At 49.4% G+C, this 230,686-nt stretch carries 215 protein-coding genes, 2 tRNA genes, 1 pseudogene, 2 riboswitches and 1 other annotated feature (1 of these 221 cut by a window edge); of the genes and pseudogenes, 137 read left to right on the top strand and 81 right to left on the bottom strand.

Features of this window, described 5'->3' with window-relative positions:
• From LVQ77_RS09945 to LVQ77_RS09935, 3 genes are all read left to right on the top strand, one after another.
• Positions 1–583, top strand: the 3' portion of a protein-coding gene (locus tag LVQ77_RS09945; protein ID WP_232904359.1) for a serine hydrolase domain-containing protein. It extends 629 nt beyond the left edge of the window; only the last 583 of its 1,212 coding nucleotides appear in the window; its start codon lies beyond the left edge, outside the window; the stop codon is at positions 581–583.
• A gap of 127 nt (positions 584–710) precedes the next feature.
• Entirely contained in the window at positions 711–1,109 is a 399-nt protein-coding gene (locus tag LVQ77_RS09940) for a biofilm formation regulator BssR (protein WP_370645009.1), read from the top strand.
• A gap of 102 nt (positions 1,110–1,211) precedes the next feature.
• Positions 1,212–2,324 carry a PQQ-dependent sugar dehydrogenase gene (locus LVQ77_RS09935; protein ID WP_232904358.1) on the top strand — a complete coding sequence of 371 codons (1,113 nt, stop codon included), beginning with the start codon at positions 1,212–1,214 and terminating at the stop codon, positions 2,322–2,324.
• 10 nt (positions 2,325–2,334) lie between these two features.
• On the opposite strand, the gene LVQ77_RS09930 is transcribed toward LVQ77_RS09935, so the two are convergent.
• A complete protein-coding gene (locus LVQ77_RS09930; protein ID WP_232904357.1) occupies positions 2,335–2,961 on the bottom strand; it encodes a glutathione S-transferase family protein in 627 nt (208 codons plus the stop codon).
• Positions 2,962–3,211: 250 nt separating this feature from the next.
• On the opposite strand from LVQ77_RS09930, the gene dacC reads away from it, so the two are divergent.
• Positions 3,212–4,417: a serine-type D-Ala-D-Ala carboxypeptidase gene (gene dacC, locus LVQ77_RS09925; protein WP_232865167.1), complete on the top strand. Its 1,206-nt coding sequence runs from the start codon at positions 3,212–3,214 to the stop codon at positions 4,415–4,417.
• 138 nt (positions 4,418–4,555) lie between these two features.
• Here dacC and deoR read toward each other — a convergent pair whose 3' ends face one another.
• Together deoR and ybjG are read right to left on the bottom strand one after the other, a co-directional pair.
• Positions 4,556–5,320 (bottom strand): DNA-binding transcriptional repressor DeoR, encoded by a 765-nt coding sequence (gene deoR / locus LVQ77_RS09920; protein ID WP_232865168.1) that lies wholly within the window; start codon positions 5,318–5,320, stop codon positions 4,556–4,558.
• 71 nt (positions 5,321–5,391) lie between these two features.
• Positions 5,392–6,000 carry an undecaprenyl-diphosphate phosphatase gene (gene ybjG / locus LVQ77_RS09915; protein WP_232904356.1) on the bottom strand — a complete coding sequence of 203 codons (609 nt, stop codon included), beginning with the start codon at positions 5,998–6,000 and terminating at the stop codon, positions 5,392–5,394.
• A 200-nt stretch (positions 6,001–6,200) separates the two neighbouring features.
• On the opposite strand from ybjG, the gene LVQ77_RS09910 reads away from it, so the two are divergent.
• Positions 6,201–7,421 (top strand): MFS transporter, encoded by a 1,221-nt coding sequence (locus LVQ77_RS09910; RefSeq protein ID WP_232865170.1) that lies wholly within the window; start codon positions 6,201–6,203, stop codon positions 7,419–7,421.
• Positions 7,422–7,505: 84 nt separating this feature from the next.
• On the opposite strand, the gene LVQ77_RS09905 is transcribed toward LVQ77_RS09910, so the two are convergent.
• From LVQ77_RS09905 to metG, 7 genes are all read right to left on the bottom strand, one after another.
• On the bottom strand, positions 7,506–8,564 hold the full coding sequence (locus tag LVQ77_RS09905) for an ABC transporter ATP-binding protein (RefSeq protein WP_232904355.1): 1,059 nt from the start codon (positions 8,562–8,564) through the stop codon (positions 7,506–7,508).
• A 3-nt stretch (positions 8,565–8,567) separates the two neighbouring features.
• Positions 8,568–9,428, bottom strand: a complete 861-nt coding sequence (locus tag LVQ77_RS09900) for a carbohydrate ABC transporter permease (protein ID WP_232865172.1) — start codon at positions 9,426–9,428, stop codon at positions 8,568–8,570.
• Positions 9,406–10,311, bottom strand: coding sequence for a carbohydrate ABC transporter permease (locus tag LVQ77_RS09895; RefSeq protein WP_232904354.1), 906 nt, complete (start codon positions 10,309–10,311; stop codon positions 9,406–9,408). The genes LVQ77_RS09900 and LVQ77_RS09895 overlap by 23 nt, the downstream gene beginning before the upstream one ends.
• Positions 10,312–10,320: 9 nt before the next feature.
• Positions 10,321–11,184: an ABC transporter substrate-binding protein gene (locus tag LVQ77_RS09890; RefSeq protein ID WP_255666864.1), complete on the bottom strand. Its 864-nt coding sequence runs from the start codon at positions 11,182–11,184 to the stop codon at positions 10,321–10,323.
• Positions 11,151–11,651 carry an extracellular solute-binding protein gene (locus LVQ77_RS22265; RefSeq protein ID WP_255666863.1) on the bottom strand — a complete coding sequence of 167 codons (501 nt, stop codon included), beginning with the start codon at positions 11,649–11,651 and terminating at the stop codon, positions 11,151–11,153. Before LVQ77_RS22265 ends, LVQ77_RS09890 begins: the two co-directional genes overlap by 34 nt.
• 23 nt (positions 11,652–11,674) lie before the next feature.
• A complete protein-coding gene (locus LVQ77_RS09885) occupies positions 11,675–12,610 on the bottom strand; it encodes a TauD/TfdA dioxygenase family protein (protein WP_232904353.1) in 936 nt (311 codons plus the stop codon).
• A gap of 191 nt (positions 12,611–12,801) precedes the next feature.
• Positions 12,802–14,835, bottom strand: a complete 2,034-nt coding sequence (gene metG / locus LVQ77_RS09880) for a methionine--tRNA ligase (RefSeq protein ID WP_232865176.1) — start codon at positions 14,833–14,835, stop codon at positions 12,802–12,804.
• Positions 14,836–14,998: 163 nt separating this feature from the next.
• On the opposite strand from metG, the gene apbC reads away from it, so the two are divergent.
• The 6 genes from apbC (at position 14,999) to LVQ77_RS09850 (ending at position 20,142) form a co-directional block, all read left to right on the top strand.
• Positions 14,999–16,111: an iron-sulfur cluster carrier protein ApbC gene (gene apbC / locus LVQ77_RS09875; RefSeq protein WP_134185311.1), complete on the top strand. Its 1,113-nt coding sequence runs from the start codon at positions 14,999–15,001 to the stop codon at positions 16,109–16,111.
• A 491-nt stretch (positions 16,112–16,602) separates the two neighbouring features.
• On the top strand, positions 16,603–18,291 hold the full coding sequence (locus LVQ77_RS09870; protein WP_232865178.1) for a sensor histidine kinase: 1,689 nt from the start codon (positions 16,603–16,605) through the stop codon (positions 18,289–18,291).
• Complete coding sequence (btsR, locus tag LVQ77_RS09865) at positions 18,285–19,013, top strand: two-component system response regulator BtsR (protein ID WP_232904352.1); 729 nt, start codon at positions 18,285–18,287, stop codon at positions 19,011–19,013. Before LVQ77_RS09870 ends, btsR begins: the two co-directional genes overlap by 7 nt.
• Positions 19,014–19,069: 56 nt before the next feature.
• Positions 19,070–19,333 carry a type II toxin-antitoxin system Phd/YefM family antitoxin gene (locus LVQ77_RS09860; RefSeq protein WP_151994450.1) on the top strand — a complete coding sequence of 88 codons (264 nt, stop codon included), beginning with the start codon at positions 19,070–19,072 and terminating at the stop codon, positions 19,331–19,333.
• Positions 19,317–19,586 carry a Txe/YoeB family addiction module toxin gene (locus LVQ77_RS09855; protein WP_151994449.1) on the top strand — a complete coding sequence of 90 codons (270 nt, stop codon included), beginning with the start codon at positions 19,317–19,319 and terminating at the stop codon, positions 19,584–19,586. Before LVQ77_RS09860 ends, LVQ77_RS09855 begins: the two co-directional genes overlap by 17 nt.
• A gap of 85 nt (positions 19,587–19,671) precedes the next feature.
• Positions 19,672–20,142 (top strand): YehS family protein, encoded by a 471-nt coding sequence (locus tag LVQ77_RS09850; protein ID WP_232904351.1) that lies wholly within the window; start codon positions 19,672–19,674, stop codon positions 20,140–20,142.
• Positions 20,143–20,231: 89 nt separating this feature from the next.
• Here LVQ77_RS09850 and LVQ77_RS09845 read toward each other — a convergent pair whose 3' ends face one another.
• On the bottom strand, positions 20,232–21,200 hold the full coding sequence (locus LVQ77_RS09845; protein WP_232904350.1) for an XdhC family protein: 969 nt from the start codon (positions 21,198–21,200) through the stop codon (positions 20,232–20,234).
• A 2-nt stretch (positions 21,201–21,202) separates the two neighbouring features.
• Positions 21,203–21,775: a nucleotidyltransferase family protein gene (locus LVQ77_RS09840; RefSeq protein WP_232904437.1), complete on the bottom strand. Its 573-nt coding sequence runs from the start codon at positions 21,773–21,775 to the stop codon at positions 21,203–21,205.
• A gap of 203 nt (positions 21,776–21,978) precedes the next feature.
• Here LVQ77_RS09840 and LVQ77_RS09835 point away from each other — a divergent pair, with 203 nt between their 5' ends.
• Genes LVQ77_RS09835 through LVQ77_RS09825 form a run of 3 tightly spaced genes read left to right on the top strand, consistent with a single transcriptional unit; the run spans position 21,979 to position 26,560 of the window.
• The gene (locus tag LVQ77_RS09835; protein ID WP_232904349.1) at positions 21,979–24,768 is read left to right on the top strand and encodes a xanthine dehydrogenase family protein molybdopterin-binding subunit; all 2,790 of its coding nucleotides are present in this window, start codon (positions 21,979–21,981) and stop codon (positions 24,766–24,768) included.
• Positions 24,765–25,319: a (2Fe-2S)-binding protein gene (locus LVQ77_RS09830; RefSeq protein WP_120065299.1), complete on the top strand. Its 555-nt coding sequence runs from the start codon at positions 24,765–24,767 to the stop codon at positions 25,317–25,319. Before LVQ77_RS09835 ends, LVQ77_RS09830 begins: the two co-directional genes overlap by 4 nt.
• A complete protein-coding gene (locus LVQ77_RS09825) occupies positions 25,316–26,560 on the top strand; it encodes a c-type cytochrome (RefSeq protein WP_232904348.1) in 1,245 nt (414 codons plus the stop codon). The genes LVQ77_RS09830 and LVQ77_RS09825 overlap by 4 nt, the downstream gene beginning before the upstream one ends.
• Before the next feature lie 93 nt (positions 26,561–26,653).
• On the opposite strand, the gene LVQ77_RS09820 is transcribed toward LVQ77_RS09825, so the two are convergent.
• Positions 26,654–26,809 carry a hypothetical protein gene (locus LVQ77_RS09820; protein WP_232904347.1) on the bottom strand — a complete coding sequence of 52 codons (156 nt, stop codon included), beginning with the start codon at positions 26,807–26,809 and terminating at the stop codon, positions 26,654–26,656.
• Positions 26,810–26,929: 120 nt separating this feature from the next.
• On the opposite strand from LVQ77_RS09820, the gene LVQ77_RS09815 reads away from it, so the two are divergent.
• Both LVQ77_RS09815 and LVQ77_RS09810 read left to right on the top strand, forming a co-directional pair.
• Positions 26,930–27,079, top strand: coding sequence for a hypothetical protein (locus tag LVQ77_RS09815; protein ID WP_232904346.1), 150 nt, complete (start codon positions 26,930–26,932; stop codon positions 27,077–27,079).
• Between the two features lie 391 nt (positions 27,080–27,470).
• Complete coding sequence (locus tag LVQ77_RS09810; RefSeq protein ID WP_232865185.1) at positions 27,471–29,270, top strand: carbon starvation CstA family protein; 1,800 nt, start codon at positions 27,471–27,473, stop codon at positions 29,268–29,270.
• 51 nt (positions 29,271–29,321) lie between these two features.
• On the opposite strand, the gene LVQ77_RS09805 is transcribed toward LVQ77_RS09810, so the two are convergent.
• Together LVQ77_RS09805 and LVQ77_RS09800 are read right to left on the bottom strand one after the other, a co-directional pair.
• The gene (locus LVQ77_RS09805; RefSeq protein ID WP_232904345.1) at positions 29,322–29,702 is read right to left on the bottom strand and encodes a hypothetical protein; all 381 of its coding nucleotides are present in this window, start codon (positions 29,700–29,702) and stop codon (positions 29,322–29,324) included.
• Between the two features lie 203 nt (positions 29,703–29,905).
• Complete coding sequence (locus LVQ77_RS09800; RefSeq protein ID WP_503489113.1) at positions 29,906–32,320, bottom strand: DUF3772 domain-containing protein; 2,415 nt, start codon at positions 32,318–32,320, stop codon at positions 29,906–29,908.
• A 438-nt stretch (positions 32,321–32,758) separates the two neighbouring features.
• Between LVQ77_RS09800 and fimA the strand changes: the two genes are divergently transcribed.
• The 5 genes and pseudogenes from fimA (at position 32,759) to sfmF (ending at position 38,258) form a co-directional block, all read left to right on the top strand.
• Positions 32,759–33,310 (top strand): type 1 fimbrial major subunit FimA, encoded by a 552-nt coding sequence (gene fimA / locus LVQ77_RS09795; RefSeq protein WP_232904344.1) that lies wholly within the window; start codon positions 32,759–32,761, stop codon positions 33,308–33,310.
• Between the two features lie 117 nt (positions 33,311–33,427).
• Positions 33,428–34,123: a type 1 fimbria chaperone FimC gene (fimC, locus tag LVQ77_RS09790; protein ID WP_255666861.1), complete on the top strand. Its 696-nt coding sequence runs from the start codon at positions 33,428–33,430 to the stop codon at positions 34,121–34,123.
• An 88-nt stretch (positions 34,124–34,211) separates the two neighbouring features.
• Positions 34,212–36,725: pseudogene (locus LVQ77_RS09785) on the top strand (fimbrial biogenesis usher protein); the annotation flags it as partial.
• A gap of 17 nt (positions 36,726–36,742) precedes the next feature.
• On the top strand, positions 36,743–37,747 hold the full coding sequence (fimH, locus tag LVQ77_RS09780; protein WP_232904342.1) for a type 1 fimbria D-mannose specific adhesin FimH: 1,005 nt from the start codon (positions 36,743–36,745) through the stop codon (positions 37,745–37,747).
• Positions 37,740–38,258 carry a fimbria assembly protein gene (sfmF, locus tag LVQ77_RS09775; protein WP_232865189.1) on the top strand — a complete coding sequence of 173 codons (519 nt, stop codon included), beginning with the start codon at positions 37,740–37,742 and terminating at the stop codon, positions 38,256–38,258. Before fimH ends, sfmF begins: the two co-directional genes overlap by 8 nt.
• 207 nt (positions 38,259–38,465) lie before the next feature.
• Here sfmF and fimZ read toward each other — a convergent pair whose 3' ends face one another.
• Both fimZ and LVQ77_RS09765 read right to left on the bottom strand, forming a co-directional pair.
• Positions 38,466–39,098 (bottom strand): fimbria biosynthesis transcriptional regulator FimZ, encoded by a 633-nt coding sequence (gene fimZ / locus LVQ77_RS09770; RefSeq protein ID WP_232865190.1) that lies wholly within the window; start codon positions 39,096–39,098, stop codon positions 38,466–38,468.
• Between the two features lie 591 nt (positions 39,099–39,689).
• Entirely contained in the window at positions 39,690–40,319 is a 630-nt protein-coding gene (locus LVQ77_RS09765; RefSeq protein ID WP_232904341.1) for a helix-turn-helix transcriptional regulator, read from the bottom strand.
• Between the two features lie 779 nt (positions 40,320–41,098).
• Here LVQ77_RS09765 and LVQ77_RS09760 point away from each other — a divergent pair.
• On the top strand, positions 41,099–43,402 hold the full coding sequence (locus LVQ77_RS09760) for an Orn/Lys/Arg family decarboxylase (protein ID WP_232865192.1): 2,304 nt from the start codon (positions 41,099–41,101) through the stop codon (positions 43,400–43,402).
• 34 nt (positions 43,403–43,436) lie between these two features.
• Positions 43,437–44,861, top strand: a complete 1,425-nt coding sequence (potE, locus tag LVQ77_RS09755) for a putrescine-ornithine antiporter (protein WP_232865193.1) — start codon at positions 43,437–43,439, stop codon at positions 44,859–44,861.
• A 102-nt stretch (positions 44,862–44,963) separates the two neighbouring features.
• Here the strand turns inward: potE and LVQ77_RS09750 are convergent, their stop codons facing one another.
• The 3 genes from LVQ77_RS09750 to LVQ77_RS09740 form a co-directional block, all read right to left on the bottom strand.
• Positions 44,964–46,349 (bottom strand): GGDEF domain-containing protein, encoded by a 1,386-nt coding sequence (locus tag LVQ77_RS09750; RefSeq protein ID WP_232865194.1) that lies wholly within the window; start codon positions 46,347–46,349, stop codon positions 44,964–44,966.
• 108 nt (positions 46,350–46,457) lie between these two features.
• Positions 46,458–48,719: an EAL domain-containing protein gene (locus LVQ77_RS09745; RefSeq protein ID WP_232904434.1), complete on the bottom strand. Its 2,262-nt coding sequence runs from the start codon at positions 48,717–48,719 to the stop codon at positions 46,458–46,460.
• Between the two features lie 424 nt (positions 48,720–49,143).
• The gene (locus LVQ77_RS09740; RefSeq protein WP_232904340.1) at positions 49,144–50,094 is read right to left on the bottom strand and encodes a transporter substrate-binding domain-containing protein; all 951 of its coding nucleotides are present in this window, start codon (positions 50,092–50,094) and stop codon (positions 49,144–49,146) included.
• A 473-nt stretch (positions 50,095–50,567) separates the two neighbouring features.
• Positions 50,568–50,665, top strand: a riboswitch (TPP riboswitch).
• A 36-nt stretch (positions 50,666–50,701) separates the two neighbouring features.
• Between LVQ77_RS09740 and thiM the strand changes: the two genes are divergently transcribed.
• The 9 genes from thiM (at position 50,702) to LVQ77_RS09695 (ending at position 60,192) form a co-directional block, all read left to right on the top strand.
• Positions 50,702–51,490 (top strand): hydroxyethylthiazole kinase, encoded by a 789-nt coding sequence (gene thiM / locus LVQ77_RS09735; RefSeq protein WP_232865196.1) that lies wholly within the window; start codon positions 50,702–50,704, stop codon positions 51,488–51,490.
• On the top strand, positions 51,487–52,296 hold the full coding sequence (gene thiD / locus LVQ77_RS09730; protein WP_232904339.1) for a bifunctional hydroxymethylpyrimidine kinase/phosphomethylpyrimidine kinase: 810 nt from the start codon (positions 51,487–51,489) through the stop codon (positions 52,294–52,296). Before thiM ends, thiD begins: the two co-directional genes overlap by 4 nt.
• A gap of 177 nt (positions 52,297–52,473) precedes the next feature.
• Positions 52,474–53,526 carry a class I fructose-bisphosphate aldolase gene (gene fbaB / locus LVQ77_RS09725; protein WP_232865198.1) on the top strand — a complete coding sequence of 351 codons (1,053 nt, stop codon included), beginning with the start codon at positions 52,474–52,476 and terminating at the stop codon, positions 53,524–53,526.
• A 237-nt stretch (positions 53,527–53,763) separates the two neighbouring features.
• Entirely contained in the window at positions 53,764–54,918 is a 1,155-nt protein-coding gene (locus LVQ77_RS09720) for a mandelate racemase family protein (RefSeq protein WP_232865199.1), read from the top strand.
• A 72-nt stretch (positions 54,919–54,990) separates the two neighbouring features.
• The gene (locus LVQ77_RS09715; protein WP_232904338.1) at positions 54,991–56,625 is read left to right on the top strand and encodes an ABC transporter substrate-binding protein; all 1,635 of its coding nucleotides are present in this window, start codon (positions 54,991–54,993) and stop codon (positions 56,623–56,625) included.
• Positions 56,622–57,659 (top strand): ABC transporter permease, encoded by a 1,038-nt coding sequence (locus LVQ77_RS09710; protein WP_064512345.1) that lies wholly within the window; start codon positions 56,622–56,624, stop codon positions 57,657–57,659. Before LVQ77_RS09715 ends, LVQ77_RS09710 begins: the two co-directional genes overlap by 4 nt.
• Positions 57,656–58,561 carry an ABC transporter permease gene (locus LVQ77_RS09705; protein ID WP_232904337.1) on the top strand — a complete coding sequence of 302 codons (906 nt, stop codon included), beginning with the start codon at positions 57,656–57,658 and terminating at the stop codon, positions 58,559–58,561. The genes LVQ77_RS09710 and LVQ77_RS09705 overlap by 4 nt, the downstream gene beginning before the upstream one ends.
• Positions 58,533–59,399 (top strand): ABC transporter ATP-binding protein, encoded by an 867-nt coding sequence (locus LVQ77_RS09700; protein WP_232904336.1) that lies wholly within the window; start codon positions 58,533–58,535, stop codon positions 59,397–59,399. The genes LVQ77_RS09705 and LVQ77_RS09700 overlap by 29 nt, the downstream gene beginning before the upstream one ends.
• A 19-nt stretch (positions 59,400–59,418) precedes the next feature.
• Positions 59,419–60,192, top strand: coding sequence for an ABC transporter ATP-binding protein (locus tag LVQ77_RS09695; protein WP_151994529.1), 774 nt, complete (start codon positions 59,419–59,421; stop codon positions 60,190–60,192).
• Positions 60,193–60,214: 22 nt separating this feature from the next.
• Here LVQ77_RS09695 and yegS read toward each other — a convergent pair whose 3' ends face one another.
• The 8 genes from yegS to LVQ77_RS09655 all read right to left on the bottom strand — a co-directional run bounded on the left by yegS (position 60,215) and on the right by LVQ77_RS09655 (position 74,210).
• Positions 60,215–61,114: a lipid kinase YegS gene (yegS, locus tag LVQ77_RS09690; protein WP_232904335.1), complete on the bottom strand. Its 900-nt coding sequence runs from the start codon at positions 61,112–61,114 to the stop codon at positions 60,215–60,217.
• 389 nt (positions 61,115–61,503) lie between these two features.
• The gene (gene trhP / locus LVQ77_RS09685) at positions 61,504–62,850 is read right to left on the bottom strand and encodes a prephenate-dependent tRNA uridine(34) hydroxylase TrhP (protein WP_232865205.1); all 1,347 of its coding nucleotides are present in this window, start codon (positions 62,848–62,850) and stop codon (positions 61,504–61,506) included.
• Positions 62,851–63,097: 247 nt separating this feature from the next.
• The gene (gene baeR / locus LVQ77_RS09680; protein ID WP_232904334.1) at positions 63,098–63,820 is read right to left on the bottom strand and encodes an envelope stress response regulator BaeR; all 723 of its coding nucleotides are present in this window, start codon (positions 63,818–63,820) and stop codon (positions 63,098–63,100) included.
• Positions 63,817–65,211 carry an envelope stress sensor histidine kinase BaeS gene (baeS, locus tag LVQ77_RS09675; protein WP_232865206.1) on the bottom strand — a complete coding sequence of 465 codons (1,395 nt, stop codon included), beginning with the start codon at positions 65,209–65,211 and terminating at the stop codon, positions 63,817–63,819. Before baeS ends, baeR begins: the two co-directional genes overlap by 4 nt.
• On the bottom strand, positions 65,208–66,623 hold the full coding sequence (locus tag LVQ77_RS09670) for an MFS transporter (protein ID WP_232904333.1): 1,416 nt from the start codon (positions 66,621–66,623) through the stop codon (positions 65,208–65,210). Before LVQ77_RS09670 ends, baeS begins: the two co-directional genes overlap by 4 nt.
• Positions 66,624–66,769: 146 nt before the next feature.
• On the bottom strand, positions 66,770–69,850 hold the full coding sequence (gene mdtC / locus LVQ77_RS09665) for a multidrug efflux RND transporter permease subunit MdtC (RefSeq protein WP_232904332.1): 3,081 nt from the start codon (positions 69,848–69,850) through the stop codon (positions 66,770–66,772).
• Entirely contained in the window at positions 69,847–72,972 is a 3,126-nt protein-coding gene (locus tag LVQ77_RS09660) for an MdtB/MuxB family multidrug efflux RND transporter permease subunit (protein ID WP_232904331.1), read from the bottom strand. The genes mdtC and LVQ77_RS09660 overlap by 4 nt, the downstream gene beginning before the upstream one ends.
• Positions 72,972–74,210 carry an MdtA/MuxA family multidrug efflux RND transporter periplasmic adaptor subunit gene (locus tag LVQ77_RS09655; protein WP_232904330.1) on the bottom strand — a complete coding sequence of 413 codons (1,239 nt, stop codon included), beginning with the start codon at positions 74,208–74,210 and terminating at the stop codon, positions 72,972–72,974. The genes LVQ77_RS09660 and LVQ77_RS09655 overlap by 1 nt, the downstream gene beginning before the upstream one ends.
• A gap of 251 nt (positions 74,211–74,461) precedes the next feature.
• Here LVQ77_RS09655 and LVQ77_RS09650 point away from each other — a divergent pair, with 251 nt between their 5' ends.
• On the top strand, positions 74,462–74,809 hold the full coding sequence (locus LVQ77_RS09650) for a type II toxin-antitoxin system RelE/ParE family toxin (protein WP_232865211.1): 348 nt from the start codon (positions 74,462–74,464) through the stop codon (positions 74,807–74,809).
• 1 nt (position 74,810) lies between these two features.
• On the top strand, positions 74,811–75,128 hold the full coding sequence (locus LVQ77_RS09645) for a helix-turn-helix domain-containing protein (RefSeq protein WP_154155342.1): 318 nt from the start codon (positions 74,811–74,813) through the stop codon (positions 75,126–75,128).
• 30 nt (positions 75,129–75,158) lie between these two features.
• Here the strand turns inward: LVQ77_RS09645 and yegD are convergent, their stop codons facing one another.
• Positions 75,159–76,517: a molecular chaperone gene (yegD, locus tag LVQ77_RS09640; RefSeq protein ID WP_232904329.1), complete on the bottom strand. Its 1,359-nt coding sequence runs from the start codon at positions 76,515–76,517 to the stop codon at positions 75,159–75,161.
• A gap of 133 nt (positions 76,518–76,650) precedes the next feature.
• On the opposite strand from yegD, the gene alkA reads away from it, so the two are divergent.
• Entirely contained in the window at positions 76,651–77,496 is an 846-nt protein-coding gene (alkA, locus tag LVQ77_RS09635; RefSeq protein ID WP_232904328.1) for a DNA-3-methyladenine glycosylase 2, read from the top strand.
• Between the two features lie 7 nt (positions 77,497–77,503).
• On the opposite strand, the gene LVQ77_RS09630 is transcribed toward alkA, so the two are convergent.
• Positions 77,504–80,836 carry a diguanylate cyclase gene (locus LVQ77_RS09630; protein WP_232904327.1) on the bottom strand — a complete coding sequence of 1,111 codons (3,333 nt, stop codon included), beginning with the start codon at positions 80,834–80,836 and terminating at the stop codon, positions 77,504–77,506.
• Between the two features lie 355 nt (positions 80,837–81,191).
• On the opposite strand from LVQ77_RS09630, the gene udk reads away from it, so the two are divergent.
• From udk to asmA, 3 genes are all read left to right on the top strand, one after another.
• Positions 81,192–81,833 (top strand): uridine kinase, encoded by a 642-nt coding sequence (udk, locus tag LVQ77_RS09625; protein WP_034458495.1) that lies wholly within the window; start codon positions 81,192–81,194, stop codon positions 81,831–81,833.
• Between the two features lie 152 nt (positions 81,834–81,985).
• Positions 81,986–82,567 (top strand): dCTP deaminase, encoded by a 582-nt coding sequence (gene dcd, locus LVQ77_RS09620; RefSeq protein ID WP_064512248.1) that lies wholly within the window; start codon positions 81,986–81,988, stop codon positions 82,565–82,567.
• Between the two features lie 23 nt (positions 82,568–82,590).
• On the top strand, positions 82,591–84,435 hold the full coding sequence (asmA, locus tag LVQ77_RS09615) for an outer membrane assembly protein AsmA (protein ID WP_232904326.1): 1,845 nt from the start codon (positions 82,591–82,593) through the stop codon (positions 84,433–84,435).
• A 98-nt stretch (positions 84,436–84,533) separates the two neighbouring features.
• Here asmA and LVQ77_RS09610 read toward each other — a convergent pair whose 3' ends face one another.
• Positions 84,534–86,114: a TerC family protein gene (locus LVQ77_RS09610; RefSeq protein ID WP_232904325.1), complete on the bottom strand. Its 1,581-nt coding sequence runs from the start codon at positions 86,112–86,114 to the stop codon at positions 84,534–84,536.
• A gap of 795 nt (positions 86,115–86,909) precedes the next feature.
• On the opposite strand from LVQ77_RS09610, the gene LVQ77_RS09605 reads away from it, so the two are divergent.
• From LVQ77_RS09605 to wzzB, 32 genes are all read left to right on the top strand, one after another.
• Complete coding sequence (locus LVQ77_RS09605; RefSeq protein ID WP_151994412.1) at positions 86,910–88,043, top strand: polysaccharide export protein; 1,134 nt, start codon at positions 86,910–86,912, stop codon at positions 88,041–88,043.
• 6 nt (positions 88,044–88,049) lie between these two features.
• On the top strand, positions 88,050–88,493 hold the full coding sequence (wzb, locus tag LVQ77_RS09600) for a low molecular weight protein-tyrosine-phosphatase Wzb (RefSeq protein WP_064512241.1): 444 nt from the start codon (positions 88,050–88,052) through the stop codon (positions 88,491–88,493).
• Between the two features lie 2 nt (positions 88,494–88,495).
• Positions 88,496–90,664 carry a tyrosine-protein kinase Wzc gene (gene wzc / locus LVQ77_RS09595; protein WP_232904324.1) on the top strand — a complete coding sequence of 723 codons (2,169 nt, stop codon included), beginning with the start codon at positions 88,496–88,498 and terminating at the stop codon, positions 90,662–90,664.
• A gap of 115 nt (positions 90,665–90,779) precedes the next feature.
• Positions 90,780–91,616, top strand: coding sequence for a colanic acid biosynthesis glycosyltransferase WcaA (gene wcaA / locus LVQ77_RS09590; RefSeq protein WP_232865218.1), 837 nt, complete (start codon positions 90,780–90,782; stop codon positions 91,614–91,616).
• A 2-nt stretch (positions 91,617–91,618) separates the two neighbouring features.
• A complete protein-coding gene (wcaB, locus tag LVQ77_RS09585) occupies positions 91,619–92,104 on the top strand; it encodes a colanic acid biosynthesis acetyltransferase WcaB (RefSeq protein ID WP_232904323.1) in 486 nt (161 codons plus the stop codon).
• On the top strand, positions 92,101–93,318 hold the full coding sequence (locus tag LVQ77_RS09580) for a glycosyltransferase (RefSeq protein WP_232904322.1): 1,218 nt from the start codon (positions 92,101–92,103) through the stop codon (positions 93,316–93,318). Before wcaB ends, LVQ77_RS09580 begins: the two co-directional genes overlap by 4 nt.
• Positions 93,293–94,513 carry a colanic acid polymerase WcaD gene (wcaD, locus tag LVQ77_RS09575; RefSeq protein ID WP_151994406.1) on the top strand — a complete coding sequence of 407 codons (1,221 nt, stop codon included), beginning with the start codon at positions 93,293–93,295 and terminating at the stop codon, positions 94,511–94,513. The genes LVQ77_RS09580 and wcaD overlap by 26 nt, the downstream gene beginning before the upstream one ends.
• Before the next feature lie 8 nt (positions 94,514–94,521).
• Entirely contained in the window at positions 94,522–95,274 is a 753-nt protein-coding gene (gene wcaE, locus LVQ77_RS09570; RefSeq protein WP_232904321.1) for a colanic acid biosynthesis glycosyltransferase WcaE, read from the top strand.
• 18 nt (positions 95,275–95,292) lie between these two features.
• Positions 95,293–95,832: a colanic acid biosynthesis acetyltransferase WcaF gene (gene wcaF, locus LVQ77_RS09565; protein ID WP_232904320.1), complete on the top strand. Its 540-nt coding sequence runs from the start codon at positions 95,293–95,295 to the stop codon at positions 95,830–95,832.
• 53 nt (positions 95,833–95,885) lie between these two features.
• Complete coding sequence (gene gmd, locus LVQ77_RS09560) at positions 95,886–97,007, top strand: GDP-mannose 4,6-dehydratase (protein WP_232904319.1); 1,122 nt, start codon at positions 95,886–95,888, stop codon at positions 97,005–97,007.
• A 2-nt stretch (positions 97,008–97,009) separates the two neighbouring features.
• A complete protein-coding gene (gene fcl / locus LVQ77_RS09555) occupies positions 97,010–97,975 on the top strand; it encodes a GDP-L-fucose synthase (RefSeq protein WP_232904318.1) in 966 nt (321 codons plus the stop codon).
• Positions 97,976–97,977: 2 nt separating this feature from the next.
• On the top strand, positions 97,978–98,457 hold the full coding sequence (locus LVQ77_RS09550; RefSeq protein WP_232904317.1) for a GDP-mannose mannosyl hydrolase: 480 nt from the start codon (positions 97,978–97,980) through the stop codon (positions 98,455–98,457).
• The gene (wcaI, locus tag LVQ77_RS09545) at positions 98,454–99,674 is read left to right on the top strand and encodes a colanic acid biosynthesis fucosyltransferase WcaI (RefSeq protein WP_232904316.1); all 1,221 of its coding nucleotides are present in this window, start codon (positions 98,454–98,456) and stop codon (positions 99,672–99,674) included. The genes LVQ77_RS09550 and wcaI overlap by 4 nt, the downstream gene beginning before the upstream one ends.
• A gap of 2 nt (positions 99,675–99,676) precedes the next feature.
• Positions 99,677–101,122 carry a mannose-1-phosphate guanyltransferase gene (gene cpsB / locus LVQ77_RS09540; protein ID WP_232904315.1) on the top strand — a complete coding sequence of 482 codons (1,446 nt, stop codon included), beginning with the start codon at positions 99,677–99,679 and terminating at the stop codon, positions 101,120–101,122.
• Between the two features lie 185 nt (positions 101,123–101,307).
• The gene (gene cpsG / locus LVQ77_RS09535) at positions 101,308–102,678 is read left to right on the top strand and encodes a colanic acid biosynthesis phosphomannomutase CpsG (RefSeq protein WP_232904314.1); all 1,371 of its coding nucleotides are present in this window, start codon (positions 101,308–101,310) and stop codon (positions 102,676–102,678) included.
• Positions 102,679–102,745: 67 nt separating this feature from the next.
• Positions 102,746–104,140: an undecaprenyl-phosphate glucose phosphotransferase gene (wcaJ, locus tag LVQ77_RS09530; RefSeq protein ID WP_232904313.1), complete on the top strand. Its 1,395-nt coding sequence runs from the start codon at positions 102,746–102,748 to the stop codon at positions 104,138–104,140.
• 11 nt (positions 104,141–104,151) lie between these two features.
• Positions 104,152–105,630, top strand: coding sequence for an MOP flippase family protein (locus LVQ77_RS09525; protein ID WP_232904312.1), 1,479 nt, complete (start codon positions 104,152–104,154; stop codon positions 105,628–105,630).
• Positions 105,631–105,657: 27 nt separating this feature from the next.
• A complete protein-coding gene (gene wcaK / locus LVQ77_RS09520) occupies positions 105,658–106,938 on the top strand; it encodes a colanic acid biosynthesis pyruvyl transferase WcaK (protein ID WP_232865230.1) in 1,281 nt (426 codons plus the stop codon).
• Positions 106,935–108,155, top strand: coding sequence for a colanic acid biosynthesis glycosyltransferase WcaL (wcaL, locus tag LVQ77_RS09515; RefSeq protein ID WP_232904311.1), 1,221 nt, complete (start codon positions 106,935–106,937; stop codon positions 108,153–108,155). The genes wcaK and wcaL overlap by 4 nt, the downstream gene beginning before the upstream one ends.
• 29 nt (positions 108,156–108,184) lie before the next feature.
• The gene (wcaM, locus tag LVQ77_RS09510; RefSeq protein WP_232904310.1) at positions 108,185–109,612 is read left to right on the top strand and encodes a colanic acid biosynthesis protein WcaM; all 1,428 of its coding nucleotides are present in this window, start codon (positions 108,185–108,187) and stop codon (positions 109,610–109,612) included.
• Between the two features lie 170 nt (positions 109,613–109,782).
• Complete coding sequence (gene galF / locus LVQ77_RS09505) at positions 109,783–110,685, top strand: UTP--glucose-1-phosphate uridylyltransferase GalF (RefSeq protein ID WP_304503000.1); 903 nt, start codon at positions 109,783–109,785, stop codon at positions 110,683–110,685.
• Between the two features lie 423 nt (positions 110,686–111,108).
• A complete protein-coding gene (gene rfbB, locus LVQ77_RS09500; RefSeq protein WP_232904308.1) occupies positions 111,109–112,194 on the top strand; it encodes a dTDP-glucose 4,6-dehydratase in 1,086 nt (361 codons plus the stop codon).
• The gene (rfbD, locus tag LVQ77_RS09495; RefSeq protein ID WP_232904307.1) at positions 112,191–113,090 is read left to right on the top strand and encodes a dTDP-4-dehydrorhamnose reductase; all 900 of its coding nucleotides are present in this window, start codon (positions 112,191–112,193) and stop codon (positions 113,088–113,090) included. Before rfbB ends, rfbD begins: the two co-directional genes overlap by 4 nt.
• A gap of 57 nt (positions 113,091–113,147) precedes the next feature.
• The gene (gene rfbA / locus LVQ77_RS09490) at positions 113,148–114,026 is read left to right on the top strand and encodes a glucose-1-phosphate thymidylyltransferase RfbA (protein ID WP_232904306.1); all 879 of its coding nucleotides are present in this window, start codon (positions 113,148–113,150) and stop codon (positions 114,024–114,026) included.
• Position 114,027: 1 nt separating this feature from the next.
• On the top strand, positions 114,028–114,573 hold the full coding sequence (gene rfbC / locus LVQ77_RS09485) for a dTDP-4-dehydrorhamnose 3,5-epimerase (RefSeq protein WP_232904305.1): 546 nt from the start codon (positions 114,028–114,030) through the stop codon (positions 114,571–114,573).
• A 95-nt stretch (positions 114,574–114,668) separates the two neighbouring features.
• On the top strand, positions 114,669–115,853 hold the full coding sequence (locus LVQ77_RS09480; RefSeq protein ID WP_232904304.1) for a hypothetical protein: 1,185 nt from the start codon (positions 114,669–114,671) through the stop codon (positions 115,851–115,853).
• Positions 115,837–116,673, top strand: a complete 837-nt coding sequence (locus LVQ77_RS09475) for a polysaccharide pyruvyl transferase family protein (protein WP_232904303.1) — start codon at positions 115,837–115,839, stop codon at positions 116,671–116,673. Before LVQ77_RS09480 ends, LVQ77_RS09475 begins: the two co-directional genes overlap by 17 nt.
• A 33-nt stretch (positions 116,674–116,706) precedes the next feature.
• Positions 116,707–117,762, top strand: coding sequence for an EpsG family protein (locus LVQ77_RS09470; protein ID WP_370645008.1), 1,056 nt, complete (start codon positions 116,707–116,709; stop codon positions 117,760–117,762).
• On the top strand, positions 117,759–118,571 hold the full coding sequence (locus LVQ77_RS09465; protein WP_232904302.1) for a glycosyltransferase family 2 protein: 813 nt from the start codon (positions 117,759–117,761) through the stop codon (positions 118,569–118,571). Before LVQ77_RS09470 ends, LVQ77_RS09465 begins: the two co-directional genes overlap by 4 nt.
• Positions 118,572–118,655: 84 nt before the next feature.
• Complete coding sequence (locus LVQ77_RS09460; RefSeq protein WP_232904301.1) at positions 118,656–119,771, top strand: DUF1972 domain-containing protein; 1,116 nt, start codon at positions 118,656–118,658, stop codon at positions 119,769–119,771.
• A gap of 138 nt (positions 119,772–119,909) precedes the next feature.
• Positions 119,910–121,322, top strand: a complete 1,413-nt coding sequence (gnd, locus tag LVQ77_RS09455) for an NADP-dependent phosphogluconate dehydrogenase (protein WP_232904300.1) — start codon at positions 119,910–119,912, stop codon at positions 121,320–121,322.
• A 1,525-nt stretch (positions 121,323–122,847) separates the two neighbouring features.
• On the top strand, positions 122,848–123,834 hold the full coding sequence (wzzB, locus tag LVQ77_RS09450; RefSeq protein ID WP_370645011.1) for an LPS O-antigen chain length determinant protein WzzB: 987 nt from the start codon (positions 122,848–122,850) through the stop codon (positions 123,832–123,834).
• A 53-nt stretch (positions 123,835–123,887) separates the two neighbouring features.
• Here wzzB and hisIE read toward each other — a convergent pair whose 3' ends face one another.
• The 9 genes from hisIE to hisL all read right to left on the bottom strand — a co-directional run bounded on the left by hisIE (position 123,888) and on the right by hisL (position 131,122).
• Positions 123,888–124,499 carry a bifunctional phosphoribosyl-AMP cyclohydrolase/phosphoribosyl-ATP diphosphatase HisIE gene (hisIE, locus tag LVQ77_RS09445; protein ID WP_232904299.1) on the bottom strand — a complete coding sequence of 204 codons (612 nt, stop codon included), beginning with the start codon at positions 124,497–124,499 and terminating at the stop codon, positions 123,888–123,890.
• Positions 124,493–125,269 (bottom strand): imidazole glycerol phosphate synthase subunit HisF, encoded by a 777-nt coding sequence (gene hisF, locus LVQ77_RS09440; protein WP_232904298.1) that lies wholly within the window; start codon positions 125,267–125,269, stop codon positions 124,493–124,495. Before hisF ends, hisIE begins: the two co-directional genes overlap by 7 nt.
• Positions 125,251–125,988, bottom strand: coding sequence for a 1-(5-phosphoribosyl)-5-[(5-phosphoribosylamino)methylideneamino]imidazole-4-carboxamide isomerase (gene hisA, locus LVQ77_RS09435; RefSeq protein ID WP_232904297.1), 738 nt, complete (start codon positions 125,986–125,988; stop codon positions 125,251–125,253). The genes hisF and hisA overlap by 19 nt, the downstream gene beginning before the upstream one ends.
• Before the next feature lie 5 nt (positions 125,989–125,993).
• Entirely contained in the window at positions 125,994–126,584 is a 591-nt protein-coding gene (gene hisH, locus LVQ77_RS09430) for an imidazole glycerol phosphate synthase subunit HisH (RefSeq protein WP_232904296.1), read from the bottom strand.
• A complete protein-coding gene (gene hisB / locus LVQ77_RS09425; RefSeq protein ID WP_232904295.1) occupies positions 126,584–127,651 on the bottom strand; it encodes a bifunctional histidinol-phosphatase/imidazoleglycerol-phosphate dehydratase HisB in 1,068 nt (355 codons plus the stop codon). Before hisB ends, hisH begins: the two co-directional genes overlap by 1 nt.
• Entirely contained in the window at positions 127,648–128,730 is a 1,083-nt protein-coding gene (gene hisC / locus LVQ77_RS09420) for a histidinol-phosphate transaminase (RefSeq protein WP_232904294.1), read from the bottom strand. Before hisC ends, hisB begins: the two co-directional genes overlap by 4 nt.
• A complete protein-coding gene (gene hisD, locus LVQ77_RS09415; RefSeq protein WP_232904293.1) occupies positions 128,727–130,034 on the bottom strand; it encodes a histidinol dehydrogenase in 1,308 nt (435 codons plus the stop codon). The genes hisC and hisD overlap by 4 nt, the downstream gene beginning before the upstream one ends.
• Positions 130,035–130,038: 4 nt before the next feature.
• On the bottom strand, positions 130,039–130,938 hold the full coding sequence (gene hisG / locus LVQ77_RS09410) for an ATP phosphoribosyltransferase (protein WP_064545284.1): 900 nt from the start codon (positions 130,936–130,938) through the stop codon (positions 130,039–130,041).
• Positions 130,939–130,973: 35 nt separating this feature from the next.
• Positions 130,974–131,096, bottom strand: a sequence feature (His leader region).
• Positions 131,072–131,122 carry a his operon leader peptide gene (hisL, locus tag LVQ77_RS09405; RefSeq protein WP_193216250.1) on the bottom strand — a complete coding sequence of 17 codons (51 nt, stop codon included), beginning with the start codon at positions 131,120–131,122 and terminating at the stop codon, positions 131,072–131,074. It overlaps the preceding feature by 25 nt.
• 197 nt (positions 131,123–131,319) lie before the next feature.
• Here hisL and LVQ77_RS09400 point away from each other — a divergent pair, with 197 nt between their 5' ends.
• The 5 genes from LVQ77_RS09400 to LVQ77_RS09385 all read left to right on the top strand — a co-directional run bounded on the left by LVQ77_RS09400 (position 131,320) and on the right by LVQ77_RS09385 (position 136,108).
• Positions 131,320–132,147, top strand: a complete 828-nt coding sequence (locus tag LVQ77_RS09400) for an SDR family oxidoreductase (RefSeq protein WP_232904292.1) — start codon at positions 131,320–131,322, stop codon at positions 132,145–132,147.
• A gap of 38 nt (positions 132,148–132,185) precedes the next feature.
• Entirely contained in the window at positions 132,186–133,100 is a 915-nt protein-coding gene (locus LVQ77_RS09395; RefSeq protein WP_232865258.1) for a LysR substrate-binding domain-containing protein, read from the top strand.
• A gap of 139 nt (positions 133,101–133,239) precedes the next feature.
• The gene (gene gabT, locus LVQ77_RS09390; RefSeq protein WP_151994371.1) at positions 133,240–134,538 is read left to right on the top strand and encodes a 4-aminobutyrate--2-oxoglutarate transaminase; all 1,299 of its coding nucleotides are present in this window, start codon (positions 133,240–133,242) and stop codon (positions 134,536–134,538) included.
• A 153-nt stretch (positions 134,539–134,691) separates the two neighbouring features.
• Positions 134,692–134,754, top strand: a complete 63-nt coding sequence (gene yoeI, locus LVQ77_RS22360; protein WP_115631794.1) for a membrane protein YoeI — start codon at positions 134,692–134,694, stop codon at positions 134,752–134,754.
• Complete coding sequence (locus LVQ77_RS09385; RefSeq protein WP_151994370.1) at positions 134,744–136,108, top strand: APC family permease; 1,365 nt, start codon at positions 134,744–134,746, stop codon at positions 136,106–136,108. Before yoeI ends, LVQ77_RS09385 begins: the two co-directional genes overlap by 11 nt.
• Positions 136,109–136,154: 46 nt before the next feature.
• Here LVQ77_RS09385 and sbcB read toward each other — a convergent pair whose 3' ends face one another.
• Positions 136,155–137,582, bottom strand: a complete 1,428-nt coding sequence (gene sbcB, locus LVQ77_RS09380; protein WP_232904291.1) for an exodeoxyribonuclease I — start codon at positions 137,580–137,582, stop codon at positions 136,155–136,157.
• A gap of 265 nt (positions 137,583–137,847) precedes the next feature.
• On the opposite strand from sbcB, the gene dacD reads away from it, so the two are divergent.
• The 4 genes from dacD (at position 137,848) to LVQ77_RS09360 (ending at position 141,363) form a co-directional block, all read left to right on the top strand.
• Positions 137,848–139,014 (top strand): serine-type D-Ala-D-Ala carboxypeptidase DacD, encoded by a 1,167-nt coding sequence (gene dacD / locus LVQ77_RS09375; protein WP_232904290.1) that lies wholly within the window; start codon positions 137,848–137,850, stop codon positions 139,012–139,014.
• A 204-nt stretch (positions 139,015–139,218) separates the two neighbouring features.
• Positions 139,219–139,689: a DNA gyrase inhibitor SbmC gene (gene sbmC / locus LVQ77_RS09370; RefSeq protein WP_232865262.1), complete on the top strand. Its 471-nt coding sequence runs from the start codon at positions 139,219–139,221 to the stop codon at positions 139,687–139,689.
• Positions 139,690–139,777: 88 nt separating this feature from the next.
• The gene (locus tag LVQ77_RS09365; RefSeq protein WP_232865263.1) at positions 139,778–140,836 is read left to right on the top strand and encodes an FUSC family protein; all 1,059 of its coding nucleotides are present in this window, start codon (positions 139,778–139,780) and stop codon (positions 140,834–140,836) included.
• Between the two features lie 206 nt (positions 140,837–141,042).
• Positions 141,043–141,363, top strand: coding sequence for a DUF496 family protein (locus LVQ77_RS09360; protein WP_151994365.1), 321 nt, complete (start codon positions 141,043–141,045; stop codon positions 141,361–141,363).
• A 133-nt stretch (positions 141,364–141,496) separates the two neighbouring features.
• Here the strand turns inward: LVQ77_RS09360 and LVQ77_RS09355 are convergent, their stop codons facing one another.
• Positions 141,497–142,357 carry a GHMP family kinase ATP-binding protein gene (locus LVQ77_RS09355; RefSeq protein ID WP_232904289.1) on the bottom strand — a complete coding sequence of 287 codons (861 nt, stop codon included), beginning with the start codon at positions 142,355–142,357 and terminating at the stop codon, positions 141,497–141,499.
• A 226-nt stretch (positions 142,358–142,583) separates the two neighbouring features.
• A riboswitch (cobalamin riboswitch) is annotated at positions 142,584–142,763 on the top strand.
• Between the two features lie 228 nt (positions 142,764–142,991).
• On the opposite strand from LVQ77_RS09355, the gene LVQ77_RS09350 reads away from it, so the two are divergent.
• The 22 genes from LVQ77_RS09350 to LVQ77_RS09245 all read left to right on the top strand — a co-directional run bounded on the left by LVQ77_RS09350 (position 142,992) and on the right by LVQ77_RS09245 (position 160,523).
• Entirely contained in the window at positions 142,992–144,374 is a 1,383-nt protein-coding gene (locus LVQ77_RS09350; RefSeq protein ID WP_232904288.1) for a cobyrinic acid a,c-diamide synthase CobB, read from the top strand.
• On the top strand, positions 144,371–145,330 hold the full coding sequence (gene cbiB, locus LVQ77_RS09345) for an adenosylcobinamide-phosphate synthase CbiB (protein ID WP_232904287.1): 960 nt from the start codon (positions 144,371–144,373) through the stop codon (positions 145,328–145,330). Before LVQ77_RS09350 ends, cbiB begins: the two co-directional genes overlap by 4 nt.
• Before the next feature lie 9 nt (positions 145,331–145,339).
• Positions 145,340–145,972: a cobalt-precorrin-8 methylmutase gene (locus tag LVQ77_RS09340; protein WP_232865267.1), complete on the top strand. Its 633-nt coding sequence runs from the start codon at positions 145,340–145,342 to the stop codon at positions 145,970–145,972.
• Positions 145,969–147,105 (top strand): cobalt-precorrin-5B (C(1))-methyltransferase CbiD, encoded by a 1,137-nt coding sequence (gene cbiD / locus LVQ77_RS09335; RefSeq protein ID WP_232904286.1) that lies wholly within the window; start codon positions 145,969–145,971, stop codon positions 147,103–147,105. Before LVQ77_RS09340 ends, cbiD begins: the two co-directional genes overlap by 4 nt.
• Positions 147,099–147,701 (top strand): cobalt-precorrin-7 (C(5))-methyltransferase, encoded by a 603-nt coding sequence (locus LVQ77_RS09330; RefSeq protein WP_232904285.1) that lies wholly within the window; start codon positions 147,099–147,101, stop codon positions 147,699–147,701. The genes cbiD and LVQ77_RS09330 overlap by 7 nt, the downstream gene beginning before the upstream one ends.
• The gene (locus tag LVQ77_RS09325; protein ID WP_232904284.1) at positions 147,691–148,260 is read left to right on the top strand and encodes a decarboxylating cobalt-precorrin-6B (C(15))-methyltransferase; all 570 of its coding nucleotides are present in this window, start codon (positions 147,691–147,693) and stop codon (positions 148,258–148,260) included. Before LVQ77_RS09330 ends, LVQ77_RS09325 begins: the two co-directional genes overlap by 11 nt.
• Entirely contained in the window at positions 148,253–149,026 is a 774-nt protein-coding gene (locus LVQ77_RS09320; protein WP_232904283.1) for a cobalt-precorrin-4 methyltransferase, read from the top strand. Before LVQ77_RS09325 ends, LVQ77_RS09320 begins: the two co-directional genes overlap by 8 nt.
• The gene (cbiG, locus tag LVQ77_RS09315; protein ID WP_232904282.1) at positions 149,007–150,068 is read left to right on the top strand and encodes a cobalt-precorrin 5A hydrolase; all 1,062 of its coding nucleotides are present in this window, start codon (positions 149,007–149,009) and stop codon (positions 150,066–150,068) included. Before LVQ77_RS09320 ends, cbiG begins: the two co-directional genes overlap by 20 nt.
• The gene (locus LVQ77_RS09310) at positions 150,062–150,787 is read left to right on the top strand and encodes a precorrin-3B C(17)-methyltransferase (protein ID WP_232865273.1); all 726 of its coding nucleotides are present in this window, start codon (positions 150,062–150,064) and stop codon (positions 150,785–150,787) included. The genes cbiG and LVQ77_RS09310 overlap by 7 nt, the downstream gene beginning before the upstream one ends.
• The gene (locus LVQ77_RS09305) at positions 150,784–151,575 is read left to right on the top strand and encodes a cobalt-precorrin-6A reductase (RefSeq protein WP_232904281.1); all 792 of its coding nucleotides are present in this window, start codon (positions 150,784–150,786) and stop codon (positions 151,573–151,575) included. Before LVQ77_RS09310 ends, LVQ77_RS09305 begins: the two co-directional genes overlap by 4 nt.
• Positions 151,572–152,366: a sirohydrochlorin cobaltochelatase gene (cbiK, locus tag LVQ77_RS09300; RefSeq protein ID WP_232865275.1), complete on the top strand. Its 795-nt coding sequence runs from the start codon at positions 151,572–151,574 to the stop codon at positions 152,364–152,366. The genes LVQ77_RS09305 and cbiK overlap by 4 nt, the downstream gene beginning before the upstream one ends.
• Positions 152,363–153,079, top strand: a complete 717-nt coding sequence (locus tag LVQ77_RS09295; protein ID WP_232904280.1) for a cobalt-factor II C(20)-methyltransferase — start codon at positions 152,363–152,365, stop codon at positions 153,077–153,079. Before cbiK ends, LVQ77_RS09295 begins: the two co-directional genes overlap by 4 nt.
• A 62-nt stretch (positions 153,080–153,141) precedes the next feature.
• The gene (gene cbiM, locus LVQ77_RS09290; RefSeq protein WP_151994353.1) at positions 153,142–153,873 is read left to right on the top strand and encodes a cobalt ECF transporter S component CbiM; all 732 of its coding nucleotides are present in this window, start codon (positions 153,142–153,144) and stop codon (positions 153,871–153,873) included.
• 1 nt (position 153,874) lies between these two features.
• Positions 153,875–154,156: an energy-coupling factor ABC transporter substrate-binding protein gene (locus LVQ77_RS09285; protein ID WP_232904279.1), complete on the top strand. Its 282-nt coding sequence runs from the start codon at positions 153,875–153,877 to the stop codon at positions 154,154–154,156.
• Entirely contained in the window at positions 154,143–154,820 is a 678-nt protein-coding gene (locus tag LVQ77_RS09280) for an energy-coupling factor ABC transporter transmembrane protein (RefSeq protein WP_232865277.1), read from the top strand. The genes LVQ77_RS09285 and LVQ77_RS09280 overlap by 14 nt, the downstream gene beginning before the upstream one ends.
• Positions 154,821–154,831: 11 nt before the next feature.
• Entirely contained in the window at positions 154,832–155,641 is an 810-nt protein-coding gene (locus LVQ77_RS09275; protein ID WP_232904278.1) for an ATP-binding cassette domain-containing protein, read from the top strand.
• Entirely contained in the window at positions 155,638–157,173 is a 1,536-nt protein-coding gene (locus LVQ77_RS09270; RefSeq protein ID WP_232904277.1) for a cobyric acid synthase, read from the top strand. Before LVQ77_RS09275 ends, LVQ77_RS09270 begins: the two co-directional genes overlap by 4 nt.
• A complete protein-coding gene (cobU, locus tag LVQ77_RS09265) occupies positions 157,170–157,712 on the top strand; it encodes a bifunctional adenosylcobinamide kinase/adenosylcobinamide-phosphate guanylyltransferase (protein WP_151994348.1) in 543 nt (180 codons plus the stop codon). The genes LVQ77_RS09270 and cobU overlap by 4 nt, the downstream gene beginning before the upstream one ends.
• The gene (gene cobS, locus LVQ77_RS09260; RefSeq protein ID WP_232904431.1) at positions 157,712–158,455 is read left to right on the top strand and encodes an adenosylcobinamide-GDP ribazoletransferase; all 744 of its coding nucleotides are present in this window, start codon (positions 157,712–157,714) and stop codon (positions 158,453–158,455) included. The genes cobU and cobS overlap by 1 nt, the downstream gene beginning before the upstream one ends.
• Before the next feature lie 55 nt (positions 158,456–158,510).
• Entirely contained in the window at positions 158,511–159,563 is a 1,053-nt protein-coding gene (gene cobT / locus LVQ77_RS09255) for a nicotinate-nucleotide--dimethylbenzimidazole phosphoribosyltransferase (RefSeq protein WP_232904276.1), read from the top strand.
• Between the two features lie 248 nt (positions 159,564–159,811).
• Entirely contained in the window at positions 159,812–160,075 is a 264-nt protein-coding gene (locus LVQ77_RS09250) for a type II toxin-antitoxin system RelE family toxin (RefSeq protein WP_232904275.1), read from the top strand.
• Between the two features lie 73 nt (positions 160,076–160,148).
• The gene (locus LVQ77_RS09245) at positions 160,149–160,523 is read left to right on the top strand and encodes a helix-turn-helix domain-containing protein (protein WP_232904274.1); all 375 of its coding nucleotides are present in this window, start codon (positions 160,149–160,151) and stop codon (positions 160,521–160,523) included.
• A 113-nt stretch (positions 160,524–160,636) separates the two neighbouring features.
• On the opposite strand, the gene acuI is transcribed toward LVQ77_RS09245, so the two are convergent.
• Positions 160,637–161,611 (bottom strand): acrylyl-CoA reductase (NADPH), encoded by a 975-nt coding sequence (gene acuI / locus LVQ77_RS09240; RefSeq protein WP_151994343.1) that lies wholly within the window; start codon positions 161,609–161,611, stop codon positions 160,637–160,639.
• 259 nt (positions 161,612–161,870) lie between these two features.
• Here acuI and LVQ77_RS09235 point away from each other — a divergent pair, with 259 nt between their 5' ends.
• Genes LVQ77_RS09235 through LVQ77_RS09220 form a run of 4 tightly spaced genes read left to right on the top strand, consistent with a single transcriptional unit; the run spans position 161,871 to position 164,914 of the window.
• Positions 161,871–162,857, top strand: coding sequence for an ABC transporter substrate-binding protein (locus tag LVQ77_RS09235; protein ID WP_232904273.1), 987 nt, complete (start codon positions 161,871–161,873; stop codon positions 162,855–162,857).
• 9 nt (positions 162,858–162,866) lie between these two features.
• Positions 162,867–163,646, top strand: coding sequence for an ABC transporter ATP-binding protein (locus LVQ77_RS09230; protein ID WP_232904272.1), 780 nt, complete (start codon positions 162,867–162,869; stop codon positions 163,644–163,646).
• On the top strand, positions 163,643–164,401 hold the full coding sequence (locus tag LVQ77_RS09225; RefSeq protein WP_232904271.1) for an ABC transporter permease: 759 nt from the start codon (positions 163,643–163,645) through the stop codon (positions 164,399–164,401). Before LVQ77_RS09230 ends, LVQ77_RS09225 begins: the two co-directional genes overlap by 4 nt.
• Before the next feature lie 12 nt (positions 164,402–164,413).
• Positions 164,414–164,914, top strand: coding sequence for a nucleoside deaminase (locus tag LVQ77_RS09220; RefSeq protein ID WP_232904270.1), 501 nt, complete (start codon positions 164,414–164,416; stop codon positions 164,912–164,914).
• A 47-nt stretch (positions 164,915–164,961) separates the two neighbouring features.
• Here LVQ77_RS09220 and cueP read toward each other — a convergent pair whose 3' ends face one another.
• A complete protein-coding gene (gene cueP, locus LVQ77_RS09215; RefSeq protein WP_232865287.1) occupies positions 164,962–165,504 on the bottom strand; it encodes a copper-binding periplasmic metallochaperone CueP in 543 nt (180 codons plus the stop codon).
• 697 nt (positions 165,505–166,201) lie between these two features.
• Here cueP and LVQ77_RS09210 point away from each other — a divergent pair.
• Together LVQ77_RS09210 and LVQ77_RS09205 are read left to right on the top strand one after the other, a co-directional pair.
• Positions 166,202–166,696 carry a putative pterin-binding protein gene (locus LVQ77_RS09210; RefSeq protein ID WP_232865288.1) on the top strand — a complete coding sequence of 165 codons (495 nt, stop codon included), beginning with the start codon at positions 166,202–166,204 and terminating at the stop codon, positions 166,694–166,696.
• A gap of 17 nt (positions 166,697–166,713) precedes the next feature.
• Positions 166,714–168,642, top strand: a complete 1,929-nt coding sequence (locus LVQ77_RS09205) for a putative bifunctional diguanylate cyclase/phosphodiesterase (RefSeq protein WP_232904269.1) — start codon at positions 166,714–166,716, stop codon at positions 168,640–168,642.
• Between the two features lie 106 nt (positions 168,643–168,748).
• Here LVQ77_RS09205 and catA read toward each other — a convergent pair whose 3' ends face one another.
• Positions 168,749–169,417, bottom strand: a complete 669-nt coding sequence (gene catA, locus LVQ77_RS09200; RefSeq protein WP_232904268.1) for a type A chloramphenicol O-acetyltransferase — start codon at positions 169,415–169,417, stop codon at positions 168,749–168,751.
• A gap of 362 nt (positions 169,418–169,779) precedes the next feature.
• Between catA and LVQ77_RS09195 the strand changes: the two genes are divergently transcribed.
• Entirely contained in the window at positions 169,780–170,184 is a 405-nt protein-coding gene (locus LVQ77_RS09195) for a YybH family protein (RefSeq protein WP_232865291.1), read from the top strand.
• 200 nt (positions 170,185–170,384) lie between these two features.
• On the opposite strand, the gene LVQ77_RS09190 is transcribed toward LVQ77_RS09195, so the two are convergent.
• Both LVQ77_RS09190 and LVQ77_RS09185 read right to left on the bottom strand, forming a co-directional pair.
• A complete protein-coding gene (locus LVQ77_RS09190; RefSeq protein WP_232865327.1) occupies positions 170,385–170,711 on the bottom strand; it encodes an NIPSNAP family protein in 327 nt (108 codons plus the stop codon).
• A gap of 106 nt (positions 170,712–170,817) precedes the next feature.
• Positions 170,818–171,285, bottom strand: coding sequence for a nuclear transport factor 2 family protein (locus LVQ77_RS09185; protein WP_232865292.1), 468 nt, complete (start codon positions 171,283–171,285; stop codon positions 170,818–170,820).
• Positions 171,286–171,389: 104 nt separating this feature from the next.
• Here LVQ77_RS09185 and LVQ77_RS09180 point away from each other — a divergent pair, with 104 nt between their 5' ends.
• Together LVQ77_RS09180 and LVQ77_RS09175 are read left to right on the top strand one after the other, a co-directional pair.
• Positions 171,390–171,971: a TetR/AcrR family transcriptional regulator gene (locus tag LVQ77_RS09180; RefSeq protein WP_232865293.1), complete on the top strand. Its 582-nt coding sequence runs from the start codon at positions 171,390–171,392 to the stop codon at positions 171,969–171,971.
• A 301-nt stretch (positions 171,972–172,272) separates the two neighbouring features.
• Positions 172,273–172,887 carry a histidine phosphatase family protein gene (locus LVQ77_RS09175; protein WP_232865294.1) on the top strand — a complete coding sequence of 205 codons (615 nt, stop codon included), beginning with the start codon at positions 172,273–172,275 and terminating at the stop codon, positions 172,885–172,887.
• 104 nt (positions 172,888–172,991) lie between these two features.
• Here the strand turns inward: LVQ77_RS09175 and LVQ77_RS09170 are convergent, their stop codons facing one another.
• Positions 172,992–173,690, bottom strand: coding sequence for an RluA family pseudouridine synthase (locus LVQ77_RS09170; protein ID WP_232904267.1), 699 nt, complete (start codon positions 173,688–173,690; stop codon positions 172,992–172,994).
• Between the two features lie 179 nt (positions 173,691–173,869).
• Between LVQ77_RS09170 and LVQ77_RS09165 the strand changes: the two genes are divergently transcribed.
• Positions 173,870–174,853 (top strand): Gfo/Idh/MocA family protein, encoded by a 984-nt coding sequence (locus tag LVQ77_RS09165; protein ID WP_232904266.1) that lies wholly within the window; start codon positions 173,870–173,872, stop codon positions 174,851–174,853.
• A 133-nt stretch (positions 174,854–174,986) separates the two neighbouring features.
• Here the strand turns inward: LVQ77_RS09165 and LVQ77_RS09160 are convergent, their stop codons facing one another.
• Both LVQ77_RS09160 and LVQ77_RS09155 read right to left on the bottom strand, forming a co-directional pair.
• Positions 174,987–175,778, bottom strand: a complete 792-nt coding sequence (locus LVQ77_RS09160) for an MBL fold metallo-hydrolase (protein WP_232904265.1) — start codon at positions 175,776–175,778, stop codon at positions 174,987–174,989.
• Positions 175,779–175,930: 152 nt separating this feature from the next.
• Positions 175,931–176,006 (bottom strand) — tRNA-Asn (locus LVQ77_RS09155).
• A 527-nt stretch (positions 176,007–176,533) separates the two neighbouring features.
• Here LVQ77_RS09155 and LVQ77_RS09150 point away from each other — a divergent pair.
• The 7 genes from LVQ77_RS09150 to LVQ77_RS09120 all read left to right on the top strand — a co-directional run bounded on the left by LVQ77_RS09150 (position 176,534) and on the right by LVQ77_RS09120 (position 185,021).
• Positions 176,534–177,655 carry a branched-chain amino acid ABC transporter substrate-binding protein gene (locus tag LVQ77_RS09150; protein ID WP_034458282.1) on the top strand — a complete coding sequence of 374 codons (1,122 nt, stop codon included), beginning with the start codon at positions 176,534–176,536 and terminating at the stop codon, positions 177,653–177,655.
• A gap of 141 nt (positions 177,656–177,796) precedes the next feature.
• Positions 177,797–178,711: an ABC transporter permease subunit gene (locus tag LVQ77_RS09145; protein WP_232904264.1), complete on the top strand. Its 915-nt coding sequence runs from the start codon at positions 177,797–177,799 to the stop codon at positions 178,709–178,711.
• An 11-nt stretch (positions 178,712–178,722) separates the two neighbouring features.
• On the top strand, positions 178,723–180,015 hold the full coding sequence (gene livM / locus LVQ77_RS09140; RefSeq protein WP_232904263.1) for a high-affinity branched-chain amino acid ABC transporter permease LivM: 1,293 nt from the start codon (positions 178,723–178,725) through the stop codon (positions 180,013–180,015).
• Positions 180,012–180,887 carry an ABC transporter ATP-binding protein gene (locus LVQ77_RS09135; protein WP_232904262.1) on the top strand — a complete coding sequence of 292 codons (876 nt, stop codon included), beginning with the start codon at positions 180,012–180,014 and terminating at the stop codon, positions 180,885–180,887. Before livM ends, LVQ77_RS09135 begins: the two co-directional genes overlap by 4 nt.
• Positions 180,884–181,600, top strand: a complete 717-nt coding sequence (locus LVQ77_RS09130; protein ID WP_232865300.1) for an ABC transporter ATP-binding protein — start codon at positions 180,884–180,886, stop codon at positions 181,598–181,600. The genes LVQ77_RS09135 and LVQ77_RS09130 overlap by 4 nt, the downstream gene beginning before the upstream one ends.
• A gap of 211 nt (positions 181,601–181,811) precedes the next feature.
• Entirely contained in the window at positions 181,812–183,254 is a 1,443-nt protein-coding gene (locus LVQ77_RS09125; RefSeq protein ID WP_151994322.1) for an EmmdR/YeeO family multidrug/toxin efflux MATE transporter, read from the top strand.
• Between the two features lie 249 nt (positions 183,255–183,503).
• Positions 183,504–185,021, top strand: a complete 1,518-nt coding sequence (locus LVQ77_RS09120) for an AbgT family transporter (protein WP_232904261.1) — start codon at positions 183,504–183,506, stop codon at positions 185,019–185,021.
• A gap of 39 nt (positions 185,022–185,060) precedes the next feature.
• Here LVQ77_RS09120 and LVQ77_RS09115 read toward each other — a convergent pair whose 3' ends face one another.
• Entirely contained in the window at positions 185,061–185,972 is a 912-nt protein-coding gene (locus LVQ77_RS09115) for a LysR family transcriptional regulator (protein WP_232865303.1), read from the bottom strand.
• A gap of 110 nt (positions 185,973–186,082) precedes the next feature.
• On the opposite strand from LVQ77_RS09115, the gene LVQ77_RS09110 reads away from it, so the two are divergent.
• From LVQ77_RS09110 to LVQ77_RS09100, 3 genes are read left to right on the top strand one after another with little or no spacing between them, the layout of a single operon-like run.
• A complete protein-coding gene (locus tag LVQ77_RS09110) occupies positions 186,083–187,090 on the top strand; it encodes a zinc-binding alcohol dehydrogenase family protein (RefSeq protein WP_232904260.1) in 1,008 nt (335 codons plus the stop codon).
• Between the two features lie 27 nt (positions 187,091–187,117).
• Positions 187,118–187,771: an oxygen-insensitive NAD(P)H nitroreductase gene (nfsB, locus tag LVQ77_RS09105; protein ID WP_232865305.1), complete on the top strand. Its 654-nt coding sequence runs from the start codon at positions 187,118–187,120 to the stop codon at positions 187,769–187,771.
• 2 nt (positions 187,772–187,773) lie between these two features.
• The gene (locus LVQ77_RS09100; protein WP_232904259.1) at positions 187,774–188,076 is read left to right on the top strand and encodes a putative quinol monooxygenase; all 303 of its coding nucleotides are present in this window, start codon (positions 187,774–187,776) and stop codon (positions 188,074–188,076) included.
• A gap of 57 nt (positions 188,077–188,133) precedes the next feature.
• Here the strand turns inward: LVQ77_RS09100 and LVQ77_RS09095 are convergent, their stop codons facing one another.
• Entirely contained in the window at positions 188,134–189,033 is a 900-nt protein-coding gene (locus LVQ77_RS09095) for a LysR family transcriptional regulator (RefSeq protein ID WP_232904258.1), read from the bottom strand.
• Positions 189,034–189,140: 107 nt separating this feature from the next.
• On the opposite strand from LVQ77_RS09095, the gene LVQ77_RS09090 reads away from it, so the two are divergent.
• Positions 189,141–190,523 (top strand): MFS transporter, encoded by a 1,383-nt coding sequence (locus tag LVQ77_RS09090; RefSeq protein WP_232904257.1) that lies wholly within the window; start codon positions 189,141–189,143, stop codon positions 190,521–190,523.
• Complete coding sequence (locus tag LVQ77_RS09085) at positions 190,520–190,897, top strand: DUF4440 domain-containing protein (protein WP_232904256.1); 378 nt, start codon at positions 190,520–190,522, stop codon at positions 190,895–190,897. Before LVQ77_RS09090 ends, LVQ77_RS09085 begins: the two co-directional genes overlap by 4 nt.
• A 3-nt stretch (positions 190,898–190,900) precedes the next feature.
• Here the strand turns inward: LVQ77_RS09085 and LVQ77_RS09080 are convergent, their stop codons facing one another.
• The 5 genes from LVQ77_RS09080 to mtfA all read right to left on the bottom strand — a co-directional run bounded on the left by LVQ77_RS09080 (position 190,901) and on the right by mtfA (position 195,549).
• Positions 190,901–191,602 carry an ABC transporter ATP-binding protein gene (locus LVQ77_RS09080; protein WP_232904255.1) on the bottom strand — a complete coding sequence of 234 codons (702 nt, stop codon included), beginning with the start codon at positions 191,600–191,602 and terminating at the stop codon, positions 190,901–190,903.
• 10 nt (positions 191,603–191,612) lie between these two features.
• Entirely contained in the window at positions 191,613–193,301 is a 1,689-nt protein-coding gene (locus LVQ77_RS09075; protein ID WP_232904254.1) for an ABC transporter permease, read from the bottom strand.
• Positions 193,285–194,322 (bottom strand): extracellular solute-binding protein, encoded by a 1,038-nt coding sequence (locus tag LVQ77_RS09070; RefSeq protein WP_232904253.1) that lies wholly within the window; start codon positions 194,320–194,322, stop codon positions 193,285–193,287. The genes LVQ77_RS09075 and LVQ77_RS09070 overlap by 17 nt, the downstream gene beginning before the upstream one ends.
• Positions 194,323–194,575: 253 nt before the next feature.
• Positions 194,576–194,651: transfer RNA gene (locus LVQ77_RS09065), tRNA-Asn, on the bottom strand.
• A 100-nt stretch (positions 194,652–194,751) separates the two neighbouring features.
• Positions 194,752–195,549, bottom strand: coding sequence for a DgsA anti-repressor MtfA (gene mtfA, locus LVQ77_RS09060; RefSeq protein WP_232904252.1), 798 nt, complete (start codon positions 195,547–195,549; stop codon positions 194,752–194,754).
• Between the two features lie 813 nt (positions 195,550–196,362).
• On the opposite strand from mtfA, the gene drpB reads away from it, so the two are divergent.
• From drpB to LVQ77_RS09045, 3 genes are all read left to right on the top strand, one after another.
• The gene (gene drpB, locus LVQ77_RS09055; protein WP_064512143.1) at positions 196,363–196,599 is read left to right on the top strand and encodes a cell division protein DrpB; all 237 of its coding nucleotides are present in this window, start codon (positions 196,363–196,365) and stop codon (positions 196,597–196,599) included.
• Positions 196,600–196,703: 104 nt separating this feature from the next.
• Positions 196,704–197,408: a phosphohydrolase gene (locus LVQ77_RS09050; RefSeq protein ID WP_064512078.1), complete on the top strand. Its 705-nt coding sequence runs from the start codon at positions 196,704–196,706 to the stop codon at positions 197,406–197,408.
• Between the two features lie 98 nt (positions 197,409–197,506).
• Complete coding sequence (locus tag LVQ77_RS09045; protein ID WP_232904251.1) at positions 197,507–198,943, top strand: DNA cytosine methyltransferase; 1,437 nt, start codon at positions 197,507–197,509, stop codon at positions 198,941–198,943.
• 38 nt (positions 198,944–198,981) lie between these two features.
• Here the strand turns inward: LVQ77_RS09045 and LVQ77_RS09040 are convergent, their stop codons facing one another.
• Positions 198,982–199,572, bottom strand: a complete 591-nt coding sequence (locus LVQ77_RS09040; RefSeq protein ID WP_232865315.1) for a TetR/AcrR family transcriptional regulator — start codon at positions 199,570–199,572, stop codon at positions 198,982–198,984.
• A 387-nt stretch (positions 199,573–199,959) separates the two neighbouring features.
• On the opposite strand from LVQ77_RS09040, the gene uidA reads away from it, so the two are divergent.
• From uidA to uidC, 3 genes are read left to right on the top strand one after another with little or no spacing between them, the layout of a single operon-like run.
• Complete coding sequence (gene uidA / locus LVQ77_RS09035; RefSeq protein WP_232904250.1) at positions 199,960–201,765, top strand: beta-glucuronidase; 1,806 nt, start codon at positions 199,960–199,962, stop codon at positions 201,763–201,765.
• Positions 201,766–201,768: 3 nt separating this feature from the next.
• Entirely contained in the window at positions 201,769–203,142 is a 1,374-nt protein-coding gene (gene uidB, locus LVQ77_RS09030) for a glucuronide transporter (protein ID WP_232904249.1), read from the top strand.
• A gap of 35 nt (positions 203,143–203,177) precedes the next feature.
• Entirely contained in the window at positions 203,178–204,443 is a 1,266-nt protein-coding gene (gene uidC, locus LVQ77_RS09025; RefSeq protein WP_232904248.1) for a glucuronide uptake porin UidC, read from the top strand.
• 71 nt (positions 204,444–204,514) lie between these two features.
• Here the strand turns inward: uidC and LVQ77_RS09020 are convergent, their stop codons facing one another.
• Positions 204,515–205,033, bottom strand: coding sequence for a hypothetical protein (locus LVQ77_RS09020; RefSeq protein WP_232864718.1), 519 nt, complete (start codon positions 205,031–205,033; stop codon positions 204,515–204,517).
• A gap of 445 nt (positions 205,034–205,478) precedes the next feature.
• Between LVQ77_RS09020 and LVQ77_RS09015 the strand changes: the two genes are divergently transcribed.
• Complete coding sequence (locus tag LVQ77_RS09015) at positions 205,479–205,979, top strand: very short patch repair endonuclease (RefSeq protein ID WP_232904247.1); 501 nt, start codon at positions 205,479–205,481, stop codon at positions 205,977–205,979.
• Here LVQ77_RS09015 and yedA read toward each other — a convergent pair whose 3' ends face one another.
• Positions 205,980–206,897, bottom strand: a complete 918-nt coding sequence (yedA, locus tag LVQ77_RS09010; protein ID WP_232904246.1) for a drug/metabolite exporter YedA — start codon at positions 206,895–206,897, stop codon at positions 205,980–205,982. It abuts the gene before it with no gap.
• A 205-nt stretch (positions 206,898–207,102) separates the two neighbouring features.
• On the opposite strand from yedA, the gene LVQ77_RS09005 reads away from it, so the two are divergent.
• The 3 genes from LVQ77_RS09005 (at position 207,103) to dgcQ (ending at position 210,179) form a co-directional block, all read left to right on the top strand.
• Complete coding sequence (locus LVQ77_RS09005) at positions 207,103–208,017, top strand: DUF808 domain-containing protein (RefSeq protein ID WP_232904245.1); 915 nt, start codon at positions 207,103–207,105, stop codon at positions 208,015–208,017.
• Positions 208,018–208,109: 92 nt separating this feature from the next.
• Positions 208,110–208,289, top strand: coding sequence for a YodC family protein (locus LVQ77_RS09000; RefSeq protein WP_064512072.1), 180 nt, complete (start codon positions 208,110–208,112; stop codon positions 208,287–208,289).
• A 213-nt stretch (positions 208,290–208,502) separates the two neighbouring features.
• Positions 208,503–210,179, top strand: coding sequence for a cellulose biosynthesis regulator diguanylate cyclase DgcQ (gene dgcQ, locus LVQ77_RS08995; protein WP_232904244.1), 1,677 nt, complete (start codon positions 208,503–208,505; stop codon positions 210,177–210,179).
• A 5-nt stretch (positions 210,180–210,184) separates the two neighbouring features.
• On the opposite strand, the gene LVQ77_RS08990 is transcribed toward dgcQ, so the two are convergent.
• Positions 210,185–211,000: a mannosyl-3-phosphoglycerate phosphatase-related protein gene (locus LVQ77_RS08990; RefSeq protein WP_232864723.1), complete on the bottom strand. Its 816-nt coding sequence runs from the start codon at positions 210,998–211,000 to the stop codon at positions 210,185–210,187.
• Positions 211,001–211,308: 308 nt separating this feature from the next.
• On the bottom strand, positions 211,309–211,524 hold the full coding sequence (gene yodD, locus LVQ77_RS08985; protein ID WP_064512069.1) for a YodD family peroxide/acid resistance protein: 216 nt from the start codon (positions 211,522–211,524) through the stop codon (positions 211,309–211,311).
• Positions 211,525–211,655: 131 nt separating this feature from the next.
• Here yodD and dsrB point away from each other — a divergent pair, with 131 nt between their 5' ends.
• Entirely contained in the window at positions 211,656–211,844 is a 189-nt protein-coding gene (dsrB, locus tag LVQ77_RS08980; protein ID WP_064512068.1) for a protein DsrB, read from the top strand.
• Positions 211,845–211,899: 55 nt separating this feature from the next.
• On the opposite strand, the gene rcsA is transcribed toward dsrB, so the two are convergent.
• The 14 genes from rcsA to fliF form a co-directional block, all read right to left on the bottom strand.
• Positions 211,900–212,523, bottom strand: a complete 624-nt coding sequence (gene rcsA / locus LVQ77_RS08975) for a transcriptional regulator RcsA (RefSeq protein WP_151994303.1) — start codon at positions 212,521–212,523, stop codon at positions 211,900–211,902.
• Positions 212,524–212,734: 211 nt separating this feature from the next.
• Positions 212,735–213,520: a flagellar biosynthetic protein FliR gene (gene fliR, locus LVQ77_RS08970; RefSeq protein ID WP_232904243.1), complete on the bottom strand. Its 786-nt coding sequence runs from the start codon at positions 213,518–213,520 to the stop codon at positions 212,735–212,737.
• Positions 213,517–213,786: a flagellar biosynthesis protein FliQ gene (gene fliQ / locus LVQ77_RS08965; RefSeq protein ID WP_034458225.1), complete on the bottom strand. Its 270-nt coding sequence runs from the start codon at positions 213,784–213,786 to the stop codon at positions 213,517–213,519. Before fliQ ends, fliR begins: the two co-directional genes overlap by 4 nt.
• 11 nt (positions 213,787–213,797) lie before the next feature.
• Positions 213,798–214,535 (bottom strand): flagellar type III secretion system pore protein FliP, encoded by a 738-nt coding sequence (fliP, locus tag LVQ77_RS08960; RefSeq protein ID WP_151994301.1) that lies wholly within the window; start codon positions 214,533–214,535, stop codon positions 213,798–213,800.
• Positions 214,535–214,927 carry a flagellar biosynthetic protein FliO gene (gene fliO / locus LVQ77_RS08955; protein WP_232904242.1) on the bottom strand — a complete coding sequence of 131 codons (393 nt, stop codon included), beginning with the start codon at positions 214,925–214,927 and terminating at the stop codon, positions 214,535–214,537. The genes fliP and fliO overlap by 1 nt, the downstream gene beginning before the upstream one ends.
• Before the next feature lie 4 nt (positions 214,928–214,931).
• Positions 214,932–215,345: a flagellar motor switch protein FliN gene (fliN, locus tag LVQ77_RS08950; RefSeq protein ID WP_134186496.1), complete on the bottom strand. Its 414-nt coding sequence runs from the start codon at positions 215,343–215,345 to the stop codon at positions 214,932–214,934.
• Entirely contained in the window at positions 215,342–216,346 is a 1,005-nt protein-coding gene (fliM, locus tag LVQ77_RS08945; protein WP_034458217.1) for a flagellar motor switch protein FliM, read from the bottom strand. The genes fliN and fliM overlap by 4 nt, the downstream gene beginning before the upstream one ends.
• A gap of 4 nt (positions 216,347–216,350) precedes the next feature.
• Positions 216,351–216,818 carry a flagellar basal body-associated protein FliL gene (gene fliL / locus LVQ77_RS08940; protein ID WP_151994299.1) on the bottom strand — a complete coding sequence of 156 codons (468 nt, stop codon included), beginning with the start codon at positions 216,816–216,818 and terminating at the stop codon, positions 216,351–216,353.
• Positions 216,819–217,067: 249 nt separating this feature from the next.
• Positions 217,068–218,300, bottom strand: a complete 1,233-nt coding sequence (locus LVQ77_RS08935) for a flagellar hook-length control protein FliK (protein ID WP_232904241.1) — start codon at positions 218,298–218,300, stop codon at positions 217,068–217,070.
• Positions 218,297–218,740 carry a flagellar export protein FliJ gene (gene fliJ, locus LVQ77_RS08930; protein ID WP_134186500.1) on the bottom strand — a complete coding sequence of 148 codons (444 nt, stop codon included), beginning with the start codon at positions 218,738–218,740 and terminating at the stop codon, positions 218,297–218,299. The genes LVQ77_RS08935 and fliJ overlap by 4 nt, the downstream gene beginning before the upstream one ends.
• Positions 218,741–218,802: 62 nt before the next feature.
• Positions 218,803–220,161 (bottom strand): flagellar protein export ATPase FliI, encoded by a 1,359-nt coding sequence (gene fliI, locus LVQ77_RS08925; RefSeq protein WP_232904240.1) that lies wholly within the window; start codon positions 220,159–220,161, stop codon positions 218,803–218,805.
• Entirely contained in the window at positions 220,161–220,862 is a 702-nt protein-coding gene (gene fliH, locus LVQ77_RS08920) for a flagellar assembly protein FliH (protein ID WP_232904239.1), read from the bottom strand. Before fliH ends, fliI begins: the two co-directional genes overlap by 1 nt.
• Complete coding sequence (gene fliG, locus LVQ77_RS08915; RefSeq protein WP_232864728.1) at positions 220,855–221,847, bottom strand: flagellar motor switch protein FliG; 993 nt, start codon at positions 221,845–221,847, stop codon at positions 220,855–220,857. Before fliG ends, fliH begins: the two co-directional genes overlap by 8 nt.
• On the bottom strand, positions 221,844–223,529 hold the full coding sequence (fliF, locus tag LVQ77_RS08910) for a flagellar basal-body MS-ring/collar protein FliF (protein WP_232904238.1): 1,686 nt from the start codon (positions 223,527–223,529) through the stop codon (positions 221,844–221,846). Before fliF ends, fliG begins: the two co-directional genes overlap by 4 nt.
• Before the next feature lie 217 nt (positions 223,530–223,746).
• On the opposite strand from fliF, the gene fliE reads away from it, so the two are divergent.
• A complete protein-coding gene (gene fliE, locus LVQ77_RS08905) occupies positions 223,747–224,058 on the top strand; it encodes a flagellar hook-basal body complex protein FliE (RefSeq protein WP_134186506.1) in 312 nt (103 codons plus the stop codon).
• Between the two features lie 651 nt (positions 224,059–224,709).
• Here fliE and LVQ77_RS08900 read toward each other — a convergent pair.
• The gene (locus LVQ77_RS08900; RefSeq protein ID WP_232904237.1) at positions 224,710–225,222 is read right to left on the bottom strand and encodes an LbetaH domain-containing protein; all 513 of its coding nucleotides are present in this window, start codon (positions 225,220–225,222) and stop codon (positions 224,710–224,712) included.
• Positions 225,223–225,422: 200 nt separating this feature from the next.
• Here LVQ77_RS08900 and yedD point away from each other — a divergent pair, with 200 nt between their 5' ends.
• Positions 225,423–225,836 carry a lipoprotein YedD gene (gene yedD / locus LVQ77_RS08895; RefSeq protein WP_154153595.1) on the top strand — a complete coding sequence of 138 codons (414 nt, stop codon included), beginning with the start codon at positions 225,423–225,425 and terminating at the stop codon, positions 225,834–225,836.
• Positions 225,837–225,882: 46 nt separating this feature from the next.
• Here yedD and amyA read toward each other — a convergent pair whose 3' ends face one another.
• The 4 genes from amyA to fliD all read right to left on the bottom strand — a co-directional run bounded on the left by amyA (position 225,883) and on the right by fliD (position 229,655).
• Positions 225,883–227,370, bottom strand: a complete 1,488-nt coding sequence (gene amyA / locus LVQ77_RS08890) for an alpha-amylase (protein ID WP_232904236.1) — start codon at positions 227,368–227,370, stop codon at positions 225,883–225,885.
• A 97-nt stretch (positions 227,371–227,467) separates the two neighbouring features.
• A complete protein-coding gene (gene fliT, locus LVQ77_RS08885; RefSeq protein ID WP_232904235.1) occupies positions 227,468–227,827 on the bottom strand; it encodes a flagella biosynthesis regulatory protein FliT in 360 nt (119 codons plus the stop codon).
• 2 nt (positions 227,828–227,829) lie between these two features.
• A complete protein-coding gene (fliS, locus tag LVQ77_RS08880; RefSeq protein ID WP_232904234.1) occupies positions 227,830–228,237 on the bottom strand; it encodes a flagellar export chaperone FliS in 408 nt (135 codons plus the stop codon).
• Between the two features lie 14 nt (positions 228,238–228,251).
• On the bottom strand, positions 228,252–229,655 hold the full coding sequence (fliD, locus tag LVQ77_RS08875) for a flagellar filament capping protein FliD (RefSeq protein ID WP_232904233.1): 1,404 nt from the start codon (positions 229,653–229,655) through the stop codon (positions 228,252–228,254).
• Positions 229,656–229,890: 235 nt separating this feature from the next.
• On the opposite strand from fliD, the gene LVQ77_RS08870 reads away from it, so the two are divergent.
• Positions 229,891–230,686, top strand: a 796-nt coding sequence (locus LVQ77_RS08870; RefSeq protein WP_232904232.1) for a flagellin N-terminal helical domain-containing protein, incomplete at its 3' end; no start/stop codon positions are given.

Genomic DNA, 230,686 nt, shown 5'->3' with positions numbered 1-230,686 from the left:
GCTCGATTATGTTCTGCGCTACCAGACCGGCCAGCGAGCTGACCAACTGGTGCAATCGCTGATCTTTGATCCTCTCGGGATGCATAACAGCAGCTTTACCCCGAAAAAACTGAAAAGCTATCCGCTACGAGCCATTGGCCATGCGGGAAGCCAGCCGAAGTTTATTCCGCGTGGGCAAGTCGTGCCTGACTGGCAGTTCACCGGCAATATGCTTGGCGCGGGTGGTTTGTATACTGACACTGCCGATTTACTGACTTTTGCCGCCGCGCATCTCGCCAGCACTGGTGATGCAACGTTGGATAAAGCGATTCACGATACGATGCAGGTCTATTATCCGCGGGATAAAGAAGCCGCCAATATTGCCTGGGTGACAGATACCTATGGCGAGCAATCCATCACTTATCAGGTGGGATATATTGGCGGTTACTCCAGCTATATAGGTATTGATCGCGTGAATCATTTTGCCGTTGTGGTGCTGCAAAACAGTTTCACCTGGCAAAATAACCTTGGGCACAGTGTGTTACGCCAGATGCTTGAGGAGCAGAGTCAGGCTGCGACCTGCAGTGTCAATGCCGCTGCGTAATCCTTTGTTTCACTGCGATTGTTAGCCATTGTAAAGGTTGTTGCCGGGGATCAAAAAACACGGCAAAAAAGACAGAGTAGCTTAAAATTTATCCATACTATAAGTGTGTGTTATCGATTCCAACCACATGGAGGGTAAATGCATGACTGGGGAGCCACTCAAACGAGATCTCTTGAAAAAGATGATTATCGCCAAAATAGACATCGCCGCTTATCTCTCTTTGAGAAAAGCCAAAGGCTATATGTCTGTGATTGAAACTGAGCATCTGCGCGATAACCTGTTCGACCTGTCTACTGAGTATCGTGAGAAGGCCATACGCCTCAAATTCCACCTTGCAGCGCAAGAAATGGAAAGTATTAACCACGGAATGAGTGCGGTCTGTTCTGCCGGAGTTTGCCTGATGACCGGGCGCCACGATTGCCCACAATATATCGCCATCGATGCCGAAAAACTGGAAAGCTGCCTGTCTGAACTTTCCGACAGCCTGAAAGATATTATGGGCCACCAACTGGCCGTAGAGTCGTGATATATGGGGGAGGCGACTCCCCCAATTTAAGTTTTTGTAAAATTGCCATCCTACCAATCCTGGAAGACTAACCTTATCGGGTAAACCGATAAGGAGAAGGTTATGCCACGGTCGCCATTATGCTCATTCATCGCTGCAACATTATTATTTTCAGCAAGCTTCAGTTGGGCTGCGGAAGTCAAAGTTGAGGTGCTACAAAGCAAGCTCGACCACCCATGGTCGTTAGCTTTTTTGCCTGACAGTAAAGGGATGCTTATCACACTGCGTGATGGGCAATTGCGCCGTTGGCAGCCAGGTGAAGGGCTGAGTGACCCGATTGTGGGTGTGCCGAAAGTCTGGGCGCATGGGCAAGGCGGGTTACTGGATGTTGTTCTGGCACCGGACTTTGAAAAAAGTCGACGCATCTGGCTGAGTTTTGCCGAAGGCAACAGCGAAGACAAAGCGGGAACTGCCGTGGGTTACGGTACTTTGAGTAGCAATATGCAGCGGCTGGAGAATTTCAAAGTGGTCTTCCGCCAGGCGCCAAAACTCTCCACCGGCAACCACTTCGGCGGACGCATGGCATTTGATGGCAAAGGCTATCTATTTATTGCGCTTGGTGAGAATAACCAGCGCGCTACCGCGCAGGATCTGGATAAGCTGCAAGGCAAAGTGGTACGCCTGACGCAAGACGGTGAGGTGCCGCAGGACAATCCATTTGCAGGTAAGCAGGGCGCTCTTAGCGAAATATGGTCTTACGGGCACCGCAACCCACAAGGGCTAGCGTTTAATCCCGCCAATGGCGAGCTGTGGCTAAATGAGCATGGCCCACGTGGGGGCGATGAAATAAACGTCTCGCAACCGGGTAAAAACTACGGTTGGCCGCTGGCAACCTGGGGCATTAATTACAGTGGTTTGCCGATTCCCGAAGCGAAAGGTGAAATCGTAGCAGGCACGGAACAGCCTGTTTATTACTGGAAGGTTTCCCCGGCGGTGAGCGGCATGGCGTTCTATAACAACGATAAGTTCCCACAGTGGAAAGGGAAGCTGTTTATCGGTGCGCTAAAAGAGAAGAACCTGATTGAGTTGACGCTGAAAGGCGATAAAGTCACCGGGCAAAAGCGTTTGCTGGACGACCACGGGGCGCGTATTCGTGATGTGCGCGTCGGCCCGGACGGTTATCTTTATGTCCTGACCGACGAGTCTGACGGGCAATTACTGAAAATTAGCCCATAAGCCTAGTGTATTAACTTAACGGAATCATCACGACTTTCTTGAATGCCGGGCGCTGGGTCAATTGCTGATACCAGCGTTGCAAGTTCGGGAAATCGTTCCACTGCACGTCGAGATTGAGCAGGTTGTAAACGCTTGGGGCAAGGGCGATATCCGCAACGCTAAACTCGTCGCCTCCCAGCCATTTTTGCTTCGCTAGTTCCGCTTCAACGATGGCAAACAGCGTGTTGCATTGCGCGATACTCTCGTCGATCAGTTTTTGGCTGCGCTCTTCCGGCGCGATTCGCACCAGGCTGAAAAACACGCCGCGATGTGGGCCGGCAAGCGTTGTGCCTGCCCAGTCCATCCATTTTTCACCACGCGCGCGAGTGGCGGGGTCGGCAATCCACAAAGTCTCTTTGCCATACTGCGCGGCAAGATAACGCACGATGGTATTGGACTCCCATAACGTTAAGTCGGTGGCGTCATCATGAATACACGGCACCAGCGCGTTGGGATTCATTGCCAGATATTCGGCATCGTGGGTTTTACCAAATTTGCCACCCGCAGGAACTGATTGATACGCCACACCTAATTCTTCCAGGCACCACAACACTTTCTTCACATTTGTCGAATTGTCTCTGCCCCAAACTGTGATCATTTTGTTTCCTCTGTATGTGGGTTTGCACTTCAGTATGCCGTGGGCTGATGAAGAAAACAGCAGTGAACATCAACGGCAGGTAAAAAACTCATCAACGTGGCGGCAAGTCGCGCAGTTATCGAATAAACTTAAAAAACTTTACCAACACTATGTTTCATTATGTGGTTTCGCAAGTTAGCTTACTGGCAACTTGAACGATTGAGTAACGGCGTGCGTCGTGACTTTTTTAGAATGGATACTGGGTGGTGTTATGAAAACTTTGCAAATCCCTGCTTCGCTACGAGCATTACTGGCAGGTACAACCCTGCTGTTGATAGCCGCGCCTGCGGTTAGTGCAGAACAGACTGCTGATGCACCGCAAGTTGATGCTAAAGCCTGGATCTTAATGGATTATGCCAGCGGCAAAGTTCTGGCCGAAGGCAATGCTGATTCCCAGCTCGATCCGGCGAGTCTGACTAAACTGATGACCAGCTATGTGGTTGGGCAGGCTATCAAGGCTGATAAGATCAAGCTTACCGATATGGTCACCGTTGGCAGAGATGCGTGGGCAACCGGTAATCCTGCGCTGCGTGGTTCCTCACTCATGTTCCTGAAACCAGGCGATAAAGTCTCGGTTGAAGATTTGAATAAAGGTGTAATTATTCAGTCAGGTAACGATGCCAGTATTGCAATTGCTGATTATGTGGCAGGCAGTCAGGATTCTTTCGTCAGTTTGATGAACAACTATGCGCAGAAACTCAACCTGACCAATACCACTTTTAAAACGGTACATGGCCTGGACGCACCTGGGCAGTTCAGTACCGCACGCGATATGGCACTGCTCGGCAGGGCATTGATTCATGATGTGCCAGAAGAGTACGCCATCCACAAAGAGAAAGAGTTCACCTTTAACAACATCAAGCAGCCGAACCGTAACCGCTTGCTGTGGAGCTCTAACCTTAACGTAGATGGCATGAAAACCGGCACCACTACAGGGGCGGGCTACAACCTGGTGGCTTCGGCGACTTCTGGTGATATGCGTTTGATTTCCGTGGTGCTGGGCACTAAAACCGATCGTATTCGTTTCAATGAAAGTGAAAAACTGCTGACGTGGGGCTTCCGCTTCTTTGAAACCGTTACACCGATTAAACCGGATGCCACTTTTGTTACTCAACGCGTGTGGTTTGGGGATAAAAGCGAAGTGAATCTCGGGGCCGGTGAAGGTGGCTCTGTCACTATTCCTCGCGGCCAGTTGAAGAACCTGAAAGCGAGCTTCTCTCTGACCGAACCGCAGCTTACCGCGCCGCTCAAGAAAGGCCAGGTAGTTGGTACTATCGATTTCCAGCTTAATGGTAAATCAATTGAACAGCGCCCATTGATGGTGATGGAAGCAGTCGAAGAGGGTGGTTTCTTTAGCCGGATGTGGGATTTTGTGTTGATGAAGTTTCATTCTTGGTTCGGCAGCTGGTTCTCGTAATTCCTCCTTCATACTTCGAGCCGCAGATGTGTTGGCTGCGCTCGTGAACCCCAGTCACTTACTTATGTAAGCTCCTGGGGATTCACTCCCTTGCCGCCTTCCTGCGACTCGAATTATTTTGGAGGAGCTATTTATTGTTCACCATTGCAAAGAAACATTCTCCGACGCGGCAAATTCAACAAACGCCGCGTCAGGTTCTTCGTTACTGATAATCAAATCAAAAGCAGCAAGTGGCCCCATGCAGGCTGAACGTACTTTGCCGAATTTACTGCTATCCACGACCAGCACACGCTGTTGTGCCATCGCTAACGCCCAATTTTTTACTGGCAGCTCATCGAGATTAAAACAGGTTGCTCCGTGACGGGTATGAATGCCTGCCGCTGAGAAGAAGGCGATATCCGGGCAGAAATTGTTCAGGCACTCCTGGAAGTTAATCGGCTTGAAAATCGCATTGCTGGAATGAAACTCACCCCCGCTCAAAATCACCCGGCAGCCTGGTTTATCTTGTAGCGCCAGGAAGGTGTTTAACGAATAACATACTCCAGTAAATTGCAGCTCATCGTCCAGCGCTTCAATGATGTATGGCGTGGTGGTACCGCAGTCAAAAAATACCGTCTGAAGTGGGCGAACCATTGCTGCTGCAAGGCGCGCGGCATGGCGTTTCTCGTCAATACGGCGGGTTTTCTGATCGCTTAACAAATAATGGTTGGCGGTGACGCTACGTGGTTCGAGCACCACATAGCCGCCCAATAACACCACGGGACCGGATTCACTGTTGAGATCGCGGCGAATAGTCATTTCAGAGACACCGAGTAGCGCGGAAGCCTCTTTAAGGTGAATTTTGTCGCTGCGTTTAAGCGCCTGAATCAGGCGGTTGATGCGTTCGTCGCGCCGGGTTTCCATGATGCCCTCTGAATATGAAAAACCCGGCATCGCCGGGTTTCGATTAACGCATCTTACCTTTGCAAAAACAGTTAGTCACGCACCCAGCCTTTGCGGATTGGCAGGGCAAAACAGAATCGATAAGCCTGATGCAGGCGGGCGTGAAGTTGTACCCCGAACCAGTTCCATACCATTTGAGCCAGTAAACAAGAACACAGGCCCACCAGTAACCCGCCGAGCATATCCAGCGGCCAGTGCACGCCGAGATACACACGCGACCAGGCAATCGCACAGCCAATCACAAATAACACTACGCCCGACCACACGCGGTGCCAGAACAAAAATGCCAGCGCGAAGGTGAAAATCACCGTGCCGTGGTCGCTTGGGAAGGAGTCATCCGGTGCGTGGTGCAGGAAGTTGTAGCCAAAGCCTGTGACAAACGGCCTGTCATGTGGGAATACATGGCCGATAACCCACGACAGCGACACGCTAATAATGATGGCTAGTGCAGTCTTAATCACCACAACACGTTGCGCGGTCATCTGGCGGCGTTGCCCCCATAACCACAAAATGGCAATCAGCAATGGCACAATGCTAATCAAATCTTTGGCGATAAAAATGGCAAATTTAATCAACCATTCAGAAGAATCCGGTGTTGCATTAATCAGCAGAAAGAGCGACTGATTGAGTTGTTCGATCATAACGTTTTGAGTTCCTTAGCCCGTCAAATGAAGATGATGCCGCACGCCCTGCATCGTGACTATAGGACGACAGCCTACTTTGAGCTTCTTAAGAAAACCTTAAACAAAACAGCGATTCTCTCCCTTAAATAACAATTCACTATCTACCGCGAGGGCAATTTATTACACTTCGTTCGTTTTTCTTCTCCTTTGAGTTTCTCATGCAAAATAATAAGCGACTGGGTCGCCAGGCACTGCTATTCCCGCTGTGCCTGGTGCTCTATGAATTTTCTACGTATATCGGCAATGACATGATCCAGCCAGGCATGCTGGCGGTTGTCGAACAATACAACGCGGGGATCGAGTGGGTGCCGACCTCCATGACCGCATATCTGGCTGGTGGCATGTTCTTGCAGTGGCTGCTGGGGCCGCTGTCCGACCGTATTGGCCGTCGCCCGGTCATGTTGACCGGCGTGGTGTGGTTTATCGTCACTTGTCTTGCGACATTGCTGGCGCAAAACATCGAACAGTTCACATTCTTGCGGTTCTTGCAGGGTGTGAGCCTGTGCTTTATTGGCGCGGTGGGTTACGCGGCGATTCAGGAATCGTTTGAGGAAGCGGTGTGTATCAAAATCACCGCTTTGATGGCGAACGTTGCGCTGATTGCACCGCTGCTCGGCCCGTTGGTTGGGGCCGCATGGATCCACTACGCACCGTGGGAAACGATGTTTGTGTTGTTTGCGGCGCTGGCGGCATTCTCATTCTTCGGTCTGCATCGTGCGATGCCGGAAACTGCGACGCGCCTGGGCGAAAAGCTCTCGCTGCGTGATTTGGGCCATGACTACAAACTGGTGCTGAAAAACGGACGCTTTGTGGCCGGTTCGCTGGCTATCGGTTTTGTCAGCCTGCCGCTGCTGGCGTGGATTGCGCAATCGCCGATTATTATCATTAGCGGTGAAAAGCTCTCGACGTATGAATACGGTTTATTGCAGGTGCCAATTTTTGGCGCGTTGATTATTGGCAACCTGGTGCTGGCGCGGTTAACTTCTCGTCGTAGCGTGCGTTCGCTGATTATCATGGGTGGCTGGTGGATTGTGCCAGGGCTGGTAGTTGCCGCTGTGGCGACAGTGGCGTCAACGCACGCATATTTGTGGATGACTGCCGGGTTGAGTCTCTACGCATTTGGTATTGGCCTTGCTAACGCAGGACTGGTGCGCCTGACACTGTTTGCGAGTGATATGAGCAAAGGCACCGTTTCGGCGGCGATGGGGATGTTGCAGATGTTTATCTTCACCGTGGGTATCGAAGTGAGCAAACATGCTTATCTGTTAGGCGGGAATGGTTTGTTCAGCCTGCTGAATTTGTTGGGTGGTGTGATTTGGCTGGGCCTGATGTTTGTGTTCTTAAAAGATAAGACGGTCGGCAACAGAACGGATGCGTAATCTTCTGGTCTTGCGGTAAAGGGTCATTGAGGATTCGTCACGTTCAGGGGAAGCCGGTGTGTGCTGTTCCCCTGAACGCCAGCGCTAGTTAATCCGTGCGCCGCTGTGCTCATCAAACAGATGCGCTAGCTGAACGTCTGGCAGTAACCGCATTTCACTCCCCGGTTTTGTTTGTATCCTGTCTCTGAATACCGCAATCGCCTTTTGATTACCGATATTAAGGGCAATCTGTGTTTCCGCACCGGTGGGTTCTACGACATTCACTTCTGCCACCACCCCTCCTTGTGTAACCTGAGAAAAATGCTCTGGCCGCACGCCGTACAAGACTCGCTGCCCCTGTACGACGGCAGGAACGTTGGCTAACGGCAGGCGCAAACCATCATCGGTGACCACCGATTCACGGTCGACTTTGCCACTAAGTAAATTCATTGAAGGTGAACCAATAAACCCGGCGACAAAAGCATTACGTGGGCGGTCGTACAACTCAAGTGGCGTACCGACTTGCTCGATGACACCATCTTTGAGCACCACAATCCTGTCGGCCATCGTCATCGCTTCGACTTGATCATGAGTCACATAAACCATGGTGGCGTTCAGGCGCTGGTGCAGTGCTTTAATTTCGGTTCTCATCTCGACCCGCAGCTTGGCGTCAAGGTTTGACAGTGGTTCGTCAAAAAGGAATACGCGCGGGTTGCGCAAAATAGCTCGCCCCATGGCCACACGCTGACGCTGGCCGCCAGAAAGCTGACCAGGTTTACGCTTGAGCAACAAGGATAAACCCAGCGTTTGTGCCACCTGAGCGACGCGTTCATCAATCAGCAGTTTTGTCACGCCCTGCATCTTGAGCGAAAACCCCATGTTCTCTGCCACGGTCATATGCGGATATAACGCATAGTTCTGAAACACCATCGCGATGTTTCGATCCTGTGGGGAAATATCGTTAACGATTTCACCATCCAGCGCGATTTCGCCGTCGGTAATGCTTTCAAGCCCGGCGATCATACGCAGCAGGGTGGATTTCCCACAGCCAGAAGGGCCAACCAGCGCGACAAACTCGCCTTCGTGAATGGTTAAGTCCAGCCCGTTGATTATCACGTTATCTTCATAACGTTTATGAATATTGCTTAACGTAATCGTTGCCATGATTTAGTCCTTGAGACCGCCAGCAGTCAGGCCGTGAACCAGATAGCGGCGCACCAGCAGCGTAAATGCCACAACCGGAAGCATGACCAGCGTGCCGCTGGCCGCTATTTTGCTCCACTCCCACCCCTCATACTGGAGAAAGTTAACGATAGCCACTGGTGCCGTGACGGCCTGAGTGCGAGTCAGGATCAAGGCATAGAAGAAATCGTTCCACGAAAATATAAAACACAGAATGGCGGTCGCTGCTAAGCCAGGAGCCACAAGCGGTAGCGTGATGGTCCAGAACGTTCGCCATATAGAACAACCATCAAGCCAGGCCGCTTCTTCTAAAGCTGTAGGGACGGCTGCAAAAAAGGTCTGCATCAGCCAGATAACAATCGCCAGATTAAAGGTGAGATAGACAATCGCCAGCCCGATGACGGTGTCCTGCAACCCTAACCAGCGCCAGGCGAGATAAAAGGGGATGGTGAACGCGATGGGCGGTGCCATACGGGTCACCAGGATCCAGAGTGCCACGTATCTGCGCCCGGGGAATTGCCAGCGTGTTAATACCCATGCCGCGGGAACGCCGATGACCAGAGAAAGCCCTGTTGACAGCGAACTCACCAGCAGACTGTTACCGAACGAGTGGAGAAAATTCCCCTGCCAGAGTGCGCGAAAGGCGTCCAGCGTCGGGGTAAACCACAGCGTGAGATCAAACACCTCAATGGCCGGGCGAAATGCCATCACCACCATCCACAGGAACGGGGAAAGCACTGCTAACAGTAATAGCCAGGTGGCGACTTCCCGACTGCCGCGCAGACGAAAAGGTTTTCTGCGTCTGGTGCTACCAGACACCTGCTCAAGCGCTAGCTTTTCGCTCATCGCTCCACCCCGCTTTGCCAATGATATAGCTCAGTACAAATACCCCGACCAGAATGACCACCGCGATCGCGCTGCCATAGCCCCAGTACGAGAAATTAAACGCCTGAATGAAGCCGTAATAGTTGGTGACTTCAGTGACTGTGCCTGGGCCGCCGTCGGTCAAAATGTAAATCAGCGGAAAGGCTTTAAAGCTGTCGATAAGCCGGAAGAGGGCGCAGACCACCAGCACCGGTTTGATGTAGGGCAACACGATATAGCGGAAGATATTATGTGCACGCGCACCATCCAGACTTGCGGCTTCCAGCGGGTCACGTGGGATCATCTGCAAAGCCGCGAGCACCATTAACATGGTAAACGGGAACCACTGCCAGATATCCGCCACCGCAATCGCCCATAAAGCCGTCGCGGGATTGGCAATCAGCGAATTGAGGGTGATTCCCCAAAGCTCTAAGACTTGATGCAGCGGGCTAATATCCGGGGTGTAAATGATTTTCCAGATAAGTGCCACGATAATCGGTGGTAGCACCATGGGAATCAAAAATAATGTCCTGGCGGTATGTAGCCATGCTGATGCACCATTTAATAGCAACGCTAAACCCAACCCAATAATCACCTGGAATAACACGCTGACTAACGATAATTTTATTTGCGTAATAATAGAATTAAGAAAGCGTGGGTCCTCGAGAAGTTGCCGGTAATTAATCAACGGGTCGCTAAAATTAAATGTTTCCTGGGGATTAGTCAGGCTTAACGGTGTCAGGCTGGTAATAACTAATGCCATCGCCGGTAATAACGTAATCACCACTAGCAAAATAATCGACGGCATTAACCCAGCCAGCCAGGCGTTGCGCTGTTGGCTACGCCAGTTGGTTTTACGCTTCATCAAGGCTCCTTAGATTTTCGCACCCGAGCGTCTGAGATCGGCAATTGACGCAGTTTGAGCCTGCTGCATAGCTTGTTTCGCTGAAAGCTGACCAGAAATAATCAACGCGATAGCCTTGTTGAGCTGCTGGTCAACCTGAGGGTAAACATCCACGGTGCGGTATTTCATGTAGCCACCCTGGGCTGCACGTTCAATGGCACCGAGCGAAAGCTGAGCCAAATCGACACCGTTGATAATTTGCTTACTGCGATAGGCCTGGGAATCAATATCGCTTCGACGTGTTGGCGAACCGTACCCCGCCTGAACCGCCCGCTGCGTGGTTTGCTTAGAAAGCGCCCACTGAATAAATGCCCACGCCGCTTCTTTATTTTTCGAACCGGTAGGGATGCCCAGCGCGTGTACCGCCATTCCAGGGAAGCGCCCAGCAGGCCCTTGTACCAGTTGGCCGAAATTCACGGTTTTTAATGTGCGTGAAGATGCCGGATCGCCAAGCTGCGCCAGGTAGGCCTGGCTTGAGTCGGAGAAATTAACGCGTCCTAATTTTAGTGCCTGAGTCGATTGATCGGCGGTGTAAGTCAGGCCACCGTTCGGGCCAAACTCGCGGATCAGGCGTGCAAAATAGTCCGCAGCGGCGATAGCCTCTGGGGTATCAAGTGTCGGGAACAGGTCGTCAGGCGGATTGCGAAAGACGTTGCCACCAAACGCTTGCAGATAGGGAATAAACGTCCACCCGTAATGGCTATCGGTCACATAAGCCGCCACACGTTCCTTTTTATTGACGGCCTGGAAAACGTTAATCAGATCGTCGGTGGTATCAGGGTATTTAAGCCCCGCCTGCGTCACCAGGTCAAAGCGCGAGGCGCCTGATAGCATCCCTTCAAGCACCCAGGGAATACCGTAAAGTTTGCCATCTCGCCGGTTTCCGGCCCCAGCCCACCGGCCAGGAAATCGTGCACATCCCACTCGGCACTGGTCAGGTTTGGGTTGGCGATGAATTCGTCCAGCGGCGTCAACCAGCCGGAGTTGATCCAGCGGCTGGTGTAGATAAACGTCACGTTGACCACGTCGTAGGCGGAACCTTTGGTGGACAGCTCGAGATCGGCCCGCTGGTTATAAACCGGAAACGCGGGCGTATCGAAGTTCACTTTCGCCCCGGTCAAAGCTTCAAATTCTGGTAGCCACTGGCGCAGTAAAGTGGGGTAGGCGGTGCTAAACGTCGAGACATTCAGCGTCACGCCATCATACTTTTTGGCACCGTTAGCGCCGCGTGCAAAAGACGGTACCATCGCATAAACCCCGAAGGCCGCCATCGCTTTCAATAAATCCCGACGTTGCATCATTCTCTTCCTTTTTATTTCGCGGCTTAGGCCACTTCGCTGACGGGAGATTGCGCGTTCGGGCGGCTCAAGGTGCGGCTACGGCTGCCATCAACGGCAACAGCGGCATCGCCCTCAATGGTGACGCGGCGTACGAGGCGCGGTTGCGTACCGTAATCATTGACCGCGTAATGCTGCGTTGCACGATTATCCCAAATTACTACGTCATCTTGCTGCCACTGCCAGCGCACGGTATTTTCCAGTTGGATGACACGGTTTTGCAGCAGCTCAAACAGGCGTGATGATTCACGGCTGCTAAAGCCAGATAAGCGTTTGAAGAAATGCCCGAGCAGCAGTGCTTTTTCGCCGCTTACAGGGTGCACATGGACAATCGGATGCTCTGCCTCATAAACCGCAGAAACAAAGACTTTACGGTGATGATCCAGACGCTGCTGTTCGGCCACAATACGGTCTGCGCCATAGTCATAATCATTGCTGTGAACCGCTCGCAGGCTTTCAGCAAAACGCTTTAACTCTTCAGGCAGGTTTTCATAAGCCGTCGCGGTATTTGCCCACACGGTATCGCCACCGTATTCAGGAATTTTGACGCCACGCAAAATAGAAATTTTTGGGAAAGCTTCAACGAAGGTGACATCGGTATGCCAGGAATCTGCTCTGCCGCCGCCTTTAGAGGCATCCAGTTCGAAGAGTTTGGTACCGGTAGGTGCCGGGACGGTAGGATGTGCGACAACTTTGCCAAATCGTGCACCAAATGCCTGGTGAGATTCGTCATTTAATTGTGTCTGCTTACGGAAAAAGAGAACTTTATATTTCACCAGTGCAGCTTCTATTTGTGAAAATATATTTTCATCGATGTCAGGTGTTATTTTGAAGTCAACAATCTCAGCGCCAATATTTCCGGCAACGCGGCGAATAGTCAGGTTTTTAAATTCAACGTCAGAATGTGAAGAATGAATTGTCATAGTGGCGGACCATTAATGGTGAAGTGAGTCCGCAGTATAAAAATTACAAATTAATAACCGAAATAACGATTACGCATAACTTAAAGATTTGCTGGTGGCAAAGCTAAGTTAATTTTTAGATATATACCCTTGGCGGGAAATAAAAATGGCTCCCGGTTAGGGGAGCCATTAAAGATGTTACTCAGTTGCGATTACTTAACTGCCATACCTGCTTGCGCACCGCTGTCCGGGCTTAACAGGAAGATATCTTTCCCGCCAGGACCTGCCGCCATCACCATCCCTTCCGAGATGCCGAAGCGCATTTTACGCGGTGCCAGGTTTGCCACCATAATGGTCAGACGGCCTTCCAGCGTGGCCGGGTCTGGATAAGCAGAACGGATGCCGGAGAATACGTTACGTTTCTCACCGCCAAGGTCCAGCGTCAGACGCAACAGCTTGTCAGAGCCTTCAACAAATTCCGCTTTTTCAATAAGTGCAACGCGCAGGTCCACTTTCGCGAAATCATCAAACGCGATGGTTTCACCAATCGGGTCATCAGCCAGTGGGCCAGTCACCGGAGCGGCAGCCGCTTTCACTTCTTCTTTCGACGCTTCAACCAGTGATTCAACCTGTTTCATCTCAATGCGGTTATACAGCGCTTTGAAATTATTTACTTTGTGGTCGAGCAGCGGCTGCTGGATAGCATCCCAGCTCAGTTCGCAGTTCAGGAATGCTTCAGCACGTTCAGCAAGCGTAGGGATAACCGGTTTCAGCCAGGTCATCAGCACGCGGAAGAGGTTAATACCCATGGTGCAGATGGCTTGCAGGTCAGCATCACGGCCTTCCTGTTTTGCCACAACCCACGGAGCCTGCTCATCGACGTAACGGTTTGCAACGTCTGCCAGCGCCATGATTTCACGCACGGCTTTACCAAACTCACGGCTTTCCCACGCTTCGCCGATGCTTTGTGCCGCGTCGGTAAAGGTTTTGTACAGCGCCGGGTCAGCAATTTCAGCAGACAGCTGGCCATCAAAACGCTTGGCGATAAAGCCGGCGTTACGCGATGCCAGGTTAACCACTTTGTTAACGATGTCGCTGTTCACACGCTGCACGAAATCTTCCAGGTTCAGGTCGATATCGTCGATACGTGAAGAGAGCTTAGCGGTGTAGTAGTAACGCAGGCTATCGGCGTCAAAGTGGTTCAGCCAGGTGCTCGCCTTAATGAACGTGCCGCGAGATTTGGACATCTTCGCGCCATTCACCGTCACATAGCCGTGAACAAACAGGTTGGTTGGCTTGCGGAAACCGCTGCCTTCCAACATGGCAGGCCAGAACAGGCTGTGGAAATAAACGATGTCTTTACCGATGAAGTGATACAGCTCGGTGGTGGAATCTTGCTTCCAGTATTCGTCAAAGCTTTCTGTATCACCGCGTTTGTCGCACAGGTTTTTGAATGAACCCATGTAGCCAATTGGCGCATCCAGCCAGACGTAGAAGTATTTGCCCGGTGCATCAGGAATTTCGAAACCGAAATAAGGCGCATCGCGGGAAATATCCCACTGTTGCAGACCAGACTCGAACCACTCCTGCATTTTGTTCGCCACTTGCTCTTGCAGCGCACCGGAACGAGTCCATGCTTGCAGCATTTCGCTAAACGACGGCAAATCAAAGAAGAAGTGCTCGGAATCACGCATTACAGGTGTTGCGCCAGAAACCACGGATTGCGGGTTAATCAGCTCGGTTGGGCTGTATGTTGCGCCACAAACTTCACAGTTATCGCCGTACTGGTCAGGTGCTTTACATTTCGGGCAGGTGCCTTTTACGAAACGGTCAGGCAGGAACATGCCTTTTTCCGGGTCGAAAAGCTGAGAAATAGTGCGGTTTTTAATAAAACCGTTCTCTTTCAGACGGCCATAAATCAGCGACGCCAGCTCGCGGTTTTCGTCGCTGTGCGTGGAGTGATAGTTATCGTAGCTGATGTTAAAGCCAGCAAAATCAGTCTGATGCTCCTGACTCATTTCGGCAATCATCTGCTCTGGGGTAATCCCTAACTGCTGTGCTTTCAGCATGATAGGCGTACCGTGTGCATCGTCTGCGCAGATGAAGTTAACCGTGTTGCCGCGCATTCGTTGGTAACGGACCCAGACGTCAGCCTGGATGTGCTCCAGCATGTGACCAAGGTGGATTGAGCCGTTAGCGTACGGAAGTGCGCACGTTACCAATAATTTTTTCGCGGTATGAGCCATAGTAGAAATTGCATCTTCTAAATAGAAAAGGGCCTTAGATGTTAACTGAGAGCCGCCTTGTGGTAAACCACACAAGGCGATCAAGGAAATTTTATCGCGCCTGGTCGCATCTGGTATGCTTAACAAACTGCAATGTCCGACAATAAAAACATAAGGAGCCGGGATGAATTCGCAATCCCCGTCAAGTCGTTCCCCCGAGCAGCTACGCGCGATGGTCGCCGGGACACTGGCCAATTTTCAGCACCCAACCCTCAAACATAATCTGACCGCGCTTAAAGCCTTGCATCATGTCGCGATGTTAGACGACACGCTGCATGTTGAGCTATTGATGCCGTTCGTCTGGCGCAGTGGTTTTGAAGCGCTGCAAGAGCAGTGCAGCTCGGATTTGCTACGCATTACTGGGGCGAAAGCGGTGGACTGGAAACTCAGCCACAACATTGCCACCTTAAAGCGTGTGAAAAATCACCCCGGCATTAATGGCGTGAAGAACATTATTGCGGTGACCTCAGGCAAAGGCGGTGTCGGCAAGTCGAGTACCGCGGTGAACCTGGCGCTGGCGCTGATTGCCGAAGGGGCGAAAGTCGGGATTCTGGATGCGGATATTTATGGCCCGTCTATCCCAACGATGCTGGGTGCGGAACACGAACGCCCAACGTCTCCCGACGGCACGCATATGACGCCAATTCTGGCGCATGGCCTGGCAACCAACTCCATTGGTTATCTGGTCACTGATGAAAACGCCATGGTGTGGCGCGGGCCGATGGCCAGCAAGGCACTCTTGCAGATGCTGCAAGAAACCATGTGGCCGGATCTCGACTATCTGGTGCTGGATATGCCGCCAGGCACCGGTGATATTCAACTCACACTTGCGCAGAACATTCCCGTAACGGGTGCTGTTGTGGTGACCACGCCGCAAGATATTGCGTTGATCGACGCCCGTAAAGGCATTGTGATGTTTGAGAAAGTTGATGTGCCAGTGCTGGGTATCGTTGAAAACATGAGCATGCATATTTGCAGCAACTGCGGTCACAATGAGCCGATTTTCGGCACCGGCGGGGCACAGAAACTGGCGGATCAATATCACACCAGATTACTGGGCCAGTTGCCGCTGCACATTACTTTGCGTGAAGATCTTGATGCCGGTAAGCCAACAGTGATCAACCGTCCAGAAAGCGAGTTTACCGCTATCTACCGTCAACTGGCGGGTAGCGTTGCAGCGCAGCTTTACTGGGAAGGCGAAGTGATCCCTGCGGATATTGCGTTCAGAGCGGTTTGATTTAAAACCACCTTCATCCCTGCCTTCTCCCTGAGGGAGAAGGAGAAAACCAGCCTCTTTCCCTCCCCTGGGGGCTGTCTCTTATACACAACTCACCCGGGCATTTTGTCAGGGTGAGACCTGTAAGCCTCGTTGATTTTCCGTTCACCCGTGCGTTCTGTTATCTCTTTAATTCCCGAAAACGGTGAGCGTATCAAGGGGTTAACGCCGACCCCTTGATAACCCAGGCGCCCGGTCATTAAATTGCCGGGAGTCCGGGTTCTTAGGGTGACGACGGTGGTCACCCTAAGACGTTCACCAGTTCAGTGGCTATATGAAACAATGAACATCGGGTGAACGGAACTGTCTCCCTTCTCACAAAGATGTGACTAAGAGACAGCCTGGGGAGAGGGATATTTATTCCCAAAATCAAAAATTATTGAATCCCTTCAAAGAAAGTTAAGCCACATCGTTGTATGTTACGCGCCGTTTAACACTCAATGGCGGGCGCAATGTACGAGTTTAACCTGGTGTTACTGCTGCTTCAGCAGATGTGCGTCTACCTGGTTATCGCCTGGTTGATGAGTAAAACGCGACTGTTTATCCCGCTGATGCAGGTCACAGTACGTTTACCACACAAATTACTCTGCTATGTCACGTTCTCCATCTTCTGCATTATGGGCACCTATTTTGGGCTGCACATCGACGATTCCATTGCTAACACGCGGGCGATTGGCGCGGTTATGGGCGGGTTACTCGGCGGGCCGCTGGTTGGCGGACTGGTGGGTTTAACCGGGGGCTTACATCGTTATTCGATGGGAGGCATGACTGCGCTAAGTTGCATGGTTTCCACCATTGTCGAAGGGCTACTTGGTGGGCTGCTGCACCGTTTGCTGATTCGCCGTGGGCGCAGCGATTTACTGTTTAATCCGTTGACCGCAGGCGGTATTACGCTGCTGGCTGAATTCTTCCAGATGGGCATTATTTTGTTGATTGCTCGCCCGTTTGCCGATGCGTTGAATCTGGTGAAAAGTATCGCCGCTCCGATGATGATAACCAACACCGTGGGTGCTGCGTTATTTATGCGTATTTTGCTCGACAAGCGCGCGATGTTTGAGAAATACACCTCGGCATTCTCGGCAACCGCGTTAAAAGTTGCGGCCTCGACAGAAGGGATTCTGCGCCGGGGTTTTAACCAGGAAAACAGTATGAAAGTGGCACAGGTGTTACATCTGGAGCTGGATATCGGAGCCGTTGCTATTACCGATCACGAGAAGCTGCTGGCGTTTACTGGAATCGGTGCCGACCATCATTTACCTGGCAGCCCGATCTCGTCTGAATATACCTGGCAGGCAATTGAACGCGGCGAAGTGGTCTATGCCGACGGCAATGAAGTGCCGTACCGTTGTTCACTGCACCCGCATTGCAAACTCGGTTCGACGCTTGTTATCCCTCTGTACGGTGAAAATAGCCGCGTGATTGGCACCATCAAACTTTATGAAGCGAAGAACCGCCTGTTTAGCTCAATTAACCGCACGCTGGGTGAGGGCATCGCGCAGCTGCTATCTGCGCAAATTTTAGCGGGGCAATATGAACGACAAAAGCAGATGCTTACGCAGTCAGAGATCAAGCTTCTGCACGCGCAGGTGAACCCGCACTTTCTGTTTAACGCTTTGAATACGCTGGTGGCGGTGATCCGCCGGGATAACGAGCAGGCCTGCCAGTTGGTGCAATATCTCTCGACCTTCTTTCGTAAAAACCTCAAGCGCCCAAGCGAGATTGTGACGCTCGCCGATGAAATCGAACATGTAAATGCGTATCTGCAAATCGAACAGGCGCGTTTTCAGTCACGTTTACGCGTGCAACTGAATATTCCTCAGTCACTTTCGCAGGTGCAGTTACCGGCTTTCACTCTGCAACCCATTGTTGAAAATGCCATTAAGCACGGCACTTCGCAGTTGCTTGGTGTTGGGGAGGTGACGGTTAATGCTTGCCAGAATGGAGATTATTTGCAGCTTTCTATTGAAGACAACGCCGGTTTATATCAGGAAAAAAACACGTCCAGTGGACTTGGGATGAGTCTGGTAGATAAACGTCTGCGCGCCCGTTACGGCGATGATTGCGGTATTAAAGTGGATTATGAGTCAGACCGATTTACCCGTATTACTCTACGTTTACCTCTGGAGGAAACCCCATGTTAAAAGTGCTGATTGTCGATGATGAACCGCTGGCGCGAGAGAATTTGCGCATCATGCTGCAAAACGAGCCTGACATTGAAGTCGTGGGGGAGTGTGGTAATGCGGTAGAAGCCATCGGCGCGGTGCATCGCTTGCATCCGGACGTGGTGTTTCTTGATATCCAGATGCCGCGCATCAGTGGGCTGGAAATGGTGAGCATGCTTGACCCTGAACAGCGCCCCTACATCGTATTTCTCACCGCCTTCGACGAGTATGCGGTGCAAGCTTTTGAAGAACATGCGTTCGACTATTTGCTTAAACCAATAGACAGCAAACGGTTGGAGAAAACCCTACAACGCCTGCGCCATGAGCGCGTCGATCAGGATATGACACTGCTTGCGCCTAACCAGGAAGATCTTAAATTTATCCCTTGTACCGGGCAGAGCCGGATTTACCTGCTCCAGATGGAAGAAGTGATGTATGCCAGCAGCCGCATGAGTGGGGTATATGTCACCAATGCGCAGGGCGCTGAAGGCTTTACCGAACTGACGTTGCGCACGCTCGAAAGCCGCACACCGCTGGTGCGCTGCCATCGTCAATACCTGGTCAATATGGTGCATCTCAAAGAGATCCGCTTTGAAGATGGCGGGCAAGCCGAGTTGATGCTGCGCGACGGGCAGTCAGTCCCGGTGAGTCGGCGTTATTTGAAGAGCCTAAAAGAGGCACTGGGGCTAAAGGCAGTCTAGTTTTTATCCATTTGCTGACTTATACTTGTACTATAAATTGCACAAGTGGAGCGATCATGCAGGTTATTACATTCTCCGAAGCCCGTAATCGGCTCAAAACGGTTCTTGATGAAGTTGTAGACAATGCCGATATCACGGTTATCACCCGCCGGGATGCTGAAGATGCGGTAGTGATGTCACTGGATTACTACAATTCTTTGATGGAAACCGTACATCTGCTGAGTTCTCCGGCAAATGCGACTCGCCTGATGGAATCCATTGCGCAGGCACAGGCAGGCAAAATCTCACGGAGAGAGATTATCGATGAAGACGGCGAATAGGCTGCTCGCGTGGACCGATCACGCCTGGGAGGATTATCTCTGGTGGCAAACGCAGGATAAAAAAACCTTAAAGCGCATCAATAAACTCATTGAAGATGCTCAAAGAAATCCTTTTGATGGACTGGGAAAACCTGAACCTTTACGTGAAAACCTCAGCGGGCTGTGGTCCCGACGAATCAATGATGCTGACCGTCTGGTTTATAGTGTTAGTGACGACCTCCTCACCATTTTCCAGTGCCGACTTCATTACTAAATCTGCGCGCGGCGGCAGAACGCTATATACTGCCCGCTTTAGAAATACCCCCGCTTGCAAGATTTAGAACGAGAGAATCACCACTATGATGAATAACGACGTATTACGCAGCGTGCGCTACATGCTGAATTTGGGCAACGACGACATGGTGAAAATCTTCGCCCTGACCGACACTGCCGTTACTGCCGAGCAGATTGTTAGCTGGACCAAAAAAGAAGACGAAGAGAACTTTAAACTTTGCCCGGATATCCTGATGGCAAACTTCTTGAACGGCCTGATTTACTTCAAGCGCGGCAAAGACGAAAGCAAACCGGCTCCAAAAATCGAACGCAAGATGACCAATAACATCATCCTGAAAAAGCTGCGTATTGCGTTTGATTTGAAAACTGACGACGTGCTGGAAATTCTGACCTCACAAGAATTCCGTATCTCTATGCCAGAAATCACCGCGATGATGCGCGCCCCAGAGAACAAAAACTTCCGCGAATGTGGCGACCAGTTCCTGCGCTACTTCCTGCGTGGTTTAACTGCACGCGTACACGTAGCGAAGAAGTAAGATTTATTGCGCTTATCCACTATACGAATGCATTTCGTAGGTCGGATAAGCGCCAGCGTCATCCGACACAAAACCTCGAATATCCGATGCTATCCCCGCGCTTCGTTCTTCCGCTTCACAATATCTGCCATCACCGCCAACGCAATTTCAGCCGGCGTTTTGCTGCCCAGCGGCAGGCCAATTGGCGCATGAATGCGATGCAATTCTTCCGGGTTTAACTCGGCGATTTTTTGCAAACGCTCCAGCCGCTTTGCGCTGTTTTTCTGCGACCCCATCGCGCCAATGTAAAACGCAGGCGTATTCACCGCTTCCATCATTGTCAGGTCATCCATACGCGGATCGTGGGTTAGCGCTACAATCGCCGTATTCGCGTGGCAGGAATTTTGTTCGAGATAGTTCGCGGGAAATTGTTTCAGCAGCGTGATGTCGGCTTTAAGCTGTGCGGAGAAATTTTCCAGCGCTTCCGGGCGATTCTCGCAAACTAAGACTTCAAAACCCAACGAGCTGGCAAAATCGGCGCAGTACAGTGCAACGCTGGAAAGCCCGGCAATCAGCAGGCGCGGGGCGGCGGCGACATGCAAAGTAATCTGCTGCCCGTTGCGCTCAACCTGGGTGATATCGGCAAATTCGGTAACTTCAAGGTGGCGACAAGGCTCGGGAAGCGTCAGACGTTTTTGCAAGGCAAAATGGCCAGCCAGCGCAGCGGCCATCTTTTCCAGATACATAATATTGCTGGGGGTGGCAGAGAGATATTCCACCAAAATATCCAGCATCCCGCCGCAGGGCAACGCAATACCCGGCTCCAGACCACCTTCGCCATAACGTACAATCTGGCTGGCTTGCTGATATTCACCCTGAGCAATACGCTGCAAAAAATCCTCTTCTACACAGCCACCGGAAAGTGAACCACAAAAACGATTGTCGGCTGTTGCCACCATTAACGCACCTGGTGAACGGGGTGAGGAACCATAGGTATTTAAAACCGTACATAACCAGACGGGTTGTTGTTCCAGCCATTCACGAGCCTGGTGAATCACACTAATATCAATCTGTTGCATGATTACTCACTCCTTTGAACCAGTTGTGATGGGAGATCAATATCGCGCTGGGAATCAGCATCTTCAATTTCGATGAGGTGCACGGACTCGCCACGTAACAACTCACGTGCACCGTTGTCACCGGTTAACTGACTGAGTTTGCTGTACCAGTTACGGTCGAAGGCCACGGGATGACCCGGTTGTGTGCTAACACATGGCCGCACCAGCGTGTGAGATTTCAGTGCATCGGCCACCTCCACAAACACCGCCGGTGGAACAAAAGGCATATCCGCAAGATGAATCAGCCAGCCTTGCCAGTACGCATTCGCGCGAACACCGGCTGCGATCGACTCACCCAACCCAGAACTTTCAATCAGCGTAACGGGAATCTGCTGTGCGAGGCACAACGCTTGAACCTTGCTGTTTTCCGGCCGCGTCACTACATGCACTTGCAGGCCAGAAGCCAGTGCATTACATAGCGTTTGCGCAAACACGCTGCTGTCGTTGAGCAACGCGTTAAGTTTATTGCCTTCGCCGCCCGCTTTTTTGAAGCGTTCGGCACATCCTGCGGCGGCAATAATAATGCCTGCTTTCATGTTCAAGGGTGATTCCTCACTACCTTCCTGATTACGCAATATGATGAGTAATTTGCGCAACAATGTTTTTTTTATGAAAATGAGATGTTAATTCTCACATGGTTTAGCTTAAATATATATACTTATATTCACTACGGAAATGAATAAGAACTACGCATAATTGTTTGAAAAAAAGACAATAATAAATTTAAATGGGATGTTTTATGAGCAATTTCAATCCATCACGGCGCAGTTTTATTAAACGCGCGGTGGTTGCCGGAGTCGCGGTGTATCTTGCCCCTCTCTATAGCCGTGCGTATGCCGCGCTGTTCGAACAAAAAATCCTTCACTCGCCGAACTGGGATGCCAAAAACAAGCGCATCCGTTTCCGAATCGACGGGAAATCAAAAGTGATGGGGCAGAAAGTCTTTGCCCGCGATATTCGCGCGGTAGACATGCCTCATTGGCCGCAGAAACAGGCTCACGCCTTTATTTTGCGCACCACTAAAGCCGACAGGCTATTTAGCGGTATCGATCTCTCTTTATTGGGCGATGAGCTGAAACCGGATCGCATCGTCACCGCTGAGGATCTGGCGCGTGATGGCCTGGCATTCCCGGCGTTCTACGGCGAAGACATGCTGCTGCCAACCGGCAAAACTCCGGCGTATCTCGGCCAGGCCGTGGCGATTTTGATCTACCACGATTTTGCCCGTTTCCGTTTCGCCAAAGACAAACTGAAATTCAAAGATGAAGTGATTCAGTACGGTGCCGAAACCGGCCCGCTGGAACGTGACCCATGGGGAACCTTCCGCTTCGTGCGCGTCGGCGGCGCTACCTCGCAGGATGACGATCATTTCTCCAGCCTGAAAGACATGCCGATTTTCCCGGTGTCGATGAAAAAGCATCTGCCGGTTTGGCCGGAAGGGCGCGAAGGCGGCAAGCTGGATGAGGAAGGCATGTTCTATGCTTCTCAAATTGCCGACGAGCTGAAAAACCCGCCGCAGAACTGGCTGGTGATGAACCGCCGCTACACCTCGCAATCCATCGACACCGCCGCCCTTGAGCCGGATAACGCCAACGGCTGGTTCGACCCCGCCACACAAACGCTGCATATGGTGGTGCCGACGCAGTCCCCGCAGGAAGTGGCCGACGAAATGCCGCGCATGCTGGCAAAAGCCACTTCACCGGTAAAACAGCTAATTCTGCATCCGTGTTACACCGTGGGCTACGGCTCGAAAGACCACTACAACTTCCCGTATTACGGCGCGATCGCCGCGATGTATGGCGATGGCCATCCGGTGCGCCTCGCCAACGACCGCTACGAGCAGTTCCAGACCTCAATCAAACGCCACGCCTTTGACATGAATTACACCATCGCGGTGAACAAACAGACCGGCGTGCTGCAATCGTTTTTAGGCGATATGACCGCCAACGGCGGCGGGCGCAGCAACTTTACGCCATCAGTTGCCATGGTCGGCGCGACGGCTGCGCAGTCCATTTACTACTTCCCGAAAAGTGATTTGTCGGCAGTCGGCATCGCTTCCCGCGCTATTGACGCCGGTTCCGCTCGCGGCTACGGCACGCTGCAAAGCATGGCCGCCACCGAAATGATGGTTGATGAAATCGCCGCCGAGCTGAATATCGACCCAATCGAATTCCGTATGCGCAACGCGCTGAAATCCGGCATGAAAAACACCCAGGGCGCCATTCCGGCCGGGGCGATTCGCGTGGATGAAGTGCTGGCGAAAGCGGCAAAACATGAAATCTGGCTGAAACGTGCTGAACGCAAAGCCGAATTTGAAATGAAGAACCCAGGCAAACGCTACGGCGTCGGCTTTGGCTGTGTGCAAAAAGACTTTGGCACTGGTGCCGAAACCTCGTTTGCGCGTGTGGAATTGAGTGCCGATGGACGCATTACTTTGCACCACAGCGGCGCGGAAATGGGCACCGGCATGTCGACCTCGCAATCGGTATTGTGCGCGCAATGGCTGGGGAAACCTGCCGACGAAGCGCATTTCTCCGTCACCGACTGGTCGACACTACCGATAGTCACCAGTGGCGACCCGTACATTATGTCCCAGGAAGAGCAGGACAAACTGGCGGCAAACCCGGCGTGGTCACCGTCTTACTGCTCGCCATCAAGCGCCAGCAACTCGGCTTTTTACTTCTCGCACAGCACGCGTGAAGCGGCGCGTTTAGTGTTCGAGCAGGGCGTGTGGCCTGCGGCGATGGCAATCTGGAGCACCGGAATCGGCGGCGGCCAGGCGGCTCCATTAGTGGTGCGTATCGACGATGCCCGTTGGGTTGAAGGTGGCTTAACTGCGGCCGGAATGGAAATTCTCAGCCTCGAAAGGATTGCGAAAAAAGCCCACGAAATGGGGCTGATGACGGGGGCTGCGGTGCACGTATTCAACCGCTGGCAGTGGGCAGAAGCCGATTTCAAACTGGGCGAGCAAAGCCGACGCCTGCCGATTGATGGCCTGTCGGTGCGCAACGGCAACGGCGAATTCGTAACGCTTGCTCGTGAACACGTTTATTACCCGCCAACCCAGCGTAACAACGCGGCGGTGACGTACTACAGCGCGGTCGGCACGCTGGCAGAAATTGCGGTCAGCCTCGCAACCGGCGAAGTCGAGCTGCTCAATCACCACTCGATTATGGAATGCGGCAACTTGATCGTGCCGGAACTGGTTTCCGGGCAGTTGCAGGGCGGCCTGGCGATGGGTATCGGCCACGCGCTCCACGAATATTTACCTCTCTACGAAGACGGGCCGGGTAACGGCACATGGAACTTCAACCGTTACCACATGCCGCGCGCCAGCGATGTAGCCGTCTGGAAACAGACCGGCGATATCCTGCCTGCGCTTTCGGAAACTGACCCGCCAAAAGGCATGGCAGAAGTGGTGATGATCCCGGTGGTTGCCGCGATTGTTAACGCCCTTGCCGACGCCACCGGTCACCGTTTCCGTGATTTGCCTGTCCGTGCTGAAAATATTCGTGAGGTATTACCATGAGCATCAAAACCAAACCAATGACCCTGACCATCAACAATAAACCGTACGGCCCGATTGACGTGCCGGAAGGGTTGATGATGATCGATTTCCTCCACGAATACGTTTATCTGACCGGTTCGCGCCTCGGCTGTGGGCAGGGCATTTGCCACGCCTGTGTGGCGATTGTCGATAATCCAAGCGGCACCAGCGAAGAAGTGCGCACCTGCATTACCGGCGCGCATTTCTTTAACGGCAAAAAAGTCCGCACCGTGGAAGGCCACGCCAAAGTCGATGAGCAGGGTGAAGTCGTCGAGCTTTCGCCAATCCAGCAGTCATTCCTCGATCACTACAGCTTCCAGTGCGGCTACTGCACACCAGGTTTTGTGAATGCGGCGACGATTTTTGTTGAGAAACTCAAGCGCGAGCCGATCGAGCGCGATGAACTGGAAGGGGCGATTTCCCAGGCGCTGGAAAACCACATCTGCCGCTGCACCGGCTACGTGCGTTACTACGAAGCCGTGCGCGACGTGGTGCTGAAAACGCCAGGGCTGGTGAAGGAGGCGGTGAAATGAAAAAGCGTCTCACGCTAATCGTATTGGTGATTATCGCCATTATCGTGGCGATTCTGTACTGGCGGGAATACCGCACCTATGACGGCCCGGTGCAAAAAGTCACCGCCAGCAAAGAGCAAATCGAGCGCGGCAGTTATCTTGCCAAAGCTGCTGACTGCGCGGCTTGCCACACAGCATCCGGCGGCGCACCGCTGGCGGGCGGCTACCCGCTGGAATCCCCATACGGCACGATCTACGGCAGCAATCTGACCCCGTCGGCTGATTACGGGATTGGTCGCTGGACGAAAGATGATTTCTACAAAGCGCTGACCGAGGGCGTTGGCCCAACCGGACGCCATCTGTTCCCGGCGATGCCATACACCTCGTACAAGAACATTTCGCGCCAGGATTCTGACGATATTTATGCGTATCTGATGACGCGCCAGGCGGTGGACGTGAAGACGCCGGATAACGAAATGAGCTTCCCGTTCAACCAGCGTATCGCGCTGATTGGCTGGAATATTATGTTCCACAGCAAAGATTCATTGCCTGCTATTTCCACTGGCAACTCAGCCGACTGGCAGCGTGGGCGTTATCTGGCTGACGTGCTTGGGCACTGTGGCGAATGCCATACCGAGCGTGGATTACTCGGCCAGATGAAGCTCGACAAAGCGATGCAGGGCGGAGAACTCGGGCGCTTTATGGCTCCCGATATTACGCCAAAAGCGCTGGCCAACCGCGGCTGGACGCCGGACGACGTGAAGCAGTTCCTCACCACTGGCATTGCGCCACAGGGCAGCGCATTTAGCGAAATGCACATGGTGGTGGATCTGAGCACGCAGCATTTGACGCCTGAAGATCAAAAAGCGATGGCGACGTACCTGATGGGCGAAGCGCCTCCGGCGGCGATCCCGGCGAAACTCGGCCAGGGCAACGAAGCAGGGCGCATGACGTATCTGGATCAGTGTGCAGGCTGCCACGCCCGTGAAGGCGAGGGCAAACCGCACGTTGCGGTTTCGATGCTGAACAACGCGACGCTGCGCCAGCCCGATGCGAAGAACCTGATCGTTTCGGTGATGGACGGCCTGCCTGCGCAGAATTTCCCTAACGGGGAGAGTATGCAAAGTATGCCAGGGTTTGGTGATCGTCTGAACGACGAGCAAATTGCCGAATTGGTGAATTATCTGCGTGTGACATGGGGTGGTTTGCCGGGGGATGTGACGGTGGATCAGGTTAAGGCGCTGAGACCAGCGCAGAAGTAAACTGGGGGATTATGTTGGGCACGGTGGTGTTCCGTTCACCTGGAAGTTATTAGATCCCGTAAATATCGATGAACGGTGAACGGGTAAGGGGGATTACGTCATCCCCCTTACGACCCCGTCGCCCGGCAAATCAATCGCCGCTGCGCGGTAAACACCGTTTTTCACCCAACATTCGGGGTCGTTCGCGATTCGTTTATTCGGCACATCCCTGTGCCGAACCACTTCGTGGCCAACGCAAGCGTTGTTCAAAAATGTTCCTGACATTTTTGTCCGACGATCGCTCACTCACGTGGTTCCCGACCACGTGACCCCGACTGAAGGGTAAAAAACGGCGCGATTGAAGCCGGGAACAAGGTCAAAACCAGCGCGGTGTGGTCTGTTGGTTTTGGTTTTGGTTTTGGTTTTGGTTTTGGTTTTGGTTTTGGTTTTGGTTTTGGTTTTGGTTTTGAAGTTGAAGTTGAAGTTGAAGTTGAAGTTGAAGTTGACCTTTGGTTCCGGCTTCAATCGCCTCCATTTTGAGTCCAGGTGGCCGGGTCCAGCCGTCGGGAACGGCTGGAGGGCGCGATCGTCTGGAACGAATCGCAACCGACCCGGACACGGAGGAAAAATGGAGGTTTACCGCTTGCGGCGATTGATTTGCCGGACGCCGGGGTTGCCAGGGGGCTGGCGTGAGCCACCTGGCACGTTCACCGTTCGCAGATTTATGAAGGATCGAAGTACTTTTAGGTGAACGGAAAACCACCGTCCTGGCATAGGACTCACTCTGACAAGAGGAAATCCAAAACCGCTCCCCCCCCATTTGCAACCGCTTAACTCCCCATCCAACCGCTCACCAAAACACCCGCCTATTGCATAACCAACCCATGCCAGCATAGCGCTGAACTTTTTACCTTTGGCAATGGAGTGGGTTATGCAACACGCACTAACTTTTGTTATCGCGACTTTGTGTGTTCTGACCATCTGCTATCGTCTTTATGGGGTGTTTTTCGTCCGTAAAGTTCTGAATGCTGATGACTCAGAAATCACACCGTCACATGTTCTTGAGGACGGCAAAGACTACGTCCCAACCAAAAAATGGGTTAACTTCGGCAGCCACTTTGCCGCAATCGCGGCAGCAGGGCCGTTAGTCGGCCCTGTTCTGGCGGCACAATACGGTTATCTACCGAGCTTCTTATGGCTGCTTATCGGTTGTGTGGTGGGTGGTGCGGTGCACGACACCGTAGTGCTTTTCGCCTCGATGAAACACCGCGGGAAGTCACTCTCAGAAGTGGCAAAAGCGGAGCTCGGCCCGGTGGCTGGCTGGTGTACCGGGCTTGCTATGCTATTCATCATCACCATTACCATGGCGGGTTTGTCGATGGTGGTGGTGCATGCACTCGAACGTAACCCATGGGGCACGTTCGCGGTGTTTATGACTATCCCTGTAGCGATTTGCGTTGGCCTCTGGGAGCGTTATACCGGCAGTATGCGCGGTGCAACCTGGGTTGGGATTATTGTTATCTTCGCCTGTGTGATCATTGGCCCATATATTCAGGAATCTTCATTTGGCGAGTGGCTGAGCCTTCGTGCCTCAACAGTGAGCCTGGTGCTGCCGTTCTACGCGTTCTTCGCCACTGCGCTGCCTGTCTGGATGCTGCTGACACCACGTGGTTATCTCTCAAGCTTTATGAAAATCGGTGTTTTCGGTGCGCTGGTCGTTGGTGTGGTGTTCATCAACCCGGAAATTCAGTTCCCGGCGGTGACGCAGTTTATCCACGGTAATGGCCCTGTGCTGGCAGGACCGGTATGGCCGTTTATTTCTATCACCATCGCCTGCGGCGCGATTTCCGGTTTCCATGCATTTATCGGTTCCGGTACCACGCCTAAGCAAATCGACAAATGGAACGATATTCTGCCCGTTGCTTTCGGTGCGATGCTTGCGGAATGTGTAGTTGGCGTGATGGCGCTTATCGCTGCCACCTCGTTGCATCCTGCTGACTACTTTGCCATTAACTCCTCGCGCGAAGTGTTTGCTGGCCTTGGTATGGATGTGGTGAATTTGCCGCAGCTTAGCGAATCTATCGGTCTTGACCTTTATGGACGTACTGGTGGGGCTGTAACACTTGCCGTCGGTATGGCTGATATCTTTACGCGTATTCCGTGGTTCAGCCATCTGGCATCCTACTTCTTCCAGTTTGTCGTGATGTTTGAAGCGGTGTTTATTCTGACAGCCGTAGACTCCGGTACTCGCGTTGCACGTTACTTGCTGCAAGATTTCCTCGGCGATATTTGGCCACCACTCAAACGCACTAACTGGATGCCGGGTGCAATTGGTTGCAGCATCGTCGCTTGCCTGTTGTGGGGCTATTTGCTGAACTCTGGCGATATCAACTCAGTGTGGGCATTGTTTGGTGTTTCTAACCAGCTAATGGCTTCAATCGGACTGATGATTGGCGCAACCATTATTCTGCGTATGTCGGAAAAACGCTGGTACGTGCTGACCTGTCTGGTGCCACTGTCTTATCTGTATGTGACAGTAAACTATGCGGCTTACTGGATGGTGAAAAACGTCTACTTCAATAGTGCAGCCAAAGGCTTCAACATTTTCAATGGGACGATTTCAATTGTGATGGTGGCATTGGGGCTGGTGATTATGGTGGCGTCGATTCAACGCTGGGTGGTGTTGTGGCGTGCTCGCGGGAATTCAGAACCAATTGAGTTGTTGTCTTAATAGCAATTGATTTGAACAGTGCTAAAAGCCGGTCTTCCATGACCGGTTTTTTTATTGGCAGGCTTTCGCTTCTGCTTTGGTCAGGTCACTACGGCTGCAATCCAGTGGACGACCGGATACGCCTTTTGCGTCGATAGCGGCTTGCTCTGCAGAGACAATCATTCCGTTTGCGCGATGTTTACCGGTCCAACTGACACCTGCAGTTCCGTCCGGATTTATGGAGATAGACAGCACAACGCCCTGGCCTGTCGCTTCGTAGTAGTTATCGTTCACCTTCTTCAGCTTCATCTCTTTGCCGTTCAGGTAAACCGGGCCGCCCTGGTCGATATGTACATCACCCGGGTGGCCTTTACCGTTGAACAGCGGCAGCGCAGCACTAGCAGAAAAAGCGACAAAACCCAGAACCATCACTAACGTTTTCAGTTTGCTCATCATTAACTCTCTTATCAGAATTTGTTCTCAATCTATTCACAAGCGTGAATATGAGAAGGGAAATATTTCCGGAGCGAGATAATGCTGCCGGGCGAGATGACCGATACTGATTTATATCAAATTGGTGAATGGGTTTTATGGTGAATATTCTTAATAGTGATAAATGATGGCCGCAATCTGGTTTAGCACATTGCGGCCAGGTATTACTCTTCGGTTACAACTTTGCTTGTTGGCTGCTCAAGGATCATCGTTTGTGTCTGGCTAAGGCTAATTCCTGCCGCGCGCAGCATTTTGAGGATCTCATAAAGCAGGTCACTGCGCGTTGAGCTGACCATTCTTGGGCTGTTCACATAACCGGTAACGCTCAGCACAATCCCGGTTGGCCCCAGTTCTTTAAAGCTGACTGAGGGCTGAGGTGTTTCCAGAATTGATTCATGCAGATTATATGCCTCAAGCAGTAAATTACGGACTTGCTCAGGGTCGATATCCAAGGGGAAAGTCAGAGATATAGTTGCCACACCTTGTGCATTCCCCATCGTGGCATTACGCACGTTCTGCGAAATAAGCTGGGAATTCGGCACAATGACCGTGGATTTGTCGCCTAACTGGATCTCGGTCGCGCGCACGTTAATCCGGCGAATATCGCCCTCAACACCGCTGATACTCACCAGATCGCCCACTTTTACCGGACGCTCGGTTAACAGAATTAAGCCGGAAATAAAGTTCTTCACAATTTCTTGTAAGCCAAAACCGATACCAACCGACAGGGCGCTGACTATCCATGCCAGTTTGTTCCATTCGATACCGAGCATCGACAACGTGAGCATGATAATCAGCACGTAACCGACGTTAGTGAACAGTGTTACCAGCGAAGCACGCAGGCCGCGGTCCATATTGGTTTTTGGCAGGAAATCGTTATCCAGCCAGCGACGAGTAGAGCGCAGTACATACCAACCCACCACCAGACACAACACCGCATTAAGTGCATGTGCCGGGATGATGTTCATCCCTTCGAGGCCTTTACCACCCCACATATCCGCGATTTTAGTCAGTAACTCCATTGGCGTTGTCGTGCCGAAGGTACCGTTAAGCAAAGCGACTGCGGCCATTACCAGCAGTGATGTCTTCCCAACCGCTGAGAACAGAGTCGCGGCAAGCGACAGATGGCGGTCGTTGAGACTCAGCGTGCTTTTAAGGATTTTCCCGCTGTGGGTTGACGGAGAGAATACCGCTTCACACAAGTCCACCACGAAGTGAATCAGCAGATACAGGCTGCAAACCACCAGGCCAATCCATAACAATTCAAAGGTGACGAAACGGGCCAGTGGAATGTAACCAATCAACAGCGCCAGCAGGATAACAAAAGCGGTGAGGCTGATGACGAGGTGAATAAGGCCCGCAACGGTTGAACGCGCTTCTGTTTGCTCACCTTCGGCACGCATTTTCCTGCGTATCCGGTTGACGCGAACAGGTGCAATCAGGCAGTTGAGTGCAACCAGCAAAGCGGCCAGACCATTACCAAATAACGTGGCATCAATACTCGCTCCAACCAGCGAGTTCAACTGCTCGATGATACCGAAGATAAATATGAAGGCTGCCAGTAAAATCGGGAATGACGCCAGCGTTTTTGCCAGCGGGTCGGCAATACCCGGCAGACGCCAGGAGGGGTGACTATTGGAGAGCAATGCGATGCCAAGACCGGCAATCACCGCGGAAAAATAGGTCAGCTCGACCAGTTGTCCGGCAAACTCATTAACCCATGGTGAGGTATCAGGCAGGCGCGTGAAGGTATAGCACAGCAATTGTATGCTGATACCCAGCGTCAGCGTAGTACTTAAGGTTGTGAAACAGGCGAGGAAACTGCGGCGAAAACGGCCTTGCGGCAGCCAGCGAGGCAGAATCCAGTTCATTGGTTTATCCAGCCCGAAACGACCAAATACCCCAATCCCCAGCGCGAGTAACAGATAGATACCCGAACCTATTCGCCATTCATCGCTCCAGGCCTCGGCCCAGGCATCACTAATCTGAGTGCCAAATTCACCGAAGCGTACAGCGTCTTTGTCGTTGGGTTCGAATACGGGTGACCAGAATTTTTCGCCAAGAATACTGCCGGTATTCAGGGCAATTTGTGTTTTCAGCGCATCGCGGCGCAATCCAGAAATTTGCGAAGAGAGGTTTTGCGCGGCAACTGCAATGGCTTTGGTTTGCTCGATTTGTGTGGTGAGCAAGGTTTTACTGTTGTTCAGTTGTTTGCGTTGGCTAACAACTTGCGGCGTTTCGGCCAGTGCCCCTGGTGCCGGTGCCGGTCCAAGAACATCCAATTGCGCCTGAACCTGAGTTAATTGTGGTGCCAGTGCAACGGCGAGCTTATCGGCTTCACTCACCAATTTTTGCGAATCGTCATTTAGGCTGGTGAATTGTTTATCGGTTTTTGCCGCGGATACTCGCTGTTTAAGTGAATCCAGGCGCTTTTGCAACGCGGGAATGACCGTGCTGGCATTGATCTTAACCGGCTCTTCACTGGCTGTTTGCCCGGTAGGGTCATCCGCATTAGACGGGAAAGGCATCACCATTAAACAAGACAACAATGCCAGCAGCAGCAAAGGCATTTTTAACATTTTTGGTATCATCAGGACAGATCCAGTGAATCAATAAATTAGCGGCGTAAAAACAATTTGCTAAGAATATCTTGAATTGGCGCTGAGTGTACCAGGTTTTATCTGCTTAATTCACCAGACGTCACCCTTCATGGTGCTTCTTCGTCAGCATCACTCATCCATCCGGAAGTCGCAGGTCGATATCTTAGAGCTTAATAGGACATTGCTGAGGCAAGATAAAGGTTTGTTACATGTTATTAAATATTCATTTAACTTAAATTGCTCATCGTCGAAGAGATGGTGTTTTAAATATTAATTTAGACTTCATTGCTAACGATAAATAAATGTCTCCTTAAGGATTGAGGTGAGGGGGTTGGCTATATATGACCCCGGTTATTCACTGGAATAATGAAGGATGCATTATTCACACAGGGTAATTTAATAATTAAAGGAATCTCGATGAAATTCAGCAAAATTGCGTCCTCTTTGGTTGCAGGTATTGCATTAGTGAGCGGTGCAGCACAGGCCGATGTAGTGACTGTAAATGGCGGTACGGTTCACTTTAAAGGTGAACTGGTGAATGCGGCCTGTGCGGTGAGCACGCAGTCTTCCGATCAAACGGTGAAACTGGGCCAATACCGTACGGCGGCGTTTACTAAAGTGGGTGACACCTCCGCGCAGATCCCATTCACCATCGTGCTTAACGATTGCGATACCACAGTCTCCACCCTGGCTTCTGTCTCATTCTCAGGCCAGACTGACGGCACCAACCCTACGCTTCTGGCGATTAACTCGGGTGACAACAGCACCACAGCAGGCGGCGTCGGTATCGAAATCCTCGACAGCAAATCGAAAGTGTTGACCCCGGATGGTTCTGTCTTCTCCACCGCGCAGACACTGATTGACGGGACGAACACCTTGCCGTTCACCGCGCGCTATAAATCTACCGCAGCCATCGCAACAGCAGGCCAGGCCAACGCTGATGCGACATTTGTAATGAAATACGAATAAGCAAGTTTTGCAGGGATAACGCAAGCCTCAGAAATGAGGCTTCTTTCATTGATGAACAGAAATTCATTATTCCTGAATTAAACATTTTAATGTTAGTAATAATGATGGTGCCGTGTGATGACGACTTTATTTAAACAAGGCTCGGCCATAATGCTGTGCCTGTTAATGCTGTGCTTCAATGCACAAGCTGCCGGGGGCGTTGCGCTGGGTGCGACACGGGTTATTTATCCTGCCGAGGCAAAACAAACTTCGCTCTCAATTAATAATAGCGATAGCAAAGAACGCTTTCTGGTGAACTCGTGGATTGAAAATAGTGCAGGTGCCAGAGATAAAAGTTTTATTGTCACACCTCCACTTTTTGTTAGTGAGCCATCGAGCGAAAACACACTGCGTATTATTTACGCCGGGCCACCGTTGCCAACAGACCGCGAAACTATTTTCTGGATGAACGTGAAAGCGATTCCTTCGGTCGATAAAAATAATCTCGACGGCAGCAACGTACTGCAACTGGCGATTTTGTCGCGCATCAAGCTGTTTGTGCGTCCTCAAAACTTGAAAATGCAGCCAGAAGAGGCGCTAAAACAACTGCGCTTTAGCCGCAGCGGCGGGCAACTGAGCGTTCACAATCCTTCACCGTATTACGTCAGCACCGTCAATCTGAAAGTCGGCAACGAAAAACTCGCCAATACCATGGTCGCGCCAAAGAGCGTGTCGCAAGTGGCGGTTTCGCCTGTGCTGAAAGGTGCTATCTCCTTCCAGACGGTGAACGACTACGGCGCGGTGACGCCTGTGCAAGCGGGCGTAATGCTGTGATGCAGGTAATCTGCGCAACAAGGATATCTGGCAGATGATCAACAAGTCAGTCACCCCGCTTGCAGCGATGATAGTAACCGCACTGTGGCCGGTAATCAGCTCCGGGGAAAGCTACTTTAACCCTGGGTTTTTGTCGGCAGAAGATGCCGCCGTGGCAGATTTATCGCGTTTTGAAAAAGGTAGCCATCAGGCACCGGGTGTCTATCGCGTGGACATCTGGCGTAACGATGAATTTATCTCGACCCAGGATCTCCGTTTTATTGCCAGCGACGCCAGTGGCGGAAAAGCAGAATCGAGCGGTCTGGTACCATGTCTCGACACTGACTGGTTGAAGCGCCTGGGCCTGAACATGCTCGCTTATCCAGCGCTTGCGAAGTTTAAGTCCGGAGAATGTGTGCCGCTCGCGGTGCTGATCCCTGATTCCGAGACAAATTTCGATTTTGCCAAACTACGCCTGGATATCAGTTTGCCGCAGGCATCGCTGCTTAACAGTGCCCGGGGCTATATACCGCCGCAGGAGTGGGACGAAGGGATTCCGGCAGCGCTGCTCAACTACAGTTTTACCGGCAACCATGGCAGCGACGACGATAACTATTATTTAAGCCTGCAAAGTGGTGTGAACTACGGAGCCTGGCGGCTGCGTAACAGCGGTGCCTGGAACTACACTCGCGGTGATGGCTACCACGCTAATAGTTGGAACAACATCAGCACCTATGTGCAACGGACGATTATTCCACTCAAAAGCGAGCTGGTATTAGGCGATAGCAACACGGGGAGCGATGTGTTCGACAGTCTGGGATTTCGCGGGGCGCGGCTCTACTCGGCTGACAGTATGTACCCCGACAGCCTGCAAGGTTACGCGCCAACGGTACGTGGTATCGCGCGAACCCACGCTAAAATCACCATTCGCCAGAACAGTTTTGTGATCTACCAAAGCTACGTTTCACCGGGTGCATTTACTATCAGTGACCTCAATCCCACCTCTTCCAGCGGCGATCTGGAGGTCACTCTCGAAGAAAAAGACGGTACCCAGCAAAAATACACCGTGCCTTATTCCACCGTCCCGTTATTGCAACGGGAAGGGCGGCTGAAATTCGACCTGGTGGCCGGGGATTTCCGTAGCGGAAGCGACCAACAGGATACGCCATTCTTCACCCAGGCCACCCTGATTGCGGGTTTACCCTACGGTTTTACCGCCTATGGCGGCACTCAGCTTGCCGAAGACTACACCTCAGTGGCGCTGGGGGCCGGGAAAAATCTCGGGGAGTGGGGGGCACTTTCAATGGATATTACCCACGCCAGCAGCCGACTTGCAGATGACAGCAAACATCAGGGCCAGTCGCTACGATTTCTGTACGCCAAATCCCTCAGCGGTTACGGCACTAACTTCCAGTTGTTGGGATATCGCTATTCCACGCGTGGTTTTTATACGCTTGATGAGGTGGCATACAAAAATATCGAAGGCTACGAATATGCCGACGAAGCGGATGGTGGACGCAAAGATGAGCCGGTTGTGCAGAGCTACCACAACTTGCGTTACAGCAAGCGCGGGCGATTTCAAATCAACGTTTCTCAATCGCTCGGTGATTACGGGTCGCTCTATGTTTCAGGCAGCCAGCAAACTTACTGGGAAACCAGCCAGAACAACACTTGGTATCAGGCCGGGTATGCCAGCGGCTGGCGCGGGATCAGCTACTCACTTTCGATGTCGTGGAGCAAATCCGTCGGGATCGCCGATAGCGATCGCATTATGGCCTTTAACCTTTCGGTGCCATTTAGCACCCTGCTGGGGCATGGCTATTCGCGCAACAGCACCATCGATCGCGCTTACGCCACTTTTGCTGCCAGTAACAACGCAGATGGCGATGCCACTGTGCAAACAGGTATCGGCGGAACATTACTTGAAGACCGAAACCTCAATTACAGCGTCACTCAAGGCCACAGCGACACTAACGGTTACAGCGGAAGTGCCTCGGCTAACTGGCAGGCTACCTACGGCACATTGGGGCTGGGCTACAACTACGACCGCGACCAACACGACTACAACTGGCAGGCTTCTGGCGGCGTGGTGGGTCACGCCGATGGCATCACGTTTAGCCAGCCGCTTGGTGACACCAACGTATTAATAAAAGCACAGGGAGCCAGCGGGGTTGGTGTCGAAAACCAGCCCGGGGTGAAAACCGACTGGCGCGGATATGCGGTGATGCCTTACGCCACGGTATATCGCCACAACCGTATCGCTCTCGATACCAACACCATGGATAACCACACCGACATTGAAAACAACGTCAGCAGCGTGGTGCCTACGGATGGCGCATTGGTGCGTGCGGAATTTAAGGCGCGCGTGGGCGTGCGGGCAATCATCACCGTAACCCGTAGTGGGCGAGCAGTACCGTTCGGCTCGGTGGTGCGCGAAGAAACCACGGGCATCACCAGTATGGTCGGCGATGACGGGCAAATTTACCTCAGCGGCTTGCCACTCCAGGGAAAACTACTGATTCGGTGGGGTGAGGGCAAAGGGTCACAGTGTTTCGCACCATTTACATTACCGCCTGAAAGCCTGAATCAGGCGATTGTCGTGGCGAATGCGACCTGTTCATAGGATTCAGGGATCTGTTTATGAAATTGATGACATCTTTAGCAGGGGCGGCGCTGTGGGTATATGCACTTCCGGCGTTTGCCACTGTCTGCCAAAACTCCAATGGCGTGCCAGCGGATATTTTTTACGATCTGTCCGACGTCTTCACCAGCGCAAACAATAACGTCGGGCAAATCATCACCCTCGCGGAAAAGTCGGGTTGGGTCGGTGTCAATGCCACTTGTCCGCAAGGAACCACCGGCAACACCACGATGCGCAGTTACGTGAGTACCTTGCCGGTGCAAGAAGTGATCGGCGGTTACCAGTACATCAAGCTCAATGATTATCTCGAAGGGGCGATGAGTATCACGGACAGCTACGCCGGGCAATTTTACCCGCCGCGCAACTATATTCAGATGGGAACCCACGGCAATGTGTCCAAACAGCAGCCGTTTCCGGTTCAGGATTCGAAGCTGGTTTTTAAACTCAAAGTGACAAGGCGTTTTATCAATATGGTGCCGATTCCACGGCAGACCATGTTTACGGTATATGTCACGACGCGAAACACCGACCCACTCACCACTCCGGTTTATACCATTAGCTACAGCGGCAAAATTGAAGTGCCACAAAGCTGTGAAATCAACGCCGGGCAAATCGTTGAATTTGATTTTGGCGACATTGGTGCTGCGCTGTTTAGCCAGGCCGGGGCCGGGAATCGACCGCAAGGCGTGACGCCGCAAACTAAAACCATCGCTATTAAATGCACCAATGTGGCGGCGCAGGCCTATCTTTCTCTGCGGGTGGAGGCGGAGAAAGCGTCCGGTAATATGATGGTTTCAAATAATAACGATCTCGGGTTTATCGTTGCCGATAGCAGCGGAACGCCATTTATTCCTAACAATTTGGGCAGCAAAATCAATTTCCGTCTCGACGATGCAGCTGCGGCGCAAGTGGGGATTCGGGCCTGGCCGGTAAGCGTGACAGGGAACAAACCGTCGGAAGGGCCGTTTAGTGCGCGGGGCTATTTGCGGGTGGATTATGACTAAAATTGCGATGCTGCTGTGGTTGGCGGCAAGTCTGGCGAGTCATGCTCAGGCTGACACTTCGCTCGGGGCCATCAATATAGAACTTCGCGGCAACGTGGTGGATTTCAGCTGTTACGTCGAAATTGGGGATGACAATAAAACAGTGCAGCTTGGGCGTTGGCCGACCAAACAACTGCGCACCGCAGGCAGCACTACGCAAAGCATGCCTTTCACGTTGAAGCTGAACGGCTGCCCGCCGGGTGCAGCATCAATTACCTTTTCTGGGAAGCAAGCCACGGGTAACCCCGGTTTACTGGGGCTTAATAACACAAGCGGGGCGACAAATGTGGCCGTCGAGTTGCGCGATAAAGATAAAACCCGTCTGCCCCTTGAGCAGGCAAGCCAGGATGTGCCAGTCGATGCCAACGGAAATGCGGAATTAACTTTTTTTGCAAATTACATCGCGCTTGCCGATAACCCCCAAGCCGGGCAAGCCGACGCAGATGCCACGTTTATGATTAATTATTATTAGAAAGCCTATCTGGCATCATTAAATTAAATAAAAACCGGGCTCGAACCTAACGCCGTTAGTTTAAGAGTGAAATATCCGGGGCGACCACCGGGTTTGGCGTCCCTCCGGGAACCAAATTCCGGCGTTTCCCCTCATTCATTAGCTTAAATGAATGGTGTTAAGTAATAACCCGTTTTTTTTAATTTAAAATAGTAATGTGATGCGCAGTTATAATAGTTCTTTTACTCGGGCGTAATCGATAAGCTCGACAATCGATGAGACATGTAGCTTAGAAAATATATTAGATTTATGCGCGCTGATGGTTTTGTTACTCAGCAGAAGTTGTTCGGCAATTTCCTTATTGGATAAACCATTGGCAAGGTAGCGTAATACGGTTATCTCTCTGTTTGATAATGGCGTATCGTCAGTCACTCCGTTACGCGAACCCGGATTACTGATTAACTCCAGCGTTTCGGAGGGGAAAAACGAATACCCTGCAAGCAACATTTCTACCGCATGATAGATATCTTCCTGCTCCTTCCTTTTACTGACAAACCCATTTGCCCCGGCCTGAATAGCACGGCCCGCATAAAACCTCTCAGACTTGGAAGATAAGAACAGTATACGAGTGTCAGCTTGTATGCTCTTGATTCTTTTTAATAAAGTGAAGCCATCAATGGACGGCAGTTCAATGTCGAGAATCACTAAATCGACAGAGTGGGAGCGCATATAGTTGACCACCTCCCGGCTGTCGTCGGTTTTCATCACCACATCAATATTTTTATTTTTCTGTAGCAGTACCTCTATCGACATTCTGACAATAGGGTGTTCGTCCATAATAATTACGGATGCAGGTTTCATATTCTTGCCTCTAATTTTTTGAGGAACATATCGCATTGACGCAAAGTCACTGGCGGCGAAAGTGAAAAGGTGTTTCACTATTTCGTATTTTATAATGTATGCAAGATGCTCCCTTGAACTTAAAAACTTCCTTCATAAGTACTATTTTCTAATGGCTGCGAGTGAAACAAAAAATCATTTCAATAAGAAAATCAATCTATTCAAATTAGATAAATGAATAGGATGATTATACAGCCATATTATTTAAGAAAAAGGCCACTGTTATGCTCGGGGAATAATGCTGTGATCAAATTCTAATTAAATTGGTTAATTAATTGTTATTTGGTAGGTGCGTCTGTGTTAAGTGAAATATTTGGGAAAAAAGATTGTTTTGAACATGAAGAATAGTGAGAAGTCTCGAATGTTTCCTATTTGTTATCCGTAGCACAGAGTGATTACGTGGTTAATCGTCGGGAAGCGGCATAGTTTGCGGGAAACTGATTCTCCAGGAATAGTTGTAATTGTTAATAAACTGTTCTTATTTAACAAATCGCGAGCATTGAAAATAAGTCGTTTCCTGGCTTTCACTCGGAAGTCGGTTAGTTAGCGCAGCTATACTTTCCCAGATGACGCACAGGACAATTTATTAAGCAAATGTATCAGTGACTTGTTGTTCCCTGTTCCTATACGAGCGGCAACCCGTCCAAGGGTATAAACCACAGAGTGGTAGGGTTTGTTTAATGACGCGGCAATAGCTTTCAGCGACTCTCCTTTTGCCACGGCCAGCAGAATATTCCATTCCCGCTTTGAAAGTGGGACTGAGCGTGACCCATCCTGAGCATTGGACCAATCTTGCCGGGCTCGCTTTTCAGTCAGCAGAATAAGCAGATCGGTAATTCTCAGGCGCCGTTCCACCACAGGGAAGATTGATGCTGCATCAATCAGGCGGGCGACTTCAATACAACGGCAGGCTGTCAGTTGCATCATATTCAGTCGTGGCCAGGTTTGTTGCCATTGTCTGATCATATTTAGCACATCAATTGCTGGCTCGCTTACGCCATCCAGATCGATGAACACTCGCGGTTGTGGGGTTTGTTGAAGCATCACTTCAGCCTCCTCGAGGTTTGCGCAGACATGAGTTCGCTGGAACTTAAAAAAGTGCTCAGTCAGTGCCAGCGACAAGTAGTAGTCACTGGTTACGAGGATGATATCGAGTGGTTCCGGCAACTGCTTTGTATACATTTGTTGTTGTAGAGACTCAATGCGGTCAAAGACAATCGGGGCCAACCGGCTATGAAAATGGGGCAGATCGCCATTTTTGATGCGTCGAAATCTACGTTTGCGCGCGGCTATGTACAAATCTTCAGTAACCCGCAGCGCAAAGAAAAGGTTTGTGAATCGCGATTCGGGCGTGAGTCAGTGGTGCATCAATCATCATTTCCATATTTTTTCATCAACAGCACCTGTCAGTGCTGAAATAGACTCTTTGTCAATACCGCTGATAATCGTAAGTTAATTTTATATAGCTTACGATTATATCGTTGCAATAAATCCTGACATGAAAAAATCAGGTTAGATATTAGAATTGACTTAAGTAAATATAAGGGGTTTCTTAAAATAATAACCAAGGGGCGGGAGGTTTATATTTATATCAAGATGGCTACCGCCTGGATGTAAATGTCTATAATAATGACGGTGAAAAATTTTGGTTAGGGTTCATGTTTTCGCAAGGCAGGTAATCCTGCCATTGATTGCGGCCATTATTTTTTAGTTACTCACAACTAAAAAAGATAATAATTTGTATGCAATGAAATAAAGTGTGGCTCTTAGAGTTGTCCGGGCACATTTGAAATAAACACCTTTATTATATTTAATCCTTAGTGCGCCGTTCAAATGAATTATTTTTAGGAACTTAACCGTATTGACTATGTGGTTTACTGGGGAATAGCATCGAGATGCCCTACCTGAACTAAATTTTTATGACGCAACTACTGATTATAAATAAAATAATGGAGAATCAAGTGAACATTACCAGTGAAAGGTTGGTTGGTTTTAATGTTTTGATGATACATGCAGAACAGCCGCAATTTTCTGCTATGAACCGAGCTGTTGGAGATATAGTTACCGATTTAAAGCAAAGAGGAATTAACGTTACTTACTCCGCTAATGCCGAAGATGCGTGCTCAATTGTGCATTCTGACACCACTATTCAATGCATAGTATTAAGTTGGAAGATGCAGGATAACGATGAATATAATCAGGAAGCTCGACAAATAATTAATATTGCTAGAGCACGAAATGTTCACATTCCCATTTTTTTGATGATTGAAAGGAGTAGCGAATCCCACTTGACGGCTGATGTCATGCGTCAAACAGATGAGTTAATCTGGCTTCTAGAAGATACAGCATTCTTTATTTCCGGAAGAATTTATGCAGCCATGTTACGTTATCGCGAAAATATCACCCCTCCTTTAACCAAAGCAGTGATAAATTTTGCCAACAAATTTGAATATTCCTGGCATACTCCCGGTCATACTGGCGGTACTGCTTTTCTCAAATCACCCGTTGGTCGTATTTTTCATGACTATTTTGGCGAGAACTTATTGCGCTCCGATCTTTCTATTTCAGTTGGCGAACTGGGTTCGTTACTCGATCACTCCGGGCCTATTGGCGAGAGCGAGAAGTTTTGCGCCAAAGTATTCGGTGCTGACCGCGCATATACCGTGACGAATGGTTCGTCTATGTCTAACCGTGTGATTATGATGTCTTCCGTGGCACGTAATGATTACGCGCTGTGCGACCGTAATGCGCATAAATCAACAGAACAAGCGCTGACCATGACGGGAGTTATCCCAACATATTTACTGCCATCGCGTAATAATCTCGGCATTATTGGCCCTGTGTATGCCAGAAATTTACACCATGAATCAATCAGTGCAGCGATTAAGGCTAATCCGCTTGCCAAAGATAAATCACAGAAAGCCGTACATGCCATTATTACTAATTCAACTTACGATGGCTTAATTTATCACGTGCCTACCGTTATCGATTTGCTGGACGCCAGCGTCGATCGTATTCACTTTGACGAAGCCTGGTATGGTTACGCAAGATTTAATCCAATATATCGCGAGCATTTTGGTATGTATGGGGAACCTGAGGATTATCCAAAAGATAAACCTACAATATTTACCACGACTTCAACTCACAAACTGTTAGCCGCACTTTCGCAAGCCTCGTTAATTGGTATTCGCGACGGACGTAATACCGTGCCACATGAGCGTTTTAACGAATCTTATATGATGCATGCTTCAACTTCGCCACTTTATCCTATTATCGTCTCCAATGAAGTTTCGGCGGAGATGATGAGTGGTGTTGGCGGGCAAGCATTGACCACGGAATCGATTACCGAGGCGGTAAGTTTCAGAAAGGCAGTCCGTAAAATTAAGCGCCAGGTGAATAAAGAGAATGACTGGTTCTTCTCAACCTGGAACGCGGATTATGTGACGGATCCTTCCACCAATGAAAGAATTGCTTTCGAAGATGCACCGGATGAACTGCTAATTACCGATCCAGCCTGCTGGAAGCTGAGTTCTGGGGATAGCTGGCATGGCTTTAAAGAAATAGAAAACAACTATTGCATGCTCGACCCTATCAAAGTTTCCGTTGTTACACCCGGTGTTGCAAGCGATGGTTCGCTCGAAGATTTTGGTATTCCGGCTACTCTTCTAACGGCATTTTTAAGCCAGCGAGGCATTCAGGTAGAGAAAACCACCGATTTTACCGTGCTCTTTTTATTCTCACTTGGCGTGACGAGAGGTAAATACGGAACGCTGGTGAATGCGCTGCTGCGATTTAAAGAAGCTTACGATAATAATTTGCCGGTCAGCGAAGTGCTGTATGAACACAAAAGCGACGTCCCGCCATGTTATGAAACTATGGGGCTGAAAACGCTCTCCGACACCATGTTCGCCTTTATGAAGGCGAATCAAACTCTTGCTATTCAGGCTCAGGCGTTTTCAACGATTCCACAACCGCACATGACGCCAGCGGATGCTTACGTCAAGCTGGTTCATAACGAAATTGATAGGGTCAAAGTGGATGATTTGCAGGGACGTGTATTAGCCACAGGGGTTGTTCCTTATCCACCGGGCATCCCAATGATCATGCCTGGCGAATGCGCAGGTGCGAAAGACAGCCCGCATATTCGTTATTTACAGGTATTGCAGGCATGGGACAGGGCGTTCCCAGGTTTTTCACATGACACCCACGGTGTCGAAAGTATCGATGGACATTATTACGTTCAGTGCCTAAAGCATAGCTCGTAAAACAACAGGGCTTGTCTTAATAAGGGAATATGATATGAGTGTGAAAAAAATGAGCGTTACGCAGTTAACGATGTTAACTGCCGTAAATATGCTGGGTTCGGGAATTATTCTATTGCCAGCAAAATTAGCGCAGGTTGGCGGGATATCTATCCTTTCCTGGTTTATTACCGCCACGGGCTCGGTCGCTTTAGCATGGGCATTTGCCTGCTGTAGTACCATAAGTAATAAACCCGGTGGCATGGGGGGCTATGCGGAGTATGCTTTTGGCAAAGCGGGTAATTATATTGCTAACTATACCTATGGTGTTGCAATTGTCATCGGCAACGTAGCCATCGCGATAACAGCTGTTGGTTATATTATCGGCTTGTTTAATATTAACCCTAATCCTTTACAGATAGGGTTGATGACGATTGGGCTACTTTGGTTTACCACTATTGCTAACTTTGGCGGAGCAAGTATTACCGGTAAATTAGGCAGTATAACCGTATGGGGTGTTATCGCACCGGTAGTAGTTATTTCCACCGTAGGTTGGTTCTGGTTCGAACCGAAAATATATATGGCTGGCTGGAACCCACACCATAAAACTATGCTCGAAGCCGCAGGTTCATCGATAGCGATTACGCTTTGGGCATTTTTAGGCCTCGAATCAGCCTGCGCAAACTGCGATGCGGTAGAAAACCCGCAAAAAAATGTTCCCATTGCCGTGCTCTTTGGCACGATAGGATCAGCAATTATCTACATCGTTTCCACCAACGTTATTGCCGGTATTATCCCTAATATGGACTTGGCAAATTCGAATGCGCCTTTTGGCCTGGCATTTGCGAAGATGTTTACCCCGGAGATCGGGAATATCGTTACGGGTTTAATGATTCTTGCCTGTATTGGTTCGCTATTGGGATGGCAGTTCACCACCGCGCAGGTTTTTAAAAGCTCGGCGGACGTTGGATACTTTATGAAGATTTTTTCTAAAAGCACCAAAGCGGGAACACCTATCGTCGGTATGATGGTATTACTTTTGGTTCAAACGCTTTTGAGCTGGCTGTCCATACCCGTCAGCCACGACGGAACGCGACTGGGTTGGCTAACGCAAACCAGTTTCAGTAATACGGGCGTTTCGGATCAGTTCTCGGCGATTGTCGATCTGTCAGTAGTGACTAACCTCATCCCGTATATCCTCTCGATGGCGGCTCTGGTCACCATACAGGAAATAGCTCATACCCCACGGCGTAAGGCAATGATTAACAACGCTATTGCGTTGGTTGGCGCGGCGTATAGCTATTTTGCGCTGGTTAACTCAGGCGATCAGGCACTCATGTATGGTGGGGTTGCTACCATCCTGGGCTTCACGTTCTACGGCGTGGTTAGTGCACGTTTTGTGAAAGATGAACAGAGATTACATCCAGATCATGTCATCTCCGGAGCAGAAGAGGTCCCAGCCGTGCCATTCGATCAAAAATAGAGTTAAAACAGATCGCGTAAGGGAAGTGTGAATCGTGTGAAAGGAAGGCGTGTCGTGCTTGCTTTCACCGATCCACTTCGTTTTCTGCCAGCCACATCCCCTTCAGTTAAGCGACGGCGTAAAGTTTGAGTCTTCATTAATATGCTCAACATGTTGATATTTGCACCATTGATTGCGGCCATTATTTTTTGCTTGATACAAAGCCTGATCTGCATATTTAAACAAAGTCTCATATTTCTGCCCTTCAGACCACCTGACCATACCTGCGCTAATTGTTAGGGGGAACGGCTCATTATCAATAATAAGAGGGTTTCTGGACAGTTCATTAACAATAGTATTGGTTAATTCCTGGTGGTTTATCTCCGGAGTATTAGCAAGCAACAGGGCAAACTCTTCACCGCCTACGCGTCCAAATAATTGACTATCGGGGGTAAACTGTTTTAAACGTTGGCAAAAGGCAACGAGAACCTTATCTCCCTTTTGATGCCCCCATACGTCATTTATTTTCTTGAAAAAATCAATATCAATTAAAACCATTGAACAGATATCTCCTTTCTTCAATGACGACGTAATTGCCTCCGCTGCTTTAGTAAATGCCCGGCGATTGAGAATACCGGTCAAGTCATCGTGATTAGCAAGTTGAGATAACTTAGAAAAGAGTTTATCTCGTTCAGAAATTGCAACCGCAATCGTAAGTGCGCAAAGCGCCAGTACTGCAACAATCGTCCTGACAGCAGAGATGTAGATATTCTCAGAAAAATGTAGATAACCATGCGTAGAGTGAATGATCCACATAAAAAAGAATGCACCATTCATACTGATACCAAAGGTTGTTAGAAATAGATTGCCTGAAAGCGCTAGCCATATGATGGTTGGAATAATCAGTATTGACGCCATCAGGAAATATATTTTGTCTGTTATAAAAATAAAGGCAAACAATAATAGAATAGACGGAATAATATGTAGAAACGCATTTTCGAAAGATTTAAGTATTTTTGGAGCTGCCAAAATGACTGGTAAAAATACTATAAAATCAAGCGACTCGTTTAAGTACCAATAAAATGCTGTTTGAAAAAATGCATTACCATACAGAGCAAATAATGCCCCTGAGCCTACTAACGAACCTATAATAAGAGAGGGTTGGCAGAGTAATAACCATTGCGGAACGCTATGTAAGCTACCAAGCCATTCATCTTCGTCGGTACGCGTAGCGAAGCGATGTAAAGTGATATAACCTATTGAAATTGTGATGATATTGGCAATGGTCATCAGTAAAACCTGGTTGAGACGTGTACCGATTAATAAATCTGGCAACACCATCCCTGCGCAACAAATTAAATAATGACGCCAGTTAACACGTTGGTAAAAGCGTAATAACACACCAATGGTTATAGCATTGGTCAACCAAACTAAAGAAAATGGTCCATTAACTCTTTCAATAATACCTATGACAGTTGTCAGTGTAGTGATTATAAATAAGATTATCATTGGATAGCATTTATAGAAAAAGTTGTTCAGCGTAAGTATCATTCCAGGTGACTTCCCAATCTAACTATCAACACAATAGAGCAATATATGAATTAGAGTGTTTATTAATTACGACCATAGAGACTCAATTGGGACAGGTTTCCCGGTATGATATCCCTGTAACCATTCAACTCCCATCGATATTAGCATTTGTTTTATTTCTTCACTTTCAACAAACTCTGCGACAACTTCCAGACTTTTAAATTTAGCTGCTTCACAAAATGACATCACTATTAGCCGGTCAAACTTATCGTTCACAACATTACGTATGAATGAACCATCTATTTTAAGTATGTCGACATCTAATGTCTTGAGGCGAGAGTAACTGGATGCTCCTGTACCAAAATCATCAATCGCAATTTGACATCCAAGTTTGCGTAGTTCCTGCAGGACACTGGATGCATTAATATTATCAATAATATCTGACTCGATAATTTCAAAGATGATCCGTTCAGGGCGTATTAAGTAGTTCTTTAAAAGAACATTCAGACTATCCAGAAAATCTTTTCTACTAAGCGATTGAGGTGTCAAATTGATGGAAAAACGAGTATCAGATTTAGATTGATCCAGGGATTGCATAAACTGAAATGTTTGTTCAATTACAGTCAAATCCACTTGTGCAAGCAATCCTGCTTCCTCAGCCACCGGTAAAAAAGTATCCGGGAAGAATATTTTGTCGTTGGTCGTCTTCATGCGAATAAGAATTTCATAATACTGGCTGCTGTTTTTAGTTGAAACTATTGGCTGAGCAACGAGCATAAATGATTTACGGTCTATCGATTTTTGCAGAAGATGGCGTATAGCTCCCGAACTGACGGTCTGATCGCCTGGGTGCAAGATATTAAGCGCTTCTGGTTTACCTTGCTTTAGCGATACATAAGCACGGGCATTAAGCTGCCCCACGACATAAGATAGATTATTGATACATTTGCCATACACCATGTATGCCATGCCAAAATTGAGACCCACCTCCATTTCAGCCCAGGAAAAACGAAAAGTTGACATTGCCTTATAGTAAGGGCGGATAATATCGTCATCTACCTTGTTAAGGCGCAAGATAAGCCCATATCCAGGGCTGTAAAACATTTTTTCATTATCCATAAGTAATGGGCTTAAATAAGAAAAAACAGCTTTAACGAATTCGAAGCGAAACGTTATTCCATGAGATTGTGTTAGCGTATTTAATTCAGGGCATTGAATAATACATAACCCAGAGTGTGGGTAACGAATGATATCGTTTTTTAATGCAAGGAGATTAGGTAACCCAGTGTGTGGCTCTGATAAAGAAAGTCGCTTGAGACTTCTAATGTACTTTAGAATGCGTGTAGCCAATACACCAACGATAACAATTGTTAGTGAAAAGGTAAAAATCATCGAACAAGAAAGAGCCAGGTGGCTGACATAATGGTTAAATGTAAACTCATTATTTATTGATATGTAATTATCAATATAGTCGCTCAATAAAATGAGCATGACTACCCACAGGGGAGAGATTAGTGCATGGCCCAGGCAAATTGCACCCCAGAGCATAACTGGCAATAGCCAGACTATAGTGTAATCTGTAAATATTAAGGTGTCGCCGTGCAAATAAATCAGGCAATACATAATTCCAATCACCAATATTACCCAGATTAATTGGTAGATTGCACGCGGCCCTGATGTAATTAATGTTTTTAACTGGTTCAGATAACTAAAAAACCAGACTGGTTTGTAGCACGCCCGTAAAATGAGATAGCAGAAAGGGGTTCCTGTAATACAGGATGTTAACATCCATTGCACATTAATCAGCGTGGGAGTGTTTAAAACATTAATATCGGATATAAAATGAAACTTTAGTAATAACCACTGTTGAACCAATGTAAAAATAATGGTGTTAAAACATATCAACCAAATTATGCGCTGAGCGCTGAGACTACTGCGTCCGAAACTGACCGCCCCACGTTTACCGGTAGCAAGAAAATAGACTTTTGTGCTGACTAAAGCCGCTGCGAGTTGAGATGTTGTATCCAGGCACTGGGATAAAGGTTGTGTGTGAAAACTATATAGCGCAAATAGAGAGAGGACAGGGATGGCTTTTTTATTATACAAAATGAGTAGCGCGGAAATCACTGGCAACGTGAGATCATAGAGTCTGATAGTTGTACCAGAAATCTCAATGCTGTTACTCAGTTTGTCCGCAAATGAATACAATAGAATAAATGAAAGGCAGAGCACGATGTATTTTTTTAAGTTTTCAGGGCGTGCGAAATACATCAATGGAGAATGTTTCCATTGATTGAATGCTGTACTTTTTCTGATCCTTGAGTTTCTTTTAGCTAACTCAGTTTCCATGACCACAGGTGTGTCCATTTTTACAAAAAAACTTCTAAGCCCCATGGTACTTACTCACAATGGTTTACTTTTCGATTATAAACAGTCTAATGATAGCTATGATGTTTTTAATCTTATCCGTGATTCATTCAACAAACACTAAACCAATAAGTTGCTATTAATTTTCATATGGATTTAAGTGACTAGTCAAACGAAATGTATGATTAGCCAAAAACAAATGTTATTAACATGCTGCGAATGTTGTTTTATGATGCTCATATGTTTTTTTAAGGTTTAAAAATGAGGCGATATAATTTCATTGAGTAATAGTGTGAAGCATAAGTAAGGGAATTGAAAATACATCCAGAAATGGACATTTCTTTGCAGCAAAGTTAGGATTTTAATACATTCCTCAAGTCACCTGATGTCGCTGGCAAATAATTATTTATCGCCCCGTTCTTGAACAATCATCAAATTGTGTTAATGCTTTATCCATTTCTTTTGAATAAGGAGTTTGTAAGTTTAACTTTAAATAAGGAATTGGTTGGTTAAACCAGATATCATGAATCTTACCAAAATCAGGTGATTTTCTAATTTTACAAAGACTCTGATTTACCAGTGACTTAAATTCTTTGTCATCGTGCGGTAGTAATATGACAAAAAACTGTGGTTTCCCAACCCCTTTATCACTAATGGAAAATAAATCTTTATCGCCCTGAGCCTCAATGATTTCCTTTAATGAAATATCATTGATAAAGGCAGCCGATGTTTTGCCACTGCGCATCAGGTCAAAAGCTTTTTCCATGGTTGGAGTTTTTATTACGAATAAATTCAGGCCCATCTCACGATTGGTCTGGTTAAGTGCAAGTGCATCAACTGATCCCGATGTTACACTAACAGTGTGCCCCGCTAATTGATCAATAGATGATATCTTTTTGTTCTTTAACGTAGCGAATCGTGTATATGAATAAGTATAGGGGCTTGAATAGTCTGCAATCGATTTCCATTCATTAACGTTAGCATTCACTGAACAGATCATATCTACTTTTTTCTCACGCAATAATTCATCTCTTTCAGGCAGGTATTTATTCTCAATGTAATTAACTTTTAAGTCAGGTATGTTCAGATGTTTGCTGATATCGCTAACGATAACATTACATAAATCGATAACATAACCGACGACTTTGCCATCTGAAGTTGCATAAGAGAAAGGTGGTGCATCACGATAGGCGATGTTTATTTGATGCGTTTTTTTGATGTTATCGACAGTCTGTGATAGTTCGGCTTGAGCCATAGAAACAAACAAACCAGGAACAAGAAAACCACATGTAATTAACCGGTTGAATATTTTTGCAATATTGTTTTTGTTATGAGCTACTTTGTTTTCTATATTCATATAGGATGTTAATTTTATGTGATTTTATAAGGAAAGATCGACGGTAGATATTTGCTGTCAGTTATACACATAAAGCACACCATTGCCAATTTCATTATATCTAACAAGACGGATTTGGCGATTGAGGTAGTATGTTTTAAATACATTGCGATCATTTAATGGTCAAGTTATTTCAATGTATTAACAGTATTTTATGAAATTAAAAAATCCGTGCAAATAATTCAGACTAGTTGGTCAAAAATAATAAATGTTGAATTCGTAAACTCTAATCAATTAATTTTTTAGATTTATGTTAATAGATTTTGAGACGGTATTTTTATTAATAGTCAAATCCGGATAAAGATGATGCTGGAGAAAGTTGATCATCATTTCACAGGATACACTTAGATTAAGAGCTTGTTTGTCGAACACCCTGCTGGCATTATCCTGTGCAGGGATTAACGGGACGTTAATCGCAAGTAGTTGATTTTGATTTAAATGACTCGGGGTGCCCTTCTTCGTTGAAGGCTGAGAAATACCCGTACCACCTGATCTGGATAATGCCAGCGTAGGGAAGTCAGATGCCTGTCAGGTCATCCCTTCTTCACGCCGGGCAGGAGCTTTCAATATGCAGCCTGACCTGCTACCCGGCCACCGTGCCGCGTCGGTTTTACACAATTTACATCAAGCTTCCCCTTTGGTTCACTGCATGACTAACGATGTGGTGCAGAGTTTTACCGCCAACGTTTTGCTCGCTATTGGCGCAGCTCCAGCGATGGTTATTGAGCCAGAAGAAGCCGCACAATTTAGCCCTATAGCCTGCGCTCTACTCATCAATATCGGCACACTTACCTCTGAGCGCAGTACCGCAATGCTTGCAGCCATTCATGCTGCGAACCAATCTTCTACCCCCTGGGTGCTTGACCCCGTCGCGGTCGGTGGCCTGGAGTTTCGTACACAATTTGCACGCTCGATTCTTGAATTAAACCCTGCCGCAATTCGGGGGAATGCGTCGGAAATCATGGCGCTTGCGGGCGAGCACAGTGGTGGGCGAGGCGTGGACAGTACTGTAGATGCTCTTTCAGCTCTACCCGCGGCACTTAAGCTTGCTCAGATTAGCGGTGCAATTGTTGCGGTAACAGGTGAGGAGGATTACGTCACTGATGGGGAGAATGCCTGGAGCATTGCCGGTGGCGGCGCGTTGATGACGCGTGTTGTCGGCACAGGATGTGCACTTTCCGCCGTTGTTGCTGCCTGTTGTTCATTGCCCGGGTCCCGGTTAGACAATGTCGCTTCCGCCTGCCAGTTTATGAAATGTGCTGGCGAGCAGGCCATTGCTGCAAGTCGCGGGCCTGGTAGCTTCATTCCAGCCTTTCTGGACGCGCTTTATGCACTTAATGCGGAGGCTCTGGTATGAAAGGCGTCAAACGCATTAACGCGCTAACTATTGCTGGAACCGACCCGAGTGGTGGGGCGGGTATCCAGGCTGACCTTAAAACGTTCTCGGCATTGGGTGCGTATGGCACCAGCGTTATTACCGCGCTGGTTGCACAAAATACGCGTGGAGTGCAGTCGGTTTATCGTATCGAACCTGAGTTTGTCGCAGCCCAACTTGACTCAGTGCTGAGTGATGTTCGCATCGACACTGTCAAAATCGGCATGCTGGCAGAAACAGATATCGTTGAAGCCGTGGCCGAGAGGTTGGCATTTTACCAAGTCAAAAACGTGGTGCTTGATACGGTGATGCTGGCGAAAAGTGGCGACCCGTTGCTTGCTCCTTCGGCGGTAGAAAGTTTACGTCGCAGGTTATTACCGCAGGTGGCATTGATTACCCCGAACTTACCCGAAGCGGCAGCTTTGCTGAATACGGTACATGCTTGCAACGAACGAGAGATGAAAGAGCAGGGGGATGCATTGCTGGGGATGGGATGCAAAGCCGTGCTGATGAAAGGCGGCCATCTTGATGACGCTGAAAGCCCAGACTGGTTGTTTACCCAAAGTGGAACGCAGCGTTTTACTGCACCACGTGTGCAAACGCGTCATACCCATGGTACGGGTTGCACATTATCCGCCGCACTTGCGGCACTTTATCCACGCTATAACGACTGGCCTCAAACTATCACAGCGGCGAAAAAGTGGTTATCCCAGGCATTAGAACAGGCAGATTCGCTTGAAGTTGGGCAAGGAATTGGGCCAGTTCATCATTTTCACGAGTGGTGGTAATGGGGTAAATTTCCGCCGGGTATAAAACGTTACACCATAAAACAAACCGAAAGTGCTCCCGAGGTGGCGAATACTGTGAGTCGCGGCCAGGATTATGTCTGCCTGTTTTAACAAAAGCAGGCCAGGAGAATCCATCCTCAGCGGGCAGGGTGCTTGCTGAATTTACGGGAGCGTATTATGACTGATATTGCGCAGCTGCTTGGCAAAGATGCCGACAGCTTGTTACAGCATCGTTGTATGACTATTCCGGCAGACCAGCTGTATCTGCCAGGCTCAGATTATGTAGACCGCGTGATGGTGGATAACAACCGCCCGCCTGCAGTGCTACGAAACATGCAAACGCTGTATAACACCGGGCGGCTTGCTGGCACTGGCTACCTTTCCATTTTACCGGTCGATCAGGGTGTGGAACACTCCGCCGGGGCATCGTTTGCGGCAAATCCTCTCTACTTTGACCCGAAAAACATTGTTGAATTGGCGATTGAAGCGGGCTGCAACTGTGTCGCTTCAACCTATGGTGTGCTGGCATCGGTATCGCGACGTTACGCGCATCGCATTCCTTTCCTCGTCAAACTTAATCACAACGAAACGCTCAGTTACCCAAACACTTTTGACCAGACGTTATACGCAAGCGTCGAGCAGGCGTTCAATATGGGCGCGGTGGCAGTTGGGGCGACCATTTACTTTGGTTCGCCAGAGTCACGTCGCCAGATTGAAGAGATTTCAGTGGCGTTTGAACGCGCACATGAGCTGGGGCTGGTCACTGTTCTTTGGGCATATTTGCGTAACCCGGACTTTAAAAAAGACGGTGTGGATTACCACGTAAGCGCCGATCTTACTGGCCAGGCAAACCATCTGGCCGCCACTATTGGCGCGGATATCGTGAAGCAGAAGATGGCGGAGAATAATGGTGGCTACAAGGCGGTGAACTTTGGTTATACCGATGACCGTGTGTACACCAAACTGACCAGCGATAACCCGATAGACCTGGTGCGTTATCAACTGGCCAACTGCTATATGGGCCGCGCAGGGTTGATTAACTCCGGTGGTGCCGCTGGTGGTGAAACCGACCTGACAGATGCTGTGCGTACCGCTGTCATTAACAAGCGTGCGGGTGGAATGGGGCTGATTCTGGGGCGCAAAGCCTTTAAGAAATCTATGTCTGAGGGTGTTAAGTTGATTAATGCTGTGCAGGATGTGTATCTGAACAGCAAAGTGACTATCGCCTGATTTTCTGCGTATTGCTGGCGGGTTAGCGCAAGCGACGCCCGCCAAAAACTTTCCCACATTCATTAGTTACCTTCATCACAATTCCATAACACTTTGTGAAAAGCATCACGCCCCCCTGGACATATGTCCAAAAAATTACTCGCATTTAAGCACCTTTGAACGAGGCGGAGGTGATTTTTTACGCATAGAGTAAGTGGTGAAACGCTGTTTTAAATTAACAAAGGGACAATGACAGCCGTGAAAATAGAATCCGTAAACGTAACCGTTTTTACTTACCCAACTCGCCGAGTTTCTGACAGTGCAGGCCATTCTCACCCTGGCCCGGAAAGCCTTGCGAAAATGGCGATGCTGACGATTACCACTGATGAAGGTGACTGTGGTTACTCTTTCGCGCCACCAGAAGTGGTGCGCCCATATGTAGTGAATGCATTCTTCCGCAAAGTGCTGGTCGGGCAAGACCCGTTTAACCGCGAACGTATCTGGCAGGATCTGGTGCACTGGCAGCGTGGCAGCGCACACCAACTTACCGAACGTGCACTCTCGTTTGTTGAGCAAGCACTGTGGGATTTAATTGGCCGCAAACTGAAAGTGCCGGTCTACAAATTGCTTGGTGGATTCCGCGACAAAGTGCCTGCTTACGGCAGCACCATGTGCGGCGACGAACTGGAAGGGGGTTTATCTACGCCAGACGAATTCGGCCAGTTCGCTGAAAAGCTGGTCGCTCGCGGCTATAAAGCCATCAAACTTCACACCTGGATGCCACCGGTTGCCTTCGCTCCCGATCCAAAAATGGATGTTAAAGCCTGTGCCGCCGTGCGTGAAGCCGTTGGCCCGGATATCGATTTGATGCTTGATGGCTATCACTGGTACAGCCGCAGTCAGGCGCTGTATATCGGCAAGGCGCTGGAAAAACTCAACTTTGCCTGGTTCGAAGAGCCGATGGAAGAAGAGAGCATGGCTTCTTACGTCTGGCTTTCTGAGAACTTATCTATCGACGTTGTCGGGCCAGAAAGCCTCGGTGGCAAACATCATAGCCGCGCAGACTGGGTAAAAGCGGGCGCGTGCGACATCCTGCGTGCCGGAGCGAACGGCGTTGGCGGCATATCACCAACCATGAAAGTTGCTGCACTTGCCGAGTCCTTCGGCATGGACTGTGAAGTTCACGGCAACGGTGCGGCAAGCCTTGCGGTTGTCGGTGCGATTCGTAACTGCCGCTGGTACGAGCGCGGTTTACTGCACCCGTTCCTTGAATACGATGAGCCAGCCGCTTACCTGAACAGCATCGTTGACCCGATGGACGCCGATGGTTTTGTGCATTTGCCACAACGTCCGGGCTTGGGTGAGGACATCAACTTTGACTATATAGAAACGCATACAATAAGCCGTGATTAACCCGTTACAAAAATAATAAGCCCAGGCTGATAGCGCCTGGGTAGTCATTACCCTACAAAAACGGTATCTATCATGAATCGAAGCTCCCGACTGAGGGCGTGGTTGCTCACGCTCCTGTTCATGTTCGGCAGTAGCTCGGCGATGGCGAAAACGCCACCTGACCAGCTAATCATCGGCATGAATATGAATAACCTGCTCACCCTCGACCCGGCCGCCATGACCGGTAACGAAGTGGTGGGACTGGTGGTAAACCTCTATGACTCGCTGGTGGAGTTAGACCCTGCGAAACTCACCAACGTGCGCCCGGCACTGGCAACCTCCTGGGATATCTCGGAAGACGGCAACCGTCTGACATTCCACCTGCGCGATGGCGTGAAATTCCACTCTGGTAACGTACTCACCGCAGACGACGTGGTGTGGTCAATGCGCCGTGTTTTGCACCTCAATTTGGCGCAGGCATCAGTTTGGAAATCCTACGGCTTTAGCAAAAAGAACGTCGATGAGCATGTGAAAGCACTGGATGCCTCGACGGTGGAAATCACGCTGCCAAAAGCCAACGACCCGCAGCTGGTGATTTACTCGCTGGCGGCGTTGGGAAGCGTGGTGGTGCTGGACAGTAAAACGGTAGAACAGCATGTACAAAACGATGACTGGGGTAACCGCTGGTTGACGACCAACGAAGCGGGTTCTGGGCCATTTAGCCTTGATGTATGGCAGGCAAAAGATGTATTGCGTATGAAGCGCAACCCGGATTACTGGCGCGGCGCGCCTAAACTCTCCCGCGTGGTGTTCCGTCACTTCCAGGAGTCGCAAACTTTACGGCTGATGATCTCCAAAGGCGATCTGGATATTGCCAGCAACATGGCGGTATCTGACGTAAACGCCTTGCGAAAAGATCCCGATTTGACCGTCGATGCAGTAAAAAAAGGCACCATATATTACGTTGCCATGAGCATGAAGGAAGCGCATTTCGCCAACCCTAAAGTGCGCGAAGCGGTGCGCTATCTGATTGATTATCAGGGTATCAATAAAGCGTTGATGCCGGGGTACGGCGTGCTACATCAGCGCCCAATTCAATCTGGAATGCCGGCAACGCTTCCGAACCCAGGCTATGCGCTGGATATTCCACGGGCCAAAAAACTGCTGGCGGAAGCCGGTTATCCTGACGGGTTTGATACCACGCTGCGCGTACTTGCGGATCAGCCATTCCTCAATATTGCCATCGCGGTGCAGTCCACACTGATGCAGGCGGGAATCAACGCGAAAATCGTGACCGGCACGGGCAACCAGATTTACGGCGCAATGCGCGAGCGTAAGTTTGACATGTTGGTTGGGCGTGGCGGCAGTGGCGTAGAACCGCATCCGCATTCCAGCCTGCGCTCTCTGGTTTACAACCCGGATAACAGTGACGCTGCGCGTCTGACTAACTTCCAGGGTTGGCGTACCAGCTTCTACGACAAACAAATTAATCAGCAAATCGATAAAGCTCTGGTGGAGCGCGACCCAACTAAGCAGCGTGAAGAGTATCAGGCGATTCAGACCCGTTATGACGAGTTGATCCCTGCATTATTGCCGCTTTCACAAATGGTGGATTCGGTGGTGGTGCGCAATGAAGTGCAGAACTACCAGCCGCACCCATCAGCCACCACTTTCCTGCGTGATGTTTATAAAACGCCTGCTGCTGAAAATGGGGAGAACAAAGGATGAGCATGATCTTGCTGGCGCCGGGCGGCCGTGTCCGGCGTTTTTCAAAGCGCTTAAGCCAGGTGCTGGTCACCTTGTTTGGGTTACTGCTGCTGACCTTCTTTATTGGCCGCGTGATGCCAATCGACCCGGTGCTGGCGATTGTCGGCCCGGATGCAGACCAAAGCACCTATCAGCAGGTTTACCACCAGCTTGGCTTTGATCAATCTCTGGCAACGCAGTTTTGGATTTACCTCGGTGGCTTACTGCATGGCGACTTAGGCAACGCCCTGCTGACCGGAAAACCGGTGGTGGACGATATTCTGCGCGTGTTCCCGGCAACCCTTGAGCTGGCGACGGTGGCCATTATTGTCGGTGCGGGCCTTGGTATTCCACTAGGTGTCTGGGCGGCGGCTCGCCGTAACAGCGTGGTGGATTACGCCGTGCGCATTATCAGCCTCGCGGGTTATTCGACGCCGATTTTCTGGGTGGGGATGATGGGGCTGCTGCTGTTTTACGCCTGGCTCGGTTGGGTGGGTGGCGCAGGCCGCATTGATTTAGGGCTGGATGGCATTGTCCCGCGTCGTACTGGATTGTTGCTGGTGGATGCATTACTGGCGGGGAATAGTGCGGTCTTCTTCAACGCACTTAACCACCTGATTCTTCCAGCATCTCTTTTGGGTTTCCACTCGCTGGCTTACATCAGCCGCATGACGCGCAGCTTTATGCTGGCTCAACTGTCGCAGGAATTCATTATTACTGCGCGTGTGAAAGGGCTAACAGAGCGCCAGGTTATCTGGAACCATGCTTTCAGAAACATTCTGGTGCAGCTGTTAACGGTGGTGGCGTTGGCTTACGGCTCTTTATTGGAAGGTGCGGTGTTAATTGAAACCGTGTTCTCGTGGCCGGGTTTTGGGTCCTATCTCACGGGCAGTTTGCTGTTGGGCGATATGAATGCGGTGATGGGCTGTGTGCTGGTGGTTGGGGTGATCTTTGTGTTGCTGAACCTGCTTTCCGACATGCTCTACCAACTCTTTGATCCGAGGACAAAATCATGACCGTCTCCTTTGGAACACCTCAACTCACCGCTGCTGATGAGCGTTCATTACGCTTCAAACGTGCCGGTCTGCGGGCGATTGGGTTTATTGGCAAAATGGCGCGTAATCCGCTGACGGCGATTGGAGGAGGGATTGTTTTCCTGTTGTTGCTGGTGGCAATTTTCGCCCCGTGGATAGCGCCATTTAACCCACTGGTGCAGGATTTGAATAATGCGCTAACTGCACCAAACGCCACACATTGGTTTGGCACCGATGAGTTTGGGCGCGATATTTTTAGCCGCCTGGTTTACGGCTCACGCATCACGCTTTACATCGTATTACTGGTGTCGATAACCGTTGGTCCGCTTGGCTTGCTGCTCGGTGTGACCGCCGGTTACTTCGGCGGAAAAGTCGATATGGTATTGATGCGTGTCACCGACATCTTCATTTCGTTCCCAAGTTTGGTACTGGCACTGGCATTTGTTGCGGCACTTGGCCCCGGCCTTGAACATGTTGTGATTGCAATTACGCTCACAGCCTGGCCGCCGATTGCCCGCCTGGCGCGTGCGGAAACCCTTTCGCTACGGCAGGCTGATTTTATCTCTGCCGTCCGCCTGCAAGGGGCTTCGCCGGTGCGCGTGCTGTGGCGTCACATTGTGCCGCTGTGCATGCCGTCGGTGATTATCCGCATCACTATGAATATGGCGGGTATTATCCTGACCGCCGCCGGGCTTGGCTTCCTGGGGCTTGGCGCACAACCGCCAGAACCGGAGTGGGGGGCGATGATCTCCAGTGGGCGCACTTACATGATGGAGTGCTGGTGGGTAGTAACGATTCCGGGGCTGGCGATTTTAATCAACAGTCTGGCATTCAACTTCTTGGGAGATGGCTTACGTGACATCCTCGATCCTCGCAGCGAATAACTCGCCGCAACTGCTTGATGTACGCGACTTGAATGTGACATTCGTTAATGGTCGCCAGCAAACCCACGCGGTGCGTGGTGTTTCATTCCAGCTCGGGCGCGAGAAACTAGCCATCGTTGGCGAGTCCGGCTCCGGGAAATCCACAGTGGGCCGCGCGCTTTTGCAGCTTCACCCCAAAAAAGCGCAGATCACCGCCGATTGTATGCAGTTCGGCGACGTTGATCTGCTCAATGCTACTGACGCACAAATGCGTAATGTGCGCGGCAAACGTATCTCAATGATTATGCAGGACCCGAAATATTCACTGAACCCGGTGATGTGCGTTGGTGATCAAATTGCTGAAGCCTGGCTGACGCACCATCGCGTCGGCCATAAAGAGGCGAAACAAAAAGTGCTGGAGATGCTGGAAGTGGTGCGCATTCGCCAGCCGGAACGCGTCTATAACCTCTATCCGCACGAAGTTTCCGGCGGCCAGGGGCAGCGCATTATGATTGCGATGATGCTGATCACCGACCCGGAAATGGTGATTGCCGATGAGCCGACTTCCGCACTTGATGTTTCAGTGCGTTTGCAGGTGCTGGCGCTGCTGGACGATTTAGTGAAATCCCGTGGATTGGGGCTGATTTTCATTAGTCACGACATTAACCTGGTGCGCAGTTTCTGCGACCGTGTACTGGTGATGTACGCCGGGCGCGTTGTGGAATCAATCGCCGCAAAAGATCTGGATAACGCGCAGCATCCGTACACGCAGGGCCTGATAAGCGCCTTGCCGGATATGGACAAACGGCGTGCGCATCTGCCGGTTCTACAGCGCCAGGCCAGTTGGCTAACGGAATAAGGAGCAACGTATGTCATCCATGATTGAAGTCAGCCAGCTTAATTTAACCTTTGGCGAAGGGGCGAAAACCAACCAGGTGCTGTTCGATGTGAATTTCAACGTTGGGCACGGTGAGATTTTTGGCCTGGTGGGGGAGTCGGGTTCCGGGAAAACCACGGTGCTGAAATGCCTGGCGGGTTTATTTACCCACTGGCAGGGCAAGTTGGTAATTGACGGAACTGAACTCGAGCACAAAATCAGCCGCGAGCGGTGCCGCATGGTGCAAATGGTATTTCAGGACCCCTACGGTTCGCTCCATCCGCGCCATACCATAGGCGATATTCTGGAGGAGCCGCTACAAATCCAGGGATTCACTGACCGCGACCGGCGTATCAATATGATGCTGGATAAAGTTGGTTTAAACCGGGCATTTCGCAGTCGCTATCCGCATCAGCTTTCCGGTGGGCAACGCCAGCGTGTGGCGATTGCACGTGCGCTGATACTTGAACCGGAAGTGCTGCTGCTTGATGAACCTACTTCGGCATTGGATGTTTCGGTGCAGGCGGAAATTCTCAATTTACTTTCGGATTTACAGCAAGAATCGAAACTCACCTATTTAATGGTGACGCACGATTTAGGCGTCATTGCGCATTTATGCCATCGCGTGGGTGTGATGCAACACGGGCGTATTCTGGAATCGCTCGGCACCGATAATTTAATCAGCGGTGCCGCGCAAAATCCGTATACGCAAATGCTGGTTAACGCCAGCCGCCAATATAGCCGTGAAATGGCCCAGCAGGTGGCGCAGTTCTGACTCGACTCAATTGCCCGTCTGCTTAACCCAGCAGCGGGCAGTTTGGTGGCAGACGGCAGCTCAGCGCATTCGGATGGATATCAATGCGGAACTTCTGACTGGTCAGCGGCTCGCCATCAAGATTAAAAGTAATGTCGTGCGGGGCGGTTATCTCAAACCAGGATGAACGCCCATCAATGATATTTGGGTTGTCGTCCGGCTGCGTCAGAGTTTTAAAAATCGCCGGGAGCAACTCATCGCCGGTGAAAATGCGCAGTTCTAACAGCCCATCGTTAATCAACGCCTGCGGGCAAAGTTCTTGTCCACCTCCCGCCTGACGGCCATTGCCGATGCCAATCACCAGCGCGTCGCCTTGCCACTCAAAATTCTCACCACGAATTTCGCAGCGATCCGGTTTGAGCGTGTCGAGGCGAATCAGGCCGTGAACGAAATAGGCGATCCCGCCCAGTGCCGCTTTAAGTTTTTCCGGTGTTTCGGTGGTGATACGCGTCCCGAAACCACCGGTCGCCATATTGATAAACCAGGCCGATTCGTTCACCTGCACCAGATCGATAGGCGTCCCTTTGCCGACAATTGCCAGTTGCAGCGCTTTGTCCAACTCCTGTGGAATGCCGACGCTGGTGGCAAAGTCGTTGGCGGTGCCGAGCGGTAAAATGCCCAACACCGGACGGTGTTCAGGGGCAAGTTGCGCCAGCGCGGTCGCCACTTCGTTTATCGTGCCGTCACCGCCTCCGGCAATAACCGTATCAACGCCCATCCTGGATGCTTCTTCAACATAGCGAATCGCATCACCTTGTTCCCAGGTGACGCGGATGTGTAACGTGTACCCCTCATCACGCATGACGCTGACGGCGCTGCGCAAAATATCGTTATTAGCACCTTTGCCGTTCAGAATGACGAGCGATACCGGAAACTGCTCCATGGCAAACCTCTGGAAATGTAATTGAATTCAAAGTGTATCTTATGTGTGGGATTTGCGGGTAAGAACAGGCTGAGTCTGCGGGGTTTAGCAAAAAAGAAGGCCTGCGGAAGGGAGATTCCACAGGCCAATGAGGTGGTTCCTGGTACATATCCGTCATACTTCAAATTGTAGATGCGTTGGCTTTCCTCGTTCACCCCAGTCACTTAATTGAGTAAGCTCCCGGGGATTCACTGCGTCGCCGCCTTTCTACAATTCGAATTATTAAGATATAGCTAGCATTTATGGGTTATGTTTTTCAGCCCGGCGATAATAACCGTATACAGCGAAGCGGTATGTGATCGGTTTCTAAGAAATGTCCTGGCGCGGAAAAAATACCCACAATGAGTGACTTAGCGCGCGTTCTGAGCAACCAAATTGCGCATCAGCAGCGCGTAATCCAGCGAAACATCTTCTGGGACAGGCATCCAAACGGTGTGGCCATCGCCTGGAGCCACTTCAATCGGCTGCGCTTTGGTATTTTCCAGCACTTCCAGCGTGAAGGTGACGTTGCCTTGTGGCGTCATTAATTCCAGGCTGTCGCCGAGCAGGAATTTGTTCTTCACTTTCACTTCTGCCAGGCCGTCACGGCGTTCACCGGTAAATTCACCGACAAATTGCTGACTTTCAGAAACCGAGTGGCTGTACTCGTAATTCTGATAAGAATCATGATTATGGCGACGTAAGAAACCTTCGGTATAACCGCGATGCGCCAGTCCTTCAAGCGTGGTCAGAAGCGTTGGGTCGAACGGTTTTCCTGCAGCGGCATCGTCGATCGCACGGCGATAAACCTGAGCGGTACGCGCACAGTAGTAATAGGATTTGGTGCGGCCTTCGATTTTCAGCGAGTGCACGCCCATTTTGGTCAGGCGCTCAACATGTTCAATGGCGCGCAGATCTTTGGAGTTCATGATGTAAGTGCCGTGTTCGTCTTCGAACGCGGTCATGTATTCACCAGGGCGTTTGCCTTCTTCCATCAGGAACACTTTGTCCGTCGGTGCGCCAGCGCCTAAAGTCGGCTCGATGTTTTGCACCGGAATCGGCTCGTGAAGATGCACGATGTTGCCGACATCATCTTCTTTGCCTTCTTCAACTTTGTATTCCCAACGGCAGGCGTTGGTGCAGGTGCCCTGGTTCGGGTCACGCTTGTTGATGTAGCCAGAAAGCAGGCAGCGGCCTGAATAAGCCATGCACAGTGCGCCATGAACGAAGATTTCCAGTTCCATATCTGGCACTTGTTCACGCACTTCGGCGATCTCTTCCAGGGACAGTTCGCGTGAAAGAATCGCACGCGTCAGACCCATTTGTTTCCAGAACTTCACGGTTGCCCAGTTTACGGCGTTGGCCTGCACAGACAGGTGAACATCCATTTCCGGGAATGCTTCGCGTACCATCATGATAAGACCTGGGTCGGACATGATCAGCGCATCCGGGCCCATATCGATAACCGGTTTCAGGTCACGGATAAAGGTTTTCAGCTTAGCGTTATGGGGAGCAATGTTGACAACCACATAGAATTTTTTGCCGAGCTCATGGGCTTCGTTGATGCCGAGCTGGAGGTTCTCGTGGTTGAATTCGTTATTGCGCACACGCAGGCTGTAACGCGGTTGGCCCGCATAAACCGCATCGGCACCATAGGCAAAAGCGTAACGCATATTCTTCAGCGTTCCGGCTGGCGAAAGGAGTTCTGGTTTAAACATGATTTTCTCGTTCTGATTTCAGGTCAGAAATCACCGCACTGGGTGCGGTGATTTAAAAGCGCGTGCATAAGGCACAGTTTTAGGGCGGGAATTGTAGCGCTAATGCTCGTCATACTTCAAGTTGCAGGGGCGTTGGCTGCGCTCACTTACCCGAATCACTTACATAAGTAAGCTCATCGGGATAACTTCCCTTGCCGCCTACCTGAAACTCGAATTATTTTGAGCATATTAGTTCCAGAAACTACCTTTACGCAATACGGCACTCGTCGGCTTCCCAACGGTAACCCACACCATATACCGCGCGGATAAACGACTGTTCTTCATCTAATGCTTCGAGTTTACGGCGCAGGTTTTTAATATGGCTGTCGATGGTGCGGTCAGTCACCACGCGGTAATCATCGTAAAGCTGGTTCAGCAGTTGTTCGCGGGAAAAGACTTTGCCCGGTTCGTGGGAAAGGGTTTTTAGCAGTCGGAACTCAGCTGGTGTTAAGTCCAGCAGTTTGTCGCGCCAGCTTGCCTGGAAGCGGCCTTCATCAATGATTAACGGGCTGACTTCATCGGCTGCAACCGGGTCGCGCTGGCGTTTGCAGCGGCGCAAAATAGTTTTCACGCGCGCCACCACTTCACGCGGGCTGTACGGTTTACAGATGTAATCATCGGCACCAATTTCCAGCCCTAATAAGCGGTCGATCTCTTCGATTTTGGCGGTGACCATCACAATCGGAACTTCAGAGAAACGGCGAATTTCACGGCATAGCGTCAGGCCGTCGGTGCCTGGCAGCATCAAATCAAGCAGGATCAAATCCGGCGGTGTCTGGCGCACGAAAGGCAGCACTTTGTCGCCGTGGGTAATCAACTCTGGCGCATATCCCGCGGCACGTAAGTAATCAATCAACAGTTGGCCGAGCTTCGGCTCGTCTTCAACAATTAAAATACGCGGTGTGTTTTCGTCAATAGGTAATTCGGTCATACAGGTCTCAACGATTCTGGCTCCAGCGGTAACTCTACTGTAATGCTTACCCCGCCGAAAGGCGAATGCGAGGCGTAAAGCTTGCCGTTATGGGCCGCAACGATATTCTGGCAGATGGACAAGCCGAGGCCGGAGCCGCCGCTTGCGCGGTTGCGCGAACCTTCAGTGCGGTAGAAACGCTCAAACAGCATGGTGAGTTGTTCATCGCTGACACCCGGCGCGCTGTCGGCAAAGTGCATGACAAAACGTTGATTCACCACTTCGCCGGAGATAACCAGCTGGCCGCCCGCATCGGTGTAGCGCAGGCTGTTTTCCAACAGGTTATTGAATAACTGCATTAAACGATCGCTGTCACCGAAAATGGTGGCGCTATCAGGCAGCGCCAGGCTAATTCTTAAACCACGTGAGTTAAAGCGTTCGCGGAAGGCTCCCGCCACAATTTCCAGCAGGTTAATGATATCCAAAGATTGCTTCTGGTAGGCCAGTGCGCCTTCGTCAGACATTGACAATTGGTGCAGGTCATCAACCAGTTTGGTCAGTGTGGCGACCTCCATTTGTAGTGACGCCACGGATTCCGGCGTGAATTTACGCACGCCATCCTGAATCGCCTCCAGCTCGCCGCGTAAAATCGCCAGCGGGGTGCGCAATTCATGGGAAATATCCGCCATATACGCGCGGCGCATATTATGGTTTTTCTCAAGCGTGCTGGCGAGCTGGTTAAAGTCCTGCGCCAGTTTGCCGAGTTCATCCTGGCTGGTGGAGTCCACGCGGGTGGTGAAATCCCCGGCGGCAAGTTTGTGTGTCCCTTCAACCAGGCGCTTAACCGGTGCCAGCAGGCCACGCGCTAACAGGAAGGTTGCGGCGGCGGCGAGCAATGTTGCCAGGCCGACGATTATCCAACTGGTACGCCGTTGTTGGCGGTCGAAATTAATATCGGTGTTGCGCGTCAGGCGTTCAACCGGCGAGGCGACCACCCAGCCTGCATCACGGCCATTAACGTTTATCGCCCGGCGCATACCGTCGGTTGGAACCGGGCCACGTGGGCCAACCAGCACTTTATAATCCTGGTCGACGACCCAGAATTGAGTGCGCCAGCCGTGCGGTGGCAGGTTGTTATTTTCTACATCGCCATGCTCGAATGAACGCAGCAGCTTGAACATAAAGCGATCATTATTGCGCAGAAACTGCCAGTTTCCGTGCTGTTCATACTGCTCGCCCAACGCGTCGCTTAGCATCTCCAGCCGCTGTTCATTGCCGCGTTTGATGTAATCAATAAACCCATGTTCGAAACTGAGCCGCACACCCCAGTGCATGATTGCCAGCACCAGCAAGCAAGTCGAGAAAATCGCGAGGAACAATTTGCCGGTAATTCCAGGCCGCCAGAGCTTCATGAGCTCCTCCTTTTGCGTCGCGCAATCACGACATTTTTGGTGGTGTCTTTCGGGACGCGAGCAAAAATCAGTGCGGGCAGGGCGATAACCACCGCCATGCTGAGATACGTATACATAAACACGCTGTGGACTACGGTGCTATCTGCCGTCAGTTGATGATGACCGTACATTCCCAGTAACAATCCGGCGATGGTGACGCCGATACTCATCGAAAGCTGCATCACCATTGAGAGCATGCTGTTGCCGCCGCTTGCGAGGTCATCAGGTAAATCTTTCAGTGTTAGCGTGTTCATTGATGAGAAGCGCGTGGAGTTGACCATGCCAAGCAGGAACAAGACCACCGGCAGCAAGTAGTACCAACCCAGTAGTGCCGTCGCCATAAACAGCAGAATAACCAGTGATAAACCGAGCGTGGTGGCAACTAACACGTTGCGATAGCCAAAACGGTTAACCACCTGTACCACAATGCGCTTCATGCCCATGCTGCCGAGCACCATTGGCACCATCATCAGGCCCGCGTGGAATGGCGAAAAGCCAAGGCCGATTTGCAGGAATACCGGTGTCATAAACGGGATCATGCCGCTGCCGATGCGGCCGCAAAAACTGCCTAGTAGCCCGAGAGAAAATGTCTGCGTCTTAAAAAGGTTTAGATTGAATAGAGCGTTGTCATTGGCTTTGGCATGCCATAAGTAGAGCGCCATTGCCGTAGCACCGCCAGCAACCAACAACCACACAGTGGATGGGCTAACGCCTAAACCTTTCGCGCCATCAAGCGCAATGGTCAACGCCGCCATGCCAAATGCCAGATAGACAAAGCCCATCATGTCGAATTTACGTGTCTGCATGGTGTAGTTCGGCATCAGCCATAGCGTGGCGATGGCTCCGATAATGCCAACCGGCAGGTTAATCAGGAAGATCCAGTGCCAGGATGCATATTCAACCAGCACGCCGCCGAGCGCCGGGCCAAGCAGCGGACCAATTTGTCCGGGCAACGTGACGAAGGTCATCGCTGCCATATATTGCTCGCGCGGCACGATTTTCATCACCGTTAAGCGCCCGACGGGCACCATCATCGCACCACCGATACCTTGTACTACGCGCGCCATCACAAGCTCGTTAAGCGTTGAGGCGTGCGCGCAGAGCAATGAGCCAATGGTGAAGAGCACAATTGCGGTGAAGAAGATATTGCGCACGCCAACGCGGTCCGCCAGCCAGCCGCTTGCGGGCAACATTACCGCCACCGTCAACACATACGACACGATAACCGAGTGCATGTGTAACGGGCTTTCGCCCAGGCTCGCCGCCATAGAGGGCAGGGCGGTGTTGACGATGGTGGTGTCGAGCGACTGCATAAAGAAGCCAAAGGCGACTATCCACAGTTGCCAGCGCACGGCGGCAGGCAATTCGGTCATTTAAATATCCTTCATACTTGAAGCTGCAGCAGCGTTGCTGCGCTCTTTCGCCCAAATCACTTACTCAAGTAAGCTCATCGGGACTCATTCACTTGCGGCCTTGCTGCAACTCCAATTATTTTGGATATTCCAGTGCCATGGGATGATTAATCCGTTGTCGCAAGACGATCATTTTTACGCGCAAACCGCATCCGCAAACGATCAAAGAACAGATAAACCACCGGCGTGGTGTACAGCGTTAAAAGCTGGCTTACAAACAGGCCGCCAACAATCGTGATCCCTAGCGGCTGGCGCAGTTCCGCGCCGTCGCCACTGGTCAGCACCAATGGCAATGCACCGAAAAGTGCGGCAAGTGTGGTCATCATGATTGGGCGAAAACGCAACAGGCAGGCCTGGAAAATGGCTTCTTCAGGTTGCAGGTTGCCGTTACGCTGTGCGTCGATGGCGAAATCCACCATCATGATGGCATTTTTCTTCACGATACCAATCAGCAGCATGATGCCAATGAGCGCGATTAAGCTAAACGGCGCGCCAAAAATTTCCAGAGCTAACAACGCGCCAACCCCCGCGGAAGGCAGGGTAGAGAGGATCGTCAGCGGGTGAACGTAACTCTCATACAAAATCCCCAGCACGATATACACCGTGGCGATGGCAGCAATAATCAGCAAAACCTGGGATTTCATGGTGTCCTGGAATACCTGCGCGGTTCCGGCGTACATGCCGCGCACCGTGGATGGCACGCCGAGCGCGGTCATGGTGCGGTCGATAGCATCACTGGCTTCCGATAACGAAACCCCGGTTGGCAAGTTAAAGGAGACGGTGGAGGCGGCTGATAACCCCTGGTGGTTAACGGCAAGAGGGGCGTTAGCCGGCTGCCATTTGGCAAAATACGAAAGAGGGATGGCTTTGCCTTCTTTATTGATGACAAACATTTGGTCCAGTGCGCTGATGTCCTGGGTGTAACGCGGGTCGACTTGCATCACCACTTTGTATTGGTTAAGCGGCTGGTAAATTGTCGAAATCTGCCGCTGGCCAAAGGCGTTATTTAGCAGATTATTGGCATCTTGAACGCTTATGCCCAACCGTGACATGGTTTCACGATCATAAATCAGATCCATTTCTGCGCCGTTATCCTGGCTGTCAGAGTTCACATCCGCGAGCTGCGGCAATTTGGCCAGCGCCTGGCGTATTTTCGGCTCCCAGGTGCGCAGATCGGCCAAATTGTCCGACAGCAGCGTGTACTGGTAACTGGCATTGGCCTGGCGTCCGCCAACACGAATATCCTGCACGGCCATTAAGAACAGGCTCGCACCGGGTTCTTTTGCCAGTGATTGACGTAAACGATCGATAACCTGTTGCGCCGTCTCTTTACGTTCAGAAAGCGGCTTCAATGAGATAAACATCATACCGCTGTTTACCCGTGAACCACCGGTGAAGCCCGTTACATTATCCACTGCCGGATCATCCCGGACGATTTTCATAAAGTCCTGTAGCTTCCCACGCATCGCCTGGAATGAAATGCTTTGGTCGGCCTGAATGTTGCCCATCAAGCGCCCGGTGTCTTGCTCGGGGAAAAAGGTTTTTGGAATCGCGATATACAGCCAGATATTCAGTGCGATGGTTGCCAACAGCACAACACCTACTAATTTCGTATGGTTTAGCACCCATTTCAGCGAACGCCCATAGCCTTGTTGCATCGCGACAAGTACGCGTCCAAATCCACGGTTACGGGTTGGGGTATGCTGCGGTTTATTCTTTAATAACCAGCCACACATCATCGGCGTCAGCGTAATCGAAACCACCAGTGAGATACCGATGGCGACCGAAAGCGTGACTGCAAATTCTTTAAACAGCCGGCCCGGCAAGCCGCCCATTAACAGCAAAGGCAGGAAAACGGCGACTAACGACAGGCTCATCGACAACACGGTAAAACCGACTTCGCGCACCCCCTGAAGTGCTGCCTGCAACGGTTTCACGCCCGCTTCGAGATGGCGGGAAATATTCTCCAGCACCACTATAGCGTCATCCACCACAAAACCGGTGGCGATGGTTAGCGCCATCAGCGACAGGTTATTGAGGCTAAAGCCGCACAGGTACATAGCGATGAAGGTGCCGATGAGCGACACCGGAACCGCGACTGCGGGTATGAGTGTTGCGCGCCCGGACCGCAGGAACAGGAACACCACCAAAATCACAAGTGCGACCGAAATAACCAACGACTGCTCGACTTCAGCAAGAGAGGCACGAATGGTTGGTGAGCGATCCTGGGCGATTTGCAAATCGATCGACGCCGGAATAGTTTCCCGCAACTCAGGGATTTTCGCCCGAATCCTGTCAACCGTCTCTATGATGTTCGCTTCCTGGGATTTACGAATCATCAGCAAAATCGCGGGTTTCGCGTTGGTCATCCCGGCGTTACGCACGTCTTGTACTGAATCGGTGACGTTAGCGACATCACTCAGTTGTACCGCACCACCATTGTTGTAATGAATGATTAACGGCTTATATTCCGCTGCGGTTTTTAGCTCATCGTTTGTCTGCAATTGCCAGCGTTTAGAACTATCTTCCACCGCACCTTGTGGACGGCGCACGTTGGCATTGTCGATAGCGGTGCGGACGGCATCGAGCGAAACGCCCTGGTTGAATAGTGCTTGCGGGTTGAGATCTACACGCACCGCAGGCAGCGAACTGCCGCCGACATCCACATCACCCACGCCATCAATTTGCGAGACGGTTTGCGCCAGTTGTGTGGAGGCGAAATCGTAGAGTTGGCCTTGCGAAAACGTATCGGAAGTCAGCGTCAGAATCATAATGGGTGCGTCTGACGGGTTAGCTTTGCGATAGGTCGGGCGGCTTGGCATTCCACTTGGTAGCAGGCTTTGCGCGGCGTTTATCGCGGCTTGCACATCACGCGCGGCTCCGTTGATATCGCGGTCAAAAGTAAATTCCAGAATGATGCGCGTGCTGCCAAGCGAACTCGACGAGGTCATCTCATTCACGCCAGCAATACGCCCGAGCGCCCGTTCAAGTGGCGTTGCCACTGACGATGCCATGGTTTCAGGTGAAGCGCCCGGCAGTGAAGCGCTGACCATAATGACCGGGAAATCCACCTGTGGCAACGGGGCCACAGGCAGCAGGCGGAAGCCCAACACGCCGCACAATGTGATGGCGGCGGTCAGCAGAATGGTGGCGACGGGCCGGTAGATGAACAGTGCAAAGAATTTCACAGCACTTCCTCATCACGACGACCAAAGCGGCGGCGCACCGCATGCGACAGGTTATCGAACAGCAAATAGATAACCGGCGTGGTAAACAGGGTTAATACCTGGCTCACCAGCAGACCACCGACCATGCCAATCCCGAGCGGGCGGCGCAGTTCTGCACCCACACCGGTTGAGAGCATCAACGGCAGTGCACCAAGCAGGGCGGCGAGGGTAGTCATCAGAATCGGACGGAAACGCAGTAAACAGGCCTGGTAAATCGCATCGTATGGTTTCATGCCTTGTTCACGCTCAGCCGCGAGGGCGAAGTCGATCATCATGATGGCGTTTTTCTTCACTATGCCGATAAGCAAAATGATGCCGATGATGGCAATGACATCCAGTTCGGCTCCTGCCAGCATTAACGCCAACAGTGCGCCTACGCCCGCAGTCGGCAGTGTCGACAGGATAGTTATCGGGTGAATGAAGCTTTCGTATAACACGCCGAGCACGATGTACATAGCCACCACTGAAGCCACGATTAGCCAGATGGTGCTCCCTAACGCGTTCTGGAAGGCGAGGGTGCTGCCCTGGAATTGAGTGGTGATATCAGCGGGCATGGCGAGATCTTTTTCCGCCGTTGTAATCGCTTTAACCGCATCCTCCAGCGAATGGCCGCTCGTGACGTTAAATGAGAACGTCGTAGACGGGAACTGATCGAGATGGTTTATCGTCAACGGGGCAAAACGCTGCTCGATTTTGGCAATGCTACTCAGCGGCACGCTGCCGCCATCAGTGCTGGCAAGGCGAATATTATCCAATCCGCTCAGGCCAGGTGTGGTGCTGGTATCGTGCTCAAGTACCACTCGATACTGGTTGGCCTGAGTATAAATAGTGGAAATCAGGCGCTGACCAAATGCGTTATAGAGCGCGTTATCGACATCTGACATGGAGATACCAAGGCGGCTGGCACTGGCCCGGTCAACATTCACATAGGCCACCAGCCCCTGATCCTGCCAGTCGCTGCTGACGTCAGCCAGTTGCGGCAAAGCTCGCAATTTTTCAGTTAACTGCGGCACCCAGGTGCTGAGTTCATCCAACGAAGTAGTCTGCAAGGTGAACTGATACTGCGTACGGCTAACCGTTGTATCGATGGTCAAGTCTTGCACTGGTTGCAGGTAAAGCTCGACCCCCGGCACTTTTGCCACGTTAGTTTGTAAACGCTCAATCACTACCGGAATACGGTCGTCACGGTCGCTCAATGGTTTGAGGTTAATTTGCAAACGCGCACTATTCAGAGATGGATTGGTACCATCCACTCCTATAAATGAAGTCAGGCTTTCGACCGCAGGATCTTTCATTATCACATCTGCAACCTGCTGTTGGCGCTGCGCCATGCTGGCAAAGGAGACAGATTGCGGTGCCTGTAAAGTGCCCTGAATAATGCCGTTATCCTGGATCGGGAAGAAGCCTTTCGGAATGAAAATCCACAGTACAACGGTGAGTGCCAGGGTGCCAAAAGCGACTCCCAGAGTGAGCCACGGGTGGTTTAACACGCGGGTTAACATGCGCCCATAACCGGCAATTACGCGATCGAAGAAGCGTTCACTGGCGCGGGAGAAACGGTTCTGCTTGCGCAGTGATTCGTGGCTTAACATCCGTGCGCACATCATTGGCGTAAGCGTCAGCGACACTACCGCCGATATCAGAATCGCAATAGCCAACGTGACGGCAAATTCCCGGAACAAACGGCCAACGATATCGCCCATAAACAGCAGTGGGATCAGCACAGCAATCAGCGAGAAGGTCAGCGAGATAATCGTAAAGCCAATTTCCCCCGCGCCTTTTAGCGAGGCGGCGAGGGGCTTTTCGCCTTTTTCGATATAACGCGAGATGTTTTCGATAACCACAATCGCATCATCGACCACAAAACCGGTAGCGATGGTTAACGCCATCAGCGTCAGGTTGTTTATCGAGAAGTCGAGAAACACCATCACCGCAAAAGTCCCGATCAACGACAGTGGCACTGCAACCGCCGGGATAATGGTCGCCGGAACGTTACGCAGGAACAGGTAAATAATCATGACGACCAGCGCGATGGCGAGCATCAGCTCATGCTGGGTGTCGTTAACGGAGGCGCGGATGTTGGTTGTGCGGTCACTGAGCAGTTTGACTTCAACCGATTTCGGCAGGCTTTTGGTTAGCGCGGGCAGCATCGCGCGGATGCTATCGGCGGTGTCGATAATATTCGCCCCCGGCTGGCGCTGCACATTCATCACTATCGCCGGTTGCTTGTTCGCCCACGCACCAAGCCAGGTGTTTTCAGCCCCTTGTTCAACGGTTGCCACATCACCAAGACGAATTGGTGCACCGTTCTGATAAGCAATAATCAGGTTGCGATACTCTTCAGCCGATTGCATTTGGTCGTTGGCCGAAAGCGTGACGGCGCGTTCAGGGCCATCCAGGCTGCCTTTTGCTGAGTTAACGTTGGCACTGGTGATGGCCGTGCGCACGGTTTCGCTGGTCAAGCCCAGTGCGGCAATCGCCGGTGCGTTGAGTTTCACGCGGACCGCCGGGCGCTGGCCGCCGGAAAGCGTGACCAGGCCGACGCCGGAAACCTGGGAGATTTTCTGTGCCACGCGCGTTTCTACCATGTCTTCGACCTGCGTCATCGGCATGGCAGTTGAGGTGACGGCGAGAGTCATAATTGGTGGATCCGCCGGGTTTACTTTGCTGTAAACCGGCGGATTCGGCAGGTCGTTTGGCAACAGGTTAGTGGCGGCGTTAATCGCGGCTTGTACTTCCTGTTCGGCAACATCAAGTGGCAACGTGAGCTGGAATTGTAATGTTACAACCGATGCACCACCGGCACTTTGTGACGACATCTGTTTGAGGCCCGACATCTGGCCAAACTGGCGCTCAAGCGGCGCAGTAATTGCTGATGTCACTACATCCGGGCTGGCTCCAGGATAAAGCGTTACCACCTGAATTGTTGGGTAATCCACTTCGGGTAATGCAGATACAGGCAAGAAGCGATAGCCAATAATACCGGCCAGCAAAATGGCCACCATCAAAAGTGTGGTGGCAACTGGCCGTAGGATAAACAGGCGCGATGGGCCACCTGTGGCGCTCGGTGGTAACACCTGCATCAGGAAGCCGCTCCGTTACGTTTGTGTTTTGGTGCAGGTTCGGTACTGCTGGTTGTCGCTGATTGTGCTTCGACCACTTCCACTTTCGCGCCTTCGGTCAGGCGATCAATGCCGTCCGTTACTACTCGCACACCTGCAGAAAGGCCAGCGGTTATAACGACTTTCTGGCTATCCTGAATGCCGGTAGTCACCAGGTGTTTGCTGACTTTATCTTCGTTATTGAGCACCCAGACAAAGCTGCCTTCATTGCCCATTTGTACCGCAGCAGTGGGAACAACCACGGCATCTTGCTGGGTATCTACCAGCATGCGGGCATTAACAAACTGGTTTGGGAACAGTGCATCGTCTTCATTATTAAAGCGGGCTTTGAGTTTGATGGTGCCAGTGGTGACATCAATCTGGTTATCCAGACTCAGCAGTGAGCCGCTGCTGAGCTTTTGCTTATTAGTCCGATCCCAGGCTTCAACACTCAGTGTTGCTCCTGCCTTTTGCGCTTTAACCACGGTGGCAATATCACCTTCAGGCAGGGTAAAGATCAGGTCAATAGGATGTGTTTGGGTCAGCACTACAATCCCGGCGGTATCACTGCTGGAGATCTGATTGCCGACATCGACTTGTTTTAACCCCACACGGCCATCGATTGGTGCGGTGATGCGGCTCCAGTCGAGCTGCAACTGAGCGCTGGCAACTGCGGCTTCATCAGCTTTAATCGTCCCGACAGATTCATTGACTAACGCTTGTTGAGCATCCAATTCCTGACGTGACACGAGATTGGTTTTAACCAGTTGCTGGAAACGCGCCAGGTCACGGCGTGCATTGGCAAGCGTTGCCTGATCTTTTGCTAACTGCCCCTGTGCCTGGGCAAGGGTGATTTTGAACTGGCTTGGATCGATTTCAGCCAGTAAATCACCAGCTTTTACCTGCTGCCCTTCCTGGAAGTGAATCGCCAGTAATTGCCCATCCACACGGCTGCGCACAGTAACGGTGTTCGCGGCAGTGATAGTGCCAAGACCTGCGAGATAACGGGGTACAGATTCACTGGTCGCCGTTGCGGCCTGAACCGGCGCTAGTGCACCGCCGCGCATCCCCTGGCGGTTGCCGGCATGGCGCTGCTGAGTTGATTGCGAACCTGCGGTGTCGTTACCCGTGCTCGAATGGCGCCAGTAAAAAATGGCGGCGATAACGACAATGACTGCTGCTGCAATCCATAACCCACGTGCGGTGAATGTGCCTTTCATAGATTTACGTCTTCTCTTCCTGAAACGATTATCCCCGTCGTACTCAGGGGTTAGGCCTAATGATACTAGTGTAGTGAGTTAAGGCGGCGGAAAAATGGAGGAAATATGAAGTACTGTATGGATAAGTCTGAGATGGCGGTTTTTTACGAGGCGGCTCGTAGGAATACGGTTGAATAGTATCCTGCTTATATTTCCAGCAATAAACTGTGGTTTATATTTTAGATATAAACTATAGTTTATGAGGCAACGCTATGACATGGACGATCTTGACCACAAAAAGATTTGAAGAATGGTTTGATGAACAAAACGATGATCTTCAGGAAAGAGTGCTTGCGGTGATGGGGCGTTTACAGTTTTGGGGGCCGGGACTCTCTCGTCCTTTTGCTGATACGGTAAAAGGTTCGCGCTTTGCGAATATGAAAGAGCTGAGAGTGCAACATCATGGCAAGCCCATCAGGGCATTTTATATTTTTGATTATCGGCGTAATGCAATTTTGCTTTGCGCTGGCGATAAATCGAAAAGCAAGCATTTTTACGAATCGATGATCACTGTCGCTGATAAAGAGTTTTTGGCCTGGTTGAAGGCACAGGAGAAATAATATGAAAAACAACCCGAAAGGTTACAGCACATTAGAAGAGTTGATTGCTCGTCGTTCACCTGAAAGTCAGAAACGAATTGCTGAAGCGACTCAGGAACTGATTCTGGAAAGCTGTTTGCATATGATGCGTGAGCAAATGGGCTGGTCGCAACAACAACTGGCAGACGCGATGGGCATTAGCCAGCCTGCGGTAACGGCAATTGAAAAACGCGGCAATGAGGTCAAACTGGGGACACTAAAGCGTTATATCGAGGCATTGGGTGGCAAGCTTTCACTGCAAATTGAGTTTCCGGATGGCATTAAACAGCTGAAGATTTAAAACGCCGCAGGTTTCCCCACGGCGGTTTGATTATTCGCGGAACACCACATCAGCCCAACGGGCCAGGCCTGCAGTTACGGAGCCGAAGTCATCGCCTCCAGCCAGTGGGATGCCCGGCAATTGCTGAGCCAATGCATGTTTCAGCAATGGTGAGCGAGCACTACCACCAGTGAGATAAATCACATCCGGTTTCACGGCACTGTTTTCCAGTGCAAGTGTGACTTGTTCGAGAATACGTTGCAGCGGCTGACTGATAGCGCTTTCCAGATCCGGCTGAGTAATCTCGCAGCCCAGTTCTTTACTGATAAACGGCAGCATGGTGGCGACTTGCTGACTATCGGACAGCGCGATTTTACTCTCTTCCGCAGCACGCACCAGGCGATAGCTAAGGCGCTGGCGCCAGACCTTTTGCAGGAATGCCACTTTTTCAGGTTCACGCGAATCGCGCACCAGTTCGTTGAGCATGCGGCCATTAGCACTGCTATAAAAATTGTTTTGCGCCGGGACGTCGTTAATTGCGACCGCATTCCACCACGGCAACACTGGCAAAGCGATACCTTTTTCGGTTTGCCCGCCCATGCCCAATAATGGGGAAAGCTGTTTAAAGGCCAGCATAATATCCAGATCGTTACCGCCAACACGGCAACCGCTGTGGCCTAATAGGCTCTGTTCGCGATCACGACGAGCACGCCATTGCGGCCCCATCAGCAACACTGAACAGTCAGTGGTACCACCGCCGATATCGACGACTAACACCTGTTTCTCTTCTTTTAATGTGGCTTCAAAATCAAGTCCGGCCGCAACTGGCTCAAACTGAAACACCACATCTTTAAATCCTGCGCGATGAGCGGCACGGTCAAGGATCCCTTGAGCCTGCTGATTGGCTTCATCACCACCTGTGCCCTGGAAGTTAATCGGGCGGCCGATCACAGCTTGAGTAATCGGTTCGGCAACCTGGCTTTGGGCCTGATTACGGATATGTAGCATCATCGCGCAGACTAAATCTTCGAATAGAGCGACTTGCTGAGGTTTCAGGCCTGTAGCACCGAGGAAGGATTTTGGTGATTTAACGAAGTAAACTTCTTCCGGGTCTTCCATGTACTGGCGCAGGGAACTCAAGCCAAATTGCACACTGTTGGGCAAGACATCGATATCTTCTTCGCGATTAAAGGATACCGCGCGACGCAGCAATGCCTGGGTTTCGGTACCAGTGGCGGGAACCTCGTGATGGCGATAGAGCCACTCACTTACTGATTCACGTGTCGGAGCGCACAACATTGACGGAAGCAGTTTTGAGCCGTTCTCCATCTCCAGCGCCTGTGGAACGCCGTCACGCATTACTGCTACCGAGCAGTTTGCAGTACCATAATCGAAGCCAATAAATTGCATATAATCCCCATGCCGGTGAAGAAGGGGGGCGACTTTAGCGGAATGTGGCGCATCGGGCAACTGAATATCAAAGCAAGGCATTATTAGTGGCGTGCGCCTATGCTATTGCGATAGCTAACGACAGGAAGAAACAATGTATCAGCTGGAGTACACCCCACCTTACGACTGGAAGTGGATGTTTGGTTTCCTGGCCGGGCGAGCGGTTAGTGGCGTCGAGATTGTCACCGATGAGTATTACTGCCGCAGCTTTGCGTCAGGGAAGTATCAAGGGCTAGTTACGCTTGAGCCTGATGAAAAAGCCTGCCAGCTAAAAGTGAGGCTGAGTGCGGGTCTGGAGCCGGTTGCCGATGTGGTTTTACAGAAAGTGAAACAACTGCTCGATCTTGACTGTCAGCCCCATACCATTCTTGAAAGTCTTGGTGATCTAGCGACTGCAAGGCCTGGCCTTCGTTTGCCAGGCTGCATGGACACCTTCGAGCAGTCTGTCCGCGCGATTTTAGGGCAACTGGTGAGCGTGGCAATGGCGGCAAAACTTGCCGGTAAACTGGCGAAGGCTTTTGGTGAACCGCTGGTGGATTTACCTGATTGGCGACTTTTCCCCACCCCTGAACGACTGGCATCGTTGAGCCCTGACGAGCTAAAACCGCTTGGTATGCCCTTAAAGCGTGGCGCTGCGATCATTCATCTGGCGCAACAAATGATAAGAGGCGAGTTTCCACTCCATAGCCCTACAGATGTTGAGCAAGGTGTGAAAACGCTCGTCACTTATCCAGGGATTGGTCGCTGGACGGCAAACTACATTGCTTTGCGTGGTTGGCAGGCAAATGATGTTTTCTTACCAGACGACTATCTGATTAAGCAGCGATTTCCTGGTATGACGCCAACTCAAATTCGCCGTTACGCCGAACGCTGGAAGCCCTGGCGCTCCTATGCGTTATTGCATATTTGGTATAGTGAGGGCTGGGTTCCAGGTATTTAATAGCGAGTTAATTAATCGCGAAATAGCTGGTGTTCAGCAGTATTTCCAGCGGGGTTGGTTGGGTCACTGCCTCACCGAAAATAAGGTCAATACCAATGCCTGACAGCGTATCCATCACCATTGGCATATCGGCAGGCCCCGCGATCGTTTGTAATGATTGGCGCTGGGCGTGGCCATGAATGATGGTCACCATCATTTCATCCATCAGATTGCAGTGAACATTACTAATCAGTTCGTCATCAACAATGATGTAGCTGAAACGCTGGCGTGAGACGTGTTTAAAGATATCCAGGTCTCGGCCTACGTGGCTTAGGATCAACTGGCATCCACTATCGCGCAGCCTTTTCAGGTTGCTGTCGATTTTCTCATCATCACTTTGCAACACTTCGCAATTGACCATCAGGTGTAACAGACGAGCAGGTAGTGGGCTGCGTGATAAGCCTCTTAACAGCTCGTCGACAACTTTATCATTCGCAAGGCCCGGGGAAGAAATAGGTAGCGCGATGCCAAAGCCTTTGCTTGCTACTTGTTGAGAAAACTTGCTGAAAAATTCGTTAAAAACCCTCAGGTCGAGAGCGCATTGCAACTCTTTGTCGGTAACGGCTATGCGGAACGGGGACTCATCAATCACGACATTATCACTTCCCCAGAAGCGTAATGACACCACATAGAAACTGGTTGACTCCGGAACGCGTGGCGGGGCAACTCCTCTGGCTACCATCAGGATCGGGTTCTCGTTGATGATGCGCTTTTGCTCATCGATGGTCATATGTTGATCTTCTTTGCGAATCTCATGCTGAGAAGATTCAAAGACGGTCACACGGCCGCGACCACCATTTTTCGAGGCATAACAGGCGATATCGGCCTGAGAAAGCACTTCAGAGGCAATTCTGTTATCGGCATCAATTTGGGTTATCCCCGCGCTGGCGCCAATGCGGTGCAAACGCCCGTTCCACGTAAAGTGATAGTCATTAATGCTTTGGATAATACGCTCAGAAATATAGCGCGCATTGTCAGAAGAGCAATCAGGGAGTAACAAACCAAATTCATCGCCGCCCAGACGAGCCAGGAAATCACCTGTTCGCAACATGCTTAGCATCAAAGAGGAGAGCTCGCGCAGCAGCGCATCGCCCGCAGCGTGCCCTGCGGTATCATTCACTGCTTTGAAACGGTCGAGGTCGATAAACACGAGCGCATGGCGCTGGCGATTTTCTCCAGCACTCTGCAATAAACGTTTGAGATGATTTTCGAAACTGACACGGTTTGCCAGGTGTGTCAGCCCATCATGTGAGGCGCTGTAACTCAACTGTTTAAGCATTTTACGCGATTCGGTGACATCCTGAATGACCAGCACCGAACCGATGCTTTGCCCGTCCAGAGTTGTTAGCGGAGTGATGCTGTAATGGATATCGTAGCTGCCGCCGTTGCGGCAATGCAGAACGACATCGTGCTCAATGGTCGTTCGCGCATAATCGCCACTATGAATATTCTCCATCACGGGCCCGGTATCGCCAAACGTGATGTGCAGAATGGCCAGAATATGTTGACCGATTGCCTGCTGTTGTGGCCAACCGCTGAGCTTTTCGGCAATCGGGTTCATAAAGGTGATATTCATATCTACATCGGTACAAATAACCGCTTCACCTATTGAATCCAGCGTGATGTGTAGACGCTCTTTTTCCTGATACAACGCTTCGTTCAGTTGTTTAACTTCCGTCATATCCATGTTGATGCCGAGCAGGCGCTCAACATCACCATTTTTATTCAACACCCGGTTTGCGAGTGAGCGAATATGGCGAATGCCTTCTTTGACATGAATACGATATTCCATCTTGAAAGGCACTCGAGCTTTCAAAGCATCGCGAACTGTTTTTTCAGCCTGTGGCGCATCCTCGGCGACGATAGATTCAAGCCACAGAGCGTAGGTGGGTTTCATATGTGCCGGAACTTCATAGAGATCAAACATACGTTTGTCCCAACTGATTACGTCGCTGCCAAGATCCCATTCCCAGATACCGATGCCACCCGCTTCATTGGCAAGCGTAATGCGCTCCATCAAGCGTTTATTCACCCACTCGGTATGCTTGAGATCGTTAATATCTTCAATCTGCGCGATTAAATAGAGCGGCGTGCCGTCAATATCACGCACGATAGACACCGCCAGCAATGCCCATACGACATCGCCTTTGCTGGTGTAGTAACGTTTTTCCATCGAATAGCTGTTGATACTGCCACTTACCAGCATATTAAGTTGCTGTAAATCAGCGTGTAAATCTTCCGGATGCGTGATTTGCTGGAATGTCAGTGAGCGTAGTTGTTCGGCGCTATACCCGAGGAATTTGCAAAGCGATTTATTGACCTGCAACCACTGACCATCAGTTGATACCAACGCCATACCGATGGCTGAATACTCCATCGCGTTACGGAAACGCGCTTCGCTTTCGGTGATGTGTTTACGCTCCTCGCGAAACGAATACATCACCATTGTCATTACATTTGCTGGTAATAAAATCATCAGGAACGGCAGCCAGGGGGCATTATTCATGATGTCCGTGTGCGGTTGCATGTCTACCGTGCTATTGGTTGCCATCATTAAAGAGACAACCATTAATGTAGCCAGGAAAATAACGAAAGCTTCCAGACGCGGCAGGCGAATAGCACTCCACATCAGAAAAACAATAATAAAGGTAAATGGCCACGGCATATAACGCAGAGCAAGATAGCTAAGTGTCAGGGTGATAACAAAAGTGAATATTGTTTCTAATAATAGTTTCGGATTTTTATGGCGTAATAAATAGCTTGGTTTAAACAATAATGCTGTTGGGACTAACGCCAAAGTGCCGATGGTTTCGGATAAAACCCAAACGAAAAAAGTTTTAGCAATGTTTCCGCCATCAGGACCCGCGAACCAAACTGCCAGCACGCCGCCAATAAGAGGGGGAACTATGGCACTGCAGAAAACCAGACGAACCCAATTATTGAGGTTTTGCAATGGGTTAATTTGCGTGAGGAAACGCCGCATTAACGATGCGCCAAACAATGCCTCGATAATATTTATAACGGTGTAGCCGAGATTAATCTCATGTATGGGCTGCAAAATAGCAGAAGCGCATAAACTTCCGAGAGCGCATACCACAATGATCATTGGCCATTGACGGACTGGATTACGGAATAAGGCCACCATCATGATGGATGTTGGGAACCAAAGCGGTGCTAAAACAGTACCGACCAGAGACAGTTCCAGGGAGTACAAAGTGAATATAAAACTTAAGAAGCCCAACCCCGCAGGCAAAATGAAGGAAGGCATTGCGATTAACTCTTTTGTGCTTTGTTTGATCATTACCGCAAATCCGTTAAGGCGTGCCGCCAGGTGCCATGCCCGGATGCAAATAAAAAGATAAGTTTCGGTTTATGCTAGTACAAACAATTTACAATTCCTATGCAGGCCGATCATAATTTAACACCAAGAAGTAATAAAAAGTGTTATTTGACATACTTATTTTTACCATCAAGTAATAACCATGTTTTTATAGTTGTTACTCATTGACTTCCACCTACCTGATACCTGTCAGTTAAAATCACCCTTGCGTGTGCATTACTCTGGTATCAGCGGGCGGATCTCCCTATAATTGCCGCGTTTGACGTCTTTTGCGTCGCCCTTCCTCAACATTTAAGTCAACAAGGCTCGTTACAACATGACTGACAAGTCCCATCAATGCGTCATCATCGGGATAGCCGGTGCGTCGGCTTCAGGAAAAAGTCTTATTGCCAGCACACTGTATCGCGAACTGCGCGATCAAGTTGGTGATGAACACATTGGTGTCATTCCAGAAGACAGTTACTACAAAGACCAAAGCCATCTTTCGATGGAAGAACGAGTTAAGACCAACTACGACCATCCAAACGCGATGGACCACAACTTGCTGTTTCAGCATTTACAAATGCTCAAATCAGGTAACCCTATCGAACTGCCTGTCTACAGCTATGTTGAACATACCCGTACCGGTAACACTGTTCACTTAATGCCGAAGAAAGTCATCATTCTGGAAGGGATTTTGTTGCTGACGGATGCCCGTCTGCGCGAAGAGATGAACTTCTCCATTTTTGTTGATACGCCGCTGGATATTTGTCTGATGCGCCGTATGAAACGCGATGTTAACGAACGTGGCCGTTCAATGGACTCTGTGATGGCCCAGTATCAGAAAACCGTTCGTCCTATGTTTTTACAATTCATCGAACCTTCCAAGCAGTATGCCGATATTATCGTGCCGCGCGGGGGTAAAAACCGTATCGCCATTGATATCCTCAAGGCAAAAATCAGTCAGTTCTTTGAATAATCTTCAGGCTTAACAGCCTTTCGCGAACGAGTTCTACTTATTCGCTCGCAAAAACGTAATGTAATCCCGGTATTTACCCTTCGTAGCGTGGCTATCTTAGCCCCGCTGTGGCAGGGTAAACAAAACTGAGCTTGAGATAAGGAGCATCACTAATGCGTTTGTGTGACCGCGATATAGAAGCCTGGCTCGATGACGGGCGCTTAACGATTACCCCTCGTCCGCCAGTTGAACGCATTAGCGGTGCTACTGTCGATGTGCGTTTGGGGAACAAATTCCGTACTTTCAGCGGCCATACGGCACCGTTTATAGATTTGAGCGGTCCTAAAGACGAAGTGACTGAAGCGCTGGAACGCGTCATGAGCGACGAAATCGTCCTCAATGAAGGCGAAGCATTCTATTTGCACCCAGGCGAACTGGCTTTAGCGGTAACGCTTGAGTCCGTAACGATACCCGCTGATCTAGTCGGCTGGTTAGACGGACGTTCATCTTTGGCGCGTTTGGGTCTGATGGTCCATGTAACCGCACACCGTATCGATCCAGGCTGGCATGGCTGCATCGTTCTGGAGTTCTATAATTCCGGTAAGCTGCCTTTAGCCCTGCGTCCTGGTATGATGATTGGTGCTTTGAGTTTTGAGCCGCTTTCAGGCCCTGCCGCACGCCCTTACAACAGTCGCCAGGACGCGAAATATCGCGATCAGCAAGGTGCTGTGGCGAGTCGTATTGATAAGGACTGAGTTGCCATTTGTATGGGGATTGTATGAGACGATTACTTACCACGCTGATGATTTTGCTGGTTGTGCTGGTTGCCGGCCTTTCTGCGTTGGTGTTGTTGGTTAACCCCAATGATTTTCGTGCATATATGGTGCGCCAGGTTGAAACTCGCAGTGGTTATCAACTGGATTTAGACGGGCCGCTGCGTTGGCACGTCTGGCCACAACTTAGTATTTTATCAGGGCGTATGTCTCTGACCGCGCCAGGTGCCAGCCAGCCCGTGGTGCGTGCTGACAATATGCGCCTGGATGTTGCCTTATTACCTCTGCTTTCTCATCAGCTTAAGGTTCACCAGGTGATGTTGAAAGGTGCAGTAATTCAACTCACTCCCCAGACAGAAGAGCGCCGTGCGAAAGATGCCCCTGTCGGGCCGTCGGCCCCAACGCCTCCACCTGATGAAGACAGCGGTTGGTCTTTTGACATAGCTAAGCTAAAAGTTGCTGATAGTGTGCTGGTTTTTCAGCATGCTGATGACGAACAAATTACGGTGCGTAATATCAATGTGCAAATGGAGCAGAATGAGCGAAAACAAGCGCACATTGAACTGAGTAGCCGCATCAATCGTGACCAACGTGATCTGACCTTGTCATTGGTGGCCGATCTTGATGCCAGCAATTATCCGCAGCAACTCAGTGCCAATATCTCCAAACTCGATTACCAACTTCAAGGTGCAGACCTTCCTGCTAAAGGGGTTACGGGCAGCGGAACCTTTGCGGCACGCTGGCTTGAACCACAGCGCCGTCTTGAACTTAATCAATTGCAACTGACTGCCAATGATAGCGACTTGCAAGGTAACGCCAGTGCTGTGCTGGAAGACAAAACGCAGTGGGTAATCGATTTACGCTCAGGTAAATTGAATCTGGATGGCCTGGTTGCTGGCAACTCAGTGACGAATGTCAACGTGCAGCAACAGGCACAGCAACAAAATGCGCTACCACGTCCGATCATTGCTTCCGGTGTCGAAGAAACCAACTACCAGAGTCTGCGTGATTTTACTGCCCAGGTTAACATTGCCGCTTCCAGTGTGCGTTGGCGCGGGCTGGATTTCACCGATGTTCAAGCGGCAATAACCAACAATTATGGTTTGCTGACGGTTTCTGAACTGATGGGGAAATTTGGCAAGGGTAGTATGTCATTCCCGGGCGAGCTTGATGCACGCCAGAGTCAGCCGCGACTATCATTTAACCCAAAAGTGGAAGACATAGAAATTGGGCCGATTCTGACTGCGTTTAACTACCCAATCGCGTTGTCTGGATTGCTATCAATGGAAGGGGAGTTTAGCGGTGACAGACTCAATGCCGAAGCTTTCCGTCGTAGCTGGCAAGGAGATGCGAGCATAACGATGCTACATACCACAATGCAGGGTATGAACTTCCAACAGCTAATACAGCAAGCAGTAACCCGCAGCAATGATGATGTTCAGGCCCAGGAAAATTATGACAATGTCACAATGTTGGATAATTTCTCGGCGCATGCAAGCCTCGATAATGGTGAGTTATCGCTCAAGAAAATGGTTGGCGAATCTTCTATGTTGGCGCTAACAGGCGTCGGGACTCTTGATCTTGTTAAGCAGCAGTGCGATACCCGCTTTGATGTCACCGTAGTTGACGGTTGGAAAGGGGATAGTAAGTTGATAGAGGTGCTGAAAACCACCCCAATCCCGCTGCGAGTTTATGGGCCATGGCAGAAGCTGAATTACTCTTTGCAAGTGGACCAGGTGCTGCGTAAACAGTTGCAGAGTGAAGCAAAACGTCGCCTGAATGACTGGCTGAACAAGCATAAAGACAGCAGCAAAGCGAAAGACGTTAAAGATTTGCTAGATAAGCTTTAGTCACTTCATACGTCGGATGTTGCTGCGCTAATCCTACCTACAAATACTCTATTTCGTAGGTCGTATTAGCGCAGCGACATCCGACTTTTTTATTTAAATCACACCTCAAAATCCATCTCATCGTCGCGGGTCTTCGGCACAATTTGCACCTTCTGTACGCGATGGTTTTCCACCTGCAATGTCCGCAACAGAAAATCCCCCACCTGAACAGCTTCTCCTGTCACCGGAATATGTTGTAACGCCTCCATCAGCAGCCCTGCAATCGTGTGATAGTTGCGTTTGTCATCCAGTGGTATCGGCACATACTGCACTAAGTCTTCGAGCGGCATATGACCGTTTGCGGTCCATGTTCCATCAGGGTTTTTCTGAATATCATGGCGCGCGTCTATCTCTTCAGCTTCATTCGGCAAGTTACCGGCAATGGTTTCCATCACATCACTCAATGTCACCACACCTTCTACCGAACCAAACTCATCAACCACAAAGGCAAAGTGAGTTCTGGCGTTGCGGAACTGCTCGAGAGCCACCAGCAATGGCAGTGTTTCAGGGAAGATAAGTGGCTGGCGAATTAACACCTCGAGGTTAAGCGGTTCGCCTTTGAGTGATTGCTGGAGCAAATCAATGACGTGTACTACACCCAGAATTTCATCACTCTCACCCGTTATTACCACGCGGGTATGCTGGTTCTTATCAAGCAAGGCTCGTATTTGTTCTTCCGGGTCGGCCAGTTTAATGTGCTCGACATCGTGACGTGAGGTCATGATGCTGCTCACCGTGCGCTGGTTGAGATTAAGCACGCGTTCAATCATCAGCCGCTCTTGTGGTTCAAATATCTCATCTTGCCTGGCGTGGTCAGCGATCAGCGATGCGGTTTGCGCATCCAGTTCAGCTTCTTCTTTCTTACCGTTTAATAAACGCAGCACGGCTTCAGCGGTGCGTTGGCGCAACGATTGATCGGCAGACAAGAAACGGCGGCGGTTGAATATCGCCAGCTGGTTTAGACTCTCAATCATCACCGAGAAGCCGATAGCAGCGTATAAATAGCCTTTCGGGATATGGTAGCCAAAGCCGTCTGCGACCAGGCTAAAGCCTATCATCAGCAGGAAACTCAGGCACAGAATCACAATAGTAGGATGGTTATTCACGAAGCGTGTGAGTGCTTTACTGGCAAGCAGCATCAGGCAAATCGCGATAATCACCGCCGCCATCATCACGGGTAGATGGTCGACCATGCCCACGGCGGTTATCACCGAATCGAGAGAAAACACCGCATCCAGAATGACGATTTGCGCGACTACCGGCCAGAATCTTGCTCCCCGTCGCTGCGTATGGGTTTCACTATCTTTACCCTCAAGCCGCTCATTGAGCTCAACAGTCGCCTTAAATAGAAGAAACAAACCACCAAATAACATGATCAGATCTCGGGCACTAAACCCGAGTTCGCCCACGCTGAAGAGTGGTCTTGTTAACGTGACCAGCCATGAAATGGAGGCCAGCAACAGCAAACGCATCAACATGGCAAGAATAAGGCCGGTGACGCGTGCTTTGTCGCGTTGGGATGGGGGTAGTTTTTCGGCAAGGATAGCGATAAACACCAGGTTATCGATGCCGAGGACCAGTTCAATAACGACTAACGTTATCAATCCGGCCCAGATTGAGGGGTCGGCAATCCATTCCATGCCTTAATGCACCTCTTGTTAGATGACAAACGTCACACTTAAAGGATGGTTAACCGCGCGGGAAATTGCAATGCCGCAGGGTGGGATAAATCATGTTGCCCTTTAAATGTTAAATATTGCCAGGTTAATTCCATTTAATTACTAAGGTAAATGATTAATTATTTTCTTAATAATAGCTCAGTGGTTCTTATTATAATGAAATTCACATGAGATATATCTGTATATCACATTGCGACTTATCACTTATTAATATTCTGTCAATATAAAGAAATTCCTAAACGCATGTAAATGTGCCGTTAATATTATTCTTAAAAGTCCCTGTCTGGTTCTGTGGAACCTTGCCTGATATAGGGTTAGCTGTAACAATCGATATCGGTGTCTGATATTAGATGTATTTTTTATATTCGCTGAAGCTGTGATATTTAACCTGGTGCCATAGGGCTTATCTCCAGAGAATTGTTCTTTGGGTTTACTTTCTGGAATCGTTATTTCTTATAAATTTTCTTTTTTCAGTAGGTTGGTGACTGTAAGCCAGGGGCGGTAGCATGCCCGAAGGCCAGAGAATAAGCCTCAATTATTCTGTCAATAGGAAGTCGGGAAATAAGCGTTTTTTTAGGATTGATGCCAGATGTTTTCTGCGTCAACCAGGTTTTAATTTAGGCCTTATTCAAAAACCTAACGAATCACTTATTTTATACCCAAAATAATTCGAGTTGCAGCCAACACCCCTGCAGCTTGAATTAAGAAGGGTATATTCGCTCAGGATAATTACTCTGCCATAGTGATAAATACTCAATGATTAAATACAAACTTAAATTGATGCCTTTGTTGGTGTCGGTAACCCTGATGAGTGGTTGCACAGTGCTCCCCGGTAGCAATATGTCTACGATGGGGAAAGATGTTATCAAGCAGCAGGATTCAGATTTTGATCTTGACCGGATGGTTAACGTGTACCCGTTAACACCGCGTCTGGTTGAGCAATTACGCGTACGTCCAGCGGTCGCGCAGCCAAATATGTCTCTCGACCAGGAGATCTCTGCTTACCAATACCGCGTGGGACCAGGAGATGTTCTGAATGTCACGGTCTGGGATCACCCAGAACTCACCACTCCGGCGGGCCAATACCGTAGCTCAAGCGACGCGGGTAACTGGGTACAGTCAGACGGCACCATGTTCTATCCGTATGTCGGCAAAGTAAAAGTCGCGGGTAAAACCTTGTCTGAAATCCGCAGTGATATTACCGGCCGCCTTGCGACGTACATCGCTGACCCGCAGGTGGACGTTAATATCGCTGGCTTCCGCTCCCAAAAAGCCTATGTCTCAGGCCAGGTGAATAAATCCGGCCAGCAGCCAATTACCAACGTACCGCTCACTATTCTTGACGCTATCAATGCCGCAGGCGGCCTGACTGATGCGGCCGACTGGCGCAATGTGGTGCTGACGCATAACGGCCAGGAAAAACGGATTTCCCTGCAAGCGTTGATGCAAAACGGCGACCTGAGCCAAAACCATCTGCTTTATCCCGGCGACATTTTATTCGTGCCGCGCAATGACGATCTGAAAGTGTTCGTGATGGGTGAAGTGAAGAAACAAACCACCCTGAAAATGGACTTCAGCGGCATGACGCTGACCGAAGCGCTCGGCCAGGCAGAAGGTTTGGATATGACGGCTTCCAATGCCAGCGGCATCTTCGTTATTCGCCCAATCAAAGAGAAGCAGGGCGGTAAAATCGCCAACATTTATCAGCTTGATATGTCCGATGCGACCTCGCTGGTAATGGGTACCGAATTCCAGTTGCAACCTTACGATGTGGTGTATGTGACCACAGCACCTGTCACGCGTTGGAATCGTCTGATCAACCAACTGCTGCCGACTATCAGTGGCGTTCGTTATATGACGGATACCGCCAAAGACATCCACACCTGGTAACGCCTTATGTTCAACAAAATATTGGTTGTCTGTGTGGGGAATATTTGCCGCTCCCCAACCGCTGAGCGGTTACTCAAAAGCTATCACCCGGAGCTCACCGTGACATCAGCGGGGCTGGGGGCGTTGGTCGGGAAGGGGGCTGATGCGGGCGCTATTCGCGTCGCCGAGCAGCATAACCTTTCCCTTGAAGGGCACTGTGCAAAACAGGTTTCCGGCAAAATGTGCCGCGAATACGACCTGATTCTTGCCATGGAAAAACGCCATATCTCCGCACTTTGCGAAATGGCTCCAGAGATGCGCGGCAAAGTGATGCTGTTTGGTCACTGGGATGCGGAACGGGAAATTCCCGACCCGTATCGCAAAAGCCACGACGCTTTTGAAGCGGTTTACGGTCTTCTGGACCAGAACGCCCAAAAATGGGCTAACGCACTCAACGCTCATCAGGGATAACAATGACAGAAAAAGCACGCCGTTCGAGCGCCCCGACTGAGGGCAATGACGAAATTGATATTGGCCGATTGTTCGGAACGGTTCTTGAAGCCCGCTGGTGGGTTTTGGGGATCACCGCAATCTTCGCGATTCTGGCGACCGTCTACGCGATGTTTGCCACGCCAATCTATAAAGCCGATGCGCTGGTGCAAATCGAACAAAACGCCGGTAACTCGCTGGTCAACGACATCAGTTCCGCACTATCTAATAAGCCGCCTGCTTCCGCTGCCGAGATGCAGCTGATTCAGTCGCGCCTGGTATTGGGCAAAACAGTTGACGATCTTAACCTGGATATTGCCGTCGAAAAGAACAGCTTCTGGCTGTTAGGTGCGGGCTGGGACAGGCTGCAAGGCCGCCAGAACGATACCGTCGTTGTTGATACCTTTAACCTCCCGGCAGGGCAGGCCAAAAATGTATTTACCGTGGAAGTGGTTAGCCCAACGCAGTATTTGCTGACTAACGACAATGGTTTTAGCGCCAAAGGGCAGGTTGGCCAACCGCTCAATCAAGGCGGCGTCACGATGCTTGTCAGTGCGATTAAAGCGCAAGTGGGAGATACCTTTACCGTCAATAAATACTCAACGCTTGGCATGATCAATCAGCTTCAGGGCAACCTGACCGTAGCTGAAAACGGCAAAGATACCGGCGTGTTAAGCCTCTCTTATACCGGTGAAGACAAGGACCAAATCCGCGCCATCCTCGACAGCATCACGCGTAACTATCTGGCGCAGAACGTGCAGCGCAAGTCGGAAGAAGCGGCCAAAAGCCTGCAATTCTTAGCGCAGCAGTTGCCGGAAGTTCGCAGCCGCCTCGATGCTGCCGAAAATAAACTGAATGCTTATCGCCAACAGCAAGACTCGGTTGACCTGTCACTGGAAGCCAAATCCGTGCTCGACACTATGGTGAACATTGATGCGCAGCTCAATGAACTGACCTTCAAAGAGGCTGAAATTTCCAAACTCTATACCAAAGTTCACCCGGCTTATCGCACCTTGCTGGAAAAACGTCAGACGTTGCTTGATGAAAAAGCGCGGCTGAACGGGCGTGTTACCGCGATGCCAAAAACGCAGCAAGAAATCGTGCGTTTAACGCGTGATGTCGAGTCTGGTCAACAGGTATACATGCAGTTGTTGAACAAGCAGCAAGAGTTGAAAATCACTGAAGCCAGCACCGTGGGTGATGTACGTATCGTCGATGCGGCAATTGCCCAACCAGGCATGGTGAAACCGCAGCGTGCCCTGATTATTCTCGGCAGCATTATTCTTGGCCTGATGTTGTCCGTTATGGGTGTGCTGTTACGCTCCTTGTTCAACCGTGGCATCGAAAGCCCTGCGGTACTCGAAGAGGCAGGGATTGGTGTGTATGCCAGCATCCCGCTCTCTGAATGGCAGAAATCCCGCGACAATGCCACGGTGCGCAGCGTCAAAGCGGCGAAGCGCAATAAGCAAAGCCAACTATTGGCGGTGGGGAACCCAACGGACCTGGCCATCGAAGCGATTCGCAGCCTGCGTACCAGCCTTCATTTCGCCATGATGCAGGCATCCAATAACGTCCTTATGCTGACTGGTGTTAGCCCGTCGATAGGTAAAACGTTTGTCTGTGCCAACCTGGCTGCCGTGATTAGCCAGACCAATAAGCGTGTGCTGCTTATCGACTGCGATATGCGCAAAGGTTATACCCACGAACTACTGGGCACCACCAACAACAACGGTCTTGCTGAAGTGCTCTCAGGCCAGGCGGAAATTACCGGCTGTGCGCAAAAAACCTCCGTACCCAATTTTGACCTTGTGCCGCGCGGTGTAGTGCCGTCCAACCCTTCTGAATTGCTGATGAGTGAGCGCTTTGCGGAGTTAATCGCCTGGGCAAGCAAAAGCTATGACCTGGTGTTGATTGATACCCCGCCGATTCTCGCCGTTACTGACGCAGCGGTTGTGGGCCGCCATGCGGGCACCACGCTGATGGTGGCGCGCTACGCGGTGAATACGCTCAAAGAGGTCGAAACCAGTCTCAGCCGCTTTGAACAAAATGGCGTCACCGTTCGCGGTGTGATCCTCAACTCCATCTTCCGCCGTGCGGCAGGGTACGAGGATTACGGTTACTACGAGTACGAATATAAATCTGATGCTAAGTAATCAGGCATCAACTGGCGGATGACGCTTTGCTTATCCGCCCTACAAATCTCGTCGTAGGGTGGATAAGCGATAGCGCCATCTACCAATAAATAATAACGATTTCAGGGGGAGCGCCATGAAACGCCCACTTATCTCTATTTATATGCCGACATGGAACCGCCAGCAGTTGGCTATCCGCGCCATCAAATCGGTGCTGCGCCAGGATTATGAACACTGGGAAATGTTAATCGTTGATGACTGCTCTTCATCTTTTGAACAGCTTCAGCGCTTTGTTGATGAGCTGGGTGACTCGCGTGTGCGTTACATCCGTAATGATTTCAACTCTGGCGCGTGCTCGGTACGCAACCAGGCTATTAGCCAGGCTTCTGGTGAGTTGATTACTGGTATTGATGACGATGATGAGTGGACCCCCAATCGTTTGTCAGCGTTCCTGGAGCATAAACAGCAGCTGGTGACGCACGCCTTCTTGTATGCCAACGACTACGTTTGCGAGGGGCAGGTTTATTCCCAGCCCGCCAGCCTGCCGCTCTATCCTAAATCCCCATTCTCATTAAAGCTGTTTTATAAGCGTAATATCATAGGTAATCAGGTATTTACCTATGCTGACCGCTTCAAAGCCTGCCTGTTCGATACCACTCTCGCGGCAGCTCAGGATTACGATATTTTCCTGCGTATGGTGGTGGAGTATGGTCAGCCGTGGAAAGTTGAAGAAGCCACGCAAATTTTGCATATCAATCACGGTGAAATGCAGATAACTAAATCGCCGAAAAAGTTTGCCGGGTATTTCCACTTCTATCAAAAGCACAAAGACAAATTCGACCGTGCCAGCAAGAAGTATCAACTATTTACCCTTTACCAGATCCGCAACAAGCGTATGTCTTTGCGCACGTTATTAGCGCTATTGAGCGTGCGAAATACTAAGCGACTGGCTGATGGGCTGCGGGGGAAATAACGGTGCTTGAAGACCTACGCGCAAACTCCTGGAGCCTTCGCCCTTGTTGCATGGTGATGGCTTATCGCATCGCTCATTTTTGCTCGGTATGGCGCAAAAAAAGCGTCATCAACAATTTGTGGGCAGCTCCGATAATCCTGCTTTATCGCTTTGTGACTGAATGCCTGTTTGGCTATGAAATCCAGGCCGGAGCCACCATTGGGCGCCGTTTTACCATTCACCACGGTTATGCCGTCGTCATCAATAAATTCGTGGTCGCCGGTGATGATTTCACCATTCGCCACGGCGTCACTATTGGTAATCGCAGCAAAAGCAATGATTGTCCGGTGATTGGCAACGGTGTCGAGCTAGGCGCGAATGTAGTGATTATTGGTGACATCACCGTGGGTAATAACGTGGTGGTCGGCGCGGGTAGTGTGGTGCTGGACAACGTGCCGGACAATGCGCTGGTCGTCGGTCAGAAAGCGCAAGTAAAGGTTATAAAATGAATATCTTACAATTCAACGTTCGCCTTGCAGAAGGCGGTGCGGCGGGTGTCGCGCTGGATCTTCACCAGCGCGCAAATGCCGCAGGTTTTAGCTCACGCTTTATTTACGGCTACGGTAAAGGCGGCAAGAAAAGTGCCAGCCATGACAAGTTCCAGGGGGTGGAAAAACACACCCCGCGTCTGACGTCGATCGCCAACATTATTCTGTTTCGCTTTTTCAACCGCGACCCGTTTGGCAACCTGAATAACCTGTATCGCAAAGTGACCCGGACCAGTGGCCCGGTGGTACTGCATTTCCATGTGGTTCACAGTTACTGGCTGAATCTCGAAGAGATGGTGACATACTGCCAGCGTGTGAAAGCCCATAAATCAGATGTGAATTTTGTCTGGACGCTCCACGACCACTGGAGCATTACCGGACGCTGCGCGTTTCTTGATGGTTGCGATGGCTGGAAAACCGGCTGCCAAAAATGCCCGACGCTCACCAACTACCCGCCTGTAAAAAAGGATCGTGCACATCTTCTGGTGCACACCAAACGCCAGTTGTTCCGTGAAATGCTCGCGCTAGGCTGCCAGTTTATTTCGCCAAGCCAGCACGTGGCCGATGCCTTTAACCGGATTTACGGGGCAGGGCGCTGCAAAATTATCAATAACGGAATTGATGTGGCAACCGAAGCGATTCTGGCTGAATTACCGCTCACGCAAGCCGCGGGCGTTAAGCCAAAAGTAGCGGTGGTAGCCCATGATTTGCGTTACGACGGCAAAACCAATCAGCAACTGGTGCAGGCCATTATGGCGCTGGGCGACGAAGTCGAGTTGCACACCTTCGGTAAGTTTTCGCCGTTTAACGGACCGAACGTGGTGAATCACGGTTACATGACCGATAAAAAAGCGTTGATGAGCGAGCTTAACGAAATGGACTCGCTGGTATTCAGCTCGCAGGTCGACAACTACCCGTTGATTCTGTGTGAAGCACTATCGATTGGCGTGCCGGTTATTGCCACGCAAAGTGATGCAGCGGATGAAGTGTTGCGTAAAGTTGGCGGAAAAACCTTTAGTGATGCTCGGGTGCTCGAACTGGTGAAAATGCCAAAAGAGCAGTTAGCGCAACAGGTGTTTGGCAAAGAGTTGCAGGTGTTTAAAGCTGCAAGCCGCCAGGCGTTTAGTGGGCAACAGATGCTGGAGGAGTATGTCTCGTTCTATCAGAATCTGTAGTTATCTGCTGTTACCGTTTATCTATCTGGTGGTCAACGTCAAGTTGGCCTCATTGGGGGAAAGCTTCCCGATAACGATAGTCACCTTCTTGCCCGCAATCCTCTTTTTGTACATTGAACGAATCAGCGTCAAAAAATTGATGATTGCGCTGGGTATCGGTGCCGGACTGACCGCATTTAACTACATCTTTGGCCAATCGCTTGATGCCAGCAAATACGTCACCTCGACATTATTGTTCGTTTATATCGTGCTGATTATGGCAATGACATGGAGCTGCCGTTTCAAAACTATTTCACAGCGTAATCACCATAAAATTTTGCGGTTATTTTATGGTGTGGTTGGCATTATTGTGATGCTTGCTGCGGCGGAGATGGCTCAGATTATTCTGACCGGTGGAAGTAGCCTGATTGAGAAAATTTCGAAGTTTCTTATATACAGTAATAGCTATGTTCTGAACTTTATTAGCTTCGGTGGCAAGCGCACCACGGCACTCTATTTTGAACCGGCGTTCTTCGCTCTGGCGTTAATCTCAATTTGGCTCAGTATCAAACAGTTTGGTATCAAAACACCGAAAACAGATGGTATGATTCTTTTAGGGATAGTACTTTCAGGGTCGTTTTCAGGGGTAATGACTTTTATCCTGTTCTATCTTCTTGAATGGGCATTCCAGTACCTTAATAAAAGTGCCATAAAGAAGAAGTTGCCATTGGCAATTATTTCTCTTTCCGTGTTTTTAGTAGGGTTAATATTTGCATTCCCTTATATCGCGACCCGCCTTGGCGATTTGGGAACCGAAGGTTCGTCATCTTATTATCGAATTATTGGCCCGTTAGCGATGGTTGGGTATTCATTAACCAATATCGATGGGGTAGTGCGTTTCGGATCTTTATATGAATATGTCGCATCATTCGGAATCTTTAACGGTGCGGATGTCGGTAAAACAGTAGACAATGGTTTGTATCTGTTAATTATTTATTTTTCATGGTTCGCGGTATTACTGACCATTTGGTATATGTGGAAAGTCATTAAAATGATGCGCACAGCTTTTGGTAATAATGAAAATTACCGCGTTCAATTATGGCTTTTTACACCCGTGTCATTATTTTTTACCGGTTCAATTTTTAGCCCTGAATATGCGTTCTTGATTGTGTGCCCGTTTATTTTGCGTAAGGCACTTAATATTACACAGCGCTGAGGTCCATCATGCTATTAAGTGTCATTACTGTTGCTTATAAAAATCTCGCCGGAATAGAAAAAACCTGGCAGTCGCTGGCTCACTTAGCGAAGGCACCGGGCATCACATTTGAGTGGATTGTAGTAGATGGCGCCTCAAATGACGGCACGGCAGAGTTTCTGGAAAACCTCAATGGTCAGCACCAGTTACGTTATGTCAGTGAGAAAGATAACGGCATTTATGATGCGATGAACAAAGGTATTGAGATGGCCCAGGGCCGCTTTGCTTTGTTCCTCAATTCCGGTGACATTTTCCACCAGGATATCGCCACCGTCGCGCATCAACTGGCTGCTATGCCATCGACTGATAATACGATGGTGATTGGCGATGCGTTATTAGATTTTGGCGACGGTACAAAAATAGAACGCCGTGCAAAGCAGGGCTGGTATATCTACCACAGTTTACCTGCCAGCCATCAGGCGATATTTTTCCCGGTGTCCGGGTTGCGTAAATACCCTTACGATCTGCAATATAAAGTCTCATCGGATTATGCGCTTGCCGCACGAATGTATAAAAAAGGTTATGCATTTAAACGCGTCAAGGGATTGGTGTCTGAATTTTCGATGGGTGGTGTATCGACTTCAAATAATATTGAATTGTGTCGGGATGCAAAAAATGTTCAGCGCAAAATATTAGGCGTGCCGGGCTTTATTGCGGAATTATCTTATAAGCTCCGTTTGCGTACTACCGGAAAAGCAAAAGCACTTTATAACAAAGCCTGATTCTCACAGGAATAACTTATGCAGGAATTAAATGGCTTCTCGGTACCGAAAGGTTTCCGGGGTGGGCACCCTATTAAGGTTCAACTGTGGTGGGCGGTACAAGCAACATTGTTTGCCTGGTCCCCTCAAATATTTTATCGCTGGCGTGCTTTTTTATTACGTTTATTTGGCGCGCAAATTGGCAAAGGTGTTGTGATTCGTCCGTCAGTGAAAATTACTTACCCATGGAAATTAACGCTGGGCGATTATGCCTGGGTAGGCGATGACGCAGTGTTATATACGCTGGGTGATATCACGATAGGGGCGAATTCTGTGGTGTCACAAAAGTGTTATTTGTGCACCGGTAGCCACGATTATATGAGTAAGCATTTTGATATTACCGCTTCACCAATTGTTATCGGTGAGAAGTGCTGGCTGGCAACAGATGTATTTGTTTCACCAGGCGTGAATATTGGAAATGGCACCGTCGTAGGTGCGCGTAGCAGCATTTATAAATCATTACCGGCGAATGCCGTTTGCCGGGGTAACCCAGCAGTAAAAATACGCGATCGAGCGTGAGCGCTTTATTTAAAGCAAAGCTCTTAATTTAATCTTCAATCATAGGAATTATTATGACTAAAGTAGCTCTCATCACGGGTGTAACCGGGCAAGACGGCTCCTATCTGGCGGAACTGCTGCTGGAAAAAGGTTATGAAGTTCATGGTATTAAGCGCCGTGCCTCTTCCTTCAACACCGAACGTGTTGATCATATTTATCAGGATCCGCACACCAGCAATCCAAAATTCCATCTGCACTACGGCGATCTGACGGACAGCTCAAACCTGACTCGTATCTTGCAAGAAGTGCAGCCGGACGAAGTGTATAACCTTGGCGCCATGAGCCACGTTGCGGTTTCTTTCGAATCGCCGGAATACACCGCCGACGTGGATGCGATGGGCACTTTGCGCCTGCTGGAAGCGATTCGCTTCTTAGGCCTTGAGAAGAAAACCCGTTTCTACCAGGCGTCGACTTCTGAGCTGTACGGCCTGGTGCAGGAAACGCCGCAGAAAGAAACCACGCCTTTCTACCCGCGCTCCCCGTATGCGGTTGCCAAACTTTACGCCTACTGGATCACCGTAAACTACCGCGAATCCTACGGCATGTTTGCCTGTAACGGGATTTTGTTTAACCACGAATCCCCACGCCGTGGCGAAACCTTCGTGACCCGCAAAATTACCCGCGCTATCGCCAACATTTCTCAGGGCCTGGAAAAATGCCTGTATCTGGGCAACATGGATTCCCTGCGTGACTGGGGCCATGCCAAAGACTACGTGAAAATGCAGTGGATGATGCTGCAACAAGAGACGCCAGAAGATTTCGTAATTGCCACCGGCGTGCAGTATTCCGTGCGTCAGTTCGTGGAAATGTCAGCGGCACAACTGGGCATCAAACTGCGCTTTGAAGGCACCGGCGTTGACGAGAAGGGCATTGTTGTTTCTGTCACGGGCCACGATGCGCCGGGCGTGAAACCAGGCGATGTGATTGTCTCTGTTGACCCGCGTTACTTCCGTCCTGCTGAAGTGGAAACCCTGTTGGGCGACCCAACTAAAGCACACGAAAAACTGGGCTGGAAACCAGAAATCACGCTCAAAGAGATGGTTGGCGAGATGGTGGCTAAAGATCTGGAAGCGGCGAAAAAACACTCGTTGCTTAAGTCCCACGGTTACGAGGTTGCCATCGCGCTGGAGTCCTGAGCATGAATAAACACCGTATCTTTGTTGCCGGCCATCGGGGGATGGTCGGTTCGGCCATTGTCCGTCAGCTTGAACAACGCGCTGATATCGAACTGGTGCTGCGTAGCCGCGACGAACTCAACCTGTTGGATGGTGCGGCGGTTAATGCATTTTTTGCCGAGCAGCACATTGACCAGGTTTACCTGGCCGCGGCAAAAGTGGGCGGAATTGTTGCTAACAATACTTATCCGGCCGACTTCATCTACGAAAACCTGATTATCGAGAGCAACATTATTCACAGCGCGCACACGCACAATGTGAACAAATTGCTGTTCCTCGGTTCTTCGTGCATTTACCCGAAAATGGCTAACCAGCCGATGGCGGAAAGCGAGCTGCTGCAAGGCACGCTTGAAGCGACTAACGAACCGTATGCGATTGCGAAAATCGCCGGAATCAAACTGTGCGAGTCGTATAACCGTCAGTACGGTCGCGATTATCGTTCGGTGATGCCAACTAATTTGTATGGGCCGAATGATAACTTCCACCCAAGTAACTCGCATGTGATCCCTGCGTTACTGCGCCGTTTCCACGAAGCGACGCAGCAAAACTCGCCGGATGTGGTGGTGTGGGGTAGCGGCACGCCAATGCGCGAATTCCTGCACGTTGACGATATGGCGGCAGCCAGCATTCACATTATGGAAATGGCCAGCGAAGTGTGGCAGGAACATACCGAACCGATGCTTTCGCACATCAACGTCGGTACCGGTGTGGATTGCACCATTCGCGAACTGGCGCAAACCATCGCCAAAGTTACGGGCTACCGTGGCCGTGTGGTGTTTGATGCCACTAAACCTGATGGCACGCCGCGCAAACTGCTGGATGTTACCCGCCTGCGCCGCCTGGGCTGGTACCCGGAAATCACCCTGGAGCCTGGCCTTGCCAGCACCTACCAGTGGTTCCTCGAAAACCAGCAACGGTTCCGGGGGTAAATATGTTTCTGAGTGCTGAAGACTTCTCAACCGTTGTCCGCTCCACACCGCTGATCTCAATCGATCTGATCGTTGAAAATCAGGCTGGAGAGTTCCTGTTGGGGCAGCGCACTCAGCGCCCGGCGCAGAACTTTTGGTTCGTGCCGGGTGGCCGGGTACAGAAGGACGAAACGCTGGAGCGGGCTTTTGCACGCTTAACCGAAGCTGAATTAGGCACGCCGTTCACGTTGCAGGACGGTGAGTTCTACGGCGTGTGGCAGCACTTCTATGACGACAATTTCTCAGGTCCTGAATTTTCCACGCACTACATCGTGCTGGGGTTCCGTCTGCGCGTGGATGCCGAAAAACTGCAATTGCCCGACGCGCAGCATAGTGATTATCAGTGGTTAACGCCTGAAGAATTGTTGGTCCGCGACGATGTGCACGACAACAGTCGGGCTTATTTTCTGACCGACAAGGCAGATAAGGTTATCGGATTATGAAAATCCTGGTCTACGGCATTAACTACTCACCGGAGCTGACGGGCATCGGCAAATATACCGGCGAAATGGTTGAATGGATGACACGCCAGGGCCATGAGGTGCGTGTTATTACCGCACCACCTTACTATCCGGTTTGGGAAGTCCATCCCGATTATTCCGCCTGGAAGTACAAGAAAGAAGTGGGTGCCGCTACCGTCTGGCGCTGCCCGCTGTATGTACCAAAGCAGCCTTCAACGATAAAGCGCCTGATTCATTTGGGCAGCTTTGCACTGAGTTCTTTATTTCCGCTGCTGGCGCAACGTCGCTGGAAGCCGGACCGCATTATCGGTGTGGTGCCGACGCTGTTTTGTGTGCCGGGCATGCGTCTGCTCGCAAAACTTAGCGGGGCGCGCACGTTGCTTCACATTCAAGATTATGAAGTCGACGCCATGCTTGGCCTCGGAATGGCAGGTAAGAAGCAGGGCAAAGTGGCCCGTCTGGCCAGCCGTTTTGAGCAAAGCGGCCTGCACAACGTCGACAATGTTTCGACAATTTCCCGTTCGATGATGAATAAAGCGGCTGAAAAGGGTGTTGATCCGAAGAAAGTGATCTTCTTCCCGAACTGGTCTGAAGTAGAGCGTTTCCGCGGTATTTCCCGTGAAGAAATCCTTGCGGTTCGTGACAGCCTGCAATTGCCTGCTGATAAAAAAATCATCCTCTATTCCGGCAATATCGGCGAAAAACAGGGGCTGGAAACGGTAATTGAAGTGGCGGAGCGTTTTGCCCTCCAGCCGTATGTATTCGTGATTGTCGGGCAGGGCGGCGGCAAAGCTCGGCTGCAAAAACTGGCGCAGGACAAAGGGCTGCACAACGTGGTGTTCCATCCGTTACAGCCTTACGACGTGCTGCCAGCGTTGCTTAAGATTGCTGATTGCCATTTGGTGATTCAGCGCCGTGGTGCGGCTGATGCCGTTTTGCCATCAAAACTGACCAACATTCTTGCGGTGGGCGGCAATGCGGTGATTACCGCAGAAGCGGACACCGAGCTAGGCCAGCTTTGCGACGCATTTTCCGGTATCGCGGTGTGTGTTGAGCCGGAGTCGGTTGATGCTCTGGCTGATGGCATTCAGCGCTGCCTGCAACTGCCGGAACATAACATCGTGGCATGTGAATATGCCGAGCGCACGCTCGAGAAAAACAGCGTGTTGAATCAATTTATTGCGGACATTCAGGGTTAATTATGACTAATTCCAGACTCTATCCGGTCATCATGGCTGGAGGAAACGGTAGCCGCTTGTGGCCGTTGTCCCGCGTGCTTTACCCGAAACAGTTCCTGTGCCTGAAAGGCGAACTGACGATGCTGCAAACTACCGTTAGCCGCTTAAACGGCGTCGAGTGCGAAAGCCCGGTGGTAATTTGCAATGAAGAACACCGTTTTATCGTCGCCGAACAACTGCGTGAGCTGAACAAGCTGACGGAAAATATTGTGCTGGAGCCTGCCGGGCGCAATACCGCACCGGCGATCGCGCTGGCGGCATTGGCCGCGATTCGCAACCAGTCAGATACCGATCCGCTGATGTTGATCCTCGCCGCCGACCACGTTATCCAGGACGAAGATGCATTCCGAAACGCAGTACGTAATGCGCTGCCGTATGCAGAAGCCGGGAAACTGGTCACCTTTGGCATCGTTCCTGACTTGCCAGAAACCGGCTATGGCTACATTCGCCGTGGCGAAGTGATAAACCCGAATGCACCTGATGTGGATGCGATTGCGTTTGGTGTGGCGCAGTTTGTCGAAAAGCCGGATATCGCCACCGCGCAGGCATACGTCGCCAGTGGCGAATATTACTGGAACAGCGGCATGTTCTTGTTCCGCGCCGGGCGCTACCTCGAAGAGTTAAAAAAATTCCGCCCGGATATTCTCAGCGCCTGCGAAAAGGCGATGGCGAACATCGACCCGGATCTCGATTTTGTGCGCGTTGATGAAGCTGCATTCCTGGCATGTCCTGACGAGTCTATTGACTACGCGGTGATGGAAAAAACTGCTGATGCGGTAGTTGTGCCGATGGATGCGGGCTGGAGCGATGTCGGTTCATGGTCTTCTCTTTGGGAAATCAGCACCAAAAACCAGCAGGGCAATGTGCATCACGGCGATGTGATCAGCCACTCTACCGAGAACAGTTACATCTATGCCGAATCTGGCCTGGTCACCACCGTTGGCGTGAAAGATCTGATTGTTGTGCAGACCAAAGATGCGGTGCTGATTGCCGACCGCGACCACGTGCAAAGCGTGAAGAAAGTGGTTGAGCAGATCAAATTCGATGGCCGCCACGAACACCACAACCACCGCGAAGTGTATCGCCCGTGGGGCAAGTACGACTCCATCGACGAAGGAGAACGCTACCAGGTGAAACGCATCACCGTGAAACCGGGCGAGGGTCTGTCTTTGCAGATGCACCATCACCGCGCCGAACACTGGATTGTTGTAGCGGGCACCGCAAAAGTGACGCTGGGTGAAGAAGTGAAACTGCTCGGCGAAAACGAGTCCATCTACATTCCCCTGGGCGTCACCCACTGCCTGGAAAACCCCGGAAAAATCCCGCTCGACCTGATTGAAGTGCGTTCCGGCACTTACCTCGAAGAAGACGACATTGTGCGTTTCGAGGATCGCTACGGACGCATCTAACCATCATATTTCACGCTGCAGATGCGTTGGCTTCCTTTGCGCACACCGGTCACTTAGTTAACTAAGCTCCCTGCGATGCACGCAGTTGCCGCCTTCCTGCAACGCGAAATCTAATGGTTATACATTTTAGAAAAAGTTATCTCCGTACTGGAGAGGGCTGACTGTTGCCTGAAAAGAGGTAAAACATGACTGAATTGACCTGTTTTAAAGCTTACGACATTCGCGGCAAGCTGGGCGAAGAGCTGAATGAAGAGATCGCTGAACGTATTGGCCGCGCTTATGGCGAGTACCTGAAACCGAAAACTATTGTACTGGGCGGCGATGTGCGCCTGACCAGCGAAGCGCTCAAGCTGGCGCTGGCAAAAGGGTTGCAGGATGCGGGTGTGGACGTGCTGGATATCGGCCTGTCCGGTACCGAAGAAATCTATTTTGCCACCTGGCATCTGGACGTGGACGGCGGCATTGAAGTGACCGCCAGCCATAACCCGATGGACTACAACGGTATGAAGCTGGTGCGCGAAGGGGCTCGCCCGATTAGCGGCGACACTGGCCTGCGTGATGTGCAGCGCCTGGCAGAAGCAAATGACTTCCCTCCGGTGGACATGGCAAAACGCGGTAGCTACCAGAAGATTTCGGTGGTTGAGGCGTACATCGACCACCTGTTCTCGTACATCAACGTGGCAAATATCAAACCCCTGAAGCTGGTGATTAACTCCGGTAACGGTGCGGCAGGCCCGATTGTGGACGCTATCGAAGCCCGTTTTAAGGCACTCAATGTCCCGCTGACATTTATCAAAGTGCACAACCAGCCTGACGGCAACTTCCCGAACGGTATCCCGAACCCGCTGCTGCCGGAGTGCCGCGACGACACCCGCAACGCGGTGATTGAACACGGCGCGGAGATGGGCATCGCCTTTGACGGTGATTTTGACCGCTGCTTCTTGTTTGACGAGAAAGGGCAGTTCATCGAGGGCTATTACATCGTTGGTCTGCTGGCGGCGGCTTTCCTCGAAAAACAACCAGGGGCGAAGATTATTCACGACCCGCGTCTGTCGTGGAACACGGTGGATATCGTGGAGCGCGCAGGCGGCACGCCGGTGATGTCGAAAACCGGCCATGCATTTATCAAAGAGCGTATGCGCCAGGAAGACGCCATTTACGGCGGCGAAATGAGCGCCCACCACTATTTCCGTGATTTTGCTTACTGCGACAGCGGGATGATCCCGTGGCTGCTGGTGACCGAGCTGCTGTGCCTGAAAGGTAAAACCCTGGGTGAACTGGTGCGTGACCGTATGGCGGCATGGCCGGCGAGCGGGGAAATCAACAGCAAGCTGGCGGACCCGAAAGTCGCGATTGCGCGTGTGCAGCAGCACTTTGCGCCACACGCTGAGGAAGTGGACCACACCGACGGCGTGAGCATGGCGTTTGCCGACTGGCGTTTTAACCTGCGCAGTTCAAATACCGAACCGGTGGTGCGCCTGAATGTGGAGTCGCGTAGCAACGAGCAGCTGATGCAGGCGCGAACGCAGGAAATTATGGAACTGTTGAATCAGTGATCTGTGGGGACGGAAATCTCCTGAGGCAGGAAAGGGGATCCGTCACCCTTTTAATAAAGGTAAAACGATGACAAACCTAAAAAAGCGCGAGCTGCCAAAAACGAACGCATCGTTAATCTCTATGGTGCAACGTTTTTCTGACATAACCATCATGTTTATTGGGTTATGGGTAGTGTGTCAGGTTAACGCGTTACCGTTTTTGTATATGCATTTGCTGATGGCGTTACTCGCCCTCGTGGTCTTCCAGATGATTGGCGGAATGACCGATTTTTATCGCTCCTGGCGTGGAGTGAGAATTTCCAGCGAACTGATGCTGCTGTTGCAAAACTGGACACTAAGTCTGATTTTTAGTGCCGGATTACTGGCGTTTAACCCTGACTTTGATGGCTCTTTCTGGGTGTATCTGGCCTGGTATGTGTTGACCAGTTTCGGCATGGTGATGTGCCGTTCGTTTATTCGCTTCGGTGCCGGTTGGTTGCGCAATATGGGCTACAACACACGTCGTATTGCTATCGCGGGTTCACTGCCGGTGGGTTACACGCTTGCCGAAAGTTTCCGTAACGAACCGTGGTTAGGCTTTGATGTCACCGGGGTTTATGACGATCAGCAGCCTGAATCCCCACACGGTGATTATGCCGGCTCTTTTGCGGACCTGGTTGAACAAGCGCGTGCAGGGCAAATCGACAATATCTATATCGCCATGGCGATGAGTGAAGAAGCGCAGATTAAAACTCTGGTCCGCGAACTCACGGACACCACCTGTTCGGTGATGCTAATCCCCGATGTCTTCACCTTCAATATTCTTAACTCCCGCACTGAAGAGGTTAACGGTGTGCCGGTTGTACCGCTGTTTGCTACCCCACTAAACGGTATTAACCGGATTCTGAAACGCCTCGAAGATATCGTGTTGTCGGCGATGATCCTGCTGTTTATTTCTCCGGTACTGCTGTGCATTAGTGCTGCGGTAAAACTGACCTCGCCGGGCCCGGTTATCTTCCGCCAGACGCGTTACGGCATGGATGGAAAACCAATCAAAGTATGGAAATTCCGCTCCATGAAAGTGATGGAAAACGATGCCGTCGTGACTCAGGCCACCAAAGGTGACAAGCGTATTACGCCGGTGGGGAATTTCCTGCGCCGCACGTCGCTGGATGAACTGCCGCAGTTTATTAATGTGCTGATGGGAGAAATGTCGATTGTCGGTCCTCGCCCCCATGCGGTTGCGCATAACGAACAATATCGCTTGCTGATTGAAGGCTACATGCTGCGCCACAAAGTGAAACCCGGCATTACCGGCTGGGCACAAATCAACGGCTGGCGCGGCGAAACTGACACGCTGGAAAAAATGGAAAAGCGTGTTGAGTTTGACCTGGAATATATCCGCGAATGGAGCCTGTGGTTTGACATCAAAATCGTCTTTCTGACCATCTTCAAAGGCTTTGTTAATAAAGCTGCGTATTAAGTGAGTCTTTAATGAGCCTGAGAGAAAAAACCATCAGCGGCGCGAAATGGTCCGCCATCGCTACGGTAATTATTATTAGCCTGGGCCTGGTGCAGATGACGGTGCTGGCACGCATTGTCGACAACCACGAGTTTGGTCTGCTGACCATCTCGCTGGTGATTATCGCGCTGGCCGATACGCTGTCGGATTTTGGTATTGCCAACTCGATTATCCAGCGCAAAGAGATCAGCCATCTTGAACTCACCACGTTGTACTGGTTGAACGTCGGCCTTGGCTTAGTGGTGTTTGCGCTGGTGTTTTTGCTCAGCGATGTGATTGCCTCGGTGCTGCATGCACCGAAGCTCGCGCCACTGATTAAAACGCTGTCGTTTGCTTTTATTGTCATTCCCCACGGCCAGCAGTTCCGCGCGCTCATGCAAAAGGAACTCGAGTTTTCAAAAATTGGCTCGATTGAAACAGTCTCCGTAATGGCGGGCTTTACCGTCACCGTGGGGGCGGCGATGTATTACCCGTTCGCCATGACCGCCATCGTCGGCTACCTGGTCAACACCGTGGTGCGTACCTCTCTGTTTGGCTTCTTCGGCCGCAAGATTTACCGCCCCGGCCTGCATTTTTCGCTGAAGTCCGTTGGCTCGAACCTCAAGTTTGGCGCGTGGCTGACTGCAGACAGCATTATCAATTACGTTAATACCAACCTTTCAACGCTGGTGCTGGCGCGTATTCTTGGGGCGAGCATCGCCGGGGGCTACAACCTCGCTTATAACGTGGCGGTGGTGCCACCAATGAAGCTAAACCCAATTATCACCCGCGTGCTGTTCCCGGCATTTGCCAAGATTCAGGACGATACCGACAAGTTACGCCTCAATTTCTACAAGTTGCTGTCGATTGTCGGAATTATCAACTTCCCCGCGCTGCTCGGTCTGCTGGTGGTATCGAACAATTTTGTGCCACTGGTATTTGGTGAAAAGTGGCAGTTTATTACCCCAATATTGCAACTGCTGTGCGTGGTGGGGCTGCTGCGCTCCATCGGTAACCCGATTGGGTCATTACTGATGGCAAAAGCGCGAGTGGATATCAGCTTTAAGTTCAACGTTTTCAAAACCTGCTTGTTTATCCCGGCGATTATTGTCGGCGGCCATCTTGCTGGTGCACTGGGCGTGACGCTCGGCTTCCTGTTCGTGCAGGTGGTGAACACCGTTCTGAGCTATTTCATCATGATTAAGCCAGTGCTGGGGTCCAGTTACCGCCAGTACATTCAGAGCATCTGGCTACCGTTTTACCTTTCAATTCCAACCATTTTGGTGAGCAGTGCGCTGGGAATTGCCCTGAAAGGCCATCTCGCGCTCGGCTTGCTGGTGGGCGTACAAATCGCGGCAGGCGCATTGGCCTTTATCGTCATGCTGGTGCTTTCCCGTAATGCGCTGGTGGTTGAGATGAAGCGCCAGTTCTGCCGTAACGACCGTTTAAAAACACTGCTTCGCGCAAGCTAAAACCCCTTAATAAGAGGTCTGATTTATATGAAATTATTGATTCTTGGCAACCACACTTGCGGCAACCGCGGTGACAGCGCCATTTTGCGCGGACTGATCGATGCGATTACCACCATTGATGACACCGTGCAGGTTGATGTGATGAGCCGTTATCCGGTGAGTTCCGCCTGGCTGCTGGGCCGCCCGGTTATGGGTGACGGCTTGTATAAGCAGATGAAGCAGCACAACAACGCGGTTGGGCTGATGGGGCGGGTAAAGAAAGTGCTGCGCCGCAAGTATCAACACCAGGTTTTGCTGGCGAAAGCCACTGACAACGGGCGCCTGCGCAATATCTCCATCCCACAGGGTTTTATTGATTTTGTGAAATCGCTGCAAAAATATGACGCGATTATTCAGGTCGGCGGCTCTTTCTTTGTCGATTTATATGGCGTTTCTCAGTTTGAGCATGCGCTGTGTAGCTTTATGGCCAAAAAGCCGGTGTACATGATTGGCCACAGCGTTGGGCCATTCCAGGACCCGCAGTTTAATCACCTGGCGAGTTATGTTTTCGGTAATGCCGAGTCGCTGATTTTGCGTGAGTCCGTCAGTCTCGACTTGATGAAACAAAGCAACATTGACAGCAGCAAAGTGGAGCAGGGCGTCGATACCGCCTGGCTTGTCGATCATCACAATGACAGCTTTGTGCCGAGCTATGCGGTGCAGCATTGGCTGGAAACCATCAAGCGCAAGAAGACCGTCGCTATTACGCTGCGTGAACTGGCACCTTTCGACAAACGCCTTGGCACCACGCAGCAAGCCTATGAACAAGCATTCGCCTCAGTGGTGAATCGTGTCATTGAGCAGGGTTACCAGGTGCTGGCATTGTCGACCTGTACAGGTATCGACAGCTACAACAAAGACGACCGCATGGTGGCGCTCAACCTGCGCCAGTATGTTAATGACCCTGAGCAATACCATGTGGTGATGGATGAGCTTAATGACCTTGAGATGGGCAAGATTCTCGGCGAATGCGAACTGACGGTTGGCACGCGCCTGCATTCTGCCATCATCTCGATGAACTTCGGTACACCTGCGATTGCCATCAACTATGAACACAAATCCGCAGGCATCATGAAACAGCTTGGCATGCCGGAAATGGCGATTGAAATTCGCCAGTTGCTGAATGGATCTTTACAGAGTGTGGTGGCGGATGTGCTGGGGCAATTACCAGCAATCAAAGAACGCCTGGCTCATGCGGTGCGCGCCGAACGTGAAGATGGTTTGCATATGGTGGAATCTGTATTGAAGCGTGTTAAGGGGGAAAAATGAAAGTTGGCTTCTTCCTACTCAAATTCCCAGTGGCATCCGAGACCTTTGTGCTCAACCAGATAACCGCATTTATCGATATGGGTTATGAGGTGGAAATTGTCGCCATCCAGAAGGGGGATTTGACCAACACGCACTCGGCATTCAAAGAGTACGATCTGGCGGCGAAAACCACCTGGCTGATGGACGAGCCTTCGGGGAAGGCAGCAAAACTGCAATCACGTGCCCTGAATACTCTGCGTGGCGCACTTCGCCCGCAGACCTGGCGCGCGCTAAATTCGAAGCGCTATGGCGAAGAGGCGCGCAACCTGATCCTCTCCTCTATTTGTGGTCGTAACCCGCAAACCGTACAGGCAGATGTATTTATCGCCCACTTCGGCCCAGCGGGGGTGACGGCGGCCAAACTGCGCGAACTGGGGCTGATTAAAGGCAAAATTGCCACGGTGTTCCACGGCATTGATATTTCAGGGCGCGAGGCACTTGCGCACTACACACCGGAATATCAAAAACTCTTTACGCGTGGCGATTTGATGCTGCCGATAAGTAATTTATGGGCGGGGCGTTTGCAAAAAATGGGCTGCCCGGCCAACAAGATTACCGTTTCGCGTATGGGCGTGGATATGGAGCGGTTTTCGCAGCGTAGCGTGAAAGCTCCGGCCAAAACACTGGAGATTATTTCGGTAGCACGATTGACTGAGAAGAAAGGTCTGCATGTTGCAATTGAAGCCTGCCTGCTGCTCAAAGAACGCGGTGTGAAGTTCCGTTACAACATCCTCGGTATTGGTCCGTGGGAAACGCGCCTGCGTACGCTTATCGAACAAAATCAGCTTGATGACGTGGTATTTATGCCGGGCTTTAAGCCGAACCATGAAGTGAAAGCGATGCTCGATGAAGCCGATGTGTTCTTACTGCCGTCGATAACCGGTGAAGATGGCGATATGGAAGGTATTCCGGTGGCGCTAATGGAGGCGATGGCGGTGGGTATTCCGGTTATTTCCACCGTACATAGCGGTATTCCTGAACTCATAGACGCGGGTCGTTCCGGTTGGCTGGTGCCAGAAAAAGATGCGCCAGCACTAGCGGATACTTTGCAGGCATTCGGCAACATCGAAGCCAATGAGCTGAAACCGATGCTCAGCCTTGCTCGCGCGAAAGTTGAAACTGAATTTAACCAGAAAGTTATCTACCGAGAATTAGCCCGTCAGCTACAAACGCTGTAAACCCACCGAGTGAAACCTCACGAGGATGTATGCGCAAAAGATTTGAATCGACTCACCCTTCGTTTTCCTCCTCCCGCCGCAAATTACTTAAAGCCAGTTCAGTACTGGCTGCGGTGCCATTCATTTTACCTCGCACCGTGTTTGCCACAGGACTCAAAAACGAGGTCAACGTGCAAAAATTCTATCGCGGTGACTGGATTGCCGCCTTCAAACAAGCATTCTCAGCCGCTGATATCGTATCCGTACCTGCTGATTTGGTCTGCGACAACATCAATACTGCCATTTTTATGCCTGAAGGCAAAACCTTGCATGTCGCTGGTGGTTTAAAGGGCAATGGCAAAGGGCGTTTTGTACTGCAGGATAGCTGCCAGATTCTGGGTGAGAAGGGCGGGCGATTTAACAATATCACCCTCGATGTGCGTGGTTCTGATTGCACTATCAAAGGCATTAATATGAGCGGTTTTGTGCCGGTCACGCAAATTTACATTGGCGGTAAAGAGAAGCGCACCATGCGCAACCTGGTGATTGACCAGATTACGGTGCACGATGCGAACTACGCGATTTTGCGCCAGGGTTTCCATAATCGTATGGAGAACGTGAAGATCACCAACGGGCATTTTAGCCGCCTGCAAGGGGATGCTATCGAATGGAATGTTGCTATCAACGACCATAACCTGCTTATCTCTGACCATGTGATTGAAAATATTGACTGCACCAATGGGAAGATCAACTGGGGCATTGGGATTGGGCTTGCGGGTAGTACTTACGACAACGAGTACCCGGAAGACCAGGCGGTAAAGAATTTTGTGGTGGCGAATATCACAGGTAGTAACTGTAGGCAGTTAATACATGTTGAAAATGGTAAACACTTTGTTATTCGTAATATTAAAGCCCGCAACATTAATCATACTTTCAGCCAGAAAGCGGGAATTGATAACGCCACAATAGCGATTTATGGCTGTGATAATTTCGTGATTGATAATATCGATATGAAAGAGAGTGCGGGGTTTCTTATTGGTTATGGTGTGATCAAGGGTAAGTATTTATCTATTCCGCAAAATTTTAAACTAAACGATATAGCGCTTGATAATACTCACATGCAGTATAAAAGCCGCGGAATACAGATTTCTTCGGGTAACGCGACGTCGTTTGTTGCCATCACCAATGTGGCGCTAAAGCGTGCAACGCTTGAGTTGCATAACAAGCCGCAACACTTGTTTCTGCGCAACGTTGACGTCATGCAGTACGCTGAAACTGGACCTGCGTTGAAGCTTAACTTCGACCTGCGCAAAGACGTGCGAGGCCGCTTTATGGCTAAGGGTGATACGCTCCTGTCGCTGGCCAACGTGCGTGCCGTAAATGAGAAGGGGCAGAGTTCGGTGGACATCGACCGGGTTGACCATCAGCACGTGAACACGAGCGGGTTGAATTTTGTGCTGCCGGTAGCGACTAAGTAGATTGTCAAATCACATTGCGAGTTTTCCGAGCTTTTGCAATGCATAAATCAAGGTTTTGGTTTTGCGTACTTTATTGAGAACGTTAAGATGAAGTACTAATTATGGGGATCAATTCATGCTGGCATCAGCGCACGAAAAGACTATAATCCCCCAACCATTTTGAGGTGGGCTTGAATATGATTAATTTGAAAGCAGTTATTCCGGTAGCAGGCTTGGGCATGCATATGTTGCCCGCAACAAAAGCTATTCCAAAAGAGATGTTACCGATCGTCGATAAACCGATGATCCAATATATCGTCGACGAGATCGTAGCTGCTGGTATCAAGGAAATCGTACTGGTAACGCATTCATCCAAGAATGCTGTTGAAAACCACTTCGACACATCTTATGAACTTGAAGCTCTACTTGAGCAGCGTGTTAAGCGCCAGTTGCTCGCTGAGGTTCAGTCAATCTGCCCTCCGGGCGTGACGATTATGAACGTACGTCAGGCTCAACCGCTAGGCCTTGGTCACTCCATTTTGTGTGCCCGCCCGATTGTTGGCGACAATCCATTTGTTGTCGTATTGCCTGACGTTATCCTTGATGGCGCAAGTGCTGACCCATTGCGTTATAATTTAGCTGCTATTGTTGAGCGTTTCAGAGAGACAGGGCGCAGCCAGGTTCTGGCTAAACACATGCCTAACGTTGATTTGTCTGAGTACTCAGTTATCACAACGGAAGAACCGCTAGAAAATGATGGGCAGATTGGCCGCATTGTCGAGTTTGTAGAGAAACCAGATGAACCACAAACACTGGATTCAGATCTGGCCGCGGTAGGGCGCTATGTTCTGTCAGCTGATATCTGGGCTGAACTCGAGAAAACCGAGCCGGGAGCCTGGGGCCGTATCCAGCTTACCGATGCCATCGCTGCACTTAATAAAAAGCAAGCGGTAGAAGTTGCATTGATGACCGGTGAAAGCTACGACTGTGGCAAGAAAATGGGCTATATGCAGGCATTTGTACAATATGGTCTGCGTAACCATAAAGAAGGCCAGAAGTTCAGGGACAGCATTCAGAAGCTGCTGGCTCGCTAAGAGTTTTAGAACAATGGTGGTGAGCATTTGATGCAGAACGGCAATCAATAGTGGCGGTGAGGTTTCTTAGTTGAAACGTTACTGAGACTGGTTGCCGTTTTTTTTGAGTTGCATGTTACAAAGTATGTTTGCTGTTGATGGCAGGATATTCGAATGAGCAAGAGAGGATAGCTACCATACAAGCTACTGACTCAGTAACGTCTTGTTCATTCGAATGTTTCGTAAAATATAACCGACATAGCACAGGGAATTGTTCTATGCGCTAAGTGTTTAGTGTTCTGGTAGCTGTTAAGCCAGGGGCGGTAGCATGGCTGGTGAAAATTATTCCCCTTTTGTATTACCCATTATTACCTCAATTAATTCAAACGTCCGATATTCATTTATCGAAGAAAATCACTACAAGATTAAAGAGAGATTGCTTCCGTGAAAATTCTTGTTACTGGTGGTGCCGGCTTTATTGGTTCTGCTGTCGTTCGTCATATTATAAATAACACCCAAGACAGCGTGATTAATGTCGATAAATTAACCTATGCAGGTAACCTTGAATCATTGGCAAAGGTCTCTGGTAGTGAACGTTACGCTTTTGTTCAAGCCGATATTTGCGATAGAAATGCACTGGACAAAATCTTTGTCGAACACCAGCCTGATTCAGTGATGCATTTGGCAGCGGAAAGCCACGTTGACCGTTCTATTACAGGACCTGCTGAATTTATTGAAACCAATATTGTTGGCACTTATACAATGCTTGAAGCTGCTCGTGCATATTGGTCGCAACTTAGTGCAGAAGACAAAGTCAATTTCCGTTTCCACCATATTTCTACTGATGAAGTATATGGAGATTTGCCGCATCCTGATGAGTGCCCCGTTGGAGTAGAACTTCCGCTATTTACCGAAACAACATCTTATGCCCCAAGCAGCCCTTATTCAGCGTCTAAAGCGTCCAGCGACCATTTAGTACGCGCATGGCAGCGGACCTACGGTCTGCCTTGCATTGTGACTAACTGTTCAAATAACTACGGTCCATATCACTTCCCGGAAAAACTGATCCCATTAGTGATTTTAAATGCACTTGAAGGTAAGAGTCTGCCTGTTTATGGTAAAGGCGATCAGATCCGTGATTGGCTGTATGTGGAAGATCATGCTCGTGCTCTTTACACAGTGGTTACACAAGGTTCTTTGGGGGAGACTTACAACATTGGTGGTCACAATGAGAAGAAAAACCTCGATGTCGTACTGACAATTTGTGACTTGCTGGATGAACTGGTTGCAAAAAATACCTCTTACCGTGAACAAATCACCTATGTTGCTGACCGTCCAGGCCATGACCGTCGTTATGCAATTGACGCCAGCAAAATTAGCCACGATTTGAATTGGAAACCACAAGAAACATTTGAAAGTGGTATTCGTAAAACGGTTGAATGGTATTTGACCAACCAGCAGTGGGTCGACAATATTAAAAGCGGCGCCTATAAATCCTGGATTGAGCAAAATTACGGTGAACGTAAATGAATATTTTACTCTTCGGTAAAACAGGGCAGGTAGGTTGGGAATTACAGCGCTCGCTGGCTCCATTGGGCAATGTTATCGCAGTTGATGTTCATTCGACTGAATATTGCGGTGACTTCAGCAATCCAGAAGGTGTTGCTGAAACTGTTCGTCGCGTGAAGCCTGATGTTATTGTCAATGCTGCTGCCCATACTGCGGTGGACAAGGCTGAGAGCGAACGCGATTTTGCCCAATTGCTGAATGCGACTAGCGTTGAGGCGATAGCTAAAGAAGCTGAGAAACTTAACGCGTGGCTTATTCATTATTCCACCGATTATGTTTTCCCCGGTGACGGTAAGAAACCTTGGGTCGAGACGGACGTAACAGCTCCGTTAAATACTTACGGTGAAACGAAACTTGCTGGTGAAATTGCGGTGCAGCAAAATTGCTCGAAACACCTCATTTTCCGCACTAGCTGGGTATATGCCGGAAAGGGTAATAACTTCGCAAAAACTATGCTGCGACTTGCAAAGGAACGTGAAGAGCTTTCCATCATTAACGATCAGTTTGGTGCACCTACAGGTGCTGAGTTGCTAGCTGATTGCACTGCTCATGCGATAATAACTGCAATGCGTAAACCAGAAGTTGCAGGCCTATACCATCTGGTCGCATCAGGTGCCACAACATGGTTTGAATACGCGAATTTGGTCTTTGCTGAAGCTAAGATCGCAGGTGTGGTACTGGCAGTAAATAAAATTAATCCGGTTCCAACTAGCGCTTATCCTACTCCTGCGCTTCGCCCTCAAAATTCGCGTCTTGATACTAAGAAATTCCAGCAGACATTTGATTTAATATTACCTTCATGGGAATTTGGTGTTAAACGAATGTTGGCCGAAATCTTTGCTTCTGCGAACGCATAATAATCACGCTTTATCAGTGGCCTGAATACGAGCCACTTAAATTAATGGAATATTAAAATGACTTCACGTAAAGGTATTATTCTTGCTGGTGGTTCTGGTACGCGTTTATATCCTGTAACGATGGCAGTAAGTAAACAACTACTGCCAATTTATGACAAGCCAATGATTTATTACCCGCTGAGCACCTTAATGCTCGCCGGTATTCGCGATATTTTGATTATCAGCACTCCGCAGGATACTCCCCGTTTTCAGCAGTTACTTGGTGACGGGTCTCAGTGGGGACTGAATCTGCAATATAAAGTGCAGGAAAGCCCAGATGGCTTGGCACAAGCATTTATCATTGGAGAAGAGTTTATTGGTGAGGATGATTGTGCACTGGTACTTGGCGATAATATTTTCTACGGACATGATCTTCAGAAACAACTTGAAAGTGCAGTAGCGAAGGAGTCTGGAGCTACCGTATTTGCCTATCACGTACATGACCCAGAGCGTTATGGTGTGGTTGAATTTGATAAAGACGGCAAAGCCATATCGCTGGAAGAAAAACCACTAGAGCCAAAAAGTAATTATGCGGTAACTGGTTTGTATTTTTATGATAATAGCGTAGTTGAAATGGCCAAAAGTCTAAAGCCTTCTCCTCGTGGTGAATTAGAGATTACTGATATAAACCGTATCTATATGGAGCAGGGCCGTATGTCCGTAGCTATGATGGGGCGCGGCTATGCTTGGTTGGATACCGGTACTCATCAAAGTCTTATCGAAGCAAGTAATTTCATTCAGACGATTGAATTACGTCAGGGGCTAAAAGTTGCTTGTCCTGAAGAGATTGCGTTCCGTAAAGGTTTTATTGATGCTGAGCAAATCAAAAAATTAGCAGCCCCTCTATCAAAAAATGATTATGGCAAATATCTACTGAAGATGGTCAAAGGTTATTAATATGAATGTTATAAAAACAGATATCCCGGAAGTATTAATCTTTGAACCAAAAGTTTTTGGTGATGACCGTGGGTTTTTCTTTGAAAGTTTCAGTCAAAAAGTATTTGAAGAAGCAGTTGGCTATAAAGTGAATTTTGTACAGGATAACCATTCTAAGTCATCAAAGGGAGTATTACGGGGACTTCACTACCAGTTAGCGCCTTATGCTCAGGGAAAATTAGTGCGTTGCGTAGCTGGTGAGGTTTTTGATGTTGCTGTCGATATTCGAAAAGAGTCGCCGACTTTTGGTAAATGGGTAGGTGTAAACCTTTCCGCGGAGAATAAACGTCAGCTTTGGATCCCTGTAGGATTTGCCCATGGATTCTTGGTATTAAGTGATAGCGCTGAATTTGTATATAAAACGACAAATTATTACCATCCAGCGAGTGATCGTGGAATTATTTGGAATGATCCAACTATCAGGATTAATTGGAACGTTAACAATGAACCGAGTTTGTCGAATAAAGATTCGCAGTTGCCAACTTTATTGAATACATTTGTTTTTTAAACAGAAATGAGAGAAAAATGAGTGCGTACTTTGAATGGGATTTTAGTTTGTGGTTAACATTATAACCATGATCTAATAATTATTAGGTAGTAAAAATGAAAGTTGATTTCAAAAATCAGAGTGTTTTATTTACCTTTGACCAAGTAATGGACTCTGGTTTGATATTTCTATTTATTGCACTCGGTGGTGTATTGTTATCAAAGATTGATATGGCGACGGTAGTACTAGCTCAATCTACAGCCCTAGTATGCGTGTTATTTTGTTCGTGTTTTACTACTCAGTATTTACTGTTAAAATATAAAAAACAAAACATTGAATATTGGATGGCTTTGTTTGGTTTTTTTTATATAATAACGTTAGTCCTGATTTTTTTCATTCTGCAATCTCCTCAGATAATTCTGCTATTCACAGTTGGTATAGTTTCTGAGTTTTTAAAACGTTATTGCTATTACTATGAACTGTCATTGATGTCATTCTTGTCATCGATGACTACTGTTGTGTTGTTTTGTATCACAATGATATTTACGTATGCTGGTTACGCACCCCTTAGTTCAGATTTTTACATTTATTATTATGCTGGTGCCAAGCTAATGCCATTAATTATTGTGGTAATAGCTATAACTGTAAAGAATAGAAAATGTCAGCTAATGGCTGAAAAAAACAATGTATTTCACGCTATAAAAGATTCCCTTAAATGTGGCATGGTATTCGCTATTATTACAATAATTTATTGGACTACTAATCAAGGTTTTTTTATTTTGTTACAGGATAAAATAGTTCCGGGTGATTTGGTTGAAATAAGAATTACGCAGAATGTATTTGGTGTTGTTACAATGCTTATAACCTTATATGATAGCATTTTCTTGAAAAAAAATATTAATAATGATAAAAAGATTTTTAATCGTGTTGCTTATTTAAAGTTTGCATTCGTTGCGAGTGTATTGATTGCTGTAAATTACATTTTTCTTTATATTTTATCATTGACGATGTATAATGGTATTGATGTATTAAAATATTCGATTTATTTAGCGCTGGCACAATGGTTTTTTATATTGTCGAGAATGCCAATTTTAATATTAAAATTGAGGTATAATTTAAATGTTGTTTTATTAGTATATGGTTTTTCTCTTATTGTGTCAGGTGCGTATTTGTATATAAATATAAATAGCACAACATATTTTTATATAGTCGAAGCAATTGCGTTGGCTAATTTTCTTACCTTTGCGTTTTCAAGTTTAATCGTTGTTATAAAAGAGAGTGATTATGGGAAAGTTAATTGAAGCTTTTTTTAGTGTTAGTACCGAGATACAAGAGCGCTTTAGTTCTATTGGGAAAGATATTGTTCCTGTGAATTATTACACAAGGCATAACAATTGGGGCGATCAACTGAATAAATATCTCATTGGGAAAATAACCAAAAAAATTGTTGTTAAAAATAATTTTAAGAAATTTAAACATATTCTTGCAATTGGCAGTGTGCTATCAAGCGCATCTGAAAAAAGTTTAATATGGGGAAGTGGATTCATCTCAAAAGATGTGTCGCTAAAAAGTACTAATTTAGATATTAGAGCAGTTAGAGGGACTCTTACAAGGGAACGCTTGCAAACTGAATTCTTAATTGATTGCCCAAATGTTCTAGGAGACCCTGCAGTTCTACTTCCGTTCTTCTATGATGCAGCACATATTACAAAAAAATATAAAATCGGTATTATTCCGCATTATAAAGACAAAAACTTCCTTGCTGTACATAAGCTAGTTGCTGCAGGGTGTGTATTAATTGACATACAAGATGATATAGAACCTTTTATTGATAAAATCAATGAGTGCGAATTTATTGTTTCCTCTTCCTTACATGGGTTGATCGCTGCCGATACGTATGGAATTCCAAATAAGTGGCTTTCATTTAGTAATATGTTGTTAGGCGGAAAATTTAAATTCATGGATTATTATAGTACTACAACTAATAAAAACCCAAATCCATTAGTTATTAATAGCGAAGATAATGTTTCTATTTCCAAGTTAATTGATGAATGTGGTTGTAATGATTTTATTAAAAATAAAAAAGAACTATTGGATGCCTTTCCAAAAGAATTCATATAGCTGTTGTTATAAGTTAGATGCTGCGAGATACCAATGCTCATTACTATCCTTGCCTTTTACATGTGTATTCAGATTGGGTATTTATTATTAGATAATAGAACTAATAATATAAAAATGATGAATACAGTATTATCTCTACTGGTGTTTTCAATATATTTTATTCTGTTTTTTTTCAAAAATGAAAAATTTGGCGCAGATACACTAAATTATATAACTGAATTTACAAATTATTGTCGCTTCCCAGCCAATTATATTGGGTTAGATTATACATATTTAATGATCTTCAAATTTATTAATCTTTTAATGCTTGGTAATTGCGAAGTAAGTTGGTTAATGTGGATTTGGCCATTGTTTATTATAGGCTTGACGATCTATCTTTGCATGCATTTTAAAATTGAGATGCTTTACATAATTGCATTATTTTCCTCGTTCATTGGTGGAGAGTTGCTAACGAATGCAATGCGGCAGGGATTTTCGTTGGCAATACTAATGTTGGCATTTTGTTTTTATTTAAATAAAAAATACGTTTCATTCTTGTTTTTTTCGGCGCTATCATTACTTTTCCATCAAGCATCATTTTTGATTATAGCCATAGTAATTTCGTCTCGCTTTAGTTACAAGATTTTCATGCCTGGAGTATTCGTAAGTATCTATCTTGCTTTTTTTACAAGTTACCTCGATTTCTTACCAGGCGTAGAAGGGTTCCGGACTTCTATTCTTAGATATCTACCATATTCGAGTGATGATTTTATTGTAAGGCTTATTAGTATTCTTACATTAATAATTACTTATGTTGTTTTTTTATGGGTGTTACGAAAAGAAATATTTAGGTCGTTAAAATCATTAAATACTATGAACAATATTATATGTATTTGTATGATTGTATCAATGGTTCCTTATTTTGGATTTCGGATAGTGTACGGTATTTATCCCTTATTTTTGTTATTAGCTTACACTGAAATTAAGAAAATTAATGGGCAGTCATTTTTATTTCTATCAATAATTACATTAATTAATTCAGTAATTACTATTGTCTGGCTTAGTGCTTCTTCTTATATGCGATCTATATCTTTTGTGAATATTACATGAAAAATAAAAAATTAAAATTTGGAGTGACAGTTGTCATACCAACGTATAACAGGAAAGATAAACTAATTTCTGCTGTGAATTCTGTCACTTCATCTGACAAGGATGTAGTTGAAATTATAATAGTTGATGATTGCTCTGATATTAGTCCTGAGTCATTTTTTAGTGCATTTAATAGTGATAATATTGTTATCAGAATTTATAAAAATTACAAAAATAGTGGTCCACAGGTAGCGAGGAATCTAGGTATTCGCCGTGCACGGTTTAATCATATTGCATTTCTCGATTCTGATGATCTGTTTGTTCCCGGTAAAATAGATTGGATTATTAATATATTAAAAAACGATGATATAGATTTCCTATACCATGGAGTTGATGGATGCGAGAAGTATAACAAGTTATCACGGCTATGGTTTAAAACTATTGGGAAAATTTTTCACTTTAGATGGTTTTTATATCTCCTGAATCCTTGTGTGACACCTAGTGTTGTTATAAAAAATAAAAAATGTCTTTTCAACCCAACTTTAAGACACTCTGAAGACTATGCGTTTTTCCTCTCCTATGTTGATGAGAAAACTAGGGTTCGTTACTATGATGATATTTACACTATAGTACCACGGGAAATTGGCAGTATGGGGGGGATATCGAATAATTTAATTAAAATGCGTAAAGGGGAGATGCAAGGAAAAAATAACCTTTTACGACGTAATTACTATGTTGGGTTTATTATGTCGTATTGCGTGGCGATACTTAGGGTATTATCTGACCTTTGCCGTAAAAGATATAGCTTGCGAGACTTTATCAAAAAGTAGAAACTCTATTATCAAGATTGCAACCAATAAATAAAATGCTTGAGTTTTGCAGATTTTTAATTTAAACCCAAAGGTTCATTGATTATGTTAAACAAAAACAAAAACAAAAACAAAAACAAAAACAAAAACAAAAACAAAAAGGTTAGTGTTGTGGGTGTTGTCGGTGTTCCTGCATGCTACGGTGGATTTGAATCATTAGTCCAAAATCTTATTGATTATAAATCCGATAATATTGACTATCATGTCTTTTGTTCTAGCGGTTCTTATGATATAAAAATTAAAACATATAAGAAAGCAGAGTTGACGTATATTCCTTTAAAAGCAAATGGTGGTTCAAGTATTATATATGATATTACTTGTCTTCTCATTTCTTTATTTAAGAGGCCTGACACTGTTTTAATTCTCGGTGTTTCTGGTTGTGTGTTTTTACCAATATTTAAATTTTTTTCGCGGAGCAATATTATTACCAATATTGATGGCTTGGAATGGCGAAGAGGCAAATGGGGGGCAGGTGTGCGTGCTTTTCTAAAATTCTCAGAAAAATTAGCTGTGAAATATTCTGATGTAGTCATTTCTGATAATGAAGCAATTTCAAAATATGTGTACCAAGAATATGGTAAACAAAGTCATGTTATCGCGTATGGTGGTGATCATGCATTGCAAGCAATCCAGGTTGAAGATGAATGCAATGGTGATTATTATTTTTCAGTTTGTAGGATTGAACCTGAAAATAATATAATGATGATACTTAAGGCATTTTGCAAAACTGTTGCGAAAATTAAAATAATTGGTAATTGGAATGCTAGTGCTTATGGGCGTGATTTAAAAGAAAAATACGGTCAGTATTCAAATATAGAACTTATTGATCCTGTTTATAATATTGACATACTATTTAAATTAAGAAGCCAATGCTTGGGCTTTATTCATGGGCACAGTGCTGGAGGCACCAATCCTTCGTTAGTGGAAGCAATGCATTTTAAAAAACCTATCTTTGCCTTTGATTGCGATTTTAATCGTTTTTCAACTAACAATTCAGCTTATTACTTTAATTCAGATATAGAACTCCTGAGTTTAATCAGCGAGCCTTATAATGAAAAAACGCTTGCTAAATATGCTGAATGTGCGGAAAAAATGAAAGAAATCGCTATGACTCAATACACTTGGGTGGAAATCACGCGCCTTTATGAAGAATTGTATTAATTTCGCGTAGGAGTTGGTTTTCTCTTTCTAATTAAGAATAATACTTTTGCTTTCTACCTTCAACGTATATGAGTTAACATCTAAGCCACATTTCAAGCCGCGACTTGCAGCGGTTACCACACCTGACAGGAGTAAGTAATGTCCAAACAACAGATCGGCGTCGTTGGTATGGCAGTGATGGGGCGCAACCTTGCGCTGAACATCGAAAGCCGTGGCTATACCGTTTCCGTGTTCAACCGTTCTGGCGATAAAACTGAAGAAGTTATCGCAGAGAACCCGGGCAAGAAGCTGGTTCCTTACTATACGGTGCAAGAGTTTGTCGAGTCTCTCGAAACTCCACGCCGCATCCTGTTAATGGTTAAGGCCGGTGAGGCCACGGACAAGACCATTGATTCTCTTAAGCCGTATCTTGAGAAGGGCGATATCCTGATTGACGGCGGAAACACCTTCTTCCTGGATACAATTCGTCGTAACCGTGAGCTTTCTGCGGAAGGTTTCAACTTTATCGGCACAGGCGTTTCTGGTGGGGAAGAGGGCGCATTGAAAGGGCCTTCCATCATGCCAGGCGGTCAGAAAGAAGCTTATGAACTGGTTGCTCCAATTCTTAAGCAAATTGCAGCCGTTGCTGAAGATGGCGAACCATGCGTTACCTACATTGGTGCTGATGGTGCTGGTCACTATGTAAAAATGGTTCACAACGGAATTGAATACGGTGATATGCAATTAATTGCTGAAGCCTATTCACTGCTTAAAAATGGCCTGAATCTTTCGAATGAAGAGTTGGCGACAACCTTTACCGACTGGAATAAAGGCGAGTTAAGCAGCTACTTGATCGACATCACCAAAGACATCTTCACTAAAAAAGATGAAGACGGTAACTACTTGGTAGATGTGATTCTTGATGAAGCAGCGAACAAAGGTACTGGCAAGTGGACTAGCCAGAGCTCACTCGATTTAGGTGAACCGTTGTCCCTGATCACCGAATCTGTGTTTGCACGTTACATCTCTTCCTTGAAAGAGCAGCGTGTTGCCGCTTCTAAAGTGCTGAGCGGCCCGCAGGCTAAACCATTTGCTGGCGATAAAACTGATTTTGCCGAGAAAGTGCGCCGTGCATTGTATTTGGGCAAGATTGTTTCTTACGCTCAAGGTTTCTCCCAGCTACGTGCAGCATCTGAAGAGAATAACTGGGATCTCAACTACGGTGAGATTGCTAAGATTTTCCGCGCAGGTTGCATTATCCGAGCTCAGTTCCTGCAGAAAATCACCGATGCTTATGCAGAAAACCCAGCCATTGCGAACTTGCTGCTGGCTCCTTACTTCAAGAAAATTGCTGATGAGTACCAACAGGCACTGCGTGATGTGGTTTCTTATGCTGTGCAGAATGGTATTCCAACACCAACCTTCTCTGCTGCTATCTCTTACTATGACAGCTACCGTTCAGCTGTACTGCCTGCCAACCTGATTCAGGCGCAGCGTGACTACTTTGGTGCGCATACTTATAAGCGTATTGATAAAGAAGGTGTGTTCCATACCGAGTGGATGGAAAAGTAATTAACTGTCGGAACGTTATGATTTAACTTAAAGCCAGTGGAGAATTCTCTCCACTGGCTTTTATTTTTAATACGTGTGTAAAATTTTGGTTTTTTGATGTTGCTACTGACCTGCCCGCGATGTTAATAATGTCTTGATAGACAGACCCCTCATAAATAGCGTTGTACATTTAACTCCCACCCTGAGGAAAATGTGATGAACTAATATGTTAAACGCGCGCAACGCGATTACCCCTCCTATCCTTTAAATTAGCCGTTGTCGAACAGGTCGAGAAAGGTCCAATGGCTTGCCGCCAGGTACAAGAGTATTACGTTATCTAAGGGAGTTCTACTGTTATGGGGTGGCTCCGAAAGGATGTTCAACGCGACTGGTTTTCCCCCTCTCTTGCAAGAACGTATGGAGTTAACATGCCCAAAATACCTCTTACTTCCGAGTTGTGAGTCAAAGAAATCGAACAGCAACTCGCGGTATCAGAAGTTAAAGCTCAGTTTTTGAAGCTGTTGTGAATGTTATGAATACTGAGTTCGGAGCCACTCTGACAATAAAGCAGCTGGCCACATTGTCATGTAAGCACAAATACCGGGACTCACAGAACGCACGTTTGACGGTTTATGGGAATTAGCCGGTAGGCGTGGTATGAGTGTTTGCAACGTGAATTCGGAAGAGAACTGCAGGCCAGGAATCACTTTGAGAAGGTGAAGGCCTCCGGTTGCGGCAACCCCGATTGGGTGCGTAATCTGCATTATCTCTTACGGCGACAAGCTGAACCTGCCTTGCATGTTGGCCGTACCACCTGTTCCTGATACTGCGTGGCTCGCGGTTACTAATGATGACTTCGCGGGCAAACCACAAATGACGAATATCCATCATCGCTTTTACCGTCACCCTAACTTACTGAAGCCTGGCGAAACTCAGGACTTTTCCCACTGTACTGAACAGGTATAGGTGGGGTATCAGCCGCTGTGGAAAGGAACGGGGTATATCAGTCCGGCCATAGGTGCTGGGTAGAGAAAAATAATGGGATATTATATGCATGAAAGTCTGTATACCCCGCATCAGCGCTAAAGCATCACTCAGAACGGGTTCTCCAGTACTGTTCAACAGAATATCAGACTTTGCATGAACGTCACTGGGTGGCCTGCTCGATAACGGATGGGTATGACTGTTATCAGAACTGGCTTGCGGATCGCATAAACGGGATTTTAAAAATGGAATATCTGCTCGTAAAGCCAGAACATATCGTGCAGGCGAAAAAGATGGTTATGGAGTTGGCGGAAATCAACAATATATAGTGACCGCATCGGTCAATCTGTCATTAAAACATGAAACTGCTGAAGAAGTTCATCAGGAGTTTTAAAGCAGAAAGTATCAACCTATGTGAGGACTAGTCAGCCCCATGATTTGAGACGCGTTTTTTCGGTTTTTTCCGACGTAAATCATTATTCCTTTGCAGGCAATTTTTCTTTTATCTGATTATACTAAGCTTGTACAAATGTTAGCGATTTGTGAACTTATTTTTAGGGTAATCATGATTCAAGATAAAAATGTAATGACAAGCCATACAGGGAATCCAGGCGAAAAAATCGATTTATTAGATGTTTTAATGCAGTTGTGGAAAGGGAAAACCACCATTATTGCTTGTATTGTTGCGGCCATAATGCTTGCCGTTATCTATCTGTTTGTAGCGAAAGAGAAATGGACCTCTACAGCGGTTATTACACAGCCGGATGCTGCGCAAATTGCTTCCTACAGCAACGCGTTAAACGTTATTTATGGCAATGCTGCCCCTAATATTAACGATCTACAGTCCAGAGTCGTTGGCCGCTTGAGCTCCTCACTTTCTGCTTTGTCCGAAATGTTAGATAACCAGGAAGAGCCTGAAAAACTCACAGTTGAACCTTCTGTCAAAGGTCAACAATTACCCCTGAAAGTGACTTATGTCGATAACACACCTGAAGGTGCTAAAGCTAAAGTAGCTCAGTATATACAACGAGTTGATGAACAGGTTGGTGACGAGCTTGCCGTAGATCTTAAGGACAATATTAAGCTGCAAATTTCAACACTGGAGGACTCTTTGCAAACTCAGCAAAAAGTAGCGCAGGAACAAAAAGATTTGCGTATTAAGCAAATAAGTGAGGCGCTTAAATTTGCAACAGAAGCAAAGGTTTCGTCACCTGAGTTACAGCAAACTTCTGATGTTACTCAAGACACAATGTTTCTATTAGGTAGTGAAGCACTGTCTTCGATGATTAAAAATGAGGCTACACGCCCGTTAGTGTTTTCATCTACTTACTACCAGACTAAACAGAACTTACTTGATATTCAGAGTTTGAAAATCGATCCTGCGACAATCCATTCTTACCGCTATGTAATGAAACCAACTATGCCAATTCGTCGAGATAGTCCGAAGCGTGCTTTGACATTGATATTGGCAACATTGTTAGGTGGGATGGTTGGTGCAGGTGCAGTGTTAGGCCGCAATGCTTTACGTAACTATAAACCTGATGCCTAGATTCAGAATTTGAATAAGGCCGCTTTCGCGGCCTTATTCAAATCAAAGCAAACTTATTTATGCCTTTCCCGCAAATTCTCAATCACCGCGCTCAAATCCAAATCCTGATCCTGCAGTAACACCAGCAGGTGATAGACCAAATCCGACGCTTCATTTTTCAGCTCAAAACGATCATTAACCGTTGCGGCCAAAGCGGTCTCCACGCCTTCTTCACCGACTTTCTGCGCGATACGCTTGGTTCCACTCGCATACAACTTCGCGGTATACGAACTTTCAGGATCGGCAGTTTTCCGTGACGCCAGCAGTTGCTCGAGCTGATACAAGAAGTGCCAGTCGTGGTGGGTTTCACCAAAGCAGCTTGAGGTACCTAAATGGCAGGTTGGGCCAATTGGGTTTGCCAGGATCAGAAGTGTGTCGTTATCGCAGTCTGGAGCGATGTTTACGACATTCAGGAAATTGCCGGAAGTTTCGCCTTTGGTCCACAAACGTTGTTTCGTACGAGAGAAGAAGGTGACCTTTCCGCTTTCAATGGTTTGCGCCAGAGCTTCCGGATTCATATATCCCAGCATCAGCACTTCGCCGGATTTGGCGTGCTGGACGATGACCGGCATTAGGCCATCGGTTTTTTCCCAGTCCAGTTGAGCTTGTTGTTCTGTTGTTAGCACACTCTTATCTCCACGCCTTGCTGAGCCAGATAAAGTTTCAGCTCACCAATATTAATAATTTGTTTGTGGAACACTGAGGCTGCCAGTGCACCGTCAACATCTGCATCACGGAAGGCTTCCAGGAAGTGCTCCATGGTTCCCGCACCGCCAGAGGCAATCAGTGGCACGTGGCAAACTTCACGTACTTTCTTCAATTGCTCAAGGTCGTAACCGTTACGCACGCCATCCTGGTTCATCATATTCAGAACGATTTCCCCGGCCCCGCGTTTTTGTACTTCCTGCACCCAATCTGCAGTTTCCCACTTGGTGACACGCGTGCGGCTTTCATCACCGGTATATTGGTTGACGTGATATTTCCCGGTTTCGCTATCAAACCAGGTATCGATTCCGACCACGATGCACTGTACGCCAAAACGATCGGCCAGGCGGGTAATCAGTTCAGGGTCAGCCAGAGCAGGGGAGTTGATTGAAATTTTATCCGCGCCAAAAGAGAGAATCTGCGCGGCATCTTCAATCGACTTTATGCCACCCGCCACGCAGAAAGGAATATCGATAACTTCCGCAACGCGTGACACCCAGCTTTTATCAACCACACGGCCATCGCTGGATGCGGTGATATCGTAGAACACCAGTTCGTCAGCACCTTCGGCAGCGTAACGTTGCGCGAGTGGCACGATGTCACCAATGATTTCATGGTTGCGGAATTGCACACCTTTCACGACTTGCCCGTCGCGTACGTCCAGGCAAGGAATTATCCGTTTTGCCAGCATGAAATCGCCTCCGTTACGTTGAATTTCCCTTCCAGCAGTGCACGCCCAACAATCACACCCTGTACGCCAGTTCCACGCAGCGCGGCGATATCATCGATATCACCAATGCCGCCGGAGGACTGGAATGCCACCTGTGGGAAACGTGCACAAACCTCTTCATATAATGAGACGTTCGAGCCTGCCAGCGTGCCATCGCGTGAAATATCGGTGCACAGCACATGTTTGAGGCCGACGGGCAGATACGTTTCCACCAGTTCTTCCAGTGAGACACCCGAGTTCTCTTGCCAGCCGCTGACGGCAACCTGTTTGTTGCCTTGTTCGTCGATGCGCACATCTAACGCCAGCACCAGCGCATCAGCACCAAAGCGGGTAAACCAGCCTTTGACAACTTCGGGTGATTTCACCGCTGTTGATCCGACGACAACACGCGCGACACCTGCTTCAAGTAGTGCGGCAACATCTTCTTCTGTACGTACACCACCACCAACCTGCACGGGAACTTTGACGCCCGCAACCAGCGTTTTAATCAGTGGGATCTGGCGCTTGGCAGGGTCTTTCGCGCCGGTTAAATCAACCAGGTGCAACACTTGTGCGCCTTGTGCTTCATATTCTTGCAGACGCGGTAACGGATCGTTGCCGTAATCGCGTTGCTGGCCATAATCCCCCTGATGGAGGCGCACCACTGTGCCGTCAATTAAATCGAGAGCAGGAATAATCATGGTGCTTACATCTCCAGGAAGTTTTTCAGTAATTTTGCGCCTGCGGCACCCGAGCGCTCCGGGTGGAACTGCACGCCAAAGAAATTATCTTTTTGCACGGCCGCGGTGAAGGCTTCACCGTAGCTTGCCTGCGCGATGGTGTTTGCACATACCGGCATCGCGTAGCTGTGCACGAAGTAAAAATAATCACCGTCGTCGATGCCGCGGAACAGACGTTCACCGGCTTTTGGATAGACGCGGTTCCAGCCCATATGCGGCAAAGGCAAACCATGGTCGACCATTTTTAGCACTGGCTGCTCGATGATGCCGAGCATATCGATACCGTTGCTCTCGTCGCTGCGCGAACCCAGCAATTGCATACCGAGGCAAATGCCCAGCACGGGTTGCGTACAAGCTTTGATCAGATCGATAAGCTCGCGCTCACGAATCTGATCCATCGCCGCTTGTGCTGTTCCAACGCCCGGTAGAAAAAGTTTATCGGCGCGCAGCACCACATCCGGGTCGCGGCTAACCAGTGGCTCGTAGCCGTGGCGCTGGATTGCTGACCTCACCGAGTGCAGGTTGGCGCATCCTGTGTCCAGAATCACCACGTTCATTACAACACTCCTTTTGAGGAGGGCAGCGTGTCGCCTTCGACTTTAATAGCCTGGCGCAACGTGCGGCCAAAGACTTTAAACAGGCTTTCGACACGGTGATGGTCGTTTTTACCTTTGGTTTTCAGGTGCAGCGTCACGCCCATGGTGTAAGAAAGCGAACGGAAGAAGTGCTCAACCATCTCAGTGCTTAAATCGCCGACACGTTGGAAGTTATACTCGGCTTTATATTCCAGGTGCGGGCGGCCAGAAATGTCCAGTGCACAACGGGCCAGGCATTCATCCATCGGCAATGTGAAGCCGAAGCGGGTAATCCCACGTTTGTCGCCCAGTGCGATTTTCAGCGCTTCGCCCAGCGCCAGACCGGTGTCCTCAACGGTGTGGTGGTCATCGATATAAAGATCGCCTTTTACGCTGATATCCATTCGGAAACCGCCGTGGGTAGCAATCTGGTCCAGCATGTGGTCGAAGAAACCGACGCCAGTGTTAATTTTGCTTCCACCTTCACGGTCGAGCCAGACTTGCACGTCGATTTGTGTCTCTTTGGTGGCACGTTCAACGTGGGCATAGCGGTCACGTTTGGTCAGTTGCTCGCTAATCATCGGCCAGTTCAGCGTTTCGCCGTGGTAGCGTAAACCCTGAATTCCCATATTTTCAGCCAGCTCAATATCTGTCGCGCGGTCGCCAATCACATAACTGTTGGGTTTATCCAGCACGCCTTCTTCCAGGTAGCCTTTAACCATCGCCAGTTTAGGTTTACGGCAATCGCAGTTATCGGCGGGCAGATGCGGGCAAATCAGCACGTCATCAAAGTTCACGCCCTGCGAGGTAAACACTTGCATCATCAGGTTGTGCGGGCCATCGAAATCCGCCTGCGGGAAGCTCTCGGTACCTAAACCGTCCTGATTAGTAATCATAACCAGTTTGTAGCCTGCTTTTTGTAATTGCAGCAGGGCGGGGATCACCGCTGGCTCAAAGGCCAGTTTGTCCATGCGGTCCACCTGATAATCTGAAGGTGGCTCAGAAATTAAAGTGCCGTCACGGTCGATAAAAAGAATTTTCTGGCTCACACGCCCTCCGTGGCCGTCAGGCCTGGTTGTTCACGCAGCGCAGCAATGGTGCGCTCGCATTCTAAACGGGTGCCAACGGTTATCCGCAGGCAGCCGCTTAACGATGGTTGTTTATTTTGGTCACGTAAGATAATGCCCTGATCCCACAGAGATTTAAACACTGCACTTGAAGCGGTGATGCGGGCCAGAACATAGTTGGTTTCTGAGTCGAAAACTTGCTCTACGCAACCTACTTCATTAAGCGCGGTGACCAGGTACTGGCGATTCACCAGAACTTCTGCGACACGCTCGCGCATTGCATTTATTCCCTGCGGGCTTAACGCCTGAGCGGCAATATCCGCAACCGGGGTCGAAAGCGGGTAAGGGGCGATGACCTTCATCAGCAAGTTAATCACTTCTTCATTGGCCAGTGTGAAGCCACAACGCAGGCCAGCCAGCGCAAAGGCTTTGGAAAGCGTGCGCAGTACTACGAGATGTGGATACTCATTCAACCAGCCAGCGAGCGACGCCTGTGGGCAAAACTCAATATAGGCTTCGTCTGCCACAACCAGCGCTTTGCCGCGAGCCATTTCCAGCAGCACCCGGAAATCTTGCGGATTGATTAACTGACCGGTTGGGTTGTTCGGGCTGCAAACATAAATGACTTTTGCACCTTCGATTTTCTCAGCGATTCCCGGCAAATCAAGCTGCCAATCTGCAAGTGTTGGCACGGTGCGGCCTTCAACGCCGAACGCTTCGCTGCTCACGCTATACATGCCGTAAGTCGGCGGGCAGTAGAGAACCGCATCTTTACCCGGCTCGCAGAATGCACGGATCAACAGTTCGATACCTTCATCTGCGCCACGGCTGACCAGCACCTGCTCGGGTTTCACGCCTGCATATTCGGCATAACGTTCGATGACCAGTTTCGGCTGGCATTCCGGGTAACGGTTTAGCGTCTGTTGCGTCAGTTCGTACTCAACCGCAGTTGGATATTCGTTGGCGTTCAGCCACACATCGCCGTTACCGCCCAGGCGGCGAGCCGACTGGTAAGGGGTCAGGGCGCGGACATTTTCGCGGGCTAACTCTTCAATGCTCATGCTTGCTCCTTCAGTGCTGCAACTCGCAGGGTAACGGCGTTTTTGTGGGCATCCAGCAGCTCGGCGGCGGCCAGAGTTTCAATCGTTTTCGCAAGACTTGCGAAACCTTGTGGTGAGAGTTCCTGAACCGTCATCCGTTTCTGGAAATCAGCCAGTCCAAGGCTTGAACACGTTGAGGTATAACCATACGTCGGCAGCACGTGGTTAGTGCCAGAAGCGTAGTCGCCAGCCGATTCCGGTGACCAGTCACCGAGGAACACGGAACCTGCACTGGTGATGCTATCGACCAGCTCACGGGCGTTGCGGGTCTGAATAATCAGGTGTTCCGGACCGTACTGGTTGGAGATCTCAATGCATTGCTCGAGGTCTCGGGCAACAATCAGGCGGCTGCTTTCCAGCGCTTTGCGAGCGGTTTCAGCACGTGGCAGAGCGGCTAGCTGGCGCTCAACGGCTTCGGCAACGGCTTGTGCCATATCGGCATCCGGCGTTAACAGAATCACTTGCGAGTCCGGGCCGTGTTCGGCCTGTGAAAGCAAATCCGATGCCACAAAGTCAGGCGTCGCACCGCTATCGGCGATTACTAACACTTCTGACGGGCCAGCTGGCATGTCGATAGCCGCGCCGTCAAGACGCTGGCTGACCTGGCGTTTGGCTTCGGTCACAAACGCGTTGCCTGGCCCAAAGATTTTATCCACTTTCGGGATGCTTTCCGTGCCCAGCGCCAGTGCGGCAATGGCCTGCGCTCCGCCGACCTGGAACACTTCCTGCACACCGCAAAGTTGCGCGGCATACAGAATTTCATCGGCAATCGGCGGAGGTGAACACAGCACTACTTTTTTGCATCCCGCGATTCGTGCAGGCGTGGCAAGCATCAATACGGTTGAAAACAGCGGTGCGGAACCACCGGGAATATAAAGGCCAACAGAGGCAACCGGGCGCGTAACCTGCTGGCAACGCACACCCGGCATGGTTTCGATATCAACGGTTGGCAGTTGCTGGGCCACGTGGAATTTTTCGATATTCGCGACAGCAACGGCCATCGCGTCTTTAATCTCCGAACCCAGACGAGCAACGGCATCGGTAATTTCCTGCGCACTGACTTTCAGCTGCTGCACATCTGTTTTATCAAACTTTGCGCTGTATTCGCGCAATGCAGCATCACCGTTAGCTTTCACATTATTAAGAATGTCAGCCACCGTGCGAGTAATGCTTTCGGAGGCAGAAATCGCCGGACGGGTCAGCAAAGCCTGTTGCGCCGCTGCATCGCACTCATTCCAGTTAATCAACGTATTGAAGTTTGCCATGGTGTTACTCCATCATCTTCTCAATTGGTAACACCAGAATCGAACTGGCACCCAGCGCTTTCAGTTTTTCCATGGTTTCCCAGAACAGCGTTTCGCTGCTCACCATGTGCATTGCCACACGCTGTTGATCGCCAGCCAGCGGCAGAATAGTTGGGCGTTCAGCGCCTGGCAGCAGAGAAATAATTTCATCCAGGCGCTCGCTTGGTGCATGCAGCATGATGTATTTCGATTCACGCGCCTGAATCACACCCTGGATGCGGGTCATCAGTTTGTCGATTAACTGCTGTTTTGCTTCAGGCATTTCACCATCGCGTTGAATCAGGCAGGCTTTGGAGCGGTAAATCACTTCAACTTCACGCAGGCCATTAGCTTCGAGTGTTGCGCCGGTAGAAACCAGGTCACAGATTGCATCAGCCAGGCCCGCACGTGGAGCCACTTCAACAGAACCGTTCAACAGGCAAGATTTAAACTGCACACCTTTGCCATCAAGGTAGCGCTTCAACAGGTGAGGGTAAGAAGTTGCGATACGTTTATTATTCAGGCTGGCCGGGCCGTCCCACGGCTCATCAACGGAAATCGCCAGAGAAAAGCGGCAACCGCCGAAATCCAGGCGACGCAGGGTAAAGTAACGTGGATCTTCGCCCTGAGCACGGCGCGTCAGTAACTCTTCTTCCAGCACGTTCTCACCGATGATGCCGAGATCAACCACACCGTCCATAATCAGGCCAGGGATATCGTCATCACGCACGCGCAGAATGTCGATCGGCATGTTTTCAGCTAACGCAATCAGGCGCTGGGTATGCAGGTTGATTTTTATGCCACAGCGTGCGAGCAATTCGCGTGAGTCATCGCTTAAACGGCCTGATTTCTGAATAGCTATGCGTAAACGGTTATTGTCTAACATGAGTAATCCCTCTAATAAATTCTTGTCTGACGTCCAAAAAAAAGCCCCCGGAAGAAATCTTCCGGGGGCTTATTGACTCGTTCATGCACCACTGGAAGATTTTTCTGTCTCCCAGCACACATCGCCTGAAAGACTAGTCAGGATGATGGTGATGATGGTGGGTAGTAGTTTGAACGCGTGTCATAAAATTCTCGTATGAATGTTTATTCATGATGTGCTTTTAACGTAAACCATATTCAGTGCCTTGTGCAAGGGCTTTTTACCCCCTCAATTAATATTCTGTTTAGTGCCATTGATTGTCAGTTGTCGTAACGTGGCGTAGCCTTAATAAAGGGCTAAAAAGCACAGCAGAGAGATATGCTGCAATCCAGGAGAGAAGGCATGAAAAAGGTTGCGATTGTCGGGTTAGGGTGGCTGGGAATGCCACTGGCGTTGTCTTTATCAGCGCGGGGCTGGCAAGTGACAGGGAGTAAAACGACCCTCGATGGCGTTGAAGCGGCGCGAATGTGTGGGATTGACGGTTATCAGTTGCAACTGACTCCTGAGCTGGTTTGTGACAGCGACGATCTTGATGCATTACTGGATGCTGATGCGCTGGTGATCACTCTGCCCGCTCGTCGTACTGGCGATGGTGACGATTTTTACCTGCAAGCGGTACAAGAAATTGTTGATAGCGCACTGGCTCATAATATCCCGCGTATCATTTTTACCAGTTCCACGTCTGTGTATGGCGAAACAGAAGGCAGCGTGAAAGAAACCTCGCCGCTTGAGCCCGTTAGCGCCAGTGGGCGGGTGCTGAAAGAGCTTGAAACCTGGCTGCATGATTTGCCTGGCACCTCGGTAGATATTTTGCGTCTTGCGGGTTTGGTTGGGCCGGAACGCCATCCTGGTCGTTTTCTGGCAGGGAAAACTAATGTGGCTAACGGTGCTCATAGGGTGAATCTGGTGCACCTTGAGGATGTTATTTCAGCAATTACTCTGTTGCTACAGGCTCCGAAAGGCGGGCACATCTATAATTTATGTGCGCCGGCTCATCCAACGCGTGCCGAGTTCTACTCTTTGATGGCACGGCAGATGAATTTAGACGCACCCGTTTTTCGAACTGAAACGCAAAATGGCCACGGTAAGCTGGTGGATGGCAACCGTATTTGCAACGAACTTGGGTTTGAATATCAATATCCAAACCCGCTGGTAATGCCCATGCAGTAACCGCTGTGGGGTGTTGCTCGTGACCTCCAGGAACGAGTATGAAACCACTGCTGGATGTGCTGATAATTCTCGATACCCTCGATAAAGAAGGGAGCTTTGCTGCTGCGGCAACAAAGCTCTTTAAAACGCCTTCCGCACTCAGTTACACCGTTCAAAAACTCGAAAACGATCTCAACATTCAAATACTCGACCGATCCGGCCACCGTGCGCGTTTTACGCGAACGGGTCAGCTTCTGCTGGAAAAAGGCCGCGAAGTGCTGCATACCGTACGCGAACTGGAACAGCAGGCTATCAAGCTTCATCAGGGATGGGAAAACGAGCTGGTGATTGGCGTGGATGATTCTTTTCCCTTTTCGTTGCTGACTCCACTTATTGAAGCTTTCTACAAAAGTTATAGCGTGACGCGGCTGAAATTCATCAACGGTGTATTGGGCGGTTCATGGGAAGCGCTCACTGAAGGGCGGGCCGATATTATTGTTGGCGCTATGAGCGACCCACCATCGTTGAGCGGTTTTGGTTTTACACTCCTTGGTCAACTTGAAAGTATCTTTGTTGTTGCACCTCATCACCCACTTGCGGAAGCTGAAGAACCACTCACTCGCCGGATTATCAAACGCAGCCGTGCCGTGGTAGTTGGCGACACATCGCGTCTTGAGCCGTCACGTTCGATGCATTTACTCGAAGAACAAGATGCGATCACCGTTTTTGATTTCAAAACCAAACTCGAGCTGCAAATCAGTGGTATTGGCTGTGGTTACGTACCCCGTTACATGGCGCAGCGTTTTATCGAAAGTGGCGTGCTGGTGGAAAAGCAGGTTGTATCCCATGTACCTTTTGTACCGGTATGGATTGGCTGGAATGAGCAGACTGCCGGGCTTGCCAGTGAATGGTGGCGAGAGCAAATCGTCAATAGTCCCGAAATCGCATTGGTATACGGAACCACGCAAAAATAATGCTTTTGGGTGAGTGGCAGAGCGCCAGGCTCACATCTATTGTTTAAAGTGGCTCGTTATTTCTTCTGAATATGTCTTCGCGTTTAAATTTTCTTCTCTGCTTTGTTTTGCGGAGTTTTTTTGCACGCAAGGAGTCTGTATGAAGCAAACCAATCAGCAATGGCAGTCGCGGCGTGAACAGGCGGTTCCTCATGGGGTCGGCAATGCACTGCCGGTATACATCGAAAAAGCGAAAAATGCCGAGTTATGGGATGTTGAAGGCAAACGCTACATTGATTTTGCCTCTGGTATTGCGGTGCTAAATACCGGGCATAATCACCCCGCAGTCATTGATGCGGTGCGTCAACAACTTGAAAAATTTACCCATCCTTGTTTCCAGGTGACCCCTTACGGCAACTATATTGAGCTTGCCGAACGGCTGAACAAACTGGTGCCAATAAGCGAACCATGCCAGACACTGTTTCTCACTACCGGCGCGGAAGCGGTTGAAAATGCCATTAAAGTGGCGCGTATTGCGACGGGGCGTTCGGCCATCATCGCATTTCGTGGCGCCTTCCATGGCCGGACCTTACTGGGCATGGCCTTAACGGGCAAAGTGCAGCCGTATAAAAAGGGCTATGGTCCGTTCCCGGCAGGCATTTATCACGCACCTTATCCAGCGGCCTATCTTGGCGTGAGTGACACTCAGGCACTGGCGTCATTGGCGGGTATTTTTGCTGCTGATGTTTCGCCGGATGAAGTCGCCGCGATCATTATTGAGCCGGTGCAAGGTGAGGGCGGTTTCTATGCTGCGTCACCATCATTTATGAAACAACTGCGGGCGCTGTGCGATAAGCACGGCATCGTTCTGATTGCAGATGAAATCCAAAGTGGGTTCTGCAGAACGGGTAAAACGTTTGCGATTGAACATAGTGAGGTGGAGCCGGATCTCATCACTATGGCAAAAAGTCTTGCTGGCGGTTTCCCACTTTCAGCGCTCGTCGGCAAAAAATCCCTATTCGATAAAGCGATGCCTGGCGGTTTGGGTGGTACTTATGCCGGCTCGCCTGTAGCGATTGCAGCGGCACTGGCGGTGACTGATGTCATTGAGCAAGAAAATCTCAATCAAAAGGCGCAGGAAATCGGTGAGCTAATCACTGATCGTTTACAGCAAATGAGTGAGCAATTTACCTGCATTGGTGATGTGCGCGGATACGGTGCCATGATCGCGATGGAGTTGGTGGAAGAGCGCGATAGCCACCGCCCAAATAAAGAGTTAACACAGGCACTTGTGCAAGAAGCAGGCAGAAAAGGTTTAGTGTTGCTGTCATGCGGAGTGAGAGCGAATGTTATTCGTTTTCTCGTCCCGTTAACGGCTGAAAAAGAAATTGTTAATGAAGGCCTCAATATCTTGTCATCCTGCCTTGAATTAGTGCAAAATACGCGCCTCACTAAATGAGAACAAAAAACCGACGTTAAACGCGTCGGTTATTTTTTTGCATTAAGTTCAAGTAGTCAAACAGGCATACGCCAAAAATCCAAGAGGCCGGGCTTCGTACCGGATAGATACTAGCTTTTAAAAAACGACAGTCGTGTCGCCGAGGAAATTCAGATGGGGCAGCTTTTTGCTTTTGCGCAGGTATTCGCCGTTTGGGGGAATGACCATGTCGCTTAACGTCACCGCAGGTGCAAAATCTCGTGTTGAACTCCGTAAGAGCCTTACGCTCATTCCGGTAGTTATGATGGGCCTTGCTTATATGCAGCCTATGACCTTGTTCGATACATTTGGGATTGTATCTGGCCTTACCGACGGACATGTCGCTACGGCTTACGCGTTTGCCCTTGTGGCAATTTTGTTCACCGCGTTAAGTTATGGAAAGCTAGTACGCCGCTTCCCATCAGCGGGTTCTGCCTATACCTACGCTCAAAAAGCAATCCACCCGGTGGTTGGCTTTATGGTGGGTTGGTCTGCCTTGCTTGATTATCTGTTTATGCCGATGATCAACATCCTGCTGGCAAAAATCTATTTTGAAGCTCTGGTGCCATCTATCCCGTCGTGGATTTTCGTGGTGCTGCTGGTTGGCTTTATGACTATCTCCAACCTGCGCGGCATCAAAACCGTTGCAAACTTCAACAGCTTTATTGTTGTGCTGCAAATGATCGTGATGGTGGTAATCACCGGTCTGGTTATTTACGGTGTGGCAAATGGCGAAGGTGCAGGTACGTTAACCAGTACACGTCCATTCTGGTCAGAACATGCGAATGTGGTGCCGATGATTACCGGTGCGACCATCCTATGCTTCTCGTTCCTTGGTTTTGACGGTATTAGTTCTCTATCTGAAGAGACCAAAGATGCAGGCCGCGTTATCCCAAAAGCGATTTTCCTGACTGCTTTAATTGGCGGCGTGATCTTCGTTGTGGTGTCTTACTTCCTGCAACTGTATTTCCCGGACATCTCGCGCTTTAAAGATCCGGATGCATCGCAGCCAGAAATCATGCTCTTCGTGGCAGGTAAAGCCTTCCAGTTCGGCATCCTGATTTTCTCCTGCGTGACGGTTCTGGCTTCTGGTATGGCGGCACATGCGGGCGTTTCTCGCCTGATGTATGTGATGGGCCGTGATGGCGTGTTCCCGGAGCGCTTCTTCGGCTACATTCACCCGAAATGGCGTACCCCGGCGCTCAACGTTGTACTGGTCGGTATCATTGCTCTGTTTGCGGTTAAGTTTGACCTGGTAACAGCAACCGCGCTGATTAACTTCGGTGCGCTGGTGGCGTTTACCTTCGTTAACCTGTCAGTGATTTCCCAGTTCTGGATTCGTGAAGGGCGCAACAAGTCCATCAAAGATCACATCAACTATCTGGTGCTACCAATTTGTGGTGCGCTGACAGTCGGTGCGTTGTGGATTAACCTGGAAGAAAGCTCGATGATTCTGGGGCTGATTTGGGCGGCCATTGGCCTGACTTATCTGGCCTTCGTGACTCGCCGCTTCCGTAACCCGGTACCACAATTCAACGAAGATTTAGCGTAAAAGCTAAATACGAAGAAGGCCGCGAAAGCGGCCTTTTTGCTATCTATTACCCTACCAAAAACTGCGCGTACTCAAACAGCTCCTTAAGCAACGCCGTCTTTTCCTTGTCCCCTTCATGCAGGTTATACAGCGCCTCCAGTTCTTGCGCGTAGGCTTGCAACGCTTCCTGAGACAACACATCCCGGCGGTGTTCTAACCAACGCTGTTGTTCTGCTTCATCCAGTGTTCGTGGGAAATTGCGCGCGCGATAGTTAAACAACAGCTTTTCAATACGTTTATCGGCGAAAGTGATATCCAGCGCAGGCAGATTTTGCGGATCGGTTTGCAGCACTATGCGCATCGCCGCACGGTCTGCATCACTGAAGAAACCGTTATAAAGCTGCGCATCAACATTATCAGATGGTACAAAAGGTTCGGCTTCAGCAAAGATAGCCACCGCTTTTTCACGTACCACAGGGTGCTCGCGCAATAACTTCAGGTTATCCAGGCAACGTTTACGATCGATTCCTAACCGTTCGGCATCTTCCGGGCGCAGCGTATTAGCCACCGCCAGCACCGGGCATTTGTTCAGATGAACCAGCTTAATTGGCACCGCAGCCGCATCGCCAAGCGCGGCCTTCGGCGTATACAAACGTTCGCGTAATGTATCGGCGTCCAGTTCCAGCAGCGGCGAAATATCACCTGCTAAATCGACCATAATCACCGCATTTTTGTTATCCGGGTGCCAGGCCAGCGGTGCAATCCAACTGGTGTTGCCACGCCATGCGCCGAACATCCCGGAAACATGCACCAGTGGTTTCATCTGCGGGATATCAATCAATGTGGTGAGTTTGTGTTTGGAACGATGGCTGTAAAGGTACTCAAACAGCCGTGGCTGGCGAGTCTTAACTAATTGCGCCATCGCGATAGTGGCGTATACATCAGACATCGCATCGTGCGCGTTCGCATGTTCAATACCGTTGGCTTTGGTCAAATGCTCGAGGCGGAAACTCGGCAGCCCCTCGTCGTTTTCCGGCCAGATAATTCCTTCCGGGCGCAGCGCATAGCAGGCGCGCATTACATCGAGTAAATCCCAGCGCGAATTATCGTTCTGCCAGCTCCAGCCGTATGGGTCGTAAAAGTTACGGTAGAAAATATTGCGCGTTACTTCATCGTCGAAGCGCACGTTGTTGTAGCCGACCACGCAGGTTTTCGGCTGGGTAAAAATGCCATGAATACGTTTTGCAAAATCTGCTTCATTCACGCCCTGAGCCAGTGCGTGTTGTGGGGTAATGCCGGTAATCATCACAGCTTCTGGCTGTGGAAGGTAGTCATCAGCGGGTTTGCAATAGAAAACTTCAGGATCACCGATAACATTGAATTGGTCATCAGTACGAATCGCTGCAAATTGCGCCGGTCGGTCAAGGGATGGGCTTTTGCCGAAGGTTTCATAATCATGAAAGAGGAAGGTCGGTTGTTGCGTTGAATTTTCCACGGCTTATGTCCGCCCTTGAGTGTTGTTTAACTTGCTGTTATTAAACTGAAATACCACTAAATCCCTCTCCATGTTTCCATCTTGATTATCAGGTGTTGCATAAGTGCATGGTAAACCATTAATAAGCCTCCTGCACCACCGTGAAAAGCATTCAACGCCCGTATGCAAATTTGATTATTCATAACTTTTTGCAATTTAATCGCGAAAATTATCGCAAACTCCAGTAAAAGAAGCGGCTGAATTTATTGTTTCCGAGGATATATCGTTGAAGATCCGTCTATTTGCTGCCTGTTCATTGCTTTCTTTTGTTGCTCACTCCGCTTTTGCCGACGATACCTTTGTTAATGCACCACCACCTCCACAGATCCAGGCGGGATCGTGGGTGTTGATGGATTACACCACCGGGCAAATACTGACAGCGCAAAATGAACATGTGCGACGCAACCCGGCGAGTCTGACCAAACTGATGACCGGCTATGTGGTGGATCGCGCCATTGATAGCGGGCGTATCTCGGCAAACGATATGGTCACCGTAGGTAAAGATGCCTGGGCGAAAGGGAATCCGGTTTTTGACGGTTCGTCGCTGATGTTTTTGAAAGCAGGTGACAGATTAACGGTTCATGACTTGAGCCGCGGGCTGATTATTGATTCCGGGAACGACGCTTGTGTCGCGTTAGCCGATTACGTCGCTGGCGGGCAGCCCCAATTTGTGGCCCTGATGAATAAATACGTGCAGCAATTACGTTTGCGTGACACCCATTTTGAAACGGTACACGGCCTTGATGCGCCTGGCCAGCATAGTTCGGCATACGATTTAGCGGTACTTTCTCGCGCCATTATTCACGGCGAGCCTGAGTTTTATCATATGTATAGCGAGCGTAGCCTCACGTGGAATGGCATTACGCAGCAGAACCGCAATGGCCTATTGTGGGATAAAGGGCTGAATGTGGATGGTTTGAAAACCGGCCATACTGCCAGTGCAGGCTTTAACCTTATCGCCTCAAGTGTTGATGGTGAGCGCCGCTTAATTGCCGTTGTCATGGGTGCGGAAAGCTCGAAAGGCCGCGAGGATCAGGCGCGTAAACTGCTGCATTGGGGTCAGGATAATTTTGATACTGTGCAGGTGCTGCATAAAGGCAAAAAAATTGGCACCGAAACAGTCTGGTATGGCGACCAAAAGAAAGTTGAAGTCGGCACCAATCAGGATGTCTATCTGGCGCTGCCAAAATCAGAAGTTCCAAACATTAAAGCCAAATATGTCCTTGATAACCCGGAGATGGAAGCGCCTGTCGCCGCTAACCAACATGTTGGTGAAATTGAACTGTTTGACCGCGACAAGTTGATTGCACACTGGCCGCTGGTAACGCTAACAGATGTTAAAAAGGGCAGTGCATGGTCGCGATTTAGTGATTATCTGAGCCACAAGCTGTAGTTGCTTAAAAATTTCAACAGGCTGACTTTATGTTGGCCTTTTTTTCGCATTTAGTTCTAACCTGCGCTTCTCGTCTGTACTACGATCTATTGGCGAAAAGCGATCTTGCTCGCAAAGCAACCACATCACCCTGCCAAAGGATTGCTTCCCTGCAATAGAGTGGTGTATTTATATACAGTGCTTTTAATCGGGTCAGGAGGTCATATGGAATTTAACGTACAACAAGTTCATGAGCGGAAAGTAGCGGGTTTTCATATGGTAGGGCCGTGGGAAAAAACGGTTCAACAAGGATTTGAGCAACTTTCTCTATGGGTGAAATCGCATAAAGTCGTCGGTGAAGAGTGGCTGGCGGTTTACTACGATAACCCAGATGTCGTGCCTGCAGAAAAGCTCCGTTGCGATACGGTTGTATCCGTTGCGGAAGACTTTACCGTGCCTGAAAACAGTGAAGGTGTCATCACTACACGCATTGAAGCAGGGCAATATGCGGTCGCGCGTGCAAAAGTCGACGACGGCGATTTTGCAAAACCATGGAATATCTTCTTTGATAGTCTCCTTGCTGATAACCGTTACCAGTTAACCGGCAAACCTTGCTTTGAGCACTACCTGAATGATGGCTCTGAGAGTGGAGTGTGGGAAGTTGATATGTATATCCCGGTAGCAGATCAAGTCTAAAGGCGAAGGGGGCTCAAGCCCCCTAACTTTGTGATGCCCACACTAAAAAAACAGGTACAATCACGCTTTTGTTTCAGGAGAGCCGGGTGTGCGCCCCGACAAATCACTAAGCCCGTTTGAACTGCGTGTTTATCGCAACTACCGAATTGTGCACGGCGTTCGTATCGCGCTGGCATTTGTTCTTACCTTTCTCATCGTACATCTTCTGAAAGTTCCGGAGGGCACGTGGCCATTAATCACTTTAGTGGTGGTGATGGGGCCAATATCCTTCTGGGGAAATGTAGTACCTCGCGCCTTTGAACGTATTGGCGGTACCATTTGTGGCGCAACCATGGGGCTTATTGCACTAAGGTTGGAGCTGTTTTCTCTGCCGCTGATGCTGGTTTGGTGCGCTTTTGCTATGTTTATTTGCGGTTACCTGGCGCTAGGGAAACGCCCGTATCAGGCTCTGCTGATTGGTATTACCCTAGCGGTCGTGGTGGGTGCTCCGGCTGGGGATATGGAAATTGCGATGTGGCGTAGCGGTGATGTTATCTTCGGATCACTACTCGCAATGCTATTTACCAGTATTTATCCGCAGCGTGCGTTTATCCACTGGCGCATTCAAATGGCGAATTTCGTCACCGCCTTTGGCCGGGTTTATAACGCAGGTTTTTCGCCGAACTTGCTGGAGCGCCCGCGTCTGGAAAAACACCTGCATCAGGTGTTGACCGATGTAGTGAAAATGCGCGCGCTGATTGGGCCGAGCAGCAAAGAAACCCACATCCAGAAATCAATTTTCGAAGCGATACAAACTGTCAGCCGTAATATGGTGTGCACGCTTGAGCTGCAAATCAATGCTTACTGGGCTTCCCGAGAGAGCCATTTCCTGATGATCAATGCTCATACTCTGCGTGATACTCAGCAGATGACGCAACGCACACTTGCTGCGATTGCTCATGCATTGCATGACGGCAATCCATCACCGATTTCTGCGAATAATGAAAAGCTGACTGAGATCGTCAGTGAGTTGCGCCAGCTTATGCAGGAAGGTGGAAATGGGAAACTTCAGGAAACCCCAATTCACGGTTATGTCTGGTTGAGTCTGGAGCTTGCTCGTCAACTGGAATTACTCTCGCAGTTGATCTGCCGCGCGTTACGTAAATAATTGCGGGGTGCGGAGCGAATTGCTGGTTTCGATTCAGCACCAATTGAGGTTAAGATAGCGAAAGAGACTAATCGCCTGTACTGTTTGGTTATAGAGCCCGGAACAGACGGGGATAAAAGAATTGTCAGCGGCCGCCGCTACCATTAAGGTAATCCTATGGCGGTTGTCTTAACGAATCCGAGTATGTAATTAGCAGGGGTAAAAAAATGGAACCAACTAAACCTTCTTTCCAGGACGTGCTTGAGTTTGTGCGTCTGTTCCGTCGTAAAAACAAACTGCAGCGTGAGATTCAGGACGTTCAGAAAAAGATCCGTGATAACTCAAAACGTGTTCTGCTGCTTGATAACCTGAGTGACTACATTAAGCCAGGTATGAGCATTGAAGCTATACAGGGCATCATTGCCAGCATGAAAACCGACTACGAAGACCGTGTTGATGATTACATCATCAAGAATGCTGAACTGTCTAAAGAGCGTCGTGAAATTTCCAAAAAACTGAAAGTGATGGGTGAAATCAAACCCGACTAAATTTACCCGTCATACTTCGAGCTGCCTGTGTGTTAGCTGCGTTCACTTACCGCTTTAATGCAACTCGAATTATTTAGGGTAAATAGTGTTAATTGTGAAAACCGCCGATTCGGCGGTTTTTTTTCGCAACAACTCAGCGCACTCCGCCCTCTATCATCTTTACCAGATGCTGCTGCGGATAATGCCTATCAATCTCTAAATGCTTTATCAGCCAGAGCATCTTCTCAACATCATGCTTACTGGTATCAAGCATCAATCCCACCACACTGCCGCTATGCGCCACGTTTAACCCGTGCAAATCTGACTCTTCGACCAGGGCTAATAGTTGGGAAAACATGGGTTTTACTAACAGTTGCTGGCAGGCTTTGGCACTCATTGTAGTGGCTTCACCTAACAACCGGGCATCTTGTTGTCGGCAACTACGTTGTAGCGTCTGCCAGGCGTTATCCAGTAAGCCCGCGTTACGGATTAACACTGATTCCCGTTCGTAACGATGATAATCCTCCGTCAAAAGCGTGGTATTGCTTTCAAGCAGCAGAATTTCCAGCATTGGCGTGGGCTGGCAGCTAATTTGTACTTGTGCCTGGATATGGTCAAAAAGGGTTGGATTGCGAAAAATCGTGCTGTCCGTTGGTTCTAGTTGCACGCATAAAGTGGCAAGCGCGGACTCATCCAGCATTTCACCTAAATGACGCGCGGTAGCAACTGCTGTGGCGGCAATATCCGCAGTGCTACTGGCAAGACCTTTCCCGACCGGAACCGTTGATTCCAGATTAATGCTCAGGCTGTTTGCTAGCGCAATGGAATAGCCAAAGTACGTGACGACGCGCTCCAGTATCTGGCGCATTCGGGGCCGCTCGCCGGAGAGCCTCTTGCCTTCACTGACTTCAACGGTGCTAAACCAGTCTATCGGGCAGGACACCAGTTTTTCCCCACCATCTATCCAGCCCTGAATTAATTCACCGCAGGACGCCGGGCAGCGTGCTTCAGCCATAGTATTGGCAACTCTCTTTCATGTTGGGATTCATTCTGTTTTTCACCGCAGGCGCGGGAAGATAGCACAGCGGCACATTACAACGATTAAGAGCTAAGCATTAATAAAAATCAGTAAAAATTGTTATAGCGCAACAATCAATATCTATTAGCTTTTACACTAGAACCGCTTTTACAAATTTATATGCATGATGATTAAAAAATGTCATGCAGTAAAACGGTAATTAAAATCGATACAACTGACTCGTTTATGCCATGTGTCAAACATGGCTGGGAAGGGGGTGACAATCCCCCGCAGCCCCCGCTGCTGTGATGCCGACGAACCCGCGTAACCACTGATCTTTGATTGGGAAGGGCGGGCGAGAGTGACGCTAAGCCAGAAGACCGACTTGTCAGCCGTACCCGTCATACTTCAAGTTGCAGGTGCGTTGGCTGCACTCACAAACCCGAATCACTTACTACAGTAAGCTCATCGGGATTTGCTCGATTGCCGCCTTCCTGCTCCTCGAATTATTCCGGGTAATATTTTAAACAACTCCTTCGGTGGGAAGCCAGTTGTCATCAGATGCGTGCAGCCGCAAGGTGCGCGCACGTGCTGACATCCGCATTTTGCCGAAGTAAGTAAAAAGGCAATTATGGCAGGGGCAGCGAAACACGCATTCGTCATTGCAGGAACCAGCAGCGGCTGTGGCAAAACCACCGTCACGCTCGGGCTGCTTCGTGCCCTCATGCTGCGCGGCCTGCGCGTTCAACCTTTCAAAATCGGCCCCGATTACCTCGATAGCGGCTGGCACAGTGCTGTGTCTGGCATTGCCTCACGCAATCTCGATGCGTTTATGCTGCCCACGCCAACGCTTAATGGTCTGTTTGCAAAACAAATGCAGCACGCTGATGTCGCCGTTATCGAAGGCGTGATGGGGCTGTACGATGGTTACGGAACTGACCCCAACTATTGCAGCAGTGCTGCTATGGCAAAACAGCTCGGTTGCCCGGTGATTTTGCTGGTGGACGGTAAAGCTGTCTCCACTTCTATTGCTGCAACGGTAATGGGCTTTCAGCGATTTGACCCAACATTGAATATCGCGGGCGTTATTCTTAATCGCGTCAACAGCGATAGCCATTATCAATTACTTGCCGATGCCATCACCCGTTATTGTGGTATTCCGGTGCTTGGCCGCGTGCCTGTCATGGCCGATGTGGCTTTGCCTGCACGACATCTCGGACTCGTTCCTGCCCAAGAAAATGCGCCGCAAGATGAACGCTGGCAGCAGCTGGCGCAACAGCTCGAAGAAACCGTCAACATTGACCTCCTGTTAAATTTATCTCGCCTGAACTCGCTGCCACAAGGTGAAGCGCCGGTTATACCTGATGCGGCACTGGCTGATGGGCTTACGCTTGCGCTTGCCGAAGATGAAGCCTTCAACTTTTATTACCCGGACAACCTCGAATTACTCGAGCAGGCAGGGGTAAAAATCCAGCGTTTTAGCCCCTTGCATGACACTAAACTCCCTGATTGCCAAATGATTTGGCTCGGCGGTGGCTATCCAGAAGTACACGGCGAGAAACTTGCCGCCAATATCAAAATGCGTGAATCCCTGCAAAAGGCACATCAGCAGCGAATTCCGCTGTACGCCGAATGTGGCGGGTTGATGTATCTGGGGGAATCTCTGACTGACGGGAATGAGGAAACCCATGCCATGTGTGGCGTATTGCCTGGTCACAGTCAGATGGGCAAACGGCTGACGCGTTTTGGCTACTGCGAAGCCACGGCATTACACGACACGTTACTTGCCAAAAAAGGCGAAACCCTGCGCGGCCATGAGTTTCACTACTCCGATTTTAGCGGCTCATTACCTGCCGCTCTCGATTGTTGCAAATGGCGCGATGGTGTAGCTATTTCGCGCTGGCAGGGCGGTTTTCAGCATCATGCGACCTTTGCAAGTTACCTGCATGTTCATTTCGCCCAACGTCCCTCGTTACTCAATCACTGGTTAGCACTTGCGAGGAATCACCTATGACACTTCTTGCGTGGGCTGTCGCGTGGTTACTGGATTATTGGCTCGGTGACCCGCATCACTGGCCACATCCGGTGCGCTGGATTGGCAATCTCATCAGCTTTACGCAGCGCCAGATACGCCGGTGCTGCAAAAGCGACCGTGCGCTGAAAATCGGCGGCGGCGTGTTATGGCTGGTTGTGGTGGGTTCGACCTGGGGCGTGAGTTGGGGAGTATTGCACCTCGCAAATCAGGTATCTGTGTGGCTCGGCTGGCTGGTTGAGGTGTGGATGATTTATACCGTGCTTGCCGCCCGTTGCTTGAGTGATGCGGCACTCGAGGTTTATCGCGCACTCAAAGATGGCACGCTAGAAGAGAGTCGCGAGAAATTATCCTGGATAGTCGGGCGTGATACTTCGCAACTCGAGCGCCCGCAAATCACCCGTGCGGTGGTCGAAACGGTGGCAGAAAATAGTGTCGATGGTGTGATTGCTCCACTGTTCTTCCTGATGATTGGCGGTGCACCACTTGCCCTGGCCTACAAAGCTATCAATACCCTCGACTCCATTGTCGGTTATAAAACCGAAAAATATCGCGCCATTGGTTATGTCAGCGCCCGGCTTGATGACCTCGCTAATTTCATTCCCGCAAGATTGAGCTGGTTGTTGCTTACCCTCGCGGCCTTTTTCTTGCGAGCCAACCCTCGCCAGGCGCTGCTTATCGGCTGGCGTGACCGCTATCAACACAGCAGTCCGAATTGTGCCTGGCCTGAGGCTACCGTTGCCGGCGCGCTAGGTATCCGACTGGGCGGGCCGAACACCTATTTTGGCGAGCGGGTAGAAAAACCGTGGATGGGGGATGAGCAGCGCGGCATTGCCCTTGACGATATAACTCGCACCATTCAACTCATGATGTTGGCTTCGCTGTTTGCTTTGCTGCTGTTTGCCGCATTGCGCGTACTTGCACCTGGCATAGCTTAAGGACACCTGATGAACTACCTGCAACAACCCCAGCTTATTGAGCAGCACAGTTTTGAAATCATTAGCGAAATCATTGCCGCCGAGCGCCCGGAATATCGTTTTAACGATGCTATTCAGGAAGCGATGATCAAGCGGGTTATCCACACTACCGCCGATTTTGAGTGGCTGGATATTTTGTGGTTTTCACCTGATGTCATCGAAAAACTGACCGCCAGTTTGTTGCGTGGTTGCACGTTGTACACCGATACCACCATGGCACTTTCGGGTATTAACAAGACCCTGCTGGCGGAGTTTGGTTGTAGCTGCCGCTGCTTTATTAGCGACCCGCGCGTGGTGGCTCATGCCAAAGAGCAGGGCGTGACGCGCTCAATGGCGGCGGTGGATCTGGCTTTAGAGGAAGATGGCGAGAAGGTCTTTGTCTTTGGTAATGCGCCAACCGCGCTGTTCCGCTTGTTAGAGTTAGGAGCCAAACCTTCAGCCGTTATCGGCGTGCCCGTCGGGTTTGTCGGGGCTGAAGAGTCTAAAGAAGCGCTGGTTGAAAGCGGCTTACCGGCCATTGCTGCGCGTGGGCGCAAAGGCGGCAGTAACGTCGCCGCAGCTATTGTGAATGCGCTGCTTTACCGCTTGCGGGAGGCTCAGTGAGCGAGCAAACCGCCGATTGCGTCTGGCATAAAGGCAAGGCATACCGCAAAGGCTACACCACCGGTTCATGCGCCACTGCTGCGGCTAAAGTCGCGGCTCTGATGGTATTGCGCCAGCACGTGATCGACCAGGTTTCTATCGTCACCCCTTCAGGCGTCACACTGCATCTCAACGTTGAAATGCCAATTATCGAAGGTCAGCAGGCGACGGCGGCAATCCGTAAAGACGGCGGCGATGACGTCGACGCCACTCACGGCATGCTGATTTTCGCTCGCGTACAGCTTAATGACAGCGGTGCGATCACCCTGCGCGGCGGTACCGGGGTCGGCAAAGTCACACGCAAAGGCATCGGTTTGCCCATTGGCGAATCGGCTATTAACCGCACGCCGCGCCAGACCATTGAAGCGGCGGTGCGTGAAGTTATCGGTGCGGAACGTGGCGCCGAAATTGAAATTTTTGCTCCAGAAGGTGAGGAGCGAGCAAAGAAAACCTACAACCATCGCCTCGGGATTTTGGGCGGGATTTCGATAATCGGTACCACCGGTATTGTGATGCCGATGTCCGAAGAAAGCTGGAAGCGTTCACTGGCACTCGAGCTGGAAATGAAACGCGCCGCCGGGCTGGATAAAGTCATTCTGGTGCCGGGCAACCACGGTGAACGTTTTGTCCGCGAGCAACTCGATTTGGACAGTGAATGTGTGGTGACGATGAGCAATTTCGTCGGCTACATGATTCAGGAAGCGGTGCGCCTTGAGTACCGTCACATCGTGTTGATTGGCCACCCTGGCAAGTTGGTGAAAGTTGCCGCCGGGATTTTCCACACCCACAGCCACATTGCCGACGGGCGCATGGAGACGTTGGTCGCACACCTGGCATTAATGGGCGCGCCGTTTTCGTTGCTGGAAGCTGTAAGCCAGTGCGACACCACTGAAGCGGCACTTGAAATCATCGCGGAGCAAGGCTGGATGGGTGTGTTTGAACGCCTGGCAATCCGCATCTGTGAGCGTGTTGCTGAGATGCTGCGTTTCACCCAATCCCCGCCTAAGTGCGACGCCATTTTATTCTCGTTCGATAACCAGGTTTTAGGCAGTAGCCGCCCGGTGGCTGAAATAGCTCAGGAGTTGCGATGCTGACCGTTGTAGGTATTGGACCAGGGGCTGCGGAGTATCTGACTTTCCAGGCGCGTATCGCCATTGATGAAGCGCAGATTCTGGTGGGCGGCGCACGTCAACTGGCGCTGTTTGCTGATTCGGAGGCCCAGACGCGTTTGTTGGATAGCGATCTTGACGGCTTAATCGTCTGGCTTGGTGAACGCCTGAGCCAGCAAATAGTGGTGCTGGCCTCTGGCGACCCGCTGGTTTATGGCATTGGTAAACGTCTGGCAGCAAGTTTCCCGCCTGAACAACTGTGCATTATTCCCGGCATCAGCTCGATTCAATATCTGTGCGCCAAAGCCGCCGTCGATATGAACGACTTATGGATAACCAGCAGCCATGGGCGTGAACCCGATTTCAACGCGATTGTGGCGCACCAAAAAGTGGCAATGGTGACCGACACCATTATCGGGCCGCATGCCATCGCCCAGGCATTTCTGATGCGCGGCCTCAATCCCATTCTCATTATTGGCGAGAACCTGTCGTCAGCAGATGAACGAATCCATCGCTTGCGCGCCGCCGACGTGGCGCAGTCTTACGCGATGAATGTGGTGATAATACTCAATGAAAGATGATCTGTTTTTACGCGGTGCACGCGTGCCGATGACTAAAGAAGTGGTACGTACTCAGGCGCTCGATCGCCTGCAATTACAGCACGCCACGCACTTTATCGACATCGGCGCAGGCACTGGCAGCGTGTCCCTTGAAGCGGCGATGCGGTACCCGCAATTGCAGGTGTCGGCAATTGAGCGCAACCCTGACGCGCTGGCGCTGATGGCAGAAAACCGTGAGCTTTTCGCCTGTCCGAACGTTGAAATCATCAGCGGGTACGCGCCAATAGAGCTGAACGTGATGGCCGATGCGGTGTTTATCGGGGGCAGTGGTGGGCAACTTACGGAATTGATCGACTGGTCGCTGGCGCATTTGCATCCCGGCGGGCGTCTGGTGATGACATTCATCCTGCTGGAAAACTTAACCTGCGCGCTAACTCACCTTGAACAATGCGCGGTGAGCGATTTTGATTGCCTGCAATTGCAGGTGGCAAACCTAGCAACGCTTGGCAGTGGGCACTACTTCAAACCGAACAATCCCACTTATTTGATCTCTTGTCGCAAGGAAGGAAGCAATGACTGAGTTATTTGATACCCGCAAAGTCTGGTTCGTTGGCGCAGGTCCTGGCGACAAAGAGCTAATCACGCTGAAAGGCTACCGCATCTTGCAACAGGCCAAAGTGGTGATTTATGCCGGCTCGCTCATTAATCCTGAACTGCTGGATTACTGCCAACCTGGCACCGAATGCCATGACAGCGCAGGGCTCAATCTCGACGAGATTATTGAGTTGATGGAGAACGGCGTGAAAGCGGGCAAGCTGGTGGTGCGCCTGCAAACCGGCGATCTTTCGCTGTATGGCTCAATCCGCGAACAGGGCGAAATGCTCTCCAAACTCGGTATTGGCTACGTTTCTGTGCCGGGAGTCAGTGCGTTTTTGGGCGCGGCTGCACAACTTGGCGTGGAATACACCGTACCGGAAGTCTCGCAGAGCCTGATCATCACGCGTATCGAAGGCCGCACGCCGATGCCACCGCTCGAACAGCTTGAATCCTTCGCAAAACACCAAACCTCAATGGCCATTTTCCTCTCGGTACAACGGATTAACCGTGTGGCAGAACGCCTGATTGAAGGCGGTTATCCAGCAGATACGCCAGTCGCGGTAGTCTATAAAGCCACCTGGCCTGATTGCCAGGAGATACGCGGCACCCTTACTGACATTGCTGAAAAAGTACGCGAAGCCGGAATCCGTAAAACCGCGCTGATTATGGTTGGGGCGTTTTTGGGCGAGGAGTATCACTACTCGAAACTCTACGACGCAGGGTTCAGCCATGAATACCGCAAAGCCTGAGTCGATCGCGCTGTTTTGCCTGACACCCGGTGGTGTGGTGCTGGCACAACGCCTGCGTGAAGCCTTGCCGCTGACCTGTTTTACCAGTGAAAAGTTGCTACAACCGGGTTTTATCCCGTTTGGCGGCAGTTTTGCTCAAACGGTACAGCAGGCATTCAGCCAGTATTCGGCACTGGTATTTATTGCGGCCACCGGAATTGTGGTGCGGGTGATTGCGCCAATGCTGTGTGACAAACTGCAAGACCCGGCGGTTGTGGTAATGGATGAACGTGCAGAACACGTGATCAGCCTGCTTTCCGGCCACATGGGTGGTGCTAACGAGCTAACTCGCCAACTGGCAACGCTGCTAAACGCAGACCCGGTCATCACTACCGCGACCGATGTGAATCAGATGGCGGCGCTTGATACGCTTGCGGCAAAACTTGACGCAACGATGCTCGATTTCCGTCTGGCGGTGAAAACCGTCAACCAAATGTTGGTGAGTCAACAGCGGGTTGGCCTGTGGTGGGACAGCGAATTTGCGCCACATGCTGAGCATTACGACACGCGCGGCTTTATTGCGATTGAGAGCCTTGATGCCCTGCCAGAGCTTGATGCGCTGGTGTGCGTCACGCTGCGTGATTCGCAGCCTGCCTTAAATATCCCCGTTTATAAACTGGTTCCGAAGCGCGTCATAGCAGGCATCGGCTGCCGCCGTGACACGCCGCCACAAACCGTGGCCGCGCTGCTCCGCCAGCAACTGGCTGAGAACCATTTTGACCCGCTGGCGTTGTGCGCCATCGGCAGTGTAATGCTCAAGCAAGATGAGCCTGCACTACTGGAACTGGCACAGCACCATCAAATCCCTTTCAAACTTTTTAGCGTTGACCAATTGAGCGAACACGAGCATCGATTTCCGGCATCGGAATTTGTGCGCCTGACCGTAGGCGTTGGCAGCGTCTCACAACCTGCTGCGTGGCTGATGAGCAACGGCAATCTAGTGGGTCACACTCTGAAACAGCAGGGTGTCACCATAACTTTAGGAGTTTCAGACAGATGTTAACGGTAATCGGCATTGGCCCTGGTAGCGAAGCCATGATGACTCAGGAAGCTATTGCTGCTCTGCAGGAAGCTGAAATTGTCGTCGGATATAAAACTTATACCCACCTGGTGAAGCCATTAACTGGCGACAAACAGGTGATCAAAACCGGCATGTGTAAAGAGATTGAACGTTGCCAGACCGCCATCGAACTGGCGCAAGCTGGACATAACGTGGCGTTAATCAGCAGCGGTGATGCCGGGATTTACGGCATGGCCGGTCTGGTGCTGGAACTGGTGACATCGCAGCAACTGGACATTGAGGTACGGCTGGTGGCGGGCATCACAGCCAGCATTGCCGCTGCATCATTACTCGGCGCGCCATTAATGCATGATTTCTGCCATATCAGCCTGAGCGATTTACTCACGCCATGGCCGGTTATCGAAAAACGCATTATTGCGGCGGCTTCTGCTGATTTTGTTATTTGCTTCTATAACCCGCGCAGCCGTGGCCGCGAAGGTCATCTGGCGCGTGCGTTCGAATTGATGAGCGAGTTTACCAGCCCGCAAACGCCAGTGGGCGTGGTGAAAGCGGCCGGACGTAAGAAAGAACAAAAATGGCTGACCACCTTTGGTGAGATGGATTTCGAACCGGTTGATATGACGAGTCTGGTGATTGTCGGCAACAAAACGACCTTTGTTCGCAATGGATTAATGATTACCCCTCGAGGTTACGAGCTGTGAGTGAAACGCCAGTGCTGGTATTCGGCGGCACCAGCGATGCCCGGTTTATTTGCCAGATCCTCGATGAACTGCGCATTTCGTACACGCTTTCGGTCGCGACGGCGGTAGGGGCGTCTCTGGCGGGTGATATCGGTGGGAAAATTCGTGTAGGGCGAATTGATACCGATGGAATCGCTGACTGGCTGGTCAGCAATGCCGTGAACTGGGTGATTGATGCCTCGCATCCGTATGCCGAATTGCTTAGCCAAAATATCACCCGCGCCTGTGAAATCGTGGGTGTAACACTCAGCCGGTATCAGCGGCGTAGTGAACTTAATGATCTGGAACACCCGTTGCTGCACAAAGTGGCCAGTCTGCAAGCCGCCTGTGCCGTGGCGCAAACATTTGGCCCACGCGTGCTGTTGACTACCGGTAGCAAAGAACTGGCTGCTTATCAGCAAGCTTTGCCGGGCAAAACACTGTTGGCTCGGGTGTTACCGACCAGCGAAGTGATTGCCGAGTGCGAAGCGCTGGGGTTGGGCGTTGACAATATTATTGCGCTGCGCGGCCCGTTCAGCGCTGAGTTTAACGCCGCCACTTATGACTTCTGTGCGCCCGATGTGGTGATAACCAAAGAGTCCGGTGCCGAAGGCGGTTATCTCGACAAAGTGACCCCTGCGCTGGCGCGAAATATTCCCTGTGTGGTAGTGACTCGCCCGCAATCGCAGGTTTTTGGCCCTGAATTACTGGAAAGCCGTGAAGATGTGAGCCGCCGTGTCACACGCTGGCTGCAAGAGAGAAAATCATGAAAAAAGCCCTGTTAGTAATCAGTTTCGGTACCAGTTACCACGAAACCTGCACCAAAAATATTGTTGCCTGTGAAGAACAACTTAGCCGCACCTTTGCCGACCGCGATCGGTTCCGCGCCTTTACCTCCGGCATGATTATTCGCAAGTTAAAAAAGCGCGATAACCTGGACATTGATACACCTGCGCAAGCACTGCTGCGCCTTGCTGAACTGGGTTATCAGGATGTGGCCGTACAGTCGTTACATGTAATTAATGGCGACGAATACGAAAAAATCTCCCGTGAAGTTAAGGCGTACAGCCATTTGTTCCAGCGCCTGGCATTGGGCACAGCATTGCTTAGCGATTTCAATGATTACGAACTGCTGCTCAGCGCTTTGCAAAGCCAGATGCCACAGCTTGAAGCCGATGAGCGCGTAGTGTTTATGGGCCACGGTGCCAGCCATCATGCGTTTTCGGCCTATGCCTGCCTCGATCATTTAATGGCGGCTCGCCAGATCCCGGCGCGTGTCGGTGCGGTAGAAAGCTACCCGGAAATCGACCTTATCGTGCGTGGCTTGCTGAAAGAAAAGGTACGTAAAGTCCACCTGATGCCGCTGATGTTAGTGGCGGGCGACCATGCAATTAACGACATGGCGTCTGACGAAGAAGACTCGTGGAAAACCCAGCTACAAGAAGCGGGCATTGAAGCACAACCCTGGTTGCAAGGCCTGGGCGAAAACCCACAAATTCGCGCCATGTTTGTGAACCATTTGCAGCGTGCATTGGAAAAGTCAGCGGAGGTGGCAGCATGACCGGTCGCTTATATGCTCTCGGTACCGGGCCTGGTGCCAGTGACCTGATTACCGTCCGTGCGGCGCGTATCATCGGCAAACTCGATGTGTTGTATGCCCCAGCAGGGCGCAAAGGCGGCGACAGTCTGGCGCTTTCCATTGTGCGCGAATACCTCAGTGAAACTACCGAAATACGCACCTGCCACTTCCCGATGAGTGCTGATAACGACGAAAAATCGGTGGTGTGGGATGAAACTGCGGCGGCGCTGCAACACGAAGTGGAGCAGGGTAAACAGGTCGGGTTTATCACGCTCGGTGATTCAATGCTGTTCAGTACCTGGGTGTTTTTGCTGGCTCGTATCGGCAACCCGGAGTGGTTGGAAATCGTCCCTGGTGTCACTTCTTTTGCTGCTATCGCTTCGCGAGCGCAACTGCCGCTGGCGATGGAACAGCAATCCCTCGCGGTGATGTCTTGCACAGCATCACATCAGGCCCTTACTGAAGCATTGCGCGCGCATGACAGCGTAGTGTTGATGAAAGTCTATGGCCGCTTCGCGCAAATCAAGGCGCTGCTACAACACCTGGGAATCATTCAACATGCGGTGTTAATGGCGGAAGCGACATTACCGGGCGAGCAATGCTGGCGAAACCTGGAAGAGGTGCCGGATGACCAGAAGCTACCGTATTTTTCGACCATTCTTGTGAATAAACAGTGGCGTAACCAGACGTTGTAAATCTGATACGCATTCGTAGGTCGGACAAGCGCCATCCGACATTAACGTCTTAAAGGAAAATCATGGAATCGTTACTTAAAAAACTCTCGCTAAGCGGGCTGGGCATGGGGATGTTGTTGCTCATCGTGCCGCAAGAAGCCTTCGCAATGCACATTATGGAAGGTTTCCTGCCGCCAATGTGGGCTCTGGCATGGTGGATTTTATTCCTGCCGTGCTTGTACGTCGGGCTGGTGCGTTTGCGCCAAATCGTGGCACATGACAGCAACCAGAAAGTGCTGCTGGCACTTTGCGGTGCATTTATCTTTGTGCTCTCGGCGTTAAAAATCCCCTCGGTTACCGGAAGCTGCTCGCACCCAACTGGCGTTGGCCTTGCGGTAATTCTGTTCGGCCCGGGCGTTGTGGCGGTTTTGGGTGCCATTGTGCTGCTGTTCCAGGCACTGTTACTGGCACACGGCGGGCTGACTACGCTTGGCGCAAACGGCATGTCGATGGCGGTTATTGGGCCGATTGTCGGTTATCTGGTATGGAAACTGGCATGTAAAGCGGGCTTTCGCCGCGATGTGGCCGTGTTCCTGTGTGCGATGATTGCTGACTTAACCACTTACTTTGTCACTTCGATTCAACTCGGTGTAGCGTTCCCCGATCCGCACTTTGGCGTTACCGGTTCCTCGATGAAATTCATGGGTATTTTCTGTCTGACGCAGATCCCAATAGCCATCGCCGAAGGCTTGCTCACTGTGATGATTTACGACCAGCTAACCAAACGACAACTGCTTCCTGCCAGGAGCCAATAAGATGAAAAAGACTCTAGTATTGCTTGCCCTGATAATAGGACTGATGATTGTGCCGTTCTTTGTTCCTCACGGTGGCGAATACGGCGGCTCCGACGACCAGGCAGAAGGGCAGATATTGGTCGTCGCGCCTCATTACAAACCGTGGTTCCAGCCGCTTTATGAACCAGCCAGCAGCGAAATCGAAAGCCTGCTGTTTACCCTGCAAGGTTCAATCGGTACGGCGGTGATTTTCTACATTCTGGGCTATTACCGGGGCCGCCGCGAAGACCATGCTGGGGATTGATAAACTCAGTTACCAAAGCCGCTGGTGCCGTGTCTCACCGCTGCGTAAATTTGCGCTGTATCTGGTGATGATGGTGCTGGCGTTTGCACTGCCGCCAGTCGGGCAGGCGGTTTTGCTGCTGGTGATTGCCGCTTTTACCTGTTGGTTGCTGCGTGTTGGACCGGTGCGGTACTTGCGCTGGCTGGCGGTGCCACTGGGCTTTTTGCTGATCGGCGTGGTGACGATAATCTTCAGTGCCGCGCACCACGCGCAGGCTTTGCTGTGGAGTGTGCCGCTCGGCTCATTTTATGTGGGCATTGATGCACAAGGCGTGATGATGGCAAACCAGACTTTCTGGCGCAGCCTTGCGGCTCTGGGCGCGACTTACTGGCTGGTGCTAAATCTACCGTTTCCGCAATTGATCATCTTGCTACAACGCCTCCGGGTACCGCGTTTGCTGACCGAGCAAATCCTGCTCACCTGGCGTTTTATTTTTATCCTGTTGGACGAGGCACAGGCCATTCACCGTGCTCAGACATTGCGTTTCGGTTATCGTACGCTGCCCGGTGGTTACCGTTCGCTTGCTATGTTAGTCAGCATGCTTTTTTCGCGCGTGCTGCTGCGTTACCAGCAAATGGTCACGACGCTGGATATCAAACTTTACCAGGGTGATTTCCACCTGTGAGAACTGCACCGATGCTGACAACCCAAAATTTATCTTTTTGCTATCAGGATGATACCGTTCTGCACGATTTAACCTTTGATTTTGGGACGTACCCGGTAACGGGAATAGTCGGCGCAAACGGCTGTGGAAAATCCACGCTGTTTATGAACCTCAACGGTGTTTTGCGCCCGAAGATTGGTGCAGTTTTGTGGCAGGGCAAACCGATAAATTACACCAAAGCCGGGTTGATTGAGCACCGCCAGCGCGTCACCACCGTGTTTCAGGACCCGGAACAACAAATCTTTTATACCGATATCGACAGCGATATCGCCTTTAGCTTGCGCAATCTTGGCGTGAATGAAACCGAAATCGCCCGCCGTGTCGAACACGCGATTCAGCTGGTAGATGCGCAATCTTTCCGCCACAAACCGATTCAATATTTAAGTCACGGGCAGAAGAAACGCGTGGCAATTGCCGGGGCGCTGGTGATGGAAGCCGACTATTTATTGCTTGATGAACCGACCGCCGGACTTGACCCATCGGGCCGTCAACAGATGATTGAAATCATCGCCCGCATTGCTGCGCAGGGTAAGCACGTCGTCATCTCAAGCCATGATATTGATCTGATTTATGAAGTTTGCAACGCCGTGTATGTGATGAAAGGCGGCAGAATCGTCGCGCAAGGTGAACCCGGCGAAGTCTTTAGTCAGGCGCCGATGCTGCAAGATGCCGGGCTTGTGCAGCCATGGCTGGTCAAACTGCACAGCGAACTCGGTTTCCCGTTGTGCAAAACCGAAACTCAATTGTTTAACGCCTTGCGCGTTTCAAAGGAAGCAGGATGAGCCTTTCAATCATGGTTCAGGGCACCGCCTCTGATGTAGGGAAAAGCATGTTGGTGGCAGGGCTGTGTCGGATTTTCGCCCAGGACGGCCACCGTACCGCGCCGTTTAAATCGCAGAATATGGCGCTCAATTCGGGTATCACGCCGGATGGCAAAGAGATGGGCAGGGCGCAGATTTTCCAGGCTGAAGCGGCTGGAATTGCCCCGGATGTGCGCATGAACCCCGTACTACTCAAACCAACCAGCGACTGCAAAGCGCAGGTGGTATTGATGGGTAAAGTCGCCACCAATATGGATGCTGTGACCTACCACAACTACAAACCGCAATTGAAAGCGCAAATCCGCGAGGTCTACCAAAGCCTTGCGTCAGAATATGATGTGATGGTGCTTGAAGGGGCGGGTAGCCCGGCTGAAATCAACTTACGCGACCGCGATATCGTCAATATGGGCATGGCAGAACTGGCGCAATGCCCGGTGATTCTTGTTGCAGATATTGACCGTGGCGGCGTGTTCGCTGCTATTTACGGCACCATAGCGCTACTGCTGGAACATGAAAAATGGCGCGTAAAAGGCGTCATTATTAACAAGTTCCGTGGCGACGTGGCGCTGCTCTACTCCGGCATCGAACAAATCGAAGCGTTAACCGGCGTGCCAGTTTTGGGCGTGATGCCGTGGCTGAATGTCGATCTCGAAGATGAAGACAGCGTTGTTTTGCAGCGTGGGAAATACGACGAAGTCACCCCGAAAGAGTTGGATATTGCAGTTTTAAAACTGCCGTACATGTCGAACTTCACCGATTTTAATGCGTTGGCGGCACAGCCTGATGTGCGCCTGCGTTATGTAGCCAAACCTGATGAACTGCAAAACAGTGACCTGGTTATTGTGCCGGGCAGTAAAAATACCCTCGGCGACCTGCTCTGGCTGCGTGAAAACGGCCTCGAGCAGGCGCTGCTAACACACAATAGCAATGACGGCGCGGTGCTGGGGATTTGCGGCGGCTATCAGATGCTCGGGCAGCATATTTACGACGAAGTGGAATCCGGGCTTGGCGAGATGGCCGGTATTGGTTTGCTGGATGTTGTGACACGCTTTGCCAGTGTTAAAACCACGACCCGCGTCGCCGGAAAGGTTCAGGCGCAACTGCCAGGCGTTTTTGCAGCAAGCTCAGGTTCAGCACTGCAAGGTTATGAAATCCATATGGGCGAAACGCAGCGCGGAGAAAATACCGCACCGTTTGCCACTTTCACCGAGTGTAATACTCAGCCTTATCATAATGTTGATGGTGCTATCAGCGAAGATGGTCGCGTGCTGGGTACTTACCTGCATGGCCTGTTTGATAGCGGTGAGTTTACTCGCAGTTTGTTGGATAGCTTGCGTCTGCGCAAAGGGCTGAATGCCTGGGAATGCGAGGTGTTCGACTATCAAAATCATAAAGATCAGCAGTTCAATATCCTGGCTGACGCGATGCGTGAGAACATTGATATCTCACGTATTTATCAGATTATGGAAGAGCATCAGGAACAACCAATATGAAATTAGTCACGGGCGGCGCTCGTAGCGGTAAAAGCCGTCATGCCGAACAACTGGCCGCAAATTTTGAACGTGTGTTGTATATCGCTACGTCGAAAATTTTCGACAGTGAAATGGAGCAGCGTATTGCGCACCATCGCGACAGCCGCCCGGCGCATTGGCAAACCGTTGAGCAGTATCGCGAGTTAAACACCGTTATTAATGAGCACAACAATGCCCGCGAAGCTGTGTTACTGGAATGCATCACCACGCTGATTACCAACGTGATGTATGACGCGGCGGGCGATAAGCCAGAAGACGACTGGGATTTTGACTCGATGGAACAGGTGGTGAATCAGCAAATCGACATTTTGCTGGCGGCCTGCGAATCAAGCCCGGCGGAAGTGATTCTGGTGACCAATGAAGTCGGGATGGGCATTGTGCCGGAAAACCGCCTCGCGCGGCATTTCCGTGATATTGCCGGGCGCGTAAACCAGCGCCTGGCGCAGCGTGCCGATGAGGTGTGGCTGGTTATTTCAGGGATTGGGGTAAAAATTAAATGATCTTCCGTTTGTTCTTCGCCACTTTGCAGTTTATGAGCCGCATTCCGGTGCGCGCGCGCTGGACTGATGGTATCGAAACACACCAGTATGTGCGCGGTATCGTGACCTTTCCATTTGTTGGCCTGGTGCTGGGTGCTTTGGCAGGGGCTGTGTTTACGCTGTTGCAGCCGTGGGCGGGCTTACCTTTAGCTGCCATGGGTTATGTGCTGGCACTCGCATTATTGACCGGTGGTTTCCATCTTGATGGCCTGGCTGACACGTGCGATGGCATTTTCTCGGCGCGTACTCGTGACCGCATGCTGGAAATCATGCGCGATAGCCGTCTTGGTACTCACGGTGGGCTGGCGCTGATCTTTGTGATTGTGACCAAAGTGCTGGTGGTCAGCGAACTGGCGCTGCGTGGCAATAATATGCTGATGGTGCTGGCAGCGGCTTCCATTGCCGGGCGCAGTGCTTGTGTGCTGCTGATGTACAACCACAAGTATGCGCGTGAGAAAGGGCTGGGCAATCTGTTTATCGGCAAAGTGACGGGCACACAGGCGCTGCTGACGCTGATTGGCGGTGCGGTGCTGTGCACGGTTCTGTTGCCGACTTCCGGACTGCTGGCGCTGGCTATCACAATACTGGCGATGTATCTCCTCGGCCAGATGTTGAAGCGCACGCTCGGCGGGCAAACCGGCGACACGCTGGGGGCGGCGATTGAATTGGGCGAAGTGGTTTTCCTGCTCGCGCTGCTGCGCTGATTGTCGGATGGCGCTGTGCTGAACTGTTTTTTATAACGTTTCTGAGAATAAAAAAATGCAAACTTTAAATTCATTATTGGCAATGATTTCCCCGCTTGATAGCGATGCAATGGCTCGCGCACAACAACACATTGACGGCCTGCTTAAACCATTTGGCAGCCTTGGGCGCCTGGAAGCGTTAGCGGTGCAGCTGGCGGGAATGCCGGGCATGAAAAACGGCCTGAACACTGAACGCAAAGCTATTCTCGTGATGTGTGCTGACCACGGTGTTTATGCGGAAGGTGTGGCTATTTCACCACAAATCGTGACCGCGATTCAGGCGATGAATATGACGCGCCATAACACAGGTGTCTGCGTATTGGGCGCGACTGTCGGTGCGGATATTCATGTGGTCGATGTCGGTATCGACAGCGATGCTCTGCCTGGTGTGTTGGATATGAAAGTGGCACGTGGCAGTGGCAACATTGCCCAAGGCCCGGCGATGAGCCGTGAGCAGGCTGAAAACTTGCTGCTGGCAAGCATGCAACTCACTATGCAAAAAGCCGCTGAGGGCGTCACGCTGTTTGGCGTGGGTGAACTAGGTATGGCGAACACCACACCTGCGGCTGCGATGGTCAGCGTGTTGACCGATAGCTCACCGGACGACGTTGTTGGCATGGGAGCTAACTTCCCAAGCGACCAGATGCATCACAAAATTTCCGTAGTGCGTAAAGCGATTGAAACCAACCAGCCCGATGCCGCTGATGGTATTGATGTGCTGGCCAAAGTGGGTGGTTTCGACCTGGTAGGTATGACGGGTGTGATGTTGGGTGCAGCGGCTGCTGGCCTGCCGGTCGTTCTTGATGGGTTCCTGTCTTATGCTTCAGCACTCGCCGCTTGCCAGATTGCGCCAGGCGTGCGTGATTATTTAATCCCGTCGCATTTGTCTGCGGAAAAAGGTGCGGTGATCGCGATGAACAAGTTAGGGCTGGAGCCGTATTTGCAGATGGGTATGCGTTTAGGTGAAGGCAGCGGTGCGGCATTGGCAATGCATCTGGTGGATGCTGCGTGCGCAATGCACAACAATATGGGATCGCTGGCAGACAGCAATATTGTGTTGCCAGAGTGATCTTCTTGGATCACTAATCTGAATTTGCCGTGATCGTGATAATTCCGTTCACTTACCTTTCAGTACAATTTATGCCGGGAACAAGGTCAAAAACCAAACCGGTTTTTGACCTTGTTCCCGGTAAGAAGATGTCTTGCAGTTCGGACGCTCAAGCTTAACTATTTTTAAGTTAAATTATCACTAAATAACTTTATTTATCACTAAATTTAGTTATGATAATTATCACGGATCGACATAAGGAAACCAAAGTGCCGAATGTTGAATGGAGTAAGACGGCAATGAAACAGCTTCTCCGCATAGATAGCCGCTACCGTGAAGCGATATATGCCCGGATAAGTGAGCTAGAAGAATTTCCTGATGTGCAGCTAGATTTAAAGAAGCTGCACGGCAGTAAAGGGAAAGAATATCGGGTAAGGGTGGGTGTTTATTGGGTGCTGTTTACGGTAATAGATGGAAATCCAACCATAATCCAGATTGAAGAGGTAATGCGCAGACAATCAAATACATACTAAGTGGAGGCGAGGCAACCCGCTTCAACCAGTGAGAAATCTCGACTTTTCTCCAATATTTGCGAGACCCGTGAGAATGAAAAAAATACAATTCTTGACCGATGAAAATGGTGCACGTCAATCTGCTGTGATACCTATTGACCTGTTTAATAAACTGGTAAAAGCCGCAGACCTGGATGATTTTTACGAATCGGTTCCCTATGCTCCTGGCCCTAACGACGATGAGACAATCCCACATGAAGTTGTAGGCTACCAAATGAGAAAAGGCGCGACTTTACAGGCCGCCTGGCGCATGTATCGTGGTCTATCTCAAGAGGCTGTGGCGGAAGTGCTCGGCATCTCTCAAGCGGGTGTAGCAAACATGGAGAAACGTGCTAAACCTCAGCGTTCCACATTAGAAAAACTCGCTGAATTGTATAGATGTCGCGTTACCCAGCTAATTGATGACTGATAAAAAATCTGGGCCAATGGAGTGTCTCCTGGATTGGTCGGGGAAAGGGATAACTACAACAAACTATCTCAATTTTTATCCTTATTGAGATAGTTTGTGAAAGAGATGAGAGCTTACTTCACCTTCACCAGCGTCCGACCCTGAACCGCATTATTCATAATGTCATCGGCAAATTTAGGCGCTTGCTCCATGCTAATCTCGGTCGTCGCCGTCTCATAGAAACTCTCCGGCAACAATTCGGCCAGACGCTCCCACGCGGCAACTCGGCGCTCAATCGGCGCACTAACCGAATCAACACCTTGCAGGCGTACGTTACGCAGAATGAATGGCATCACTGTCGTTGGCAGTGAGAATCCACCCGCAAGGCCGCAAGCCGCGACACAACCGGAGTAGTTCATCTGTGCCAGCAGTTTGGCGAGTACATTTCCACCCACGGTATCAACCGCACCAGCCCACACTTGTTTTTCCAGTGGACGAGTTTCAGCAAATTCACTGCGTGGCAGAATGCGGCTGGCACCTAACTGGCGTAGGTAGTCGTGAGTGGATTCACGGCCAGAAACTGCTACAACCTGGTAACCCAACGCGTGCAGCAGAGCGATTGCGGTGCTGCCCACGCCGCCGCTGGCACCGGTCACAACCACTTCGCCGCTTTCTGGTGTAATACCTGCATCTTCCAGTGCCATCACGCACAACATAGCAGTAAAGCCAGCGGTGCCGACAATCATCGCTTTACGTGCGCTAAGGCCGGCAGGCAGTGGAACAAGCCATTCGGATTTCACACGTGCTTGTTCGGCAAGGCCACCCCAATGGTTTTCACCCACACCCCAGCCGGTCAACACCACTTCCTGACCTGCGCTGAAATTAGCATCATCACTACTCGCCACGCGCCCTGCGAAATCAATCCCCGGCACCATCGGGAAGTTACGGATGATTTTGCCTTTGCCGGTGATCGCCAGCGCATCTTTATAGTTCAGGCTTGACCACTCAACATCAACCAGCACATTTCCCAGATCGATTGCCGGCGCAGAGATTTGTTTTACCTCGGCCTGAGTCTGACCTTCAACTTGTTCAAGTACGACTGCTTTCATGGTGGATCCTCATTCGTTGGGCCGGGTATTCCAGCCTAATTGTTTCTGATGCCCAACACGGTATACCCGAAGCAGCTGAGAATAAAGAATACCAACAATATTCATGTGTAAATGGCTGCTTTTTAGCAGGTTATAAGATTTTCATATTTTAACTTTTGACCCTACCACTCGTATGTTTGAAACAAAAGTTTCCAACCGTTGTGACAAAAGTTTCACATATGCCCATTGGGCAGTTTCAGCCCCTTCTGAGGAGATAAGCATGCGCGTCATTCGACTTACAACCGCTGTAGCCCTTGTACTGGCAAGTGCGCATGCAGCCGCACTGGATAAGTTAAAACTGCAGCTCGACTGGATGCCAAATGGCGGTGATAAAGCATTCGTTTTTGTCGGTGTTCAAGAAGGTTTTTACGCAGCAGAAGGGCTGGATGTCACCATTTTACCTGGCCGTGGCAGCAGCGACACGCTGACAAAAATTGCTTCAGGTGCAGCTGATGTGGGCACTGGCGGCATTGCTTCTTTAATGATGGCGCAAGCTGAAGGTGGCATTCCAGTGAAAGCCATCATGAGCATTTACTCAAAACAGCCTGATGCGATTTACTCGTGGCAGGGAAGCGGCGTGACCGATATGAAAAGCCTGAAAGGCAAAACGCTTGGTATCCCGACGTTCTCTGCCTCTAATGCGTTGCTTCCCATCATGCTGGAAAACAATGGTGTTGATCCCGATAGCGTAAAACAGATCAAAGCTGACCCAGGCACGCTGGTGCCAATGCTGGCACAGGGGCGTGTTGATGGCGTGGTGGTGTGGTCAACTAATCGCCCGAGCATTGAAGCGACGCTGACTCAGGTAGGTAAAAAACCGCTTGAACTGGCCTGGACCGATTACGGCCTTGATGGCTACGGCCTGTCGTTCTTTGCCTCCGATAAACTCATCAAAGAAAAGCCGGATGTTGTAGCGCGTTTCGTCCGAGCTTCCAAAAAGTCTATCGAATTTAGCCTGGCGCACCCGGACAAAGCCGCCGCTGACCAAAAAGCGATGGTGCCTGAAGCCGATGTCGTGATGCTGGAAGCTGATTTCAACGTTACAAAACCGCTGATTAACAATGAAATTAGCCAGCGCGATGGCCTGGGGCAATTCGACCCGACGCTTCTGAAGCACACGTGGGAATGGGTTGCGAAATCAATGAAATATCCGACCGATAAAGTAAACCCGGAAACCCTGGTTGACCGTAGTTTTCTCGCTAAATAAGGGAATGTCATGCAGCCTGTTATAGAGCTTAGTCATGTTAATCAGACATTTATATCTGCTGATGGCACCAGAGTTACGGCACTTGATGAGGTGAATCTGACGCTGCGCCGCCATGAATTCGTCTCATTTATTGGCCCATCAGGCTGCGGGAAATCGACCATTTTGCGCTTGATTGCCGGGCTGCTCAAACCAAGCAGCGGTGTGATTTCTGTTTATGGCAACCCGGTGACCGAACCGCGAGATGAAATGGGGTTTGTGTTTCAGAAACCGACGTTGCTGCCATGGCTCACGGTGCTCGATAACATCACTTTCCCGATGAAACACAAGTATGGCCGCGTGGATGCTAAAGATATCGCGCGTGGGCATGAATTGCTGGAAATGACAGGGCTGACGCAGTTTGCCAATAAGCGACCGGCGGAACTTTCAGGCGGTATGCAGCAGCGTGTTTCCATTGCTCGCTCTTTGCTGCATGACCCGGATATTTTGCTGATGGACGAACCGTTTTCCGCACTCGATTCTCTGACGCGAGATGAAATGAGTTTTGAGTTGATGCGTATCTGGAATGAACGCCCAAAAACAGTGCTGTTTGTTACCCACTCAATTCAGGAGGCGTTGCTACTTTCTGACCGCATCGTGGTGATGAGCGCGCGCCCTGGGCGGGTGAGTGAAATTATTGATGTCCCGCTGGCACGCCCAAGAGATGAGGAAACACTCAATCACCCGCTATTCCATGAGTTAACCGCAGATATCCGCCACAAAGTGTTTAGTCGCCGCAAGGAGCCTGCATGAAAGCGTTTCTGGAAAAGTACATTGCGCTGCTGGCGCTGGTGGTGGCGGTTTTGCTGTGGGAAGGGGCGTGTAAATTATTCGCCATCCCGGTGTTTATTCTACCTTCGCCATCGGCCATTTTCGCTTCAGTAAGCACGTTGGATGCCGGGCGCTGGGCGACTCATATTCTTGCAACATTAAGCGTGGCGTTAAGTGGTTTCCTGTTGGCGATTGTTATTGCGCTGCCGCTGGCTATTGCGATTGTCAGCTCTAAATTGCTCGCCCGCCTGGTGCTGCCATGGTTGATTGTGATTCAGTCAACGCCGGTTGTGGCAATTGCGCCAATTATTGTCGTAACACTGGGTTCTGGCATGTTGCCGCGGGTGGTGATCACCACTTTGATCTCTTTCTTCCCGCTGGTGATTTCCACGGCGACCGGCATGAATTCTGTGCCGTCTGAATTGCTCGAACTGTCTAAAACATTACGTGCACCCCGCAACCGCGAATATTGGCAGATTCGTATGCCGTATGCGGTGCCGTATATCTTCAGTGCACTAAAAGTGGCGATTACGCTGTCGATTATCGGCGCGGTGGTTGCGGAGTTTGTCGCAGCCGATCAAGGCCTGGGTTACTTGATTTTATTCAGCACCTCATCGTTCAAAATCCCATTGGCTTTCGCCAGCTTGTTCTTGCTGGTGGTGTGCAGCCTGACGTTGTACGGGCTGGTGAGCTGGATGCAAAAACGGTTGTTCCCGTGGAGCCTCGATACAAAATAAGGAAGGAAACACATGTCATTAAAACGTGGGCCTGCGCCAAATAAAGAGCAAATTTTACGCCACTTGCGCCGCTCCAATGAGGTGGCACAGAGGGCGATTGCACTTGGGCATCATCCTTTTGGTGCGCTGTTAGTCGCACCGGATAACGAAACAGTATTGCTCGAACAGTGCAATATCGACACGGTAAACCATGCAGAATCAACACTTTCCCGCATTGCGGCAACCAATTACACCGCCGAATATTTATGGCAATGCACGTTGTATACCGCCGTCGAACCTTGCTGCATGTGCGCGGGTACGGCGTACTGGGCAAATATTGGGCGAGTCGTTTTTGGCATGTATGAGAGTCAACTATTGGAAGCGACCGGCAACCATGAAGAAAACCCGACCATGAGTGTGTCGTCGAAATACGTTTTTGAGCATTGCCAGAAACCAGTGGAGTTAATTGGCCCGGTGGAAGAAATTATCGAAGAGACAAGGGCGATGCAAAAGGCGTTTTGGGCGGGGCGGTAGAGGGTTGAATGTCGGGTGAACGTTAGCCTCACCCGACATGACAACGTTTAACCCTGCAATTGCAGCGTGGTTAAACAGGTCTGGCTCTCTTTGTGCGTCGCAATTGGCGCAGTGGCCGTTTTCCCCTGGTAACTCACTTCAATCGTGCCTTCCATATCACGTGGCAACCAGACGCCAACAAAGCCATTCGCGTGACTGGTCATCTTTTTCTGCATCAATATCTTGCCGCTTTTGTCCGTCACTTTCACATCAAATGGCGTATTTGCAAGCTCGCCACGGCAGCCAGAAAGACTGTGGTTAAAGCACGGATGGGTTTGCGTCACGTAAGGTGCGAAAGACAAATAGAACATATCGCCGAGCGGATAGCTGAACTGCTGCGTGCCGTCAGACAACTTCAGTTCGGTGCTGGTGATACCTGCGTTATACGGCAATGGTCGAGCCTGGGTTGAACCGTCGATCGCTTCCACCATTTGCTCGGTGGATTTACCCGACAGACCGTGTGCTGCGAGAAACTCTGCATCTGATTGCGCAGCAATTGCCGTGCCACTGATGCTTAGTGCCAGCAAAGCGAAAAGCAGTTTTTGTTTCATCTATAATTCCTGTCTAAAGAGAGAGTTGAGTTGTGCTCGACTCTAGACCTTCCCCTAAGGGGAGGGTCAAAAGGATATGCAATTCTTTACAGAATGTATGGGTATTTTGGGTGTTTATAGGTAAAAGGCGATGTCGAAGCGACGCGAAGTAACCCGCGCTTCGAGATTGAATTGTGGATAGGGATTTTTCAATTTAGGTCTTTTCAGGTGCTATAGCGCAAAAGCGTGTATCCAGCTTATCCGTGTTTAAGTTTGAGGGAATTGTATGAAGTGAAGTGTTTTTCTGGCGACTGACATAAATGTTGCCATAAACCTAAGAAAGCTTACTTAGGTAACTCTGAGCAGGCTTTTGTATTTGGCATACGCTGACGGCCTATTATGTGCCAGGAGTGGACATTGCTTACGTGAAATTCCTGCCTGCTTACAAACAAATAAACCTTTATATTGCTGTGTGTTTATTTGCGCTGAGCAAATAATTGGTTGTTTTTCGCACAAGCGCAACGCTGTCTTATGTATATCAAATAAATGAATCGACATTGCTTAATCAATATAAAACTAAAGTGTTTTTTAACCTTTTGATTTTAATCAGTTAAAATATTAGTGAAATGATTGCATTAACAATAACCTTGCAGCATATATAAATAGCACAATAACTAAATTATAATTCTTAAACATCCGGTTGATATACGAGGTCAGAATGCGATTAATTGTCATGCTGTTAAGCTTTGCGCTCACCACACAGGTCTGGGCGGGCGAATTTGCCAGACCTGCCGGTAAAGTCCTTTTAACGCTGTCTGGTAATATCGAAAATACAAATGAAGCTGGTAAAGCCGTTTTTGATATCGCCAGCCTTGAGAAACTGGGTATGGTCAGCTTTCAGACCACTTCTCCCTGGTATGATGGCCGCACTACTTTTACGGGTATTCCACTACAAAAGCTTATGGATTATGTCGGGGCGAAAGGTTCTGTTGTTAAGGTCACTGCGCTCAATGACTACACCACAGAAATCCCCCTCAGTGATTTTAAGAAATACAACGTTATCCTTGCTTTAAAAATCAATGGAGAATATATGCGTATCCGTGATAAAGGCCCGTTGTTTGTTGTTTACCCCTATGACAGCATCCCTGAGCTGAATAATCAGATTTATTATTCAAGGTCAGCCTGGCAGGTCAGCAGAATGAATATTGAGTAATGGGTCAGAACACCAACATGAACAGAATTCTGGCTGGCATCATTTGTTTCCTTTTTATATCTACTGCGTATATCTCTTTCCTTGTGCATGAAAGGCAACAAGAGTTACAGAAACTGACTCACTACGCCGCTTCGTGGTCTGCTGCACAGATGGTATCAGAGTATTACCGGTTCGAATCGTTGCTTGGTCTTTACACTATTGATGAGACGATGACGCTGGATGATGTGCGCATGCGTCTCGACATTATGCTCAGCCAGAGTGATTTAATGAAAGAAGGTGATCTGAGGAATTACATAGAAAGTAATAAAGCCCATCATGCACTGGCTCTACAGCTTGAAAAGACACTTGAGTATCTGGATATTAATCTTGAGAAAATGAACCGCTCAGAACTCCAGGCATACCTGAAAAAAATGCAGACTCTTGATGCACAAATGAGTCGTCTGTCGTCCGGCGCTTTAGACAAAGATATCAACACGATTAATGACGCCAACCTCAAAATTAAAACCCTGTACTATATTTACTCAGCGACGTCTGTATTGCTGATAATAATGAGTGCGATACTGGGTCTGCTGATATTTTATCAAAACAGAAATATTCTGAAGGCACATCTTCAGGTAAAGAGTCTTGCTGAAGCACTGCAGGAATCTAAAGAAAAACTGCAAGTCCAGAATGCAAGACTGGAGTATGACGTCTACCATGACTCTCTCACAGAGATGAATAACCGCCATTTTTTCTGGGGGAATTTAAATGAAACCATCGAAAACGCAGTCAAAAACAATAATTCTGTGAATGTGATGTTGTTTGATTTAGACCGATTCAAGGAGGTCAATGATACGTATGGTCATGATGTGGGTGATATATTATTACGCCAGATATCACATCGTCTAATTTCGATGGGCCTGGCTTCCGATACGCTTTATCGTTTAGGCGGAGATGAGTTTGCGTTTCTCTCGAGTGGCCTGACGGAGAGCGGTGCCGTTTCACAAGCCCAAAATATATGCAATATTATCAGCCAGCCCTACACTATTTATAATACGATTATCAATATAACTACCAGTGTCGGTATTGTCATCTCAGACACTGAACGCCGCTCTGACTATCTCTATAAATTTGCCGATCTGGCCCTTTATGAAGCTAAAAAGGAAGGCGCTGGTAAAATAAAAGTCTTCCGGCAATGGATGTTAGATAAGCTGCAAGAAAGCCGAACCCTTGAGCATGATATGGCACTGGCGTTAGTGAATAAAGAATTCGTGGTTTACTATCAGCCTATTGTCGATTCTTTCAGCCAGGAAATTTACAGTTATGAAGCCCTTATTCGTTGGATACATCCTCAGAAGGGCCTACTGTCGCCGGACAGCTTCATTCCGGTGGCTGAAAAAACAGGAATGATTAACGAGATGGGGAAATCGGTGCTTGAAATGGCCTGCCGGGAAGCCGCTTCCTGGGTGATTCCTACTAAAATTTCAGTCAATGTCTCTCCTGTCCAGCTAAGCAGTAAAACCTTTGCCGGAATGGTGTTGTCCATTCTGAACGAAACGGGACTTCCCGCTGAGCGTCTTGAACTGGAAGTGACAGAATCCTCTCTCTTTACTGAGAGCAATACGCCGATGAATACGCTTAACAGGCTGCGGGCTATGGGGGTGAAAATCTCCCTCGATGATTTTGGTACCGGTTATTCTTCTCTTTCGCGCCTGAGTAAGCTTGCCTTCGATAAAATCAAAATAGACAAGTCCTTTGTGAATTCTATATCCACACAGGAAGATGCCCTTAATATCATCAGGCTTATCACCGGAATGGCGAAATCCCTCAATATGAAAACCGTTGCGGAAGGTGTTGAAACACAGGAGCAACTGGAAAGCCTTCAGTTGCTGGGCTGTGATTTCATACAAGGCTATCTGTTTGGTAAACCTCAGCCTTATATAGATGGGAAAATTAGATACGGTTAAAGGGGAAATTTTCTTTCTGCCTGGTCATACACCGGAATATCTACTTCAACTCAAACGCAATTGAAAAACGACAGGAGTAGCAAACTCCTGTTGCCAGCTCTGTTTCTCAGCTTGCTGCGATGGTGGCTATGTCATCACTCATCGATTGTAACTCATTGATCAGTCTTGCCACATGGAAACCATCGCACACGGAATGATGTACCTGAACAGCGAGAGGCAACAGTACTTTTCCATCTTGTTCGTAGTATTTTCCAAGAGTAAACATGGGGGCAAAAAAGTTCTGCATGTTTGCAACGTTGATATTAAAACTGGTAAAACTTACCCAAGGAATAGCCGATACGAAAAATATATTCTCCCGAGACTCCTCCTTAGGCCAATAAGAAAGGTTATTACCATAGCGTGCAATATCTTCTGAATAAACGTCCTGGAAGTGATGAATATTGCCATCGTAGTGACTCCATAATGATGAAAAGGTCTCCGTTTCATTATGGAAAATGGTATAGCTTGGATGAATCTCATTCCATATAACAAGCTCATTATTCTTCATAGCCATACGGAACTCCGCATGACTATTTACGATTTTAGACAGGAGGAAAATAATAGTAGGGTAAAATTTCCAGCCAACTTCTCTTATATGTTTTAGCAGCGCGGTAATATCCACCAGGACAGTTTGGTTAATTGTACTTTGAGCAAATGACTGAAATACCTCAAAATGCTCCTTCCTTGCCCAACGAGACAAGTCAACAGGTGTATATTCCGGGGTTGTTTTTTTCATTTTTTTAACCTTTGATTGTAAATTATATATCAAATATTAATCTAAATTTCATGAGTTAATGAAACATATAGAATGCTAACTATTTTTGTAGAAAACACATTTTTGAGAGTAGCTCATCATTATACAGTAGGGAAGGGGTTTAAAATATTTTATATATCAGATAATAAAAGTAGATTGTTAAGTCTACTGGTTTTTTCCTGGCAATAAAATTTTGTGGAATATCTACTCCTTGCTCAAATCTGCTCTAAGATCGTTCACTGGTGGCTACGTACCAGGAGCGGAAACTCATAAATCTTGTTAGCTATACAGATACGTCGAGTTGCTTAGTAATACGGGTTGGTCATTTAATAAAGGTAATGTTCATGCACTCACATCCTCTACGCCAGATCATTGAATCATGTGACAGAGCGATCTCTGCTAAAGATTTTGACTCTTTGATGGAGCACTATTCTGAAGATGCTGCTCTGGTAGTTAAGCCTGGTATGATCGTCAAAGGTAAAGTTAATATCCGCAAAGCTTTTGTTGCTATATCTGATTATTTTCAGGGCCAGCTTATTGTAGAACAGGGGGATATGCAGGTGATAGAAGGTGGCGGCAATGCTCTCGTTATCATGGAAACAGTGCTTCGTTTCCCCGATGGGCATAGTGGAATAGTTGAAACGACACGCCGCGCAACCTATGTATTTCGGCAGGACAGTGATAGTCGCTGGCTTTGTACAATCGACAATTCTTATGGTACTTCTCTTTTGGATGTTGATAGTGCCTAAAACACGTTGCTTGAACTATAGCGAGTAGTAGCCTTGCTTTTAAAGTGGATATTATTCATTGCATTTTTCAGGCACAACTTCCGCTCCTCGCACAGAGCGGGCCTTCAACTCGGTTAGCTCGTCCGCTATGTGCCAGAAGCGGACGTTAAAATGATTCAAGAAAACTCTACACTGTGGTCAGTTTTAGTTAGCCACTACACTCACATCCTCAGAGTATCAGTAACTTTATCACTGAGAATCAGAACTGATTTCACGCTGGTTTCAATCAGACCAATAATTGCCGGCCGTGGGCCATTTATCCATGCATCGCTGCTGTAAAATTCATTCTGTGACGATTTCAAATGCCCGAGGTCATCATAAGAACGGATCAGGTAATATGAATCTTCATCGTGTATAGAGTTACCAAAAGAAACGATATCCATCCCCGATGCGCGATGAAGAGGCGCACTCTGCTCAACCATTATTTTATGGAAATCCTTTCCCGTTCCTCTTTTCAAGGTGTACTGCAATATCTCGACGGTTCTCATCATTCTCATTACCTGGTTGATGACGGTGGCTTGTATTTACCATAACGAAATGTGAATGGCGCAATTATGCGGGATACCTTCAAGATCAACAGTGCCATACTTACCCCTACAACCCAAGTTCGCTAAGAGTCGGGTGATTCTCAGGACGCCTTCCCAGTGGCCAGTGGAACAACCGTTCAGATTCACTGATAGGCATATCATTCACACAAGCAAAGCGGCGTTGCATCAGTCCGTCCGCCTCGAACTCCCAGTTTTCATTGCCGTATGAACGGAACCAATTGCCTGAATCATCATGCCATTCATAGGCGAAGCGCACGGAAATCCGATTTTCAGTAAATGCCCAAAGTTCTTTTATCAGGCGATAATCGAGCTCCTTCCTCCATTTACGAACCAGAAACAACTGTGCTTCCTCACGGTTAGTCGCAAATTCTGTGCGGTTTCGCCATTTGGTATCCACTGAATATGCCTGTGCCACCTTAGCTGGATCGCGGCTGTTCCAGCCATCTTCTGCTAGCCTAACTTTTTCCATTGCGCTTTCACGTGTGAATGGTGGTACAGGGGAACGTCTATTCATTTTGGATTCCTCTTCGTTGTACGATGTAGACAGGTCTGTCTACATCGTGTTAATTTACGTCTGAGAAATAATACTGTCAACACGCTAATGAAGGCCATTTAACTATGTTTTCGTTAAAAATGAGTAGCGATAAAAAAATTACCGCCAAGGAAAAAATACTGACTACAGCGCACGATTTATTTTACTCTTTAGGTATTAGGGCAACAGGTATTGATAAAATTATTCAGCAGGCAAAGGTTACAAAAGTCACTTTTTATCGTCATTATCCAAGTAAAAGCTCATTGATAATAGCTTATTTGAATTACAGACATAAAATCTGGAGTAATTGGTTTTACGTCACTCTTAGAAATAAACTGGACGAAAACAAAGCCCCATCGTATGCGCTATCCGAAACTTTTCATGAATGGTTCCTCCACCCCAGTTTTCGTGGTTGTGCGTTCATGAATGCAACTGCTGAAGCAGAAGCTGAAGATATTAGAGATGAAATTAAATCTATTTGTCGTAATCACAAATTTGAAACCCGCAAAATAATAGCGACGTTGATCGATATGACAGAATATAAATTAACTGATGATATAATGATGTTGATTGATGGTGCGATTATTCATGCGCAAATGGGCATAGATGTGAATGAGGTTGTTGAACAGTTAAACAATGGGCTGAAGAAATTACTTCTAGCTGTATAACGCATAGAAGTGTTTTTCCTGATTGATAGTATCGGAGGTATGGGCATCGATATTTACAATGGTTCAGCGATATCATTTCAGTATCGACATCGGCTTTTCGCTCAGAGCAGACTTGGTCTCCTTCGCTCTGGCTTCTAAGTGCCAGAAGCAGACGTTATCTCCTTTCAAAGCATCACTTCTGAGGCTGACCATAACTGCATTCAGCTACACTTGTTCATATTTTTCGCCCAGAACAACTACATCAGTCAAGTATGTTTGGTCTGAAATCTTTTAAATCAACAAGATGCATGGCCCTCTAACGATGAAAGTGATATTTGTTCGACACGCGGAAACAGAGTGGAATGTGAGAGGAATTATTCAGGGGCAAAGTGATAGCAAGTTAACCCATCGGGGGTTGCATCAAACCTCAGCCCTACTGGCAGCATTTGGTGTAAGTGATTACCGGGTAGAATGTGTTTACGCTTCTCCGCTTGAGCGTGCCAGGCAAATGGGACAGAGCCTGGCTGAATGCTTTCGTTGCCCATTGATGGCTGAACCGGCCCTTAAAGAACAGGCATTTGGTCAGTTTGAAGGAATGTCATCAGCTCAGTTCCTTCAATACCATCCGAACGATGCAAATGCGCTATTCAATCTTGATGCAGAGTATTGTCCACCAGGTGGTGAATCTCTCTCACACGCTTCTCAGCGAATTATGCGTTTTTTATACAATCAGGAAGAAACACGACTTAATCAAACAATATGTATCGTGTCTCACGGACACGTCAGTCAGGGTGTTCTTGCGATTCTAAAAGGAGGGGTTGTCGATGATTTCCCCAGGTATGCACAACCCAATGCGAGTTACTCCGTTTTCGAACTGATTAATGGAAGATGTGTCGCACTCAGATGGGGGATTGCTACACACTTACGTCACCTGTAATAGTCGTTACCCTGAATCACTTCAAAGTGTAATTCTCAGGGTTCGAATGACTATACTTCGCTCATAGCAGATGCAAACCCAACTTAACGAGTGTTAACCCCCCCTCAAAACAAACTCTCATTTCGCGCTCTGATCCACTCCCCACTAACCGGATGAACAAAATGCAGCTCGCTGGCATGCAGCATCAGTCGGGGAGTTTGTTCAGTGCCCGGCAGCAGTAAACCGCCATATAGATCACAGCCTAAAATAGGGTGGCCCAACTGTTGGCAATGGATGCGCAGTTGATGAGTACGCCCTGTTTCCGGGGTTAGCTCTACTCGCGTTAATGGCAGTAGCGTCCCGTCATCCTGTTCGCGATAAACGCGTTCAATGACGCGATAGCCGGAACGTGCAGGCTTGCCGTTGATTGCGCAAATCGACATCAGCGGGAATAGCGCCGGGTCTTTGGCAATCGGCGCATCTATCACCCCTTCGTTGTTGTGCAGGTGCCCGCAGAGCAGTGCGCTGTAGGCTTTGGTCACCGTGCGCTGGCTGAATTGCTGGCAAAGGTCTGCATTGATCGCTTTGTTGCGGGCAATCACCATCAACCCGGAAGTACCAAAATCCAGGCGGTGGACCAGCGTGCAGCCGGGAAATGTCTGAACTAAGCGATGATGCACTGAATCCAGGTTTTGCGGGTTTTTCCCCGACAGGCTGAGCAACCCGCTGGGCTTATTGATCAGCACCAGGTGTTCGTCCTGATAGAGAACCTCTATCTTTTCATGGCACGCAGGGGCGATAAAGGTATCGATAATCGTAGACATCAGGCTGCCTGGAGGGTGAGTGGGAGCGGATGATAACGAATTTTAAACCGTCAGGCGAATCTGGCTATTCGCTTTGTCATACAGGTTGGCTTTGTGATTTCGATTTTCGAATAACTCGTTGAAACTGATGTGGCTCGGGGTTATTTTTTACAACATCAAAACAGTTAATGGTTATTAAAATGAAAAAAATCCGTTGGGGCATCATTGGTACAGGAACGATTGCTAAAAAATTCGCCGGGACTCTGGGTTACTTATCAGATGAGTGTGAATTTGTTGGTGTAGCCTCACGCTCTATTGAAAATGCAGAAGCTTTTGCAAAGCAATATGGTGCGAAGAAAGCCTTTGGCAGTTATCAGGAACTGGCGCAGAGTGCTGATATAGATGCAGTGTATATCGCAACGCCGCATAACTCACATTATGAAAATAGCTTACTGTGTTTAAAAAATAACAAGCATGTTTTATGTGAAAAAAGCTTCACAATTGATGTAAGCCAGGCTGAACATTTATTTAAACAAGCCTCTGACAATAGTTTGTTTATTATGGAAGCGTTCTGGACGAAATTCTTACCGGCATATGCGGAAATACATAAAATTTTGAACAGTGGCCAACTGGGAGATGTGGTTAATATAGCTGCAGATTTTGGCATCAACCCGCCTGGTAGCAGAAATGATCGTAAAATAAATCCTGAGCTTGCGGGTGGTGCACTTTATGATGTGGGGATTTACGTTATTGGTATTACCTGCATGCTATTAGGATATGAACCTAAAAGCGTTGTCTCTAATGCTGTGTTATCTGACGGTGGAGTCGATCTGTCAAGTTTCTACTTTATGCAGTATGAAAGTGGGCAAGTTGCTTTGCTAAGCTCATCCGTAGAAGCATTGTCACGCCAGCAAGCGATCATTCAATGTAAAAATGGCTATATTGTTATCGATACACCACACGCTGCAAATGGATTTACGGTTTACCAGAATGACAATAAAAAAGAGTATAACTTCCCGTTTGATTTCGATGGCTTCGAGTATCAATTAAGGCACACCAACGATTGTATTCGCCAGGGGAAAACGGCGAGTGACATAATGAAACCACATGACACAATCGCCGTTTTAAAAATTATGGATAATATGCGTAAAGAATGGGGGATGAAATTCCCCTTTGAAATCTAATTTGACCCGTTGAAATAAAACCCGGAAGTGAGTCTTCATTTCCGGACCCAACACAACCGCCAGGTTTATGGCTAAGCCCTTGATGATTTTCTAACAACGAGTTTTAAACCAGCTAGCGAATCTGGCTATATCGTTAACTGAGGCAGGCAATATACTTTTCGCCTGAATGGCGCACTATCTCATCCGCATTTTTTGCGATCTCCTTTCCTTCAAACGCGCCATAGAGATTCGAAAATTTCAGGCAATCCAATTGGCGGATAATGTTACCGACCGTCGCTGCTGGCAGCGGTAGCATATTGGGATAGCTCCACATGAAAGACACCGCATCCGCGCCCGGGGTGACCTGGACAGTGTCCCCACAAAGCAGCATTCCTTCATCTTTTGCCCAGTGCAGAACGCTGCTGCCGGCGAAATGCCCACCGAGCCGTAATAGAGTGACGTCAGTGACCAGTTTAAGGGTGTTACCTTCCCAAAGGGTAATCCACGGACTATCGCGCATGATCCACTGGCTATCGCTGGCATGAAGGTAAATCGGGGCTTCAAACTCGGCGGCCCAATCCTGCATGGTGCTGTAGAAATGAGGATGCGATATGGCGATAGCTTTGAGACCGCCGAGTGAATGAATCAGCGTTTTTGTGGCGTCATCGAGCGTGGCAATGCAATCCCACAGAATATTACCTTCCGGCGTTCGCAGAAGAAAAGCGCGTTGACCGATCGCAAACTCAGGCACAGTTTGAATGCTGAAGAGGTGGGTTTCGTGCTGTTTCCATGTATTGGTATGTGAACTAAAAAGGCTGTCAGAATCGACCCATTGCTGCCCCCTCACGGGTAGATACTGACGCTCATCTTTGCAGATTTTGCAATGTGCCGGGTGGGAAGCGCTGGCCTCATAGGATGTGCCGCAGGCTTTGCATAACGTGATCATTGAGTCGTCCTCTCTGTTCTGGTGTCTTTTAAAACACAGTCAGCCTGGCACAACGGTACATATGGATGTGCCAGTTAGTGCTGCGAGAGAATTATAGAAACCCACAAAAACAAAAAAGCCCGCTTAAGTTTCCTTAAGCGGGCTCTCGAATTTGGCTCCTCTGACTGGACTCGAACCAGTGACATACGGATTAACAGTCCGCCGTTCTACCGACTGAACTACAGAGGAATCGGTTAACGGGGCGCATATTAACGATTCGAGGGGGGCATGTCAAAGGGTTCACGAAAAAGTTTTTTGTTTGCTCTTTTTATAGTCAACATGTTGAGTATTAAGGCGAATTTGTCTTATCTGCAATCAGTAAATACAAATCACGCTCCGGCCCATTTCTCCGCTCAATAGTAACCATTATTTATCTATGGACTATGTTGGTGCAAAGACGCATAAATCTTGAACATCACAGCTTTATTGTTAAGCAGATGTGATCCCCGCTGTAAATTCATTGCGTTGTACCGGAGCGCATTAAACGGCGCTCTATACTCAAATAAGTCTGAATCCAGGCACCGGGTGGCCAAATCTGGCAACCATTTTGCTTAATGTTCAAGGCTGTGAAAATCGTAAGGAAACCCCGTAAGGAAACCTCGCTGTAGCCACAGGAAATTGACTGGATAGTGCATTTTGTTCGCGTTTTTGCTTTTGAAATGGCTCTTACACCGTTTTGCATAAACCTCTTTGCTGATTTGCTAAGGAACATACAAATGTCGCTGAAATTGATCAGAAGTCCTCTTTCTCTGGTGTTGGCTGGTTGTCTGGTAACGGCGTTTTCCGCCCATGCCGATATTGTCATTGGTGTCGCAGGGCCGTTTACAGGGCCGAACGCGACTTATGGCGATCAGTACTGGCATGGCGCGACTCAGGCCGCCGAAGATATTAACGCTGCCGGTGGGATTAACGGCGAAAAAATCAAACTGGTGCAGGGCGATGACGCCTGTGAACCAAAACAGGCGGTTTCCGTAGCTAACCGTTTGGTTGACCAGGACAAAGTGAAGGCCGTGGTCGGCCATTTCTGTTCTTCATCTACTATGCCTGCCTCGGAGGTTTACAACGATGCGGGCATTCTCGCCATCACTCCCGGATCGACCAACCCGCTCATCACCGAGCGTAAAATGAACGATATGTTCCGCATGTGCGGTCGTGATGACCAACAGGGGCAGGTCGCCAGCGATTTCATTATCGATAAGCTCAAAGCCAAACGAGTAGTGATCATTCACGATAAAGACACTTACGGGCAGGGGCTGGCGGATGCTACCAAAGCGGCACTCGCAAAACGTGGCGTTAATGATGTGATGTACGAAGGTCTGTCACGTGGCGAAAAAGATTTTAATGCGCTGGTCACTAAAATCAGTGCGCAAAAACCAGACGTGGTGTTCTTCGGCGGTTGCCACCCGGAAGCGGGGCCACTTGTACGCCAGATGCGTGAGCAGGGCGTGCAGGCTAAATTCTTCTCCGGCGACTGCATCGTGAACGAAGAGATGGTGACTGCTGCAGGCGGCCCGCAATATACCAACGGCATTTACATGACCTTCGGTAAAGATCCTCGCTTGATCCCTGATGGCAAAGCGGTAATCGACAAATTCCGCGCCAGCAAATTTGAACCTGAAGGTTACACCCTCTATTCCTACGCTTCTGTTCAGGCCATTGCTGCGGCATTTAAAGCCACTGGCGGTACAGATTCAGCCAAAGCCAGCGCCTGGCTGAAAGCAAACCCGGTGGATACCGTGATGGGCAAAAAAGCCTGGGATGATAAAGGCGACCTGAAAGTCTCCGACTATGTCGTCTACCAGTGGGATGACAAAGGAAAATATAAAGAAGTCCAATAATATCGGGATTTGTAGGGGGGATAAGCGGTAGCGTCATCCACCATTTTCGCCTTTCATTGCTGGTGAAAGTATCGGTTGACGCTGCGTTTACCCGACCTACAAAAGAAGCTTGTCCTCCGCGCTAAAAGAGATTGCCTGCCTATGGACGCATTCTTCCTGCAACAATTGATCAATGGCGTAACGCTAGGTTCCGTCTACGGGTTGATAGCTATTGGCTACACCATGGTTTACGGCATTATTGGCATGATTAACTTCGCCCACGGCGAAGTGTATATGATCTCCGCTTATCTGTGCGCCATCGGGCTTGCGCTGCTTTCGTTCTTTGGTTTGCACTCGTTTCCTTTACTCATTCTCGGCACGCTGGTGTTCACCATAGTGGTGACGGGCGTGTACGGCTGGACCATCGAGCGCATCGCTTATAAACCGCTGCGCAACTCTACCCGTTTAGCACCGCTGATTTCCGCAATCGGCATGTCGTTAATCCTGCAAAACTACGCACAAATCAGCCAGGGGCCGCGTCAACAGGGTATTCCAACCATGCTTGATGGCGTATTCCGTTTTCATATTGGTGAAGGATTTGTGCAAATCACCTTCACCAAAGTGTTCATCCTGATTGCTTCGTTTGCTGGCATGTTGCTGCTCACCTGGATTATCGGCAATACCAAACTGGGGCGCATGTGCCGGGCGGTGCAGCAAGACCGCAAGATGGCCTCAATTCTGGGGATTAATACCGACCGTATTATCTCGATTGTGTTTGTGATTGGTGCGTCAATGGCGGGGCTGGCGGGTGTGCTTATCACCATGAACTACGGCACTTTCGATTTCTACGCGGGTTTTATTATTGGTATTAAAGCGTTCACCGCGGCGGTATTGGGTGGGATTGGATCGCTACCCGGCGCGATGCTGGGCGGGCTGATTCTGGGGATTGCTGAGGCGCAATTCTCCGGCATGGTGAATTCCGATTACAAAGATGTGTTCTCGTTTGGGCTACTGGTGGTGATCCTCATTTTCCGTCCCCAGGGGCTGCTTGGCCGACCCATCGTTGCCAAAGTGTGAGGGAGCAAAACATGACATCAGAAACGGCTTTGCATGAAGGCTTTTCCCTCAAACGTTGCTTACTGGATGCGATTTTCGCAGGGCTGGTGGCGTTAATAGTTTTTGGCCCGATAGTCGGTGTGGTGCTTGATGGGTACAGCTTTAACTTCGAAGGACAGCGGCTGGTGGCGATTATCGCGGTGGTGATGGTTGGGCGCTTTTTGCTGAGTGCTTTTTTTACCACCTCGACCGGAATGCGTTTTTTAAGCCGCTTTGAAACGGATAACTCGGGCGTGTATGTGCGCCCGCCAGAATATAAAAGCCGTATGCGCTGGATTATTCCACTGGTGATCGGCCTGGCGATTTGCTTCCCGTTTGTTGCGACCAAATACGTGCTGACGGTGGCGATCCTCGGGCTAATTTATGTCCTGCTGGGCCTAGGGTTAAATATCGTCGTTGGGCTCGCAGGCTTGCTGGACTTGGGTTACGTCGCATTCTACGCCATTGGTGCGTATGGACTGGCGCTGGGTTACCAGTATCTCGGACTCGGGTTCTGGTCGATGTTGCCACTTTCGGCGCTGATGGCGGCAGCAGCAGGGGCTTTGCTCGGTTTCCCGGTTTTGCGCATGCACGGTGATTACCTGGCGATTGTCACCCTCGGCTTCGGGGAAATTATCCGCCTGGTGCTGAATAACTGGCTGACGTTTACCGGTGGGCCGAACGGCATTTCCGCACCGCCTCCGACGCTGTTTGGCCTTGAATTTGGGCGGCGAGCCAAAGAAGAAGGTGGTGTTCCGTTCCATGAGTTCTTCCATCTCACCTATAACCCCAATCTAAAGTTTATTTTTATCTACGCCATTCTGGTGTTGGTGGTTTTGCTGGTGCTGTACATCAAACACCGACTGACGCGTATGCCGATTGGCCGTGCCTGGGAGGCGTTGCGGGAAGATGAAATTGCCTGCCGATCCATGGGTCTGAATCATGTTCTGGTTAAACTCTCAGCTTTTACCCTGGGCGCTTCAACGGCGGGTATTGCTGGTGTATTTTTCGCGACCTATCAGGGTTTTGTTAACCCCACATCATTCACCTTCTTTGAATCAGCGTTAATCCTCGCCATTGTGGTGTTGGGCGGGATGGGGTCGACAGTGGGCGTAGTGCTGGCAGCGTTTGTGCTGACGGTTACGCCTGAACTACTGCGCAGTTTTGCCGAATATCGCGTGCTGCTGTTTGGCATGTTGATGGTGGTAATGATGATTTGGCGGCCACGGGGGCTGATTCGCATCAACCGCAGCGGCTTTGCGGTGCGCAAGGGAGTGGCACCATGAGCGAGATGATATTAAGTGTTGAACATTTGATGATGCACTTTGGCGGCATTAAAGCGCTCAACGACGTAAATCTTGAGGTGCGCCGTGGGTCGATTACCGCGCTGATTGGCCCTAATGGAGCTGGCAAAACCACGGTGTTTAACTGCCTGACCGGTTTTTATAAAGCCTCCGCTGGCAACATCTTGTTTAACACGCGTGATAAAACTACCAACGTGATTCAGATTCTGGGGCAGAAATTCCAACCGGGTGACTGGATTAACCCGGCGCGGCTCGGTTCGCGCATTTTCTACAAAATATTCGGTGGCACGCATCTGGTGAACCGAGCAGGGCTTGCGCGCACCTTTCAGAATATCCGTTTATTCCGGGAAATGTCGGTGGTGGAAAACCTGCTGGTGGCGCAGCACATGCAGGTAAACCGCAATTTACTGGCGGGTGTGCTGAATACGTCAGCCTATCGGCGTGCCGAAAGCCGTGCGCTGGACAGCGCGTTTTACTGGCTGGAAGTGGTGGAGCTGGTGGATTGCGCCAATCGCCTGGCGGGAGAGATGTCCTACGGCCAGCAGCGGCGCCTCGAGATCGCCCGCGCCATGTGTACCGCACCGGAGATGATCTGCCTTGATGAACCGGCTGCAGGTCTGAACCCGGTTGAAACTCGCACCCTGAGTAAGATCATCCGTTTCCTGCGCGACCACCACGGCATCACTGTTTTGCTGATTGAACATGATATGGGCATGGTGATGGATATTTCCGACCACATTATTGTGCTCGATCACGGCGATGTGATTGCCGAGGGCAAACCTGAACAAATCCAACATGATGAAAAAGTGATTGCCGCCTATCTGGGCACCGACGAAGACGAGGTCAGTGTATGAGTGAGGCGATGCTGGAGTTTAGAAATGTGGATGTTTTTTATGGTGCCATTCAGGCGCTAAAACAGGTTTCTTTGCAGGTCAACGAAGGGGAAACCGTGGCGTTGATTGGGGCTAACGGGGCCGGGAAATCAACGTTGTTAATGTCGATTTTCGGCCAGCCACGCATTCGCGGCGGGCAAATCCTGTTTCATGGTGAAGATATCAGCCATAAATCGACGCACTTTGTGGCGTCAGGCGGAATCGCACAGGCTCCTGAAGGGCGGCGAATATTCCCGGATATGACGGTCGAAGAAAACCTGCTGATGGGTACCATTCCCATCGGCAACCAGTTTGCCGCGCAGGATTTGCAAACTATGTTTGATCTATTCCCGCGTTTAAAAGAGCGCCGTAAACAGCGGGCGATGACCATGTCCGGTGGCGAGCAGCAAATGTTGGCGATTGCGCGTGCGCTGATGAGCCGCCCGAAACTATTGCTGCTGGATGAACCGAGTCTTGGACTCGCGCCAATCGTCGTGAAGCAAATCTTCCAGACGCTGCGTGAACTTGCACGTAACGGTATGACGATTTTCCTGGTGGAGCAAAATGCGCACCACGCTCTGAAACTTTCCGACCGGGGATATGTGATGGCAAACGGGCAAATAAGGTTGAGCGGCAGCGGGGCGGATTTGTTGGGTAATGAGGAAGTGCGCAAAGCGTATTTGGGTGGAGTTTAGAAATTCGGTATAGCCTAAATAATTCGGGTTGCAGGAAGGCGGCAAGTGAGCAAATCCCCGGGAGCTTACTTGAGTAAGTGACCGGGGTTTGAGAGTGCAGCCAACGCATCTGCAGCCTGAAGTATGACGGCTATAAAAAAATACTTTGCAGGATAAGCGATTGTAAATCATTATTTGAAATGTGGTTTCACTTCCTCCCCCAAGGTCAATCTTGAACTTAAAAGCAGCACTTCATCAGCGCGTGGAAAAAACTCGCTGGTACGCCAAACGGAAAAGCAACCGAGTCCTGTTCTGGCGCGAAATTACACCCCTTGCGGTGCCTATCTTTCTGGAAAATACCTGCGTATTACTGATGGGAGTCCTGAGCACCTTCCTTGTGAGTTGGCTAGGAAAGGAAGCGATGGCAGGCGTCGGGCTTGCCGATAGCTTCAACATGGTGATCATGGCATTTTTCGCGGCAGTGGATCTCGGTACTACAGTTGTGGTGGCATTTAGCCTCGGTAAACGCGACCCTAAACGTGCGCGAGATGCCGCACGACAGTCATTGATATTAATGACAATTATTGCGATTTTCCTGGCGGCCGGCATTCACCTGGCAGGTGAGCATGTCGTTAACGTTATTGCTGGGGCTGCCACACCTGAAGTGAAAGCATTGGCACTCTCGTATCTGCAAACCACTGTATGGAGCTACCCGGCAGCGGCGATTGCGCTTATCAGCAGCGGCGCATTGCGCGGGGCAGGGAATACCAAAATCCCATTGCTGATTAACGGCGGGATGAACATCCTCAACATTATTATCAGTAGCGTCTTGATTTACGGTGCGCTGGGCTGGAACGGGCTGGGCTTTTTTGGTGCTGGACTGGGCTTAACTATTTCACGTTATATCGGCGCTATCGGTTTCGTTTATGTGCTGGTGATTGGCTTTGCTCCTTCTTTGCGTATCTCGCTAAAAAGCTATTTCCGTCCGCTCAAAGTCGGCATTTTGTGGGAAGTGCTGGGGATTGGTATTCCGGCCAGCATTGAGTCTGTGCTGTTTAACGCCGGTAAATTGCTGACGCAGATGTTTGTCGCCGGAATGGGCACTAACGTGATTGCCGGTAACTTTATTGCTTTTTCGATTGCGGCACTGATTAACCTGCCGGGGAACGCCTTAGGTTCGGCTTCGACTATTATCGTCGGCAAGCGGCTTGGGAAAGGGCAAATTGGCCAGGCCGAACGGCAGCTGCGCCATGTGTTCTGGCTATCCACTCTTGGCCTGACGATTATCGCCTGGGGAACCGCGCCTTTCGCCGGATTGATGGCCTCGTTCTATACCCATGAAGATGATGTAAAAGAAGTCGTCAAAATACTGATTTGGCTGAATGCCGCGTTTATGCCGATTTGGGCTGCGTCATGGGTTTTACCTGCCGGTTTGAAAGGGGCGCGCGATGCCCGTTTTGCCATGTGGGTATCCATGGCGAGCATGTGGGGCTGTCGCGTGGTTGCAGGCTACACATTAGGGATTGTGCTGGAAATGGGCGTAGTCGGTGTCTGGATGGGGATGTTCTTCGACTGGACGGTGCGCGGCGTGTTGTTCTACTGGCGAATGGTCAGTGGACGCTGGCTGAAAAAGTACCCGCGTCTTAAAAGAGAACCGATTTCACAAACAGAATAAAGCTCTTACTGGAAGCTTTCGAACGCTATCTTAATTGCTCCGTGTGTTTATTGAACTCACGGGGCGATTTTCGTTTAAAACCATGATATTCATCACCCTGCAATGTCTCGTTTTGACTAGTAACGTAAAGTTACTGGCAGTGAAATATTCTAAAATGTTATTAATTGCCGCAAGCAATGACTTTGGTGAATATAACAGGAAGACGAGGTAGTGATGAGCACAACGACAAGGAACACGGAAGGTCGTCTAATGACAGGATTTCTCAACGCCGTTGAGAAAGCAGGAAACAAATTACCCGAACCCGCATTAATCTTTTTCTATTTTTTACTGGTGGTGATGGCGATGTCAGCGGTGCTTTCCACCGTTGATTTTGATGTCGTCAACCCTGTGACCAATGAAGCAGTCAGAATTAATAACCTGCTTTCGGCACAGGCATTAACCGTCACCCTTTCCTCAATGGTGACCACGTTTACCACCTTTGCACCGCTGGGGATCGTGTTGGTAGCGATGTTAGGTGTGGGTGTGGCAGAAAGCTCGGGCTTTATTAATACCGGCCTGAAAAAAATGCTGCGTGTGACGCCGAAAAAACTGCTTACGCCAATGATTATTTTCGTCGCGATGTTCAGCCACGTAGCAGCCGATGCAGGCTATGTGCTGGTTATTCCATTGGGCGCAATTATCTTTATGTCTGCTGGACGCCACCCGTTGGCGGGCATTGCAGCGGCATTTGCCGGGGTTTCTGGCGGCTTTGCGGCCAACATGGTGCCAACCGGTAACGATGCATTGCTGCAAGGTTTTACCCAAACTGCCGCGCAGTTACTGGACGGGACCTATACCGTCAACACCTTGTGTAACCTGTTCTTCGGTATCGGTTCGACAGTGATGATTACCCTGGTTGGTTGGTGGGTGACTGAACGTATTGTTGAGCCACGCGTGTCGAAACTAGAGATCGACGGCGATTATCAACATAACGAAGATATGAGCAGCTACACCGCTGCGGAAAGCCGTGGCTTTAAAGTCGCGGGTCTGGTGATGGTTCTGGGGTTGGCAGGTCTTGCGGCGCTGGCATGGCCTGAAACTTCGCTGCTTCGTAGCCCAACTGATGGCTCACTCACCAGTTATGGTGCGCCAATCATGAAATCCATAGTGCCATTGATTTTCCTGATCTTTATCATCCCTGGTATTGTCTACGGCTTTGTGGCTGGCACCTTTAGCCGCGGCAAAGATGTCATCGACGCGATGAACCAATCCATGAGCAAAATGGGTTCATACATGGTGATGGCTTTCTTCTGCGCCATGTTTATCAAAGCGTTTGGCGATTCCAATATTGGTACGCTGATTGCGCTGGCTGGTGCTGATGTTCTGAAAACCATGGCGCTGCCGGGCGAAGCCACCATCATTGGTATGATTCTTCTGACCGCTGTCGTGAACATCCTGATCGGTTCTGCATCTGCAAAATGGGCGCTGTTGTCACCAATTATGGTGCCAATGCTGATGGCGGTGGGTATCTCCCCTGAACTGACTCAGGCGGCGTTCCGTATCGGTGACTCCACCACCAATATTATTACTCCGCTGATGGTCTTCTTCCCGCTGGTTGTGGTGTATTGCCAGCGCTACGTGAAGTCCACTGGCGTGGGCACGCTGGTGTCGATGATGATGCCTTACTCGGTGATCTTCTTCATCTGCTGGAGCATCTTCTTGCTGGTGTGGTGGGCGTTGGGTCTGCCGCTGGGCGTGAATGCGCCATATACCTATCCGATTCAGTAAGTGTTTTACAAACCGGCCGCAGCAGTGGCCGGTTTTGCTTTAATGCGGGAAAAGGTTTTGCAGCACATCGCAACGCTGTTTCACCGCTTCATGCAGCAACCGCACCGTGGTGGAAAGCTGCTTGCGATGCGGGCAAATCATATTTAGCGGCACGCTATCACCCTGATACTGCGGCATAATTATCTTCAATCGGCCTTCGTTCACATCTTCGCTGACATCCAGCCAGGATTTATAGGCAATCCCTTCCCCCGCTACGGCTAAACGGCGGATCACTTCCGCATCATCACTCACAATGGCACTTTTCACCGCCACATGATGTGTATCGCCATCTAAAGTTAACGTCCATTTGTCATAGACCCGGCCACGAAGCGCGTAGGTTAGCGCGTCATGTTGCACCAGTTCGCTGATGGTTTTCGGCTCTCCGCAACGTGCAATATAAGAGGGAGAAGCGACGATAACGCGCCGATTATTGGGGGCCAGCGGCAGCGCTACATACGAAGCGTCATCGTTATTGCCATAGCGGAACGCGACATCCACCGGATCTTTGAATACATCGGCAATCTGGTCGGAGAACAAAATTTTCAAATGTAACGCCGGGTGCTCGCGACGAAACGCCTGAAATACCGTTAAAAGCATATTTCGCCCTAAATCTGACGGCACGGCGATTTGCAGTACGCCACGGACTTCATCGGTTGCGGGCTGAATTTGTTCAAATCCGGCTTCAAGAGTTTGTAGTGCAGTAACAGCATATGGCAGCCAGGTTTCACCTTCTGGTGTCAACCGCAGGCTGCGCGTAGAGCGGGCAAATAAACGAGTATTCAGCGTTTGCTCGAGGCGTTTGATGGCAGTGCTGACCTGTGCAGGCTGCAATCCCGCTTCACGCGCGGTATCACTAAAACTGTTTAAGGCGGCGGCTCTGACAAACAAAGTAAGGTCTTCCAGCCTGAGCATTTTCACTCTCCGAGTATAAGTGTTGTTTTCTAAGGGCTGTTTTTCGCCAGCAGCACACCTTGTACCATGAGTTCATTCACTCGATGAACCCTTTAATCTCTGGAGCAACCATGAAAGCTATCGCGATTACTCAAGCTGCACAAAATGGCACCAATCTGGAATCTCTTAGTGAGATTACTCTCCCGACACCGGTCGCTACAGGGCACGATTTGCTGGTAGAAGTAAAAGCAATTTCGGTGAACCCGGTCGATACCAAAGTGCGTGCAGGCTTTAAAGCGGAGCAGCCGCGTGTATTGGGTTGGGATGCGGTCGGCGTGGTTGTGGCGACGGGTGAAAATGTTTCGCTGTTTAAGGTTGGCGATGAAGTGTGGTACGCCGGTTCGCTTACTCGCCCAGGCAGCAACAGCGAATTCCAGTTGGTGGATGAGCGTATTGCCGCGTTGAAACCAAAATCTATCGATAACGCATCCGCAGCGGCAATGCCTTTAACGGCAATCACCGCATGGGAAATGTTGTTTGATCGCCTCGGTGTGAAAGAGGGTGGTAGCGATAATGATGTACTGCTGATTGTCGGTGCTGCGGGCGGCGTGGGTTCTATCCTGACGCAGCTGGCGCGTAAACTCACCAACATTACCGTGATCGGTACCGCATCACGTCCGCAAAGCCAGCAATGGGTGGCGGATTTAGGGGCGCATTATGTTATTGACCATAGCAAGCCGTTGACTGAAGAAATGGCGCGTATTGGCGTGAAAAATGTTACCCATGTTGCAAGCCTCAACCAGACCGACAAACACTACCAGCAACTGATTGAAGTACTGGCACCTCAGGGGAAACTGGCGCTGATTGATGACCCTGAAACACTGGATGCACGCCCGTTGAAAGTGAAAAGTATCTCCCTGCATTGGGAATTTATGTTCACCCGTTCCATGTTTGAAACCAGCGACATGATTGAGCAAAACCGTCTGTTAACTCGCGTGGCAGATTTGATTGACCAGGGCGTACTGAAAACGACACTCGGCGAACATTTCGGCACCATTAACGCCGCTAACTTGCGCCGCGCCCATGAATTAATTGAAACCAACCGCGCGGTCGGTAAAATCGTCCTCGAAGGCTTCTAATTACATAAAAATCATAGAGAAAATATCATGGACATTATTCATTCAGCAGCATCACGTTATTCCACCAAAGCATTCGATCCCGCTAAAAAAATTAGCGAAGAAAACATTGAGAAAGTGAAGGATTTACTGCGTCTCAGCCCGTCCAGCACCAACTCGCAGCCGTGGCATTTTATTCTGGCGAGCACTGACGAAGCGAAAGCGCGCATCGCGAAAGCGACATCAGGCTTCTACGTTTTTAACGAACGCAAAGTGCTTGATGCCTCGCACGTTGTGGTGTTCTGCGCCAAAACGGCAATTGATGAGACTCACCTGTCAAAACTGTTGGACCAGGAGAATGCCGATGGCCGTTTTGCCAGCCAGCAGGCGATGGAAGGGCAGCACAAAGGTCGTTCTTATTTTGTGAATATGCACCGCTTTGATTACAAAGATGCGCAGCACTGGATGGAAAAGCAGGTTTATCTCAATGTTGGCAACTTCTTGCTGGGTGTTTCCACTCTGAACATTGATGCGGTACCAATCGAAGGTTTTGACGCCCGTATTCTCGACGAAGAGTTCGGCCTGCGTGAGAAAGGTTTCACCAGCCTGGTTATCGTGCCAATTGGTTATCGCAGCGCGGAAGACTTCAACGCGGCGTTGCCAAAATCGCGCCTTGAGTTCAGCGAAATTTTAACGGAATGCTAAATATGAGTGATAACACACTGTCGATCATTGCTGTACTGAAGGCAAAAGAAGGGCAACAAGATAACCTGAAATCTGCATTACAGGCGCTGATTGCACCGACGCGCCAGGAAGAAGGTTGCCTGGATTATGCGTTGTTCCAGCTCCAGGATTCGCCGGACACGTTTTACATGCGCGAGTCATGGAAAGGGCAGGAAGCGCTGGATGTACACATCGCATTACCGCATTTCCAGGCGTTTATTAAGCAGATGGATGCGCTGCTGGCTGAGCCATTACAGCTTATTCGTTTGAATGCGGTTGAGCCATAAACCCTGCTTTTTGAGCGACAAAACCGAGGCCGCCACAGTATCTGTGGCGGCCTTTTTCTAGTTTTTTGTGCGAGCCACCCACGCCTGAAAGAAATCAATAAACACGCGTACTTTCTCAGGAACATGGCGAGTGTTGGGGTAAAGCGCATAGATGCTCTGGCGAGGAAACTGGTGGTGACTCAGTACCGCCTGTAACTGACCCGAGGCGATAGCCGGGCGCACCAGCCACTCGGGTAAGAGTGCGACACCTGCACCTGCAAGGGCAAAGGCCAGCAGCGCGGATGCGCTATCTGCGACGATACTGGGCGGTTCTTCCACATCGAATAATATTGCCTGCTGTTCTGGGATGGTCACTTGCCAACTAAGAGGCGAAGCCAGGCGGCTGTGTGCAAGCCATGTGGCTTGTGCCAGCTGAGCCAGGTTTTCTATGGGATGTCCGGCCAGATAAGCAGGGGCGGCAACGGGTAAAATCGCGAAACTATCGACAGGTGCGGCCCGATGATTCGAATCCGCAAGCTGGCCGAGGCGGATAGCCACATCGAAGCGTTCCGCTATCAAATCCGCATGATATGAAGAAGAGACGTGCTGGATGCGCAGTTGCGGATGTTCACGCGAAAATGCCGCAAGCGCAGGCACCACCACCTGCGAGCCATATTCCGGCGTGCTGGTGATACGCAAAACACCGCTCAGCCCTTTATGATCACGTTGCACATCGTCCAGCAGGTTTTGAGCTTCCTCAAGCAGATGCTGGCACCGGGGATAGAAATGCTCCCCTGCATCAGTCAGTGAGAGCCGCCGGGTGCTGCGCACCAACAGCGATACGCCTGATTCTGCCTCAAGCTGTTTGATGTTAAAACTCACTACCGCTTTGGTCAGGCCCAGCGCAGTAGCCGCTGCGGTGAAACTCCCGGCCTTCACCACTGCGACAAATATGGTTAAGCGTTGCAGATTCAGCACAATAACCCTCATCACTGTCAAAAATATTTTGACAGTGTAACGCCTGCCAGACGATTTATCCCTCTCTTCCATACCGCTACACTCCGTCGCCTCTAACCGGAGGTTTTATGCGTTATCGCACCAAAGTTGCCATTGTTTATCTGCTGGGGTTTTTCGTTGATTTGATCAACATGTTTATCGCCAACGTCGCTTACCCGGCTATCGGGCGCGGGCTTGGGGCTTCAGTCAGCGAGCTTTCCTGGGTCAGTAACGCTTATATTTTAGGACTGACGCTGGTGATCCCGCTGAGTGCCTGGCTCGCGCAGCGCCTGGGTGGGCGCACTGTTTTACTGCTTTCGCTGAGTTCATTTTTGCTGGCGACATTGGGCGCGGGTATGGCGCAATCTATCGAGCAACTGATTGGCTGGCGGCTATTGCAGGGCCTGGGCGGTGGACTGCTGATCCCGGTTGGGCAGACGTTGACCTACCAGCTTTATCGCAGTCATGAACGCGCCGCATTATCGGCGGCGATAATGTTAGTGGGCCTGTTAGCTCCGGCGCTGTCGCCTGCGATTGGGGGTGTGATTGTCGATTCACTCAGCTGGCGCTGGGTTTTCTTCGCCAATCTACCGCTTGCTTTCATCGCGCTGCTGCTGGCGGCAGTCTGGCTACAAAAAGAACCTCGCACCACGCAGCCCACGGCGTTGGATTTTATCGGCCTGGGCAGTGGCTGCTGTGCGCTGATGTGTACTTTACTCGGCTTCACGATGCTTGCTGAAAACGGTCAGATGTTGAATGGCATCGTATTGTTGCTATGCGCGATAACGCTGTTTGCAGGGTTCTTTCGCCATAGCCTGCGTCATCCGCAACCGCTGATTAATCTCCGTCTGGTAAAGGAGCCTTTATTACGCAGCGCCATGATGATTTATCAATGTATTCCGGGGATGTTTATTGGCGTCAGCCTGATAGCTACGCTTTGGCTGCAAAACCAGCTTAACCTCAGTGCTACGCGAGTCGGCAGCCTGATGGTGCCCTGGTCGATGGCTTCTTTACTGGCGATAACGTTCACCGGAAAACAGTTCAACCGTTTTGGCCCACGCCCTATGTTGATAACGGGTTGTCTGCTGCAAGGGCTGGGTATTCTGGCGTTGACCCTGGTTCATAGCGCGGAACAATATCCACTTCTGCTGGTTGCTTTCGCCATGATGGGGTTCGGAGGTAGCTTGTGCAGCAGTACCGCGCAAAGTTGCGCCTTTTTACAGGTGGCCGATGAGCAACTCGGCCAGGCAAGCGCACTATGGAACATCAACCGCCAACTGAGCTTTTGCATGGGCATATCGGTGTTGAGCCTGCTGCTCAATACCTTGCTGGAAACGCTTCCTCCGATAACGGCTTATCAATGGTGTTTTTATCTGGCGGCGGCCAGCACATTAATTCCTGCGCTGCTTTGTCTGCGCATCGCTAACGGCGCTATCTTGCGTCAACTCAAGGCTCAAAAGGAGAGAAGATGAATCGCTATATTCAGGAAGTGATAGAGGCTCACGTAGCAATCGAAAACTGGCTTGGCAAAGGAGAAGGAGACGTGCAGGCTCTGCTGGCTCGATTTTCGCCGGAATTTACCATGGTCACACCCGGTGGCAAGACATTGAATTTTGAATCATTGAGCGCATTTTTTCTGGCCCAGCGAGCCGCAAAACCTGGATTGAAAATTTCACTGGACCAGATAACAGTGATAGCCGAGTGGCCAGCCGGTGCGGTGGTCAGCTATAGCGAGTGGCAAAGTTTACCGGGGCAAGAAAATACGCTGCGCCATTCCACCGTCGTATTCAGTAAGACGGATTCTGATCTGCTCTGGTTACGCTTGCACGAAACCGCCGCGGTTTAAGCGTTAAATTAAACGTTCCGTTTGTGGCGCGCGAGAATGCTGACTCGCGCAATACTCACCTTGTTGCACATAACCGATATGGTCGGCCATAAGCTGGGCTTCGTGTTCGCTGTGCGTCACCAGCAATGCTGTTTGCCCGGCGTCACGCAAAATATCGCGAACTTCCGTCCCAAGGCGTTGGCGCGTTTTCTTGTCCAGACTCGAAAACGGTTCGTCTAACAGCAGAATTTCAGGGTGCGGTGCTAACGCTCGTGCCAGTGCAATACGCTGTTGTTGCCCACCAGAAAGCTCATGAGGATAACGGCTGGCATGGCTGTGTAATTCCACCATTTTTAGCAGTTCGGTGACACGAATTTGTTGCTCGTCACGCGGCAAGCGACGCAGGCCAAACGCGACGTTTTGCTGGGCGGTCAGATGCGGGAACAGCGCATATTCCTGAAACACCATGCCGACGTGGCGCTTTTCCGGCGGCAGATGCACGCCCGCTCCGGCGACTCGGCGCTGTGAAACATAAATCTCACCGTGTTGCAGACGTTCAAACCCCGCCACAGCACGCAGAACCGTGGTTTTGCCGCAGCCAGAAGCACCAAGCAGGCAAGCGAGTTCGCCTTTGCGCACCGACATCGAAAAGCCTTTCAATACCGTTTGTTGGCTGTTGCCATAAGCAACGTGCACATCCTGTAGGCGTAATGCAATTTCTGACATAACTTCTTCCTTAGCCCTGGCGAGTCATCTGGTGACGAACCAACAAAATAACCGGCAATGTGCCCGTGAGAACAATCATCAAGGCGGCGATGGCCCCTTCTTCATAGGTACCGCGCGCGGCTTCTGCATACAGCAACGTCGCCAGTGTTTCGAAGTTTACCGGACGTAAAAGCAGGGTGGTCGGCAGTTCTTTCATCGCATCGGCAAAAACTAATAACGCACTGCTGACTAACGCCGGGCGCAGTAGCGGGAAATGAATCCGGGCAAATGTTCCCACACCGTTTTCCCCTAATAAGCGCGATGCTTGTTCAAGGGAAGGAGGAATGCGGCTTAAACCGGAGTCTAAAGCGCCAATGGCGATCGCCTGAAAACGCATAGCACAGCAGATAACGAGCAAAACTCCGGCTGACATCAGCGGCAAGCCGCGAACGTCCATTAAATCCGCCAGCCAGCGGTCTACTGCCATCGCAGGTGTCAGAAAACCAATGGCCAGAATGGTGCCAGGAACCGCGTAACCTAATGATGAAAGGCGCATTACGCCACGGCGAAAACCAGGCATAGCGTTGTCTGCGGCGCTGTGACGTGCGCTCCAGGCAACCAGTAAGCTGACACAAACCACGACTAGCGTGGTTCCCGCCGCCAGTGAGAGCGTATTTTGTAGTGCTGCGAGTAACGAAGGCGAGAGGGCATTTTCCTCGCCCAGCCGTTTTGCGCTTTCCCAGGCTAAAAATATCACCGGGGCCAAAAATCCCAGGATAACAGGCAATGCGATGACAGAGCCAAGCAGCCACCCACGCCAGCCCTCTATTCGTGTTGGTTTAATTTTGCGTAGGCTACGACTGCTGAAACCTTGTTTTTTGCGGCCATAAAACTCAAGAGTCAGGATGCAGAAGATAAACATCAGCATCATGCAGGCGATTTGCGCAGCAGAGGCGAGGTCAGAACGCGAAATCCAGGTGGTGTAGACCGTGACGGTTAAGGTTTGCACACCGAGGAATTCTGAAGCGCCGATATCATTGAGTGTTTCGAGAAGCGCAAGGCTGATACCCACCGCTAATGCCGGGCGAGCCATAGGGAGAACAACGCGAAAGAAAGTGCCCGTGGCACTGCAACCCAGTGTGCGTGCCGCTTCCAGCAAATGAGCGGGCTGGCTGATAAACATGGCGCGGGTCGTCAGATAAACATAAGGATACAGCACCAGACCCAGCAGAATGATAGCGCCAGGCAGCGAGCGCAAATCAGGTAACCGGAATTGCCTGGGACTATCGAAACCGAGCAAAAAACGGATGAAGGTTTGCAACGGGCCGATAGGATGCAATAAATCAAGCCAGGCGAATGCCACAATATAAGTGGGCATCGCCAGCGGTAGCAGGAGTGCCCAACTGAGAATTTTGCGTCCCGGAAAATGCCAGGCTGTTACTGCCCATGCGCTACCCACACCAATTACGCCGACCATTACTGCAACACCCGCCAGTAATAGCACGGTATTTTTGAGCACCGTTGGCAGCACAAAAGTAATGAGATTATCCCAGTGCGAGAAATCCGCCTGAGTGGCTTGCCAGATAAGCGCAACGATAGGTGTCAGTACGCCAAGCGCGATACACAGTGCGCCGAGATGGAGCGGCGTCAATAATGACTGCGGCCCGGAAACCAGGCCGCGTAACGTCGGAAGACGAAGTGATTTATTGATCGAATCCAACTTTATCTACCAGCAGGCTCGCTTGTTTACGATGTTTCACGATTTCGGTTAACGGGATTTTGTCCACGTCAATTTCACCGATGGTTGCACTGATAACCGGATCAAGGGTCACGCCCTTGAGTACTGGGTATTCAAAGTTGGCTTTTGCGTAGATTTGTTGGGCTGGTGCAGAAACCAGATATTCCATCAGTTTCACCGCATCGGCTTTATTTGGTGCAAACTTCGCGACTGCTGCACCACTAATATTGACGTGCGTGCCGCCTTGTTCGAAGGTTGGTTTCACGACTTTAATGGCATCGCCCCATTTACGCGCATCGCTGCCTTCTTTGGCATTTTTCATATGGCCGATGTAGTAGGAGTTCGCAAGACCAATATCGCAAATGCCGCCGAGGATATCGCGAGCTACGTCACGATCGCCACCGGTGGCTTTACGTGCCAGGTTAGCTTTCACGCCGCGTAACCACTCCTCGGTTTTCGCTTCGCCGTGGTGGGCAATCATGGCGGCAATAAGTCCGGTGTTATAAGGGTGCTGACCGGAACGAATACACACTTTACCTTTATAATCAGGGCTGGAAAGTTGCTCGTAGTGCCAGTTATCAATTGGCATAGATTTATCGGCGTAGAGCACACGGGCACGCATCGACAGCGCAAACCATTGGTTGTCTGCACCACGTAAATTTGCCGGGATGGCTGTTTTGAGCGTTTCCGACTCCACAGGCTGTGTCACGCCTGCTTCAACCAAATCGATGAGATTACCCGCATCGACGGTCATTAATAGGTCTGCGGGGGAATTTTTGCCTTCTGCTTTAACACGTTCAAGCATGCCATCCTTGATGTAAACCGTATTCACTTTTACACCGCTGGATTGTGTCCAGCTGTCGAGTAATGGCTGAATCAGGCCCGGTTCACGAGTGGTGTAGAGAGTCAGAGTATCTTGCGCAAAAGCCGGCAGACTTACCGATAAGACCAGTGCCGATGCAAGCGTGATACGGCGCAGTCCGGTGCGAGGCAGAGCATTCATCGTTTATATCCCAGAGTGATTGGAGCTTCTTTGAGTCCCGAACAGGTGAAACTTCCTTTAGGCAGGCGAACGATAAATGATAATCACTAACAGTTACAATCATCGCAAAGTTTAAATGATTCACATTTACACAACTTTAATCGGCGATGTGAATTGACGCTTAACAGGGGAGAAACAATCAGGGAGTGGGGAGAATGGCGCTGCGTAGAAAAGCAAAAAGCCCGCTTAGTTTCCTAAGCAGGCTTCTTAAATTTGGCTCCTCTGACTGGACTCGAACCAGTGACATACGGATTAACAGTCCGCCGTTCTACCGACTGAACTACAGAGGAATCGTTTGAACGAGGCAAATAGTAACGTCACGTTCAAAAAGAGTCAACGACAAAAATAACACATTGATTCAAATGGTTAAATTAAGCTCAACTTGTTGAATTAATGCACCGCATTTCCATTGGATGACTCGATGTTTTCACTCGCACGTAACCGTAATAACGGGTCCTGGCCATAAAACTGGCAAAAACGCTGATAAAGTGAAGGGAAACGAGGCGCGAAAAGCTCTGGGGCACTGAAAAAATACTCTGAGAGCACGGCAAAACATTCTGCCGGTTCAGATGCCGCATAGGCATCAATACTGGCGGCGTTTTCGCCCACCATATCAATTTCGTCCTGGATGTTGCCCATTGCCGCCTGGAGATCGTGCTCCCAGCCCGCAACATCGCGCAGCGCTATTAACGGAACGCCGCTGGCACGATCGCCATTACGCATATCCAGTTTATGAGCCACTTCGTGGAAGATGAGATTAAAGCCGGATGCGTCAAATGAGTCCTGCACATCAAGCCAGTTAAGAATGATGGGACCTTGCTGCCAGCTTTGACCAGACTGAACAACGCGCTGGTTATGCACCAGGCCAATGTCATCTTCCCATTCATCATCCACCACGAATGGGGCAGGGTAGATGAGGATTTCATGAAAACCATCCAGCCACTCGGTACCAAGCTCGAGCACCGGCAAACAAAACAGTAACGCGATCCTCGCGCTTTTTAGTTCATCAAGTTCGAATCCTTGCAAAGGCACCAGCCGCTTTTGCTGTAAAAAACGGTCAGCCAGACGGACCAGCTTTTTCTGCTCAGCAGTCGTGAGCGTTCCCAGGACCGGAATGGCTAAAGCCTGCTCCCACGGCAATACCGTGACAGCGGATGAATCATTTGATTTCCAGGGCCACTTAATCATGTTACTCGCTCGCAAAGTCATCTCTTGAACGGAAAACTACTATACCGTGACTGTGAAAATGCCGCACTAGTGGGGCACATGGCAGCGACCAGAACAGGACCGCCGAGAGAGGGGTTGCACCCTATATCTCTGTACCATTATTCAAACACTTACCAATTTTTCTTTCAACGACGCGGGTCACAGCTTGGGCGGGAAGCCATAAAATTATTTCTATCTTCAATGTTTGTAGTGGAAATATATGTATCGGCTATATGAATGCACGTTCCGGGGAGAGAAACCCAGAAAACCTGGGGTAGGGGTTTTGCTAGTTGCCAGACTGCATCTATAGTCTGAGCAGTTAACAAGGGAACCTACAGGTATTCAAAGTCTAATTAGTATTATTATCGATATCTATTCCCTGCATTTTTATAATCCAAAATGTCTTTTTGTCTAATATCTCTATTCTAATTTAACCGGATAAACTAAGAACTGATATTTTTGATTGCATTCATGATTTTTGTTGTTGTTTTTACTGAACTTTAATTCGGGCGGGAGTGGTTTTAGTGTTTGACCCTAAAACTGGCTGGATATTAAGTAAAGAATGTCTAAAATTACATATTTATAAAATTGCGCAATAAATAACCTGATGTTTGTGGGTTGTTAATTTGATGAGAAATGACATGATATATTACAATTTTAGGAATTATCCGGATTAAAAACAGCTATTTCATGCTGTTAAAAAACAGTGAAAATGTGATAAAAATCACACCCATGGAGATGCTCCACCTATCGCAATACATCAGCTAATTAATTGAGGGACATATGTCAGAGGTTATGGACGAAAAACCGACTCGTACTCCGGGCGGAAAATTGGCGCTGTGGTTGTTTTATGGATTTTGCCTGTACACGGTTTGGGCTGTGGTGCGTTACTTTTGGGTTGTCAGTGACGTTACCGGTGGTGATATGGGATCGCTCGGTGGAAAGTTGCTTGGCGCCTTAATGGGGTTATTGGTTCTGGGATCGGTTGCTGCATTATTAGGTGGTTTGGCCTGGTATACGCGGGCCAGGTAAATAAAATCGTGCCAATGTGGTCTGTTGTCAGCGCTTTACTTGCTTATTTTGTGATCTTGTACTCATATTAAGTACCGGGTCCAGCTGCGAAGTGAGGAGTACGTATGCCGATAGCCCACTGGCAAGAACGTTTTGATGAGTATTTGCAACACAACTGGTTGCAGGACGATAAAGCCCATGATGTGGCACATTTTCGTCGTGTATGGAAAACATCACAGCAGATCATGGAAACCACAGAGGCCGATAGGCTGGTGGTGCTAACCGCGTGTTATTTCCATGATATTGTCAACTTGCCGAAGAACCATCCTGAACGTCATCTTGCTTCCACACAGGCTGCTCAAGAGACTTTACGCATTCTGGATGCTCACTTTCCCGACTTTCCGCATCCGTTATACGATGCCGTTGCACATGCTGTTCGCGCTCATAGCTTTAGCGCCGGGATTGCACCTCAAACACTTGAAGCGAAAATTGTACAGGATGCCGATCGTCTGGAGTCTCTAGGGGCAATAGGGCTTGCGCGGGTTTTCTATACTTCTGGTGCGTTGGGGCGACCACTGTTTGACAGCGAAGATCCGCTGGCTTGCCATCGTGAGCTGGATGATGCCACTTATGCCCTTGATCACTTCCAGAAAAAATTACTTAAATTGCCTGATACCATGCAAACCGAGGCAGGACGTGCACTTGCTCTTCTTAATGCAGATTTCCTGGTGAATTACATGGCCAAACTTTGTGCTGAATTGAAAGGTGATTACTGCGGTATTGAGCAGGACGTAGTGCATCAATTTTCCTCCCAAAAAATTCCCTCTTAAAATTAAAGAGATGCCCGCAACGGTTGCGGGCTGTTCTGATTCTCTCTGGGTCAAATCAGTGATAGAGTGACACTCTATTTTCCCTGCCATGGTTCATGATGAACGACTTCGACACTATTGCCGTGCAACTCTCACAACAATCCCTCCGCCAGCAGCAGCAACAACTAGAAGAAGACTACGCACTCGTGAGCCATATTCTGGAAATCTATGACCAGAAGACGGTGGCACACCATTTGCGCCAGGTGAGTGGCGACTGGACTCGTGAATCGTTAAACCGTTGGTTTAACCGTAAATCGTCTCCGCGTACCTTGACGCCAGCTGAAAGCGAAATGCTGCAAAACATGTTGCCGCCATTGCCAGCGCATCATGGGAAATACACATTTAAATTTGTCGATTTATTTGCCGGGATTGGCGGTATTCGTAGCGGTTTCGAAGCAATTGGCGGCCAATGTGTATTTACCAGCGAGTGGAACAAGCATGCGGTGCGTACTTATAAAGCCAACTGGTATTGCAGCCCGGATAATCATCAGTTCAATCAGGATATCCGCGATGTCACTTTGAGCCATCGGGACGATGTCAGCGATGAAGAAGCTGCGGCACATATTCAGGCAACGATGCCCGATCACGATGTTTTGCTGGCGGGTTTTCCATGTCAGCCTTTCTCTCTGGCTGGGGTGTCGAAGAAGAATGCATTAGGGCGAGCACATGGATTTGCTTGTGAAACGCAGGGCACACTGTTCTTCGATGTGGCGCGTATTATTGATGCGAAACGTCCGGCAATTTTTGTGCTCGAAAACGTTAAAAACCTCAAAAGCCATGATAAAGGCAACACCTTCCGTATCATTATGGAAACCCTCGATAGCCTGGGTTATGAAGTGGCTGATGCCGCAATAATGGGGTCGGGGGATCCAAAAATTATTGATGGTAAAAACTTCCTGCCACAACATCGTGAACGTATTGTGCTGGTAGGTTTTCGTCGCGACCTCAATCTGCATAAAGATTTCACGCTAACTAAGCTCAGCGAGCTATATCCCCAACGGCGCCCAACCTTTGGTGAATTACTGGAACCTTCTGTCGACAGTAAATATATCCTGACGCCTACGCTGTGGAAGTATCTTTATTATTACGCCAAAAAACATCAGGCGAAGGGTAATGGTTTTGGCTATGGACTGGTTGATCCCCAAAACCCCGCAAGTGTGGCCCGTACATTATCAGCCCGGTATTACAAAGATGGCGCTGAAATACTTATCGACCGGGGATGGGATAAATCTCTTGGGGAAGCGGATTTTGACAATGCGGATAATCAGGTTCGCCGCCCACGTCGTTTAACGCCTCGCGAATGTGCGCGCTTAATGGGTTTTGAAGCGGTTCAAGGGAATGCATTCCGTATTCCGGTTTCGGATACTCAGGCTTACCGGCAGTTTGGTAATTCAGTGGTGGTGCCTGCGTTTGCAGCTGTTGCCAAACTGCTTGAATCTCGAATTGCTCAGGCGGTGGAGCACAGAAGTACTCCTGTATTGGACAAAGCAATCTGATACAACAGCCGCCGTTAACTCCGGCTTTAGCCACTGCTTTAGGCCGGAGTATTAATTTGTAGCAAACCATTGAGCATGTTTTTCAATGAGATGGTGAACATGTCATTACTGTTCCTGGCAAGTGCTTCGGCATCTGCGATTGTGCCGTAGTTCATGGTCAATAACAGTCGGGCTGCACATGCTAAATCAACTGTAGCACCGATAACACCTGCCTCTCTGGCTTCACTCAGGCGTGCCGTCATTAACTCTGTAATGGCCTGATATTTCTCTTCCAGCATTCTTGCCACCTCCGCATTACGCATCCCTTCCGCCATTATTTCCACGACTAACGCGCGTTGCGCCTGGTCTTCCTTCGCCAGCTGTAAAAATGAATCCACCAGATAATCTACCAGCCCTTCTCCCGCAATCGGGTCGCGAAAGTGCGTCAGCGCACGCTCCTGATCCTGAGCAATGATCGCCTGAATGAGTGCTTCCTTCGACGGGAAATGATGATAAAGCGTGCCAGGGCTGATATCGCATGCTTTGCAGATGGTTTTCATGGATGTGCTGTGAAATCCATTGCTGGAAAAACATTGTCGAGCCGCAGCCAGCGCGCGCTCAGGAGTAGGCAGAACTTCGGTCAACGTCATTGCGTATCCAGTAATAAAAATGGCCATTGATAGCAGTGTAAAAGAGTTTTCCTGACAGGCCCAGAGTTGTCGCTTAACTTTGAGAACCCATGGAATACCTTCCTGCGATGAGTGTACATGGAATACAAAAACAAATCGAATGAACGTTCGATTGAACAAAAAACCAATAAAGTCAATCATGTATTTCCTGATTGTGTGGGGTGGCGCACATCAACTGACTTGCAATATTGATTTTTATGATCGTCGTTTCAGAACGTTATTTCACGAATTTTTCCCACCCTGGCTTCATGCTAATTCTGTGCTTCCACATTTTTATCGGTATCTCCTGCCAGTTTTAGTCAGAAACCGGCAGGCACCATTCCTTCGTTTTGTTTAAGGATCTTTACTATGTTGCGTCCTACAGAAACCTCTTCCCGTGAAATTAAACGCCTCGATGGCCTTTGGTCTTTTTCAGTCGATACAAATGATGCGGGGATGGAACACGGCTGGTGGCGTCAGGATTTAGCGCAAAGCCGCGCCATCGCGGTACCAGGGAGTTACAACGATCAGTTTGCCGATGCGGGGATTCACAACTACGTGGGCAATGTCTGGTATCAGCGGGAAACACGCATTCCACGTGGCTGGGTAGACCAACGTATCGTGCTGCGTTTTGATGCTGTTACACATCGGGGAAGTGTATGGGTTAACGATCATTTCGTGATGGAACATCAGGGCGGGTATACCCCGTTCGAAGCAGATATCAGTCACCTGGTGGCAGCAGGTGAAACGGTGCGTATCACCGTTTGCGTCAATAATGAACTGAGCTGGAACACTATCCCTCCGGGTATCGTCACTGAGTTGGATAACGGTAAAAAGCAGCAGTCTTACTTTCATGACTTTTTCAATTACGCCGGTATCCATCGTAGCGTGATGCTTTACGCCACACCTACTGCGTATATTCAGGATGTTACGGTTGTTACTGATGTTGCGGAAAATACTGAACAGGCGACCGTAACCTGGAATGTGGTTGCTGATGGTGATATTCGGGTTGAGCTTCGCGATGGGCAGCAACAAATAGTGGCACAAGGGCTGGGGGCCACAGGTATATTTGAACTGGATAATCCTCATCTTTGGGAACCAGGTGAAGGGTATTTGTACGAGCTGCGGGTTACCTGCGAAGCCAATGGTGAGTGTGACGAATATCCAGTACGTGTCGGTATCCGTTCCATTACGGTTAAGGGTGAGCAGTTTTTGATTAACCACAAACCGTTTTATTTAACCGGTTTTGGTCGACATGAAGATGCAGATTTTCGCGGCAAAGGTTTCGACCCGGTGTTGATGGTTCACGACCACGCGTTGATGAACTGGATTGGCGCTAACTCCTATCGCACGTCCCACTACCCTTACGCGGAAGAGATGCTCGATTGGGCTGATGAGCACGGTATCGTAGTGATTAATGAAACCGCGGCGGTTGGCTTTAACTTATCGTTGGGAATCACTTTTGACGCAGGCGAAAGACCTAAAGAACTCTACAGCGAAGAGGCGATTAATGGCGAGACTCAGCAGGCTCACTTGCAGGCTATAAAAGAGCTTATTGCTCGGGATAAAAACCATCCAAGTGTAGTGATGTGGAGTATTGCCAATGAGCCCGACACCCGTCCAAATGGAGCCAGAGAGTACTTTGCGCCTTTAGCTAAGGCCACTCGTGAACTGGATCCGACACGTCCGATTACCTGCGTAAACGTGATGTTCTGCGATGCCGAAAGCGACACCATCACCGACCTGTTCGACGTGGTTTGTCTGAATCGCTATTACGGCTGGTATGTGCAATCAGGTGATTTGGAAAAAGCAGAACAGATGCTGGAGCAGGAACTGCTGGCCTGGCAGTCAAAACTACATCGCCCAATTATTATTACGGAATACGGTGTCGATACGCTGGCAGGAATGCACTCGGTTTATAACGACATGTGGAGTGAAGAGTACCAGTGCGCCTGGCTTGAAATGTATCACCGTGTCTTTGACCGGGTTAGCGCCGTGGCTGGCGAGCAGGTGTGGAACTTTGCCGATTTTGCTACATCACAGGGAATTCTACGTGTGGGCGGCAATAAAAAAGGCATCTTTACCCGTGATCGTAAGCCAAAGTCGGCAGCGTATGTATTGAAGAAACGCTGGAATGGCATGGCATTTGGTGAAAAACCGGTTCAGGGAGAATAAGGGATGAATCAACACCTGTCCTGGCGAACCATCATTGGCTACAGTCTGGGAGATGTAGCCAATAATATCGCCTTTGCTATGGGTGCATTGTTTCTGCTCAGTTATTACACCGACGTCGCAGGCGTCGGTGCTGCTGTTGCCGGAACCATGCTATTGGTTGTGCGCATTTTTGATGCCTTTGCCGATATTGCGGCGGGGCGGATTGTGGACAGCGTAAATACCCGTTGGGGGAAATTCCGTCCATTCTTGTTGTTTGGATCAGCCCCACTGATGCTGTTTAGCGTGCTGGTGTTTTGTGTTCCGGCTGACTGGAGTCATACCAGTAAAGTCATTTATGCGTATCTGACCTATATGGGACTCGGCGTGTGCTACAGCCTGGTTAACATTCCCTATGGGTCACTTGCCACCGCAATGACGCAGCAGCCTCAGTCACGCGCCAGACTGGGGGCGGCACGTAGTGTCGCGGCAGCGCTGGCTTTTGTCAGCCTGGCATTTATCATCGGGCCAAAAATTAGTGGCGTTAGCCCATCTGAAATTCAATCGGTCTACATTGAGTGGACGATTGCATTGGCGATAGTGGGCCTGATTCTCTACTTTATCTGCTTCAAATCAACCAGGGAAAATGTGGTGCGCATTGTTGCGCAGCCTTCGCTACATATCAGCCTGCAAACGTTAAAAAGAAACCGACCATTATTGATGCTATGTATGGCGGCGCTATGTATTTTGATTTCGACATTCGCTATTAGCGCCTCGTCACTGTTCTACGTGCGTTATGTTCTCAATGATGTCGGGCTGTTTTCCGTACTAGTGCTGGTGCAAATGCTGGTTGGTACGCTGGGTTCCGCACCACTAGTACCAAGATTGGTTAAGCGCCTTGGGAAAAAGAATACTTTCCTTATTGGTGCAGGTATCGGAATGCTTGGCTACCTGCTCTTTTTCCTGATGTCTGAACAAGCTCCACATTATGCATTTACAGCCCTTGCCATTGCTTCGGTGGGGCAGGGAATAACCATGACTGTGATGTGGGCGCTGGAAGCTGATACCGTTGAATATGGCGAATATTTGACCGGCGTGCGTATTGAAGGGCTGACTTATTCGTTCTTCTCATTTACGCGAAAATGCGGCCAGGCAATTGGTGGGTCTATTCCGGCATTTATTCTGGGAATGAGCGGATATATCGCCAACCAGGCACAAACGCCTGACGTCATAATGGGCATAAGAGTCTCAATTGCACTGGTGCCTTGCCTGTTTATGATACTGGCGTTTGTCATTATCTGGTTTTATCCATTAACGGATAAAAAGTTCAGTGAAATTGTGCAGGAAATTGAAGTGCGTAAGCGAGCTCAACAGCAATTAATTAATGACTTTACCGGATAACATCTTCGTAAAATAAAACCCTACAAGGTTAACTTATGAATATTAATGCGAAGCTCGTAGCTATTGTCATAGCTGCGCAAGCCGCCTGTACCTCTGTGTATGCCACATCTATAACAGAAGATGATTCCTCATTAAGATTACGCCTTAAAAATGAATTACGTAGAGCAGATAAACCCAGTGCAGGGAATGCCAAAGATATTTACGCCTGGGTTCAGGGCGGGTTAATTGATTTCAGAAGTCGCTATTATCAGAACCATATTAGCATAGAGGGTGGAGCATATTATGTTTATAAATTAGGAGCGCGTGCAGATATGAGCACTCGCTGGTATCTGGATGGGCACGATAGCTTTGGCCTGGCATTGGGTGCTGTTAATTTGAAATACACCGACAGCGCGTTATTAAAAGTTGGGCGTTTCGGCACTGATTACGGTTATGGCAGTTTACCCTGGCGAATTCCTCTGATTGCCAGTAGTTCGCAGCGAACATTACCGACGATTTCGGAAGGGGCGTTAGGATACCTTGCTGTATCGCCTAACCTGGAGTTTTGGGCTATGTGGCGCTCGCGAGTATTTAACTGGACGGATTCAACAACCGGGGTCCGTGATGAGGGGGTCTATAACGCAGCAACCGGGAAATATGATAAACATCGGCCGCGAACGTTCCTTGCATCCAGTTGGCATAATAGTGCAGAACGTTATTCTATCGGCGCTTCAATTCAGCAAGATGTTTCAACACAGCTGCAAACTATCCTGGAAAAACGGGTAGAGCTCAGCGAAGAATATGCATTAAAAGGCGAATTGCTGGGGATGTACATTCATCTGGATGGGTTAAGCCGTTCACAAGTGCAGCCAAATGAAACTTCGCTTATCAGCGGTCAACTAACCTGGATAACTCCCTGGGGAAATTTGTTTACCAATGCAGGATATTTACGGCACGCTATGAATGGTGCCATCGTGGATACCGACCTTGGTTACCCTTTTTCTCTGAGTCTTGATCGTAACAAAGAGGATATGATCTCCTGGCAGATTGGCGCGGGCTATAGCCTGACTCCCTCAACGAGTATTGTTGTGGCGCCAATAGTGACAAACGGATACGAATCAAGTCGCGAGGATGTCAAAATTGAAGGTGTTGGTGTACTGGTTGGTGCGAATTATCGTCAGATGCAAGGGCCATTAACAGGATTGAATATATTCCTTGCTATGGATAAAGGTCGGGAAAAACGAGAGGGTAGTGCGCCTGGCGACAGGTTGAATTACTGGGATATCAAACTCAGCATTCAGTATGACTTTACCCTGAAGTGACTATTTTTTAGTCAAGGGAAGCCCGGCATAAAGTTTGTGTCGGGCATCAATATCTTTTAAAGGAGCAACGATTAGTTAATATTAGTCGATCTCTTTTTCTCAAGGCTGACCCCATATCTGGCGGTCACGATGCCAGTCTGGAATTCCATTGTTTTTATTTGCTCAAAAGCATCATTGCCATCTTTAACATCCATATCCAGAAGCTGTGCACTTAGCGTTTTGACTAACAATTCGCCATTTCCTTTGTGCTCATAGCTCGCACCTTCAATACAGGATATTGTTGCCAGGCGGTCAAATAGCTGTAAATCTTCGGAAAGAAATGCCGTCTCTGTCATTTTCGTGCCGGTTTTATGTTGCCACAAATTGACCATTGCACTGCGATAAGTCTTCGGCGCTACAGTTTTGCAGCTCTTCACAATATCAGCATCAAGGATTGCGGCCTGTGAAATGGGGTTGGTCTGTCCATCCATGGCTTCATTCCAGTGAACCATATAATCCTGAGTAATATTATTTTCTGCTTCTCCTGCCCATGTGCTGAATACGCCACTCAACAACAAAGTTGGGATGAATAATGCTTTGTATAGCTTCATGTTATCGTCTTAAACAAGCCCAGTCCGGGCATAAAAAGTTAAATAGAATATTTGATATAATGAAGAGCTTTTACATGCCAACAAAATAATGCTACTGATGTTAACAACTTAAGTTTTTCTTCTTCATAATGGGTGCTGCGGAATATAGATTGCCATTTTAATTCTACAGATCAAAGTTGAAATTATTTCAAAAATGGCTAAATGATGAGCAGGAATTGATGTATTTTTAGTTGATACATGATGTTAGAAGAATAGTTGCTGTCGTGGAATGTCCAAAAGTATACATAATTAAATTCATCAATATTCATTTTTGGCAGCGGAAATAATTTCACTATTAAATTATTTTTAATTATTCGCAGCGGAGCCATTATTTTTTATAATGTATGTTATGTGGTTGTTGCTAATATTGGACTGAGTATATTAATAACGAGTAAGAGAGCCGCTAATGGTTGATGTGCATAGTAAGGCGATTCGCAGCAAAAACATGCGCGCCATTGCAACGCGCGACACTGCTATTGAAAAACGGTTGTCGGGTTTATTGAGCGACTCTGGCTTTGCGTTTCGCGTGCAAGATGCCTCGCTTGCGGGTCGTCCGGATTTTGTTATTGATGAGTATCGCTGCGTTATTTTTGCTCATGGCTGTTTCTGGCATCACCACGACTGTTATCTGTTCAAGGTTCCGGCAACCCGCACCGATTTCTGGCTTGAGAAGATAGGTAAAAATGTGCAGCGCGATAAGCGAGATATACAGCTTTTGTTGAACGAGGGTTGGCGGGTGCTTTTAGTCTGGGAATGCTCATTACGTGGGCGCGAAAAACTCAGTGATAGCGCGCTTTGTGAACGGCTTGAAGAGTGGGTCTGTAGTGGGAATAATTTTGCCCAAATTGATGGGCAGGGCATACACACCGTCGCAGATAGTGGGTGGCAAATGCCACCCACGAGTTGATTACTTCTCTACTTCACACGGGGTGATCACCGGCTTTGGGGGCAAGAGGTATTTCCCAAGCGTAACCAGTACAACTGCAAAGATAATCACGCCGAGTGCCAGCCATTCTATTGGTGACAAGCTTTCTCCGGCGAAACCCGTACCCAAAAGCACCGCCACTACTGGATTGACGTAGGCATAACTGGTCGCTACCGCAGGTGCCACATTACGAATCAAGTACATATAAGCGCTGATCGCAATAATAGAACCAAATAGTGAGAGATAAGCCACCGCTATAAAGCCTGCTGGTGTAGGCATTGCAGTCAGGCGTTCGCCTGTTAACGCCGATGCGACCAGAAGGACAATGCCTGCCGCAAGCATTTCTACTGCACCGGCCATCAAGCCGGTTGGCAATTCAATACGCGACCCGTAAACCGAACCAAACGCCCAGCTCAAGGAACCAATCAGAATTAACAACGCGCCCCAGGGATTACCACTCAGGTTTCCACCGCTATTAAGTAACACGATGCCAGCAAGGCCAATGGCGATGCCTAGCCACTCCAGTTTGCGCGTTTGAATGCCGAACAGTCGGCTAAAGCACAAGGTAAATAGCGGAACCGTTGCGACCATGACTGCGGCAATACCCGATGGAACATGCTGATGTTCTGCGACAGTCACAAAACCATTGCCAACAGCCAGCAATAACACGCCAATTAACGCGGCATTAAGCATTGGGCGCATGGCGGGTAACTTATGGCCCCGCAGTAATAAAACGCTCATCAACAACACACCAGCAACCATAAATCGCACGCCAGCCATCATAAATGGCGGCCAGCTTTTCACGCCTACGGCGATAGCAAAATAGGTGGAGCCCCAGATGATGTACAACGAAAATAGTGCAGCAACCAGCGGCAATAACTGACCAGAACGAACGCGCATGTTTCCTCTCTTTACCCTTCCTGCAACTCGAATTATTCAGGGTAACTAACGCTAATAGAGCTAATAGTTAACGTCAAAACTATCTTTCTGGCGAGGATTTTACTTGTTTAAAGAATGTTAATTTTTATTGACAGATGAGTTTGATATTCGCCAGCTAACTTTTGTTCCATACTATTGAGTAGACAAACAAAAAAGGATGCTCATTTTGGCTGGAAGTAGCTTACTAACATTGCTGGATGATATCGCCACTTTGCTGGACGATATCTCGATGATGGGGAAACTGGCAGTGAAGAAAACTGCCGGGGTATTGGGAGACGATCTCTCCCTTAACGCACAACAAGTTTCTGGGGTCCGGGCAAACCGTGAATTGCCGGTGGTGTGGCAAGTTGCGAAGGGGTCGGCCATCAATAAGCTGATCCTCGTTCCTCTGGCTCTGATTATTAGCGCTTTTGCACCGTGGGCCATCACGCCATTATTAATGATTGGCGGCGCTTTCCTGTGTTATGAAGGCGTGGAAAAAGTCGTTCACACGCTCCAGGCCCGTAAGCACAAGGAGACACCGGAAGAGCGCCAGAAGCGGTTAGATGATATTGCCGCGCAAGACCCGCTGGTTTACGAAAAAGACAAAGTGAAAGGCGCGATTCGTACCGATTTTATTCTCTCTGCTGAAATCGTGGCGATTACGTTAGGCATTGTCGCCGAAGCGCCTTTGCTCAACCAGGTGTTGGTGCTATCGGGAATAGCGCTGGTCGTGACGGTAGGGGTGTATGGCCTGGTGGGGATTATCGTTAAGCTCGACGATCTTGGTTTTTGGCTGGTTGAGAAAACCTCGTTTATCGCACGCGGGATCGGCAAAGGGTTATTAGTGTTGGCACCGTGGCTGATGAAATTCCTCTCTGTTGTCGGAACTCTGGCTATGTTTTTGGTCGGCGGCGGCATTCTGGTTCACGGTATTCCGGTTCTTCATCATGCCATTGAAAACTGGGCGCAGAAGGTCGGTGGTGCCGTTCATTTACTCGGGCCAACCGTAGCAAACCTGGTTATCGGTTTTGTCATTGGCGCCATTGTGCTGGCAGTCGTTAATGGCATAAGCCGCCTGCGTGGGCGCACAGTTCACTAATTTTTTGCGTAAATTTTCCTGGTTTGCCAGGCAAAACACCAGGTCATTGTCTATAACTGTAGAAGTTTTCACCCCTGATACAGGAGGCAGTTATGGTCTTTGTGGTCAGCGATGAAGTCCAACCTAAGAATGGTGGCCCAAGGATGATTGTTACCGGGTTTTCCAGCGGTATGGTGGAGTGTCGTTGGTATGATGGTTTTGGTGTAAAGCGCGAGGCCTTCCGAGAGGATGATTTGGCCCCACTGGCAACAGGAGGCGGCTCGCAAGGATAAGCCTCAAATGCCCTGTCATTGACGGGGCATTTTTATTTCCTGATTACCATTCGTTTTGAGGGTAATATAATTCTCATGAATATATTTACCCTTAGTAATAATCCTGAGTGGTCATGTATTCTCTACATATTAGAACTGACCCATGACCAGGGTGTCATGGCACCGTCAGACTTGCCAGGTTTATAGATGATTGCGGTTTCAGGGAGAGTGTCAGTGTTAGGCAATGCATTACAACGCGTGATCGGCCGCTTCAAAAATCCGCAGAAGGTCGTTAATCTTTGTTTTATCTTCGTATTTTTGTTCTCTACCGTGCTGACATGGCGAGAGGCAGTGGTACTTGAAGGGGCCTATGTCGCCAACCAGCGCAATAGTCTCGATAGCGTTGCCACTTTGCTTGACCGACAGCTCCAGCACAGCATCGACAATCTGCTGTTTTATCGCAATGCGATGCTGTACGCGCTGCAATCCCCGATTTCAACGGACAGAACCCGCAAATCCCTGGCCGATTTTGATACCTTGCGTACCCAGCCTTTTTGGCAATTACGCCTCGATTTAAGCCGTAGTTTGCCGATGAGCGGCGTGTCTGATGAATTTGTAAATAAAAGCCCATTGCTCGACCGGGATGAGCACACACTTCACTCAGAATTAAGCTCGGCGCTGGAATTAAGCTATATCATGCGCTTATCCGACAGTTCCGGGAAAATGCCGCAGCGCATGTTCTATGCCTCGCGTAGCGGGTTTTTTTTGACGAATACGCCGCCCGCCAACGATCCGAATATCGTCTCGCTTTACTACCGCTTGATTGCCAGACCCTATTTTTCCTCACAGTCACTGCAAAATAACCCACAGCGGTCTTTGAAGTGGACACACACGTTTAATGGCAACGATACATCAGGGCAGATTGTTACCGCTTCGGTCCCGCTTGATTTTAACGGGCGTTGGTATGGCGTACTGGCTCTCGATTATCCTATCGAATCAATCCATAACTTCTTGCGGCAAGCCAAATATGACGACCATGAAGGCACGGTGCTGCTCTACGATAACGAATTAAATCCTATTGCGACTTCGGCCAGGAGTTTGCCGCAACATGAGCTGTTTACCGCACCCCAATTGGCGCGAATTGCCAATGTAGTCACTGCCGCAAAACCGGGGGGGCAGGGGGAATTGCGTATGGATAGCCGTTTCATCACCTGGGCGAAGCTGAATAACTTTGATGGTTTGCTGATTAAAGTCCATACCCTGGAAGAAGGGGTTCAGGGTGAATTTGGTCGTATCAGTATCGTTCTGAGCATTCTGTGGACGCTGTTTACGCTTATGCTGTTTGCTTCATGGATGGTGATTCGCCGCCTGGTCAATAACATGTTTAGCTTACAACAAACCCTGACCTGGCGGGCTAACTATGACACGCTAACTCGTTTGTACAATCGCGGTGCCTTCTTCGAGATTGCACGTAAATTGTCGCAGGAGTGTGAGCAGCAAGGGTTACCTTTCTCGGTTATTCAGATGGACCTTGATCTCTTCAAAAGCATAAACGACAGATTTGGCCATAGTTGCGGCGACAAAGTACTTATCCATGCGGCAGCGATGCTCAGTGATGCATTTCGTACGGGAGATATTGCCGGACGCGTCGGCGGTGAGGAGTTCTGTATCGTGCTGCCTGAGACAACGCTGGAAGAGGCGACAAAAGTGGCTGAACGCATCCGTGTGCGTATTAACACTAAGGAATTACTCATCAAGCAAGGCACTACGGTAAGGATAAGCGCCTCATTTGGTGTGAGTAGTTCGTTTGAATTTAATGATTATGATTTCGAACGCCTACAAACTTACGCTGACCATCGGCTGTATAAAGCGAAGCAGGGTGGTCGTAATCAGGTCTGTAATCACGATTAAACTGGTTACTCAGGGGTGATGAAATGATCAAGACCTTCTTTCCACCCTTCAGGACCGTAGTTCTGACTGCGATACACGCGCTGTGGGTCGTCTCGTTGCAGCGTCACTGTCTGGCGGCTGTAGCCTTTGACAACCACTGCGTAATCGACGCTATCAAGCAGTAATGCATCGCTCGGGCTGTCGCCCAGTCCGATTGTGATGTGTGTTTTACCTTCGCGTTGTTGAAACTGCTCCTGAAGCCAGTGCAGCGCTTTATCTTTGCCGGCCTGCATATCTAATACATGCCAGAACCGCCCGCCTTGCAGCATCATTAAACCCAGACTTGCCAACTGGTCGTTAAATGCGGCCATCATTTCTTCGCTATCGCGCCATATTAAGGTTTCAGATGCTTCACTGAGCTTTGCAAGGGCTGCCTGTTTGCGTGTAAGGCCAGTTAACTCACAGAGGGTATTCTCATCGACGTCGGCAAAGCAGGTGAATTTGAAGCCAAATTTCTGGCGCAGTTTATCCAACACAGAAAACAGCTCTTCATGGCGAATACCCGTCATCAGACGAGGATAATCGTCGCTGTCACTCCAGCGCGAATCAAGCTGAATAACCGCCCCGTTTTCTGCAATAAACGCTTGTCCGGTTAATGAAAACTCATTTTGCCACTCAATGATTTCCGCAGCACTTTTCGCACTGCACAAAATCAGTGGGATCTCGTTTTGGCGCAAAATGTTAATCCAGGGACTAGCGGCCTCCCAACGGTAGGAATGGTGTTCCAGCAGTGTGCCATCGAGATCTGAAATGATTAATAGCGGATCGTGCAGATGCAGCATGGTACTTCTCCTGAAATCCAAAGGCTAAATGACTGGTTGAGTAGGATAAATCTCAATTAAATTCGCAGGCTAATCATTAATGAGTATCCGTATTATTGCTGGAAACCGCTAAGAATAAGGAATGGCGGCACGATTCAGCTAAGTCGTTGCGAAAAATTGAATATTCATAGAACGAATCATTCATTGTTTTGAAATAAATCTGATGTATGGTGGATGCACATCAGATTTCCTGGTGTAACGAATTTTTCAATTGCTTCTTGCTTATGCAAGTTCATCCCGGCTTTCCTGCCGGGATTCTTTTATTCAGCTCAGCGGTTCACTTCATTAACACTAAAATCGTGTATATCCAGTTCAAAGGCTTCCGCTAATTCGGAGTAGGTGTGCCATGTGCGCCCATCGATACTGACTCGATGCGGATCGTCACTCGCACGTGTCACTTCACTTTCGCTAATCTCATTGATGGCCGCCAATAGCGCATCGACATCAATACGCGTGGTTTCATTGAGCTCTTTCGCGGTCTTCATGCAGTCGTCCTCCAGGCGATACCCGTGTTTAAGTATAGACGCTTAACAAAATGCATAACCTTGCGCATCATGCGATGCGAATGAGTCGTTTTTGATCTACACTGGCACAAAGAAACTTGGAGATTTTTGTTATGAATATCAACGATCGCGTGACAGTCAAAACCGATGGCGGCCCGCGTCGGCCAGGCGTGGTATTAGCTGTCGAGCAATTTAGCGAGGGGACGATGTACCTCGTGTCGCTGGAAGAGTATCCGTTGGGGATCTGGTTCTTTAACGAACTGGGGCACCCGGATGGCGTTTTTGTTGAGCGCTCTGAGTAATATATTTGCGGTGGATATCGCTTGCGCTAATCCACCCTAAACCATCCTGGTTGGATTAACGCAAATTTACGAAGATACCGTTGGTGACATTATCGGTAAGGCGGACCACATGATAAATCACTTGCTTATTATGTGTCTTTATCTTGCGTTTTATATTCCCTTTGTGTGACGAAACCGTTTTTGCTTTGATATTCATCTGGTCGGATATTTGAATTGTGCCTTGTCCAGACATCCACATTTTAAGCATGCTGGACTCAGTTCGGCTTAATGATAATGTGGGTAAATTAATGTGCCCGATGCAGTGAGCATTTTTTGCTAAATATTCTGAAAGTATTTCGTCCAGTGACTCTGGCTTTATAGATTTAGAGCTGATGAGTAGATTACTACGCACCAAAAGATATTCATCGAAATGAATATTAGCAATTGCCATAAAGACCAGGAATAAAGTACTAGGATGCTGATTAATGATCTGCTTAATTCGCTCGCTGCTTTGAGCATCATGGATAAAACAGTCCTCATTAATAAACACCACATTGGGTGTCAGGGACTCACAAGCGAGCGCTAAATCCTCAATTGTCTCCACGTTGGTCATCTGTCGTTTTCGGATGCCACGGCTGGTTAAATAACCTGTTAACCCCAACCGGGTATAACTGCATAAGTCCATAATGATCGTTGACATAACACCCCCCACCCGTAATTAAGTATTTTTAGGCGTACTAACTATCTAGTAAAGTTATGTATAATTTGTTAAGAATGCTCTCAAAGTAAAGTGAATGTTACAATGTGTGAGATACCTAAAAGCATATAAGCCGCGCCAGTTATATCCTGGTGGATGTTATTCAAGAAAGCTTTTAGGAATATCCTCAGTAAGACTCCACAAAACATGGGGATTAATTCGCGGGAATTTCACTCATAATATCTGAGAGTAAATTAAATACTTCACTAAATAAGTGTTCGGCGAAAGGAGCCATTAAGGGAATTAATGCCGTCATCACCAACATGCCCACAGCAAGTGTCAGCGGAAAACCGATAACAAACACAGACAGCTGTGGTGACATACGATTTAGCAGACCAAGTGCAATGTTTAGCGTGAGTAACAAAGTGATGAGTGGGAGGGCCAGCATTAAGCCATTGAGGAAGATCATGCCGCCTGCTCGAGTCAGCGCCATAAACGCGTTACTGTTAATCGGATTGCCACCGATTGGCAGGGTGTGAAAAGTGTCGACCAGCATCGATATCAGCCATAAATGGCCGTTAAACACCAAAAAAAGTAACATGGCCAGCATGTCCATAAAACGGGCAAGGACTGGCATATTCAGGCGGCTGCCAGGGTCAAAGAAAGTAGCAAATGAGAGTCCCATCTGTAGGCCGATTATCTCACCTGCAGTACGAATGGCGGCGAAGGCAAACTGCATGGTGAAGCCTAGCGCAATGCCAATCAGAATTTGCTGTGCGGCGAGCCAGAAGCCTGCCGCCGAGAAAATGGTGACCTCCGTTGCCGGAAGGGTCGGAGCAACTATCCAGGTAATCATCAACGCGAGGCCAATTTTTACCTTCTTGGAAATCGCTCGTTCACTGAGAATCGGTGCAGTGGAGATTAGGGCCAGAATACGAATAAATGGCCAGAACCCCATACTTAATAATGTGAGCCACTGCCCGCTATCAATGTGAATCATCCAATGTTCATCGGGATGTTCGTCAGCAGCGTGCGCATATAATCCAGCAGCAGATTAAGCATCCACGGCCCTGCAACGATAATAGTGACGAACACAGCGAGAATTTTTGGAATAAACGACAGCGTCATTTCGTTTATCTGGGTCGCAGCTTGCAGCATACTGATCACCAGACCTGTGACCAGTGCCACCATCAATAATGGGGCTGCGAGCGCCAAAGCGACTTTCATGGCTTCGGTGCCCATCATCATGACCGACTCAGGAGTCATCTTTTTCCCCTCTAACTGTAGAAACTTTGCGCAAGCGAGCCGACCAACAATTGCCAGCCATCCACCAACACAAACAGCATTAATTTAAAGGGCAGGGCGATAGTTGCCGGTGGCACCATCATCATCCCCAGCGCCATCAGTACGCTTGCGATAACCAGGTCGATAATCAAAAACGGAATGAAGACTGTAAAGCCAATCTGGAATGCGGTTTTCAGCTCGCTGGTCACGTATGCCGGCAACAATATGCGCATCGGAACCACTTCAGGCCCTTCCAGCGGCGGTGTATCTGCCAGGCGTGCAAACAGTGCCAGATCTGCTTCACGTGTTTGGCGCAACATGAACTCACGTAGCGGCTTCGAACCCCGCTCAATGGCTTCGTCCATCTGGATTTTGTTTTCACTAAATGGCTGGTAAGCGTCGGTATAAATTTTGTCGAATACCGGGGCCATAATGAAAAAGGTCAGAAACAGCGCAAGTCCCAACAATACCTGGTTGGGCGGTGCAGACGGTGTGCCCAATGCGCTACGCAGCAGGCCAAAAACAATGATGATGCGAGTGAAGCTTGTCATCATCAGTAGAATTGCCGGCAAAAATGTCAGCGAAGTAATAAATACCAGCGTCTGAACCGGCAGCGTCCAGCTTTGGCCGCCGTTAGACATCGGCTGGCTGATGAGGCCGGGTAGCTGGGCAAAAGCGGCTGGCATGACTAACAACAGGCCAAGCAACGAGAAAGGGAGCCAACGTTTCATCAATCTTTCCCGTTACGTTTAAGCAGATTTTTCATCAGACTGTTTTTCATCAATTCGCGGAAATCAGCAGGTGCTGTTGGCGATACAGTTTCGATCACCGTCGCGGCGGGGAGCGTATGCAAATGAGTGATTTGCCCGGCAGTCACGCCGAGCACCAGACGCGCATCTTGCACATCAACAATCACCACACGTTCACGTGGGCCAACGCTACAGCTGGCGCTGACTTTCATCTCTTTGCTGGAGCCAGTTTTCGGCGTAAAGCCAAAACGTTTTGCCACCCAGGCGGCGAGCAAAATAAAAACGATAATCGCGGTTAATGCGCCGCTCACCTGCACCAACGGAGAGCCGGTGCTGGCGGTGGGTTGTGACTGAACAGTTGCCTGGGTTTTCATCGAATTAACGGCTCAGGCGACGCATACGCTCGGACGGCGTAATAATGTCGGTGATTCGAACACCGTATTTGTCCGCCACTACTACGACTTCGCCCTGAGCAATCAGATAACCGTTGATCAAAATATCCAGCGGTTCACCTGCTAAGCCATCCAGCGCTACCACTGAACCTTGCGACAAACGCAGCAGCTCTTTGATAGTCATACGGGTACGGCCCAGCTCCACAGTCAGTTTGACGGGAATGTCCATAATCAGGTCGATGTCTTGCATCGCGCCCGCTATGTCATTGCCTTCAAGCGCACGGAATACGCTGTCTGCGGTGCTTTTGTTGGTCGTAACTTTCTGTTCGTTTAACGCGTCAGCCCACAGATCGTCCACGGAGTCTGCATTGTCGTCGGACGGTTGATTAATATCACTCATTTGGGCTGTTCCTCGTTCAGCGAATTCAGTATCGGGTTGATCAAATGTTCGACGCGCAGAGCGTACTGGCCGTTAAGCGTACCGTACTGACTCGTCAGTACCGGAACACCGTCAACGTGCGCCAGAATCCTGTCCGGTTTATCAATCGGCAGCACGTCACCAGGTTTCAATTTTAAAATTTGCGACAGGCGTAGCGGGATATCAGCGAAATTGGCAATCAGCTCAAGCTCAGAATGCTGAACCTGACGTACCAGGGTATCGCGCCAGCTTTGGTCTTCCTGACGGGAGTTTTCCAGCGGCGGATTCACCAGCAGTTCGCGCAAAGGTTCAATCATGCTAAACGGCAGGCAGATATTAAACTCGCCGGTCAGGTTGCCGATTTCCACATGGAACGGCGTATTCACCACGATGTCGTTAGGGGACGTCGTAATGTTGGTAAATTTCACCTGCATTTCGGAACGCACATACTCCACTTCCAGTGGATAAATGGCTTTCCACGCATCGCTATAAGATTCCAGCGCCAGTTTCAACATGCGGTTAATCACACGCTGCTCGGTATGGGTAAACTCCCGGCCTTCAACTTTAGTTGGGAAACGCCCGTCGCCGCCAAACAGGTTGTCCACGGCGATAAACACAAGGCTTGGGGAGAACACGAACAAACCTGTGCCGCGCAACGGTTTCAGATGCATCAAGTTAAGGTTGGTAGGCACGGGCAAGTTACGAGCAAACTCGTGGTACGGCTGAATGCGGATAGCCCCGACGGTAATGTCCGGGCTACGACGTAACAGGTTAAATAACCCCATACGGAATTGACGAGCAAAACGCTCGTTAATAATTTCCAATGCCTGTAAGCGCTCGCGCACCACACGACGTTGGGTATTGGGGTCATAAGGACGAATGTCGGTTTCATTAACGACACTGGTCTTGGGTTCGTCGGAGTTGTCACTGTCGCCATTTAACAGTGCGTCAATTTCGGCCTGAGAAAGAATGCTATCGCCCATGGGATTACCGCAAAATAAAGGCGGTATACAGCACGTCGCTGACTGCCTGTTGAGGTTGTCCGGCGACCAGAGGTGGTGCCAGCGTATTCTTTATCGCTTCAACCAGTTTCTGTTTACCTTCATCGGTCGCAAGGGCTGCACTGTCCTGACGGGAAAACAGCAGCAATAGACGACTACGTACTTCTGGCAGGAATTCACTCAGACGTTGACGCGTGGCTTCATCTTTCAGGCGCAATGTGACACCGATATACAAGACGCGGTCAGCATCACCGAGGTTAACCGTGAAGGTATCCAGTGCGTAAAATACCGGTGCTGGTGGTGGCTCTGGTGCCTTCGCCTGCGCGGCAGCAGGTTGCTGCTGCATACGCCAGTAGCTGTAACCAGCGGTAGCACATGCGGCAAGGGTAATCAGGACCAGTAATGGCATCCAGATGGAGCGCTTGCGGCTTTTTGGCAAAGCGTTGTCAGTCATAAAATGAATCTTTCCTGTATCGGTACTGCATATCTACCCATCGCCCTTCAAGTTGCAGGGGTGTTGGTTGCTCTCATTCACCCGAATCACTTACACAAGTAAGCTCATCGGGATTCATTCGATTGCCGCCTACCTGCACCTTGAAGTAGCTTGGGTATCGGTTGATTATCCTGTGTCGGCGGGCGTTCAAAGGCCCGAAAACAGATGATATTTGTTGTTACCTCTGACGTTTAGCTTAGGGAGCGTGGCTCAGGCGAAAATATCCACCGCGTTATTACCCGATGCTAAACGTTGCACGCTGGCAGGAACTGCCAGCGAATCAGCATCACCCATTGATGGGAAAGCACCGCCCGATCGTGAGGCTTGTTGCTGCTGTTGGCCTGATTGCTGTTGCTGCTGCCCGGCAGAACTTTCGCTACTGATACTGCTCTGCCCAAGCTGGATACCACTTTCTGCCAGTGCAATACGCAGGTTTGGTAATGTCGCTTCAAGTGCTGCGCGAACGTGGCTGTGGGCTGAAACCATCTGCAACTGGGCCTGGTTGTCATCAAGCTTCATGCTGATTTGAATCTGTCCTAAATCTTCAGGGTGCAGACGTAGCTCGGCACTTTGCTGGCCCTGGCGAGTGAATAGGGTGATGTGCTGGCTGACTGCCTGCTGCCACTCCTGGCTGCCAAGCTGGGCGCTAATCTGTGGTGCGACCGGCACAGCAATTTGCGTCGAAGCGGGTGTCGCCACCGTTGCGGTACTGAAGACTGGCGTGGTCAGTGCCGAAGCAGTGGTGGTGTTGTTCGCTGTGGCATCACGGTTGCCATTTTCAGTGCTACTTATGGTGAAAGCTTTTGCTTCAACCGGTGAGTCGGTTGTTGCGGGTGCATTTTTTGCTGTCGCTGCGCTATCAAGTGTAACGGTGTTATCTGTCGCGATGGCGCTGTTGGTTCGCGCATCAACCGTCGGCGCATTTTTTATACCGATACTGGAAAGCAAAGTATTCAGGCTAACCGCCGCGCTACTTTCACCATCTGACTGGGTATTGAGTGTGTTGGCGGCCGGTAATTGCTGCGGCAGCATGGCAAACAATGCGCTTAATGCCTGCATGTCAGCATTGCTGAGCGTGTGGGTTTGCTCATGTTGCGCATCGACTTGTGCCGTTTTTTCCTCGTTGCCGCTTTTCTTCACGTTAGAGAGCAGGGCAGACAATGCCTGTGGTGCATCGAGGTTCTTTAACAGCGCGGCAAGCGTGGTTTTTTCATCAGCGGCATCAGCAGCAATAGCAGGTGCGTCTTTGCCCGCTGTTTTACCCAGAGCGGCTTCCAGAGACACGGTTTTACCATCTGCCAGAGTGACTTCACCTGGCAGCGCTTTGCTCAGCAGGCTCAGGAAATCTTCACTGAAGCCTTTATCGCCAGGAACTACACTACCCGGGGCAGACGCAGTACTTGCGACATCGGGAGAGGCTGTAATCAGGGGCTGCATAATCATTCTGCTTTCCTCAGTGTTGCCCGCTGGGCGTATTCATCCATCAGTTTTTGATCAAGCTTGTTCTCAGCCAACAGGACTTGTGCTGCTTTGCGCTGCTGTAACGTGCTCCAGGCCTGCAATCTCTTCTGCTTCTCTTGCCATACATTCAGCGCCTGAGTGACCTTTCCGTTCCACTGCATCAACTGTTGGCGATGCTGATCGATAGCTTTCTCAAGCGTCTGTATAAATTGCTGATAATTCTGCCAACGGTTACTGGCAATGCCCTGACTCATGCTGTCGTTGAGGCTGGAGCTATATTCAAATTGATAGTTAATCAGCATGTTGAGCTGTTCTTCTGCCGCCTGGCAGCCGCGGCGCATTTCCCCTAAGCGTACTGCTGCGTCCTCGACCTCTTTTTCTGCCAGGTCGTGCAGGGTATCCAGTGCTGTGCTTTGGTTCATTGTTACCTCTCGTCAAGCTTATGCCGGATGACGCTGACGCTTATCCGACCTACGATGGGTTATCAAACCGTTGGAAAAATAATCTCCAGTGACTGGCAGGCTTCTTCCCAGCCGCTGCGTTCAAAAATCCCTTGCTGCAAAAAGGCTTCCAGTTGCGGCCACAGCAAAATTGCTTTATCGAGCTGCGGATCGCTGCCTTTGGCGTACGCGCCTACGCTCACCAAATCGCGGTTGCGCTGGAAACTGGATAACAGCTGTTTGAAATGGCGTACGCGTGCGTAGTGCTGATCGGTAATTAACGAAGTCATGGCACGGCTGATAGACGCTTCAATATCGATTGCCGGGTAGTGACCGCCCTCCGCCAGACGGCGCGATAACACAATGTGACCATCAAGAATGGCTCGCGCGGAATCGGCAATCGGATCTTGTTGATCGTCGCCCTCGGTCAAAACGGTATAAAACGCGGTAATCGAACCACCGCCAGAAATGCCGTTACCGGCGCGTTCAACCAGCGCAGGCAGCTTGGCGAACACCGAAGGTGGATAACCTTTGGTTGCAGGCGGCTCGCCAATCGCCAGCGCTATTTCACGTTGCGCCATCGCATAACGGGTGAGGGAGTCCATAATCAGCAACACATGCTGGCCGCGGTCGCGGAAATCTTCGGCGATGCGTGTGGCGTAAGCGGCACCCTGCATACGTAGCAGCGGCGAAACATCCGCAGGAGCAGCAATGACCACCGAGCGGGCACGCCCTTCAGGGCCAAGAATGTTTTCAATAAAGTCTTTTACTTCACGCCCACGTTCGCCGATTAACCCCACGACGATTACATCGGCCTGGGTATAACGCGCCATCATGCCCAACAGCACACTTTTCCCCACACCAGAACCGGCAAACAGGCCCATACGCTGGCCGCGACCCACGGTTAGCAGCGCGTTGATAGGACGCACACCAACATCCAACACGTGTTCGATAGGGGTACGTTGTAAGGGGTTGAATGGGGCGGCACCCAATGCACCAAGCGTGGTGGTTTCCGGTGCCGGAAGGCTGTCGAGTGGGCGACCACTACCATCCAGTACACGGCCCAGAAGCGCCGGGCCGAGGGGCAGTTTTTTGCCACTATGCAGGCCACCTTCGCTGGTGGCGCGGGCATAAACACGGGCACCGGGCAGAATGCCTTCGACTTCTTCAAGCGGCATCAGAAACAGTCTTTGACCGTTAAAACCGACGACCTCACACTCGATATCTCGTGAATGCTGCTCGATGATGCAGGTCGCACCAAGCGGTAATTGCAGGCCTGTGGCTTCCAGTACCAGACCGGTTGCGCGAGTCAGACGACCATAACGACGCACGGTCGGCAGTTGAGACATTTTCGCCTCAAAAGTATCGAGCGAATTGAGCCAGCGAGTCAGACGCGCAGTCATCACAACACTCCAGGGGCTGCAAGGCGGCAGAGTTCTTGCCAGCGCGTTGCAACGCTTGCGTCGAGATCGCCTTCATCAGCGGAGACTTTGCAGCCGCCCTGATGCAGACTCGGGTCGCCACGCAAACGCCAGCCATGCAGGCTGAGGGTGGCACCCAGCATCTCTTCCACCCGACTTAAATCGTCAGGATGTACGCGCAGTTGCGGTTTGCCGCTAAACAGTGGTTCTTGCTGCAATAGCGACTGAATCTGCTTAATCAGCGCAGTGTTATCAATGCCTTTGGTTTCGCCGATAACCTGGCGAGCCGCTTCCAGTGCCATCTGCATCAAACGTGACGCGATAACGCTGTCGAGCGCGTCAAGCGTGTACTGGAATTCGCTGACCAGTTGCTGCATTCGCGCATGTACTGGCGCTTGTTGCTGCTTAGCCTCAGCAAGACCTTGTTCCAGCCCTTGCTGAAAACCTGTTTTGCGGCCTTCTTCCACGCCAATTTTTTGCCCTTCGGCATAGCCCAGTTGATGGCCTTGTTCATGAGCCTGCATCTGCATTTGAGCAAGTTGTTGCTGTAAATCATGCACACTTTCCTGAGCCTGTTCGGGCTCATCGCCATCCGATTCCGACTGGAACATCGGCTCGAAGGCCTGTGAAGGCGGAGCCAGGTCGTCTGGTGTCCAGATTTTCCACGCAAGCCCGTTAGACATACGTATCCTCGCTGGTGCCAATCACCATCTCGCCGGTTTCTGCCAGGCGACGAACAATAAGCAGAATGGCTTTCTGTTCGTTTTCCACCTGCGAGAGACGTACCGGGCCACGGTTTGCAAGGTCGTCGCGCAAAATATCTGCTGCACGCTGCGACATGTTGCGCAGGAATTTCTCGCGCAGCGGTTGCTCGGCACCTTTGAGGGCGACCAACAGCGATTCGGATTCCACTTCCTGCAACAGGCGCTGGATACTGCGATCGTCCACTTCGACCAGGTTTTCGAACAGGAACATTTCGTCGATAATTTTCTGTGCCAGTTCGCCGTCGAAGTCGCGAACAGCAGAGATAACCGCTTCTTCCTGCTGAGTTTTCATCAGGTTGATAATTTCTGCAGCCGTTCTTACGCCGCCCATTTTGCTGCGTTTGAGGTTCTGACCATCGAGCAGGTTGTTGAGCACTTCGGTCAGTTCCGCCAGCGCTGCAGGCTGCACGCCGCCGAAGGTGGCGATACGCAGCATCACATCGTGGCGTAGACGTTCGTCGAATAACGCCAGAATATCGGCAGCCTGAGCGCGTTTGAGGTGAACCAAAATCGTGGCGATGATCTGCGGGTGCTCGTCGCGGATAAGATCGGCGGCACTCTGTGGTTCCATAAAGTTGAGCGTTTCCATACCCGAGGTGGTTTCGCGGGTTTCCAGAATATCTTCCAGCAAGCTGGAAGCACGCTCTTCACCTAACGCTTTGATCAGCACAGAGCGCAGGTAGTCGTTGGCGTTAATCGACAGCGCAGCGTATTGCTCGGCTTCTTGCTCGAACTCAGCTAGCACTTCGGTCAGCTGTTTATTGGAAATCTGGCGAATGCTGGCCATGGCCGCACTAAGATGCTGGACTTCACGCGGGCTAAGGTGTTTGAACACCTCTGCCGCTCGGTCTTCGCCAATGGTCATCAACAGAATTGCGCTTTTCTCTGTTCCGCTAATACTCATAGTTCGTTACTCATCCATTGGCGTATAACCAGCGCAACGACGCGCGGATCATTATCGGACATCTCGCGAATACGCTGGCTCATCACTTCAGCGCTCAGTTTTTGATTCACTTTGCGTTGTTGTTGCTGCTCGTCTTTCGTCAGACGAACAGAAACTGCATCTTCCTCTTCCGCACGCTGGCGCTGTGCTTCCACCTGCGTTTGTTGCACCTCAACCTTGCGTTGAATAAGTGGGCGCACCAGTTTGCGCCACAGCAGCCAGGCAACAATCAGCACTACCAACCAACGGCCTGCGGACATCAGCATTTCGAAGAAGGCTTGTTGCTTCCAGAACGGCAGCTCAAGGCTGGTTTCTTCTGTTGCACTAAATGGTGAGTTCACAACGTTGAGCGTGTCGCCACGTGTGTCGGAATAACCCATCGCTTCACGCGTCAGGTTCTCAATTTGCTTCATTTGCTCAGTGGTCAACGGCAAAGGCTTGCCATCGGTTAGCTGGCGGTAATTCACGACGACAGCCACAGACAGGCGTTGAATATCACCGACGTTCAGCTTGGTATGCAAAATAGTGCGGTCAACTTCGTAGTTGGTCGTTTCGTCGCGCTGCGTATTGCTTGAGCCGGTTGGGGTAGAGCCACCCATCGACGTCGATTGATTTTGTTGAGGTGCATTTGCCGCATTGTTTTGTGGCGCATTGGCAATAGGGGCATTGTTCGGCGGAGCTGGTTGGTTTGATAGAGCACCCGGAACACCACCTGGGTTACGGCCATTAACCTGCTCACTTTGGTTTAGCTGGCGTGAACGCACGGCAGCCTGAGAAGGATCGCTGTTCGGGCGATATTGCTCTTCAGTTTTTTCTTTATTGGCGAAATCTATCTGGGCGGTGACCTGAGCATGGACATTCCCGCTACCCACGATAGGTGCGAGGATTGATTCGATACGGCGCTGGAAGCGGCTTTCAACATCCATCGCATATTTCAGTTGAGCATCGTTTAAGTCGCGGCCTGCGGTATTGGACTGCGTGAGCAGATGCCCGCCCTGGTCAACAAGCGTTACATTACCTGGTGGCAGCCCTGCCACCGCGCTGGAAACCATATGGACGACGGCGCTGATTTGCCCTTCATCCAAGGCGCGGCCAGGTTCGAGGCTGAGCGTTACGGAAGCAGAAGGGGACTTTTGCTCGCGGACAAAGAGAGATGGTTTTGGCATGGCAAGATGCACACGCGCATTTTTTACCGGGCCGAGTGTTTCTATTGTTCGTGCCAGTTCACCTTCCAGCGCACGCTGGTAGTTCACTTGCTCGCTAAATTGGCTAATACCGAATTTTTCCTGGTCCAGCAGCTCAAAGCCAACTGCGCCACCTTTCGGCAACCCTTGTTGGGCGAGGCGCAGACGCAGGTCGTAGACTTTATCGGCTGGAACTTCAATGGCACTACCGTTATCGGAGAAGCGGTAAGGCACATTCATTTGGGTCAGTTGCGTGACGATGGCGCCACCGTCCTGATCTGCAAGATTGCTGTAAAGCACCTTGTAATCAGGTGTTTTGGCCCACAGTACCAGCGCGATAATAACGGCGATCGCCGCCGCACCTGCGACCATCAGTGGGATTTTAGGATTCGCGCGAACGCGGGTCAGCCACTCCTGGGGTTTGTTTTGTGACGTTTGTGCCTGGTCCGCTGCGGTCATTGAGCACCTCGCAACTGAACATAGACATCATTTTTACTATAAAGAGTGAACAAAACGAGCTCCCACAACAAAAGTTCCACATAGATGGCACCGTCATTATTTTCTTTCTCAAAAGTTTCGATGGCTGAATTAGCTCTATTTATTGACGCTAATTACCGCCTTTGTCCTATTGACAAGGTGGTAATCTTGCCGCGATAAAAATCATTGGGGCAGGGAAATGGCAATTCAGGGTATTGAGGGCGTTCTTCAGCAGTTGCAGGCAACCGCGCTATCGGCGGGAAATCCGGTTCAGAATAACGAGCCTAAAGTGAGTTTTGCCGGTGAGTTGCAGGCAGCACTTGGTCGTATCAGCGAAACACAAACCGCTGCGCGTACACAGGCTGAAAAATTTGCCCTGGGAACTCCCGGTGTTGCGCTAAATGATGTGATGGTCGATCTACAAAAATCGTCAGTTTCGTTACAGATGGGAATTCAGGTGCGTAACAAGATGGTGTCGGCCTACCAGGAAGTGATGAACATGCAGGTGTAGTTGCTTGATCTATAAGATATATAAAAATATAGACGTACATTTTTATCACTAAACTAAGAGAGCGTAGGTCAATACATATGCACCTACGCAGAAGTGTTGTTGTGAAAAAGTTTGTGGAGTTGTTAATTATCATCTTTACTAACCCACGATAATCATTATTTTTTTGTCATTAATTCCTAAAAGTTACTCAAATGTAATAAATGGCTTGCTGCTTCCTGGTTCCATTTACATAATCCGCGACAGTTTATAGGGGGGTATTGTGGCTACTGTTTATTATTTTATGCTTCTGGCGTCAGGTTATACGAGTAATGTTTCATGGAACGTGACCCCCATGCCTAGCATGGACGTGTGCGAGCTCACCTTAAAAGAAGTGATGAAGGGAATTCCTGATGGAAGTTACGGTACTGTTCAGGCCCCATCTGCTGGAAAATGTATAGAAGTTCAGAAGTAAGCAAGATTTTTAAAATGATTCTAAAGGCTGACACTCGTCGGCCTTTTTCTATTTAGCCTGCCATCCGTCAAACGCTTCTACTGTTAGAGAGCGTGCCGTGGTCAGATATTCACCGTGATAGGAAATTTGAGTCTGCCAGAAGTTGCGGAATATGAGCGGGTTAAGAGCATGTTTGTTGATGCCGGCATTGCGCTAGTTAATTAAATCGTTAACGTTTCGGGCTTTTCGATAATAACCATTTTATTGCTGGAAATGACCGTGCTATTAGACGGAACGCTTTTTAAAACCAGCGTGCCTACGCCAATTGTCACGTTGTCGCCAATTTCTATATCGTCGCCAATGATGCAGGAATGAGCGCCCATATTGACGTTGTTTCCTACTTTAAATTTGATGTCGACACCATTTTTATTGCTGCCAAGGGTGCAGAATTGCCTGATAGTAAATCCTTCTCCAATCACACAACTTCTGTTGATAATCATTGAGTTACCGTGCCATATCTTAAAGCCCTTGCCAATTCTTAAATGGTAAGACAGTTCTACCCCAAACAGGCCTTCATTAATAACCCGGTTGAGGATCACAAACATCAGCGAAATCGGGTAAAGAGCCTTTGTTTTGGCATGAATAGTGGCCATTCTGAAAATTAAAATAATGAGCTTAGATTTGGCTGTGTTGATTTTTAAGTCATATTTTAATGTGGAAAAGAAATCACGCATGGCGATATTCCTTTTAAGATTTATAAGAATAATCTTAATTCATAATCTGCAACTCGCCATTGAGTCTGGTAAAAGATTTGCTATGCCAGGGCTTGAACGGCCAGTGTTAATTTCCTGCGATTGGTTGCAAGCTACTGAAACACTGGCGGGCTAAGTGCTTTAATGCGAAAATTATTTTTTCTCCGCAGTCGGGATAGATGATGAAGAAGATTGCATTATTGACAGTGTTGCTGGCGTTAAGCGGCTGTGTGCAGGTTGATAATTACCTCGAAGTGGTTAAAACCCCAGCGCCTGCAGGACTTGCTGGTTACTGGCAGTCACAAGGCCCGCAAAGTGAGATGGTGAGCCCGGAAGCGATCGCGACTCTTGTGGTCACGCCGCAAGGGGATACGCTCGATTGCCGCCAGTGGCAGCGCGTGCTTGCTCTGCCAGGTAAACTGATCGTGCGTTCAGATGACTGGTATAACGTGACCAACAAACGCGATGTTTATAGCGTTGAGCGTGAAGGTGATACGCTGGAATATGCAGGTATGACGCTGAAACGTGTTGATCGTCCGACGCAAGAATGTGCTGATTATTTGCAGAAGAACCCGCTGGATAGCAAATTACCGTAAGTGATGATTCCCTCTCCTTTAACGGGAGAGGGAAGTTTCAGCCAATCTATAACACCTCTTCCATTACCCACACGCTGACGCTACCGCCGTTGCAGGAAAATGTCGCGCTGCCGTATTCATCGGTGGTGACCGTTTCTTCACGGTTGCCCAGATAATCCCGCCAGTTTTTGCTGCCGTAATTATCGCCAAGCGTAATGGTTTTCTCGCCTTCATCACCATTTGATAGCACCACCACGCAACCTGGATTTTCATCGGTGCCACTGCGGCTAAAAGCGATGCAATTAGGGTGATCAAAATAGAGCGTCTGCACGCCGTGAGCATAAAGTTCCCGTGCATGGATCAGGTCGTCCAGCTGTTCGATAACCGGCATGTCGATATGGTAAGTTTCGCCATCGCCACCCTCATCGTCGTAACTTGCCCCAAATAAATCGGGGTAAAACACGCTTGGTACACCGTTTTCGCGCAGCAAAATCAGAGCATAAGCTAAGGGTTTGAACCATGGCTCAACAGGTGCTTCAAGGGATTGCAGGGGTTGCGTGTCATGGTTGGCAACGAGAGTGACGGCGTGGAAAGGGTCGGCTTCAACCAGCGTGCCGGTGAAAATCTGGCTCATGTCGTAATCACGACCTTGCTTTGATGCCTGGTGGAATTTCATTTGCAGCGGCGCATCAAACAGCATCGTTTTGCCATCCACCTGCGCAATATATTCCTGAAGTTTATCGACTTCATGGGACCAGTATTCCGCAACAACAAACAGCGGTTGTTCAGCCACTTCCTGAACATGTTCAATCCACTCTTTGTAGAACCACGCCGGAATATGTTTGACCGCATCGAGGCGGAAGCCGTTACAGCCGGTTTCTTCCATGACCCAGCGCGCCCAGTATTTCAACTCTTCTGTTACGGCGTGATTGCGAAAATCGATATTCTCGCCCATTAAATAGTCGAAATTGCCGAGCTCATCATCAACCTGGTCGTTCCAGCCTTCGCCGGTGTAATCGTTGATGATTTTGAAAATACCGTCTTCGTTCGGGTTTTCGATGTGGTCAACGCCACTAAAGCATTTGTAATCCCAGATAAATTTCGAGTATTGACCAGCACGGGCAGGGAAGGTGTAACGCGTCCAGGCTTCGCATTCGATAACTTCGTCATCTATTTCATTACGGTTTTCTTCGTTGACACGATTGACCTGAATGCGCTCTTTCTCATCAGCACCCATTTTATGGTTAACCACCACATCAAGCAGCACTGCGATATCGTTTTCTTTTAGGGCTTTTATTGCTGCCAGCAATTGCGCTTTATCGCCGTATTTGGTCGCCACCGATCCTTTTTGGTCGAACTCACCGAGATCAAAAAGATCGTAACAGTCATATCCCACCGAATATCCACCGGAACTGCCTTTATAAGCCGGTGGCAGCCAGACCATATTGACGCCGATATCATTGAGCGTTGCCGCGCGTTCGGCGACTTCTGCCCACAACTGACCCCCACCGGGGTAATACCAATGGAAAAATTGCAATAGGGTTGGGTTTTTCATTTATGAGATTCCATATTTGGCTAGACTAGCTGAAGTATGGAGCAAGTTGAAAAAGAGATGCGGATGAAAATGATATAAATTTCATCCGCATTAAAAATCATATCTCGTTAGGGTAAAGAATATTACCTGCAAGTCGTCCGTAGGTTGTATTGAGATTTTGTTGACGTGAAGTTTGACCAACCAGTGTTCTAAGTTCTTCCATCCGCAACTGAAGTATCATTTTAAGTTCTACTTCATTCGCAAGAATTTGTTTGAGCAATGGGCTGATTTGGGCCTGAATTATCGGTATCTGGTTACATGCATCCTGAAAACTTGCGATTTCTTCAACTGTACCGACATACTCTACTTCCCGCTCAATGAGATCCTCCCAAAGACCTTCATGAGCCAGTTTTAGCATCTGCTGGCTGGCGGTAAGCAGCCGCTTGTAGCATTGGAGCAATTCAATATTTGCATCCATTATCAAAAGTCCTGCTCGTTATGGTTATTAGGGCCGATCTCTTTCCAGGCATCTGCGATATTTGTCAGAAGAGTTTCGACTTCATTAATTGCTGAAACATCATTATGCAAGTTGGCCTGTAGCAGGCGGCGAGTCATATATTCGTAGAGATCATCTAAATTTCTGGATAACTCCCCTCCAATCTCGTGATCAAGACCGGTACGCAATCCATTATTAATAATGTTAATTGCTTTTGACAATGCCTGACCTTTACCCGGAACATTTCCTTGATCGATTAAAATAATAGCCTTTTTCATGGCGCTAAGTGCACTGTCAAACAGTAATACGACAAGTTGATGTGGGCTGGCGCTCATTACAGCGCTTTCAACACCGACTTGAGCGTAAGCCTGAATCCCGGTTTTATTATACATAGTCAACCCTTACATTAACTGTTCATAGCATTAAACTGTTGCGTTAAATAACTACCAGTCTGATCGAGAGAGGAAACTAGAGTACTTAAACTTGTGAATTGTGTTTTATAGCGCGCCATAGTGGCGGTTATCTGGTTGTTAACACGGTCGTACTGATCGGAAAGTTGCTTCAACGTTTTATTAATGCCGTCGGTGGCATTTTTGACTGATCCGCTTGAACCCAGAATATCAGTCAAAAGAGTATTCGTTTGTGTGGCAAAACCAGTAGTTTTGCCATCACCTGACAAAAAATTGCTGACATCAATTGATTTATTATTCAGAACATCATTGAGTTTGGTGCTATCAACAGTTAATTTCCCCGTTATATCCTGCGTAACTCCAAGTTGAGATAGACTTGCTATATCACCGCCACTTTGTGCGCCAGATAGCATGGAGCGCAAACGAGTTTGAATATTACGCAGCGTTCCATCACCTAACAGATCGCCATTCGTTGAATCCTGTGATGTGCTCCCCTGACCCACCTTATTGTATTGAGTCTGATTGCTAATAGTGGTCTGCAGAGAATTATAAGAATCCACAAAATTCTGAATTGCTTTTACCATCGGATCGTTGTCTTTAACGACAGTGAGGATCTCCGGATTACCTATATTCGTTTTTGTTAGGTTTAGCGTTACCCCTTCAGGCGCATCAGTAATCGTGTTGCTACTGCGAGTGATATTTACACCGTTGATAGTAACTTCGGCATCAGCTGCAGCAACTTTTTCTGTCATTGGGTTCGTTGCATTTTTTTTGTCGTAGCTGATATAGCCCGCAAGCGTGCTGTCATCAGTACTAATAGTCATTTCGTTTGCAATACCGGTATCACGCGAGGTGATGGACAGATAATAACTATTGTCATCGGCTTTGATTATGCTGGCCGTAACGCTACCTTGCTGTTTATTTATGGCATCACGGATATCTGACAAGCTTGTTTTGTCAGCATCTAACGCGATAGTCATTGGTTCTTTCTGACCTGGCTGGTTGATAGACAAAGTACGGCTGGCCAGAGAACTATCACCTAAATCAGTGTCTTTACTTGTCGCCTTGGCAGAGAGTAGCGATTGGGCTGAAGCAAGGTGTGATACTTCAACGGAATAAGTCCCCGCGGTAGCGGTATTAGCAAGTGCTGCGCTAAAAGCAGTATTAGTACTGGTAATTTTACTTGAGGCAATCTTTGAGGTGTCTTGCAAAGCTGCAGCTGCTGTTTGTACTTTGGTTAAAGCAGTTTGAACCACGTTCCAGGCAGTTAGTTTCGCTTTATATGACGATTGTTGTGCAGTGATCGGGGTGAGCTTTTGTTCTTCGGCCGTCTGCAAATTGTTGTATAAGGTATTGAGATCCAGACTGGTGCCAGCACCCAGTGAGCTAATACTTGCCATTGTTTCTTCCTTCGTAGGTGACAATCATTGGTAAGAGTATCGGCAGCAACGTGAAGAATCTTAGCGCCATTATTTAGAAACAATTGCTAAATAAGGCGTACTTTAAATCTACATTTTTTCGGTTTGATGATTATCAAATTTCTCTAAAGGTTGCGGACTGGTTGTCGATAACCAGAAATACGGTAAAGAAGCCGCGGGCAATTGCCTGAATCTGATAACTTTTAAGGAATACATCATGGCAGTAATTAACACTAACACCCTGTCTCTGATGACTCAGAACAACCTGAACAAATCACAGTCTTCTCTCGGAACAGCAATTGAACGTCTTTCTTCAGGTCTGCGTATCAACAGCGCCAAAGATGATGCGGCGGGACAGGCGATTGCGAACCGTTTTACATCTAACATCAACGGCCTGAATGTTGCTGCGCGTAATGCCAACGACGGTATTTCCCTGGCGCAAACGGCAGAAGGTTCGCTGAGCGAAATCAACAACAACTTACAGCGTATTCGTGACCTGACCGTACAGGCGCAGAACAGCTCCAACTCTGCTTCAGATATCGACTCCATTCAGTCTGAAGTTAACCAGCGCATGGAAGAAATTAACAGGGTAACCAAAGAAACCGATTTCAATGGCATTAAGGTCCTGGATAACGCGGCGACCAAAACCTTCAATTTTCAGGTGGGTTCAAAGGATGGTGAACAGATTGGTATCACCATGAACGATAGTACCGGCTGGAATTCATATACTGCAGCGGGCACAGCTGGCGTAACTAGCGCAGATGGTAACGTCAAAGCAGCCGATCGTACTGTCAAGTCATTTGGTTATGATGTGCTGGAAAATGCGGCGAGTAAAAGCACGGGTCTTCAGACTATTGATGATGCGATTAAAGCGGTTGACTCCCAACGTAGCTCCCTGGGTGCTTCCCAGAACCGTTTTGAATCCACCATCAATAACCTGAATAATACGGTAAACAACCTGTCCTCAGCGCGCAGCCGTATTCAGGATTCTGATTACGCGACAGAAGTGTCAA

The organism is Buttiauxella cochleicola, from assembly GCF_021282435.1.
Lineage (GTDB): Bacteria > Pseudomonadota > Gammaproteobacteria > Enterobacterales > Enterobacteriaceae > Buttiauxella > Buttiauxella massiliensis.
Note: the sequence above shows the minus strand (reverse complement) of the source record. Positions and strands in the feature narration are given on the sequence as shown.

Excerpts from the sequence above, each read along its gene's own strand:
- thiD (WP_232904339.1), top strand. The coding sequence starts at position 51,487 with ATGAAAGGCGTCAAACGCATTAACGCGCTAACTATTGCTGGAACCGAC.
- LVQ77_RS09175 (WP_232865294.1), top strand. The coding sequence starts at position 172,273 with ATGAAAGTGATATTTGTTCGACACGCGGAAACAGAGTGGAATGTGAGA.
- cbiG (WP_232904282.1), top strand. The coding sequence starts at position 149,007 with ATGAATACCGCAAAGCCTGAGTCGATCGCGCTGTTTTGCCTGACACCC.
- LVQ77_RS09885 (WP_232904353.1), bottom strand. The coding sequence starts at position 12,610 with ATGACAATTCATTCTTCACATTCTGACGTTGAATTTAAAAACCTGACT.
- LVQ77_RS09040 (WP_232865315.1), bottom strand. The coding sequence starts at position 199,572 with ATGACGTTGACCGAAGTTCTGCCTACTCCTGAGCGCGCGCTGGCTGCG.
- LVQ77_RS09130 (WP_232865300.1), top strand. The coding sequence starts at position 180,884 with ATGAGTGAGGCGATGCTGGAGTTTAGAAATGTGGATGTTTTTTATGGT.
- sfmF (WP_232865189.1), top strand. The coding sequence starts at position 37,740 with ATGACTAAAATTGCGATGCTGCTGTGGTTGGCGGCAAGTCTGGCGAGT.
- yedA (WP_232904246.1), bottom strand. The coding sequence starts at position 206,897 with ATGCGCGTTCGTTCTGGTCAGTTATTGCCGCTGGTTGCTGCACTATTT.
- fliH (WP_232904239.1), bottom strand. The coding sequence starts at position 220,862 with ATGTCTAACGGGCTTGCGTGGAAAATCTGGACACCAGACGACCTGGCT.
- LVQ77_RS08935 (WP_232904241.1), bottom strand. The coding sequence starts at position 218,300 with ATGATTATGCAGCCCCTGATTACAGCCTCTCCCGATGTCGCAAGTACT.
- LVQ77_RS09285 (WP_232904279.1), top strand. The coding sequence starts at position 153,875 with ATGAAAAAGACTCTAGTATTGCTTGCCCTGATAATAGGACTGATGATT.
- fliE (WP_134186506.1), top strand. The coding sequence starts at position 223,747 with ATGGCAATTCAGGGTATTGAGGGCGTTCTTCAGCAGTTGCAGGCAACC.
- LVQ77_RS09825 (WP_232904348.1), top strand. The coding sequence starts at position 25,316 with ATGAAAAAGCGTCTCACGCTAATCGTATTGGTGATTATCGCCATTATC.
- fliP (WP_151994301.1), bottom strand. The coding sequence starts at position 214,535 with ATGAAACGTTGGCTCCCTTTCTCGTTGCTTGGCCTGTTGTTAGTCATG.
- ybjG (WP_232904356.1), bottom strand. The coding sequence starts at position 6,000 with ATGATCGAACAACTCAATCAGTCGCTCTTTCTGCTGATTAATGCAACA.
- dacC (WP_232865167.1), top strand. The coding sequence starts at position 3,212 with ATGAAAACTTTGCAAATCCCTGCTTCGCTACGAGCATTACTGGCAGGT.
- LVQ77_RS08990 (WP_232864723.1), bottom strand. The coding sequence starts at position 211,000 with ATGCTGCATCTGCACGATCCGCTATTAATCATTTCAGATCTCGATGGC.
- dsrB (WP_064512068.1), top strand. The coding sequence starts at position 211,656 with ATGAATATCAACGATCGCGTGACAGTCAAAACCGATGGCGGCCCGCGT.
- cobU (WP_151994348.1), top strand. The coding sequence starts at position 157,170 with ATGAAATTAGTCACGGGCGGCGCTCGTAGCGGTAAAAGCCGTCATGCC.
- wcaJ (WP_232904313.1), top strand. The coding sequence starts at position 102,746 with ATGACAAACCTAAAAAAGCGCGAGCTGCCAAAAACGAACGCATCGTTA.
- LVQ77_RS09670 (WP_232904333.1), bottom strand. The coding sequence starts at position 66,623 with ATGACCGAATTGCCTGCCGCCGTGCGCTGGCAACTGTGGATAGTCGCC.
- hisG (WP_064545284.1), bottom strand. The coding sequence starts at position 130,938 with ATGTTAGACAATAACCGTTTACGCATAGCTATTCAGAAATCAGGCCGT.
- LVQ77_RS09860 (WP_151994450.1), top strand. The coding sequence starts at position 19,070 with ATGCAGGTTATTACATTCTCCGAAGCCCGTAATCGGCTCAAAACGGTT.
- LVQ77_RS09195 (WP_232865291.1), top strand. The coding sequence starts at position 169,780 with ATGCACTCACATCCTCTACGCCAGATCATTGAATCATGTGACAGAGCG.
- LVQ77_RS09890 (WP_255666864.1), bottom strand. The coding sequence starts at position 11,184 with ATGCTATCAGGCGCCTCGCGCTTTGACCTGGTGACGCAGGCGGGGCTT.
- hisC (WP_232904294.1), bottom strand. The coding sequence starts at position 128,730 with ATGAGCATTGAAGAGTTAGCCCGCGAAAATGTCCGCGCCCTGACCCCT.
- acuI (WP_151994343.1), bottom strand. The coding sequence starts at position 161,611 with ATGAAAGCAGTCGTACTTGAACAAGTTGAAGGTCAGACTCAGGCCGAG.
- hisF (WP_232904298.1), bottom strand. The coding sequence starts at position 125,269 with ATGCTGGCAAAACGGATAATTCCTTGCCTGGACGTACGCGACGGGCAA.
- LVQ77_RS09360 (WP_151994365.1), top strand. The coding sequence starts at position 141,043 with ATGGAACCAACTAAACCTTCTTTCCAGGACGTGCTTGAGTTTGTGCGT.
- LVQ77_RS09220 (WP_232904270.1), top strand. The coding sequence starts at position 164,414 with ATGTCATTAAAACGTGGGCCTGCGCCAAATAAAGAGCAAATTTTACGC.
- btsR (WP_232904352.1), top strand. The coding sequence starts at position 18,285 with ATGTTAAAAGTGCTGATTGTCGATGATGAACCGCTGGCGCGAGAGAAT.
- deoR (WP_232865168.1), bottom strand. The coding sequence starts at position 5,320 with ATGGAAACCCGGCGCGACGAACGCATCAACCGCCTGATTCAGGCGCTT.
- fbaB (WP_232865198.1), top strand. The coding sequence starts at position 52,474 with ATGACTGATATTGCGCAGCTGCTTGGCAAAGATGCCGACAGCTTGTTA.
- LVQ77_RS09210 (WP_232865288.1), top strand. The coding sequence starts at position 166,202 with ATGCGATTAATTGTCATGCTGTTAAGCTTTGCGCTCACCACACAGGTC.
- LVQ77_RS09230 (WP_232904272.1), top strand. The coding sequence starts at position 162,867 with ATGCAGCCTGTTATAGAGCTTAGTCATGTTAATCAGACATTTATATCT.
- fliT (WP_232904235.1), bottom strand. The coding sequence starts at position 227,827 with ATGGATGCAAATATTGAATTGCTCCAATGCTACAAGCGGCTGCTTACC.
- cbiB (WP_232904287.1), top strand. The coding sequence starts at position 144,371 with ATGACACTTCTTGCGTGGGCTGTCGCGTGGTTACTGGATTATTGGCTC.
- rfbA (WP_232904306.1), top strand. The coding sequence starts at position 113,148 with ATGACTTCACGTAAAGGTATTATTCTTGCTGGTGGTTCTGGTACGCGT.
- fliJ (WP_134186500.1), bottom strand. The coding sequence starts at position 218,740 with ATGAACCAAAGCACAGCACTGGATACCCTGCACGACCTGGCAGAAAAA.
- LVQ77_RS09475 (WP_232904303.1), top strand. The coding sequence starts at position 115,837 with ATGGGAAAGTTAATTGAAGCTTTTTTTAGTGTTAGTACCGAGATACAA.
- LVQ77_RS09660 (WP_232904331.1), bottom strand. The coding sequence starts at position 72,972 with ATGCAGGTGTTACCACCGAGCGCCACAGGTGGCCCATCGCGCCTGTTT.
- LVQ77_RS09630 (WP_232904327.1), bottom strand. The coding sequence starts at position 80,836 with ATGATCAAACAAAGCACAAAAGAGTTAATCGCAATGCCTTCCTTCATT.
- LVQ77_RS09190 (WP_232865327.1), bottom strand. The coding sequence starts at position 170,711 with ATGAGAACCGTCGAGATATTGCAGTACACCTTGAAAAGAGGAACGGGA.
- fliL (WP_151994299.1), bottom strand. The coding sequence starts at position 216,818 with ATGACTGACAACGCTTTGCCAAAAAGCCGCAAGCGCTCCATCTGGATG.
- LVQ77_RS09800 (WP_503489113.1), bottom strand. The coding sequence starts at position 32,320 with ATGTTAAAAATGCCTTTGCTGCTGCTGGCATTGTTGTCTTGTTTAATG.
- cpsB (WP_232904315.1), top strand. The coding sequence starts at position 99,677 with ATGACTAATTCCAGACTCTATCCGGTCATCATGGCTGGAGGAAACGGT.
- LVQ77_RS09830 (WP_120065299.1), top strand. The coding sequence starts at position 24,765 with ATGAGCATCAAAACCAAACCAATGACCCTGACCATCAACAATAAACCG.
- fliR (WP_232904243.1), bottom strand. The coding sequence starts at position 213,520 with ATGATTCACATTGATAGCGGGCAGTGGCTCACATTATTAAGTATGGGG.
- wcaE (WP_232904321.1), top strand. The coding sequence starts at position 94,522 with ATGCTATTAAGTGTCATTACTGTTGCTTATAAAAATCTCGCCGGAATA.
- LVQ77_RS09185 (WP_232865292.1), bottom strand. The coding sequence starts at position 171,285 with ATGAATAGACGTTCCCCTGTACCACCATTCACACGTGAAAGCGCAATG.
- LVQ77_RS09295 (WP_232904280.1), top strand. The coding sequence starts at position 152,363 with ATGACCGGTCGCTTATATGCTCTCGGTACCGGGCCTGGTGCCAGTGAC.
- LVQ77_RS09810 (WP_232865185.1), top strand. The coding sequence starts at position 27,471 with ATGCAACACGCACTAACTTTTGTTATCGCGACTTTGTGTGTTCTGACC.
- livM (WP_232904263.1), top strand. The coding sequence starts at position 178,723 with ATGACATCAGAAACGGCTTTGCATGAAGGCTTTTCCCTCAAACGTTGC.
- LVQ77_RS09270 (WP_232904277.1), top strand. The coding sequence starts at position 155,638 with ATGAGCCTTTCAATCATGGTTCAGGGCACCGCCTCTGATGTAGGGAAA.
- LVQ77_RS09895 (WP_232904354.1), bottom strand. The coding sequence starts at position 10,311 with ATGAAGCGTAAAACCAACTGGCGTAGCCAACAGCGCAACGCCTGGCTG.
- LVQ77_RS09645 (WP_154155342.1), top strand. The coding sequence starts at position 74,811 with ATGAAAAACAACCCGAAAGGTTACAGCACATTAGAAGAGTTGATTGCT.
- LVQ77_RS22265 (WP_255666863.1), bottom strand. The coding sequence starts at position 11,651 with ATGATGCAACGTCGGGATTTATTGAAAGCGATGGCGGCCTTCGGGGTT.
- yedD (WP_154153595.1), top strand. The coding sequence starts at position 225,423 with ATGAAGAAGATTGCATTATTGACAGTGTTGCTGGCGTTAAGCGGCTGT.
- fliG (WP_232864728.1), bottom strand. The coding sequence starts at position 221,847 with ATGAGTATTAGCGGAACAGAGAAAAGCGCAATTCTGTTGATGACCATT.
- LVQ77_RS09180 (WP_232865293.1), top strand. The coding sequence starts at position 171,390 with ATGTTTTCGTTAAAAATGAGTAGCGATAAAAAAATTACCGCCAAGGAA.
- LVQ77_RS09480 (WP_232904304.1), top strand. The coding sequence starts at position 114,669 with ATGAAAGTTGATTTCAAAAATCAGAGTGTTTTATTTACCTTTGACCAA.
- wcaF (WP_232904320.1), top strand. The coding sequence starts at position 95,293 with ATGCAGGAATTAAATGGCTTCTCGGTACCGAAAGGTTTCCGGGGTGGG.
- fcl (WP_232904318.1), top strand. The coding sequence starts at position 97,010 with ATGAATAAACACCGTATCTTTGTTGCCGGCCATCGGGGGATGGTCGGT.
- LVQ77_RS09705 (WP_232904337.1), top strand. The coding sequence starts at position 57,656 with ATGACCGTCTCCTTTGGAACACCTCAACTCACCGCTGCTGATGAGCGT.
- yodD (WP_064512069.1), bottom strand. The coding sequence starts at position 211,524 with ATGAAGACCGCGAAAGAGCTCAATGAAACCACGCGTATTGATGTCGAT.
- LVQ77_RS09750 (WP_232865194.1), bottom strand. The coding sequence starts at position 46,349 with ATGATAATCTTATTTATAATCACTACACTGACAACTGTCATAGGTATT.
- fliS (WP_232904234.1), bottom strand. The coding sequence starts at position 228,237 with ATGTATAATAAAACCGGGATTCAGGCTTACGCTCAAGTCGGTGTTGAA.
- uidB (WP_232904249.1), top strand. The coding sequence starts at position 201,769 with ATGAATCAACACCTGTCCTGGCGAACCATCATTGGCTACAGTCTGGGA.
- gnd (WP_232904300.1), top strand. The coding sequence starts at position 119,910 with ATGTCCAAACAACAGATCGGCGTCGTTGGTATGGCAGTGATGGGGCGC.
- LVQ77_RS09090 (WP_232904257.1), top strand. The coding sequence starts at position 189,141 with ATGCGTTATCGCACCAAAGTTGCCATTGTTTATCTGCTGGGGTTTTTC.
- LVQ77_RS09355 (WP_232904289.1), bottom strand. The coding sequence starts at position 142,357 with ATGGCTGAAGCACGCTGCCCGGCGTCCTGCGGTGAATTAATTCAGGGC.
- fimZ (WP_232865190.1), bottom strand. The coding sequence starts at position 39,098 with ATGAAACCTGCATCCGTAATTATTATGGACGAACACCCTATTGTCAGA.
- LVQ77_RS09610 (WP_232904325.1), bottom strand. The coding sequence starts at position 86,114 with ATGGAATGGATTGCCGACCCCTCAATCTGGGCCGGATTGATAACGTTA.
- LVQ77_RS09110 (WP_232904260.1), top strand. The coding sequence starts at position 186,083 with ATGAAAGCTATCGCGATTACTCAAGCTGCACAAAATGGCACCAATCTG.
- LVQ77_RS09150 (WP_034458282.1), top strand. The coding sequence starts at position 176,534 with ATGTCGCTGAAATTGATCAGAAGTCCTCTTTCTCTGGTGTTGGCTGGT.
- wcaI (WP_232904316.1), top strand. The coding sequence starts at position 98,454 with ATGAAAATCCTGGTCTACGGCATTAACTACTCACCGGAGCTGACGGGC.
- alkA (WP_232904328.1), top strand. The coding sequence starts at position 76,651 with ATGTATCAGCTGGAGTACACCCCACCTTACGACTGGAAGTGGATGTTT.
- sbmC (WP_232865262.1), top strand. The coding sequence starts at position 139,219 with ATGGAATTTAACGTACAACAAGTTCATGAGCGGAAAGTAGCGGGTTTT.
- uidA (WP_232904250.1), top strand. The coding sequence starts at position 199,960 with ATGTTGCGTCCTACAGAAACCTCTTCCCGTGAAATTAAACGCCTCGAT.
- mtfA (WP_232904252.1), bottom strand. The coding sequence starts at position 195,549 with ATGATTAAGTGGCCCTGGAAATCAAATGATTCATCCGCTGTCACGGTA.
- fliO (WP_232904242.1), bottom strand. The coding sequence starts at position 214,927 with ATGAAAACCCAGGCAACTGTTCAGTCACAACCCACCGCCAGCACCGGC.
- LVQ77_RS09465 (WP_232904302.1), top strand. The coding sequence starts at position 117,759 with ATGAAAAATAAAAAATTAAAATTTGGAGTGACAGTTGTCATACCAACG.
- LVQ77_RS09710 (WP_064512345.1), top strand. The coding sequence starts at position 56,622 with ATGAGCATGATCTTGCTGGCGCCGGGCGGCCGTGTCCGGCGTTTTTCA.
- LVQ77_RS09070 (WP_232904253.1), bottom strand. The coding sequence starts at position 194,322 with ATGAATGCTCTGCCTCGCACCGGACTGCGCCGTATCACGCTTGCATCG.
- LVQ77_RS09275 (WP_232904278.1), top strand. The coding sequence starts at position 154,832 with ATGCTGACAACCCAAAATTTATCTTTTTGCTATCAGGATGATACCGTT.
- metG (WP_232865176.1), bottom strand. The coding sequence starts at position 14,835 with ATGGCTCATACCGCGAAAAAATTATTGGTAACGTGCGCACTTCCGTAC.
- LVQ77_RS09845 (WP_232904350.1), bottom strand. The coding sequence starts at position 21,200 with ATGCAACAGATTGATATTAGTGTGATTCACCAGGCTCGTGAATGGCTG.
- LVQ77_RS09330 (WP_232904285.1), top strand. The coding sequence starts at position 147,099 with ATGCTGACCGTTGTAGGTATTGGACCAGGGGCTGCGGAGTATCTGACT.
- cobT (WP_232904276.1), top strand. The coding sequence starts at position 158,511 with ATGCAAACTTTAAATTCATTATTGGCAATGATTTCCCCGCTTGATAGC.
- LVQ77_RS09870 (WP_232865178.1), top strand. The coding sequence starts at position 16,603 with ATGTACGAGTTTAACCTGGTGTTACTGCTGCTTCAGCAGATGTGCGTC.
- nfsB (WP_232865305.1), top strand. The coding sequence starts at position 187,118 with ATGGACATTATTCATTCAGCAGCATCACGTTATTCCACCAAAGCATTC.
- wzb (WP_064512241.1), top strand. The coding sequence starts at position 88,050 with ATGTTCAACAAAATATTGGTTGTCTGTGTGGGGAATATTTGCCGCTCC.
- LVQ77_RS09020 (WP_232864718.1), bottom strand. The coding sequence starts at position 205,033 with ATGAAGCTATACAAAGCATTATTCATCCCAACTTTGTTGTTGAGTGGC.
- LVQ77_RS09085 (WP_232904256.1), top strand. The coding sequence starts at position 190,520 with ATGAATCGCTATATTCAGGAAGTGATAGAGGCTCACGTAGCAATCGAA.
- uidC (WP_232904248.1), top strand. The coding sequence starts at position 203,178 with ATGAATATTAATGCGAAGCTCGTAGCTATTGTCATAGCTGCGCAAGCC.
- LVQ77_RS09135 (WP_232904262.1), top strand. The coding sequence starts at position 180,012 with ATGAGCGAGATGATATTAAGTGTTGAACATTTGATGATGCACTTTGGC.
- fliQ (WP_034458225.1), bottom strand. The coding sequence starts at position 213,786 with ATGACTCCTGAGTCGGTCATGATGATGGGCACCGAAGCCATGAAAGTC.
- fliI (WP_232904240.1), bottom strand. The coding sequence starts at position 220,161 with ATGACTGCGCGTCTGACTCGCTGGCTCAATTCGCTCGATACTTTTGAG.
- LVQ77_RS09080 (WP_232904255.1), bottom strand. The coding sequence starts at position 191,602 with ATGTCAGAAATTGCATTACGCCTACAGGATGTGCACGTTGCTTATGGC.
- LVQ77_RS09805 (WP_232904345.1), bottom strand. The coding sequence starts at position 29,702 with ATGAGCAAACTGAAAACGTTAGTGATGGTTCTGGGTTTTGTCGCTTTT.
- LVQ77_RS09235 (WP_232904273.1), top strand. The coding sequence starts at position 161,871 with ATGCGCGTCATTCGACTTACAACCGCTGTAGCCCTTGTACTGGCAAGT.
- LVQ77_RS09745 (WP_232904434.1), bottom strand. The coding sequence starts at position 48,719 with ATGGAAACTGAGTTAGCTAAAAGAAACTCAAGGATCAGAAAAAGTACA.
- LVQ77_RS09340 (WP_232865267.1), top strand. The coding sequence starts at position 145,340 with ATGAACTACCTGCAACAACCCCAGCTTATTGAGCAGCACAGTTTTGAA.
- fimH (WP_232904342.1), top strand. The coding sequence starts at position 36,743 with ATGAAATTGATGACATCTTTAGCAGGGGCGGCGCTGTGGGTATATGCA.
- LVQ77_RS09280 (WP_232865277.1), top strand. The coding sequence starts at position 154,143 with ATGCTGGGGATTGATAAACTCAGTTACCAAAGCCGCTGGTGCCGTGTC.
- fliD (WP_232904233.1), bottom strand. The coding sequence starts at position 229,655 with ATGGCAAGTATTAGCTCACTGGGTGCTGGCACCAGTCTGGATCTCAAT.
- LVQ77_RS09650 (WP_232865211.1), top strand. The coding sequence starts at position 74,462 with ATGACATGGACGATCTTGACCACAAAAAGATTTGAAGAATGGTTTGAT.
- LVQ77_RS09400 (WP_232904292.1), top strand. The coding sequence starts at position 131,320 with ATGAAAAAGGTTGCGATTGTCGGGTTAGGGTGGCTGGGAATGCCACTG.
- cbiK (WP_232865275.1), top strand. The coding sequence starts at position 151,572 with ATGAAAAAAGCCCTGTTAGTAATCAGTTTCGGTACCAGTTACCACGAA.
- LVQ77_RS09525 (WP_232904312.1), top strand. The coding sequence starts at position 104,152 with ATGAGCCTGAGAGAAAAAACCATCAGCGGCGCGAAATGGTCCGCCATC.
- LVQ77_RS09000 (WP_064512072.1), top strand. The coding sequence starts at position 208,110 with ATGGTCTTTGTGGTCAGCGATGAAGTCCAACCTAAGAATGGTGGCCCA.
- fimA (WP_232904344.1), top strand. The coding sequence starts at position 32,759 with ATGAAATTCAGCAAAATTGCGTCCTCTTTGGTTGCAGGTATTGCATTA.
- LVQ77_RS09940 (WP_370645009.1), top strand. The coding sequence starts at position 711 with ATGGAGGGTAAATGCATGACTGGGGAGCCACTCAAACGAGATCTCTTG.
- LVQ77_RS09245 (WP_232904274.1), top strand. The coding sequence starts at position 160,149 with ATGAAAAAAATACAATTCTTGACCGATGAAAATGGTGCACGTCAATCT.
- hisA (WP_232904297.1), bottom strand. The coding sequence starts at position 125,988 with ATGATTATTCCTGCTCTCGATTTAATTGACGGCACAGTGGTGCGCCTC.
- LVQ77_RS09835 (WP_232904349.1), top strand. The coding sequence starts at position 21,979 with ATGAGCAATTTCAATCCATCACGGCGCAGTTTTATTAAACGCGCGGTG.
- fliM (WP_034458217.1), bottom strand. The coding sequence starts at position 216,346 with ATGGGCGATAGCATTCTTTCTCAGGCCGAAATTGACGCACTGTTAAAT.
- LVQ77_RS09385 (WP_151994370.1), top strand. The coding sequence starts at position 134,744 with ATGTCGCTTAACGTCACCGCAGGTGCAAAATCTCGTGTTGAACTCCGT.
- drpB (WP_064512143.1), top strand. The coding sequence starts at position 196,363 with ATGGACGAAAAACCGACTCGTACTCCGGGCGGAAAATTGGCGCTGTGG.
- wcaL (WP_232904311.1), top strand. The coding sequence starts at position 106,935 with ATGAAAGTTGGCTTCTTCCTACTCAAATTCCCAGTGGCATCCGAGACC.
- LVQ77_RS09905 (WP_232904355.1), bottom strand. The coding sequence starts at position 8,564 with ATGGCAACGATTACGTTAAGCAATATTCATAAACGTTATGAAGATAAC.
- LVQ77_RS09855 (WP_151994449.1), top strand. The coding sequence starts at position 19,317 with ATGAAGACGGCGAATAGGCTGCTCGCGTGGACCGATCACGCCTGGGAG.
- LVQ77_RS09930 (WP_232904357.1), bottom strand. The coding sequence starts at position 2,961 with ATGATCACAGTTTGGGGCAGAGACAATTCGACAAATGTGAAGAAAGTG.
- cpsG (WP_232904314.1), top strand. The coding sequence starts at position 101,308 with ATGACTGAATTGACCTGTTTTAAAGCTTACGACATTCGCGGCAAGCTG.
- LVQ77_RS09740 (WP_232904340.1), bottom strand. The coding sequence starts at position 50,094 with ATGAATATAGAAAACAAAGTAGCTCATAACAAAAACAATATTGCAAAA.
- potE (WP_232865193.1), top strand. The coding sequence starts at position 43,437 with ATGAGTGTGAAAAAAATGAGCGTTACGCAGTTAACGATGTTAACTGCC.
- wcaA (WP_232865218.1), top strand. The coding sequence starts at position 90,780 with ATGAAACGCCCACTTATCTCTATTTATATGCCGACATGGAACCGCCAG.
- wcaM (WP_232904310.1), top strand. The coding sequence starts at position 108,185 with ATGCGCAAAAGATTTGAATCGACTCACCCTTCGTTTTCCTCCTCCCGC.
- baeR (WP_232904334.1), bottom strand. The coding sequence starts at position 63,820 with ATGACCGAATTACCTATTGACGAAAACACACCGCGTATTTTAATTGTT.
- LVQ77_RS09115 (WP_232865303.1), bottom strand. The coding sequence starts at position 185,972 with ATGCTCAGGCTGGAAGACCTTACTTTGTTTGTCAGAGCCGCCGCCTTA.
- LVQ77_RS09170 (WP_232904267.1), bottom strand. The coding sequence starts at position 173,690 with ATGTCTACGATTATCGATACCTTTATCGCCCCTGCGTGCCATGAAAAG.
- LVQ77_RS09160 (WP_232904265.1), bottom strand. The coding sequence starts at position 175,778 with ATGATCACGTTATGCAAAGCCTGCGGCACATCCTATGAGGCCAGCGCT.
- cbiM (WP_151994353.1), top strand. The coding sequence starts at position 153,142 with ATGGAATCGTTACTTAAAAAACTCTCGCTAAGCGGGCTGGGCATGGGG.
- fliN (WP_134186496.1), bottom strand. The coding sequence starts at position 215,345 with ATGAGTGATATTAATCAACCGTCCGACGACAATGCAGACTCCGTGGAC.
- LVQ77_RS09605 (WP_151994412.1), top strand. The coding sequence starts at position 86,910 with ATGATTAAATACAAACTTAAATTGATGCCTTTGTTGGTGTCGGTAACC.
- yegD (WP_232904329.1), bottom strand. The coding sequence starts at position 76,517 with ATGCAATTTATTGGCTTCGATTATGGTACTGCAAACTGCTCGGTAGCA.
- yegS (WP_232904335.1), bottom strand. The coding sequence starts at position 61,114 with ATGGAGCAGTTTCCGGTATCGCTCGTCATTCTGAACGGCAAAGGTGCT.
- cueP (WP_232865287.1), bottom strand. The coding sequence starts at position 165,504 with ATGAAACAAAAACTGCTTTTCGCTTTGCTGGCACTAAGCATCAGTGGC.
- trhP (WP_232865205.1), bottom strand. The coding sequence starts at position 62,850 with ATGTTTAAACCAGAACTCCTTTCGCCAGCCGGAACGCTGAAGAATATG.
- hisD (WP_232904293.1), bottom strand. The coding sequence starts at position 130,034 with ATGGCAAACTTCAATACGTTGATTAACTGGAATGAGTGCGATGCAGCG.
- gmd (WP_232904319.1), top strand. The coding sequence starts at position 95,886 with ATGACTAAAGTAGCTCTCATCACGGGTGTAACCGGGCAAGACGGCTCC.
- apbC (WP_134185311.1), top strand. The coding sequence starts at position 14,999 with ATGAATTCGCAATCCCCGTCAAGTCGTTCCCCCGAGCAGCTACGCGCG.
- thiM (WP_232865196.1), top strand. The coding sequence starts at position 50,702 with ATGCAGCCTGACCTGCTACCCGGCCACCGTGCCGCGTCGGTTTTACAC.
- LVQ77_RS09045 (WP_232904251.1), top strand. The coding sequence starts at position 197,507 with ATGAACGACTTCGACACTATTGCCGTGCAACTCTCACAACAATCCCTC.
- LVQ77_RS09655 (WP_232904330.1), bottom strand. The coding sequence starts at position 74,210 with ATGAAAGGCACATTCACCGCACGTGGGTTATGGATTGCAGCAGCAGTC.
- LVQ77_RS09165 (WP_232904266.1), top strand. The coding sequence starts at position 173,870 with ATGAAAAAAATCCGTTGGGGCATCATTGGTACAGGAACGATTGCTAAA.
- LVQ77_RS09550 (WP_232904317.1), top strand. The coding sequence starts at position 97,978 with ATGTTTCTGAGTGCTGAAGACTTCTCAACCGTTGTCCGCTCCACACCG.
- amyA (WP_232904236.1), bottom strand. The coding sequence starts at position 227,370 with ATGAAAAACCCAACCCTATTGCAATTTTTCCATTGGTATTACCCCGGT.
- LVQ77_RS08900 (WP_232904237.1), bottom strand. The coding sequence starts at position 225,222 with ATGCGTGATTTCTTTTCCACATTAAAATATGACTTAAAAATCAACACA.
- dcd (WP_064512248.1), top strand. The coding sequence starts at position 81,986 with ATGCGTTTGTGTGACCGCGATATAGAAGCCTGGCTCGATGACGGGCGC.
- wcaD (WP_151994406.1), top strand. The coding sequence starts at position 93,293 with ATGTCTCGTTCTATCAGAATCTGTAGTTATCTGCTGTTACCGTTTATC.
- LVQ77_RS09695 (WP_151994529.1), top strand. The coding sequence starts at position 59,419 with ATGATTGAAGTCAGCCAGCTTAATTTAACCTTTGGCGAAGGGGCGAAA.
- LVQ77_RS09850 (WP_232904351.1), top strand. The coding sequence starts at position 19,672 with ATGATGAATAACGACGTATTACGCAGCGTGCGCTACATGCTGAATTTG.
- LVQ77_RS09015 (WP_232904247.1), top strand. The coding sequence starts at position 205,479 with ATGGTTGATGTGCATAGTAAGGCGATTCGCAGCAAAAACATGCGCGCC.
- LVQ77_RS09900 (WP_232865172.1), bottom strand. The coding sequence starts at position 9,428 with ATGAGCGAAAAGCTAGCGCTTGAGCAGGTGTCTGGTAGCACCAGACGC.
- LVQ77_RS09320 (WP_232904283.1), top strand. The coding sequence starts at position 148,253 with ATGACTGAGTTATTTGATACCCGCAAAGTCTGGTTCGTTGGCGCAGGT.
- fliF (WP_232904238.1), bottom strand. The coding sequence starts at position 223,529 with ATGACCGCAGCGGACCAGGCACAAACGTCACAAAACAAACCCCAGGAG.
- hisH (WP_232904296.1), bottom strand. The coding sequence starts at position 126,584 with ATGAACGTGGTGATTCTGGACACAGGATGCGCCAACCTGCACTCGGTG.
- LVQ77_RS09460 (WP_232904301.1), top strand. The coding sequence starts at position 118,656 with ATGTTAAACAAAAACAAAAACAAAAACAAAAACAAAAACAAAAACAAA.
- asmA (WP_232904326.1), top strand. The coding sequence starts at position 82,591 with ATGAGACGATTACTTACCACGCTGATGATTTTGCTGGTTGTGCTGGTT.
- LVQ77_RS09310 (WP_232865273.1), top strand. The coding sequence starts at position 150,062 with ATGTTAACGGTAATCGGCATTGGCCCTGGTAGCGAAGCCATGATGACT.
- udk (WP_034458495.1), top strand. The coding sequence starts at position 81,192 with ATGACTGACAAGTCCCATCAATGCGTCATCATCGGGATAGCCGGTGCG.
- baeS (WP_232865206.1), bottom strand. The coding sequence starts at position 65,211 with ATGAAGCTCTGGCGGCCTGGAATTACCGGCAAATTGTTCCTCGCGATT.
- LVQ77_RS09840 (WP_232904437.1), bottom strand. The coding sequence starts at position 21,775 with ATGAAAGCAGGCATTATTATTGCCGCCGCAGGATGTGCCGAACGCTTC.
- LVQ77_RS09205 (WP_232904269.1), top strand. The coding sequence starts at position 166,714 with ATGAACAGAATTCTGGCTGGCATCATTTGTTTCCTTTTTATATCTACT.
- LVQ77_RS09325 (WP_232904284.1), top strand. The coding sequence starts at position 147,691 with ATGAAAGATGATCTGTTTTTACGCGGTGCACGCGTGCCGATGACTAAA.
- LVQ77_RS09470 (WP_370645008.1), top strand. The coding sequence starts at position 116,707 with ATGCTCATTACTATCCTTGCCTTTTACATGTGTATTCAGATTGGGTAT.
- LVQ77_RS09050 (WP_064512078.1), top strand. The coding sequence starts at position 196,704 with ATGCCGATAGCCCACTGGCAAGAACGTTTTGATGAGTATTTGCAACAC.
- rcsA (WP_151994303.1), bottom strand. The coding sequence starts at position 212,523 with ATGTCAACGATCATTATGGACTTATGCAGTTATACCCGGTTGGGGTTA.
- LVQ77_RS09910 (WP_232865170.1), top strand. The coding sequence starts at position 6,201 with ATGCAAAATAATAAGCGACTGGGTCGCCAGGCACTGCTATTCCCGCTG.
- LVQ77_RS09580 (WP_232904322.1), top strand. The coding sequence starts at position 92,101 with ATGAATATCTTACAATTCAACGTTCGCCTTGCAGAAGGCGGTGCGGCG.
- rfbC (WP_232904305.1), top strand. The coding sequence starts at position 114,028 with ATGAATGTTATAAAAACAGATATCCCGGAAGTATTAATCTTTGAACCA.
- LVQ77_RS09145 (WP_232904264.1), top strand. The coding sequence starts at position 177,797 with ATGGACGCATTCTTCCTGCAACAATTGATCAATGGCGTAACGCTAGGT.
- LVQ77_RS09765 (WP_232904341.1), bottom strand. The coding sequence starts at position 40,319 with ATGTATACAAAGCAGTTGCCGGAACCACTCGATATCATCCTCGTAACC.
- LVQ77_RS09100 (WP_232904259.1), top strand. The coding sequence starts at position 187,774 with ATGAGTGATAACACACTGTCGATCATTGCTGTACTGAAGGCAAAAGAA.
- LVQ77_RS09935 (WP_232904358.1), top strand. The coding sequence starts at position 1,212 with ATGCCACGGTCGCCATTATGCTCATTCATCGCTGCAACATTATTATTT.
- rfbD (WP_232904307.1), top strand. The coding sequence starts at position 112,191 with ATGAATATTTTACTCTTCGGTAAAACAGGGCAGGTAGGTTGGGAATTA.
- wcaK (WP_232865230.1), top strand. The coding sequence starts at position 105,658 with ATGAAATTATTGATTCTTGGCAACCACACTTGCGGCAACCGCGGTGAC.
- LVQ77_RS09120 (WP_232904261.1), top strand. The coding sequence starts at position 183,504 with ATGACAGGATTTCTCAACGCCGTTGAGAAAGCAGGAAACAAATTACCC.
- gabT (WP_151994371.1), top strand. The coding sequence starts at position 133,240 with ATGAAGCAAACCAATCAGCAATGGCAGTCGCGGCGTGAACAGGCGGTT.
- LVQ77_RS09715 (WP_232904338.1), top strand. The coding sequence starts at position 54,991 with ATGAATCGAAGCTCCCGACTGAGGGCGTGGTTGCTCACGCTCCTGTTC.
- fimC (WP_255666861.1), top strand. The coding sequence starts at position 33,428 with ATGACGACTTTATTTAAACAAGGCTCGGCCATAATGCTGTGCCTGTTA.
- catA (WP_232904268.1), bottom strand. The coding sequence starts at position 169,417 with ATGAAAAAAACAACCCCGGAATATACACCTGTTGACTTGTCTCGTTGG.
- LVQ77_RS09395 (WP_232865258.1), top strand. The coding sequence starts at position 132,186 with ATGAAACCACTGCTGGATGTGCTGATAATTCTCGATACCCTCGATAAA.
- LVQ77_RS09225 (WP_232904271.1), top strand. The coding sequence starts at position 163,643 with ATGAAAGCGTTTCTGGAAAAGTACATTGCGCTGCTGGCGCTGGTGGTG.
- LVQ77_RS09350 (WP_232904288.1), top strand. The coding sequence starts at position 142,992 with ATGGCAGGGGCAGCGAAACACGCATTCGTCATTGCAGGAACCAGCAGC.
- wzc (WP_232904324.1), top strand. The coding sequence starts at position 88,496 with ATGACAGAAAAAGCACGCCGTTCGAGCGCCCCGACTGAGGGCAATGAC.